At 61.6% G+C, this 228,138-nt stretch carries 214 protein-coding genes, 2 tRNA genes and 11 pseudogenes (2 of these 227 only partly in view); 84 read left to right on the top strand and 143 right to left on the bottom strand.

The genetic code is table 11. The features are described from left to right. From V1289_RS27395 to V1289_RS27365, 7 genes and pseudogenes are all read right to left on the bottom strand, one after another. Window positions 1–19, bottom strand: the beginning of a protein-coding gene (locus V1289_RS27395; RefSeq protein WP_334400435.1) for a hypothetical protein. The gene continues 998 nt to the left of window position 1, outside the view; only the first 19 of its 1,017 coding nucleotides appear in the window; the start codon lies at window positions 17–19; its stop codon lies off the left edge, out of view. A gap of 112 nt (window positions 20–131) precedes the next feature. After that, entirely contained in the window at window positions 132–1,415 is a 1,284-nt protein-coding gene (locus V1289_RS27390; protein WP_334400433.1) for a tyrosine-type recombinase/integrase, read from the bottom strand. Beyond that, a pseudogene (locus V1289_RS27385) lies at window positions 1,387–2,313 on the bottom strand (IS5 family transposase); the annotation flags it as partial. The pseudogene V1289_RS27385 and the gene V1289_RS27390, both read right to left, overlap by 29 nt. Before the next feature lie 424 nt (window positions 2,314–2,737). Then, window positions 2,738–3,271 carry a TetR/AcrR family transcriptional regulator gene (locus tag V1289_RS27380; protein ID WP_334400431.1) on the bottom strand — a complete coding sequence of 178 codons (534 nt, stop codon included), beginning with the start codon at window positions 3,269–3,271 and terminating at the stop codon, window positions 2,738–2,740. A 130-nt stretch (window positions 3,272–3,401) separates the two neighbouring features. Next, the gene (locus V1289_RS27375; protein ID WP_334400429.1) at window positions 3,402–4,409 is read right to left on the bottom strand and encodes an aldo/keto reductase; all 1,008 of its coding nucleotides are present in this window, start codon (window positions 4,407–4,409) and stop codon (window positions 3,402–3,404) included. A gap of 93 nt (window positions 4,410–4,502) precedes the next feature. Further along, window positions 4,503–6,755 carry a xanthine dehydrogenase family protein molybdopterin-binding subunit gene (locus V1289_RS27370; protein ID WP_334400427.1) on the bottom strand — a complete coding sequence of 751 codons (2,253 nt, stop codon included), beginning with the start codon at window positions 6,753–6,755 and terminating at the stop codon, window positions 4,503–4,505. Window positions 6,756–6,771: 16 nt separating this feature from the next. Further along, a complete protein-coding gene (locus tag V1289_RS27365; RefSeq protein WP_334400425.1) occupies window positions 6,772–7,230 on the bottom strand; it encodes a (2Fe-2S)-binding protein in 459 nt (152 codons plus the stop codon). A 310-nt stretch (window positions 7,231–7,540) separates the two neighbouring features. On the opposite strand from V1289_RS27365, the gene V1289_RS27360 reads away from it, so the two are divergent. Continuing rightward, window positions 7,541–7,972, top strand: a complete 432-nt coding sequence (locus V1289_RS27360; protein ID WP_334400423.1) for a DUF4345 domain-containing protein — start codon at window positions 7,541–7,543, stop codon at window positions 7,970–7,972. 925 nt (window positions 7,973–8,897) lie between these two features. Here V1289_RS27360 and V1289_RS27355 read toward each other — a convergent pair. The 16 genes and pseudogenes from V1289_RS27355 to V1289_RS27280 all read right to left on the bottom strand — a co-directional run bounded on the left by V1289_RS27355 (window position 8,898) and on the right by V1289_RS27280 (window position 25,683). After that, complete coding sequence (locus V1289_RS27355; RefSeq protein WP_334407705.1) at window positions 8,898–9,296, bottom strand: HlyD family secretion protein; 399 nt, start codon at window positions 9,294–9,296, stop codon at window positions 8,898–8,900. Next, window positions 9,278–9,640, bottom strand: a pseudogene (locus tag V1289_RS27350) (efflux RND transporter periplasmic adaptor subunit); the annotation flags it as partial. The gene V1289_RS27355 and the pseudogene V1289_RS27350, both read right to left, overlap by 19 nt. Before the next feature lie 240 nt (window positions 9,641–9,880). Then, the gene (locus V1289_RS27345) at window positions 9,881–10,084 is read right to left on the bottom strand and encodes a DUF1656 domain-containing protein (protein WP_334400421.1); all 204 of its coding nucleotides are present in this window, start codon (window positions 10,082–10,084) and stop codon (window positions 9,881–9,883) included. After that, entirely contained in the window at window positions 10,081–12,102 is a 2,022-nt protein-coding gene (locus V1289_RS27340; RefSeq protein WP_334400419.1) for an FUSC family protein, read from the bottom strand. Before V1289_RS27340 ends, V1289_RS27345 begins: the two co-directional genes overlap by 4 nt. Window positions 12,103–12,122: 20 nt before the next feature. Further along, the gene (locus V1289_RS27335) at window positions 12,123–12,875 is read right to left on the bottom strand and encodes a YoaK family protein (RefSeq protein WP_334400417.1); all 753 of its coding nucleotides are present in this window, start codon (window positions 12,873–12,875) and stop codon (window positions 12,123–12,125) included. Window positions 12,876–12,938: 63 nt separating this feature from the next. Next, window positions 12,939–13,472: an FUSC family protein gene (locus V1289_RS27330; protein WP_334400415.1), complete on the bottom strand. Its 534-nt coding sequence runs from the start codon at window positions 13,470–13,472 to the stop codon at window positions 12,939–12,941. 137 nt (window positions 13,473–13,609) lie between these two features. Beyond that, the gene (locus V1289_RS27325) at window positions 13,610–15,250 is read right to left on the bottom strand and encodes an NAD-dependent malic enzyme (protein ID WP_334400412.1); all 1,641 of its coding nucleotides are present in this window, start codon (window positions 15,248–15,250) and stop codon (window positions 13,610–13,612) included. A 32-nt stretch (window positions 15,251–15,282) separates the two neighbouring features. Then, window positions 15,283–15,894 carry a LutC/YkgG family protein gene (locus tag V1289_RS27320; protein WP_334400410.1) on the bottom strand — a complete coding sequence of 204 codons (612 nt, stop codon included), beginning with the start codon at window positions 15,892–15,894 and terminating at the stop codon, window positions 15,283–15,285. Further along, the gene (locus V1289_RS27315; protein ID WP_334407703.1) at window positions 15,891–17,411 is read right to left on the bottom strand and encodes a lactate utilization protein B; all 1,521 of its coding nucleotides are present in this window, start codon (window positions 17,409–17,411) and stop codon (window positions 15,891–15,893) included. Before V1289_RS27315 ends, V1289_RS27320 begins: the two co-directional genes overlap by 4 nt. A 29-nt stretch (window positions 17,412–17,440) precedes the next feature. Then, a complete protein-coding gene (locus V1289_RS27310; RefSeq protein ID WP_334400408.1) occupies window positions 17,441–18,184 on the bottom strand; it encodes a (Fe-S)-binding protein in 744 nt (247 codons plus the stop codon). Between the two features lie 27 nt (window positions 18,185–18,211). Beyond that, complete coding sequence (cydB, locus tag V1289_RS27305) at window positions 18,212–19,195, bottom strand: cytochrome d ubiquinol oxidase subunit II (protein ID WP_334400406.1); 984 nt, start codon at window positions 19,193–19,195, stop codon at window positions 18,212–18,214. Between the two features lie 2 nt (window positions 19,196–19,197). After that, on the bottom strand, window positions 19,198–20,616 hold the full coding sequence (locus tag V1289_RS27300) for a cytochrome ubiquinol oxidase subunit I (protein ID WP_334400404.1): 1,419 nt from the start codon (window positions 20,614–20,616) through the stop codon (window positions 19,198–19,200). A 15-nt stretch (window positions 20,617–20,631) separates the two neighbouring features. Next, window positions 20,632–22,368 (bottom strand): ubiquinone-dependent pyruvate dehydrogenase, encoded by a 1,737-nt coding sequence (gene poxB, locus V1289_RS27295; RefSeq protein WP_334400402.1) that lies wholly within the window; start codon window positions 22,366–22,368, stop codon window positions 20,632–20,634. Window positions 22,369–22,423: 55 nt separating this feature from the next. After that, the gene (fumC, locus tag V1289_RS27290) at window positions 22,424–23,896 is read right to left on the bottom strand and encodes a class II fumarate hydratase (protein WP_334400401.1); all 1,473 of its coding nucleotides are present in this window, start codon (window positions 23,894–23,896) and stop codon (window positions 22,424–22,426) included. Window positions 23,897–24,042: 146 nt separating this feature from the next. After that, entirely contained in the window at window positions 24,043–24,630 is a 588-nt protein-coding gene (locus V1289_RS27285) for a winged helix-turn-helix domain-containing protein (protein ID WP_334400399.1), read from the bottom strand. 21 nt (window positions 24,631–24,651) lie between these two features. Then, window positions 24,652–25,683, bottom strand: a complete 1,032-nt coding sequence (locus V1289_RS27280) for an amidohydrolase family protein (protein WP_334400397.1) — start codon at window positions 25,681–25,683, stop codon at window positions 24,652–24,654. A 516-nt stretch (window positions 25,684–26,199) separates the two neighbouring features. Here V1289_RS27280 and V1289_RS27275 point away from each other — a divergent pair. From V1289_RS27275 to V1289_RS27245, 7 genes are all read left to right on the top strand, one after another. Next, window positions 26,200–26,829, top strand: a complete 630-nt coding sequence (locus V1289_RS27275) for a response regulator transcription factor (RefSeq protein ID WP_334400395.1) — start codon at window positions 26,200–26,202, stop codon at window positions 26,827–26,829. Window positions 26,830–26,929: 100 nt separating this feature from the next. After that, window positions 26,930–27,298: a response regulator transcription factor gene (locus V1289_RS27270; RefSeq protein ID WP_334400393.1), complete on the top strand. Its 369-nt coding sequence runs from the start codon at window positions 26,930–26,932 to the stop codon at window positions 27,296–27,298. Between the two features lie 226 nt (window positions 27,299–27,524). Beyond that, the gene (locus tag V1289_RS27265) at window positions 27,525–33,476 is read left to right on the top strand and encodes an AAA family ATPase (RefSeq protein WP_334400391.1); all 5,952 of its coding nucleotides are present in this window, start codon (window positions 27,525–27,527) and stop codon (window positions 33,474–33,476) included. Between the two features lie 519 nt (window positions 33,477–33,995). After that, window positions 33,996–34,370: a winged helix-turn-helix domain-containing protein gene (locus V1289_RS27260; RefSeq protein WP_334400389.1), complete on the top strand. Its 375-nt coding sequence runs from the start codon at window positions 33,996–33,998 to the stop codon at window positions 34,368–34,370. Window positions 34,371–34,581: 211 nt separating this feature from the next. Then, window positions 34,582–34,995, top strand: a complete 414-nt coding sequence (locus V1289_RS27255; protein ID WP_334400387.1) for a hypothetical protein — start codon at window positions 34,582–34,584, stop codon at window positions 34,993–34,995. Between the two features lie 10 nt (window positions 34,996–35,005). Then, complete coding sequence (locus V1289_RS27250) at window positions 35,006–35,500, top strand: AraC family transcriptional regulator (RefSeq protein ID WP_334400386.1); 495 nt, start codon at window positions 35,006–35,008, stop codon at window positions 35,498–35,500. 484 nt (window positions 35,501–35,984) lie between these two features. Beyond that, a complete protein-coding gene (locus V1289_RS27245; RefSeq protein ID WP_334400385.1) occupies window positions 35,985–38,936 on the top strand; it encodes an ATP-binding protein in 2,952 nt (983 codons plus the stop codon). A gap of 83 nt (window positions 38,937–39,019) precedes the next feature. Here the strand turns inward: V1289_RS27245 and V1289_RS27240 are convergent, their stop codons facing one another. Further along, a complete protein-coding gene (locus V1289_RS27240) occupies window positions 39,020–39,466 on the bottom strand; it encodes a hypothetical protein (protein WP_334400384.1) in 447 nt (148 codons plus the stop codon). A 393-nt stretch (window positions 39,467–39,859) separates the two neighbouring features. Here V1289_RS27240 and V1289_RS27235 point away from each other — a divergent pair, with 393 nt between their 5' ends. Beyond that, complete coding sequence (locus V1289_RS27235) at window positions 39,860–41,092, top strand: efflux RND transporter periplasmic adaptor subunit (RefSeq protein ID WP_334400382.1); 1,233 nt, start codon at window positions 39,860–39,862, stop codon at window positions 41,090–41,092. Continuing rightward, window positions 41,089–44,253, top strand: a complete 3,165-nt coding sequence (locus tag V1289_RS27230; protein WP_334400380.1) for an efflux RND transporter permease subunit — start codon at window positions 41,089–41,091, stop codon at window positions 44,251–44,253. Before V1289_RS27235 ends, V1289_RS27230 begins: the two co-directional genes overlap by 4 nt. A gap of 108 nt (window positions 44,254–44,361) precedes the next feature. On the opposite strand, the gene V1289_RS27225 is transcribed toward V1289_RS27230, so the two are convergent. Beyond that, entirely contained in the window at window positions 44,362–45,279 is a 918-nt protein-coding gene (locus V1289_RS27225) for a LysR family transcriptional regulator (RefSeq protein ID WP_334400378.1), read from the bottom strand. Window positions 45,280–45,395: 116 nt separating this feature from the next. On the opposite strand from V1289_RS27225, the gene V1289_RS27220 reads away from it, so the two are divergent. From V1289_RS27220 to V1289_RS27210, 3 genes and pseudogenes are all read left to right on the top strand, one after another. Next, window positions 45,396–46,025 (top strand): FMN-dependent NADH-azoreductase, encoded by a 630-nt coding sequence (locus tag V1289_RS27220; protein WP_334400376.1) that lies wholly within the window; start codon window positions 45,396–45,398, stop codon window positions 46,023–46,025. Window positions 46,026–46,129: 104 nt separating this feature from the next. Further along, complete coding sequence (locus tag V1289_RS27215) at window positions 46,130–46,861, top strand: pirin family protein (RefSeq protein ID WP_334400374.1); 732 nt, start codon at window positions 46,130–46,132, stop codon at window positions 46,859–46,861. 820 nt (window positions 46,862–47,681) lie between these two features. After that, window positions 47,682–48,206 (top strand): annotated as a pseudogene (locus V1289_RS27210) (recombinase family protein); the annotation flags it as partial. A 443-nt stretch (window positions 48,207–48,649) separates the two neighbouring features. Here the strand turns inward: V1289_RS27210 and V1289_RS27205 are convergent. After that, the gene (locus tag V1289_RS27205) at window positions 48,650–49,510 is read right to left on the bottom strand and encodes a L,D-transpeptidase (RefSeq protein WP_334407701.1); all 861 of its coding nucleotides are present in this window, start codon (window positions 49,508–49,510) and stop codon (window positions 48,650–48,652) included. Between the two features lie 386 nt (window positions 49,511–49,896). Between V1289_RS27205 and V1289_RS27200 the strand changes: the two genes are divergently transcribed. Then, window positions 49,897–50,106 (top strand): hypothetical protein, encoded by a 210-nt coding sequence (locus V1289_RS27200; RefSeq protein ID WP_334400372.1) that lies wholly within the window; start codon window positions 49,897–49,899, stop codon window positions 50,104–50,106. A gap of 62 nt (window positions 50,107–50,168) precedes the next feature. Here the strand turns inward: V1289_RS27200 and V1289_RS27195 are convergent, their stop codons facing one another. Beyond that, window positions 50,169–50,324, bottom strand: coding sequence for a hypothetical protein (locus V1289_RS27195; protein ID WP_334400370.1), 156 nt, complete (start codon window positions 50,322–50,324; stop codon window positions 50,169–50,171). A gap of 666 nt (window positions 50,325–50,990) precedes the next feature. Beyond that, window positions 50,991–51,524 (bottom strand): CoA transferase, encoded by a 534-nt coding sequence (locus tag V1289_RS27190; protein ID WP_334400367.1) that lies wholly within the window; start codon window positions 51,522–51,524, stop codon window positions 50,991–50,993. A gap of 312 nt (window positions 51,525–51,836) precedes the next feature. On the opposite strand from V1289_RS27190, the gene V1289_RS27185 reads away from it, so the two are divergent. Continuing rightward, window positions 51,837–52,478, top strand: a complete 642-nt coding sequence (locus tag V1289_RS27185; protein ID WP_334408019.1) for a hypothetical protein — start codon at window positions 51,837–51,839, stop codon at window positions 52,476–52,478. Here the strand turns inward: V1289_RS27185 and V1289_RS27180 are convergent. The 9 genes and pseudogenes from V1289_RS27180 to V1289_RS27140 all read right to left on the bottom strand — a co-directional run. Then, window positions 52,437–53,250: pseudogene (locus V1289_RS27180) on the bottom strand (IS630 family transposase); the annotation flags it as partial. The gene V1289_RS27185 and the pseudogene V1289_RS27180 overlap by 42 nt on opposite strands. 205 nt (window positions 53,251–53,455) lie before the next feature. After that, the gene (locus tag V1289_RS27175; RefSeq protein ID WP_334400366.1) at window positions 53,456–54,982 is read right to left on the bottom strand and encodes an LVIVD repeat-containing protein; all 1,527 of its coding nucleotides are present in this window, start codon (window positions 54,980–54,982) and stop codon (window positions 53,456–53,458) included. A gap of 116 nt (window positions 54,983–55,098) precedes the next feature. Then, entirely contained in the window at window positions 55,099–56,322 is a 1,224-nt protein-coding gene (locus V1289_RS27170) for an MFS transporter (RefSeq protein ID WP_334400365.1), read from the bottom strand. Between the two features lie 35 nt (window positions 56,323–56,357). Beyond that, the gene (locus V1289_RS27165) at window positions 56,358–57,569 is read right to left on the bottom strand and encodes an alpha/beta hydrolase family protein (RefSeq protein WP_334400363.1); all 1,212 of its coding nucleotides are present in this window, start codon (window positions 57,567–57,569) and stop codon (window positions 56,358–56,360) included. A gap of 58 nt (window positions 57,570–57,627) precedes the next feature. Beyond that, window positions 57,628–58,470: an ABC transporter permease gene (locus V1289_RS27160; protein WP_334400361.1), complete on the bottom strand. Its 843-nt coding sequence runs from the start codon at window positions 58,468–58,470 to the stop codon at window positions 57,628–57,630. A gap of 2 nt (window positions 58,471–58,472) precedes the next feature. Then, window positions 58,473–59,261, bottom strand: a complete 789-nt coding sequence (locus tag V1289_RS27155) for an ABC transporter ATP-binding protein (protein WP_334400359.1) — start codon at window positions 59,259–59,261, stop codon at window positions 58,473–58,475. A 10-nt stretch (window positions 59,262–59,271) separates the two neighbouring features. Next, a complete protein-coding gene (locus V1289_RS27150; protein ID WP_334400357.1) occupies window positions 59,272–60,261 on the bottom strand; it encodes an ABC transporter substrate-binding protein in 990 nt (329 codons plus the stop codon). 66 nt (window positions 60,262–60,327) lie between these two features. After that, on the bottom strand, window positions 60,328–61,572 hold the full coding sequence (locus tag V1289_RS27145) for a hypothetical protein (protein WP_334400355.1): 1,245 nt from the start codon (window positions 61,570–61,572) through the stop codon (window positions 60,328–60,330). Between the two features lie 31 nt (window positions 61,573–61,603). Then, window positions 61,604–62,830 carry an alpha/beta hydrolase family protein gene (locus V1289_RS27140; RefSeq protein ID WP_334400353.1) on the bottom strand — a complete coding sequence of 409 codons (1,227 nt, stop codon included), beginning with the start codon at window positions 62,828–62,830 and terminating at the stop codon, window positions 61,604–61,606. A 251-nt stretch (window positions 62,831–63,081) separates the two neighbouring features. Here V1289_RS27140 and V1289_RS27135 point away from each other — a divergent pair, with 251 nt between their 5' ends. Next, on the top strand, window positions 63,082–63,705 hold the full coding sequence (locus V1289_RS27135; protein ID WP_334400351.1) for a cupin domain-containing protein: 624 nt from the start codon (window positions 63,082–63,084) through the stop codon (window positions 63,703–63,705). A gap of 58 nt (window positions 63,706–63,763) precedes the next feature. On the opposite strand, the gene V1289_RS27130 is transcribed toward V1289_RS27135, so the two are convergent. The 3 genes from V1289_RS27130 to V1289_RS27120 form a co-directional block, all read right to left on the bottom strand. Further along, window positions 63,764–64,654 (bottom strand): polysaccharide deacetylase family protein, encoded by an 891-nt coding sequence (locus V1289_RS27130; RefSeq protein WP_334400350.1) that lies wholly within the window; start codon window positions 64,652–64,654, stop codon window positions 63,764–63,766. Window positions 64,655–64,673: 19 nt separating this feature from the next. Continuing rightward, a complete protein-coding gene (locus tag V1289_RS27125) occupies window positions 64,674–65,663 on the bottom strand; it encodes an amidohydrolase family protein (RefSeq protein WP_334400349.1) in 990 nt (329 codons plus the stop codon). Window positions 65,664–65,752: 89 nt separating this feature from the next. Further along, a complete protein-coding gene (locus tag V1289_RS27120) occupies window positions 65,753–66,406 on the bottom strand; it encodes a cysteine hydrolase family protein (protein ID WP_334400348.1) in 654 nt (217 codons plus the stop codon). 231 nt (window positions 66,407–66,637) lie between these two features. Between V1289_RS27120 and V1289_RS27115 the strand changes: the two genes are divergently transcribed. Together V1289_RS27115 and V1289_RS27110 are read left to right on the top strand one after the other, a co-directional pair. Then, window positions 66,638–67,369, top strand: coding sequence for a GntR family transcriptional regulator (locus tag V1289_RS27115; protein ID WP_334400347.1), 732 nt, complete (start codon window positions 66,638–66,640; stop codon window positions 67,367–67,369). A gap of 130 nt (window positions 67,370–67,499) precedes the next feature. Beyond that, the gene (locus V1289_RS27110; protein ID WP_334407698.1) at window positions 67,500–67,916 is read left to right on the top strand and encodes a LysR family transcriptional regulator; all 417 of its coding nucleotides are present in this window, start codon (window positions 67,500–67,502) and stop codon (window positions 67,914–67,916) included. Window positions 67,917–68,100: 184 nt separating this feature from the next. Here V1289_RS27110 and V1289_RS27105 read toward each other — a convergent pair whose 3' ends face one another. The 5 genes from V1289_RS27105 to V1289_RS27085 all read right to left on the bottom strand — a co-directional run bounded on the left by V1289_RS27105 (window position 68,101) and on the right by V1289_RS27085 (window position 74,788). Further along, window positions 68,101–70,140 carry an acyl CoA:acetate/3-ketoacid CoA transferase gene (locus tag V1289_RS27105; protein WP_334400346.1) on the bottom strand — a complete coding sequence of 680 codons (2,040 nt, stop codon included), beginning with the start codon at window positions 70,138–70,140 and terminating at the stop codon, window positions 68,101–68,103. Window positions 70,141–70,158: 18 nt separating this feature from the next. Continuing rightward, window positions 70,159–71,568, bottom strand: a complete 1,410-nt coding sequence (locus V1289_RS27100; RefSeq protein WP_334400345.1) for a GntP family permease — start codon at window positions 71,566–71,568, stop codon at window positions 70,159–70,161. Further along, window positions 71,569–71,721 carry a hypothetical protein gene (locus V1289_RS27095; RefSeq protein WP_334400342.1) on the bottom strand — a complete coding sequence of 51 codons (153 nt, stop codon included), beginning with the start codon at window positions 71,719–71,721 and terminating at the stop codon, window positions 71,569–71,571. A 40-nt stretch (window positions 71,722–71,761) separates the two neighbouring features. Continuing rightward, a complete protein-coding gene (locus tag V1289_RS27090; protein WP_334400340.1) occupies window positions 71,762–73,210 on the bottom strand; it encodes a sigma-54 interaction domain-containing protein in 1,449 nt (482 codons plus the stop codon). 342 nt (window positions 73,211–73,552) lie between these two features. Beyond that, entirely contained in the window at window positions 73,553–74,788 is a 1,236-nt protein-coding gene (locus tag V1289_RS27085; RefSeq protein ID WP_334396467.1) for an IS701 family transposase, read from the bottom strand. A gap of 613 nt (window positions 74,789–75,401) precedes the next feature. Here V1289_RS27085 and V1289_RS27080 point away from each other — a divergent pair. The 3 genes from V1289_RS27080 to V1289_RS27070 all read left to right on the top strand — a co-directional run bounded on the left by V1289_RS27080 (window position 75,402) and on the right by V1289_RS27070 (window position 78,303). Then, the gene (locus tag V1289_RS27080) at window positions 75,402–75,866 is read left to right on the top strand and encodes a GNAT family N-acetyltransferase (protein WP_334400338.1); all 465 of its coding nucleotides are present in this window, start codon (window positions 75,402–75,404) and stop codon (window positions 75,864–75,866) included. A 369-nt stretch (window positions 75,867–76,235) separates the two neighbouring features. After that, entirely contained in the window at window positions 76,236–77,675 is a 1,440-nt protein-coding gene (locus V1289_RS27075; protein ID WP_442896199.1) for a short-chain fatty acid transporter, read from the top strand. Window positions 77,676–78,144: 469 nt separating this feature from the next. After that, window positions 78,145–78,303, top strand: a complete 159-nt coding sequence (locus V1289_RS27070) for a hypothetical protein (protein WP_334400332.1) — start codon at window positions 78,145–78,147, stop codon at window positions 78,301–78,303. Window positions 78,304–78,506: 203 nt separating this feature from the next. Here V1289_RS27070 and V1289_RS27065 read toward each other — a convergent pair whose 3' ends face one another. Further along, the gene (locus V1289_RS27065) at window positions 78,507–79,271 is read right to left on the bottom strand and encodes an outer membrane protein (RefSeq protein WP_334400331.1); all 765 of its coding nucleotides are present in this window, start codon (window positions 79,269–79,271) and stop codon (window positions 78,507–78,509) included. A 211-nt stretch (window positions 79,272–79,482) separates the two neighbouring features. Here V1289_RS27065 and V1289_RS27060 point away from each other — a divergent pair, with 211 nt between their 5' ends. The 4 genes and pseudogenes from V1289_RS27060 to V1289_RS27045 all read left to right on the top strand — a co-directional run bounded on the left by V1289_RS27060 (window position 79,483) and on the right by V1289_RS27045 (window position 83,091). Then, window positions 79,483–80,460 carry a helix-turn-helix transcriptional regulator gene (locus V1289_RS27060; protein ID WP_334400329.1) on the top strand — a complete coding sequence of 326 codons (978 nt, stop codon included), beginning with the start codon at window positions 79,483–79,485 and terminating at the stop codon, window positions 80,458–80,460. Window positions 80,461–80,681: 221 nt separating this feature from the next. Then, a complete protein-coding gene (locus V1289_RS27055; RefSeq protein ID WP_334400327.1) occupies window positions 80,682–82,154 on the top strand; it encodes an outer membrane protein in 1,473 nt (490 codons plus the stop codon). Window positions 82,155–82,214: 60 nt separating this feature from the next. After that, window positions 82,215–82,328, top strand: a pseudogene (locus tag V1289_RS27050) (helix-turn-helix domain-containing protein); the annotation flags it as partial. A gap of 172 nt (window positions 82,329–82,500) precedes the next feature. Next, the gene (locus V1289_RS27045; protein WP_334400323.1) at window positions 82,501–83,091 is read left to right on the top strand and encodes a hypothetical protein; all 591 of its coding nucleotides are present in this window, start codon (window positions 82,501–82,503) and stop codon (window positions 83,089–83,091) included. A gap of 42 nt (window positions 83,092–83,133) precedes the next feature. Here the strand turns inward: V1289_RS27045 and aspA are convergent, their stop codons facing one another. From aspA to V1289_RS27025, 4 genes are all read right to left on the bottom strand, one after another. Beyond that, complete coding sequence (gene aspA / locus V1289_RS27040) at window positions 83,134–84,591, bottom strand: aspartate ammonia-lyase (protein ID WP_334400321.1); 1,458 nt, start codon at window positions 84,589–84,591, stop codon at window positions 83,134–83,136. Between the two features lie 183 nt (window positions 84,592–84,774). Beyond that, window positions 84,775–85,338 carry a hypothetical protein gene (locus tag V1289_RS27035; protein WP_334400319.1) on the bottom strand — a complete coding sequence of 188 codons (564 nt, stop codon included), beginning with the start codon at window positions 85,336–85,338 and terminating at the stop codon, window positions 84,775–84,777. A gap of 219 nt (window positions 85,339–85,557) precedes the next feature. Further along, window positions 85,558–86,277, bottom strand: a complete 720-nt coding sequence (locus V1289_RS27030) for a hypothetical protein (RefSeq protein ID WP_334400317.1) — start codon at window positions 86,275–86,277, stop codon at window positions 85,558–85,560. Window positions 86,278–86,408: 131 nt separating this feature from the next. Further along, window positions 86,409–86,654, bottom strand: a complete 246-nt coding sequence (locus V1289_RS27025; RefSeq protein ID WP_074271061.1) for a hypothetical protein — start codon at window positions 86,652–86,654, stop codon at window positions 86,409–86,411. Window positions 86,655–86,796: 142 nt separating this feature from the next. On the opposite strand from V1289_RS27025, the gene V1289_RS27020 reads away from it, so the two are divergent. Then, complete coding sequence (locus tag V1289_RS27020) at window positions 86,797–87,453, top strand: hypothetical protein (protein ID WP_334400315.1); 657 nt, start codon at window positions 86,797–86,799, stop codon at window positions 87,451–87,453. A 211-nt stretch (window positions 87,454–87,664) separates the two neighbouring features. Here V1289_RS27020 and V1289_RS27015 read toward each other — a convergent pair whose 3' ends face one another. Continuing rightward, entirely contained in the window at window positions 87,665–88,645 is a 981-nt protein-coding gene (locus tag V1289_RS27015; protein ID WP_334400313.1) for an NAD(P)H-dependent flavin oxidoreductase, read from the bottom strand. 107 nt (window positions 88,646–88,752) lie between these two features. Here V1289_RS27015 and V1289_RS27010 point away from each other — a divergent pair, with 107 nt between their 5' ends. Further along, window positions 88,753–90,315, top strand: a complete 1,563-nt coding sequence (locus V1289_RS27010) for an AMP-binding protein (protein ID WP_334400311.1) — start codon at window positions 88,753–88,755, stop codon at window positions 90,313–90,315. Between the two features lie 189 nt (window positions 90,316–90,504). Here the strand turns inward: V1289_RS27010 and V1289_RS27005 are convergent, their stop codons facing one another. The 9 genes from V1289_RS27005 to V1289_RS26965 all read right to left on the bottom strand — a co-directional run bounded on the left by V1289_RS27005 (window position 90,505) and on the right by V1289_RS26965 (window position 97,093). Next, window positions 90,505–91,065 (bottom strand): dihydrofolate reductase family protein, encoded by a 561-nt coding sequence (locus tag V1289_RS27005; protein ID WP_334400309.1) that lies wholly within the window; start codon window positions 91,063–91,065, stop codon window positions 90,505–90,507. Between the two features lie 50 nt (window positions 91,066–91,115). Further along, window positions 91,116–91,886, bottom strand: coding sequence for an ArsR/SmtB family transcription factor (locus V1289_RS27000; protein ID WP_334400307.1), 771 nt, complete (start codon window positions 91,884–91,886; stop codon window positions 91,116–91,118). A gap of 147 nt (window positions 91,887–92,033) precedes the next feature. Then, window positions 92,034–92,807, bottom strand: a complete 774-nt coding sequence (locus tag V1289_RS26995) for a thioesterase family protein (protein ID WP_334400305.1) — start codon at window positions 92,805–92,807, stop codon at window positions 92,034–92,036. Between the two features lie 10 nt (window positions 92,808–92,817). Next, on the bottom strand, window positions 92,818–93,453 hold the full coding sequence (gene upp / locus V1289_RS26990; RefSeq protein ID WP_334400303.1) for a uracil phosphoribosyltransferase: 636 nt from the start codon (window positions 93,451–93,453) through the stop codon (window positions 92,818–92,820). Window positions 93,454–93,714: 261 nt separating this feature from the next. After that, window positions 93,715–94,683: an NAD(P)H-dependent flavin oxidoreductase gene (locus V1289_RS26985; RefSeq protein ID WP_334400301.1), complete on the bottom strand. Its 969-nt coding sequence runs from the start codon at window positions 94,681–94,683 to the stop codon at window positions 93,715–93,717. A 137-nt stretch (window positions 94,684–94,820) separates the two neighbouring features. Then, a complete protein-coding gene (locus tag V1289_RS26980; protein WP_442896198.1) occupies window positions 94,821–95,360 on the bottom strand; it encodes a hypothetical protein in 540 nt (179 codons plus the stop codon). A 119-nt stretch (window positions 95,361–95,479) separates the two neighbouring features. Further along, window positions 95,480–96,061, bottom strand: coding sequence for a YqaA family protein (locus V1289_RS26975; RefSeq protein WP_334400297.1), 582 nt, complete (start codon window positions 96,059–96,061; stop codon window positions 95,480–95,482). 94 nt (window positions 96,062–96,155) lie between these two features. Next, window positions 96,156–96,554: a phosphoribosyl-ATP diphosphatase gene (gene hisE / locus V1289_RS26970; protein WP_309181872.1), complete on the bottom strand. Its 399-nt coding sequence runs from the start codon at window positions 96,552–96,554 to the stop codon at window positions 96,156–96,158. A gap of 110 nt (window positions 96,555–96,664) precedes the next feature. Next, a complete protein-coding gene (locus tag V1289_RS26965; protein ID WP_334400295.1) occupies window positions 96,665–97,093 on the bottom strand; it encodes a hypothetical protein in 429 nt (142 codons plus the stop codon). A 242-nt stretch (window positions 97,094–97,335) separates the two neighbouring features. Between V1289_RS26965 and V1289_RS26960 the strand changes: the two genes are divergently transcribed. The 5 genes from V1289_RS26960 to V1289_RS26940 all read left to right on the top strand — a co-directional run bounded on the left by V1289_RS26960 (window position 97,336) and on the right by V1289_RS26940 (window position 104,485). Then, the gene (locus V1289_RS26960) at window positions 97,336–98,394 is read left to right on the top strand and encodes an ABC transporter substrate-binding protein (protein WP_334400293.1); all 1,059 of its coding nucleotides are present in this window, start codon (window positions 97,336–97,338) and stop codon (window positions 98,392–98,394) included. A gap of 128 nt (window positions 98,395–98,522) precedes the next feature. Beyond that, the gene (locus V1289_RS26955; protein ID WP_334400291.1) at window positions 98,523–100,301 is read left to right on the top strand and encodes a glucan ABC transporter ATP-binding protein/ permease; all 1,779 of its coding nucleotides are present in this window, start codon (window positions 98,523–98,525) and stop codon (window positions 100,299–100,301) included. A 206-nt stretch (window positions 100,302–100,507) separates the two neighbouring features. Continuing rightward, complete coding sequence (locus V1289_RS26950) at window positions 100,508–101,926, top strand: D-alanyl-D-alanine carboxypeptidase family protein (RefSeq protein WP_334400289.1); 1,419 nt, start codon at window positions 100,508–100,510, stop codon at window positions 101,924–101,926. A 176-nt stretch (window positions 101,927–102,102) separates the two neighbouring features. Beyond that, on the top strand, window positions 102,103–103,785 hold the full coding sequence (locus tag V1289_RS26945) for a long-chain fatty acid--CoA ligase (protein WP_334400287.1): 1,683 nt from the start codon (window positions 102,103–102,105) through the stop codon (window positions 103,783–103,785). Between the two features lie 214 nt (window positions 103,786–103,999). After that, complete coding sequence (locus V1289_RS26940) at window positions 104,000–104,485, top strand: peroxiredoxin (protein WP_309181866.1); 486 nt, start codon at window positions 104,000–104,002, stop codon at window positions 104,483–104,485. A gap of 211 nt (window positions 104,486–104,696) precedes the next feature. Here V1289_RS26940 and rnhA read toward each other — a convergent pair whose 3' ends face one another. The 3 genes from rnhA to ispH are packed head-to-tail and all read right to left on the bottom strand — an operon-like array spanning window position 104,697 to window position 107,100. Next, a complete protein-coding gene (gene rnhA / locus V1289_RS26935; RefSeq protein WP_171985555.1) occupies window positions 104,697–105,158 on the bottom strand; it encodes a ribonuclease HI in 462 nt (153 codons plus the stop codon). After that, window positions 105,146–106,126 carry a homoserine kinase gene (locus V1289_RS26930; RefSeq protein ID WP_334400283.1) on the bottom strand — a complete coding sequence of 327 codons (981 nt, stop codon included), beginning with the start codon at window positions 106,124–106,126 and terminating at the stop codon, window positions 105,146–105,148. Before V1289_RS26930 ends, rnhA begins: the two co-directional genes overlap by 13 nt. A gap of 11 nt (window positions 106,127–106,137) precedes the next feature. Beyond that, window positions 106,138–107,100: a 4-hydroxy-3-methylbut-2-enyl diphosphate reductase gene (gene ispH / locus V1289_RS26925; protein WP_334400281.1), complete on the bottom strand. Its 963-nt coding sequence runs from the start codon at window positions 107,098–107,100 to the stop codon at window positions 106,138–106,140. A 220-nt stretch (window positions 107,101–107,320) separates the two neighbouring features. Between ispH and V1289_RS26920 the strand changes: the two genes are divergently transcribed. Further along, the gene (locus V1289_RS26920; protein WP_334400279.1) at window positions 107,321–108,013 is read left to right on the top strand and encodes a DUF1013 domain-containing protein; all 693 of its coding nucleotides are present in this window, start codon (window positions 107,321–107,323) and stop codon (window positions 108,011–108,013) included. A 259-nt stretch (window positions 108,014–108,272) separates the two neighbouring features. After that, window positions 108,273–108,569 (top strand): hypothetical protein, encoded by a 297-nt coding sequence (locus tag V1289_RS26915; RefSeq protein WP_334400277.1) that lies wholly within the window; start codon window positions 108,273–108,275, stop codon window positions 108,567–108,569. Between the two features lie 237 nt (window positions 108,570–108,806). On the opposite strand, the gene V1289_RS26910 is transcribed toward V1289_RS26915, so the two are convergent. From V1289_RS26910 to V1289_RS26870, 9 genes and pseudogenes are all read right to left on the bottom strand, one after another. After that, window positions 108,807–109,013: a DUF6494 family protein gene (locus tag V1289_RS26910; protein ID WP_334400275.1), complete on the bottom strand. Its 207-nt coding sequence runs from the start codon at window positions 109,011–109,013 to the stop codon at window positions 108,807–108,809. 15 nt (window positions 109,014–109,028) lie between these two features. Next, a complete protein-coding gene (locus V1289_RS26905; RefSeq protein ID WP_334400273.1) occupies window positions 109,029–109,301 on the bottom strand; it encodes a hypothetical protein in 273 nt (90 codons plus the stop codon). Between the two features lie 223 nt (window positions 109,302–109,524). Beyond that, window positions 109,525–111,435 (bottom strand): propionyl-CoA synthetase, encoded by a 1,911-nt coding sequence (locus tag V1289_RS26900; RefSeq protein ID WP_334400271.1) that lies wholly within the window; start codon window positions 111,433–111,435, stop codon window positions 109,525–109,527. A gap of 286 nt (window positions 111,436–111,721) precedes the next feature. Then, complete coding sequence (locus V1289_RS26895; RefSeq protein WP_334400269.1) at window positions 111,722–113,080, bottom strand: tetratricopeptide repeat protein; 1,359 nt, start codon at window positions 113,078–113,080, stop codon at window positions 111,722–111,724. A gap of 164 nt (window positions 113,081–113,244) precedes the next feature. After that, a complete protein-coding gene (locus tag V1289_RS26890; protein WP_334400267.1) occupies window positions 113,245–114,018 on the bottom strand; it encodes a hypothetical protein in 774 nt (257 codons plus the stop codon). Window positions 114,019–114,231: 213 nt separating this feature from the next. Next, window positions 114,232–115,021: pseudogene (locus V1289_RS26885) on the bottom strand (SDR family NAD(P)-dependent oxidoreductase). A gap of 22 nt (window positions 115,022–115,043) precedes the next feature. Then, complete coding sequence (locus V1289_RS26880) at window positions 115,044–115,454, bottom strand: DUF1850 domain-containing protein (RefSeq protein ID WP_334400266.1); 411 nt, start codon at window positions 115,452–115,454, stop codon at window positions 115,044–115,046. Next, a complete protein-coding gene (locus tag V1289_RS26875) occupies window positions 115,415–117,523 on the bottom strand; it encodes a TRAP transporter permease (protein WP_334400264.1) in 2,109 nt (702 codons plus the stop codon). Before V1289_RS26875 ends, V1289_RS26880 begins: the two co-directional genes overlap by 40 nt. Before the next feature lie 91 nt (window positions 117,524–117,614). Continuing rightward, complete coding sequence (locus tag V1289_RS26870; protein WP_334400262.1) at window positions 117,615–118,562, bottom strand: TAXI family TRAP transporter solute-binding subunit; 948 nt, start codon at window positions 118,560–118,562, stop codon at window positions 117,615–117,617. Window positions 118,563–119,129: 567 nt separating this feature from the next. On the opposite strand from V1289_RS26870, the gene V1289_RS26865 reads away from it, so the two are divergent. Then, entirely contained in the window at window positions 119,130–120,347 is a 1,218-nt protein-coding gene (locus V1289_RS26865) for an EAL domain-containing response regulator (RefSeq protein ID WP_334400260.1), read from the top strand. A 30-nt stretch (window positions 120,348–120,377) separates the two neighbouring features. Here the strand turns inward: V1289_RS26865 and V1289_RS26860 are convergent, their stop codons facing one another. Then, window positions 120,378–120,857 carry a hypothetical protein gene (locus tag V1289_RS26860; RefSeq protein ID WP_334400258.1) on the bottom strand — a complete coding sequence of 160 codons (480 nt, stop codon included), beginning with the start codon at window positions 120,855–120,857 and terminating at the stop codon, window positions 120,378–120,380. Between the two features lie 210 nt (window positions 120,858–121,067). Between V1289_RS26860 and V1289_RS26855 the strand changes: the two genes are divergently transcribed. Beyond that, complete coding sequence (locus V1289_RS26855; RefSeq protein WP_334400256.1) at window positions 121,068–121,373, top strand: hypothetical protein; 306 nt, start codon at window positions 121,068–121,070, stop codon at window positions 121,371–121,373. A gap of 163 nt (window positions 121,374–121,536) precedes the next feature. Here V1289_RS26855 and V1289_RS26850 read toward each other — a convergent pair whose 3' ends face one another. After that, the gene (locus tag V1289_RS26850; RefSeq protein ID WP_334400254.1) at window positions 121,537–122,730 is read right to left on the bottom strand and encodes a hypothetical protein; all 1,194 of its coding nucleotides are present in this window, start codon (window positions 122,728–122,730) and stop codon (window positions 121,537–121,539) included. Window positions 122,731–122,822: 92 nt separating this feature from the next. Further along, window positions 122,823–123,452 carry an NUDIX hydrolase gene (locus tag V1289_RS26845; protein ID WP_334400252.1) on the bottom strand — a complete coding sequence of 210 codons (630 nt, stop codon included), beginning with the start codon at window positions 123,450–123,452 and terminating at the stop codon, window positions 122,823–122,825. Window positions 123,453–123,522: 70 nt separating this feature from the next. Between V1289_RS26845 and V1289_RS26840 the strand changes: the two genes are divergently transcribed. From V1289_RS26840 to V1289_RS26825, 4 genes are all read left to right on the top strand, one after another. Next, on the top strand, window positions 123,523–123,945 hold the full coding sequence (locus V1289_RS26840; RefSeq protein ID WP_334400250.1) for a PaaI family thioesterase: 423 nt from the start codon (window positions 123,523–123,525) through the stop codon (window positions 123,943–123,945). 157 nt (window positions 123,946–124,102) lie between these two features. After that, window positions 124,103–125,116 (top strand): aldo/keto reductase, encoded by a 1,014-nt coding sequence (locus tag V1289_RS26835; RefSeq protein ID WP_334400248.1) that lies wholly within the window; start codon window positions 124,103–124,105, stop codon window positions 125,114–125,116. 24 nt (window positions 125,117–125,140) lie between these two features. Further along, window positions 125,141–126,457, top strand: a complete 1,317-nt coding sequence (locus V1289_RS26830) for a tetratricopeptide repeat protein (protein WP_334400246.1) — start codon at window positions 125,141–125,143, stop codon at window positions 126,455–126,457. A 186-nt stretch (window positions 126,458–126,643) separates the two neighbouring features. After that, a complete protein-coding gene (locus tag V1289_RS26825) occupies window positions 126,644–126,904 on the top strand; it encodes a DUF1488 domain-containing protein (RefSeq protein WP_334400244.1) in 261 nt (86 codons plus the stop codon). 11 nt (window positions 126,905–126,915) lie between these two features. Here the strand turns inward: V1289_RS26825 and V1289_RS26820 are convergent, their stop codons facing one another. The 4 genes from V1289_RS26820 to V1289_RS26805 all read right to left on the bottom strand — a co-directional run bounded on the left by V1289_RS26820 (window position 126,916) and on the right by V1289_RS26805 (window position 130,544). Continuing rightward, the gene (locus V1289_RS26820) at window positions 126,916–127,143 is read right to left on the bottom strand and encodes a hypothetical protein (protein ID WP_334400242.1); all 228 of its coding nucleotides are present in this window, start codon (window positions 127,141–127,143) and stop codon (window positions 126,916–126,918) included. Between the two features lie 120 nt (window positions 127,144–127,263). Continuing rightward, on the bottom strand, window positions 127,264–127,884 hold the full coding sequence (locus V1289_RS26815) for a hypothetical protein (protein ID WP_334400240.1): 621 nt from the start codon (window positions 127,882–127,884) through the stop codon (window positions 127,264–127,266). A 63-nt stretch (window positions 127,885–127,947) separates the two neighbouring features. Further along, the gene (locus tag V1289_RS26810; RefSeq protein WP_334400237.1) at window positions 127,948–129,213 is read right to left on the bottom strand and encodes a serine hydrolase domain-containing protein; all 1,266 of its coding nucleotides are present in this window, start codon (window positions 129,211–129,213) and stop codon (window positions 127,948–127,950) included. A gap of 167 nt (window positions 129,214–129,380) precedes the next feature. Continuing rightward, window positions 129,381–130,544, bottom strand: coding sequence for a hypothetical protein (locus tag V1289_RS26805; protein WP_334400235.1), 1,164 nt, complete (start codon window positions 130,542–130,544; stop codon window positions 129,381–129,383). Between the two features lie 489 nt (window positions 130,545–131,033). Here V1289_RS26805 and V1289_RS26800 point away from each other — a divergent pair, with 489 nt between their 5' ends. From V1289_RS26800 to V1289_RS26775, 6 genes and pseudogenes are all read left to right on the top strand, one after another. Next, window positions 131,034–131,996, top strand: coding sequence for an IS110 family transposase (locus V1289_RS26800; RefSeq protein WP_334395129.1), 963 nt, complete (start codon window positions 131,034–131,036; stop codon window positions 131,994–131,996). A 731-nt stretch (window positions 131,997–132,727) separates the two neighbouring features. Continuing rightward, window positions 132,728–133,528 (top strand): lytic murein transglycosylase, encoded by an 801-nt coding sequence (locus V1289_RS26795; protein WP_334400233.1) that lies wholly within the window; start codon window positions 132,728–132,730, stop codon window positions 133,526–133,528. 125 nt (window positions 133,529–133,653) lie between these two features. Then, window positions 133,654–133,995 (top strand): hypothetical protein, encoded by a 342-nt coding sequence (locus tag V1289_RS26790; RefSeq protein WP_334400231.1) that lies wholly within the window; start codon window positions 133,654–133,656, stop codon window positions 133,993–133,995. A 55-nt stretch (window positions 133,996–134,050) separates the two neighbouring features. Beyond that, window positions 134,051–134,329, top strand: a pseudogene (locus V1289_RS26785) (lytic murein transglycosylase); the annotation flags it as partial. Between the two features lie 103 nt (window positions 134,330–134,432). Then, window positions 134,433–134,759, top strand: coding sequence for a hypothetical protein (locus V1289_RS26780; RefSeq protein WP_334400229.1), 327 nt, complete (start codon window positions 134,433–134,435; stop codon window positions 134,757–134,759). Window positions 134,760–135,035: 276 nt separating this feature from the next. After that, window positions 135,036–135,488, top strand: coding sequence for a hypothetical protein (locus V1289_RS26775; protein WP_334400227.1), 453 nt, complete (start codon window positions 135,036–135,038; stop codon window positions 135,486–135,488). A 25-nt stretch (window positions 135,489–135,513) separates the two neighbouring features. On the opposite strand, the gene V1289_RS26770 is transcribed toward V1289_RS26775, so the two are convergent. Beyond that, window positions 135,514–136,341, bottom strand: a complete 828-nt coding sequence (locus V1289_RS26770; protein ID WP_334400225.1) for a hypothetical protein — start codon at window positions 136,339–136,341, stop codon at window positions 135,514–135,516. A gap of 392 nt (window positions 136,342–136,733) precedes the next feature. Further along, entirely contained in the window at window positions 136,734–136,856 is a 123-nt protein-coding gene (locus tag V1289_RS26765; RefSeq protein WP_334400223.1) for a hypothetical protein, read from the bottom strand. 444 nt (window positions 136,857–137,300) lie between these two features. Here V1289_RS26765 and V1289_RS26760 point away from each other — a divergent pair, with 444 nt between their 5' ends. Both V1289_RS26760 and V1289_RS49855 read left to right on the top strand, forming a co-directional pair. After that, window positions 137,301–137,678: a hypothetical protein gene (locus V1289_RS26760; RefSeq protein WP_334400221.1), complete on the top strand. Its 378-nt coding sequence runs from the start codon at window positions 137,301–137,303 to the stop codon at window positions 137,676–137,678. Further along, window positions 137,675–137,968, top strand: a complete 294-nt coding sequence (locus V1289_RS49855) for a type II toxin-antitoxin system RelE/ParE family toxin (protein WP_442896197.1) — start codon at window positions 137,675–137,677, stop codon at window positions 137,966–137,968. The genes V1289_RS26760 and V1289_RS49855 overlap by 4 nt, the downstream gene beginning before the upstream one ends. Window positions 137,969–138,045: 77 nt before the next feature. On the opposite strand, the gene V1289_RS26750 is transcribed toward V1289_RS49855, so the two are convergent. Further along, window positions 138,046–139,356: an ATP-binding protein gene (locus V1289_RS26750; protein ID WP_334400219.1), complete on the bottom strand. Its 1,311-nt coding sequence runs from the start codon at window positions 139,354–139,356 to the stop codon at window positions 138,046–138,048. Continuing rightward, entirely contained in the window at window positions 139,353–140,024 is a 672-nt protein-coding gene (locus tag V1289_RS26745; RefSeq protein WP_334400218.1) for a response regulator transcription factor, read from the bottom strand. The genes V1289_RS26750 and V1289_RS26745 overlap by 4 nt, the downstream gene beginning before the upstream one ends. Before the next feature lie 273 nt (window positions 140,025–140,297). On the opposite strand from V1289_RS26745, the gene V1289_RS26740 reads away from it, so the two are divergent. The 4 genes from V1289_RS26740 (at window position 140,298) to V1289_RS26725 (ending at window position 143,509) form a co-directional block, all read left to right on the top strand. Beyond that, window positions 140,298–140,567 carry a hypothetical protein gene (locus V1289_RS26740; RefSeq protein WP_334400216.1) on the top strand — a complete coding sequence of 90 codons (270 nt, stop codon included), beginning with the start codon at window positions 140,298–140,300 and terminating at the stop codon, window positions 140,565–140,567. Between the two features lie 334 nt (window positions 140,568–140,901). Then, window positions 140,902–142,494, top strand: a complete 1,593-nt coding sequence (locus V1289_RS26735) for a porin (RefSeq protein WP_334400214.1) — start codon at window positions 140,902–140,904, stop codon at window positions 142,492–142,494. A gap of 188 nt (window positions 142,495–142,682) precedes the next feature. Beyond that, window positions 142,683–142,889, top strand: a complete 207-nt coding sequence (locus V1289_RS26730) for a hypothetical protein (RefSeq protein ID WP_334400212.1) — start codon at window positions 142,683–142,685, stop codon at window positions 142,887–142,889. Between the two features lie 89 nt (window positions 142,890–142,978). Then, window positions 142,979–143,509 carry a hypothetical protein gene (locus V1289_RS26725; protein WP_334400209.1) on the top strand — a complete coding sequence of 177 codons (531 nt, stop codon included), beginning with the start codon at window positions 142,979–142,981 and terminating at the stop codon, window positions 143,507–143,509. Window positions 143,510–143,591: 82 nt separating this feature from the next. On the opposite strand, the gene V1289_RS26720 is transcribed toward V1289_RS26725, so the two are convergent. Beyond that, entirely contained in the window at window positions 143,592–144,578 is a 987-nt protein-coding gene (locus tag V1289_RS26720; RefSeq protein ID WP_334400207.1) for an ABC transporter substrate-binding protein, read from the bottom strand. Here V1289_RS26720 and V1289_RS26715 point away from each other — a divergent pair. Beyond that, entirely contained in the window at window positions 144,493–144,741 is a 249-nt protein-coding gene (locus tag V1289_RS26715) for a hypothetical protein (protein WP_334408017.1), read from the top strand. The genes V1289_RS26720 and V1289_RS26715 overlap by 86 nt on opposite strands. Window positions 144,742–144,962: 221 nt before the next feature. Here the strand turns inward: V1289_RS26715 and V1289_RS26710 are convergent. After that, window positions 144,963–145,275: pseudogene (locus tag V1289_RS26710) on the bottom strand (transposase); the annotation flags it as partial. 104 nt (window positions 145,276–145,379) lie between these two features. On the opposite strand from V1289_RS26710, the gene V1289_RS26705 reads away from it, so the two are divergent. The 3 genes from V1289_RS26705 to V1289_RS26695 all read left to right on the top strand — a co-directional run bounded on the left by V1289_RS26705 (window position 145,380) and on the right by V1289_RS26695 (window position 149,028). Beyond that, window positions 145,380–146,519 carry a TRAP transporter substrate-binding protein gene (locus tag V1289_RS26705; RefSeq protein ID WP_334400205.1) on the top strand — a complete coding sequence of 380 codons (1,140 nt, stop codon included), beginning with the start codon at window positions 145,380–145,382 and terminating at the stop codon, window positions 146,517–146,519. 92 nt (window positions 146,520–146,611) lie between these two features. Next, window positions 146,612–147,280: a TRAP transporter small permease subunit gene (locus tag V1289_RS26700; protein ID WP_334400203.1), complete on the top strand. Its 669-nt coding sequence runs from the start codon at window positions 146,612–146,614 to the stop codon at window positions 147,278–147,280. Then, window positions 147,277–149,028: a TRAP transporter large permease gene (locus V1289_RS26695; RefSeq protein ID WP_334400201.1), complete on the top strand. Its 1,752-nt coding sequence runs from the start codon at window positions 147,277–147,279 to the stop codon at window positions 149,026–149,028. Before V1289_RS26700 ends, V1289_RS26695 begins: the two co-directional genes overlap by 4 nt. A 142-nt stretch (window positions 149,029–149,170) precedes the next feature. Here the strand turns inward: V1289_RS26695 and V1289_RS26690 are convergent. The 16 genes from V1289_RS26690 to V1289_RS26615 form a co-directional block, all read right to left on the bottom strand. Continuing rightward, window positions 149,171–149,246, bottom strand: a tRNA-Phe gene (locus V1289_RS26690). Between the two features lie 337 nt (window positions 149,247–149,583). Continuing rightward, a complete protein-coding gene (locus tag V1289_RS26685) occupies window positions 149,584–150,567 on the bottom strand; it encodes a Bug family tripartite tricarboxylate transporter substrate binding protein (RefSeq protein WP_334400199.1) in 984 nt (327 codons plus the stop codon). Between the two features lie 294 nt (window positions 150,568–150,861). Beyond that, window positions 150,862–151,053 carry a DNA gyrase inhibitor YacG gene (gene yacG, locus V1289_RS26680; RefSeq protein WP_334400197.1) on the bottom strand — a complete coding sequence of 64 codons (192 nt, stop codon included), beginning with the start codon at window positions 151,051–151,053 and terminating at the stop codon, window positions 150,862–150,864. Then, the gene (locus tag V1289_RS26675) at window positions 151,043–151,666 is read right to left on the bottom strand and encodes a Maf-like protein (protein ID WP_309181738.1); all 624 of its coding nucleotides are present in this window, start codon (window positions 151,664–151,666) and stop codon (window positions 151,043–151,045) included. Before V1289_RS26675 ends, yacG begins: the two co-directional genes overlap by 11 nt. Window positions 151,667–151,860: 194 nt before the next feature. Further along, the gene (locus V1289_RS26670; protein ID WP_334400194.1) at window positions 151,861–153,273 is read right to left on the bottom strand and encodes an amidase; all 1,413 of its coding nucleotides are present in this window, start codon (window positions 153,271–153,273) and stop codon (window positions 151,861–151,863) included. Between the two features lie 200 nt (window positions 153,274–153,473). Then, window positions 153,474–153,941 carry an arsenate-mycothiol transferase ArsC gene (locus tag V1289_RS26665; RefSeq protein WP_334400192.1) on the bottom strand — a complete coding sequence of 156 codons (468 nt, stop codon included), beginning with the start codon at window positions 153,939–153,941 and terminating at the stop codon, window positions 153,474–153,476. 162 nt (window positions 153,942–154,103) lie between these two features. Further along, window positions 154,104–154,607, bottom strand: a complete 504-nt coding sequence (locus V1289_RS26660; protein ID WP_334400190.1) for a UPF0262 family protein — start codon at window positions 154,605–154,607, stop codon at window positions 154,104–154,106. Continuing rightward, the gene (gene hisD / locus V1289_RS26655; RefSeq protein WP_334400188.1) at window positions 154,604–155,899 is read right to left on the bottom strand and encodes a histidinol dehydrogenase; all 1,296 of its coding nucleotides are present in this window, start codon (window positions 155,897–155,899) and stop codon (window positions 154,604–154,606) included. The genes V1289_RS26660 and hisD overlap by 4 nt, the downstream gene beginning before the upstream one ends. Window positions 155,900–156,094: 195 nt before the next feature. Next, window positions 156,095–156,544 carry a DUF2948 family protein gene (locus V1289_RS26650; protein WP_334407697.1) on the bottom strand — a complete coding sequence of 150 codons (450 nt, stop codon included), beginning with the start codon at window positions 156,542–156,544 and terminating at the stop codon, window positions 156,095–156,097. A gap of 94 nt (window positions 156,545–156,638) precedes the next feature. Beyond that, entirely contained in the window at window positions 156,639–157,928 is a 1,290-nt protein-coding gene (gene murA, locus V1289_RS26645) for a UDP-N-acetylglucosamine 1-carboxyvinyltransferase (protein ID WP_334400186.1), read from the bottom strand. 189 nt (window positions 157,929–158,117) lie between these two features. Further along, window positions 158,118–158,777, bottom strand: coding sequence for an epimerase (locus V1289_RS26640; protein WP_334400184.1), 660 nt, complete (start codon window positions 158,775–158,777; stop codon window positions 158,118–158,120). Window positions 158,778–158,794: 17 nt separating this feature from the next. Beyond that, window positions 158,795–159,619, bottom strand: coding sequence for an alpha/beta fold hydrolase (locus tag V1289_RS26635; protein ID WP_334400182.1), 825 nt, complete (start codon window positions 159,617–159,619; stop codon window positions 158,795–158,797). Window positions 159,620–159,748: 129 nt separating this feature from the next. Beyond that, the gene (locus V1289_RS26630) at window positions 159,749–160,240 is read right to left on the bottom strand and encodes a hypothetical protein (protein WP_334400180.1); all 492 of its coding nucleotides are present in this window, start codon (window positions 160,238–160,240) and stop codon (window positions 159,749–159,751) included. Window positions 160,241–160,410: 170 nt separating this feature from the next. Then, a complete protein-coding gene (locus V1289_RS26625) occupies window positions 160,411–160,719 on the bottom strand; it encodes a UBP-type zinc finger domain-containing protein (RefSeq protein ID WP_334400178.1) in 309 nt (102 codons plus the stop codon). 130 nt (window positions 160,720–160,849) lie between these two features. After that, window positions 160,850–162,553, bottom strand: coding sequence for an FAD-dependent oxidoreductase (locus V1289_RS26620; protein WP_334400176.1), 1,704 nt, complete (start codon window positions 162,551–162,553; stop codon window positions 160,850–160,852). A 96-nt stretch (window positions 162,554–162,649) separates the two neighbouring features. After that, a complete protein-coding gene (locus V1289_RS26615) occupies window positions 162,650–162,853 on the bottom strand; it encodes a hypothetical protein (protein WP_334400174.1) in 204 nt (67 codons plus the stop codon). A gap of 56 nt (window positions 162,854–162,909) precedes the next feature. On the opposite strand from V1289_RS26615, the gene V1289_RS26610 reads away from it, so the two are divergent. The 4 genes from V1289_RS26610 (at window position 162,910) to greA (ending at window position 165,312) form a co-directional block, all read left to right on the top strand. After that, entirely contained in the window at window positions 162,910–163,233 is a 324-nt protein-coding gene (locus V1289_RS26610) for a hypothetical protein (RefSeq protein ID WP_334400172.1), read from the top strand. A gap of 36 nt (window positions 163,234–163,269) precedes the next feature. Further along, a tRNA-Thr gene (locus tag V1289_RS26605) sits at window positions 163,270–163,344 on the top strand. Window positions 163,345–163,767: 423 nt separating this feature from the next. Further along, a complete protein-coding gene (locus V1289_RS26600) occupies window positions 163,768–164,790 on the top strand; it encodes an LLM class flavin-dependent oxidoreductase (RefSeq protein WP_334400170.1) in 1,023 nt (340 codons plus the stop codon). 39 nt (window positions 164,791–164,829) lie between these two features. Continuing rightward, window positions 164,830–165,312: a transcription elongation factor GreA gene (greA, locus tag V1289_RS26595; protein ID WP_334400168.1), complete on the top strand. Its 483-nt coding sequence runs from the start codon at window positions 164,830–164,832 to the stop codon at window positions 165,310–165,312. Between the two features lie 69 nt (window positions 165,313–165,381). On the opposite strand, the gene gcvA is transcribed toward greA, so the two are convergent. Beyond that, window positions 165,382–166,260: a transcriptional regulator GcvA gene (gene gcvA / locus V1289_RS26590; protein WP_334400166.1), complete on the bottom strand. Its 879-nt coding sequence runs from the start codon at window positions 166,258–166,260 to the stop codon at window positions 165,382–165,384. Between the two features lie 307 nt (window positions 166,261–166,567). On the opposite strand from gcvA, the gene V1289_RS26585 reads away from it, so the two are divergent. Beyond that, complete coding sequence (locus tag V1289_RS26585; RefSeq protein ID WP_334400164.1) at window positions 166,568–167,869, top strand: MATE family efflux transporter; 1,302 nt, start codon at window positions 166,568–166,570, stop codon at window positions 167,867–167,869. A 74-nt stretch (window positions 167,870–167,943) separates the two neighbouring features. Here V1289_RS26585 and V1289_RS26580 read toward each other — a convergent pair whose 3' ends face one another. Both V1289_RS26580 and V1289_RS26575 read right to left on the bottom strand, forming a co-directional pair. Continuing rightward, window positions 167,944–168,141, bottom strand: coding sequence for a hypothetical protein (locus V1289_RS26580; RefSeq protein ID WP_442896080.1), 198 nt, complete (start codon window positions 168,139–168,141; stop codon window positions 167,944–167,946). Window positions 168,142–168,332: 191 nt separating this feature from the next. Further along, window positions 168,333–168,914 carry a TetR/AcrR family transcriptional regulator gene (locus V1289_RS26575; RefSeq protein WP_334400162.1) on the bottom strand — a complete coding sequence of 194 codons (582 nt, stop codon included), beginning with the start codon at window positions 168,912–168,914 and terminating at the stop codon, window positions 168,333–168,335. 89 nt (window positions 168,915–169,003) lie between these two features. On the opposite strand from V1289_RS26575, the gene V1289_RS26570 reads away from it, so the two are divergent. Further along, window positions 169,004–169,672, top strand: a complete 669-nt coding sequence (locus tag V1289_RS26570; RefSeq protein WP_334400160.1) for a hypothetical protein — start codon at window positions 169,004–169,006, stop codon at window positions 169,670–169,672. A gap of 44 nt (window positions 169,673–169,716) precedes the next feature. Further along, window positions 169,717–170,628, top strand: coding sequence for an SDR family oxidoreductase (locus tag V1289_RS26565; protein ID WP_334400158.1), 912 nt, complete (start codon window positions 169,717–169,719; stop codon window positions 170,626–170,628). Window positions 170,629–170,937: 309 nt separating this feature from the next. On the opposite strand, the gene V1289_RS26560 is transcribed toward V1289_RS26565, so the two are convergent. From V1289_RS26560 to V1289_RS26545, 4 genes are all read right to left on the bottom strand, one after another. Beyond that, the gene (locus V1289_RS26560; protein ID WP_334400156.1) at window positions 170,938–171,492 is read right to left on the bottom strand and encodes a winged helix-turn-helix transcriptional regulator; all 555 of its coding nucleotides are present in this window, start codon (window positions 171,490–171,492) and stop codon (window positions 170,938–170,940) included. A gap of 116 nt (window positions 171,493–171,608) precedes the next feature. Next, window positions 171,609–172,874 (bottom strand): CaiB/BaiF CoA transferase family protein, encoded by a 1,266-nt coding sequence (locus V1289_RS26555; RefSeq protein WP_334400154.1) that lies wholly within the window; start codon window positions 172,872–172,874, stop codon window positions 171,609–171,611. A 2-nt stretch (window positions 172,875–172,876) separates the two neighbouring features. Then, window positions 172,877–173,674, bottom strand: coding sequence for an enoyl-CoA hydratase/isomerase family protein (locus V1289_RS26550; protein WP_334400152.1), 798 nt, complete (start codon window positions 173,672–173,674; stop codon window positions 172,877–172,879). A gap of 174 nt (window positions 173,675–173,848) precedes the next feature. Further along, a complete protein-coding gene (locus V1289_RS26545; RefSeq protein WP_334400150.1) occupies window positions 173,849–174,292 on the bottom strand; it encodes a winged helix-turn-helix transcriptional regulator in 444 nt (147 codons plus the stop codon). A 166-nt stretch (window positions 174,293–174,458) separates the two neighbouring features. On the opposite strand from V1289_RS26545, the gene V1289_RS26540 reads away from it, so the two are divergent. The 4 genes from V1289_RS26540 to V1289_RS26525 are packed head-to-tail and all read left to right on the top strand — an operon-like array spanning window position 174,459 to window position 178,927. Continuing rightward, window positions 174,459–175,184 (top strand): hypothetical protein, encoded by a 726-nt coding sequence (locus V1289_RS26540; RefSeq protein ID WP_334400148.1) that lies wholly within the window; start codon window positions 174,459–174,461, stop codon window positions 175,182–175,184. A gap of 29 nt (window positions 175,185–175,213) precedes the next feature. Beyond that, entirely contained in the window at window positions 175,214–175,711 is a 498-nt protein-coding gene (locus tag V1289_RS26535) for a (2Fe-2S)-binding protein (protein ID WP_334400147.1), read from the top strand. After that, on the top strand, window positions 175,704–178,076 hold the full coding sequence (locus tag V1289_RS26530; RefSeq protein WP_334400146.1) for a xanthine dehydrogenase family protein molybdopterin-binding subunit: 2,373 nt from the start codon (window positions 175,704–175,706) through the stop codon (window positions 178,074–178,076). Before V1289_RS26535 ends, V1289_RS26530 begins: the two co-directional genes overlap by 8 nt. Next, window positions 178,073–178,927 (top strand): FAD binding domain-containing protein, encoded by an 855-nt coding sequence (locus V1289_RS26525; RefSeq protein ID WP_334400145.1) that lies wholly within the window; start codon window positions 178,073–178,075, stop codon window positions 178,925–178,927. Before V1289_RS26530 ends, V1289_RS26525 begins: the two co-directional genes overlap by 4 nt. Window positions 178,928–178,965: 38 nt before the next feature. Here the strand turns inward: V1289_RS26525 and V1289_RS26520 are convergent, their stop codons facing one another. From V1289_RS26520 to V1289_RS26460, 13 genes and pseudogenes are all read right to left on the bottom strand, one after another. Continuing rightward, the gene (locus V1289_RS26520) at window positions 178,966–179,739 is read right to left on the bottom strand and encodes an enoyl-CoA hydratase-related protein (RefSeq protein ID WP_334400143.1); all 774 of its coding nucleotides are present in this window, start codon (window positions 179,737–179,739) and stop codon (window positions 178,966–178,968) included. Further along, window positions 179,732–180,382 (bottom strand): TetR/AcrR family transcriptional regulator, encoded by a 651-nt coding sequence (locus V1289_RS26515; RefSeq protein ID WP_334400141.1) that lies wholly within the window; start codon window positions 180,380–180,382, stop codon window positions 179,732–179,734. The genes V1289_RS26520 and V1289_RS26515 overlap by 8 nt, the downstream gene beginning before the upstream one ends. Beyond that, window positions 180,370–180,717 carry an SDR family oxidoreductase gene (locus tag V1289_RS26510; RefSeq protein WP_334400139.1) on the bottom strand — a complete coding sequence of 116 codons (348 nt, stop codon included), beginning with the start codon at window positions 180,715–180,717 and terminating at the stop codon, window positions 180,370–180,372. Before V1289_RS26510 ends, V1289_RS26515 begins: the two co-directional genes overlap by 13 nt. 138 nt (window positions 180,718–180,855) lie before the next feature. Continuing rightward, complete coding sequence (locus V1289_RS26505) at window positions 180,856–181,683, bottom strand: enoyl-CoA hydratase-related protein (protein WP_334400137.1); 828 nt, start codon at window positions 181,681–181,683, stop codon at window positions 180,856–180,858. 94 nt (window positions 181,684–181,777) lie between these two features. Then, entirely contained in the window at window positions 181,778–183,604 is a 1,827-nt protein-coding gene (locus tag V1289_RS26500; protein WP_334400135.1) for an AMP-binding protein, read from the bottom strand. An 86-nt stretch (window positions 183,605–183,690) separates the two neighbouring features. Next, the gene (locus V1289_RS26495) at window positions 183,691–184,860 is read right to left on the bottom strand and encodes an iron-containing alcohol dehydrogenase (RefSeq protein ID WP_334400133.1); all 1,170 of its coding nucleotides are present in this window, start codon (window positions 184,858–184,860) and stop codon (window positions 183,691–183,693) included. A 73-nt stretch (window positions 184,861–184,933) separates the two neighbouring features. Next, on the bottom strand, window positions 184,934–186,139 hold the full coding sequence (locus V1289_RS26490; RefSeq protein WP_334400131.1) for an ABC transporter substrate-binding protein: 1,206 nt from the start codon (window positions 186,137–186,139) through the stop codon (window positions 184,934–184,936). 83 nt (window positions 186,140–186,222) lie between these two features. After that, on the bottom strand, window positions 186,223–187,230 hold the full coding sequence (locus tag V1289_RS26485; RefSeq protein WP_334400129.1) for an NAD(P)H-dependent flavin oxidoreductase: 1,008 nt from the start codon (window positions 187,228–187,230) through the stop codon (window positions 186,223–186,225). Between the two features lie 22 nt (window positions 187,231–187,252). Then, window positions 187,253–188,440: an acetyl-CoA C-acyltransferase gene (locus tag V1289_RS26480; protein ID WP_334400128.1), complete on the bottom strand. Its 1,188-nt coding sequence runs from the start codon at window positions 188,438–188,440 to the stop codon at window positions 187,253–187,255. A 15-nt stretch (window positions 188,441–188,455) separates the two neighbouring features. Beyond that, the gene (locus tag V1289_RS26475; RefSeq protein ID WP_334400127.1) at window positions 188,456–189,586 is read right to left on the bottom strand and encodes an acyl-CoA dehydrogenase family protein; all 1,131 of its coding nucleotides are present in this window, start codon (window positions 189,584–189,586) and stop codon (window positions 188,456–188,458) included. A gap of 23 nt (window positions 189,587–189,609) precedes the next feature. Next, window positions 189,610–190,792 (bottom strand): annotated as a pseudogene (locus V1289_RS26470) (acyl-CoA dehydrogenase family protein). Window positions 190,793–190,804: 12 nt separating this feature from the next. Further along, a complete protein-coding gene (locus V1289_RS26465; RefSeq protein ID WP_334400126.1) occupies window positions 190,805–191,542 on the bottom strand; it encodes an SDR family oxidoreductase in 738 nt (245 codons plus the stop codon). 46 nt (window positions 191,543–191,588) lie between these two features. Continuing rightward, window positions 191,589–193,142 carry a class I adenylate-forming enzyme family protein gene (locus V1289_RS26460; protein ID WP_334400125.1) on the bottom strand — a complete coding sequence of 518 codons (1,554 nt, stop codon included), beginning with the start codon at window positions 193,140–193,142 and terminating at the stop codon, window positions 191,589–191,591. 223 nt (window positions 193,143–193,365) lie between these two features. Between V1289_RS26460 and V1289_RS26455 the strand changes: the two genes are divergently transcribed. Continuing rightward, window positions 193,366–193,581 (top strand): SDR family NAD(P)-dependent oxidoreductase, encoded by a 216-nt coding sequence (locus V1289_RS26455; protein ID WP_334400123.1) that lies wholly within the window; start codon window positions 193,366–193,368, stop codon window positions 193,579–193,581. Between the two features lie 89 nt (window positions 193,582–193,670). On the opposite strand, the gene V1289_RS26450 is transcribed toward V1289_RS26455, so the two are convergent. Continuing rightward, window positions 193,671–194,309, bottom strand: a complete 639-nt coding sequence (locus V1289_RS26450) for a 2-hydroxychromene-2-carboxylate isomerase (RefSeq protein ID WP_334400121.1) — start codon at window positions 194,307–194,309, stop codon at window positions 193,671–193,673. Window positions 194,310–194,563: 254 nt separating this feature from the next. Between V1289_RS26450 and V1289_RS26445 the strand changes: the two genes are divergently transcribed. Further along, window positions 194,564–195,079: a winged helix-turn-helix transcriptional regulator gene (locus V1289_RS26445; RefSeq protein ID WP_334400119.1), complete on the top strand. Its 516-nt coding sequence runs from the start codon at window positions 194,564–194,566 to the stop codon at window positions 195,077–195,079. Window positions 195,080–195,441: 362 nt separating this feature from the next. On the opposite strand, the gene V1289_RS26440 is transcribed toward V1289_RS26445, so the two are convergent. From V1289_RS26440 to V1289_RS26405, 8 genes are all read right to left on the bottom strand, one after another. After that, window positions 195,442–196,437 (bottom strand): ABC transporter ATP-binding protein, encoded by a 996-nt coding sequence (locus V1289_RS26440; RefSeq protein WP_334400117.1) that lies wholly within the window; start codon window positions 196,435–196,437, stop codon window positions 195,442–195,444. Continuing rightward, on the bottom strand, window positions 196,434–197,423 hold the full coding sequence (locus V1289_RS26435) for an ABC transporter ATP-binding protein (protein WP_334400115.1): 990 nt from the start codon (window positions 197,421–197,423) through the stop codon (window positions 196,434–196,436). Before V1289_RS26435 ends, V1289_RS26440 begins: the two co-directional genes overlap by 4 nt. Continuing rightward, on the bottom strand, window positions 197,424–198,347 hold the full coding sequence (locus V1289_RS26430; protein ID WP_334400113.1) for an ABC transporter permease: 924 nt from the start codon (window positions 198,345–198,347) through the stop codon (window positions 197,424–197,426). It abuts the gene before it with no gap. Further along, the gene (locus V1289_RS26425; RefSeq protein ID WP_334400111.1) at window positions 198,344–199,285 is read right to left on the bottom strand and encodes an ABC transporter permease; all 942 of its coding nucleotides are present in this window, start codon (window positions 199,283–199,285) and stop codon (window positions 198,344–198,346) included. Before V1289_RS26425 ends, V1289_RS26430 begins: the two co-directional genes overlap by 4 nt. A 17-nt stretch (window positions 199,286–199,302) precedes the next feature. After that, window positions 199,303–200,907 carry an ABC transporter substrate-binding protein gene (locus tag V1289_RS26420; protein WP_334400109.1) on the bottom strand — a complete coding sequence of 535 codons (1,605 nt, stop codon included), beginning with the start codon at window positions 200,905–200,907 and terminating at the stop codon, window positions 199,303–199,305. Window positions 200,908–201,142: 235 nt separating this feature from the next. Further along, complete coding sequence (locus V1289_RS26415) at window positions 201,143–202,312, bottom strand: amidohydrolase/deacetylase family metallohydrolase (RefSeq protein WP_334400107.1); 1,170 nt, start codon at window positions 202,310–202,312, stop codon at window positions 201,143–201,145. Between the two features lie 49 nt (window positions 202,313–202,361). Further along, window positions 202,362–202,484 carry a hypothetical protein gene (locus V1289_RS26410; RefSeq protein WP_334400105.1) on the bottom strand — a complete coding sequence of 41 codons (123 nt, stop codon included), beginning with the start codon at window positions 202,482–202,484 and terminating at the stop codon, window positions 202,362–202,364. A gap of 1 nt (window position 202,485) precedes the next feature. Continuing rightward, window positions 202,486–203,418: an N-carbamoyl-D-amino-acid hydrolase gene (locus V1289_RS26405; RefSeq protein ID WP_334400103.1), complete on the bottom strand. Its 933-nt coding sequence runs from the start codon at window positions 203,416–203,418 to the stop codon at window positions 202,486–202,488. A gap of 555 nt (window positions 203,419–203,973) precedes the next feature. Here V1289_RS26405 and V1289_RS26400 point away from each other — a divergent pair. From V1289_RS26400 to upp (V1289_RS26390), 3 genes are read left to right on the top strand one after another with little or no spacing between them, the layout of a single operon-like run. Continuing rightward, a complete protein-coding gene (locus V1289_RS26400) occupies window positions 203,974–205,224 on the top strand; it encodes a GTP cyclohydrolase II (RefSeq protein ID WP_334400101.1) in 1,251 nt (416 codons plus the stop codon). Between the two features lie 44 nt (window positions 205,225–205,268). Continuing rightward, a complete protein-coding gene (locus V1289_RS26395; protein WP_334400099.1) occupies window positions 205,269–206,480 on the top strand; it encodes a URC4/urg3 family protein in 1,212 nt (403 codons plus the stop codon). Between the two features lie 16 nt (window positions 206,481–206,496). Beyond that, window positions 206,497–207,126, top strand: coding sequence for a uracil phosphoribosyltransferase (upp, locus tag V1289_RS26390; protein WP_334400097.1), 630 nt, complete (start codon window positions 206,497–206,499; stop codon window positions 207,124–207,126). A 14-nt stretch (window positions 207,127–207,140) separates the two neighbouring features. Here the strand turns inward: upp (V1289_RS26390) and V1289_RS26385 are convergent. After that, window positions 207,141–207,296 (bottom strand): annotated as a pseudogene (locus V1289_RS26385) (phenylacetic acid degradation operon negative regulatory protein PaaX); the annotation flags it as partial. A 233-nt stretch (window positions 207,297–207,529) separates the two neighbouring features. Here V1289_RS26385 and V1289_RS26380 point away from each other — a divergent pair. Continuing rightward, complete coding sequence (locus tag V1289_RS26380; RefSeq protein ID WP_334407696.1) at window positions 207,530–207,685, top strand: helix-turn-helix domain-containing protein; 156 nt, start codon at window positions 207,530–207,532, stop codon at window positions 207,683–207,685. Window positions 207,686–207,998: 313 nt separating this feature from the next. Here V1289_RS26380 and V1289_RS26375 read toward each other — a convergent pair whose 3' ends face one another. Next, window positions 207,999–208,424 (bottom strand): VOC family protein, encoded by a 426-nt coding sequence (locus V1289_RS26375; protein WP_309181680.1) that lies wholly within the window; start codon window positions 208,422–208,424, stop codon window positions 207,999–208,001. Between the two features lie 200 nt (window positions 208,425–208,624). Here V1289_RS26375 and V1289_RS49850 point away from each other — a divergent pair. Continuing rightward, window positions 208,625–208,752: pseudogene (locus V1289_RS49850) on the top strand (ABC transporter substrate-binding protein); the annotation flags it as partial. A 283-nt stretch (window positions 208,753–209,035) separates the two neighbouring features. Here V1289_RS49850 and V1289_RS26370 read toward each other — a convergent pair. From V1289_RS26370 to V1289_RS26320, 11 genes are all read right to left on the bottom strand, one after another. Next, complete coding sequence (locus tag V1289_RS26370) at window positions 209,036–210,034, bottom strand: amidohydrolase family protein (RefSeq protein ID WP_334400096.1); 999 nt, start codon at window positions 210,032–210,034, stop codon at window positions 209,036–209,038. 63 nt (window positions 210,035–210,097) lie between these two features. Beyond that, the gene (locus tag V1289_RS26365) at window positions 210,098–210,802 is read right to left on the bottom strand and encodes an ABC transporter ATP-binding protein (protein WP_334400094.1); all 705 of its coding nucleotides are present in this window, start codon (window positions 210,800–210,802) and stop codon (window positions 210,098–210,100) included. Further along, the gene (locus tag V1289_RS26360; RefSeq protein ID WP_334400092.1) at window positions 210,795–211,550 is read right to left on the bottom strand and encodes an ABC transporter ATP-binding protein; all 756 of its coding nucleotides are present in this window, start codon (window positions 211,548–211,550) and stop codon (window positions 210,795–210,797) included. Before V1289_RS26360 ends, V1289_RS26365 begins: the two co-directional genes overlap by 8 nt. A gap of 118 nt (window positions 211,551–211,668) precedes the next feature. Then, the gene (locus V1289_RS26355) at window positions 211,669–212,928 is read right to left on the bottom strand and encodes an ABC transporter substrate-binding protein (protein ID WP_309181675.1); all 1,260 of its coding nucleotides are present in this window, start codon (window positions 212,926–212,928) and stop codon (window positions 211,669–211,671) included. Between the two features lie 28 nt (window positions 212,929–212,956). Further along, on the bottom strand, window positions 212,957–213,922 hold the full coding sequence (locus V1289_RS26350; protein ID WP_334400089.1) for a branched-chain amino acid ABC transporter permease: 966 nt from the start codon (window positions 213,920–213,922) through the stop codon (window positions 212,957–212,959). Further along, window positions 213,919–214,770, bottom strand: coding sequence for a branched-chain amino acid ABC transporter permease (locus tag V1289_RS26345; protein ID WP_334400087.1), 852 nt, complete (start codon window positions 214,768–214,770; stop codon window positions 213,919–213,921). Before V1289_RS26345 ends, V1289_RS26350 begins: the two co-directional genes overlap by 4 nt. A 13-nt stretch (window positions 214,771–214,783) precedes the next feature. Beyond that, the gene (locus V1289_RS26340) at window positions 214,784–215,662 is read right to left on the bottom strand and encodes a polysaccharide deacetylase family protein (RefSeq protein ID WP_334400085.1); all 879 of its coding nucleotides are present in this window, start codon (window positions 215,660–215,662) and stop codon (window positions 214,784–214,786) included. Between the two features lie 2 nt (window positions 215,663–215,664). After that, window positions 215,665–216,372, bottom strand: a complete 708-nt coding sequence (locus V1289_RS26335; protein WP_334400083.1) for a fumarylacetoacetate hydrolase family protein — start codon at window positions 216,370–216,372, stop codon at window positions 215,665–215,667. Next, on the bottom strand, window positions 216,369–217,271 hold the full coding sequence (locus tag V1289_RS26330) for a polysaccharide deacetylase family protein (RefSeq protein ID WP_334400081.1): 903 nt from the start codon (window positions 217,269–217,271) through the stop codon (window positions 216,369–216,371). The genes V1289_RS26335 and V1289_RS26330 overlap by 4 nt, the downstream gene beginning before the upstream one ends. A gap of 37 nt (window positions 217,272–217,308) precedes the next feature. Continuing rightward, entirely contained in the window at window positions 217,309–217,959 is a 651-nt protein-coding gene (locus V1289_RS26325) for a cysteine hydrolase (RefSeq protein ID WP_309181668.1), read from the bottom strand. 8 nt (window positions 217,960–217,967) lie between these two features. Continuing rightward, the gene (locus V1289_RS26320; protein WP_334400079.1) at window positions 217,968–219,212 is read right to left on the bottom strand and encodes an alpha/beta hydrolase family protein; all 1,245 of its coding nucleotides are present in this window, start codon (window positions 219,210–219,212) and stop codon (window positions 217,968–217,970) included. A gap of 290 nt (window positions 219,213–219,502) precedes the next feature. Here V1289_RS26320 and V1289_RS26315 point away from each other — a divergent pair, with 290 nt between their 5' ends. The 10 genes from V1289_RS26315 to V1289_RS26270 form a co-directional block, all read left to right on the top strand. Then, window positions 219,503–220,189, top strand: coding sequence for a GntR family transcriptional regulator (locus V1289_RS26315; protein WP_074277724.1), 687 nt, complete (start codon window positions 219,503–219,505; stop codon window positions 220,187–220,189). Between the two features lie 75 nt (window positions 220,190–220,264). Next, window positions 220,265–221,428 carry an ABC transporter substrate-binding protein gene (locus V1289_RS26310; RefSeq protein ID WP_334400077.1) on the top strand — a complete coding sequence of 388 codons (1,164 nt, stop codon included), beginning with the start codon at window positions 220,265–220,267 and terminating at the stop codon, window positions 221,426–221,428. A gap of 7 nt (window positions 221,429–221,435) precedes the next feature. After that, on the top strand, window positions 221,436–222,302 hold the full coding sequence (locus tag V1289_RS26305; protein ID WP_309181665.1) for a branched-chain amino acid ABC transporter permease: 867 nt from the start codon (window positions 221,436–221,438) through the stop codon (window positions 222,300–222,302). 16 nt (window positions 222,303–222,318) lie between these two features. Further along, window positions 222,319–223,254 carry a branched-chain amino acid ABC transporter permease gene (locus tag V1289_RS26300; protein ID WP_334400074.1) on the top strand — a complete coding sequence of 312 codons (936 nt, stop codon included), beginning with the start codon at window positions 222,319–222,321 and terminating at the stop codon, window positions 223,252–223,254. Further along, window positions 223,251–224,030 (top strand): ABC transporter ATP-binding protein, encoded by a 780-nt coding sequence (locus tag V1289_RS26295; RefSeq protein ID WP_334400072.1) that lies wholly within the window; start codon window positions 223,251–223,253, stop codon window positions 224,028–224,030. Before V1289_RS26300 ends, V1289_RS26295 begins: the two co-directional genes overlap by 4 nt. Next, window positions 224,023–224,733, top strand: coding sequence for an ABC transporter ATP-binding protein (locus V1289_RS26290; protein ID WP_334400070.1), 711 nt, complete (start codon window positions 224,023–224,025; stop codon window positions 224,731–224,733). The genes V1289_RS26295 and V1289_RS26290 overlap by 8 nt, the downstream gene beginning before the upstream one ends. A gap of 68 nt (window positions 224,734–224,801) precedes the next feature. Next, window positions 224,802–224,939, top strand: a complete 138-nt coding sequence (locus V1289_RS26285) for a hypothetical protein (RefSeq protein WP_442896079.1) — start codon at window positions 224,802–224,804, stop codon at window positions 224,937–224,939. Between the two features lie 157 nt (window positions 224,940–225,096). Next, window positions 225,097–225,501 (top strand): GlcG/HbpS family heme-binding protein, encoded by a 405-nt coding sequence (locus V1289_RS26280; RefSeq protein WP_334400068.1) that lies wholly within the window; start codon window positions 225,097–225,099, stop codon window positions 225,499–225,501. A 332-nt stretch (window positions 225,502–225,833) separates the two neighbouring features. After that, the gene (locus tag V1289_RS26275; RefSeq protein WP_334400066.1) at window positions 225,834–227,051 is read left to right on the top strand and encodes a serine hydrolase domain-containing protein; all 1,218 of its coding nucleotides are present in this window, start codon (window positions 225,834–225,836) and stop codon (window positions 227,049–227,051) included. A gap of 136 nt (window positions 227,052–227,187) precedes the next feature. Beyond that, window positions 227,188–228,138 carry the 5' portion of an ABC transporter substrate-binding protein gene (locus tag V1289_RS26270; RefSeq protein ID WP_309181659.1) on the top strand. 576 nt of this gene lie beyond the right edge of the window, so the window shows 951 of its 1,527 coding nt (coding positions 1–951); it begins with the start codon at window positions 227,188–227,190; its stop codon lies beyond the right edge, outside the window.

The raw sequence follows: 228,138 nt of genomic DNA, 5'->3' as shown, positions 1-228,138 counted from the left end.
TCTTCTGCTTTCTCTTCATTGTTTGCACGGCCGCGTTATTGTTTGCATCGCTGCGTTGCGCTCTGCATGTGGACGGTGCGGCGGGCGGGTGCGGACCAGCTTTCGGGAGCTACCCAAACCGCACCGATTGTTCAGGTTTTGCGAAGTTGGATCACTTTGTTTGCTTTCCGTCCTGTCATTGCGTCGTCGATGTGCTGCGCGATTCGGTCAGCCGCAGCCAACAACGCAGAATCGATCTTATGGATATAGCCCTCGGTCACGCTCGTGCGGGAGTGGCCGACTAAAGCTTTGATGGTTGGAAGCGAATAGCCAAGATCCTCCGCGGTCGAACTGAAAGAGTGACGCAAGCCGTTGCTTGTAATCCCGGGCACTTCTTTGCCCGCTATTTTTTGGAGCCACCGGGTTAGGCCGGTATGATGCTTGGCGTTGGTCGTGATTGCGGGGAAGACATATTTGGATTTGGCTGAAGCTGCTTTCACGACCTCCATCACCGCGGATCCAACCGGGCGAATGCTTTTACCGGTCTTTGTATCGCCCAGGCGGAGCGCCATGCCGGCGCTATCCACTTCCGTTTTGAGCAGCCCCTCGATCTCGTTCAGTCTACAGCCCGTTAACGTTGCTGCCCTACTGGCCAACAAACGCTGCCAATGATGTCCGGCGGCCTCTGCAGCGGCGAGACATTTGCCGAGATGACGATAGCCGGCGTCATCCATGCGCCATTCGTGAGTTCCGTCCTTTGGACGCACGATGCCATTGCAGGGATTGTCGAGCCGGTAACCCTCACTAACCGCGTAGCTAAAGATCCCGCCAAGCAACCCCGTCGTCCGGGCTGCCGTCCCCTTGCCCCCGGTAACGATTGCCCGCCCCCGCAACTTCGTCTTCACGTCGGTTGCGGATTTTCCGGCAATCACGTCACGCTGGAATTTCCCAGCATCGATAGCTGTGAAATCCTTGACCGTCCGCTTCCCGATCAGGGGAATGATGTGTCGGTTGATCCGGCCGATGTTCGTATAGATCGTGCTTGAGCTTTTGGCCTCACCGCGGCGGGTGAGGATCAGGCCCGCCTCCGCCTTGACCAAGTATTCCCGGGAAAGTTCCTCGATCGTCATGGCGCCGCGGGCGAGCTTGCGACTCTCCGCCGGGTCGGCTCCCCTGACTACCTGCGCCAGTGCCAGTTTGGCTTCCTTGCGTGCCTCTTCTGCCGTTAAGACGCCATAGCGGCCTAGAGTGTGGCGGCGGCTGCGGCCATTCGCGTTGCGATACTGCACCATGAACGACTTGGCGCCGCTTTTCTTAACCCGGAGCCCAAAACCGGGCAGATCGTCGTCCCAAAGGTACAGATCGGCCCCGTTGGCTTTCGCAGCATCGACACTCCTTTTGGTCCACGTGGGTGACGAACTGGCCGCCCTTGGCATGGCTGATCGTGGTTGCGACGGAGACTTTGACGCCGAACTCGTAAGGCCGATGAGCCTTGCCCTTGCCGATGCATTCGACTTCCGGCGCATGCAGGGAATAGACCTTCCGGCCGCGCTGATGTTGCTTCTGCTCGCGCACGCGCCGCGCCAGCAATAACAGCTGTGCGAACGTCCCTTCACGCCCGCTGTCGCCCTCGATCTTGCGACCGATGTCGCGGATGACGCGGCCGAGATAGGTGCGCAGCTTCTTGAGCAACCGATTGGCGCGCTTGAACTGCTTGGCGTGGGCATAGCGCTGGTGCTGGATCAGGGCGAACTTGCCCACCCGCGCATAGGACTGACGCAAATCTACCCCGTGGTGCTTCGCCAGCCGCACCAGCTTCTCGCGGGCCCGGTTCAGAAGCTTGGCATCGGTGGGGAACGTCACGTTCTTGGGCTGCACCGTGGTATCGACGATCACCCGTGACAGTTCGGACGGCTTGATTGCCTTGGTCCTGGTGGCAACCGACAAGCTTTCCTGGAGCAACGCTTGCAGCCGCGCCTCGCCCATCCGGTTGCGCCAGCGCGTCAGCGACGAGCGATCGAACACCAGCCGATGCTGGAAGAACTCCTCGCCGCAGAAGAACTGATAATAGGGGTTCTCGACCCAGCGCTCGCACAGCACCTCATCGGACAGGTCGTAGGTGTGCTTGAGGATCGCCAGCCCCGCCATCAATCGCGTCGGCAGTGGTGGGCGGCCCGGATCATCCGAGTAGACCGCCCCAAACTCCCGTTCCAGGAATCCCCAATCCACCGTGCGCCCCAGCGCCACCAGCGGATGCTTCAGGTCGATGATCTGATCGAGCCGAGAGCGGAACAGATCCTGCTCACCCGTCTCACGCCGTTCCGGTGGCCGCATCTGGTCCCCCGCCAAAACACTCAAAGGCGAGTGAATCACAAATCAAATTTGCAAGGAATCCCCTTCCGCACACCCCATTCCCGGCAAACTCGATTGCCTCAGCCTGCCGTTTCCAGATTCTAAATCAACGACTTGGGAATTCTTCACGGACGACTTGGTCAAATTGGCCATTTTTCGCCAGGTAAGCACCGGGTAAGCATGGGCCGGAAAACCGGGGAAATGTCGGGAAACGACCGCTGCCCCTAGATCAGCCCAAATAGAGCCTATAACTTGCCTCTGGTAATGCCAAGCCATTTCCGGTAAGCACGGGCAATGCACCAACCGTTGCCCTCCGAAGGCAAAGGTCACACGTTCGAATCGTGTCGGGTGCGCCAATGAAATCAGGGGCTTATCGATTTTTGGATTTTCGTCCCGCAGCGTCGTCTTACGGGCCACGCATCACGATCCTAATGGCGATCAGCATTCTCTCGCGATAGGCGGCGAGCGTGTCTACGGAAGCCTTGATGCCCTTGGCGCTCATCAGGAGTTGCTCTGACAGTTCGGCGACCGTGACGCCGGCCTGCTCCCAGCGGTCCGCGACGCCCGCCTCCGTGAGTAGAGCGGCTGCAATCCCCATCAGGTCCCGCTCCGATTGGACAAGGAGGGTGCCGGCGGCAGACTGCGCTGACTGCAGCAGTTCGAGGGCATCCTCTCGCGACGCGTTGTGAAACGCGCTGCAGTGCACGGCCTCAAAGGCGCCCAGCAGGCGATCCCTGAGACTGAGGTTCCCGTCCTCCGCCGCTGCGCGGGCGGCGGAGATCAGGTGCGACATTAGATGTTGAAGAGCCTCGCTGAACAGGCGATCTTTCGTATCGAAATAGAGATACAGGCCTTGCCGGGAGACTCCCGCTGCCCGAGCGACGTCATCCATGGATGTTTTCTTGAAGCCGTACCGCAGGAAGATCGCTGTCGCGGCCACGAGAATGGCCTCGCGCTGTGCCGAGCCTGGCGCCCTGCTGCTTTTTACGTTCATCGGTCAGCCCCGCTTTGACGAAATCGGATGCCGCGCCAGGCGCTCGGCATCGCCGTCGGATTGTCCGTGCAGCTCGTCAAGTCAGGAGCTGCGCGTCGCCCGCTTCGGCATTGCGGAGAACGTCCCATGGATAATCCCAGTCCGGGCGTGATGCCTCGTCCAGCTCTTTGAGATCCGCGCTGGTGAGCTTGATGGAGAGGGCGCGCAGATTGTCCTCGAGTTGCGCCTCGGTCCGCGCGCCGACGATGATGCTGGACGTTTGTGGGCGAGCAAGAAGCCAGGCGAGCGACACAGCGGAATGAGTGGTTTCATGCTGTTCCGCAATTCGGCCGACCACGTCGAGCAGGTTCCAGTTCTTCTCGTCGTCAAAGGCTCGGAGATCATCCTGATGTACGTCGAGGCGAGATCCCGCCGGCGCCGGTCGGCCGCGCTGGTATTTTCCGGATAGAAAGCCCCGCGCGAGGGGAGACCAAACGAGCACGCCGAGCCCAAACGCCGCCGCGGCAGGAATGAGTTCTCGCTCGGCCGAGCGCCGGACCAGCGACCACTGGAGTTGGATGGATTCGTAGCGGTGGGTCTGGAGCCTATCCGCGGCCCAGAGCGACTCGACAAGGCTGTACCCCGCGTAGTTGGCGCAACCGATGTACCGAACCTTCCCCTCTGTCACGAGGTCGTCCAGCGCCCGCAGTGTCTCGTCTATAGCAACGTTTCTGTCCTGCATGTGCACCTGATAGAGGTCGATCACGTCCGTCTTCAGGCGGCGAAGAGATCCCTCGCAAGCCGTCATGATCGCCTTGCGCGAGAGGCCCCAATCGTGCGGCCCAGGTTTGTGAGTCATCCCGAAGCCGATGGGGAAGCGGCATTTAGTTGCAATGAGCAGTTGGTCCCGCTTGCCGGCTGCCCACTCACCCGTCAGTTCTTCGCTGCGCCCTTCAGTGTAGACGTTAGCGGTATCAACGAGGTTGATCCCGGCTTCCACCGCGCGATCAAAGACCCGCCGCGCCTCTTCTTCGGAGGACGTGACCCCCTTCAGGTTCGTCTGCGACGCTCCGAATGTCATCGCGCCGAGCGAGAGTGCGCTCACGCGCAATCCCGAAGTGCCAAGTCTGCGTAATTCCACTGACCGATCTCCTGAAGTGAACAATGGCCAACCGTATGCCTGTTTGAATCCGAGCGGCTAAGCCCAAGTCAGATCGTGCTTGCGGATGGGTGTCGAGCGGATGCGCTTGCCGATGGCGCGGAAGATAGCATTGCCGACCGCCGGGCCGACCGGGCCGACCGGCGGCTCGCCCAGTTCGGAGAAGCGGTCATGGCCGGACAGGCCGCCGAAATGGATATTCACCTGCGGCGTGTCACCGGTGCGCAGGATCTGATACTGGTCGAAATTGCTCTCGACCATCCGCCCATCCTTGACGTTGACCTCTTCGTTCAGCGCCATGTTGAGCCCGAAGATCGCCCCGCCCTGCGCCAAGTTCAGCACCGCGTCGCGATTGACGATACGACCGCAATCGAACGCCGCGTCCAGCTGTTGGACATTCAATATGCCGCTTTTGGTCACCTCAACCGTGGCGACGACGCCGACCGTCGTCCCGGCCTCGGGCTTGCCGTTCATGCCCCAATTGGCGATCGCGATCCCCTGCCCCATGCCCTTGGGCAGGCTCTTGCCCCAGCCCGACTTGTCGGCGACTTCGCGCAACACCTTGGCCCAGCCAGGATCGGGCCAGTTTGCCAGCAGCTTCAGCCGGTATTCAAGCGGGTCGACGCCCGCCGCCAGCGCGCATTCGTCGATAAACGTCTCGACCATGAAGGCGTAGGAATTGTAGCCCGGCCCGCGATAGGAGCCGGTGACGACATGGAATGGCAGCAATCTGGCATCGACCAGGACATTGGGGATGCAGCCGAGCGCATAGGGGCTGTCGGCCAGCACGGGGAAATGCCCCTTGGCGGCTTGGCTGGCGATGAACACCGCCGGCATACCGGTCTTGTCTAGCCCGGACCTGAGCTTTGCCGCCACCAGCGGACGATACTTGCCCTGACGCGTCTGCTCCTCGCGCGACCAGATCGTATGGACCGGGCGGCCCGGGAATTTCTTCGCTATGGCGACGACCATCCTCAGATCGTCGCCGAAGATGCGGCGGCCGAACGCGCCGCCGACGAAGGTCTGATGGAAGTACACCTTGGCCGGGTCCATGCCCGACTCATCGGCGGCGACCCAGAAGGCCTGCTTCGATTGCTGCGCCGGATGCCAAACATCGAGCCGGTCGGCCGTCACCAGGGCGGTGCCGTTCAATGGTTCCATCGGCGCCTGGTCGGAGAACGGGGTGACATAGGTCGCCTCGACGATCTTGTCCTGTTTGTCGATCAGCCCGACATCGCCAGTCTGCTTCTCGACCTTGTCCGCCGGCCGTTCCAGCGCGGCAAGGCACGCGTCGACCATTTGCTCGGTCGTTTTCCACTGCGTTCCGTCGCCGTCGTCCCACTCGATCTGGATCGCGTCGAGCGCCTTGCCCGCCTGCCAGTAATGCTCGGCGATCACCGCGATGGCGGCGCGCACATGGGTCTCGTCATAGCCGAGGGGCGCACCGCTCTTGCCCGGAAGCCCGCGCGGCTCGTCAGGGTCGACCGTGACCACCGCAAGCACACCCGGCATCGCCTTGGCCTTTTCGGCGTCGAAGCTCTTAACCTTGCCGCAATGGACCGGCGATTGGCGAAGCGCGGCATAGACCATGCCGGGCAGCCGCACATCCATGCCGTAGATCATGCTGCCATTGACGATCTGCGGGATGTTGAGCTTGGCGGGCGAAGCTTTGCCCAGCAGCACCCATTCGCTCTGGGGCTTGGGTGTGGGTTCGACTGGAAGCTTCACCGCGGCAGCCTTGGCGGCGATCTCGCCATAACGCAGCGTGCGGCTGGTCGGCGTATGGGTCAGCACGCTGTCCTTGGCCGAGATTTCCGCGACAGGCACCTTCCATTCGATGGCGGCGGCGGCCTTCAGCCGCTCGCGGGCGCTGGCGCCGACCTGGAGCATCAGCTTCATGCGCTCGCTGTTCGTCGAGCGGCCGCTGAAATAGTCGGTTATCGGGTCGTTCTTGCTGTAAACGCTATCTTCGCGATAATCGCGACTGGTCGGCGCGAATTCGGCGCGGATCTTGTCCCAGTCGCAGGCCAACTCCTCGGCCACCAGCATCGGTGTCTGGGTCATCGCGCCGTTGCCGATCTCGGGCGTCGCCACCCGCACCGTCACGATGTCGTCGGCGCCGATCGAAATCCATGGCGTGAATTCGGCGCCCGGCAGAGCGTCCGTCTCGCCCCAAGGAACGGGGCCGAGGAAGGCCGCATCAGCAGAGTCAGCCGAGACGACGCCCAGGGCCATGCCGCCGCCGAACGCCGCGGTTGAGACGATGAATTGACGCCGGCTGATCGTGGGCATGGTTCCCATCTCGGCCTCAGTCCTTCGATCCGGCGGCGGCTTTGTGGATCGCCGCACGCACGCGCGGATAGGTGCCGCAGCGGCAGATATTATCGACATCGGCGTCGATATCCTGGTCGGTGGGATTGGGAGTAGTCTTGAGCAACGCCGCCGCCGCCATCAGCATGCCGGACTGGCAATAGCCGCATTGCGGCACGTTCATCTCGATCCATAGTCGTTGCAGCGGATGACTTGAATCCTGCGACAGGCCCTCGATCGTCGTGACGCTGGCCCCGGCCGCGCCTTCGAGAGGCACCTGACACGACCGCGTCGGGGTGCCGTCGATATGGACGGTGCAGGCGCCGCACTGGGCGATGCCGCAGCCATATTTCGTGCCCGTCATTCCCAGATGGTCGCGCAGCACCCACAGCAGCGGCGTCGATGGGTCGGCGTCGACGCTCTGGTGTTGCCCGTTGACCGTCAGATCGTATGGCATCTCATCAATCCTGAAGGGACGTCAAATACGATATAGACACAATAGACCTAATTTGTCAAACATGTTGCTGACGGGACCGGTCGAGGGAGGGCGCACCGATGCCCGTAGAACTTCACTCGACCTCGGCCGATCAAGTGGCGTTCCACTAGAGCCCGTAGCGGATTTCCGACGGGCAGCTGCCCTTCCAGACCGGAGATAGAGGTACGGTGTCGAAAAGGACTCGTTCGCCACGCCACCCGCGCGCAGGGCATAGCCGGGCTGCGCGCAACGAGTAGCATTCAGAGGTCATCACAATGGAAAGTCCGGGTTTATGGTCCTCACACTCCGGTTGCTGCTCGCAGCTCTCGGTCTCGTCGCCGTCTGCATTTGCCTATCGATCTTGCTTCATGGTCCAGCTGACACGGCAAACAGTTTCGAGGCACTTTTCAACGCACTTACGGGGCTTAACTATCCGGTCACCGGCGCGTGGCCGCCTACGATGGATAGCGAGTTGCGATTCTACGCGGCGCTCTGGGGAGCATACGGTTTCATCCTGATCGCTGTAGCCCGAAACCTGCGAGCGATGCTTCATTACGTGCCGCTGTTAGCGGCGACATTTTTCGTTGGTGGAGCAGGTCGCGCCCTATCCTATTTCCAAGTCGGACCACCGCATCCATTCTTCGTTTTTTTGATGGTGATCGAACTGGTGCTTCCCATTATTTTCCTGATGCTTTGGTTTCGTGTCCGTTCGCAAGTTGCGTAGGCACTACGACAAAGATTTAGTGGAGCATGCCGAACCGCCCTCTTCTGACGTCCTGCCAGGCTTGATATTATTTGTTAGCCCGAGACAGGCCTCAAACCTTGCTGTCTGGCTTCCTTTTCCCAACCTCCGCGCATTCCACCCGCCACCGAATCGATCAAGCAGCACAAATTTGGTTCCGTCGGGAACAGCAGAATCAAGCCGGCTCAACATTCCGGCATTGGTATCACCCGAAACTCCGGCGTTGGTAATGTGCACGCTCTTGCCTCTTGTTGCGAGCATGGCCTCCGATTGTGCCGGCCAGGCCTCCGAGCTAGTGACACCTCGGCCGGCATTTCCAATAGACTGGTGGCCACGGGCCAGACGATTTTGAAGTTTCGACGCGAGATCGAAGCGTTTCTGCGATAGGATCGATCATTGTTCTCAGAATAGCGAGATTTCCGACCGACACATCAGTTGCCACGCTACCTGCATGAGCTGACGATTTCTGCCAATTGCTCACTCGCGCGAATGAAGCAGAACTGAAGTCTCAGGCTGGGCCAGCATATCGCGTTGTAAACAAAGAAAAACTGGCGCACCCGACACGATTCGAACCTGTGACCTTGCCTTCGGAGCGCAGGAATACAGCTTCTGGCAATAGCAGTCACGCTGCGGCCTCGAATAGCAATTTGAGATGGTTGCGTGTCCCCGCAACCACTTTCGTTATAACTCACTCGCCGCCCCGGTCTAACCGCCGGGACGAATTTTTGGCCGATCACGCTTATGGCGCGCTTCCCCGTGGCTGAATGAATTTGGCCATAGTACTTCACTTCCGATAACTGGTGCACTCGCGGTCGAGAAGGAGAACCGAATACTATTGGGGTTCCACCAGATTGGCCCCTAGTTTCAGGGCGTAGCAAATATCACCGTTTGAGGGTGCGCCGACCAGCTACTGAGGGGGCCCGCGCGGGTGAGGATCGATCTGCACGGTGGCCGTCATCCCAGCCACGAGGCGGACGCCATCCGGCACCTGATCGATGTGGATGCGCACTGGCACGCGCTGCGCAAGCCGCACCCAGGTGAAGATCGGATTTACCGAGGCGAGTCCCGCCTGATTCGGCTGAGCGTTTGGCACGTTAATGCCGCGAGCTACGCCGTCGACGTGGCCATGGACGAGTTGGCTGTAGCCCATTAGTTTGACGGTTGTCGGGTCGCCGTCATGGATCCTGCCGAGACTGGTCTCCTCGAAGTAGCCATCGACCCAAAAGAATCGGCGTCGACGACTGAGATTAGCCGTTGACCGACGGTGGCGTAGTCGCCAAGTCGCGCCAGCAAATTGGTCACATATCCGTTCACCGGAGAACGGATCACAGTCCGCCTGAGATCGAGCTGCGCCTTGGCAATAGCGGCCTTGTCCAAGGCAACGATCGCCTCCGATTGATGCAGTGTGCTGGTCGTTTGCTGGTAGATGTCCGTCGAGGCCCAGCCTTCCTTCGCGAGGCTGGCTTTTCGGTTCTCGTTCGCGCGGGCATAGTCGAGCGCGGCGCCATCGCGCTGCGCCTGGGCCTCCGCTTGCTCGAGGGCGATGCGATAGTCGGCCGGATCGATTTCGAACAGTTCGTCACCCTTGTGCACGAACTGGTTGTCCGCAACCGGCAGCTTGATGATTCGTCCGGCCACCTCCGGCGCCATGGTGACGACATAGGCCCGCACTGTGCCGTCGCGGGTCCAGGGCGCACCCATGTACGTCTGCCACGTTGTCCAAGCGAGTACGGCTGCAACCGCGACCGTGCCCAGCGTGATGAGTAATGGAGCGACGCGGATGCGCGACTTGATATTGTCGCGGTCGCTCGCTACGCGACGCGGAACGCCGTGTCCATCGCCTTGCCTGGCGTGCTTTGATTTCAGTTCAATGCTCGACATCAGCCCCCCTCAACGCGCGGCAATAAGTACGATGGACGAGAGGATGATTATGTAGAACGCGAAATCGAACAGCGCCGGGTGCCAGACGTGATGCAGCAAACCGAAACGGTCCGCCGCCCGGCGCAGCGCGAACAGGACAACCCACGCTGCCGCCATCATCAATGAAATGGGGGCGACGTAGACGCCAAACAGATCGACTTCGGCAAAACTCATCGTGCCGCTCCTGAATCGAAATAAGCGGCATGCTGAGCGAGCGCCTCCGACATCGCGAGAATGCTGCTGCGCGCCCGCAGCCTGACCCGCGCTCCCCGCCCGGGCATAGCCGCCAGCCTCTGATCGAGCCGGGCAAGGCGTTCGGTCGCAACTGAGCTGTCGCCTCTCGCCAAGGCATCAAATGCCGTGTCGAGCTCGGCATCCTGATCGAACCGGTGAGCGATACGGCGCAGCCGAATGATTTCGGTCCCTACTGAAAGGGCGGCCATGAGCTGCGCGCGCTGCAATGGCTCGGCCTGTTCAGGCAGCGCCGAGAGGCGGCTATATGCCCTGCCTTCCCATTCATTTGCCGTCCACGGAATCGGCCCCGTCGTCAGGCGGCGTAGATCCCGCAACGAAAGTGCCAGAAGCCGATGGGTTCGGAGCTCCGGCGATAGCGGCGGCAGCAAACGGAAGGCGAGTGTCGCGGCGCCTGCTCCCGCAACGATTGCCAGAGCAGAATTATAGAATTGTTGAGTGTCGTAGGTGATTTGGTTCTCTGGTGCGACGAGCGGAATAAACCAGGATGCAATGGCTCCGAACATTGCCGCCTGCCAGGGTAGAGTTGAAAGTGCACCTGCAGGTATCAACACCAGACCGATCGCGATCCCTAAGCTGACGAAAGTCTCGCTACCCGGGAGCACCGCGAACTTGACGATCGCCGCGAGAGCGACGGCCAGACTGATGCCCACTAAGCGGCTCTTCGCACTGGCGTAGGCTTGGTCAGCGGCCGGCGAGAACGTGATGACGAAGATCGCGGACCAGGTCACGGCCAAGGCTCCGCTCGGCCATGCGGTAGCAAGCCAAAAGAGCTCGACAACGCTAATCACGATGAACACGCGCGTCGCGTTGACGAGAGCGGGAAGCCAATCGGGTACACGGAGCTGAACCACGCGAGCTTGCGGAACGCCTTGCTCCGAAGCGGTCAACAGCATCATTGCATTGAGCGCACGCGATATGCCGATCAGCGCCTCCGCCGTCCCGTCGGCTAGAAGTCGCAGCGATGGCGTGTCGGCTGGCAGCGCCACCAGAGCCCTTACCGCGGCCGCGCAGGCCCTGCGCAAGCGAGGAGGATCGGCTGTCAAGCGTGTCGCTTCGCGCTGCCCCGGCGCCAAGCGCAGCTCCCAAGGCAGACTTCGCAGAACGACGTCTGCCTCACGCTCACGCTGGTCAATCGGCAGAAGCTCGAGGTGATTGGCTACTGTGCGCCAGCCCGACAGAGCGGCGAACAAGCCTCCAACCCCCGCCTGCAATCCCCACAAGCGATAGCGCAGGTCCGAGGTTTCGCCGATCGCCTCGTCGATGACCGGGTCGAGCGCGATCACGCGCCGGATGAGATCCCGCCGAGCCGATCGCGTCTCCTCCCCACCCAGCCCGGCGAGCGTGCCGGACAGTCCAGCGATGACCTCGGCGGAGAGGGCGGAGAATTGGGCGGAAAGTCGGCCCCGCGCCCGGCCGAAATCGGTTCCGGCCAGCACAATACCCGCACAGACAATTCCGATGCAGATCTCGCTGACCCGGGTTACGGCCAACGTGAAAGCCTCGCCGTTTACGCCCCCGGTCGCACCGAGTAGATCGCTGGCGATGACTACCGCCGTGAAGCCAGCGAGTGCCGCCCCATACGAGGCGAAGTTGCGCAGGATGGTGGCGACGAAGCCGCACGCAGCGCCCCAGACGGCAAGACCCACGAGGAAACCGATGCGGCTTTGTGGGAAACATGCCGTCAGGACCACGATCGCTACCGCTCCAACCACGGTGCCGATCAAGCGGAACGAGGCTTTGCGCAGCGAAGCGCCGAGACTAGGCTGACAGACGATCGCCGCGGAAGTGCCGGCCCAGTATGCATTGTCGAGTTCGAGCCAAAACGCGACATAGAGTGCGAGGCAGACCGCGGCCCAAAGGCGCAATCCGAAGAGTAGCGCCGGACCCGCTGAGCATAACGCGCCCGCAACCGCTCGGTAGGCCTGAGCCGAATTCATGGCCCAAAGTCCAGCCCGGTTCATGTATCGCGGCCTCCCTCGAGATTAGTAGTCATCCCCATCGCAACCGCCAGCAGTGCTAGCCCTGCAGGCAAAGCCAGGGACCTAAGGCCGATTGCCGCCTCGCATGTCGCCCCCAAGCCGCAACCGATGGCGAAGCCGACGATCGTCGGCCAGGTGCGCATCGCCCGGTCGCGCGCCTTGGCGACGTCAGCCGGCTCGCGCCCGAGCATCACGTCACCGACATCCATCATGAAACGCGTGATGTTGGTCGTCATGACCGCCGTTGACGGCGCCCCTTTCAGCGAGATCTGTACAAGCGCGTTTTGCACGGCCATCGCCGAGACGCCGAGCATGCCCGCAAGGATCGCCTTCGTTGCGTCCGGATCGATGCGCGGGCCGGCGGAAGCGCACAGGACGAAAAAGCCGGCCAGCAGCAGGAACTGCAGCAGAAGGAGGGGTCGCAGCGAGGCGAACCCGATCCTCTCCAAGGCACCGGCCAGCAGTCTCGTCAACCCCAGCGCCGCCACAAACACTGGGACCGACAGCATCGACGCGACAGGCGCGCCGCTGCCGCTGACGAGATGCGCGGCAAGGATGACAAGGTTGCCGGTAACGTGTGCGGTGAACAGGCCGCCAAGTCCGAGAAAGCCGATGGCGTCCACGCTTCCCGCGATAACGCTGAGCACGATCGGAAGCAACTTCGCATTGAGCGAGTTCTCCACCAACGACGTCCGGAACCGGGGCGTCCGGCGTCCAACTGTCTCCGACATGTGCCTAACCGTGGTCTGCGGAGCGACGCTCCGGCGCCGACCAATGCCTGGCGTGCGGCACGATCATGGCGCCTGTTCTCCGACACACTTATAAAACAGAAATGAACCGACCCATCTACACGCAACACCTACTGCGATTCCCACCATAGTGTCCGCAAGACGCAGCAACGGCTGCTGCCAGGCGTCCGCGGGACTCATTGCTGCGACGACCATGACAACGACCGTCGTTATTCCCACTGTGACGATGTCGTCACGCCGACCTAACAGCGCCATTACCAATGTACCGAGGGCTATTAATGCTGCCATCCCCGCCGGGGTAAACGGGAAGAGCAAGAGGTAGAGCAAGCACAGTGCGAAGCTGACGCATGTGGCTATTAGGCGTGCGATGCCGGCAGACAGGCTCCGGAGACGGGTTTCCCTGAAGACGAACACGGTGGCGACTACCGCCCACATTCCGCCCAAGAAGTCGGAAGACTCGTCGACAAATCGAGACAGGGTATGTGTCATGATCCAATAAGTGATGAGGCACGCTATCGCCATGTTGAGGGCATAGACGACATCCCACGAAGATAGCTTTGGGTTTTTCGCTTGCGGCATGATTGCGTTCCGCGATCGTACTGGTTCACTCCGGGATGAGCGGTCTTCTGCTTCCTGCGAGCCCGTAGAGTCGAGACTGTGAGCTCGCGCTCCGCGAGAAAGCAGGGCGGCCACCGCCGGCCGCCCTGGGACATGCGTCAGTATTGAGGTTTGTAGAGCTGCCCCTCGATCCACGCGCGGATGTCCCGCGGCCGCTTCACCTGAGCCAAGCCCTCGTCGAACATGAACTCGGCCACGCGGGTGGCGGTTGTGATTTCCGTTTCCAGAATGTTGTCCTGGCCCGGAAATAGCATGCCCTTTGCCCGGAGGTCTGGGCCGATCTGATCGGCGGAGGCCTGAGCGGCGACGATGAAGCACTCGTCGGTGATCCGCTGCGGACGCGTCACGTAGGTTGCGAGTCCGACCGCAGGAAAGATGTAAAAATTGTTTGCCTGACCGGGATGGTAAGTTCTGCCATTCAGCGTCACGTCCGGGAATTGCACGCCGGCCGCAAACAGCGCTTTGCCCTTCGACCAGGTGTATGCCTGCTCGGCCGTGCACTCCGCCTTGTCCGTGGGATTGGAGAGCGCGAAGATGATCGGCCGTTCATTGAGCTTGCTCATAGCCTCGACAACACGCTGGTTGAACGCACCACCCTTGGTGCTGACGCCGATCAGGATCGTTGGCTTCAGCGTCTCAATCGTTTTCACGAGATCCTTCGAAGGCGCCGCCTTGTGCGCGTATACTTTCTGCGCTTCCGACAGGCTGGCGCGAGATGGCTCCAGCAGCCCGTCGACATCGAACATGGAGATGCGGCTGCGCGCTTCATCCTGGGACAGCCCCTCGTCTTGCAAGGCTGCGGCGATCAACTTGGCGATTCCTATCCCGGCCGAGCCGGCGCCCAGGAACAGGATACGCTGGTCAGTCAACGGAGCGTTGATGATCTGCAACGCCGTCGTTAGTCCAGCAAGCGCGACGCTGGCTGTACCCTGGATGTCGTCGTTGTAACATAGTATCTTGTCGGCGTAGCGGTTGAGCAATCGGATCGCATCGGTGCCCTTCCAGTCCTCGAAGTGGATGCAGCAATCAGGGAAGACCTGCTGCACCGCTTGGACAAATTCTTCGACGAGTTCGTCCAGTTCCTCATCGGACGGGGGCTTCTCACGTGAGCCAAGATAGAGCGGATCGGCGCGGAGCGCCTCGTTGGTCGTGCCGATATCGAACAGAACCGGCAGCAGGCACTCTGGAGGGACCGCCGCACACGCTGTATAGAGTTGCAGCTTGCCGATCGGGACTCCCATGCCGTTGGCGCCGATATCGCCGAGGCCGAGGATGCGGCCTCCTGTAGAAACGCAGATGAAACGTATATCCCGCTGCGGCCAGTTGCGCAGAACTTCGGCGATCCGTCCCTTCATTTGGCGTGTGATATACATGCCTCGCGCGCGGCGATAGATGTGGCCGAAGGCGAGGCAGGCATCGGCGACAGTCGGGTCGTAGAGGATTGGTATGAAGCGCGCCGGATCGGACATAACCGTGCGATAGAACAAGGTCTCATTCCGATCGGACAAGCCGACAAGATAAATGTATTGCTCAAGGTCGTTCGGCTTGCCGTCGAGGTGTCCCAGCACGCGCTCGACCTGCCGGTCGAGCGTATCCGTCGAGGTCGGCAGAAGACCTTCGAGCCCGAAGCGCTTGCGCTCGTCTGGAGTGAACGCCGTACCCTTGTTAAGAACGGGGTCGTTCAGCAACGCAACGCCATACGGGGTATCAAGGGACTGAGTGTTGGCGGTCGGTATCATTTGATTTCTCCTCTGTTTCAGTGGGTTGGACTTCAGTGGGTTGGGTTGCCAGCTGCTCGCGCAATTGGCAGGACGGAAAGCGAGCGCACGCCCTGTGCGCCGTGGATAAGGACACCCTCGATATCCGCCGTCGCGGATGGGCCGGTGTGGAAGCTGGCATAGTGCCTCTCGCGGAACTCGGGCCGGCGATAGGCGTGGTGCAGGTTGACGACAATGTCGGCGGGATCGAGGAGCACGATCAGGTGCTGCGCGAGGTAGGCGACCCCGTTGATGCGGAGATCGGCATCGCTCAGGAGGACGGAGCCGGTCTCCGCGACGGCGAACGATGCTCGGACGATGGCAAAATCGACATCCGCCAGATCCCGTGGCGCGTCCACCCCAGCGATATCCCGGTTGCCCGCGATCTCCGGCACGGTAGAGCACACGATTCTAGCGTCCACGATCTTCGCCCGGACCGGCGCCAGGAGGTCGCCGGAGGCCGGCGGATCGAGGAGCATGCCGCCCATGCGGTGCAGACTTTCTTTGAAAGCAGACAGAAGCGACGCCGGCGGGTCGTCGTCGAAGAGGGGTACGTGAGGCAGCGGCCGGTCCACGCGTGGCAGATTGGCTCGGATCGAGGCCAGGATGTCGTCGCGGCTGCTCATCGCTTCGCTCCCCGGTTGGCGTGATACCAGCTGTGGAAAGTTTGTTTGGGCGGATGCGGCACCTCGCGGTGCTTCCCCCAGGCGTTGAGGCCGTTGTAGATGATGAAGCGAGGCAGATGGGCGAGCGCCGTATCGGCAGCGGCGATCGCAGCGCGATAGGCAGCGGGCCGGGACAACAACACACCGGCGGCCTTCATTGCGGCCTTTTTGGCGAACGGCACCTCGTGCTGCTTCACGAGAACGCGCCGCCACGCATAGATCTGCTCGTGGATGTTGATCTTCACCGGGCAGACATTGGTGCAACTGCCGTTCAGCGACGAAGCGAATGGCAGGTTGCTGTATTTCCGCGCGTTAAAGGTCGGATCGATGATGAGCCCGATCGGGCCGGAGTAGGTGGCGCCGTAGCTCAGGCCACCGCTGCGCCGATAGACCGGACAGGTGTTCATGCAGGCGCCGCAGCGGATGCATTTCAGGGACGTCCAGAACTCCTCCAGGCCCAGGCGCTCTGACCGGCCGTTGTCCACGAGCACCACATGCATCTCGCCACCCGCCCGAGGTCCGCGGAAATGGGAGGTGTACTGGGTCATCGGCGAGCCGAGGGCGCTGCGCGACAAGAGGCGGACGAGCACCGCCAGGTGCTCCAGGCGGGGAATGATCTTCTCGATGCCGATCGAGGCGATATGCAGCTTCGGCACGTTGGCCGACAAATCGGCGTTGCCCTCGTTGGTGCAGACGACGAAGGTCCCGGTCTCGGCGACCACGAAATTGGCCCCCGTCATGCCCGCGTCGGCATTGAGAATCAGCGGGCGGGTCGCCTCCCGTTGTGCTTCCGCCAAGTAGTGGACGTCGCTATTGCCAGGGTCGGTGCCGATCGTATGTGAGAATACTTCCGCCACATCGGTGCGCAGCTTGTGCACGGCGGGCACCACGACATGGCTTGGATCCTCGTTGTCAAGCTGCTGAATGCGCTCGCCGAGGTCGGTCTCGATCACCTCAATCCCGACGGAAGCCATATAATGCCGAAAGCCGCACTCCTCAGTCAGCATCGACTTGCTCTTGATCAGCGATGTCGCGCCGTGGTCGCGCAGGATGCCGTGCACAATCTGGTTATGCTCGGCGGCGTCGCGTGCCCAATGCACGTGGATCCCGTTCGATCGCGCATTGGCCTCGAACTGGTCGAGATACTCGTCGAGATGAGTGAGCGTGTGCTCCTTGATCGCCGAAGCGAGGGAGCGAAGCTCCTCCCATTCGGGAATGCCGTGCATCTCGCGGTCGCGCTTCTGTCGCAGATCCCAGAGCCTCTCGTCATGCATCTTCTCGTGCTCGGTAGCGGCGATGAAGCGCGCGGCAGCCTCTTGCTGGTCGATCGGTCGGTTGCCGCGGACCTTGGCGCCCCGCGGCTGTGGCTCGGGAGCCGGCCGCAGAGGCTTCGATGTTCCCTCGGCGTGATCAAGGCGGCGGCCGCCGCGGATGATGGCATCGGGATCGCCCTCGGCCCGCAGTTCGGGATGCAGCATGGCGCTGTGGATTCGCTCGCGTATCGTGCTCATGCGCTGGCTCCGTTCAGGATCTGGGCGATGTGAATGAACTTCATCGGAACGCCGATGCGTTCGGCGCAGCCCTGCTGATGCATCAGACACGAGCTGTCGGCCGAGATGATGTATTCGGCGCCGGCCTGCGCATGGTCGCGGACCTTGTCGTAGCCCATCTTGGTGGAAACGACTTCCTCGAACACCGAGAAGGTGCCGCCGAAGCCGCAACATTCGTCCGGGCGGGCAGGCCGCACGAACTCTATTCCGTCAACTTTGGAAAGCAGGTCGATGGGCTTGGAGAAGAACGGCGCGTGCAACTCCGACGGAAGCGCGTGCTTAAGCCGGCGCAGCGTGCCGCAACTGTTGTGCAGGCCGACCCGATGCGGAAATCGGGCCCAGGGAAAGGCGTCGACCTTCTGGATGTCGTGCAGAAATTCGACCAGCTCGAAGGTCCGCGCGCGGACCTCCTTGACTTCGTCGGTCTGCTCTATCGCGTCAAAATTGTCCCGCACGTGATGGACGCAGCTGCCGGACGGTGAAACGACGTAGTCGAAGCCGGAGAAGTTGCGCACGAACAGCGCCTCGGTATCGGCGCATTCGGCGTTGAATCCACTATTGGCCATCGGCTGGCCGCAGCAGGTCTGGTCCCGCGGGTAGTCGACATCGTGGCCGAATCGCTCCAAGAGCTCGAGTGTCGCGATACCGACCCCTGGGAAAAAGGCGTCGATGTAACAGGGGATGAAGAGCCCGATTCGCATTTGTACCTCCTCGAATTGACGCCGCGATTAGTAGTGTCCGGCTGTTGGTCCGACCTTGCCTCTGAAGACGCTGTAGCTGAGGAGCGTGTAGAGCAGCATCAGGGGGAAGACGACGACGCCACCCCAGAACATGAACGTGAGACTGGACTGCGGCGCGGCTGCTTCCTCGATGGTGATGATGCCCGGGATGATGTAGGGCCAAAAGGACAGCGCGAGGGTGCCGAAGGCCGACACGAAGATCAGCGCGACCATGTAGAACGGCCAGTGGTCATTGTGGTTGAGGATGCTGAGCGCGAGCACTGTTGCGGCGACCGCGCCAATCGCAGGGAATACGAACAGGTACGGCCGATCAATCCAGCGATGCAGAATTGGAAGGTGTTCGGCCAGCGCGTAAACGAAGACAAGCACGAGGAACGCCTGCACCGCGACCGAGAGAACGGGAATCTGCCGACGCGCCACAACACGAACCTCGGCGTCGCATTTCGTCAGCAGCCAGCAGGCGCCGAGAAGCGCGTAGCCAAGGCACAGCCCGATGCCGCATAGCGCCGCAAACGGCGTGAGCCAGCCGAAGTCACCACCGGAATACTGGGCGCTCGTGACTTGCAACCCTTCCACCAGAACGCCGACCGTCAGCCCTTGTATAAAAGCCGCGATCAGAGATCCGCCGGCGAAGCTCAAATCCCATATCCACCGCATCCGCTGCGTCTTGTAGCGAAATTCAAACGCCACACCGCGCAAGATCAGGCCCAGCAGCATGACGATCAGAGGGAGATAGAACGCCGACAGCAACGTGGCATAGACGACCGGGAAAGCTCCCCACAGGATCACCGCGGTCACAACGAGCCAGGTCTCGTTGCCGTCCCAGATCGGCGCGACGGCGCTCAGCATGGCGCCTCGCCTGATTTCGCTGTTCGTCAAGCCGAACAGCATGCCGACGCCGAGGTCGACGCCATCGAGCAGCACGTAGAGCAAAATGCTGATGGCCAAAAGCAGGACCCAAAACATGACCATGGCTATTCTCCAGCGTCAGCGTGGCTGTGCTCGGGAAAAATGTGATCTGCGTTGGCCAGCCTCATCGGCCGGTTGGGGACTGCAAGACGCGGGACCTCGAACAGCTTGCCAACAGGACCGGTACGGATGAGCCGGTAGATGTAAAACGTGCCGAACAGGAAGATGAAGGCGTAGACCGCGCAAAAGATAACGAGCGAGATGGTCGCCGCGCGCGTCGTCAAGAACGGCGTCATGGCGTCCGCGGTTCGCAAAACTCCATAGACCACCCAAGGCTGACGGCCGACTTCAGCGGTGAACCAGCCCGTAATGATCGCGACGAAGGGCAGCGGAAAACTCAGGAAAGTCAGCCAGAGCAGGAGACGATTGCTCTCCAGGCGCTGCTTGAAATTCAGATAGGTACCGAGCCAGGCGAGCCCCAGCATCACCAAGCCGCATCCCACCATGATCCGGAAGCTGAAGAACGGGATGACCACCGGCGGCCAGTTCTCCGGGGGGATGCTGTTGAGTCCGGTTTCCGCCGCGGTGAGACTATCGGAATCGATCAGGCTGCCGAACGGCGAGGGTAGCGTGATCGCGTACAGGTTGCGCCGGTTCTCCACGTCCGGCCAGGCGAACAAGACTTCGGAACCTGGTTTCTCATCGTTCCAGCGTCCCTCGATCGCAGCCATTTTTGCAGGTTGATACGTGTTGACGTAGCCACCGCAGAGATGCCCAAAGAAGAGCTGGACCGGTATCAGGACAGCGGCGAGACCAAGGCCCATGCGCAGCATGATGCGGGACTCGGCGTGATATTCCCTCCGCAACACGTACCACGCGCCGGTCGCGGCAACGCAGAAAGCACCGGTCAGGTAGGAAGCCAGTAACATGTGCGGAAATCGCGACCAGACCACCGAGTTGAAAATGATCTTGGTCCAGTCGTTTGGAACGAAGGCGCCATTTTCGATGACATAACCGGTCGGCACCTGCATCCAGCTGTTATTGACCATGATCCAGAACGCCGAAAACGTGGTTCCCAGCGCCACCATCGCGGTTGAAAACAAATAGAACCACGGCGGCACGCGACTGCGGCCAAAGATGAGGACGCCGAAGAAACTGGCCTCGAGCATGAAGGCGGTGAAGGTCTCGTACATCAGGAGCGGACCCTGGATCGGCCCGGACATTTTGGACAATACGCTCCAGTTCGTGCCGAACTGGAATGCCATCACGATCCCGGATACCACGCCCAACCCGAACGCCACGCCGAATATTTTAAGCCAGAAGTCGAAGATCACGCGATAGACCGGCCGGCCAGTCGCAAGACGCAATGCCTCAAGAACGGTAAGCCACGCTGCCAGCCCGATTGTGAAGGATGGAAAAATGATATGGAACGTGATGGTGAAGGCAAACTGAATTCGAGACAGGAGAAGCGCCGTTATTTCCATTTGCATCCTCCGGGTTTACGCCCACAGGTTCGACTGAGCGAGATCGACGAGATCGTCACCGCGGCCGTTGAATACGGCTTTCACCATGTAGAGCGTGAAGCCTTTGGCCATTTCGGCGGTAATGGCGGGCGGGACCGGCAGCACCGTCCGGCTCACCACCGCATCGACCAGCACCGGTCCGTCATGGGCAAGTGCGGCCGCGATGCCCTGGTCGACGTCGGCGGGATCCTCGATCCGGATTCCGCGCACGCCACAGGCCTCCGCCATGGCGGCGAAGTTCGGATTCTTGAACTCGGTGCCGAAATCGAGAAAGCCCGCGGATTTCTGTTCGATCTCGATAAAGCCGAGCGCGCTGTTGTTGAACACAACGACCTTCACCGGCAGGCCGAGCTGCGCAAGGCTGAGGAAATCGCCCATCAGCATGGTGAAACCACCATCGCCCGATAGCGAGATCACCTGCCGCCCCGGAAACGCCGTCTGCGCGCCAATCGCATGCGGCATCGCATTGGCCATCGAGCCATGCCAGAACGATCCGATCAGCCGCCGCTGGCCGTTCATAGCCAGATAGCGCGCGGCCCACACCGTTGGCAGACCGACGTCGCAGGTGAAGATGGCGTCCGCTGAAGCCTGATCGCTGACCGCTTTGGCGACCTGCTGCGGATGGATCGGTTTGCGGCCGGGCCGGTTGACCGCGAGCCCATCGAGCTCTTTGCGGGCCCTGCGGTAATGTTCCGTCGCCCGGTCGAGATGGGTGCGGTCGCGCGTCTTCGTGACGAGCGGCAACACACTTTCAAGGGTCGCGCGAACGTCGCCCATCACGCCGAGATCGACCGGCGCCCGCCGGCCGATCTGTTCGGGCCGCACATCCACCTGCGCGATGCGCACCCCCGCACCGCGCGGATAGAACTGGCGATAGGGAAAATCGGTGCCGAGCATCAACAGGATGTCGCAATCGAGCATGGCGTAGTAGCCCGAGGAGAAGCCGATCAGCCCGGTCATGCCTACATCAAACGGGTTGTCCCACTCGACATGCTCCTTGCCCCGGAACGCATGCACGATCGGGGCCTTCAGCCGATCGGCCAGTGCAAGGACCTCATCATGCGCGCCCTGGCACCCCGAGCCGCACAGCATGGTGACACGGCCATCGCCGTTGAGGAGCGCTGCGAGCCGATCGACATCTGCACGCGTCGGCATCGCGACAGCTTGGCTGGGCAGCAGGCCCGCCATTTTTGGTGCCGGCGCGTCCGCGGCGGGCTGAAGGGCGACATCGCCCGGAATTACCAAGACCGAGACGCCGCGATTACCCACCGCTTGCCGAATCGCGATCTCCAGAGTGCGGGGCATCTGGTTGGCTCCCGAGATCAGCTCACAATAGTGACTGCACTCCTTGAACAGATTCTCCGGATGGGTTTCCTGAAAATATCCGGCGCCGAGCTCGGCCGTCGGGATCTGTGCCGCAATCGCAAGCACTGGCACGCGCGACCTCTGACAATCGAACAGGCCATTGATGAGGTGCAGATTGCCGGGTCCGCAGCTTCCGGCGCAGACCGCAAGCTCTCCTGTCAGGTGCGCCTCGGCACCGGCCGCGAAGGCCGCGACCTCCTCGTGCCGCACATGGACCCACTCGATCTTGCCCTGGCGGCGGATCGCATCGGTCAGGCCATTCAGGCTGTCGCCGACGATACCATAGATTCGCTTCACGCCGGCTGCGGCGAGGGTTTCTGCAAACTGGTCAGCAACTGTTTTGGCCACAACTATATTTTCTCCATCGATGGAATCGGGACTTCTCTTTGTGTCTCCGGCTTCCTTAACGCGCCGATAGGCTGGTCTTGGCGAGATCAATTTCCTTGGCGACGTAGGGCCTGACCATTTTTGCGGGATCGACGACGCGGTCGAACTCCTGCTCGGTAACGAAGCCGAGCTTCAGCGCCGCTGCCTTGAGCGTGAGATCGTTGTCCATCGCGTAATGCGCGATCTTGGACGCTTTGTCATAGCCGATCACCGGCGCCAGCGCTGTAACCAGCATCAGTGAGCGGTCGACATATTCCTTGATCTTCTTCACGTTCGGCATGGTTCCTTCGACGAGGAACTTGCGGAAATTTGTGCAGCCGTCGGTCATGATCGTGATCGATTGCGTGATGTTGTGGATCATCAGCGGCTTGTAGACGTTCATCTCGAGATAACCGCTGGCGCCGCCGAAGCCGACCGCGACGTCGTTGGCCATCACCTGCACGGCGATCATCGTCAACGCCTCGGCCTGAGTCGGATTGACCTTGCCCGGCATGATTGACGAACCCGGCTCATTCTCGGGAATCATAAGTTCGGCGAAGCCGGCGCGCGGACCGCAGGACATCAGCCGGATGTCGTTGCCGATTTTATAGAGGGAGACTGCCAGCGTGCGGAACGTGCCGGAAAGCTGCACCAGTGCGTCATGCGCGCCCTGCACGGTGAATTTGTTCGGCGCGCTGACGAAGGGCAGACGTGTCAGCTTGGCAATCTCGGCGGCCGCTGCCGGAGCAAAGCCCGGCGCCGCGTTGATCCCGGTGCCGACGGCGGTGCCGCCGAGGGCTAACCGGTAAACTCCCTTGAGCGCGTCCTCAATACGTTCAAGGTCGTCTACCAGCATGCCGGCGTAGCCCGACCATTCCTGTCCGAGCGTAATCGGCGTCGCGTCCTGCATGTGGGTGCGGCCGATCTTGACGATATCGGCCCATTCGTTCGCTTTGGCGGCGATCGCGTCACGCAGGGCCTTTACCGATGGAACGAGGCGTTGCGTCACATTTACTGCGGCAGCGATATACATCGCGGAAGGAAAACTGTCGTTCGACGATTGCGACATGTTGACGTGGTCGTTCGGGTGAACCGGCTTCTTGCTGCCGAGCGGCGTGCCCGCGAGTTGGCAGCATCTGTTGGAGATCACTTCGTTCACATTCATGTTGAACTGAGTGCCGCTGCCGGTCATCCAGACGTGCAGTGGAAACATATCGTGATGCTGGCCATCGATAATTTCATCGCAAACCTGAACGATCAGCTTGTGCGCCTGATCGTCGAGCCGCTTACCGGCATGATTTGCATTTGCCGCCGCCTTCTTCAGGACCGCGTAGGCCGTGATCATTTCGCGCGGCATCAGGTCCTTGCCGATGCTGAAATGCTCAAGCGACCGTTGCGTCTGCGCACCCCAAAGCATATCGGCTGCAACATCGACCTCGCCGAGGCTGTCCATTTCCTTGCGAATGTTGCTTATCAAGTCGCGGCTTATCGTTTGTTTTGACTGCGCCATTCAAATTCTCCAGTTTGACATGAACTGAACTGGCGGAGCAATGCCGGCCTCGATCCGCGACGAACACCTCTTGGGTTCGTCACACGAGCATTGCTGTCGCGTGCGTCCTTGGGTTTACAATTACAAAGAAGCTGGGCTTCTGCACGTTAGAAGTTGTTAGAGTTTGTTGGAGTCAGCTCTCTCTGCTTGAGTCCCCGGAGTCCAGGTAAATTCTTCGCGAGTGCTGGAGCCGCGCTGAGAACGAATCCTTCGCCGCGGATATTGCGAATCATGGGGACTTCATTTGACCCGTCGACCTTGCGACGCAGCCGGCCCATGTGCACATCGACGACGTTTGTCTCCGGAACGAATTTATAATGCCATACATCTTCGATAAGGTCAGCGCGCGTCAGCACTTGGTCGCTCCGTTGCATCATGTACTTGAGCAATTGGAATTCGCGCGGCAGCAGATCAATCGGCCGGCTGCCACGCCTCGCGGTGCGATCGATGAGATCGAGCTCCAGTGATCCCACGCGCAGCACCGTTTCGCGCGGCTCGATCGGCGAGCGAACACAAGATTCCAATCTCGAGATTATTACCACTATCGACAAGGGCCGTTTCGAGAGACCGTGGTCCTTTGGCTTTTGCGCGCGATCGTGCTCGAGCGAACGTTGTGTCCGTGCTCCGCAGAGCTTGTCGGCGAGGACATCGACCCCGCCAAGGCTGTCCATTGCTTTGCGAATCTTGCTGCTCATGCTTTTCAACCTCCTTGAAAATTACGTCGAGCCGCGGCGCATTCGCTGAATGCCTTCGGCTGTCGCAGGTGATCCAGAGCCGTTGTGCTCAGTGCTCCGTTCAATGCGCGCCTTGAGCGCCGGGAACAAACGACCGGCATTGCCGTACGATAGGCTTTGCAAATCGGCTTTGTTGAATGCCGGGTAATGTCCAATGTCGGCGATGGCCGGTGCAAATGTCGATTTCGGCATCAGTGGGTAGTCAAGTCCCATCACCAGCTGCGATGCCGGCACTAGTTTGAGAATGGCTCCGAGCTGGGCCTCGGAGGTGGCAGCCGTCAGGTCGTAGTAGAACGAAGCGATGCCTTCCCGGACCTCCTCAGGGGAAAGCGCGAGCCGTCCGGGCGCCACGCCGAAGGTGTGCTCAAGCACTTGGATCCGGTTGACCAGGTAGGGGATGGTGCCACCGCCGTGGGTTGAGATGATCTTGATGTTTGAGAAGCGTTTCTTAGCGCCGGTGGCGACCATGTTGGCAATCATGCGAGTAGTATCGAACATGAACTCGAGCACCGACGGGTTCAGCCCGATGAGCAACCTCTGCGCTGCTTTCGTGAACGTGGGATGGACGAACAGCGTTACACCGCGCCGGTTCAACTCCTCGAACCACGGATCGAATTGCGGCTCGCCGAGATAGACATCGCTGATGCTCGTTGAGGTGCTGACCCCGTCCATCTTCAATATGTCGAGCGCATAAACGATCTCGGTTGCGACCCCGTCTGCATCCTGACCGGGCAACGTCGCGACCGCCCCAAACCGGCTGGGCCATCTGGAAACGATGTCGGCCAGCGTTTCATTGACGCGCCTGGCGATGTCGCGCGCCTCTTGCCCCGTCGCGTGGTTGGCCGAGTCAGGGTCGGAGAGGACGCAGGCCGAGATGTCATGCTCGTCCATATACGAGATCGCGCTTTCGACAGACCACTCAGGCTGCGGTTGCCCAGGTCCCACCGGCGCACCTGGCCCGTAAGGCAGGATAGGATGTGAATGAACGTCGATGATTTTGGCGAGACCAGCCATCGGAGTACCTCCTGATCAGAACGGAATAACAGTAGGAAGAGCTGAACTGTATGAAGCCACTGCATTTCTCACCTCTGCACCGCCGCTCCAGCGGTCGAAGTCCGCTCCGTTTCGCCGAAAGGGTTGCTTCGCTGTTGCGCAGCCGTTGAGAAGTTGAACGTGCAGCGCTGTCGTCGCTAGGTCGTGACTCCAGAATTGCAGAGAAGCCGCGTCTCGGCACGTTAGACGTTGTTGAATTTCGTTAGCCTCGGCCTTCTCTGCCCGAGCTTTCCGCGTGCAACTTCAAAGTAGAGTTTGGGTTTCGAGCAAATGTGCTGGCCAGCGCTCAGGTCGTCTTCGCACGATGAGCCAGTAAAGACATCCGTGGAACGTGGCGATAGGCGCCTTTTCCATGAGGGCGATAGGTCGCGCCTGCGTCAGACCAATGGCTCCGCTGGCTCATACATTGGTTTGATCCACATCACGATTTCTGCCATGCTATAGGTGGCTTGACGTCACCGTTTACGGCCCACACCAATGCCGTTCGAGACGAGCAATAGGGCGGTTGTGCACGTGGTCGACGACGACGCCGCCCTGCGCGGCGCGTTGGAGAGCCTGTTCGACTCGGTGGGACTTGACACCCGAACCTACGGAGCCGCTCGCGACTTTCTTGACGCGAGCCTTGCGGATAAGCCCGGATGCATCGTTATCGACATCCGCTTGCCCGATATGAGCGGGCTCGAGTTCCAGGCCCAGCTCACCCAGTTAGGCGTTCCCCTGCCGGTGATCATGATGACCGGATACGGCGACATTCCGATGACGGTCCGCGCGATGAAGCGAGGCGCGGTGGATTTTCTTCCGAAGCCATTCCGTGATCAGGACATGCTCGATGCCGTGATGGTGGCCATCGAACGCGACCGCCAGCGGCGGACTGCCGACGACAATGCTTCGCAGGTGCGACAACGGTTCGGGACACTGACCCCTCGCGAACAGCAGGTGATGATGCTGGTGACAACCGGGAAGATGAACAAACAGGTGGCGGGAGAACTTGGAGTAAGCGAGATCACTGCGAAAATTCATCGAGGCGCGGCCATGCGCAAGATGGGCGCACGGACATTGGCTGACCTCGTGCGGATGGCCGACGTAGTCAAGCCCAAGCCCCCTTAAACGCTGGGTAACACCTCTGTATAATGTTGTGGTGGCCCGGCCAGATGCAACAACTGCTCTCTCGCCACCGCCGACCCGCACCCATACCCGAGGATGATGTGTGTCAAGAGAGTTCTTAATCGCCGTCATCGACGACGACGAGCCATTCCGACTAGCGCTGGTCGATTCGCTCTGTTCGTTGGAATACCGCGCGCGCGGGTTTGCATCCGCGGAAGAGTTTTTTGCTGCAAACGGGGAAAGCTCGTGCGACTGCGTCGTCACTGACATTCATATGCCCGGAATGAGCGGGCTTGATCTCCAGCATCTGCTTATGGCACGTGATTTGCGATTGCCTGTCATCATGATTACCGCACGCGGAGAGCCGGGGCTGGAAGCTAGGGTGGCAGCCAGTGGCGCTGTCTGCCTGCTTAGAAAGCCATTTGGAGCAGATGCCCTGATTGGCTGTCTCGAAAAGGTTTTGGAAGTCTGATCCCAGCGCCGCTTGCCGGTCTCCGAGTTGCATGCATGGCGACCGCACTCAATCCCGGTCGCCGCCATGATTTGGGCCGCAATCGCGGCGCAACCGTCGTCGTCTAGCCATAATATAGCACCGATCGTGATACGATCGCATTCTTAGCCTCTGTTTTTGGATTGACGGGCCGGAGCAAACGTCACCTAATCAACGTACTAGAGTAGTCCTCCTGGCGGAGGCCCTCGTGAACGAGCTCTCAAGCTACATATTCACCTCGCTCAGGGAGGGAGACATCGCTCTCTACCGGGGCTCCGGCAACGGCTTGGTGCCGATCCTGCTTGCTGCCGCGGAAGAAACGTCACTCGGTTGCGTCGAGCAGCTTAAACACGAATTTGCGCTCAAGGCCGAACTTGACGCTGACTGGGCGGCGCGACCCGTCGCGCTGACGCACTACAACGACCGCATGACGCTGGTGCTTGAGGATCCCGGCGGTGTGCCGGTCGATCGACTGCTTGGCCGGCCGCTGGACCTATCGCAGTTCCTGCGCATTGCGATCCCTCTCGCGGAGGCGCTCCGCCGAGTGCATGAGCGAGGCCTTATCCATAAAGACATCAAGCCGGCAAATATCCTGGTGAACGAGGCAAGCGGCGGGGTGTGGCTGACGGGGTTCGGCATTGCCTCGCGTCTGCCGCGTGAGCACCAGGCCCCGGCGCCGCCGGAGGTGATCGCCGGGACGCTCGCCTACATGGCGCCGGAACAAACCGGCAGGATGAACCGCTCGGTAGACTCCCGTAGCGATCTCTACGCTCTGGGTGTCACCTTCTACGAAATGTTGACGGGGCAGCTCCCCTTCACCGCCGCCGATCCGATGGAGTGGGTGCACTGCCATATCGCCCGGCAACCGGCGCCGCCCAACGAACAGGTCGCGGGCGTCCCAGGCCCGCTATCGGCAATCGTGATGAAGCTCCTCACCAAGACCGCCGAGGAGCGCTACCAGACTGCCGCGGGTGTCGAGGCCGATCTGCGGCGCGGTTTGGCAGAGTGGGAATCGCATGGTCGTATCGACCCGTTCTCGCTCGGCGCTTACGACACATCGGACCGGCTACTGATTCCGGAGAAGCTCTACGGCCGGGAGCGCGAGATTGAGGCACTGATCGCGCTCTTTGACCGGGTCGCAGCGAACGGCACCTCGGAACTCGTGCTCGTCTCCGGCTATGCCGGGATCGGCAAATCCTCGGTCGTGAACGAGCTGCACAAGGCGCTGGTACCGCCGCGTGGCCTGTTCGCGTCGGGCAAGTTCGACCAGTACAAGCGCGACATCCCGTACGCCACTCTGGGCCAAGCCTTCCAGAGCCTTGTCCGCTCGCTCCTCACCGAGAGCGAGGAGGAGCTTGGCCGCTGGCGGCTCTCCCTAAGCGAGGCGCTGGGTCTGAATGGTCAACTCATCGTCAACCTCGTTCCCGAGCTGGAGCTCGTGATGGGGAAACAGCCGCCGGTCGTGGATCTGCAGCCGCAGGACGCGCAGAACCGTTTCCAGATGGTGTTCCGACGCTTCCTTGGCGTATTCGCGCGCAAGGAGCATCCACTCGCCCTGTTTCTTGACGATTTGCAATGGCTTGATACAGCGACGCTCGACCTCCTCGTGCATCTGGTCACGCATCCAGAGGTGCGGCACCTGCTGCTGGTCGGGGCCTACCGTGACAACGAGGTCGGCCCCGCGCACCCGCTTCTGCGGACGCTGGAGGCGATCCGCGCTGTCGATGCGAGGGTGCAGGAGATCGTGCTGGCGCCGCTCGAGCTCGATGATGTTGGCCGGCTCATCGCTGACGCGCTGCATTGCGAGCCGGAGGATGTGCGGCCCTTAGCGCAACTGGTGCAGGAGAAGACCGGCGGAAATCCGTTCTTCGCAATCCAGTTCTTCACCGCGCTGGCCGAAGAGGGGCTGCTGGCATTCCACCCGGTTACGGGAGCTTGGCGATGGGACATCAACCTCATCCGTGCCAAGAGCTACACCGACAACGTGATGGATCTCATGGTCGGGAAGCTGAAACGGTTTTCCTCCACCACCCGGGAAGTCCTCAAACAGCTCGCCTGCCTGGGCAATGTGGCCCCGACCGCCACTCTGGCCCTGGTTCACGGGACTACCGAGGAGTCGGTGCATGCGGCCCTCTGGGAAGCCGTCTGCGCTGGGCTCGTCTTCCACCAGGAGAGCGCCTACAAATTCCTCCACGACCGCATCCAGCAGGCGGCCTATTCGCTGATTGCCGAAGAGCAGCGGGCCGACGTCCACCTGCGCATCGGCCGTGCGCTGCTGGCGAGCATGACACCGGATGAACTCACTGAGCATCTTTTCGATGTTGCGAACCAGTTCAATCGGGGCGCAGTGCGGCTGATCGATCGGGACGAGAAAGCGCGGGTGGCGACGCTCGACCTGCGTGCCGGGCGAAAGGCCAAGGCGTCGGCGGCCTATGCGTCGGCGTGCGCGCATTTAGCGGCCGGCATGGCCATGCTCGACGAAAGCTACTGGGGCAGCCAGTACGAGTTGACGTTCAGCTTGTGGCTTGAAAACGCGGAGTGCGAGTTTCTGAGGGGTAAATTTGACAAGGCGGAGCAACTGATCGTCGAGTTGGCGCAGCGCGCGGCATCAAAAGTCGATAAGGCGGCCGTCTGCCACCTGAAGGTCCAGTACCACGTCGCGAAGTCGGAGAACCCGCAAGCCGTGGACAGCGCACTCACGTGCCTGCGCCTGTTCGGCATCGACCTCCCGGCCCACCCGACCTTGGAGCAGGTCCAGGCCGAATACGAGGCGGTCTGGCAGACCCTCAATGGGCGCCCGATCGAGAGCCTGATTGATCTGCCCCTGATGAGCGATCCGGAACTGCAGGTCGTCATGCAAGTGCTCGCGGTCCTTGGTCCTCCCGCCTACTTTACCGACTTCCGTTTGTATTGCTTGCAAGTGTGTCGCATGGCGAACATCAGCATGCAGCACGGGGCGAGCGGCGCTGCCGCGCACGCCTATGGCTTTTTGGGAATTGTGCTCGCGGCAGTCTTTCACCGTTATCGCGATGCCTACGGCTTCGCCAAACTCGCCTGCGACCTGGTCGAGAAGCACGGCTTTATTGCCTACCAGTCGAAGGTTTACTCGGCGATGGCAGCGGTTGCATTTTGGACGCAGCCGATAGCGAACGTGATCGATTTCATTCGGACGGGCATTCGCACGGCGATCGAGACGGGTGATCTGTACTTTGCGTGCTACGGCATGCACGGATGTATCGCAAGCCTTCTCGTGCGGAGCGATCCACTCGACGTTGTCTGGCGCGAGTCGGAGATGGCGCTGGACCTCGCCCGGGAAGCCAAGTACGGCGACACGTCCCACGTCATCATAAGCCAGCAACGCTTCATCGCGACCATGCAGGGCCGGACCGCGACCTTCTCCAGCTTCAGCGACACTCGGTTCGACGAGGCGACATTCGAGGCGCAGCTGACCGCGGACTGCATGAGCTTGACGAGCGCCTGGTACTGGATCCTCAAATTGAAGGCACGGTTCCTGTCAGGCGACTACGCCGAGGCCCTCGCGGCGGCCGACAAAGCAAAGCCGCTGCTTTCGGCCACATTCGTGCTGATAGAGCTGCTTGACTACCATTACTACACCGCACTGACGGTCTCAGCGCTGTATGAGAATGCGTCGGCCGACGAGCAGCCCGAGTGGCGTAACCTCCTGGCGGAGCATCGGGAACAATTGCGTGAGTGGGCCGAAAACTACCCGCCGACGTTCGCAGACAAGCACCAACTGGTATTGGCCGAGATCGCCCGCCTTGAAGGACGAGACGCCGATGCCATGCGGCTGTACGAGCAGGCCATTCAATCGGCTCGCGAGCATGGCTTCGTCCAGAATGAAGGGGTTGCCCACGAGCTTGCTGCAGGATTCTACCTCGATCGCGGTTCCACGACCGCTGCACGCGCCCATCTGGAGAATGCGCGCAGTTGCTTTGCGCGGTGGGGAGCGATTGGCAAGGTGCAGCAACTCGATCGGCGCTACCCGCGTCCGCGCGAGAGAACGGCGGCACCTCTGCCGATCGCGATGATCGGCACGCCCGCTGAGCAGCTGGATGTCGGAACGGTGCTCAAGGCCGCGCAGGCGGTGTCGGGCGAGATCGAACTCGGCAAGCTCATCGGGACGCTGCTGCGGATCGCGGTCGAGCATGCCGGCGCCGAGCGTGGCTTGCTCATCCTGTTCCAGAGCGACGAACCCCGGACCGTCGCAGAAGCGATGAGCAGCCGCGACCATGTCGAGGTCACGCTGCGCGAGGCGGCCGTGTCTCCGGCCGAGCTTCCGGTATCCATGCTCCATTACGTGACGCGGACGCGGCAAAGCGTGATCCTTGATGACGCCTTGGTGCAGAATCCGTTCTCGGCGGACGAGTACATCTGCCAGAAGTTCGCCCGATCGGTCCTCTGCCTGTCCTTGGTCAAACAGTCAAAGCTCATCGGGGTGCTCTATCTCGAAAACAGGCTGGCGGCGCACGTGTTCACGCCCGCGCGGATCTCGGTGCTGGAACTGCTGGCATCTCAAGCGGCGATTTCGCTGGAGAACGCCCGTCTGTACAGCGATCTTAGGGAACGGGAGGCCAGGATACGTGGCCTAGTCGATTCGAACATCATCGGAATCGTGATCTGGGATGTCCAGGGCCGGATCATCGAAGCCAACCAAGCCTTTCTTGATATTGTCGGATATGCCCGGGAAGATCTCGTTTCAGGTCGGCTGCGATGGACAGAGCTGACGCCGGCCGAATGGCGCGATGCCGACGACCAGGCCTTGGCAGAGCTGAAAACGTTTGGGACGGTGCAACCGCGTGAGAAAGAGTACTTCCGCAAAGACGGCAGCCGGGTGCCGATTCTAATCGCCCGCGCGCTTTTCGAGTGGAAACAAGATGAGGGGGTTGCCTTTGTCCTCGACATGACCGACCGCAAGCGGGCAGAAGAGATGCTGCGCGCCGGCGAGCAGCGATATCGGCACCTTTTTGAGCAAATGCCGATCGCCATGTGGCAAGTCGACGGGCGTGGCATTGCGGACTTGTTGGCTGGCCTGCGAGCCGCCGGCGTGACCGACTTGGGCACCTACCTGGATCAGGATCCGGATTTCCTGGTTCGCTTAATGGACGCTCTCATCGTGGAAGAGGTGAACGAACACGCAATCAAGATGTTTGGCGCGAAGGATCGGAATCAGCTGTTGGGACCTAGCGGATTTTATTGGCAAAGAAGGCCCGATACGTTCCGACGCGCAATGGAATCCAGGTTCCGCGGACTGCCTACGTTTCAAGAAGAAACGAAGTTTGTCACGCTCGACGGGCGCGAAATCGACGTCCTGTTCACAGCCGCCAGGCTGGAATCGATCGGCGAGCGTGGAATCGGTCTTGGCGGAGCTATCGACATAACAGACCGGATTCGCGCCCAGGAACGGCTTCAGCAAGTGCAGGCGGATTTCGCGCACGCGGCGCGGCTTTCTGTGCTCGGGGAGATCGCTGCGTCGATCGCGCACGAGGTCAACCAGCCGCTGGCCGCCGTGAGGACCAACGGCGAAACCGGGCTGCGTTGGCTCGATCGACCCGAGCCGAACATCCCGAAAGCGCGCGAATTGATGCAACGTGTCCTCAACGATGCCGATCGCGCCGCCGATATCATCGCGCGAATTCGGGCGATGGCAACAGGGCGGGCGCCGCAACAGACCGCACTGGCGCTCCATGACGTGATCGCGGAGTCGATGCTCTTCCTTCACCATGAACTCCAATCTAAAGGGGTCTCCGTTTCCCTCGAGTTGGCGCCGGCGCTTCCTCAGGTGACTGGGGACCGCACCCAGCTTAATCAGGTGATCGTGAATCTGGTGATCAATGCCGTGCAGGCGATGGTGCAGTCGGCAACGGGCCGCCGCAGCATTTTCATTCGGACCGTGCTGTCCGATCCCGAAACGGTGTGCTGCGTTATCGAGGACAGCGGCCCGGGAATAGATCCGACGCATCTCCCCCATCTTTTTGACAGTTTCTTTACGACAAAGGATACCGGCATGGGCATGGGCCTGTCGATCTGCCGATCCATCATTGAAGCGCATGACGGCCACATTGAAGCCGATAACACGTCCGCTCTGGGCGGAGCCCGGTTCAGTTTTGCCTTGCCCGCGAATCGGGCTTCGGCAGACTGAGACTTCATACGATCCGCGGCTCTTTCATGCGTCATCGACCCTCTGGTGTTCCGTGGCCAAGGGCCAAACGCGCCGAGACTTTGTTCCACCTATACGTTGAGATGAGCTGTCTTTCCGGAAGGTGGATGGGCGCATGCGCAAGCGCGCGTAGGATGGGTTTGACGCTGCTTTCGATGAGAACGGCCGCGACTATGACCGGCTCAAATTCGTTCTGTCTTTTGGCCTAGCTCGTCGGGACGTCGTCGCCGGGCGACGCGAAGCCGATATCTTGTTTGAAATACTCTTGAGCGAGAGGTCCACCCGGAAGTTGGTCGGTGGTGGAAGGCATCCTCAGCATCGATGGTGGGCGCCCCATGCGGCGATCCTGGTGCGGATGGTGTTGCGCGGTCGAACCATGGAGGCGGTCAATGGCGCGAGGGACCACTTGCGCTATTTGGGTTCATCCCATGCCGGGATGTCCAAGCCGTCAGTTATATGAAGTCGGACTGGGGGATATCTGGGCGAGAAGGGATGAATATCATGGATACGCAGACTAAGAGGCCTCTTTCTCCGGACCCGATCTGCTTTGGCCCTTTCCGTCTTTCCATCACGGAGCGGGTCTTCGAAAAAGAGGGCGTCCCGGTTCGGCTCGGCAGCCGTGCTCTCGACATTCTTATCGCTCTCGTCGAGCGCCCAGGCGAAGTAGTTACCAAGAAGGACCTATTCGCGAGAGTGTGGCCGGACCTTGTGGTCGATGAGAGCAACCTTCGCTATCACGTTTCGGCATTGCGCAAGGCACTCGGAGAACGGCAATCGGGCACATGCTATGTGACCAATGTGTCGGGCCGCGGCTACTGTTTTGTCGTGCCGATTTTGCGTGCCGCTTCGGGCCTTAGAGAGGGCTCTACAATATAGGACCTGCAGCCATATGCCGCCTCACAACACTAAAATCTTATTTATTTGAGAGCTCAATGTGCGTCGACTACCGTCAAATCGCGAGATCTCACCGGGGCGTCCGGACGGCAAGGGAAAGCACTCGTATGCCTCCATCTTGCGGACGTTGCAAACACCAGGAGGGATCTTGGAGGCAAGCTCTACACCAATGGCGCGCACGAGCGGAGAGCCATTGATTTTCGCTGATGGTGCGGCTCCCGCAAAGCTCATCCTTCCAGAGATCGAGTGGCGGAAGCGTCCGGTCAGTAAAGATACCCGCCCAGATGCAGGGCATCGCGTAACGCTCTCCCGATGGACGGTAACGAAGCCAGCCACGCCATTGGAGCTGGAGGCAAACTATCCCGATGACTCACACCTCATCACATTTCCTCTCGTTCCCAGTTCAGTAGAATTCTTTTTTGCAGGCAAGCAGGTGGCAAACGGAAATATTCAGATGAATACCGTTTTAATGACGGGACCGGGAGAACCAAGTCGCACCATTTTCACAAGAACATTCGATTGCGTTCGTATTTATCTGTCGCAATCATTTCTTGCCGAGTGTGGAAATTTATGGACGTGCGCCCTCTGGTCCAATCGAGCTCTTTGATCCTCATTTCATGGCGGATCCCATTGTCTTTCAGTTGTCGAGCCTGCTGGCACAAGCCGATGATGATGGAGGTCCAGCCGGACCGACCTTTGTCGATGGCGTAAGCATAGCGCTGGCTTCTCGCCTTTTCACGCTTAACTCGATGAGGGGTGGAGCTCTTGCATCGAATAAATCCACGCCGCTTCCTAAATGGCGATTGAAGCGCGTCTTCGACTATATCGAGGCGAACCTGACCAGGCCGATCTATTTGGCTGAACTCGGCAATGTCGTCGGCCTGACTCGGATGCACTTTGCTGCCCAATTTCGTGCGGCAACTGGATGTTCTCCCTATAACTACATCCTGAGAAGGAAGGTGGCATATTCACAACGGCTCGTTCTCGATCCGCAGTTGTCGATTGCCGATGTGGCCGCCATGATAGGCTTTAGTTCGCAAGCGCATTTTACGGTCGCCTTCAAGAAGGTTATCGGAACGACTCCTGTTCGCTGGCGTCAATCCTCTTGCTAACCGCAGCCCGTTTTGAGCGCCTTGGACATCTCTACGCATTACGCTACCGCGTCGCTATCGAGTGCGTCATGACCGCGACTGACAATCGAAACGCAATTGCTTTGAAAGAGTTTCCTCGAAGGATGCCGCACAGTTCCTGCAAAGACATGCGTCATTTCGATTTTTGGACCCAGTTCGATTCAAATAATCCGAGGTCGATTCTGAAAGACGATTGCGTTGCAGGAGGCTATAGCGGTCATCAAACGGCTGTGTAATTGACTGTGGCATCCAGCGGAACGGACCTCGTCAACGCCTTTGCTCGGGCAGTGTTGGTTTGGGCGTGCGGTTCTCCAGGCATTGGCAGCCCCGGTGAAGTTGGGGTCAGCGCGGGGCTGCGCCGTTCTGAAGGAGCGATAGATACGGCGCTTGGCTACCTGGGTTCACTGTCAGAGTCACCGTTGTTGAGAGCGGAATTGAAGAAGGGGGTATACCTAGGCAAGACGAAATGAATATCATGGATGCGCAGTCCAAGCGGACTTTCTCTACGGACCTAATCTGTTTCGGCCATTTCCGTCTTTCCGTCACGGAGCGGATCCTGGAAAAAGGTGGCGTCCGGGTTCGGCTTGGCAGCCGAGCTCTCGACATTCTTATCGCTCTCGTCGAACGCCCGGCCGAAGTGGTCAGCAAGAAGGAGTTATTTGCGAGAGTGTGGCCCGACCTTGTGGTCGATGAGGGCAACATTCGGTATCACGTCTTGGCGTTGCGCAAGGCGCTCGGCGAAGGTCGATCGGATGGACGTTATGTGACCAATGTGTCGGGTCGCGGTTACTGTTTTGTCGCGCCGATTTCGCGCGTTGCAAGTCAGCCGGCGCCCTTGAGGAATTTAGCGGTCGGGCTCCCCCCAAGTCCGACCGGGATGGTGGGACGTGACGAAACGGTTCGGCTTATCTGCGAGGAACTGACCACGCGACGCTTCTTGACTATCGTCGGTCCAGGCGGGATCGGCAAAACTACCCTTGCTATCTCGGTCGGCCATACGATGCTCGCCGCCTTCGACGGCGCGGTTCATTACGTTGACTTCGGGCCACTAGGCAGTCCGTCTCTCGTTGCCAACAGGGTCGCATCGACCGTAGGTCTCCCGGTCAATTTCGATGATCCAGTTGCTGCGCTACCCGCCTTCCTACGCGACAGACGAATGCTGCTGGTGCTCGATAGCTGTGAGCATTTGATCGAGACGATCGCGCCATTGGCGGAGCGCATCTTCCGGGAGGCTCCAGAGGTCCATATCCTGACGACGAGCAGAGAATCGCTGCAGGTCGAAGGCGAGCAGGTCCATCGATTGGATCCGTTGGCCTTCCCTCCTGATGATGAATCGTTGACGGCTACTCAGGCGCTGACCTTTCCGGCGGTACAACTGTTTGTTGAGCGCGCCGCTGCGCAAGGTGGTTTCCAGTTGAATAATGCCGACGCGCCGATCGTTGGCAAAGTCTGCCGCAGACTTGACGGAATTGCCCTTGCGCTCGAACTCGCCGCCGGACGCGTCGACGCCTATGGAATCAGGGGGATTGCGTCGTTTCTCGATGGCCCATGCAGGCTGCTGTGGCAAGGACGACGCACGGCGTCACCCCGGCATCAGACGCTAAGCGCCATGCTCGACTCGAGCTACAATTTGCTCCCTGAATCCGAACGCCTGATTTTCCGCAGGCTCTCAGTGTTCGTCGGAGCCTTTTCTCTTGAGGCCGCGCAATTCGTCGCTGCAGGGGACATCCTAGAGAGTGAACAAGTCGCCGAGGCCATCGCAGGTCTGGTCACGAAATCCCTTGTCGCGGTGGAGACGAACCGCACGGGGACGCTCTATCGGCTGCTAGATACTACCCGCGCTTACGTCCTGGCAAAAATGATAGACAGCGGCGAAAGAAACACAATCGCGCAACGGCACGCAATCCACTATCGCGAATTCCTGGAGCGTATCGAGATCACCTCCCTTACTTGCTCCAAAAATGATGGCGCCGCCGAACGCTGGCGGCATGTAAGCAATGCGCGGGCTGCTTTGGAATGGAGCTTCTCGGAGCAGGGAGACAAGGAGCTCGGCACCGCGCTCGCGGCAGCGTCAGCTCCGCACTTTCTTGAATTGTCGTTATTGACGGAGTGTCGTTTCTGGATGGAACGAGCGATAGCCGAACACGGTGGTCAAGGCGATCGTCGTGAGATGGCATTGCAAGAAGCGCTTGCTGTATCGCTGATGTTCATCAAAGGAAATAGCGATGAGGTCCTCGCAGCTCTTACCACGGCACTCTCCCTCGCAAAGGTTCTGGAATTGCTATACCACCAGATGCGGCTATCGGCTGCGCATCATACTTTCCTGGTGCGGATTGGAGATTTCCGTGGGGCTGCAGCTGTTGCCGAGCAAAATGTAGCCGTTGCGAAGATGACATCTGATCCAACAGCAATGATGATGGCAGATTGGATGTTGGGGGTTTCCCATCATCTTCTAGGTGATCAGGCCAGCGCACGGAAGCATTGTGAAACTGCACTGAAGCAAGCGCCAAATCAGAATTCAAGCCTGATTCGCTCCGGATATGATCAGCGTATTCGCGCCCTGCTCACTTTAGCTCGCGTACTTTGGCTGGGAGGCTTTGCCAACTGCGCTGTAACAGTTGCAACGCAGGCACTGCATCAGGCAACCGCGCTTGACCATCCCGTCTCGCTTTGCCTTTGTGGGATCTACAGAGTGACGTTGTTTCTTTGGACAGGCGAATGGTCTGAAGCGGACAGGATTATCGATGGGTTGATTGCATATGCGGAAAAATACTCCTTACGATGTCATCATGCCATTTGCCTTGGCTTGAAAGGAGAACTCTCTCTCCGGCAGGGCGATACGGAAGCTGGCCTGCGGCTATTGAATGGCTCTCTTGACGCTCTAGAGGCAGTTCAGCACCAAACTATGACGCCAGTATTTGCTAGCGATTTAGCGATAGGCCTGGCAAGGGCAGGGCGCCCTGACGAGGCTGATGCTGCCATTGACAAGGCGATGGGTTCTGGTGACCCAACTCGTCCGCACTTCTATCACCCCGAGATAATGCGCATTAAAGGAGAACTCCTCGCGTCCAGACAGCATTCGTCCGAGGCCGAGAGTTGGTTCTCGCGCTCGCTGGATCTCGCGCGGGAGCAGTCGGCTCTGGCATGGGAGCTTAGAACGGCAACGAGCCTTGCTCATTTGTGGGCTCGCCAAGGTCGAGGTGACGAGGCAACGCGCGTGCTGCGACCGGTATATGACCGATTCACCGAGGGATTCGACACTTTCGATCTAAGGAGCGCAGAATGTCTTTTGGATAAGTTGAAAGAGGATTGTCTGGCGGCGGTTCAGATGGATTGCATGCCTGCTAGAGGCAGTTTGCCGTCGCCGACGATCGTCAACCGGCACTCGCTCAACGCGGCACGATCCCCCGCGAAATAGGGTCGCGTTCTGCTCGCCACGTACATCTCAAACAGCCGCCACCGAGGTCCAACTCGGAACAGTGCTCCAACTCGTACCGAGTGTCAGAATTGAGTGCGAAGAGACTCGAATTCCTCTCGGCAGGTCTCGCTGAAATCACGCAGGAGATCGATTGACCCGCTGTTCGCCATCTCCCGTAGTTCTAGAAAGGTTTTGTTGGATTCCAGGTATGTATCGACGATTTTTCGCGCGACTGACTCGGCACTTTTGATCGTTTTTGGCGAGGAGAGGACGCGAATTCTATTCACCCTGGCATATAGCTCGACCAGGGCCGGTATGTCCGCTTTGTCGTGCTGCAGTGCGTCGATATAGCATCCCGAAGCCCTCTCGATAAATTCTCTATAGAGTTCTTGTCGTTGGAGTGTGTCCTGCGCGCGCCACTGTGCCCTTGCCTGTGCGTGCTGAGTCAGCCAGGACGCGAGTACGGATGTAAGTCCGCCTGTGATGGTTCCCGCGAGTGCCGCAAGGGCGGACATTGTGGATAAGTTCATGAGAGTCTCATGCTGGCAGCGTGCTCTCTGACATCACGGTATGGTCCGGCTTCGCGGCCTCAATCATTAGCCAAAGCGAAGCAGTCGAAGTAGGCGTTCTTGGCACTGGAAACGATAGAGGTCGTCGCGTCCCCATCATCCTCATCGAGGAAAGCCGGACCATTGCTGCCGGCAGGTTGGCTTGGACTCTCTCAGAACTTTCGTTGCAGGCTTGCCACGGAAGCTCAACCAGAGAAGGCCAAGCTCTAACTAATTTCAACAACATCTAACGTGCGGGGGCACAGCTTTCTCTGCAATCTTGAGCTGGGACGCTCATGCGCCGCCTGCTGGCGACGGCACTGATCGTGCGGCTTCAACGGAAACACTTTTGTCGTCGCGGTGAGAAGGGTCGAGATGCACTTTGTGAGACTATCGGTCAGGCTGCTGACGACGGCCGCAATCGTGGTCAGTTTGAATGCAACTGCGCAAGCGCAGCCAGCGCCGAGCGGGCCGCCCGCCGTCGGCGTGATAAAGACCACAACGCGGCCGATCACTGAAACCAGCGAATTTCTCGGCCGGATCGAAGCCACCAATCGCGTCAATGTGGTCGCGCGTGTGACCGCATTCATAGAAAAGCGAGTCTTCATAGAAGGTGCAGAGGTCAAGACCGGCGATCGGCTCTATCAGCTTGAGCGTGGTCCGTTCGAGGCCGATCTCGCGACGAAGCAGGCGCAGGTCGCACAGACGCAGGCGACGCTGGAGAATGCCAAGCTGACCACCGAGCGCGCGCGGACGCTCCTCGGTGGGCCGGCCGGGATGCAATCGACCTATGACGCCGCAATCTCCAACCAGCGCAGTCTTGAGGCACAGGTGCTGGCTGCGCAAGCGCAGGTGAAATTCTCGCAGATCAATCTCGACTACACCGAGATCCATTCGCCTATCGATGGGATGATCGGCCGCACTGCGGTGACGGACGGCAATGTCGTCAGTCCGAGTTCCGGGGTGCTCACGACCATTGTCAGCCAGGATCCGATGTACGTTACTTTCCCGGTCCCGGTGCGCCAGGCGCTTGATTTGCGGGAGCGCTATGCGACCAAGGGCGGCTTCAACGCGGTGGTGATCAAGGTCCGGCTGCCGAACGGTCGCACTTTCGGCCAGGCCGGAAAACTGAACTTCGCCAACAACACCATCGCGCAAAGCACCGACACCCTCACGGTACGCGGCGTCATCCCCAATCCGACGGTGCATGATCCCTCCACCACGGGTCCGGTGCGCGAACTGACCGACGGCGAATTCGTCACCGTTATGCTGGAGGGCGTGCAACCGGTCGAGGTGCTGGCGATCCCGCGCGCCGCCGTGTTGTCCGATCAGCAAGGCGATTACGTCTTCACGGTGGGAGCCGACAACAAAGCCGAGCAGCGCCGCATTCAGCTCGGGCAGTCCACCTCGACAATTGCCGCCGTCATCAATGGGCTCAAGCTGGGTGAGAAGGTGATCGCCGAAGGGTTGCAACGCGTGCGTCCCGGCCAGCCCGTTGCGCCGGGGCCAGCGAGTGCGCTGGTCGAATCCAGTATGAAGGCGGCCGCCGGTGAGGATCGCACCCAAACGGATAGCGGCAACGTCCGGCCGGCGGGCAAAACCCCATGATCTCAGCGGTCTTTGTCGATCGTCCCCGTCTCGCGATTGTCATCGCGTTCGTTATTTCCATCGCGGGTGCGCTGGCGGCCACGAAGATTCCTGTGGCGCAATTTCCCGATATCGTTCCGCCGCAGGTGACGGTCACGGGGGTATTTCCGGGCGCCTCCGCGTCGGTGATAGAAACAAGCGTCGCCCAGCCGCTGGAAGCGCAGGTCGTCGGCGTCGATAATGCACTCTACATGAAGTCGACCAGCGGTGACGACGGCAGCTACACACTTACCGTGTCGTTTGCACTCGGTACCAATCCGGACATCAACACCGTCAACGTCAACAACCGTGTGCAGACCGCGCTGTCGCAATTGCCCCCCGAGGTGCAGCAGCAGGGCTTGGTGGTACAGAAGAAATCGTCGGCGGTGCTGCAGTTCATCGTGCTCTACAGCGAGAACGGTGAACAGGATCCAGTGTTCATCACCAACTACGCCATCATCAACATCCTCGATGCGATCTCGCGCACGCCGGGCGTTGGCCAGGCGCAGCTGTTCGGCAAGATGAACTATTCGATGCGTATCTGGTTCGATTCGCAGCGGCTCACCAGCCTCAGCCTCGCGCCCTCCGATGTCATTTCGGCGATCAAGGCCCAGAGCGTGCAGGCGCCGGTCGGACGTATCGGCGCTCGACCGATCAGTGATCAGCAGCAGTTTCAGTTCAACGTGCAGACGCAAGGCCGGCTGACCGATGCCAAGCAGTTTGGCGACATCGTGCTGCGGGCCAATCCCGACGGCTCGGTATTGCGGATCAGCGACGTCGCCCGCGTCGAGATCGGCGCGCAGAACCTCGACAGTGAATCGCGGATCGACGGTCGTGCGGGCGTGCCGATCGGCATTTATCTGGCGCCCGGCGCCAATGCGGTGACGACGGCAAAGGCCGTGCAGGCCACATTGCAAAGACTGTCGACCCGGTTTCCGGCGGGCCTGACCTATCTGGTGCATTACGACTCGACGACTTTCGTCAGCGACACGATCGCCGAAGTGTTGAAGACACTCAGCGAAGCCTTCATCCTGGTCGTGATCGTGGTGTTCCTGTTCCTCGGCAACATGCGGGCGACCATCATTCCGGCGATCGCGATCCCGGTCAGCCTGATCGGCACGTTCGCCGTGCTATTGGTGCTCGGCTATTCGGCCAACACCGTATCGTTGCTGGCGATGGTGCTTGCTATCGGTATCGTGGTCGATGACGCCATCGTGGTGGTGGAGAACGTCGAGCGGGTGATGGAGGAAGAGCCGGAACTTTCGCCGGCAGAGGCTACCAAGAAGGCGATGGCCCAGATCACCGCGCCAATTATCGCGATTACGCTGGTGCTGCTGTCGGTGTTCGTGCCGATCGCCTTCATTCCCGGAATCTCCGGCACGCTGTTTCGCCAGTTCGCGGTGACGATCAGCGCCGCGATGACGATCTCGGCCCTGAACGCACTCACGCTGTCGCCCGCGCTTTGTGCCGTGTTCCTGCGCCACACGGGACCGCGGCGCGGCATCATGGGACGCGTGCTCGCCGGTATCGACTGGGTTCGGGACGGCTACGCCGGCATCGTGCGTCGGCTGGTGCGGATGGCGGTGCTGTCGCTGCTGCTGGTGCTGGTGTTTGCGGCCGGCGTGTTCGGTGTGTCGCGGCTGACGCCGACCAGCTTTCTGCCCGAAGAGGACCAGGGCGCGTTCTTCATCGCGGTGCAGTTGCCGGATGGCGCGTCGGTAGCGCGCACAAGCGAAGTGACCAAGCAGGTTGAAAGCCTGCTGAAGCAGATGCCGGCCATTGAGCACACGCTCTCGATCATCGGCTTTTCGCTGCTCGACGGGGCATCCGAACCGAACAACGCCTTCATGGTAGCGCGGTTGAAGCCGTTCGCGGACCGCAAGGCGGCGACAGATTCGGCGCAGGCGCTGATCCGGCGCACGTTCGGCGCAGGCTCGCAGATCCGGCAGGCCAACGTGTTGCCATTCAACCTGCCGCCGATCATCGGACTGTCGACCAGCGGCGGCTTCGAATATCAGCTTGAGGCACTGGAGGGACAGGACCCGGTCGCGCTGGGCAGCGTGATGGGCGGGCTGATCGCCGGAGCCAACCGAACCCCTGAGCTCACGCGCGTGTTCTCGACCTTCACGGCGACGAATCCGTCGGTGTATCTCGACATCGACCGCGCCAAGGCTCAGGCGCTTGGCCTCAACATGAGTGACGTGTTTACCGCGCTGCAGGCGACGCTCGGCGGCATCTACGTCAACAACTTCAACCTGTATGGCCGCACCTGGCAGGTCAACGTGCAGGGCGAGGCATCCAACCGCGGCGACATTCCCGACATCTGGCAGATCTACGTGCGCAACAACACCGGCCAGATGGTGCCGATCCGCTCCATCGCGAGCCTCAAGATCGTAACGGGACCTCAGGTGATCACCCGCTACAACAACTACCGCTCAATCACCGTGAACGGCAGCCCGGCGCCGGGTGTCTCGTCAGGATCGGCGCTCGCCGCCATGGCGAGTGTGTCCGAGGCAACGCTGCCGGCCGGCTACGCTTATGAGTGGACCGGCACCGCCTACCAGGAGCAGCAGGCTTCCGGCCAGACGGGAATCATTCTCGCGCTCGCGGTCCTGTTCGCCTATTTGTTCCTGGTGGCGCTGTACGAAAGCTGGATGATCCCGATTCCGGTGTTGCTATCGGTGGTGGTCGGCGTGCTTGGGTCATACATCGGCATCAAGGTCGCCGGACTGAATCTCGATCTCTACGGCCAGATCGGACTCATTGTGTTGATCGCTCTCGCTGCCAAGAACGGCATTCTGATCGTCGAATTCGCCAAGGAGCGGCGCGAGGCCGGCATGGCGATCGACGAGGCGGCGATCCTCGGCGCCCAGACTCGGTTCCGCGCGGTGATGATGACCTCGATCGCCTTCATTCTCGGGCTGCTGCCACTGGTGATCGCCACTGGTGCTGCGCAGATTAGCCGGCGTGGCGTTGGCACTCCCGTGTTCGCCGGCATGCTGGCCGCGAGTTCGATCGGTATCTTTCTTGTGCCGATGCTCTACGTGACGTTCCAGAAGTTGCGCGAGCGCGTGAAGGCACGGCTCGGCAAGTCGGCCAAGCAGTTTCCTTCGGATGTCCCTCCGCCGTCGGGTACGACCTGAGGTCGACCGTACTGACGACTGCGATCGATCAACGGATCATACGCTCGAATGGCTAAGAGAGTGAATGATGGTCACGAGAGTCTCTATAGGCGCAAGCAACACTTGCGACTATTCGCGTAACGTTAGGAACCGCTCCCATTCCGGTTCGCCTCCCAATCGCTCGACAAGAGTGTCGATGAGAACCCGCACCTTACCTGGGACGTAGGAGCCCGGGGGTCGTACAACGTGAATGGCATGTTCGGAGGTCGGATAGTCGAGCAGAAGCGGCTCGAGGGTGCCGCTTTCGATAGCATCCGAGACCATGAACGATGGTGCTTCGGTAATGCCGAGCCCTGCGATAGCCCATTGCAGTATGGCTTCGCCACTATCAGACCGAAGGCGCCCCTCGGGCCGGAAGGAAATAGAACGTTTACCCGAGTGGAATTGCCAATCGGCCGCCACGCGGCCCGTATAAATGAGACATTGGTGCGCAGCGAGGTCGCTCGGCATACGCGGTCGTCCGTTGCGGGCGAGATAGTCAGGACTCGCGACAAACACGGACCTGACGGGAGCGATCCGGCGGGCTATGAGGCTCGAGTCCCTGAGCGTTCCGATGCGGATCGCGGCATCGAACCGTTCTCTGATCAAGTCGACCATCCGGTCGCTGTACGAGACATCCATCTCAAATCTTGGATGCCGCTCCGCCATTTGCGTTAGGATGGGAGTCACGTAGCGGACACCAAAGGACAATGGCGCCGATAAGCGAAGACACCCGACTACCTCGCCGCCCTGGTGGGCTACTGCTTCTCGCGCCTCCTCGAGTTCGGCCAGTATGCGCTCGCTTCGCGCCTTGAATTCCAACCCGGCCTCTGTCGGGCTGATGCCGCGCGTGGTTCGGCTCAGGAGGCGGGCACCAAGATCCGCTTCGAGCCTGGCAATTCGTCTGCTCACGATGGATTTGGAGATTCCCAAACGTTTGGCGGCCCGATTGAAGCCGCCGCTCTCAACGACCTCCACGAATCCTCTCAGATCGTCTAGCTCGATCACGATTAGTGTTCCTATTTGAGCAACAGGTTGGTGCTAATTATAGGCATACTGGTGCGTATATTGCACTACTATCTGCAGCCCATCCCAACGATCAGGCCCTTAGGAGGGGCTCAGGCATGTCGACAGTTCTTGTTCTCACCAGCAGCGCGCTGGGCGCTGCATCCGTCTCAAACCAACTTGTGCAGGATGCCATCACGCAGCTCGTTCTGCAGGACCTCCAGCTTCGCGTTTTCACGCGCGATCTGGGCGGCAAGCCGATCCCCCATCTGACCATCGACTCCGCTAACGCGCTGCGCGGAGCGGAACCCGCGAATGCCGCGCAGGCAGTTGCTCAAGCGCTCTCTGACGAGCTGATCGCCGAACTTAAGGCTGCCGACACCCTCGTCATCGGCGCGCCTATGTACAATTTCGGTATCGCCTCGACTTTGAAGACCTGGTTCGACTACGTGCTGCGCGCAGGGATCACCTTTAAGTACAGCGAAAGCGGCCCCGTGGGGCTGCTCGAGGGCAAGCGTGTCATCGTCATCGAGACCCGCGGTGGTCTCTACAGCGAGGGTCCGGCACAGGTGATGGATTCCCAGGAGCCTCATCTTCGAAATCTATTGAGCTTCATGGGTATCACGAACGTGAAGTTTTTCCGGGCGGAGAAGCTGGCCTTTGGTCCAGAGGCGCGCGAACAGGCAATCGATGCTGCACGGGCGCAGCTCACGGAAGCGATCCAGAAAGAATTTCTTGAGGCCGCATAGGAATTCTACCTCAATGCAGCATGCATCCTGACAGGTACGGTCCATGACGGTGGGCACGTTCAGGGTCGATAGCATCCACCAAACAACCGCACCGCGAGACCCAGATGTTGTTCAAGGCACCTCAGAGCAAGCTTCGTCATGAGATGGGGCCGTTCACGATCATCACCAACTTGCCTGGCCGCGCGATTCCGAGCCACTGGGACCACGGATACGGACCGCTCGCCCGCTTCGACGAGTCGATCCTGGAGCCGGGAGGGTTCATCCCAATGCACGAGCATCGGAACGATGAAATCATCTCCTATGTAAGCGATGGTATGATTCACCATGCGGACATGGCCGGCGGCAGCTTCCCGATATCGCCAAGCCAAATCATGATCATGAATGCTGGCAAGAGTTTCTGGCACGAGGAACAGACGAAGCCAGACGCCGAAACAGCGCGCGTCATGCAGATTTTCGTGCGGCCGCATACCGTCGATCTCGCGCCCTCCATCCAGCTCCGGAACCTCGAGGCTCCGGTGCTCAATACTTGGCGGTTTCTCGTGGGACCTGAGGATTCGGACGCACCCGCGATCATTCGAAACGACGTGCGCCTTTACGATATCCATCTCGAAGCAGGGGTTCGGGCAGCGGTTCCTAGTTGGGACAACTGGGACACTCTGGTCCATGTCTATCGAGGTGGAGCGCAGGTCAATGGCACGACTCTCGCGCAAGCTGAGGGCGCCCTTGTGGTCAACGAAACACCGGTGATCGTCACGGCCGGGTCCGATGCGACCTTGCTCGCGTTCTTGATCAACCGCCGCGCAACTCTAACGCACGCTGGCACCATCGGTGGCTGACCGCCGGACTGGGCGATGGCGATAACCAAGTAATCAAGGGACATGGCGACCAGCCGATGATCTGCCGCTTGTTTCGGTACTCTCGTTGACGGCCGGTTAGTGCTTGATGTCGTTGAAAAGTCGGCTGTGGTGGAGTTGGCCTGCTGCTGATTCACTGTACTTTCAGTGAATCAGGAAGCACCGTCGATGTTGGGCGATCGACTGATCGATGCAGGAGAGTTTAGCGACAATCAACGCCCAGATAACAGCGCTCCACTCGAAGAGCTGTTACGGAGTTTGAATGTCTCTGCCATTGCGGAAGCCGCCTGACGCTAATTGAAGCAGCCATTTGGTCGACATTAGATAGCATTGAATTTGTTTCGATCAACGCACGATGGCGTCCTAAGGCCATTCGTATCGACGTTCTGACTTCCGTCCTGCGCTTCCTCGTTGTTTTTCGTTCGATGGACCTGACGAGGGAGCGGCGGAATGGCGGTGGAAGAGGAGGGGAAAAGGCCTCGTCCGGCCAATGACAACGGATCGCGCTCCGGTGAGTCGCTTGACCCGCGAATTCTGCGGATTGCAGAAGCTATCGGCCGACAGCTTGCTCGCGAGCAGGCTAAGCCGCCGGCCGCCGCCAATGACAACGAACCGTGGCCACGATAGGGACAGGTTCTTCAGCTACAATTTCATCTACTTGGCTTGTTTGCACAGGTGACGGTCAGACTCCCGGAGAAAAATGGGCAGGGACGGAGTGTGGGCGGGCGCCGGTGAAAACATGCATCTTGACGGCGGCGGAAATTGTAGAATCGATGTGAAGGCCTGATCCGGAGAGAACGTCATGCTCAAGGTTGCACTTTACGCCCGCTATTCGACCGACAATCAGAGCGTGGCGTCGATCGAGGACCAGTTCCGCATCTGTCGTGAGCATGTGGGCAAGGAGGGTTGGCAGGTCTTCGATACCTATCATGACGCCGCAATTTCCGGCGCCAGCGTCATTCTCCGGCCGGGTGTCCAATCGCTGTTGCAGGACGCCCAGCGTGGCAAGTTCGACATCGTGCTCGCCGAAGCACTGGACCGCGTCTCGCGCGATCAGGCCGACGTGGCGACACTGTTCAAGCATCTGCGCTTTGCCGGCGTGCAGATCGTCACCCTGGCCGAAGGGGAAATCTCCGAACTTCATGTCGGTCTCAAAGGCACGATGAACGCTCTGTTCCTGAAGGACCTCGCTGCCAAGACCCATCGTGGTCTGCGCGGACGGGTGGAGAAGGGCAAGGCTGGCGGTGGACTCTGCTACGGCTATGAGGTGGTGAAGCGCACCGACAGTGAGGGCGAGCCGGTGCGGGGCGAACGCAAGGTCAATGAGGCCGGAGGTCAAATCGAAGATATCCAATTCGGTGGACCTTGAGCGCGGCGTCTTTCAATGCGTGAAATACCGAGCTGTCCTCCAGGCGCAGTCAGATGTCTCAAACCCCGAAAGCAGAGCAACTGTCCGCGCGCTTTTGGTCTCCGAACACCCTCTCGGCAGCAAGCTGGCCAAGTGGGCAAGAAAGCTCGATGTGGAAGTACGAGTGATAAGTCCACTTAGGTAAGGCACAGCCAAAGGATTGGGGCTCAATCAAAACTCGGTGGCAGCATCGCACGCGCTAGGGCGCGTACCCGTGAATCGCCAGCAATGTCCGCTTCGCTCCGATACCCAGCGCATTTGAGCAACCGCGGCAATGTCGCGATGCGCCAGAAGCTGACTTAAAAGCGACGACTTGAATTGCCTCCTTGTCCTCAGTTGCAGACCGACGACGGAGGACTCAGTTATTGGACCTCGGCGATCTTCGGTCCGGATGACAGCATCTGCACGTTAGTTGTCGAGGGCCGGTTCGACGGCGATGCCGGGTCCGGCGATCGGAAAGCGGCGTCGGGCGGCGCTCCCTGGGATGGTCGACGGGCAGCGGTTGCCGGAAGCACAATCACCTTCGCTCCGACTTTCACCCGCTCATAAAGGTCCACGACGTCCTCATTGGTCAGCCGGATACAGCCGGACGACACCCGCTTCCCGATCGTATCAGGCTTGTTGGTGCCGTGAATTCTATATTCGGTCTCGCCTAGATACATCGCCCGAGCGCCGAGCGGGCTGCCGGGACCGCCTGCCATAAACCGCGGCAGATAAGGCTGACGCACAAGCATCTCTGCAGGCGGACGCCAATCCGGCCATTCTGTTTTACGGGCCACAGTCTGCTCGCCGGACCATGTGAAACCTTCGCGGCCGACGCCGATGCCGTAGCGCATCGCTTGCGTGTCGTTCAGAACAAAATAAAGGAATGTGTTTTTGGTATCGATGATCACGGTGCCCGGGGGCTGGTGGCTGGTGTAGTCAATCACCTGCCGAACAAGCGCTCCGGGACCGTCAGCGGCTTTTGGTGGTTCGACCAGAGGGGCCGGGGTCGGAATCGGAGCCGGAGCTGGCGCTGATGCATGAACCGGAGTTGCCACGTAAAACGGAGTTGACGATGCCTGGGCTTGGGGTGCGGACGGCTTCCGTGTCGGTTGCACGCTCGCCGGGCGAGACAGCAAACTATACCCCAATGCGACGACGGCCACGGCGCCAATTGCAACTCTCGCAACCATTGGGATTGCGAGCGTCTCTGCCTTTCCACGTTTGGCCCGCTTACTCATATCTTTCCCCAGGTCACCATGCCTTGAAGAGGTACCCAGCAAAATTTAAGAAACTTCGAAGCGATGTCGCTCAGACGGGAACCGTTGGCTATGGTTAACGCCGAGCTCTTGTCCGGCAACATAGAAATTGGAAGTACCGCTTGATAATTGGCTAGCGACGTCGACAACGCGCTTCTCATCGCGGAACGAGTCGAGGTCTGAGTCGCTCGGCTGAGCGGACACGCTCCGCTCATTTATGCACAGCGGCTTCCGCCATACGAGTCCGTCCAAAGTGTTCGCCATCGTTTCCGTTTCTACTACGCCTTTTCGAATTTCCTTTCAGCCGCATGTACGGTTCGGCAGGTTTAATCCGATTGTGGTAGAGATCATCGAAGCGCATGCACCCCATGGTTGACAATGATAGCAACAAGCGGCGCCGGCTCGTCGAGTTCAAGGACGGTTGCCGCTATGGCAAATTCGGAAAGACTAAAGCTTATGAGCTGATCGCCCACGAGAGGATCAGGGCCTACAAGATGGGAGGCAAGACCATGATCGACCTCGACAGCGTGGATGAATATCACGCTTCGCTACCGAGGCTCGAAGCGAGAGCAAGCTAGGCCCCCGATCTGCGCAGCGAGACGGCGGGCGCACCGTTGCGCAGGCTGCCGAGGCGATTAGACTAATGCCGCATTAAACGCACGCGGTCGGCCCGATAGGCCGCACGGTTATAGATGCCGCGGATATTGTTTTTGTCGCCCTTGCTGAGGTGGCGCCGCACCACTTCGTCGCGCCGCCGGCGCTTTTTCTCCGTGTCGTGGGCGAGTTGGGCTTCCACCACATCGCCGTCGAACGCGCCCTCCTCGTTGAGCAGGGTCGACGCGGTCGCGCGGAAGCCGTCCGCGCAGTGGTCGCCGCCAGGGCCAGTATCGCAGCCCTCAGCGTCACGCGATCAGATTCTGCGTCGGGTCTCGCGCCAAGCGCAACCGAGTCGACCCCGAAGTCGTCCAGCATGAAGTGTCTCGCTCGGCATCGCAGGACAATGGCTGCGCACGACATGACCCTCTCCTGACCTCACGATATTACGTTAGGTCGATCCCGCCGGGATTCGTGTCAGAGCCGGGTTCGATTCCGGTCGGGGTGATTGTGGAGACCGGAACGGCATGGGGCGTTCCCTGCTGCAAGGAGCCTGCTGTTTTATTTTTTTTGCCAGCTATACGGCGCGTCAAGTTGTTGGTATTTCTGTTGGTATCGGCAACAATCGAAGATAAAAACTTCTAAAAATCAAATGGTTACGGCCCTAGGCGGTTATCGGCCAGGGGCACCAGGCTGAAAACATAAGTAATAACAATAACTTACACCATTGGTTTGGTTCCATATTTTCAGAAAAATTTTCGTTGCGCGTTGAAAACACACGTAAAAGTTCACTGCAGCCGTCCGTTTTGTTGGCATTTTTGTTGGTATCAATCAGTGCTGCATTTTGCTTCCGCATAGAGTCAAAGGATCAACGACGTTTATTCGGGGCCGTGGCGTAAGAAGACTGGCGATGGGACAGGCTCTCGCACCGGGGAGGAGTAGTCGGCGGCATGCTCCGTTCACCACTTTTCGCGTGAGGTTCGGGCGTCAACCTCAAATGACCAACCCTCGGGCTGGCTCCATAGAGAAACGCGAATGCGTTGACGATCGCCTCAATGCTGATCAGGCTTTCTTCCCGGCTGGCCGCGTCGGGGAAACGTTGAAAGATTTTGTCACCCGCGATCGCGCCGTCGACGATGACATGACCGACATGGATTTCGTCCTCGGCGGGGTAGATGACGGGACGCATCGTCGGCGCTAAGGCACAGGACCGATGCCGTTCCGCGACGCCGAGACGAAAACCCTCGAGTAGGATGTCCGCCTGTGCGACCAGACGCATGAATGTGGCCCGTGCGTCCGTTCGCTTCAGATCAATTGACACTGAGCGCTCGTTACGATTCCTCAGATCGATTCCGTCGGAAATTCGATCCCAAGATCGCTGCTGCCGACGCGATCGAGACAACCAACGACTGGCTTGAGTAGGTCAGGAAAGCCGGTCATCCCAAAGGACTGGGGGAACTTTCCCCTCAATCCCGCCGGGTGCTAAAAGAAGCTTTCTCTTTCTTGGAGCTCACCTCTGCCCCGCTCGATCGTCGCCTGGTTCGCCGTCTGCTGGGGGCTGTTCCTCGTTGCCGCCTTAGTCGTAGGCGCGATGCTAATCGCGCTTTATAAAGAGACGACGAGCCAACGAACCGAACGAGCCGCGGTAAGTCTAGGACGAGCCTGCGATGCGGTCCTTCGCGAGATCCGTGTGCCACCATCCAGCGGGAGCAACGTGGCGGCTCAACCGGACTACTTGTCTTCCGCCACGCGGGCACTCGAGCCGTTTGCAGGGGTGGAGGGCGGCATCTGGAAAGTTTCCACTGGTTCGCTCGCCTATGCGTTTCCGAGCTATGAGGGCAGCGGTCAGAAGACCGACCTCCCACAGGCCGAAGAACCAACCATTCGCCAGGTCGTCGAAACCGCAATCATCAGCCGCCGCCAGGTCGAATGGAAACGTGATGCGCGCTCACAGATTCTGCTGATCCAGGCTTGCCCGCTTGCTGACGGGGACGCCGGAATGGCTGCCTGGACCATGACTCGTGTCGTCACGGTCGCCGGCCGGCCCTTTCTTCTGGCAACCACCGGCTTGGCGTTTCTGCTGATCGTCCTTCTGGGGTCAGCCGCATTGTTGGCGCGGGTTCTCTGGCGCTGGTCGCAGCGGCTGCGGACCGTGGAATCGGCGCTGGCGACCGGCGCAGAAGATTTGCCGGTGCTGCAATTGACGGGGCAGCGCGACCTCGACCGCATTGTGAAGGCCATCAACGGCGCGGGGTCCAAGGCGCTGGAATCCCGCCGCCGGACGGAGAGTTTGCAACAGCGTATTGCGGAAAGCGAGCTTGGCGAAGAACTGTTCGATCGGGTTAAGGTCGGGTGAGTATTTCGGAAGGTAAAAGAGACGGGCGTCTGCGGCCCGGATGGCGCTGCGGACGGCCTTGCCCTTGTGCGAACCGAGATTGTCCATGATCACGATGTCGCCGGGTCGCAAGGTCGGAACCAAAACCTTCTCAATGTAGAGTTGGAAGGTCTCGCTGTTGATCGGCTCATCGATGAACCACGGGGCGGTGGTGCGATCCTGACGCAGAGCGGCCAGGAAAGTCATGGTTTTCCAGCGGCCGTGTGGCACCTTGGCTTTGATCCGCTGACCGAGCGGCGCCCAGCCTCGCAGCGGCGCCATGTTAGTCTTTGTCCAGGTCTCGTCGATGAACACCAGGCGAGAGGGATCGATCCATTCCCGATACTTGGTCCACTGCGCCCGCCGACGGGCAACGTCGGGACGGTCCTGCTCGGCGGCAATCAGCGTCTTTTTTTGTAACTGAGCTTCTCAGCGTGGATGAACTCCCACACCGTACGGTAATCCACCTTCAGGCCACGCTCGGCGAGTTCAATCACCAGTCCGCGGATCGTGAAATCCGCCTTCCCGCAGCGCTTCACCAGCCACTCGCGATGGCGTCCCGCGATCTTTTTGGGCCTTAACCACCGATCTTGTCAGGCTCAACACTGCCGGTCTTGCGAAAGCGCTGCACCCAGAGAATTGCTGTGCTGATCCCCACCCCAAATTGCGCCGCCGCCTGATGGCACGACACACCACTCTTAATGACAGCGCCAACAACGCGCTCACGTAGATCTATTGAATACGGTTGCCCCATCCATGCTGGCCTCCTTCCCAGCCAGCATGTTGAATCACCCGTCTGATTTGGGAATCCTCAATCGATTCAATCTAACCCATCCCGCTCTAGTTGCCGCGATCGGGAACGGCGACACCAAATAGGCGATTTCCTCGGGTTCCCAACCAGCTTCCTCAGCTTTCATCAATGTCGCAGGTCGGTGCGCTGGCGCAAACCCGTTCCCACTTCATCCATCCCAACCGACATTCACATGCGGGACCGACCACTGCGAAACGGCCATCGGCTCAAGCACCGGCGTACCAAGGAACGGCGCCGACAAGCAGTAGACGCCGGCATGCGTCGATAGCCAGATCAGGTTCCGGTCCCATTCGATGAAGACTGCTTCGCTCGTACCGCGGCGCCAGCTCATGTAGTTGTCGATCTCGCCGTCACGCGGCGGGACGAAATAGGCCACCTCCTTCGGCTCGGTCGGGTCCGAAATGTCGAAGAGACGAAGGCCGGCGTTGAGATAGGACATCGCGACAATATCCGGCCGCGCTTTCCCGGGCGCAATCCAGTGCTGCATGACCCTCGAGCTGAAACGGCCGCGCGCCATCGCAAAGTCCTTGTATGGCGCATCCGGATGCGGCATCGGGCGTGGGAACAGGCCGATGATGCGCGGATTGGCCGGATCCTTCACATCGACGACATAGCTCGTGTGCCAAGGCTCGCGGCAGTCGGATTCAAGCGACTCCGGGATTGCGATGACGAGATTCTGAAGTCGCGGAAAGCGCGCCGAATCGGCATTCACGGGCACGACATGGTGATAGGGAATGGCGCCGATCGCCTCGAGCGGATGCGTTATCTTGCCGAAGACCTTGGGATTGCGGATGTCGGACAAGTCGTGGACATACAGCCCGAAATGTCCGTAGCCGCCATAGCCGACCTTGCCGCCGTCCTCGACCCTGACCGGCACGATGCAGGGCGTCCGATTACCGGTCCATGAGCACTGATCGCCGGCGAAAGGATAGGTCGAGCGATAGAGTTCCTCTTCGTCTAGCCGCTGGCCGGGAACCCACCATTTCGAGACCTCCTTTACCTTTGTAGGGTCGGACATATCGACGATCATCAATCCGTTGCTGTAGACACGCTCTGTGCTTTCCATACGCAACTGGTCATCCCAACCGCATGCGAGATAGCCGTATTTGCCGCCATCATAGAAAGGACAATGGACGCCAAAGCCGGTCTTGCCCGTCTCGAACTCGTTCAGCAGCTCGGCCTTTTCGGGGTTTGTCACATCGTAGGTCTTGATGCCGCGAAAGCCGCGATCGTTGATCGACTTGTTCCGGTATTCCTCGTGATATTTGCCGCGCGGATATTGTTGCGTTCCTGGCGTCAGCGGCATCTGATGCGAGACGACGCGAATCCATTTTTTCAATTGCTTGTTGTACACGCAGCTTTGAAACGTGGCGAGGTTGCTCTCCTTGATCACCGTCGCATTCGTGGGGTCGGTGATATCCAGCCAGCCGCCTTGAAAAGCGACCATGCGGCGTTTGCCTTTCGCCCACATACATGAATGCTCATCCCCGAAGATGTTCAGACCGACCCCTGGGAAATAAGAAACGATTTCCATGTTGGAGATATACTGATTGCGGTCGAGATAGCTCAACGCGCCGGCGGGCAGCCGTAATGGCACCACGCCACCGCCGGGCATGACGCTGGCTTTCTCGGCGTCGGCGAAGTTCGAGGACGAAGCATTATGATTCTTGACCATTTTCGGATCTCCTATGAGAGTTTGTTATTGGTTTTACGATCCAAGGCGACGTTGGACCGACGCCGGAACTTCGGAGGCGCGGAGCTGCGTGGAGTTCAGCTCCGCGAGTTTGCCGCTTATGTTCTAACTGGAGACAGTTCGGGCTTGCGTGTCGTGCCCGCGACGATGACCAAGATCGTGGCGATGAGTGCAAAGCCCGACGTCTGCAGGACACCCGCCGTCGTCCAGTTCGTTGCTTCCTTCAGCAGCGCCAGCGTATAGCCGGCAAAGGCAGCCGGGATGTAATAGCTGGCAATGAACAGCCCTGCGGTCTGCGCCGTCCTGGCAGGCCCCAGCGAATCGATGATGATGGCAGACATGTTGGCGTAAAGCAGGCTGAGGACTGCGATGCCGAAGACGACGGCGACAACGGCATGCAGCATCACGGATCGCTCCAGTTCGGTGAAAGAGAGCCCTCCCGACAGCGCTGCGAGCGGAAGTGCTGCCATAAGCACCTTCTGATGACCGACGCGGTCGCCGAGCCATCCACCGACAGGCCCCAAGAAGCCGCCGATACCGATGGCGCTCATCACCCACGCCGCCTGCTGCGGCGAGAAGCCGAGAGCGCTGCGCAGATATGTCGGATAGAGGCCGGAGAAACCGAAGACGGCAACGCCGGCACAAATCGATGCGAGCCCCAATGTGATGGTCGTGGCGTTCCAGATCGTATCGTTCGCTCTCGTGTCGACGCCGTCTTTGCGGCCGCCACTCGCATTCTCCTCGTTCGCGCGGCTCTCGCTGAACCACGGCCTGACACATAGCGCGACGATCGCCATCGCGATGATGCCGCCGATACCGAACACGACGAACGGCATTTTCCAGCCATATGCGGACAGGAGAGAAGCCGTCATCATGGGACCGGCAAAGGACCCGATGCCGTAGAAGGACGAAACCACACCCGTCATCAAGGCGCGGTTTCGATAAAAATAGCTGGCGCCAATCGCTATCAACGCCGTCACCTGCATGGCCTCGCCAAGCCCCGATACAAAACGGTAGGCGAGAAGATCGGCCAGCCCTGTCGCGTAAGCCGTCAGCAACGTGGCGACCGAGAAGACGAAGAGCCCCAGCAACACGACCGACTTGCGCGACGTGCTGCTGAGCAGATAACCGGTCGGTATCCCGGCCAGCCCCATGCCAAGCGTGAACATGGTTGAGGCGAGACCGACCTGCGGCAGCGACAGGCTCATGGCGTCGCGCACTTCGATGGCCAGAACTGAAAACAGGCCTCGATCAATCGAGTTCAATACGTAAGACAGGAGCAGGATGAAGAACATCGCGATCGCGGCATGATTTTTCTGCACGATCTTTTCCTTTCGCTAGGCGGACAGTTCGTCGTTCAGAGCTTGCGCTGGTCAATGCCGAACTTGTCCGCAAGCCAGTCGATCATCAGCTCCTGCCCGAGCGTCGGATTGTCGTGCTGGCAATGCTCGGCACCCGTCATGTCGGATTCAACGAGCAGGAAGGTGACGTCGACACCCGCCTTCTTGGCGTAATCGTAGCCTTCGCGGGCCGCCTGGACGCCGAGCACGTCGTGGCCGCCATGCAGGATCAGGTAGGGACATTTCATGTTCTCGAATACGCCGCGCATGTCGAAAGGCCTGGTCTTCTCGGCAACGCCTTTCATCGAGTCCGCGCCGAACACCCACTTCATGTGGCTGGCGAGACCATGATTCTCCGGCCGGTCCTTGTAGCGTTCATAGAGACTGAGCACGCCGCCATGCGAGATCGCCGCCGCAAGGCGCGGCTCCATGGCACCGGCGCGCGCGGCGTGGTAGCCGCCGAACGAGGAGCCCGACATTGCGATGCGGCTCATATCGACATCGCTGCGGGTGGCCAGCCAATCGATGCACTTGCCGACGGGCACTTCATAGTCGAACCGCGTGGTCAGGCCGTGTCGGCGCAAGGTTGCGCCCTGCCCAGGTCCATCCATCAGCAGGACGGAAATGCCGCGCTGCAGGGCGCCACGTCCGGTCATGAACCACAGCTCGTCCTTGAATGAATCGAGCCCGCCGAAGGAGATCAGAACCGGCTGCTTGCCGTGCCCGAAAGGCGAGCGGATGAAATAGCCGGCCATCGGCTTGCCCGGTTCATAGGGGACCTCAACGACCTCACCTTGCGGACAGGTCCAGCGCAGAAAGCTGTGCGTCGCCTTCTCGCATTTGTCGAAGGTCGGCAGCCGCCGCGGGTCATTCGGCTCGAGCCAGAATTCGGCCGAACGATACATGTCGGCCGCGCGCAGATAGCAATTCATGGCGGTCTGGATATGGCCTTTGGCCTCCTCGGTCTCGCCGCGCCGCATATTGTTGTCGGCAACGACCATCCACTCCTTGTGCCAACTGTCGTAATCGCCGGGGATCATCCGGCTCGCGGCCAGAAAACTCTCGGACACCGATCCTCCACCCTCCTGCGTCTCGCCCAGGGCGCGACGATACTGGTAGGACGGCCATGGGAACTCCGGCCAGTGATGCCAGCCATACGGCTCATAATGCGGATCAGTATCCAGAACCTCGGCGTCGATCAGTTTCTTCTCGCCCACAGTCATGGTCATGCCTCCCTTTGAGACCCGCTGCGCGAGCCGTTTATTGCTGTTGATGGCTGGAATGATGTCAGGCGGTGCGCATGCCCCAGCGCACGAGGGTTTTCTCTTCGATCCAGTCGAAGAACAGGTTTTCGGAGACCCAGCCGATCATGGCGATCGTGATCATGCCGCAAATCATGATGTCGGGACGCAACTGCCAACGGGCGTCGTCGATGAGAAAGCCAAGACCCGTGATCGACGAAATCATCTCCGCGCCGACGATGACGCGCCAGCCGACGCCGTAGGTCAGCCGCATGCCGGTGATGATGTATGGCAACGAGCCCGGGATCAGGATGCGGCGGGTGTAAAGGCTGCGCGGCGCAAGATAAACCCTGGCCACGTCGGTGTACTGGCCGGACAGGGTCTGCACGCCGGTCATGGTGTTGAACATAATCGACCAGATGCCGGAGAAGAAGATCACGAACACGGTCGAGGTGAAGCCCACGCCGAACCACAGGATGGCCAGCGGAATCCAGGCAATGCCGGGGATCGGATAAAGCAGCCGGCAGAGCGGCAAGAACGCGGCGCGCGCGGTCGGCGATGTGCCGAGCGCAAGGCCTGCCGGGATGCCGACCAGCGCAGCGAGAGACACGCCGGTGATCTGGCGGCCGACGCTGGCCGCCATATTCGTGAAGAGCTTGCCGTTCGCAATCAGCTCCTGAAAGGCGAGAACCACTTTCCAGGGCGACGGGAACGCCCATTTCGGCATCAGACCGAGCCGGTAGACGATTTCCCAAATCGCAATGAAGGCAACGATGGTCGCGATGCCGAGCAAACGCTCGCGGCTGGGCAACCATCGCCGTGACGATGCGGCTACCGCTTCCGGGGCGGCTTCCGCGACGACGTTCTTCGAATAGGAGACATCCGCCATGGTCAGGCTCCCGCCATCAGGTCGGCCTCTTCGAGCGCCGCCGCACGCGCGATCTCCTCGCCCAGCACCGCTCGCACCTCGCGCTGGCGCTGGTTCATCTCGATGCTGGCCATGTCGCGCGGACGTGCCTCGGAGACCATGACGATCTGCTTGACGCGGCCCGGCCGCGCCGTCATCACGACAATGCGGTCCGACAGATAGATCGCCTCCTCGATCGAGTGCGTCACGAAGACCACAGTCTTGCGGTACTCACGCCAGATTCGCAGCAACTCATCCTGCAGCAATTGGCGGGTCTGCGCATCGAGCGCGCCGAACGGCTCGTCCATCAGCAGCAGCGACGGGTCGACGGCGAGCGCACGCGCGATCGACACCCGCTGCTTCATGCCGCCCGAGAGCTGATGCGGGAAGCGCTCGGCGAAGTCCGAAAGCCCAACTACCTTCAGGAGCCGTTTCGACACCTCACGCCGCTCCGCCACCGGAAGCTTGCGCGCTTCAAGGCCGAATTCGACATTGTCGCGCACGGTCATCCAGGGGAATAGCGCATAGTCCTGGAACACGACCGCACGTTCCGGGCCAGGTCCGTTCACCGGTTTGCCGTTGATCGTGATGCGGCCCGAGGTCGCCGGGATCAAGCCGGCGATGATCTTGAGCAGCGTCGACTTTCCGCAGCCGGACGGACCGAGCAGGCAGACGAACTCGCCTTCCTCGATCTGCAGATTGATGTCGACGAGTGCCGATGTCTGCGAGCCATGCGAGATGTAGGTCTTGTTGAGATTCTCGACCGTCAGCATCGGCGCCCGCTCACTTCAGCTTTTCGTAGCCGGGATAACCGGGATAGCTGTCCGCGAAGCTGGTATCGACCACCTCTTCGTAGGTCACCGGATTCTGGAGCAAACCATCCTCCTTCATCCAGCCCATCAGCGCATCGATCCAGGGGCGCGGCGGCTTGTCATATTGCCATCCGCAATTGTCGTAGGACTTCTCCAGCAGCGACGTATCGATATTCGGGGTGTAGTGCTTCAGCACATCGAGGCCGACCTTCTTGTCGGTCTTCATCAGGTGGACAGCGTCGAGATGTGCCCAGACGAGCCGCTTGGCGAGCTCCGGATGTTCCTTGATGAACTTGCGCGTCATGATCATGCCGTTGCGCAGCATGTCCGAACCGAGCTTGCTCTTGTCGATCAGGTCATTCGGCGCCAGCAGGAGCTTGGCGCCCTTGTCGACGGCGTTGGTGCCGTAAGGCTCGAAAGGAAACGCCGCCGCGATGTCACCGGTCACCAAGGCGGCCGCCACCTCCGGCACCGGAACCTGCGCGAGCTGAACATCCTTCTCGGAGAGCCCGAAGCGCGGCAGGATCTGCTTGGTCAATGTCAGATACTGGACGTCGAACTTGGTCACGATGCCGATGCGTTTGCCCTTGATGTCGGCCCACGATTTGACATTCGGAGCAGCCACGATCATCGCGCAATTCGCCGATGACGCCGCCACGATCACATTGTCGATGCCGGCGGAGAGATACCGGATCGCCGATGCATATTGATTGTAGCCGACGTCGAAATCCCCGATCGACATCATCTGGTTGGATCGCTGGTAATTGCCTCCCATGAAGTCGACGTTGACGCCGTACTTCTCCCACAGCTTGGTGTATTCGGCGAGGAACGGCTGGATGTGGTCATATCCAGGGGCGCCTGCGACCAGGCGCACCTTGTAATTGTCGGGCTGCTGCGCCAACGACGCGTTGGAGACGGCGATGCTTGCGCATAGTCCGGCGATGAGAGCCTTCATCTTCATGTCGATAGACCTCGATCTACATTTGCCCGGACTGAATGCGTCAAACTGGATGCATGAAGCGTGCCGCTATTCCGCGGCCATGGGATTCACCATTGGGGTGCGCTCCGTCATGAGCTTGACCTCGGTCCAGGCCTTGGTCATGTCGCCGAGCGCAGCGACCTCGTGCGCGGCGATCTGTTCAAGGACGGCGCCGGCCTTGGCCAGATCCGCCTCGTAACGCAGCACCTTGAAGAGGTCCGACGAGGCCTGCATGTGCTCAGCCGCCGAGGCTGCAGCCGTGGTCTCCAGCCCCCGCGCCCCGAGCTCCTGTGTAACTCGGCGCAGGTAGCCAGCCGCACCGGCTCGGCCAAGCACGCCGTGGTTTGGAATGTTGCCGCGGACGAACAGCGGAATCGGATCGCCCTTCGGGCTGACCGTATCCTTGACCTTGCCGGCCTTGATCAGCGCTGCAAACGCCGCCATGCCGGGCGCGCCGGTTTCGAAGCGCGGAATCTGCCACTGATTGCCAAACAGGGCATACGGCTTCGGATATTCGCCGGAGAGGATTTTCAGGTTGCGGCGGAAGGAATGGCGGATCGACTTGGCGATGTCCCATGCGGGATCGCGCTCGGGCTCCACCCACACCATGAGGTACGGGCCATAGCCGTCATGGAGGCTCCATTCGCCGCCGAACGGGTGATGATGCTCCCACGGCTCATAACCGTTCGGACCGCGTTGCGAGGATTGCGCCCACGCCTCGCGGAAGACATCGATCGGCGCGTCGTAGCGCGAATGCGGCATCACGTCGTTCGGCTCGAAGATCGTCACGGTGCCACGGTCGAGATCGTAGCCCGCGACCACCACGTGATGGCCGAACCCGGTCTTGCCCATGGTCTCGTGCTGGAATTTCAACCGCGGCGAGCTTTTGGCGCCGTAGGGCAGCATCAGCGAGTAATGCAGACCGACCTGCACGGGAACGCCGCGGTCGACAAGGCCGCGAAGCTTCGCAAAGGCTTCCTCGAAGCCGCCTTCATGATCCTGTTCCCAGTGGCCGCGATAGCCGAGCGCCTGCGGCGTATATTCCCAGATCTCGTGAAAGGCGCCCGCGCCACCATTGAAAGCGGGCGCGCCCCAGACCGGCGACCAGCGGAACGAGAAGCCGTCGCCCGAGGTGCCGTCCGCAAACAGCACATCGCTTTCGCCGTGCAGGCGGAACATGCCGAGTAATCCGGTGAAATAGCAGCGGCCCGAATTGCCTTGCTCAGGGTAACCTTTTGGCCCCATCCACGTCATCGAGTAGTAGGCTTCATCATACGGCTTGATCACAGACATCGGCGTTGTCCCGTGTTGTTGGTTATTGGGTTCAGATCAGCGGGTTCATGGCTTTCTTGCGCAGCTCGCGCTCATTGATTCCGAAGACGTCGGCCAGCCAGTCGGCCATCAATTCCTGGCCGATGGTTGGATTGTCATGCTGGCAGTGATCCGCGCCGGTCTCCTCCTCGGTCACGAAGCGAAGCGTGACGTTGACGCCCTTTGACTTCGCATAGTCGGCGACCTTCTGCGCCGAGGCGACCCCGAGCACGTCGTGACCGCCGTGAACGATGAGGTAAGGACATTTCATGTGATCGAGATGGCCCTCGAGCACGAAAGGCTTGGCTTTCTCCATCGCCTCTTTCATGGAGCCGACGCCGAACACGGTCTTGATGTGGTCGGCGAGGCCGTGGTCTTCCTTCGCGCCGGCCCACAGCTCCGGTATCGACCAGATCGCGCCATGGGAGATGGCCGCCGCGAGCCGATGCTCGTAACAGCCGGCGCGCGCCGCGTAATAGCCGCCAAGGGACGAGCCGCAGACCGCGATCTTCGCCGGATCGATGTCCTTGCGCGTCAGGAGATAGTCGATGCACTTGCCGATCGGCACTTCATAGTCCGGCCGGGTCGGAATCCTGTGACGACGCAGCGTGCCGCCCTGCCCTGGGCCGTCGATCATCAGAACCGAGATGCCGCGCTGGAGCGCGCCATGCGCCTGCATGAACCACATCTCGTCCTTGATCGAGTCCAGACCTCCCATGCAGATGAGGACCGGCTGCTTGCCGGTGTCGAACGGCGCGCGGACGAAATAGGCGAACAGCGTCTTGCCGTTCTCATAGGGAATCTGCAGCACCTCGCCCGCCGGCTTGAGGTTCTGGATAAACTTTCGCGAGCATTCCTCCATGTCGGTGAACGCTTCGAGGCGGCGCGGATCGGAATATTCGAGCCAGAACTCGGTGTGGCGATAGTAATTGGCCGCGCGCAGCCAGCAGTTCATCGCGGTGCGGACGTAACCCTTGCCGAACTCCTCGTCACCGCGGGCCTGGTTGAAATCCGCAATCCGCTTCCATTCGCGGTGCCAGCTCTCCTTGTCGCCGGGGATCATGCGGCTCGCGGCGAGGAAACATTCGGAGACGGCGCCGCCGCCCTCCTGCGTTTCGCCCAGCGCGCGGCGGAACTGGTAGCTCATCCACGGATATTTCGGCCAATGGTGCCAGCCGTAAGGCTGATAGACGCCGTGCGTCACGTCCGTGACCTGATCGATCAGAAGCTCTTCCGCCATGTCAGCCGCAACTCCCTTTTCTCATTTTTCACGCGCGTCGATGGCTTTGTCGGCACGCGCGCACGGGACGCTAGCAGGTTTTTTTATCCATTCAAGTCGCTTGAATTTTGTTCACTATTGCTTTCATTTTGGGCAACCGAGCCTTTCGCCCCGCGCTATCGTTGGCTAATACCCCGAGGCCGCGACTCCTGAGCTTTGCAAGGCGCGGTTGAATTCAGTGGCGTGAGAGCCGCTGCAGAGATGGACGAGTAATGCTGAAGAAGATGAACCGTGCCGAGAAGAAGGCGGTGAAGGCAGCCGATCTGCCAAGCGGCCCAAATCAATATCTCGGCGTGAAGCTGCGGCATACGCGCATGACCAAGGGATTGCGGCTGCGCGACCTTGCCGAAAAGGCGGAGTGCTCCGAGAGCATGCTGTCGAAGATCGAGAACGGTCGCGCCGTTCCGTCGTTGAAGACGCTGTACCGCATAGCGGAAGCAATGGGCCTGACCGTCGGGCAGTTGTTTGCGCAGCCTGCCGAGCCGAATGGTCTGGTATCCCGCGGCGGCGAGCGCCCTATCGTGCAGGCGGACCCGCTGCGCAACGGCCCCGGACTGACGCTCGAACGACTGATCCCCTATCATCAATCCCACCTTCTCCAAGGCAGCATCCACAATATCGCGCCGGGCGGCAGCGGCGGTGGCCTCGTCGCGCATGAAGGCGAGGAAGTCGCCTACATTCTCGAGGGCCAGGTCGAGTTCATCGTCGGTGACGAGCGCTTCCTGCTCAAAACCGGCGATTCGATTTGCTATCGATCCGAGCAGCCGCACGGATATCGCAACGGCGGCGACGGCCACGCCAAGATGATCATCGTCAACACGCCGCCGAGTTTCTAAATCCTGCAACAGCGCCGATTGCCCTCCATTCAAGCCACTTGAATACCCCGACGATCGCCTATGCCGGCACCTGCGAGCGATACCAGTCGAGAATCTCGGCGCCCGTCCACATCACCACGCCTTCGTGTCCGAGAATGTAGTCGTACAGCATCTCCAGATATTTGATCCGGTGCGGCACGCCCGTTAGATACGGATGGATGGAAATCGCCATGACGCGCGGCGCCTTGGCGCCGTCGAGGTAAAGCCGGTCGAAATGATCGCGGCCGCGGCGCAAGATCTCGTCCGAGGGCTGTTGCTGCACCGCGCTGATCACGACATCGTTGATCTCGACGGTGTAGGGAACGGAGACGATGTCGCGATGACGCGTCTTCAAGGTGATTGGCTGCTCATCGAGAACCCAATCGGCGACATATTCGATACCGGCCTCAGCGAGGAAATCGAGCGTCTCGTCGGTCTCGGTCAGCCCCGGACTTTCCCAGCCGCGCGGCGGCTTGCCGGTGAACTTCTTGATCGCCGCAATCGTATCTGTTATCGCCGCTTTCTGGTCTTCGACTCTGTGCATCGGCTTCTGCACGAAACCGTGCCCCATGAAATCCCAGCCGGCGTCTCGGGCAGCCTGGCATGCTTCCGGATAGAGCTCACAGACCGAGCCGTTGAGAGCGAAGGTCGCCTTCAGATTCCGACTGCCAAGCGTTTCGATGAAACGCCAATAGCCGACACGCATTCCATATTCGTGCCAGGCCCAATTCGGAACGTCCGGAAGCAGCGGCTGCCCCATCGGTGGCGGCAGCACCGCGCGCGGCATCGCCGCGGTCGGACTCCAATTCTCGACATTGACGATGGTCCACACCGCTACCCGCGCATTGTTGGGAAGCTTGAGCGCGGGCCTGCGGTGGATCGGGGTGTAGGGCAACCGGCCGCGAACACTCTTGCCGATTAATTCGGTCATCTTGTTTTCTTTCCCTGGTTCAAGCTTCGCAGAGCAGCTTCAGCGCCGTGCCGCAGCAGACGCACTGACGCTCCAGCGGCGTAATCCCGGGCACCGCATCGATCGTGGCCTTGGGATCAGTGTCGGCCATATCGAATGGCGCATCGGTGCCGATGCAGACATGATCCGCTCCGACGAGATCGATGAGATAGCGCAGCGCCTGCGGCTCGAACACGAGGCTGTCGAAATAGATCCGCTTCAGCAGTTCCTTCGGCGAGGATTTGCTGATGGCATTGGTCTCGCTGCGCACCTTATGCCCGTGGACCAGCCGCCCGATCTGGTAGGGAATGAAGCCGCCGCCATGCGCGAGCACGATTCTGAGGTCCGGCAATTCGTCGAGCCGGCCGGAGAACATGAGATTGGCGAGCATCACCGTGGTGTCGAGCGGATTGCCGATCAGGTTGGTGAGATAATAGTTTTCGAGACCGCTCTTGGCGCCGACATAATATGGATGCGCAAACACGAAGACGTTGAGCTCGGAAGCACGCCGCAGCAGCGGACGAAACCGCTCCTCGGCAAGCTGTGCGCCTTCGATGGAGGTGCCGAGCTCGACCGCCTTGAAGCCGTAAGCCTGAACGACGCGTTCCAGCTCCGCGACTGCGGCGTCGGGGTGCTGCATCGGCACCGTCGCCATGCCGCGCAACCGCGTAGGGTTCGCGCCGACCATGTCGGCGACACCGTCGTTAACGAGACCGGCGACTTCGAGCGCTAAATCGGCATCGGCCCAGTAATAGAACATCGGCGGCGCCGGCGAGATCACGGAGATATCGATACCCTTGCGATCCATGGCCTCGACCTTGGCCTCGACGCGGCGAAACTCCTCAAACAGCGGATAGACGTATCCCTGGTCGTGAATGATTTTGCGTGCGGCCACCTCGCCCTCGACACGTGCCCGGAAGCGCTTGGGATTGGCTGCGATCGCCGCGACAATGCGATCAGGAATGACGTGGCTATGAATGTCGATTTGCATGGAGGTTACGCCTCAATCGGCAGCGTTACGGGAGTCGCGGTCGGAACAGGAAAGGTCGGGCAGATGCAGGCACGAAATCATGCGACGTCCTAAGCAGCGCTCTTGTCTGCCGTCGCGAAAATATTCAGCGCCATGATCTCGGTGGTATCCAGAACGAGTCCGAATGCGGTCTTGATGCAGAGCAGGCCCGCCTCGTGCAGCGCCGGCCCGTCCATCGTCTCGACGCAATCCTTCACGACGATCACGGCGTAGTCGCGCACATTGGCAGCGGTCGTCGTCGCGAGCACGCAGGAGTTGGTGTTTACGCCGGTGATGAGCAGCGTGTTGATGCCGTGCGCCCGCAATGTGAACTCGAGGTCGGTGCCAAGGAAGCAATCGTAGCGCTTCTTGGTATCGACCACGAAGTCGCGCTCCCGATCATGGAGCTCGGGGATGATCTCAACGCCGGGCATGCCGGCGATGTTGTGGCGCAGCACGTTCTTGCGCGTATTCGTGGGGTCTTCGGCGCGCGTGCGCCAGAACGGATTGGAAGCGATCTCCGTGACGTCGCGATACTGCGTCAACAGGTGAATGACCGGCATGTTCGCGCCGCGCGCCCAGTCGAACAGACGCTTGTTGGCGGCGATCACCTGTCTTGCGACCTCCGGCGAGGTCGGCATGGTCGCGACTTCCATGTCGAGATGACCACGATGCAGATCGATCGCGACGATGGCGGCCCTGGGATGATCGACGCCGAGATTCATGCAGACAGTTCCTTTTGGACTCGTGGAGGTGCGACGACCTGTGAGAGCGTCCGTCGGCAGTCTGCAATACATTTGGCGCCGGAGTCAAAAATAATGTATACATTTTACAATGGTCGAAATTCAATGCGTGAAAACTGTGCGCTTTAATGTCATTTGGCTGGCTAAATTCGGGTGAATGCTTTCTTTCTCAGCCGAGAATGTATACAATATAGCCATGCAATTGAGACCCGAATGACCAATTCGCACCCTTCCGAAACATCGTCCTTCACGCGATTCGAATCCGTCGTCGAAGCGCTGCGCGCGGCCATTCTTGCGGGTGAATTTCAGGCAGGCGAACGCCTGCACGAGGTGAAATTGACCGCGCGGCTCGGAGTCTCGCGCACCCCTGTTCGCGCCGCCCTTCAGAAGCTGGCATCGGAAGGCCTGCTCGATTACACGCCGAACCGCGGCTACACGCTGCGGGAATACTCGATTAGCGAAGTGATCAGCGCCTACGAGGTTCGCGCCGTGCTGGAGGGGCTGGCCGCGCGGCTCAGTGCCGAGCGCGGGCTGGACGTCCGCGAGGTCGCGACGCTTCAACAAGCGTTGCGCGACGGCGATGACCTGCTTCGCAACGGCCAGATCACGGACGACCACCGCTCGCAATACAGCCGTATCAATGCCTGCTTCCACGAAACGATCCACGGATCGGCTGGCTCACGGCTCCTCGGCGAGACGCTCTATCTCTGCCAGCAGGTGCCGGTGTCGTCACCGCGATACATCGTGGCATTCGAGGAACGGGACGTTCGCCGCCGCCATGACGATCACCACCGCATCTTCGAGGCGATCATCGGCCGCGAGGCCTGGCGCGCGGAAATGCTGATGCGCGATCACGTGGCCAGCGTCAAATCATCCTTGGTGCGCTCCCTCTCGTCGCCCGCTGCGTTCGACGAAGAGCTGCGACTCCAGCAAGGCCGCCGCTGACCGAGTTTGCCCGAATGGGGCTGTGGACGCATCTTGCAGGCGCTTGGTTTGGCTTGGCGGGCGCACCAAGGCTCGAACCTGAGACCCACCACGGCGGCGGGCTGGCACTACGTGAGATTCATAGTTTTAAATCTCTGCATGCCGAATTGATAGTCACCTTGACCTCAATCTACTGCGCGTCTTCTTCGCGATTTGGGATCTTCGTAGCCTTACTGCCGCGGGTGACCGCCTCGGCCTGACCCAGCCGGCCATTAGCCATGCTCTGCGGCGATTGAGGGAGCGTTTCGGCGATCCGCTGTTCGTACGGGTGGCAAATCGAATGCTTCCGACGGATGCAGCTGTTCGCTTGCACGAGCCTCTTGACCAGGCGTTCGAACTTCTCAATCGTACCTTGCAAAGCGGTGTCGTATTCGATCCGCGTTCAACCGAGCGAACCTTCAGAGTGGCGATGTCAGACATTGCCGAGGTCTACATTTTACCTCGGCTGGTAAGCGAACTGTCACGCATCTCGCGACCTTGCTTGGCATGCGTTATTTTTGCCAGCTAATGGCGTGCGTCATCTTGTTGGTATTTCTGCTGGTATCGGCAGCCATCGGCGGCTGAAATTATTTCAAAATTAATTGGTTATAGTATTAGGCGATTGTCGGCCAGGGGCACCAACCTACGCTGCTGCGCAGCTTCGGTTGGCAGGCCAACATCGACCTGCCACCGCCTCTCTCCCACCGTCCCCCTCAAACCGCCCGCTTGTTCGGCTCTGGGCGCTGGCCGGCGCCCCCTTCGACGTTCCGCCAATCCGACTGCGCTTCGTCGGCGCTTTCGAAAATATGCGCGGCGACGCCGCGTTTTTCCAGGGCTTCGCCCAGCTTGATGCGCAGGAAGCCCGAGGTGGTGTAGCGGGAGACGCCGGAATAGAAGCGCTCGGTCAGGCTGCGCACCATCGCCGAATATTCGTCGAGCAGTTCGGGCAGTATCGAGAAATTGTCGTAGTTGACGATCGCGTAGACGCGCCGGTTGAGCCCGCCGAGCCGGGCTTCCACGGCGCGCGCGATCGCGTCGATGTCGGCGCGGCTGCGCAGCGCAAAGCGCTCCAGATTGACGAAGAACAGGTTTTGCTGCTCGTCCAGCGTGAAGCGCTGGCCGAGCGGGATCGTCAGCATATCGTTGTGCAGGCCCATCGCACCCTCGCGGAAAATCCGTGGGTCCATAACAACCGGATCGCGCGGGATCGCCGGCTTGAAATCCATCAGCGCCAGAATGTCGCGCTCGACATCGATGCCGGGCGCGACTTCGGTCAGTTCAAGCCCGTCTGGCGTCAGCGCAAACACGCAGCGCTCGGTGACGTAGAGCACGCGCTGCCCGCGCCCGGCCGCAACCGCGCCGCTGAACGTCACATGCTCCACCGCCTCGACGAATTTGCGCGCTTTGGCTTCCTCTGAAATGACCAGCTTGCCGTCGGACACAGCAATGCGCTGGCGTCCTGCGCCAAACGTGCCGACAAAGACCACCTCCTTGGCGCTCTGGCTGATGTTGATGAAGCCGCCGGCGCCGGCGAGCTTTGGACCGAACTTGCTGACGTTGAGATTGCCGGAACGATCGACCTGCGCCAGCCCGAGAAAGGCGGCGTCGAGGCCGCCGCCGTCATAGAAATCGAACTGGTAGGGCTGGTCGATCACTGCCTGCGTATTGATCGCGGCACCGAAATCGATGCCGCTGGCGGGGATGCCGCCGATCACCCCGGGCTCGGCGGTCAGCGTGATGAGATCGATGATGCGCTCCTCGTTGGCGACGGAAGCGATGCCTTCGGGCATGCCGATGCCGAGATTGACGACGCTGTTGGCCTTCAGCTCGAACGCGGCGCGGCGCGCGATGATCTTGCGCTCGCTCAGCGGCATCGCCGGCAACGAGCCGGCGCGCACCCTGATCTCGCTGGAGTAGGCCGGGTTATATTGCGTGCCAAAGGTCTGCCAGTGGTTTTCCGGTTTTGCCACCACGACGCAATCGACCAAAATGCCGGGGATCTTGACCTGGCGGGGATTGAGGCTGCCGCTGTCGGCGACGCGCTCGACCTGCGCAATGACGATGCCGCCGGAGTTATGCGCCGCCATGGCAATCGCGAGCGCCTCCAGCGTCAGCGCTTCCTTCTCCATGGTGAGATTGCCTTCCGCGTCGCCGGTGGTGGCGCGGATGATCCCGACGTCGATCGGAAAGATCTTGTAGAACAGGCATTCCTGGCCGCCGAGGGTGACCAGCTCGACCATATCCTCGGTGGTGCGGGCGTTGAGCTTGCCACCGCCGTGGCGCGGATCGACGAAGGTGCCGATGCCGACGCGCGAGATGTGGCCGGGCCGCCGCGCGGCGATGTCGCGAAACATGTGGGTGATGACGCCCTGCGGCAGATTGTAGGCCTCGATCTGGTTGGAGATCGCGAGCTGCTGCAATTTGGGCGCCAGCCCCCAGTGGCCGCCGATGACGCGCTTGACCAGTCCCTCATGGGCAAAATGATTGAGGCCGCGGTGCTTGCCGTCGCCCTGCCCCGCCGCATACACCAGCGTCAGGTTGCGCGGCTTGCCCTGCGTGTAGGGCGCGTCGACCTCGGTTGAGAGATAAAGCTCTTCCAGCGCCAGCGCGATCTCCTCCGCAAAGCCGATGCCGACAAAGCCGCCGGTGGCGACCGTGTCGCCATCGCGGATGAGACGCACCGCTTCGGCGGCCGTGACAATCTTGCCCTTCTCTGAGCTGCGCAAATAGGGCAGCGCCGGATGCTGGCTCATCGCGTTCCTCCCTAAACTCTAAACCAGCCCCGTGAGGTAGTAGACGCCGATCACGAAAAACACCGCTGCCGTCTTCAGGCAGGTCACGGCAAAGATGTCCTTGTACGACTGCCGGTGGGTCAGCCCGGTCACCGCGAGCAGGGTGATGACCGCGCCGTTGTGCGGCAACGTATCCATGCCGCCGCTCGCCATCGAGGCGACGCGATGCAGGACTTCGGGCGGAATGTGCGCCGCTTCCGCCAGGGCGATGAAATCCTTCGCCATGGCGGCCAGCGCAATCGACATGCCGCCCGACGCCGAGCCGGTGATACCGGCGAGCGAGGTGACGGTGATGGCTTCGTTGACCAGCGGGTTGGGCATACTCTTCAGGGCATCCTTGATGACGATAAAGCCGGGCAGTGCGGCGATCACGCCGCCAAAACCATATTCGGACGCGGTATTCATCGCCGCCAGCAACGCACCGCCGATCGCGGCCTTGCTGCCTTCGGCGAAGGTCTTTTTCAGTTTGGGAAACGCGAACACGAACACGGTGAGAATGCCCGCGATCAGCGCGCCCTCCACCGCCCAGATCGCCTTGATGCTGGCAATCGGGGTTGCGATCGAATGGTCCAGCGCCAGCGTCAGATCGTAATTCGTGCCGTAGGCGCGATCGATCAGGCCGCCGAACACGCCGGGAAAACCGCCGAGCAGCAAATTGACCAGGAACACCACGATCAGCGGCAGAAAGGCGACGAATGCCGGCGCCAGCTCTTTGGTATCGACCGGCGGCGGCTCGTTGCTGTGGCCCTCGCCATAGCCCTCGCCCGACGCTGCCGCCTGGCGGCGGCGCCATTCGAGATAGAGCATGCCGAACACGAAGATGAAAATCGCGCCTGCCGTGCCGAGGATCGGCGCCGCGCCATTGGTGGTCTTGAAGTAGGTGGTGGGAATGATGTTCTGGATTTGCGGACTGAAGGGCAGCGAATCCATGGTGAAGGAAAAGGCGCCAAGCGCGATCGTGCCGGGGATCAGGCGCTTTGGGATATTGCCGGCGCGGAACATTTCGGCGGCAAAGGGATAGGCGGCGAACACCACGACAAACAATGAGACGCCGCCGTAAGTGAGAACCGCACAGACCAGCACGATCGCGAGCATCGCGCGCTGGCTGCCGACCAGGCCGATGACGGCGGCCACGATCGATTTGGAAAAGCCGGAGAGCTCGATCACCTTGCCGAAGACAGCGCCGAGCAGGAACACCGGAAAGTACAGTTTTGCAAAACCAACCATCTTGTCCATGAAGAGGCTGGTGAAGGCGGCCGGCACGGCGCCGGGATCGGTCGGCAGCACCGCGCCGAGGGCGGCGACCGGCGCAAACAGAATGACGCTGAAGCCGCGATAGGCGACGAACATCAGGAAAACGAGGGCGGCGAGCGCGACCAGAAAACTCATTCATTCCTCCCGGCAGGATTTTTCTTGCGCATTTTTCATGCGTTGTTTCGGGACCAGAGCAAGGTTCGCGCCAGATGCATTGTGATCGAGCAAAATGCTTGAAAACCCGGCAGTTTGCGCAACTGCCGGCGGCATTGCGGCTGATACCATCACGTCAACTTTCCGAGACTCGATACACATCGAGTCTCGAAAGTCAGACAGAAGACGAATCCGGCACCGCCAGCCCGAATTTGGCGAGCTTCTTGTAAAACGTGGCGCGCGAGATCCGCAGCATTTTGGCGGCTTCCGAAATCTGCCCATTGGCGGCGGCAAGCGCACATTCAAGCGTGCGCCTTTCAAACTCCGCTTCGGCTTCCGCATAGGGCACGACGGCACCCGCAGGCGCCGTGGCCGGTGCTGCGATCCTCGCCTCGGCGCCGACGGGCAGGATGCGGGCGAAATCGTCGCCGGTGAGGCGGCCGGAATCGCTCAGGATCAGTGCGCGCTCCAGAATGTTGCGCAGCTCCCTGACATTTCCCGGCCAGTCGTAGCGGGCCAGCGCCGCGAGGCCCGAGGGGGTCAACCGCGCGTTGAGGTAATCGCCGGAATGGATGATGTCGTCGAGCAGCCGCGCGCAGATCTCGGGCAGATCGCCGGCGCAGTCGCGTAGCGGCGGCAACTCGATCGAGAGCACGTTGAGCCGGTAGTAGAGATCGGCCCGGAATGTGCCTTCATTGACCCGCTTCTGCAGGTCGACATTGGTCGCCGCGATGACGCGAACGTCGACCTTCGTCACCTTGTCCGATCCGACCGGCTCGATTTCCCGCTCCTGCAACACGCGCAGCAGCTTGACCTGCAACTGCAGCGGCATCTCGCCGATTTCGTCGAGGAACAAGGTGCCGCCGTCGGCGGTCCGGAACTTGCCGTCGCGGCCCTTGCGGTCGGCGCCGGTATAGGCGCCCGAGGCGACGCCGAAGAACTCCGACTCGATCAGCGTATCGGGAATGGCGGCGACATTGACGCTGACGAAGGGTTTGTCCGCACGCGCGGAGGCGTTGTGGATCGCTTGCGCCAGCAGTTCCTTGCCGGTGCCGGTTTCACCTGACAGCAACACCGTCACGCTTTGCCGCGCCGCCCGGCCGGCCAATTCCTTGGCCCGCGCAATGCCGGAGGTGGTGCCGACATAATCGTCGAAAGTGAACCGCGCAGTGCGCGCCTGCGACAATTGCCGTTTCGCCAGCCGCAGATCGCTTTCGAGCTGCGCCATCCGCGCAATCAGCGGCTTGAGATTGTCGATATGATCCGACAGCACGAAACCGATGGCGCCGATGACATTCCGGTTCTCGTCCTCGATCGGCATCCGCGTCACGACCAGCGGCTCGCCGCCGAGCTCCATGATATCGAGCAGGATCGGCTCGCCGGTCTCGGCGACGCGGCGCATCAGGCTGTTGGGGATGATCTCCTCGATCGGACGCCCGATTGCTTCCGAGACGTGATTGAGCCGGAGCGAGTGCAAATATTTTTCATTGACATAGACCACGCGCCCGGCGCGATCGATCGCAATGGCGCCCTCACACAGGCTCTCCAGCCGCTCGAACAGCGTTTCCATCGCGCGTGCGCGGACGGTCTCGGGATCGCTGACGATGGACTTGCGATCGGACATACTTCGAAGCTGCCTCGTTGACTTCCATTGTAGCAAGAGACCCGATGATTTCACACCGCGAAATCCGTCACCAGTCGCGCGGCACGGTACCCGGACACGGCTTCGCGATATCGCGGCGCGAGGCGCCCGAATTGTGTTGGAATCTTTGCCCCGAGAAAATCAGAGGGCGCAGGAAACGCCGGGTGCCCTAACATTACAGTTGTCGTTTTTTGAAGTGGGCCCGTTGGGCGGCGGCCTGGTGAGTTCTGCGCCAGAGTGACCATGCGATGATGTGTGCGGGTTGGATCCGCTTTCGGGCGAGCCTGATGGCGATGCGGCGGACTTCCTGGATTGACCAACGGATCAATGACGGATTGGTGATATTTTGAGTTTTGCCGTGGTTCGGCGTTTCGTTTTTTTGGGCGGCGGCGAATTGGCGCGATGGCGGATCACCGCCATCATGGCGAAGGCGAGCATCACCAGGGAAACGTGGCGATGCCACCCATGCCAGGATCTGCTCTCGTTGTGATCGAGCCCGAACTCGTTTTTCGCGGTCTCAAAGCTGTCCTCGATCGCCCACCGATGGCCTTCGACCGCCACCAGCGTTTCGATGGATGTTCCCGCTGGACACCAGGTGGTGAAGAAGGCGAGATCGCCATCGGCGATACGACGACGGATCAGCAGACCTCGTGTCCAAAGACCATGATTTGCGCTGTAAAATTCTTCGACCTCGAGATCGGCCAATTCGAGATAGCACCAATCGTGCAGCCGCGGTCCTTTGGTTCCGGCCCCTGCCGACAGGCGTTTCCAATCGGACGCGCGCCGCGTCCGAGCGATGTCCGCGGCCTTGCCGGCGACCGATCGCCGCTTGCCCCAGGATTGAAATACATGAGCGCTGCTGACCCCGAGCACGTAGCCTTTGCCTGCCCGGCGTAATTGCTGTTCGATATCGCCAACACCGTAGACAGTATCACCGGCAACCCACTTGAATGGTACAGACGCGGCTATGGCGCGTGCGATCATGCTCGTTGCAAGCTTTGGCTTGGTCGCAAAGCCGGCACCGGGAGGCACATATGCGGCTTCCAGACGATCTGGATCGTCGGTCCATTCCTTCGGAAGATACAGCGCGCGATCGATGAACGCATGACCGTGGCGCGACACGTAGGCGGCGAAGACGCCGATCTGGCAGTTCGTGATCTTGCCGGCGGAACCAGTGTATTGCCGCGCCACCCCGCACGACGCCTTGCCTTGCTTGAGAAAGCCGGTCTCGTCGATCACGAGCACCGCATCGTCATCCGCCAAATGCTCGATGACATAATCGCGGACGATATCGCGCAGACCATCAGCATCCCAATCCCTGCGACCCAGGATCGCCTGTTGCCGCCAAGGACCGGGATCGCCAGCTGCCTCCGCGCGCATCCAACCGGTCTTGCGTTGCTCATCTCCGAGCAGGCTTTCCAGAAACAAGCCTGCATTCCTCGCAACACGATCTTGATTGAACAACGGACGTATCCGTTGCTTGATCTCACGAAGCGACGCCGCCCACAGCGCAAGCGTCTCTTCAATCGACGCTGGCCGCGTCCACGATCTTCGAATCATGGTTGCCCATGGATTCAGAAAACTGCATAAAAGGCAACTGTAGTGCTAAGCACCCGCAGCCCCTGTGCATTGGTAGTAAGCACAGGGTAGTCACCACAGGTACCCGGAACACCCGGCGCTTCCTGCGCAATGGTTTTACGGCTTATATCGTGCTCCCCGGCGACGAATTCGTCTTGCCACCGTCATCGGCGAATTGACGGCTTTGCGAAACCCGGTTGGGTCCGCAAAACCTCCGCCGACTTGACACCAGCAACGGGTGCCAGGACCACACGGTTTTGCCGTACGCGAACGTCTTCGCCCAGAGGCCTCGGTGGCTGTGCAGCCCGCCGAAGCGTTGATGAAGACGGATGCAGCGCCGTTCGTCTGCGCGCCGGTCGATCGCTCACGGGCAAAGCCCGCCCTGCGATCCCGTTTCGCGCCCGACGCTGTCGCGTCCACCGCATCCCGCACCCAACGTCCGTGACGATCGCGATACGCCCCTCTGGCGGGCCGGGATGGGGCGAGCTTCTATCGCTGATTTGCCCGACGGGACAAGAGGATTATTTTCTTAAGATGGGCTTGACAGAAAATCACTGATTTGCCCGTCGGGCGTGTTTTCCACTAAGGTCGCCCGATGGACATGCTCGTCAAGCTCTATGCTCTGCCCGATTCGCGGCCTGCCTACGATCGATTGCTTAAGGCCGGAATTGTCATGCGGCGCGCGCTCGCCCCCGAAAAGCACAAGGTCACAGCCTGGGTGCGGCAGGCATTCAGCGAGGCATGGGCCAGCGAAGCCGAGGTCGCCTTCGGCCGCCAGCCGGTCTCCTGCTTCATCGCGGTCCAGCAAAAGAAGATCGTGGGATTCGCCTGCCATGATGCGACCTGTCCCAACTTCTTCGGTCCCACCGGCGTCGACCCGAAGGCGCAAAAAAGCGGAATCGGGAAAGCCCTGCTGTTCGCCTGTCTCGAGGACATGAAGCATCAGGGTTTCGGCTACGCCATCATCGGCGGCGTCGGGCCGGCTGACTTTTATTCGAAAGCGGTCGGCGCGGTGGCGATCGAGGGATCGGAGCCCGGGATTTATCGGGGGCTGCTGTAGCGGGCCGTGCGCGGGAGTGGCCGAGGCCGCCGAGGGGTGCGGTGCGCCAAGGGCTAGACTGCGGCCCCGCGCGGCCAGCCTGGCATCCGAAGGCAGAAGACAACGTTGATCTATGTCAACATCATCCATCCGAGGGAGCCGACGCTCTCCGCGACTTTTTGCGACTACGCTGTTGCGCCTGCGACTTTTCAGGAGGGCCGAGCATGACGCGGCACCCTTTCGGGCAGGAACGGTGAACTCACCCCGTCAATCGCATTGGAGTTCGCCAAATTATCGGATCAAACTGGATCGCCAAACCTGCATTTCGAGAGCACCCTGATCATAAGCAGTTCGCGCGTGAGGTCTTGGGAGGATTTCGCAATGACAACAATGACAGCCGCATCTTCCGGTGGTCCAGCCAAGCAAGAAGGTGCACTGGTTCGGATCGCAATCGGCTTCACCGCGTGGGCGGAGCGCTGGTTTCCCGACGCCTTTATTTTTGTCGCCATTGCCGTCGTGGTGGTCGCGCTCGCAGCACTGATAAACGGGGCTTCGCCGCTTGCTGTTAGTGTAGCCTTCGGCAACGGCTTTTGGAGTCTGATCACCTTCACCATGCAAATGGCCTTCGTTGCTATCGGTGGATACGTGGTCGCTACCTCCGCCCCAGCGCGGCGCCTTATCGGCTGGCTTGCTGATTTGCCCAGCACCGGCACTGGTGCCGTGGGGCTCGTCGCCATCGTGAGCATATTGGCCTCGTTGCTTAACTGGGGGCTCAGCCTGATCCTTGGTGGACTGTTGGTGCTTGCGCTTGCGGCGCGCCGCGAATTGCGGATGGATTACCGCGCTGCAGCGGCTGCGGCGTATCTGGGGCTCGGTGCGACTTGGGCGATGGGGCTGTCTTCGTCGGCAGCGCAGTTGCAGGCAAATCCTGCAAGCTTGCCGAAGAGCCTATTATCGATCACCGGCGTTATTCCGTTTTCCGAGACGATCTTTCTATGGCAATCGATGGTGATTACTGCTTCGCTTCTCGTGATTTCCGTCGTCATTGCGGTTTGGTCGGCCCCAGGACCCAACACCGCGGTCACCGCCGAAGCAATGGGGATCGATGCCTCACGCGAAGACGCGATTGTCGTGGCGCCGCCCAAGCAGCCTGGGGAATGGCTCGAACATTCACCCATCCTTACTATTCTGCTCGCGCTCCTCGCGCTTGGCTGGGTGATCAACGAATTCTCTCGCCAAGATTGGATGATCGCAATTTCTAGCCTCAATACCTACAACTTCATGTTTATCATGCTCGGACTTCTCCTCCATTGGCGGCCGAAGCGATTTTTGGCGGCGGTTGTCAAGTCGGTACCGGCGACGTCCGGCGTGCTGATCCAGTTCCCGTTCTACGGCGCAATCGCCGCCATCCTGACCCAGGCGAAGAATGGTGCAGGCGTAACCGTTTCCGATCAGATCACCCATGCCTTCGTAAGCATGTCTACCCAGCATCTCTATCCGTTGGTGATCGGAATTTATTCGGCGGTCTTGGGTTTCTTCATCCCGTCTGGGGGCGGGAAGTGGCTGCTCGAAGCGCCCTATGTCATGCAGGCGGCCACCGACCTCAAAGTGCACCTCGGCTGGGCCGTGCAGGTTTACAATGCCGCGGAAGCATTGCCCAATCTCATCAACCCGTTCTGGATGCTGCCGCTGCTCGGCGTTCTAGGTCTGCGCGCTCGTGACGTCGTGGGTTTCACGTTCCTGCAATTACTCCTGCATCTGCCAGTCGTGCTGTTCTTGCTGTGGGCGCTGGCCTACACGCTCGAATATCATCCGCCGGTGATGCCATGAGAAACGTCCGATTGCGGGCCACCCGTACAGGGCGGATTGGGCCGAAACCGTAATCCGCCAACTCGGGGGCATTAACGGCGGATCACGCTGACGCTAATCCTACGGGCTGCGTTGCAACGGATACGGCATTGGGACAGGCGTGGGCTGAGGCGGGTTTTTACAGCGATCTCCCGGCCTGATGGCCTCCGTGGCCATTACGCCTCCCGACACTTCCGAAAGCTCGGAAGAGTTTAGTTCGCTTAATTCACGCCCGTCGTGAGCCTAGCTAGCTCCGATGGCAGCACGCGAAACCATACCATTGCGGCATTTCCGGCCTCCTTCGTGCTGCTTGGAAAACGGCTTCATCACCGACCGAGAATTATTTCGTGGGGATCATCCGCCAAGGCGAGCTCGTCGAATGTGATCGGGCGCACATTCGGTCCGACGACGGTGGGATAAGGAAGGTCCATCAGTGATGGAGGAGATCCCCATGACCAAGCAGAACCAGAACCGCCAGACCAGCAGAGCTGAACTTAGCCTGGACGAACTCGAATCCGTCTCAGGCGGCGCCATCACCTGCCGCAAGTCAGGTCGAGATCAACAGGAATACCTGACGTTCAAGCTCGATACGGTTTTGGCAAGCGGCTAATCCCGCATTGGAGTTCGTGTAACGGGCCTGTGTTCAGAGCTCGAGGGCGGATTCAGCCCGACGGGTCCGCGCAAGGCGCGGCCCGATGACAGGCTCCGGCGTCATCCGCCAATTCGGCGGCCTCCAGCGGCGGATTACGCCGACGCTAATCCGCCCTTGCGAGCTTCTGCACGGTGTTGAAGCAGGGAAGCGACCCCGGCCCGTCAACGCCCCGGCGAACCGATCCGGTAGTTGAGGCCGAGCATCACCGTATCGACCCGATGACTGATCCGGATCGGCTCCGGCGACGGATCAAGGATGAATGTCGTGTTGAGCGTGCCGGATCCAAAATCCATGTGGCTGTATTCGGCGAATACCGACCAGTTCGCCGCGATCAGATATTCGAGGCCGGCACCGACCGTCCAACCGGTGCGCGTCTCCGCCGCGCTATAGGTATCGGTGACGCCCATTCCCGTGATCGCATATTTGAGATCCGATCGCATCCAGGCGGCGCCGCCCCTGGCGTAGACCAACAACTGCGGCTGGATCGCATAGCCGATACGCGCCGTCGCCGTCGCCAGCCACGAAACCCGGGAACTGAGGTCGAACACGTTTGGAAATTGCGGGTCGCCGAAGGCGGGCACGACGTGGTTGCTGTCCTTGAAATCGATCGCGTCGAACATGCCCTGCGCGCCGATCACCCAATTGCCGGCCTGATAATCGCAGCCGATCTGGCCACCCCCCATGGCGCCGGTCGCACGCTCTGACCCCAGGTCGAAATTCGGCAGGCGGTGCGGATTGACGTTGGTAAAGTTCTCGTGGTCCGAGCCGCCGCCGGCATTCGCGCCGATATAGCAGCCCGTCCAACTGTAAAGCGGCGCCATGGCGGGCGCCTTCGTCGACATCCGGGTCGGCAGATCGGCAGCGCCCGACGGCCCGCTTGCAACGCCGGCAACGAGCGCAATACCCAATAGAAGCAGCTTTTGCATGAGACCCCGACCAATCCTGTAAACGGCATTCCCCGGTTGGGATGCCCGACGCGACTCTCTCGCGCTCGCAGAATTACGCTAGGCGGCGTTGCCGGATCGGTCTTGGACTATGCGGAAACAACGGCAGGACTGGGCGGAAGTCGCGGAAGTTTAATTGTTGTGTTGCCGCGATGCCGCATGGCCTAGAGTGGCGCAGCAACGGAAGCGATTCATGAATTCCCCGCCGGACAATTTCTTCAGATTATCGACGGATCAGTTTGCGGAGCGGGATCGTATCGAGGCGGCGCGCGAATTGATCGGGCGCTCGCTGATGAAGATGGAATTCGATCTGCTGCCCGATGTTCCCTTCAATATAGAGATGGTGTTCCGGGTGCTGCCCGATTTCGGCCTCGCGTCCGGCACCTGTTCCGCGATGGATTGCCTGCGCACGGCGCAGATGATCGAGAGCGACGACCTCATTCTGACGGTCGCACTATCCGGCGGCAGCGTTCTTCATGTACGCGATAGCGAGATCGAGATCGGCGGCGGCATGGCCGCGCTCACGCGCACGACCGACGTCAGCCGCTGCGCCATTCATTCGACCTCCGAATTCGTCAACTTCCGTTTTCCCTTCGACAAGATCGCGCCGATGATCGCCGATCTTGACGCTGCCGCGATGCGGCCGATTCCGGCAGACACCGAGGCGTTGCGGTTACTGGTGCATTACGCCAGCGCGTTGAAGAACGAGGCCATGCTGGCGACGCCGGAGCTCCAAAGCCTGATCTCCAGCCATCTGCAGGATTTGGCGGTGCTGGCGATCGGTGCGACGCGCGATGCCGAAATGATCGCAAGCCACCGCGGCATTCCCGCCGCGCGGCTGCGGGCGATCAAGGCCGACATTGTCAGGAATTTTGCCGACCGCGATCTCTCGATCGATGCCGTCGCGCAGCGCAACGGCATCACACCGCGCTACGTCAGCATGCTGCTCGAGAGCGATGCGACGACGTTTTCCGAATTCGTGCTGGCGCAGCGGCTGCATCGGGCGCATCAGATGCTGACCGGCCAGCGATGGTCGAACCGAACCGTGAGTTCGGTTGCGTTCGATGCGGGTTTTGGCGACCTGTCCTACTTCAATCGGGCCTTCCGCCGGCGCTATGGCGCGACACCCTCCGACGTCCGCAACAAGGCGCGAGGCGAGCAGTGGCGCTGAGGCTTGGGTACCTCGAACGGCGGAAGAGCTTCATCGGCTTGTTCGCAAGCGCGCCACGTCCGGCGGAAGGCCTGCTCGTGCAGAAAACAACCCAATGTTGCAGTAGAGCCACAGCCAGTTCGTTCCGTCTGTGACTATTATGATGCGGCAACTACCTTGGATTCGGAGGGCGTCTTCCTGGCGGCAGATCGGACATCGCCAGCACTGGGAATGTAGTGGGAATGAAACAGGTTGTTCTGGCCGGCACGGTGCTGCTGGCGACGGCGATCGGGGCTAACGCCGCCGATCTTCCGGTCAAGGCGTTTTTCAAGGCGCCGCCTGTGCCTTCCTGGAGCTGGAGCGGCTTCTACGCCGGCGTCAACGCCGGGTACAGCTTTGGCAACGATACCTTCGACGAGAATTTTGTCGGCGCCGCCCAGCTCCCTGGCGTCGGCCATGTGCTGCCGCGCGGGGCCGTGGCCGGCGGTCAGCTCGGCTACAACTGGCAGTTCGGTCATGTGGTGTTTGGCGTCGAAGCCGACGGACAGTGGACCGGTCAGCGGGATACCGGCTGCGGCGGCCTCGAATGTGTTCTCAACTTCAACGGCGAGGTCGGCGCCTTTTCGATGCGCCACGAGCTCAATTGGTTCGCCACCGCGCGCGGCCGGGTGGGCTTGGCCAACGAGGGCTACCTGATCTATGCCACGGGCGGCGCGGCGTGGGCCGGGATGCGCGAGACGGCGATGGGCCAGATCGATGAGGCGCGAGGCGAAGTCGCCGTGAACAATGTGCTCAGCGGCTGGGCGTTGGGCGGCGGCATCGAGGCGCGGCTCTGGGGCAATTGGAGCGCCAAGGTCGAGTATTTGCATCTCGACTTCAACGGCACGACCACGACGAGCCACATCGTCGGAGGACCCGTCGCCGGCGTCGGCTTCGATGTCATGAGTTTGGCCAAGACCCGCGTCACCGACGACATCGCCCGCGTCGGTCTGAACTACGGATTCTGGAACACCCCGGCGGTGGCTCCGGCGCCGATCGATCCATCGGCCGCGGCGTGGCGCTGGACCGGCTTCTATCTCGGCATCAACGGCGGCTATGGCACCGGCAACACCACGTTCCAGCAATACAATTTCATCGATCCTGCGGTGCTGCCGCCGGGACCCGGCATCACCAATAATGTCTCCTCGTTTGCGCCCCAGAAGCTCGGACCGCGGGGCGCCCTGGCTGGCGGCCAGGGCGGTTTCAACTGGCAGATCGAGCATGTCGTGGTCGGCGTCGAGGCCGACGCGCAATGGACCCGTCAGGATGACGTCGGCTGCGGCCAGGGTTGCGTCTCCGGCGAAAGCGAGGCCCAGCGGCTGAACTGGTTTGCGACGGCGCGCGCCCGCCTCGGCTGGGCCAACGACGGTTATCTGCTGTACGTGACCGGCGGCGGCGCCTGGGGCGAGATCGAACAAACCAGCACGATGGTGTCCAGCGACATTTTCACCTTGCATTCGAAGCAGACCCGCAGCGGCTGGGTCGGTGGCGGCGGCATCGAAGCCCGGCTTGTCGGCAACTGGACCGCCAAGGCCGAATATCTCCATATCGATCTCGGCAGCACGACCAACTCGCTCGCGGTCACCGACATTTTCTATAACTCGTTCTCGGTCAAGTCCTCGTTCCGGGACGACATCTTCCGCGCCGGCTTGAACTGCAAGCTGGGTATGAACTAAGCGCGGTTTCCTCACGCGCGCCCGCATCAAGTGCGTAGGGCGGATTGGAGCCGACCGCGTGCGTTCGATGCGGGTTTTGGCGACCTGTCCTATTTCAATCGGGCCTTCCGCCGGCACTATGGCGCGCCACCCTCCAACGTCCGCAACAAGGCGCGGGGCGAGCAGCAACGCTGAGGCTTGGTCTCGGCTATCGCACCTCTAATGGCGGATTACGCCTTCGGCTCCGATCCGCGCTACGCGCTCATTGGTATACATCGGTATTATTGGTAATATCGTTGGTTGACTATTGGTTTTTTATCGGTAATCTATCGGTGTCGCGCGACCGCTAACCGATGGACATCCTCTTATGCCGATTAGTCAGAAGCTGATGGTCGAAGCCGGGCTCCGCCTGCTGGAACAGGGTGGCTACTCAATCATCGGTGCTGTTGAAGGGGCCCACCACAGGGCAACCGTTAAGAGGGTCGCGGGCGGCAGCACCGTCCAAGTGCGGACCTGCAACCTGCCACAACTACCAATGGTCTTCACGGAAAAGGAGGTCCTCAGCCACAGCATTCCAGATCGGGTTTCGACTGCGCTGACCTACGATTATGTGCTGGCGGTTATCCCTGCGACGCTGACCACGGTCTCTGCGTTTCTGATCCCGTCTCGGACCGTGCGCGACTATGTACTCACGCAGCTCGATCTCGGCCTCAAAGATCTCTCCCCGCACCTCAATCAAAAGCTTTGGCAAACGTATCGGCTACCGGGATCGATCGACGTCAGCGGGCTGATCGAGGAAACTGAAGATGGAAAGGCCGAAAGTGGTCCTCCGCTGACCAAGAACGACGTCGAGGGTTCGATGACGCTCCGCGATCGCATCGAGCAGCACCGCACGAACATTGCACGCGATGCCGGCGTTACGTCGGAGAAAGTGCGGATCGAGATCGACTTTAGCTGAATGGCACAAGAAAGGACCTTCCTTCCAAGCGATCCATCCCCCTCATCCGATCTCCTTCGGCACCACCATCTCTACCTGCGGCTGCCCCGCCACCGACGTCACCGCAAACGCCCGCGGCTGCGTCAGCACCTCCGGCTGCAGGATCTGGTCGAGTTGCTCGCGCGTCAGAAGCTTCTTTTCCAGCACCAGGTCGTAGACGCTGGCGCCCGTGACCAGTGCCTGCTGGGCGATCTCGGTGGCGTTGGCGTAGCCGATATAGGGGTTGAGCGCGGTCACGATGCCGATCGAGTTTTCGACGCCGCGGCGCAGATGCTCGCGATTGGCGGTGATGCCGCTGACGCATTTCGTCGCCAGGGTCAGGCAGCCGGCGCGCAGATGATTGACGCTCTTGAACAGGCTGTGGGCGATGATCGGCTCGAACGCATTGAGCTGCAACTGGCCGGCCTCGGCCGCAAAGCTCACGGTGACGTCGTTGCCGATCACCTCGAAGGCGATCTGGTTGACGACCTCGGGTATCACGGGGTTGACCTTGCCCGGCATGATGCTGGAGCCGGCCTGCATCGGCGGCAGGTTGATCTCGCCGAGGCCGACGCGCGGGCCGGACGACAGCAGCCGCAGATCGTTGCAGGTCTTCGACAGTTTCACCGCCACGCGCTTGAGCACGCCGGAAAGCTGCACGAACGCGCCGCAGTCCTGGGTCGCCTCGATCAGGTTCGTCGCTGTCACCACCGGAATGCCGGTGACTGACCGCAAATGCCGGCACACCAGCCCGGCATAGTCCGGATGCGAATTGATGCCGGTGCCGATCGCGGTCGCTCCCATGTTGATTTCGCAAATCAGCAGCACCGCCTCCTTCAGCCGCTGCTCGTCCTCGCCCAGCATCACCGCGTAGGTCGAGAACTCCTGTCCCAGCGTCATCGGCACCGCGTCCTGCAACTGGGTGCGGCCCATCTTGACGATGTCCCTGAACTCATCGGACTTGTGCTCGAAGGCTTCGCGCAGCACCGCCATGGCTTCGACCAGCCGCATGATTCCCGAATAGCCCGCGATCTTGAGCGCCGTCGGATAGACGTCGTTGGTGCTCTGGCTCATATTGACGTGCTCGTTGGGATGCAGAAACTTGTAATCGCCCTTCGGCCGGCCCAATAGCTCCAGCGCGCGGTTCGCAATCACCTCGTTGGCGTTCATGTTGGTCGAGGTGCCGGCGCCGCCCTGGATGACGTCGACCACGAATTGCTCATGCCATTTTCCGGCCCGCACTTCCTCGGCGGCGGCGACGATGGCATCGGCCAGCTTGGCATCCAGTAGCCCAAGCTCCCGGTTGCTCTTCGCCGCCGCCAGCTTGATCGAGGCCAGCGCCGCGACGAGATCCGGATAGATCGAGATCGGGGTACCGCTGATCGGAAAATTCTCCACCGCGCGGAGCGTGTGAACGCCGTAGTAAGCGTCTGCCGGTACATCCCGGTCGCCCAGAAGATCGTGTTCGCGTCGCGTGCTCATCGGAGCCCTCTCGTCGGGGGTGTTGGTGAGCTCCCGATAAGATCAGGAAGGGGCGATCTTTCCAAGCCTCATCAAATGTGACCGTCCGGAGACGCGCAGGCTTTGGCGCGGCGGCGGCGAGGCGGTCACGATGCGCCGCCGGTATTTGCGACGAATTCTGCGATCAACCCGGCCAGCCGTCATTCACTCCGCATCGAACAATCTGATCCTGGGCATATCGAGCTTCACCGGCTCGGCCGCGAAAGCTTGCGCCGGCTCGGTTTGCTCCCTGACCTTCTGCTCGACGTCACGCAGCTCCTGCTCCTGCCGCTGCTGGTACCGGCGCTTCCCGGCCCATTGCTGGCGGCGGTCGGCTCGCCGCTTCTCTGCGCCGGCCCGCTTCATGTCGACGTCGCGGACCTTTGCAGATGAGTCTTCGCCTGAAGCGGCCTCTGCACGTGCTGGAGCTTGTGCGACCGGCGCCACGGCCGGCTGCGCCGCGGCCTGCGTGGCGTTCGCCGGTTCTGTCTGAGTTTGCTGCGGTTGGTTCTCCACGGGCGCCGCGACGACGACGGGATTCGTTGCCGCTGCCTGCGTCGCCGCGAGATACGGCACCGGTTCCGAAGGGTCTGCGATCACACGTATCGGCCGCGCCGACATCCGTTGCTCCAGCCTGGTCATCTCGGTGCCATTCCTGGACGGATGGGGGTTGACGATGTTGGCCACCAGCAGCCCGCCGCCAAGGCCCGCAACGATGGCCGCGATCACGGTTCCCGCTCCCGCGAAATAAGCTGTCGATGTGCGCATGGCTCGGCTCCTATTCCTGCAGGCAAACGCGCAGGGGTGGGCCGATGTTCCGACGCGAAGGCGCACGCGCGGGCAGGAACCCGGCGATCAGCGATGATCACGACGCATATCTCGCGCGGCCGCGCGTCGATACGATTGGATTCAGCTTTCAGGAAACAGCGGCGTGGCGGCTTCAACCGCTCAAATCATCGCGGCGACTTTTTCCAGCCCGATGATGCGGGCGAGCGAACGCACTTCGCTCTTCTGGTCTTCGCGGAGCTGGAACAGCAGCGGCATTGCCGCAGATTTCAATTGCTGGACTTCTTCGGAGTCGGGATCGATCGGCACGCCGGTGGCGCCCGGGTCGACCTGCCGCTTGGCGTGGATCTTGCGGGCGACGGCGCGCAACGCGCTCTCCACCGGCGGCCAATAGGATTCCTGCGCTGAGGACAATTTCAGGCGTTCCTTGATGCCGGCGATCTGCATGTCGCTCAATAGCGCGTAGGTCTTTTGCGGCTGCGGCTTGCTGGCGGCCTTCGGCTTCGGCGCCGCGGCCGGGTCGGCCAGCTTCGGCATGACGATGTCAGAGGGGGCGCCGGAGGCATAGGCCTGGCGCTGCGGTTCGGTCAGTAGCACAGATTGAGGTTGGGCTTGGGTTTGAGGTTGGGTCTGGGCTTGCGGCTCGGCTTGAACCTGTGCCGGAATTTGGGTTTGCGGCGGTTCGAACGACGCCAGCGCCAAAGCGGCGACGGCAAGCCGGTCCTTCTTGGCTTCCTTGTTCGAAACAAGGGGCTTGTCGATCACCGCAGAAGCCACCTCGTATCGCGCCGCCGATACACTGTCGCGGCCGAGAATACTGGTGGCGGCGGCACCGACCACGAGGAAACAGGTCAGCGCGACGAGGGTAATGGCTCTGGTCAAAAAGGTCTCCATTCGCGTCGACCGCCTCGGCCTACCCTCGAAAACTGGATGCTAATTAAGGCTTTACCATGCCGCTGAAGGGGTCACGGCACGGGGAAAGAGCTGAAAATCGTGCTGAAACAACCGGAAATTCAGGCCGCCGCCGCCAGATCATAGGCATCCTGGATATCCGCGACGATTTCGTGCGCTTCCCATACCGCGCCCGGCGCGACCGAGCGCAGGCTGACCGTCCAGTTGGTCCTGCGCGTGCGGGGCGTGCTGACGATGTCGAATTCGACGCTGCGGCACATCGGATGCCGCTGCAGGGCATAAAACACCCGGGTCTTGAGTTCATCGATTGTCGCCGGGGTTTTTGCAAAAAGCGCCTCGAAATCCATCTCGCATCCCCTTCTCTGTCGGGCGGTCCGGTGGTGGCGGCGGACCATCCTCTGGGACTATTGTTGGGGCTGCCGTGGTTAACGGCGCGTTAAGGCCGCGCAGCCTCGACAGGGCGCCGATGGCGCCGCGGAACGGTTTTGAATGGCGGGATCGACACATCAGAGCACGACGGAAGCGGCGGCAACGCCGTCGGTCCGCACCGCCTTGCTGGCGGCCACCACCGTCTCGATCGTCACGCTGTTGATTGCGACCTTCGAATTGGCGATGGCGGACTGGCCTTTGAGCTTTGTCCTGCTCGGCATCCTGCCGCTGGTCGCCTTGATGTTTTTCGGCTGCGGCCTGTGGTCGGCGACATTGCTGATAAGGGTCCGCCACGGCGGGGCCCAGTTCGCGGCACCGTTTTTCATTTGCGCGTTGACGCTTACGATCCTCGCCTACGCGCCGCTGCAGCAGATCGCGTTACAGCGAAATTTCGACTGGCACCGCACTGAGCGCGAACGGATCGTGGCGCGGGTCGAAGCCGGCGATCTCAAGCCCAATGTCGACACCAACGAAAACCTGATCGCGCTCGGCGACGACGCGCCGAATGTCTCCGCAGGCGGTAACGACATCGTCGTCGACCAGACCGACCAGGGCACCTATGTGCTGTTCCTGACATCGCGCGGCCTGAAGCACACTTTCACCGGCTTCCTGCACGTGCCGTCTGGCGGCGATCCCAAAAAATTCTCCGAGTTCGACGACAAGCCGCCGACCCGGCTCGTGCGCTACGGCAAGGATTGGTATTTCGTGGCGAACTAGGGCTGCCTCGAACCACTTCTCCTCTCGTCGTCGCCCGGCTTGACCGGGCGATCCAGTACTCCGTGTCCTGCATCGTAATCACGACGTGTGCCGCGGTGTACTGGATGCCCCGCTTGAATGTTTGGTCCGGACAGATCGCTGACGGGTGTCCGGGCTAAACATTGAAGCGGGGCATGACAGTGAATGCCCGTTTACAAATTGAGCGTTTCTCTCAGCCGAGCTTCACATGCGCACTCGCGGCTTCGTATTCCGCAACCGTCCGCGCCACGAGTTCATCGACCGGGAGCACCTCGGTCACACCCGAGGTCGCATGGCCTGCGCTCCAGATATCGCGCCAGCGTTTCGGGCGGTTTTCGCGCGCGCCGACGTCGATGTCCTTGCCGATTTCGATCGCGCCGCGCTGCGGCAGATCGTCGGGGTCGAGGCCTGCCGCCTCGATCGACGGCCGCAGCATGTTGGTCTGCAATCCCGTGAACGCGGTGGTCAGCAGAATATCGTCGGCGGAGCTGGCGACCAGCATCGCCTTGTATCGCGCGTCCGCCATGCTTTCGCGTGTGGCGATGAATTTGGTGCCCATATAGGCGAGATCGCAGCCGAGCGCCTGCGCCGCACGGAGCGCGTGGCCGTCGCCGATGCCGCCCGCGAGCACCACCGGCCCGTCGAAGAACGCCCGCACCGCGCGCACGAACACGAACGGGTTGAGCCAGCCGGTCTGGCCGCCCGCGCCCGCCGTCAGCAGCACCAGCCCGTCGGCGCCGGCGGCCACCGCGCGCTCGGCGTGGCGGATGCTGGCGACATCGGCGAAAACCAGCGCGCCGGCATCGTGCAGCGGCACCAGCACCGGCGCCGGCGATCCGACCGATGTGATGACCATCTCGGGCCGGTGCCGCAGCAACACCGCTAGATCCTGCGCGAGCCGCGCGTTGGAGCGATGCACGATCAGGTTCGCGCAAACCGGCGCCGCGGGCTTGCCGCTTGCGTCCGAATGCTGGCGCAGCCGCTGGTCTATCTCGCCGAGCCAGCCATCGAGCTCCTCGGGGCTGCGGCAATTCACCGTCGGGAATGAACCGATCACGCCGTTACGGCAGGCGGCCGCCACCAGTTCGACCCCGGAGACGAGGAACATCGGTGCGGCGATCAACGGCAGGCTGAGCCGGTCGCAGAAGCGCGAAAGAGGATCGGCGGTTGGCAAAGGGCTTGTTCCCGGCTTGAGCAGCGGCTTTTGTGTGCTAGCGTTGCGGCCAACTTTGGCACGATCAAACGCCGAAGACAAAGCGACACAATTGGGAGGACGAGAGAATGAGCGATCCGCTCTATGCGTTTCCATCGACGTGCGAACAGACGCTGCGCGCGCTGGCGCGCTACCCGTCGCGCACGGCGTTCAGCTGGCCGGGCGGATCAATCAGCTATCAGGGCGCGACCGACCTGATCGGGCGGATCCAGAAAGTGTTCATGCAGCTCGGCTTTGCGCCCGGCACCCGCGTCGCGTTTTTGACCGCCAACCGCGCCGACACCTGGTGCGCGGGAGTAGCCGCGCAACTGGCGCGGCTTGCGATCACCTGGCTGCATCCCCTGGGATCGCTCGACGATCAACTGTTCCAGCTCGAGGATTCCGAGGCGCAGATGCTGGTGATCGACGGCGTCACGTTCCGCGATCGCGGCGGCGATCTCGCCGCCAAGGCGCTCGGCGTGAAAACCGTCTTTACGCTCGGGCCGGCCAATTACGGCGTCGACCTGTTGCAGGCGATCGAGACCGCCGGCCACGCGAGCCCGCGCTGCCTCGCCGGCCCCGACGATATCGCGACGCTGAATTACACCGGCGGCACGACCGGCAAATCCAAGGGCGCGCTGCGTTACCACCGCGAATATGGCGGCTTTGCCAGCGCGATCCTGGCCGATTTCGAAATTCCGGAAACGCCGCGCTATCTCACGGTGGCGCCGATCAGCCACGTCGCCGGCACCAAGGTGCTGCCGACGCTGATGCGCGGTGGCACCGTGCATATGCTCAAGGGCTTCGATCCGGAGGCGGTGTTCAAGACGATCGCGCGCGAGCGCATCAACTTCACGCTGTTCGTGCCGACCATGATCTATGTGATGCTGGATCATCCTTCGCTCGACAAGACCGATCTGTCCTCGCTCGAATTGCTGCTTTATGGGGCGTCGGCGATGTCGCCGAGCCGGCTGGTCGAGGGCATCGAGCGGATCGGGCCGGTGTTCTCGCAGCTCTATGGCCAGACCGAATGCTATCCGGTCTCGGTGCTGCGCAAGGCGGACCACGATCCCAAGACGCCCGAGCTGTTCCTGTCCTGCGGATTCCCGATTGCCGCATGCCAGGTCAGGATTTTGGACAATGACGACCAGGAGGTCGCAACCGGCGAGGCCGGCGAGATCTGCGTGCGCGCCACGCATGTGATGGCGGAATACTGGAGACGGCCCGAGCAGACCGCGGAAACGCTGAAGAGTGGCTGGCTGCATACCGGCGACATCGCCCGCGCCGACGAGCGCGGTTACATGTTCATCCTCGACCGCAAGAAGGACATGATCGTCTCCGGCGGCTTCAACATTTTTCCGCGCGAGATCGAGGATGTGTTGTCGGAGCACGCCGACGTCGCCATGGTCGCCGTCGTGGGCGTGCCCGACGACAAATGGGGCGAGGCCGTTACCGCCGTGATCGTCGCGCGCGACGGTACGAGGCCGAACGCGGACGAACTGATCAACCTCGTCAAAGCCAGGAAGGGTTCGGCGCACGCGCCAAAGCACATCAAGTTCGTCAAGGAGCTGCCGATGACCGGCGTCGGCAAGGTCGACAAGAAGGTGCTGAAGGCGGGCTTTTGGGTCGGCCACGAGCGGATGGTGGGGTAGATGCTCTCGTGTCCCGGACGCGGTGCAGCGCCTCTTAGCGCTGCTCCGCAGAGCCGGGACCCTCAGTGCCGCTTGCTGGGTCCCGGATCAGCAGCGCACCACGCCGCAAGACATAGCGCGTCGAAGACGCGCGTGAACGCGCTGATGGCGCTGCGCAGCATCCGGGACCCGAGTGCTGCTGAATCTGCCTCACGCCGCCGGCTCGTAGAACAGCACGACATTGCCATTGCCGAACGCCCGCGACTTCGCGAGCTTCATCGGCAGCTTGCGCTTGACGCCCTCGAACAGCGTGCGGCCGCTGCCGACGACGAGCGGGTTGAGCACGATCTGGTATTCGTCGATCAATCCGGCTTCCGCCAATTGGGCGACGAGGCTGCCGCTTCCCATGATCACGATGTCTGGACCGGGCTTTTGCTTCAGCTTGCGGACTTCGGTCGCAAGATCGCCCTTGAACAGCGTGGTGTTGCTCCATGAGGCCTGGTCCATCGTCGTGGAAAACACGTATTTCCTTAAGTTGTTCATCCGCTCGGCAATGATGGGATTGCTTTGCATCGCAAGCGGCGTCGGCCAGAAGCTCGCCATCAAATCATAGGTGATCCGGCCGAACAGCAGCTGGCCGCCGCCGCGCGCGTTCTCCGCAACGAAGGCCTGCCACTCCGGGTCCTGCTTATGGGCCCAGCTCATGTCGCCATTGGCATCGGTGAAATAGCCATCCAGCGACATCGAATTGTAGACAACCAGCTTTGGCATTGATTGCTCCTTCCGGGATTTGGTGGTCGATCGCCCGCGAAAATTCGCGATCAGTGCACTTCGGGCAGCTGCTCGGTCCGGCCTTCCACCCAGCGCAGCGATCCCGGCGTCGTCAGCATTTCGCCGGACTCCAGCAGCGTCTTGATTCCGGAGAGAATCATCGGCCAGCCGCCATAGAGCTGGTTGTTGGCGCCGTCGCGCAGCTGATCGTGGGTGACGGTGAGCCGGCAGGAATCGCCGACCTGTTCGATCTCCCAGGTCACCCGCGACGTCCCCTCGCCCTTGACGTCCTCGCCCCAGACCGCCCGAAAACTCTGCACCAGCCGGCGCGGCGGATGGATCTCCAGATTCTCGCCCTCGAAGATCAAATTGCCGTGGCCGCGGCCCTCGTAGCGCGAGCCCTGGGCCCAATCCGACGTGACGACGGCGCCGAACGTGTATTTGCGCCGCATCTCGGTGTCGGTGATGGCGTGCCAGAGGCGCTCGGGCGTGGTCTTGATGTAGATTTCGAAAACCTTCTCCATCGTCTTCTCCAATGTGCGCTTGAGTTCGCTCAGGTCGGCGGCCCAGGGTTCGGCGTATTTGCTGACCCAGCGGTCGTGGACCAGCCGGATCGGAACCGGGTTCAGGAAGTGCAATTTCTCGCGGCCGCGCCGCTTGCTCACGACGAGACCGGCCTCCTCGAGCGCCTTCAGGTGCTTCATCACACCGAAGCGCGTCATCGGCAGCCGCTGCTCGAGTTCGCTCAGCGTCTGCCCATCCCGCTTGAACAATTCGTCGAGCAGGCTTCGGCGCGTCGGGTCCGCAAGGGCTCTGAACACAGCATCCATGGGACGGATAATAGGTGACCATTTGGTCACATGTCAAGGCTGATGCGACCGGCCCAGCCCTTGCCGCCGATGGCAGGACGCCCGCAAGTTGTGTTACGGAAAACCCGGCCTGGCAGCGCATCGCGTGACTTCGACGCGTTACCGCTTCTCGATCACGAGGCTCTGGACGGCGCGGCCGAAATAGCCGCTTCGATCCGCGAGCCGCGACATCGCCAGCCCCGCGCCGTCAGGGCCGATCCAGCATTCCCCATCGAGCAGGATCCACTCGCCGACCGGCTGCCGCGCAAAATTGACGCTGAGGTCGGCGTTGATGAAGGTCCATTGCCGGAAATCCAGCGCGGACGATGTGCCGTTGGAAAAGTCGGCCGCGACCACGGCGCGCATCGCCTGCGAGATCGGCGATCCCGCGATCAGCGGCTGGTCGATCCGAAACCAGATCGCGGCGGGGCCGACCATGCCGAAGCGGCCATGCGCGGCGCGCATCGAAATGCACTTTGTGAATGGACTGCCGGCATTGTCGGCGGGTTCGACCATCGATTGATCCGGCCCCGGCAGTTCAAGCGGCAAATCCGCGATCTCAGGCGGCAATGCCAGCGACTGCGTCTTGATCTTCAGCACGGTCGCGCCGACCACGACAACGCCGTCGGCGAGCAGTTTGATCGCGCAAAGCTGGATCTTGCGGCCCTCGCGCAAGATTTCGCGCTCGATCGTCAACGGCGCCACCGGCACGGGGCGCATCAGATCGATGGTGACGCGGGCAATCTGCATCGGCACCGGCGACGGTATCGCCTCGGCCGCCCACACCACCAGCGCCGCCGGCGCCGATCCGTGCTGCATGCGCGGATCCCAGGGGCCGGCTGCGTCGGGGCTGGTGACGACGCGATCGCCGTCGACGCGAAAGATCGGATCCATCAAGCGGGCATCACTTGGTGCCGAACATCCGGTCGCCGGCGTCGCCAAGGCCCGGCAGGATGTAGCCGTGGTCGTTCAGCCTTTCGTCGACGGCCGCGGTCCAGACCGGGATGTCGGGATGCTCCTTCTGGAAGTGCGCAATCCCCTCGGGCGCGGCCAGCAGGCAGACAAACCTGATGTCACGGGCGCCCCGCGACTTGAGCAGGGCTGCGGCCGCGCAGGCGGAATTGCCGGTCGCAAGCATCGGATCCATCAGGATCACCGTGCGATCCGACAGATCCTGCGGCGCCTTGAAGTAATATTCGACAGCTTGCAACGTCTTGGGATCGCGATAGAGCCCGATATGCGCCACGCGCGCCGACGGCACCATCGCCAGCATTCCGTCCAGAAATCCGACGCCGGCGCGCAGGATCGGCGCCAGCGTCAGTTTCTTGCCCGCGATCATCAGCGCCTGCATCGGGGTCAGCGGCGTCTCGATGTCCACCAGTTCGAGCGGCAAGTCGCGCGTGACTTCATAGCAAAGCAGCATCCCGATCTCGTTCGTGAGCTCGCGAAAGCCCTTGATCGAACGCTCGCGCTCCCGCATCAGCGTAAGCTTGTGCTGGACCAGGGGATGGTTGACGACGTTGAGCTTGCTGGCTGTCATGCCGGTCTTTGTGGCACAGGGGTTGCCCCGTCATCAAGCGGCGCCACGCGATTTCCTTCCCTCTCCCCTTGTGGGAGAGGGTGGCGCCTCACGAAGTGAGGCGACGGGTGAGGGGTCTGTCTCCGCGGATAGAGACCCCTCATCCGATCCTCGCTTCGCCGTAGCCGATGCAAAGCATCGGCGTCCTGCCTTAAGAACGGCGGCCGAAGGCCGCCTATGGATCACCTTCTCCCACAAGGGGAGAAGGGAAGTAAGTGAGCGTCACAGCGCGGGGTCGATGGCCTCGGCGTATTCTTGTCTGAACCGCGCGATCAGGTCGGCGGCGGGCAGCACCTTGGCGACGCTGCCGACGCCCTGGCCGCTGCCCCAGATTTCCTTCCAGGCCTTTGGCTTTGCCCGTTCGCCCGACGCGTCGGTGCCAAAACTCATTTTCGACGGATCCGAGGTCGGCAGGTTTTCCGGATCCATGCCGGCGGCGACGATCGACGGCTTCAGATAATTGCCGTGCACGCCGGTGAACAGGTTCGAATAGACGATGTCTTCCGCACCCGCCGCCGTGATCATCTGCTTGTAGCCTTCCACCGCATTGGCTTCCGCGGTGGCGATGAAGGCGGAGCCGATATAGGCGAAGTCGGCGCCGAGAATCCGCGCGGCGCGAATGGCGCGGCCGGTGGCGATCGCGCCCGACAGCGCGATCGGACCGTCGAACCATTGCCGCGTCTCCGCGACGAAGGCGAACGGCGAAATCTCGCCGGCATGGCCGCCGGCGCCGGCGGAGACCAGGATCAGGCCATCGGCGCCCTTCTCGACTGCCTTGTGCGCGAACCTCTGATTGATGACGTCGTGGAAGACGATGCCGCCCCAGCCATGGGCTGCCTGATTGAGCTCCTCGCGCGCGCCGAGCGAGGTGATCATCATCGGCACTTTGTGTTTCTCGCAAACCGCAAGGTCGTGATCGAGCCGGTTGTTCGACTTGTGCACGATCTGGTTCACCGCGAACGGCGCCGACAGCCGGTCGGGATGCGCCTTGTCGTGGGCGGCGAGCTCCTCCTTGATCCGCGCGATCCATTCGTCGAGCAGCGCCGCCGGCCGCGCGTTCAGTGCCGGGAACGATCCGACCACGCCGGCCTTGCATTGCGCGATCACCAGGTCGGGTACGGAAATGATGAACAGCGGCGCACCGATGACGGGAACCGACAGACGCCCCTTGAACAAGGCCGGCATGGACATTCGAAAAGCTCCTTCGGGTTAGTCAGCGGAGTGAGGCGTTGGGCCCTGGGGATGCCAGACATCATACCAACTAGCCAATCTTTCCACTGTCAAGTATTGCGTTTTGACGCTGGATCATGAACCGATCGGATCATACTCTATTGGCATAGCGCCCGGATCACGTAATTCTCGGTCTTGCAGTCGCCCGGCTCGCGTTTGCGGCCCGGCAGGAACACTTTCGGCGAGCATTTTTCGGCCGCGTCGGTGTCGAGGCTCTTGCCTTCCTTGTAACCCTTGCTCTGACAGAGCCTGTCGGCGCCGGCCTTGCAGTCCGGTGCACCGTTGGTGGCGACCACACACGCCGCGCGCCCGGTCACCATCAGCGACGGCTTCGCCATGTTCGACAAGCTCTCGCCGGCATCTTTTGCGCGGGCGTTGAGATCGTCGATGGTCTCGCCTGGGCTCTTCATTTTCGGCAGGATCGCGAGCGATTTCTCGAACAGCTTTCCCATTTCATTGATCAGGCCCGGATTTTCCTCGCGCGCCGCTGGCGGCGGCGGCGCGGGCTCGATCTGCTGCGGCACCGGCTGCTGCGGCACCGGTTGCTGCGGCACCGGTTGCTGCGCCGGCGACTGCACGCCGAGCGAAGACGGCGGCGCGGCCTGCGGCCAGGAGGCCACCGGCGCCATCGTCAGCATCGACAACGCCAGGCCCGCGGTCGCGACATGCGCGCCGAACGGCCTGAAGAGAATGTCGATTCGATCGAGCATATTGGCCAGCGTAACCTGAAGGCCCGGACCGGCAAAGCTGCTTCCGGCTAGATCAACCTGAACGCGATGTAGAATCCAAGCACGAGGACCGCAGCCCCGAGCGCCACCCACAGACCCAACCGCTTTTCCAGTTCGGCCCGAATGACATCGCCGTAGCGGTTGAGCAGGACGGCGACCACGAAGAACCGCCCGCCGCGTGCGACAATCGAGCACAGTATAAACAGCCCGATGTTGTAGCCGGCGAAACCCGAGGTGATGGTGACGAGCTTGTAGGGGATCGGCGTCAAACCCTTCACCAGGATGATCACCGCGCCCCATTGGGCATACGACGCGCGGAAGGCGTCGACCTTATCGCTGAGGCCGTAGAGCGTGATCAGCCAGTGCCCGAGCGAGTCATAGAGCAGCGCGCCGATCGCATATCCGAGCAAGCCGCCGGTCACCGACGCGACCGTGCAGATGGCGGCGAACCACCATGCCCGCTTCGGCCGCGCCAGCGACATCGGCAGCAGCATGATATCGGGGGGGACCGGGAAGAAGGAACTTTCGGCAAAGGCTACGGCTGCCAGAATCCAGAGCGCGTAGGGCTTGTCGGCGGCGTCGATGCACCAGTCGTAAATTCGTCTCAGCATGGGCGCGATGAACCACCATCGGGCGCATTTGTCCATGGCGGTCAATGAGGGATTTTGAGGCTTCTTGCAGCGTTTTCGAGCGAAAGCCGCGCGCTTAGCGTCGCTTGCGCAGGCGGTTTTCGAGCGCGACAATTCGCCGCCGCACTTCCGGGGTAGCGGGGACCGCCGACAGTTTCACCGTGGACTTCGGCAGCTTCTCGGCAATGCCCATTAGATGTTCCCGCCGCTCCATCTCGCGCCAGACGTCCTCGGGCCTTACCCCGGCCGACGCCCATAGAACGGTCAGGTTATAGAGCAGGTCCGCGCTCTCGCGGACCACCGCGTCGGTCTTGCCGTTGACGGCGTCGATCACGACTTCGATGGCTTCCTCGGCGAGTTTCTTGGCCATCTTGGCCGGACCGCGCTGAAACAGCCGGGCCGTGCGCGACGTTGCCGGATCGAGATCCTTGGCCGCGATCACCGCTTGATAAAGCCGCCCGAGCGAATCACTCATTGCTCGAACCTAATCGAAACTCATGGCCAGCGTGTTAACGGTCGGTTTGACACCAAAAAAATCCACCGGCCGGAACAGCCGGTGGATTCGTTTTTCCTAAAATTTTGTCGTTACCAGCCGGCATTGGGATGGCCGCGGAAATACGGCACGGATGCCTTGGAGCCGTAGTAGCCGCCACCGTAATACGGGCCACCCCCGTAAGACACCGGGCCGCCGTAGTAGGTCGGGCCGCCGCCGTAATAACCATAGCTGTCATAATAGTCGCGGCGGTCCTGGGCCGCGGCAATCGCCAGACCCGTTCCGACGATCCCCGCAAAAGCGGCCGCGGCCGCAGCACCGCCGCCACCGCGATAATATCTGCGGCGGGCGCTGATGTCCGTCGCGCCGCTAGTCCCGGTCGCGGCCGTGATGCCCTTGCCTGAGGGTGCCGAGCCCGCGAACGCCATCGACGGTTCAACCGCCGTCAGCGCAACCGCCACAACCGTCGCCACCGCGCAGGCGCGGCCAATCGATGAAAACACAGCTTTTCGCGCAAACATCACATTATCCTCCGTGGTCGCATGGCCCGACAGGCCTTGGATAGCTAACCACTGCGCCGATGTTAGGTTCCCGATTCCGAATGGGAGCTGAACGATCTCTGGCGGAATCGTGGCAGTCATCGACCATTCAGACTGGATGCGGCAAAATGCGTGCGTTCGGTGCTTGTAATGACGCGCGCGATGTCGTGAAACAGACATAGCCGGCGCGGCAACTTGCCCCACCCCATGCTGACGTAAGCCCGATGCGCGTAATCCGGACCACAGCCATCCGCTCGATCCTGGCCGCGCTGATCGGCCTTTGCGCAAACGTGTGCGGCGATCCGAACCGGAGCCTGGCCGCCGACGAACCGCGGCCCCCGATCGCAATCCAGTTTTCGCTCGATCGGCCGATCGAGGCGGGCGCGGCCCCGTTCATACTGGCGTCGGCCCGCGGTCTGTTCAGCTCGGAAGGTCTGGCGGTCACGATCAATCTCGCCAGCGGATCGCCGGACGCCATTGCACGGGTTGCGGCCGGCAGCAGCGATTTCGCGCTGGTCGATATCAACGAACTCATTCGTTTTCACGACAAGGCAAGCGCGCCGCCGATCAAGGCGGTGTTCGTGCTGTTCAACAAATCGCCCTATGCCATCGTCGCCCGCAAGAGCCGGGGCATCCACGCACTCTCCGATATCGAAGGCAAAACCCTCGGCGTCGCCGAGGGCGATCTTTCGATCCGGCTGTGGCCCGCTTTGGCGCGGCAAAACGGGATCAAGGCCGCAAGCGTCAAGCAGAACAGAATCAGCGCCGCGGTGCGCGAGCCGATCTTGTCGGCGGGGCAGGTCGATGCGGTAGCCGGCTTTTCCTATCTGTCGGCGGTCAATTTGAGGGATCGCGGCGTTCCGGCCGATGACCTTGCCGTGTTTCAATATGCCGATTACGGCTGCGAGGCCTACGGGTTCGCCATCATCGTCAACCCGGCATTCGCGGCCAGGAAGCCCGAGGCGGTGAAGGGTTTTTTGCGCGCGGTCATTGCCGGCACGCAACTCGCCATCCGCGAGCCGGAGCGTGCGGCGGATGAGGTTGTCAGCCGGATGGACGGCGGATCGCGCGATCTCGAACTCGAGCGCCTGCGTACGGTGATCTCCGACAACATCCTCACCGGCGAAGTCAAACACAACGGCATCGGCGGCATCGATACCGCGCGGTTCGAGCGCTCGATCGACCAGATCGCGGAAGATTTCAAATTCCAGAAGCGGCCGACGGCTGCCGATATTTTCGACGATACCTTCCTGCCCCCGCTCAACGTCCGTCTGATCAATTGACTAAAAGGCGTGGACGCTGGTTCTTGCGCTGGTTCTTGCGCTGGTTCTTGCGCTGGTTCTTGGCGGCGATCCCTGATTAGAATACAGCTCGACCGCTCGCGCCCGTTGCCCCCTCCAGCCATTCCGGCATGTCCATGCTTCGCCTTTATACCCGCGTCCTGGAGTTGCTCGGCAAGGAGGCCCGGCTCGGCTGGATTCTCGCCGGCGCCAATTTGCTGCTGGCCGGCGCACAGTTCGCAGAACCCGTGCTGTTCGGCCGTATCGTCGACGTGCTGTCCGGCAAGCCGTCGACGGGTCCGCTTTCCTCGTCCTCGGCATGGCCGTTGCTGGGAGCCTGGGCGGCGTTCGGCCTGTTCACCATCGGCTGCAGCGCCGCGGTCGCGCTCAACGCCGATCGCCTCGCGCATCGCCAGCGTCAGGCAGTTTTGACCGATTATTTCGAACACATCATGCAACTGCCGTTGACCTTCCATACCGGCACCCATTCCGGCCGGCTGATGAAGGTGATGCTGAACGGCACCGATGCGCTGTGGCGGCTCTGGCTCGGTTTCTTCCGCGAGCATTTTGCCGCGATCCTGTCGCTGGTCGTGCTGTTGCCGCTGTCGCTCTACATCAACTGGCGGCTGGCGATCCTGCTGTTCGTGCTGTGCGTGGTGTTCACGGTGCTGACCACATTGGTGGTGCGCAAGACCTACGGAATGCAGAGCGAGGTCGAGGCGCAATACAGCGACCTTTCGGCGCGCGCCTCCGACGCGCTCGGCAATGTCGCACTGGTGCAGAGCTTCGTGCGCATCGACGCCGAAGTGCAGGGCCTGCGCTTCGTCGCCGACAAGCTGTTGGCCGCGCAGATGCCGGTGCTGTCATGGTGGGCGCTGGTCACCGTCATCACGCGCGCCTCCACCACCATCACCGTGCTCGCGATCTTCACCGTCGGCATCGTGCTGCACGAACAGGGGTTGACCTCTGTCGGCGAGATCGTGATGTTCGTCAGCTTCGCGACCATGCTGATCCAGAAGCTCGAACAGGTGGTCAGCTTCATCAACAACGTGTTCATGGAAGCGCCGCGGCTGCAGGAGTTCTTCGACGTACTCGACGCCGTCCCCGCGGTCCGGGACCGCCCCGGTGCGATCGATACCGGACGGCTCTCCGGCCTGGTCGAATTCCACGACGTGTCGTTCTCCTACGACGGCAAGCGTCCCGCGGTCGAAGACCTTTCTTTCACGGCGCTGCCCGGCCAGACCATCGCGCTGGTCGGCCCGACCGGCGCCGGCAAGTCGACCGCGATCGCGCTGTTGCACCGCGCCTTCGACCCGCAATCCGGCATCATCAAGATCGACGGCATGGATATCCGCGGCCTGAAGCTGACCGCGCTCAGGCGGAATATCGGCGTCGTGTTCCAGGAAGCACTGCTGTTCAACCGCTCGATCGCCGACAATCTGCGCGTCGGCAAGCCGGACGCCACCGAACCGGAAATGCGTACCGCGGCCGCGCGCGCCCAGGCGCTGGAATTCATCGAACGCGGCGAGCGGAAATTCGAAACCCATGCCGGCGAACGCGGCCGCATGCTCTCCGGCGGCGAAAGGCAGCGCCTGTCGATCGCACGCGCGATTTTGAAGGACCCACCGATCCTGATCCTCGACGAGGCGACCAGCGCGCTCGACGCCGTCACCGAGGCCAAGGTTAACGCCGCTCTCGATGAAGTGATGAGGGGACGCACCACCTTCGTGATCGCGCACCGGCTTTCGACCATTCGCAACGCCACCCGCATCCTGGTGTTCGACAACGGCCGCGTGATCGAAAGCGGAACTTTCGATGAACTCGTGGCCAAAGGCGGCCGTTTTGCGGAACTCGCAAGGGCCCAGTTCATGGTGCAGGAAAATGCCCGCGCCAGCATCGAGGCGAAGTAGGCCGGCGGGACCATCATCACGCTTCGGATTTCGCCGAAATTGCGTCCAATTCGTCCACGATTTAATCGCCGGGCCTCTGTTCTGGATCGGCAAGCCGGTATAGGTTTGCGCTGCGGTAAGCGACCGCGCCGGACACGCTTGAAACCCGAAAGTCAGATGTCAGACCTCCTTTGCCAAGGCGGGTCTCAAAGGACCGGAATCGGATAGTGCATTTTCTTCAACCACTGCTTCGCAACTCATCGTTGATCCGGATATTTTTCGTCGCAGCGCTTGCTGTCGTTACGTCGCGTATGGTGCACGCGGAAGCGTGGCTGGTCATCGAAGCCGATACCGGAAAGGTCCTGCAGGCGGATAACGCCACGATGCCGTGGTACCCCGCCTCCGTCACCAAGATGATGACGGCCTATGCCACGCTCAAGGCCGTCAAGGACGGCAAGCTGTCGCTCGATACGCTGTTCACGGTGTCGCCCGTCGCCGCCTCGCAGTCGCCCTCCAAGATGGGCTTGCGGCCCGGCACGCAGGTCACCGTCGAAAATGCGCTGGCGATGATGCTGGTGAAATCGGCCAACGACATGGCCGTGGTGCTCGCCGAGGGCGTTGGCGGCTCGATCGACGGATTCTCGGCGATCATGAACGAGCACGCGCGGCGGCTCGGCATGACGCAGACCAGTTACGTCAATCCGAATGGCCTGCCCGCCGACGGTCAGATCACCTCGGCGCGCGATCTGGCGATCCTCGCCCGCGCCATCATTCGCGATCTGCCGGAATACGAATATTTCTACCACATCCCCTCGATCCGCTACGGCCGCCGGGTCACCAACAATTTCAACCATCTGATCGGACGCTATCCCGGCGCCGACGGCTTCAAGACCGGCTTCATCTGCGCCTCCGGATATAATCTGGTGGGCTCGGCGACCCGCAACGGCAAGCGGCTGATCGCCGTGGTGCTCGGCTCTTCATCCGGCCATATGCGCGCGGTGCGGGCCGCGCAGTTGCTCGAGCGCGGTTTCGCCGCCAACGGACTGTCGTGGTTGCGTCCCTCGCTCGGTACCGTCGACAATCTGGCGCCGATCGATGCCTCGCCACCGAACCTGCGCGACGAGATGTGCGGCGGCAAGCGCCACAAGCCGGCCAGCGACGAGGATGAAGAGACCAGCGCCGCCAACGCCGGCGGTTCTGCGAGCGGCGGCGAGAGCGCTGTCACTTTCTTCACCGCCGGACTGCAGCCGCCGATGCTGAAGCCGTCGGCACTGCTGGCGGAGGGCCCCGTGGCCTCCGAACCCATGGTGGTGTATACCGGCCCGAAGCGAACCGGAGCGGCCCTGATCGCCGCGGTCGCGGCGGACACCGAAAAGCAGGCGACGCCGCGGCGCGGAAAGAAATCGCGGGTCGCGGCCAGGAAGCCGGACGCGGCGGCTTCGCCCAAGAACGAAGCCAAGACCGAAGCGAAGACCGAAGCCAAATCCGATGCCAAACCGGCCCCGGTCAGGCACGCCAACGCCAAGCCCGATGCCGCCCCGAAGGCGGCCGAAAAGCCCGCCGCCACCGCCGACAAGCCGGCAGCAAAACCGGCCAAGCCCAAGGCTGCCGCCAAGCCCAAAACCGAGACCAAGCCCGCCGGCTAATAGCGCCGTCGGACCCCTCGCTTAGGCAAGTTTTTGGACTCCCTGACCGGTTGTTTTTGGCCGACAATGCGTCGATAGCGCGCAGCCGCTTGCCATCGGCCGCGGCATTCTAAATACTGCCAAAAACAAGGCGACCCGGCCAAGAAACGGGGGCTCTAAACCAGAGGGGAAATACCATGGAGCGAATCTGGCTCAAGCAATACCCGGCCGGCGTGCCCGCCGACATCGACGTCACCCAGTATTCATCGCTGGTTGAGCTGCTGGAAGAAAGCTTTGCGAAGTTTTCCGATCGCAAGGCCTTCATCTGCATGGACAAGTCGATCAGCTACCACGACCTCGACGAGATGTCACAGGCGCTCGCCGCCTATCTGCAGAGCAAGGGCCTGCAGAAGGGGGCCCGCGTCGCGCTGATGATGCCGAACGTGCTGCAATATCCGGTCTCAACCGCCGCCGTGCTGCGCGCCGGCTATGCGGTGGTGAACGTCAATCCGCTCTACACCCCGCGCGAACTCGAACATCAGCTGAAGGATTCCGGCGCCGAAGCGATCGTGGTGCTGGAGAATTTCGCCACCACCGTGCAGCAGGTGATCGCCAGGACCGCGGTCAAGCATGTGATCGTCGGCAGCATGGGCGACCTGCTCGGCTTCAAGGGCGTGATCGTCAATCTGGTGCTCCGCCGCGTCAGGAAGATGGTGCCGCCCTATTCGATTCCGGGCGCCGTCACCTTCAACGACGCGCTTGCGGCCGGCCGCGGCCTGAAATTCACCAAGCCTGCGATCACGCGCGAAGACGTCGCTTTCCTGCAATATACCGGCGGCACGACGGGCGTTTCCAAGGGCGCCACCCTGCTCCACCGCAACGTGCTCGCCAATGTGCTGCAGAACGACGCCTGGCTGCAACCGGCGCTGAAGAAGCCGCCGATTGTCGACCAAATGGTCATTGTCTGCGCGCTGCCGCTTTATCACATCTTCGCACTGACCGCGTGCTACCTGCTGGGAGTGCGCAGCGGCGGCACCAATCTGTTGATTCCCAACCCGCGCGACATGGCCGGCTTCGTCAAGGAACTGGCGAAGTACCAGGTCAGCTTTTTTCCGGCGGTGAACACGCTCTACAATGGCCTGTTGAACACGCCAGGCTTTGACAAGCTCGATTTCTCCAAGCTGAAAATCGCCAATGGCGGCGGCATGGCGACGCAAAAGCCGGTCGCCGAGAAGTGGCTGGCGGTGACCGGTGTCCCGCTGTCGGAGGGCTATGGCCTGTCGGAGACTTCGCCAACGCTGACCTGCAATCCCGCCGACACCGACAAGTTCTCCGGCTCGATCGGCATTCCCGTTCCCTCGACCCATCTCTCGATCCGCGACGATGACGGCAACGAAGTGCCGCTCGGCCAGCCCGGCGAAATCTGCGCCAAGGGTCCGCAGGTGATGGCCGGCTACTGGAACCGGCCGGAAGAGACCGCGAACGTGATGACTGCCGATGGCTATTTCCGCACCGGCGATATCGGCGTGATGGATGAGAACGGCTACACCAAGATCGTGGACCGCAAGAAGGACATGATCCTGGTCTCCGGCTTCAACGTCTATCCGAACGAAATCGAGGAAGTGATCGCGAGCCATCCGGGCGTGCTGGAATGCGCCGTGATCGGCGTCCAGGACGCGAAATCGGGCGAGGCCGTGAAAGCCTTCATCGTCAAGAAGGACCCCAATTTGACCGCCGAGGAGGTGATCAAATTCTGCGCCACGCAGCTGACCGCCTACAAGGTCCCCAAGCAGATCGAGTTCAGGACCGACCTGCCCAAGACCAATGTCGGCAAGATCCTGCGCCGCGAACTGCGCGACGAGAAGAAGGCCGCGGCCTGAGGCCCACCGCCGTCATTGCGCGGAGCGGGAATAATTCAAGCCTCGTCATTCCGGGATGGTGCGTCAGCACCAGACCCGGAATCTTGAGATTCCGGGTTCGATGCTTCGCATCGCCCCGGAATGACGGCTTCGCCCATCAAACCACGGTGAGGTAGTTTCCTCGCCACGCCAAAATGCTCTAAGACACACCCGCACATCCTAGGGAGAATTGACGATGACGATCAGCGTTGGCGACAAGTTGCCGGAAGCCAAGTTTCGCGTGATGACGGCGGAAGGTCCGCAGGTCAAAACCACCGACGATATTTTCAAGGGCAAGAAGGTGGCGCTGTTCGCGGTGCCCGGCGCCTATACCGGCACCTGCCACAAGATGCACCTGCCCAGCATCTTCCTCAACGCCTATGCCATCAAGGACAAGGGCGTGAACACGATCGCGATCGTCTCGGTCAACGACGCCTTCGTCATGAACGCCTGGAAGCGCGACACCGACCAGCGCGACGAGGCGGTGTTCCTCGCCGACGGCAATGCCGATTTCACCAAGGCGATCGGCATGGAGCTCGACGCTTCCGGCAATGGCCTCGGCATCCGCTCGCATCGTTACTCGATGCTGGTGGAAGACGGCGTGGTCAAGAAGCTCAACCGCGAGCCCGCTCCCGGCAAGGTCGAGGTTTCCGGCGGCGATACGCTGCTGGGGCAGCTGTAAGTCGATCGCGCGCGGCGCTCGCGCCACTCACAACAGTCGTCGCTCGGCTTTGCTTCACTTCTCCCCTTGTGGGAGAAGGTGGCGCGCGCAGCGCGCCGGATGAGGGGTCTCTATCCGCGGAGAGAACCCCTCACCCGTCCACGATACTTCGTATCGTGGCCACCCTCTCCCACAAGGGGAGAGGGGAAGAGAGCCGCTTCGCTCTCCCCGCCTACGCCTTCAACCGCGCCATGGCGACGCCCTCGCGCGCGAGCTGGTCGGCGCGCTCGTTTTCCTCGTGGCCGGCGTGGCCCTTGATCCAGTGCCAGTGCACCTGATGCGGTTTCAGCGCGGCGTCGAGCCGCTGCCACAAATCGACATTCTTGACCGGCTTCTTGTCCGCGGTGCGCCAGCCGTTCTTCTTCCAGCCATGGATCCAGCCGGTGATGCCCTGGCGGACATACTGGCTGTCGGTGGTGAGGTCGACCACGCAGGGTTTCTTCAGCGCTTCCAGCGCCGAGATCGCCGCCATCAATTCCATGCGGTTATTGGTGGTGTGCGCCTCGCCGCCCTTCAATTCCTTCTCGGTATCGCCGAATTTCAGGATCGCCCCCCAGCCGCCGGGCCCCGGATTGCCCGAGCAGGCGCCGTCGGTGAAAACCGTCACCCGTGGCAATTCGCTCACGCCGCGCATCCCGGCTGCGTCACGCCGTAATCGCGCAGGCTGGAGACGCTTTGCTGGAAGCGCAGCTTGCGGACATATTCGAGCGGGTCTTTCGGCTTCACCAGCGCGCCCGGCGGCACGTTGAGGAAATCGACCAGACGCGTGAGCAAAAAGCGCAGCGCGGCGCCGCGCGCCAGGAGCGGCAGCGCGTCCTGCTCGGCATCCGACAGTTTGCGCTCGCGGCCATAGGCGTTGAGCAGCGCGCGGGCCTTGGTGACGTTGAAGGAATGATCCGGCTCGAAGCACCAGGCGTTGAGGCAGATCGCGATGTCGTAGGCCAAAATATCGTTGCAGGAAAACGGAAAATCGATCAGGCCCGACAATTTGTCGCCGAGGAAGAAGACGTTGTCGGGAAACAGATCGGCATGGATGACGCCGACCGGAAGGCTCGCAGGCCAGCGCGCTTCCAGATGATCGAGTTCGCGGGCGATGAAATCGCGCAGGCCCGCCTGCACGCTGTCGGCGCGCGGTGCGTCCAGATCGAACAGCGGCCGCCAGCCTTCGATCGACAGCGGATTTTTCCGGAACAGCGGAAAGTCGCGGCCGGCGAGATGCATTTTTGCGAGCGCCTCACCGACCCCGCTGCAATGCGCCGCATTGGGCCGCCGCGGCCACATGCCTTCGAGGAAATTGATGATGGCCGCCGGCCGGTCCGCCAGCGTCGAATAGACTTCGCCCTTGCGGTTCCTGGCCGGCTGCGGGCAGCGCACGCCGCGCTCGGCCAGATGCGCCATCAACGAAAGAAAGTACGGCAAGTCGTCGGCCGCCACACGCTTTTCATAAAGCGTGAGGATGTAGGCGCCCTTGCTGGTGTGCATCAGAAAATTGGAATTCTCGACGCCTTCGGCGATGCCCTTGTAGGACAGCAATTCGCCGATGTCGTAACCCCTCAGGAATTCCGCGAGCTCTTCGGCGGCAACGTCCGTGTACACCGCCATGGGGACGCGCCTTAAGCCGCGTCGGGTCGCAATGAACGCGGCAGCGGGAAGAATTCATTCTCTTCGGCGGCCGATACCGTCTCCACATGCAGCTCATAACGCTCGGCGAACGCGCCCATGATCTCCTCGACGATCACTTCGGGCGCCGAGGCGCCCGCGGTGATGCCGAGGCTCCTGATGCCCTCGAAGCGCGGCCAGTCGAGATCGCTGGCGCGCTGCGCCAGCACGGCGATGGGACAGCCCTCGCGTTCGGCGACTTCGCGCAGGCGCTGCGAATTCGACGAGTTCGGCGCGCCGACCACGATCAAAGCATCGACCACCGGCGCCACCTTTTTCACCGCCAGCTGGCGGTTGGTGGTGGCGTAGCAGATGTCTTCCTTGTGAGGTCCGGAGATGTTCGGAAACCGCTCCTTCAGCATCGCGACGATCTCGGCAGTGTCGTCGATCGACAGCGTCGTCTGGGTCACGAAAGCGAGGTTGTTGGGATCCTTCGGCATAAAGGTCTTGGCGTCTTCGTTGGTCTCGATCAGCGTCACCGCGCCCTGCGGCAGTTGCCCGAGCGTGCCGACCACTTCCGGATGGTGGGAATGCCCGATCAGCAGGATTTCGCGGCCGCGCTTGAAATGGATCGCGGCCTCGCGATGCACCTTGGTGACCAGCGGGCAAGTCGCGTCGAGCGAGAAGAAATTGCGGGCGCGGGCGTCGGCCGGGACCGATTTCGGCACCCCGTGGGCCGAAAACACCACCGGTGCGTTGGTATTGTCGGGGATTTCGGCCAGTTCCTCGACGAAAATCGCGCCCTTGGTCTTCAGGCTGTCGACCACGTAGCGGTTATGCACGATCTCATGGCGGACATAGACCGGCGCGCCGTAGATGGTCAGTGCCCGTTCCACGGTGTCGATGGCCCGAACTACGCCGGCGCAGAAGCCCCGGGGTGAACAAAGCACGATTTTCAGGTCTGGTTTGGCTGGCATAGGGGCTATCTCGGGGACCGAATCACCCCTCGCCGGCGGGCGGGGAACGGCCAATTCGCATAAGGACTTGGGGCTGCTTTGGGGCACTGTCAAGGCACTTTTGCTGGGCCATTGCGCCAATAGCCCCTCCGGGCTTATATAGGGCCTCAATTCCCGTCATCGCTGATGACCACTGACTTCGCCTCCAAAAGAGGTGGGCGGAGCACAAAGGAGATTTGCCATGAGCAATGCACCGCTGATGCCCAAGGCGACGGCCGTGTGGCTGGTTGATAATACCGCGCTGACCTTCGACCAGGTGGCGGATTTCACCAAAATGCATCCGTTGGAGGTCCGCGCCATCGCCGACGGCGACGCCGCCCAAGGGATCAAAGGCATGGACCCGATTTCGACCGGGCAATTGACCCGCGACGAGATCGAAAAGGGCGAAAAGGACCCGAACTACCGCCTCAAGCTCGGCGAGAGCAAGGTGGCGCTGCCGCCGGCCGCCAAGAAGAAGGGTCCGCGCTACACCCCGGTGTCGCGCCGCCACGAGCGGCCGAGCGCGATCCTGTGGCTGGTGCGCAACCACCCCGAATTGAAGGACGCGCAGATCATGCGCCTGGTCGGCACCACCAAGACCACGATCGCCAGCGTCCGCGACCGCACCCACTGGAACGCTTCGACGCTGACCCCGATGGACCCGGTGACGCTCGGCCTGTGCTCGCAGATCGAACTCGATTTCGAGGTGCAGCGCGCCGCCAAGGAAAAGCCGGTCCCTGCAGCCTATGGCGGCGCCACTCTGTTGCCGGCCTCCGAGACCACCAAGAAGGAGCCGGAATACGAGCCGACCGAAAAGCAGCGCGACGACCTCAACGTCGACGCCGTGTTCGCCAAGCTGAAGACGATCGGCGGCAAGAAGCAGGACGACGAATAAGGTATTTCGCATTCCCGTTGAGAGATTTTCGAACGCGGCGGGGGCAACCTGCCGCGTTTTTGTTTTGGGATGGCGACAAGGCGCTTGCGGCGCGCCTGCCAAGGATTTTAATCCGCAAAACGACTGGTCGGAACGACGAATGCTTCCCGGGGACCGTCCCTCCCGGAAGCTCTACTACGGATGGCGCATTTGTGCCGCGACCGTAACCGGAGTAGCTTTTCCGCGTATTTTGAGAAGCCCTTTGCGGCAAGAGGCCTTTGTGCGCACGGTTCTGATTATTCTGGGAATTTGGCTGCTGTTAAACGTGCTGTTCGTGGTGGTGATGACACCTCCGCGCCGGCCGCGAAAGTACGGCGCGCCTCGCTCTTCCGATGCCAACCTCGCGCCCGCAGCGATCGACCAGGAAACGCATCGCTACGATGCCGAGGAAAAAACCTCGCTCGGCTTCATTATCATTTCGGTGGCGATGGGCGCCTTCTTCGTGCTGGTCGCACCGATCGCCGAGGCCGTTGACGCGCTCAAGGTTGCTTTCAGGAAGAAGCCGCCCGCCGAGTGAGCGGCTGCCTCACGCCTTCTTCAAAAACTCCGTGCGCAGCACCAGGCCCTTGACCTTGTCGGTGCGGTGAAGGGCTTTTTTCTTCCTTCTCCCCTTGCGGGCGAAGGTGGCGCGGACGCAGTCCGCGACGGATGAGGGGTTCTTTCCGCGGAGACGGACCCCTCACCCGTCGCCTCACTTCGTGAGGCGCCACGCTCTCCCACAAGGGAGAGGGGAAGAAAGAGACCCTCACCTGACCTAGCCCAGTTCGATCTCGCCGGATATCTCGTGGCTGAGACTGACGCCACCGATGGTGAGCACCATTTTGGCCGGCAGTTTTTCATGGCCCTTCAGGCTACCGCTGGCGACGGCGTCGCGGACCGCTTTTTCGATTTCACGCTGCGAGGTGATGCCGACCTTCTTGAGGAAGCCGCGCAGGCTGGTGTTGAAAACGTCCTCGTTCATGGTGCTCTCCCGATGTCACGGCCGGTCCGGATGATTCAACATGTATTCGCCGAGATCGCGCTGGCGGCGGTCGGCGCGGGCGTTGGCGTTGTTGCGCTGGACGTCGCGGTCCTTGCGGCAGGCGATGTATTCCGACGAGCCGACCGCGACATTGTTGGCGCGGCAGAAGGCGTCGTCGTCATCGCCGCCCGCAATGGTCATGGTCGGCTGCCCCCGATCGAGGCAGCCCGCGAGCAGCGGGGCGATGAGCAAGAGCGCGATGTGAGGTCGTGCGAAATTACGTCGCATGCTTTGTCCGTTCGTCCGGTTTCGTCATTGCCGGGGGCCTGTCCCCGACTTGATCGGGGATGACCCGGCAATCCATCGAAATAAAGGCAATTGCCCGATAGTGGAGGTGGAATATAGACCTTGTTCCGTCATTGCGAGGAGCGTTAGCGACGAAGCAATCCATTCTTTCCTTGCGTGTCGAGATGGATTGCTTCGCTTGCGCTCGCAATGACGGCCTTCGCCGTCACACCCTCCCCTTCAACGCTTCCCCGATCTCGTCGAGCACCTTGGGATCCTCGATGGTCGCGGGCATGGTCCAGGCCTCGCCGTCGGCGATCTTCTTGATGGTGCCGCGCAGGATTTTGCCCGACCGCGTTTTCGGCAGCCGGCCGACGGTGATCGCGAGCTTGAAGGCGGCGACGGGGCCGAGTTTTTCCCGCACCAGCGCCACGATCTCCTTTTCAATCTCGAGCGGGCTGCGCGTCACGCCGGCCTTGAGCACCAGGAAGCCGCAGGGCACCTCGCCCTTGATCGCATCCTTGATGCCGAGCACCGCGCATTCGGCGACATCGGAATGCGAGGCGAGAATTTCTTCCATGCCGCCGGTCGAAAGCCGATGACCGGCGACATTGATGATGTCGTCGGTGCGGCCCATTACGAACACATAGCCGTCCGCATCCTTGTAGCCGGCGTCGGAGGTTTTGTAATAGCCGGGGAATTCGGTGAGATAGGCCTCCTTGAAGCGGTCGTCCTGCTGCCACAGCGTCGGCAGGCAGGCCGGCGGCATCGGCAGTTTTATGACGATCGAGCCCATGGTACCGGCCGGCAGCGGCTTGGCCGCTTCATCGACCACGTCGACCTGATAGCCCGGCATCGGCACCGTCGGCGAACCGTGCTTGACCGGCAGCATCCCCAAGCCCATCGGATTGCCGGCGATGCACCAGCCGGTTTCGGTCTGCCACCAGTGATCTATGACAGGCACCTTCAACTGCGCTTCCGCCCATTCCACCGTCGGCGGATCGGCGCGCTCGCCGGCCAGAAACAGCGTGCGGAATTTCGACAGGTCGTATTTGCGGATGAACGCGCCCTCCGGATCCTCCTTGCGGATGGCGCGGAACGCGGTCGGCGCGGTGAACAGCGCCACCGCCTCGTGTTCCGCGATCACGCGCCAGAACGCGCCGGCATCCGGCGTGCCGATCGGCTTTCCCTCATACATGATCGAGGTCGCGCCGTGGATCAGCGGCCCGTAGACGATATAGCTGTGGCCGACCACCCAGCCGATGTCGGAGCCGCACCACCAGACTTCGCCGGGCTTGACGCCGTAGAGATTGAACATCGACCATTTCAGCGCGACCAGATGCCCGCCATTGTCGCGCACCACGCCCTTGGGGATTCCCGTGGTGCCGGAGGTGTAGAGGATGTAGAGCGGATCGGTCGCGAGCACGGGGACGCAGTCGGCGGATTTCTTCGCCGCCATTGCCTTGCTGCGCAGCCCGGCCCAGTCATGATCGCGGCCGGCGGTGAGATCGCAGCCCTGTTGCGGCCGCCGCAGCACGATGCAGGTCTCGGGCTTGACGCTCGAAAGCCTGATCGCCTCGTCGAGCAGCGGCTTGTATTGCACGATGCGGCCGGGCTCGAGCCCGCAGCTCGCCGAGAAGATCAGTTTTGGCTTGGCGTCCTCAATTCGTGTCGCAAGCTCCTTGGCCGCAAAGCCGCCGAACACCACGCTGTGCACCGCACCGATCCGCGCGCAGGCCAGCATCGCGATGACAGCCTCCGGCACCATCGGCATATAGAGGATGACGCGGTCGCCTTTGGTCACGCCGAAATCGTGCATGATCGCCGCGAGCGTTTTCACCTCGTGCAGCATCTCGGCATAGGTCAATTTGGTGATGCTGCCGGCCAGCGGCGAATCGTGGATCAGCGCCACCTGGTCGGCGCGACCACCCGCGACATGGCGATCGAGCGCGTTGTAGCAGGTGTTGACCATGGCGCCCGTAAACCAGCAGCCGTAGGGGCCCATCGAGGGATCGAAGATCTTCATGGCCGGCTCGATCCAGTCGATCTCGGCCGCCGCCTCCGCCCAAAAACCCTCGGGATCCCGGAGCGAGCGGGCGTAGACCTCGTGATACCGGCTTTTCTCGTGGATGTTCATGGCGTGTCTCCCCTAATCTGCCCTCCGTCATGCCCGGGCATAGTAGTCTGCTTTGCGCAGACTACGTACACTTGTCTGCGCTCCCGGGCATCCACGTCCTTGCTTCCTTTGAAGAGGTAGGACGTGGATGGCCGGGACAAGCCCGGCCATGACGATGCGAGCAAATAGCGTTGTTCTTTGAGCCATTGTCACGGGAAGCGGCGCCAGATCAAGCCGGAACAGTGCGTCAGAATGCGCGGCGAACGCGACTCTTGCCTCTCCCATTGGGAGAGGTGGAGGCACCCGCCTACTGCTGGGCGGCGGTATTGAGCTGGTCCAGCCGATCCACCATCGCCTGGCGCAGATCGTAGCCGCGGCGGCCGAAGGACGCGTTGCGCTTGTCGATGAAGTCGCGCTGCTGCCGGGTCAGCGCCAGCGCCGCGCGATGGCTGTCGGATTCTGCGCTGGCGATCACCCTGAGGAACACATCGTTGATGTCGCGGTCGAGCTGGGCGAGGCCGGGGTCGGCGCAAATCGCTTTCTCCACCTGACGCTTCGCGGTGGCGCAATTGAAGCTCGGCAAATTCTTCTGGTAGGCCAGCGTGCCCAGCCGTTCGACTTCGAGCGCAATCTCCTGATGGTTGGTGGCCGCGGTCTTGTCGGAGGGATCGAGGCGGATCGCCTCGGCGTAATCCTGCAGCGCGCGGGCCCGATCGCCCTTGCCGCGCCATGCCGCGCCGCGGTTGTTGTAGGCACGTTGAAACTTCGGATCCAGTTTCAATGCCGCATCGTAATCCGCAATGGCGCGGTCGTAGTTCTTCAGCGCCTGATACGCATCGCCGCGGTTGGTCAGGAATTTTGCCTCGGGACGAATTCCAATCGCCTCGTCGTAATCGGCGATCGCGCGGGCGTAATCGCCATTGCCGGCGAGGTGCAGCCCGCGATTGTCGAAGAATTCCGGCTGCGACGGATCGATCCGGATCGCCGCACTGTCGTCCTCGAGCGCGCGCTCGGAGCGGCCGAGCATGCGATAGGCCGAGGCCCGGTTGGTATAGGTCCTTGCCCGGCTCGGTTCGAGGCGGATCGCCTGGTCGTAATCGGCGATCGCCTTCCGATACTCGCCCTTGAAGTACCAGGCGGCGCCGCGGTCGGAAAACGCCTGCGCGAAATCCGGCTTGAGCCGCAGCGCCTCGTCATAATCCTCGATGGCGCGATCGTATTTGCCGGCATTGTTGAAGGCGTTGCCGCGGCTCTCGTAGCCGTTGGCATTGTCCGGCTCGAGCCTGATGGCCTGGTTCAGCGCCTCAAGCGCAGCCTCCCTCTTGCCGGTCTGGCGAAGGATTTCGCCGCGGGCGCGAAACGCGCGCGCACGGTTGGGGTCTTTGGCAATGACCGCATCGATCTCGGCCAGCGCCTTGTCGCTCGCGCCGTTGCCATAGTGCGCAACGGCGCGGGTAATCATGGCATCGAGGCGGTCGGCGTCCGGCGTCGCCGGATTGTCGATCAGCGCGGTGCAGCTTTCGATCAGTTGTGCAGGAGCCGCAACCGTCAGCGCAGCGCAGGTGACCGGCGGTTCCGCGGGCGTTTCGGCGCGTGCGCCGGCCGACGCCAGGATGGCGATGGCAAGCACCGCGCTTGCGGCAAAGGGTGAAATCGATGATCGCATGGCCGGCTCTCAAAATACGGGCACCTCGCGCGGACATGCCGCGTTTGACGCTATGTCGCCGCAGCCTGCGCCGAGGTTCGAAGAGCCTTCGGAATCTCTAAGCGAGCGAACCAGAGTGCGCCGCGAGCACCACTTCACCTCTCCCTTTGGGAGAGGTGAAGTGGCTAATAACCGTCGACGCCCAGCAATTTCTGCAGCCGCTCCTTCATCGCCTTGCGCAGATCGTAACCCGGCCGACCGAACGCGGCATTGCGGCTTGCGATAAACGCATCTTGCTCGCGCTGCAGCGCGCGCGCTTCACCGGGACTCCTGGCCTCGCCGATCACCCTGATATTGGCCGCGTTGATTTCGCGGTCAAGATCGGCGATCTCCGGATTGGCGCAGATCGCCTTCTCCACCGCGCGGCGAGCGGTAGCGCAATTGAAGCTCGGCTTGCCGGCAACCGCCTTCAGCGCGCCGAGCCGCTCCAGCTCCTGCGCCAGCGACTTGTAATTGCCACGCGCGGCCGGATGATCGGGCTTCAGCTTGATCGCCGCACCAAAATCGGCCAGCGCCTTCGGCCGGTCGCCCTTCTTGCGCCAGAGTTCGCCGCGCGCGTTGAAGATATCGGGCTGGGTCGGATCGAGCCGCAGCACCGCGTCATAGTCCGATATGGCGCGGTCGATCATATCCTTGCGCCCAAAGGCGCCGCCGCGTCCGATCAGCGCCTTGATGCGGTCGGCTCTTTCAGTCTTTTCGTTATCGATCAGCGCGCCGCAGGTACTGACGATCTTGTCATTATCGTCGCCGGCGGCGGCCGCAGCCACGCATGGCGCGGGGTCAATCAGCAAATCCCTGGCCGGCTCGGCGCCGGCCGCGAACGCGCCGTGCGGAAGTGCTCCCCACAGAAAACAGCCGGCCGCCGCGTTCCGGATCAGGATTGCAAAAACATCTTGCATGGGATGGCCGGCAAACGTCCTCTATCGCCGAAAATGATCCTAGCAAGCGCGGTGCGGTTCGCCCAGCGGCAGATTTGCCGCGATTATCCGTGGCGACTTTGATAATAGATCGCCGGGAATATCGCGGAGATTCAGGAAGAGTTCGACCGCGCCGAACTGAGCCGCAGGGTTGATCGCTGGCGCAGGCTGTCTTGCGAACGCCGTCTCGCCCTTCTACGCCCGACAGGTGAGCCCGCCATCGACGACGAGCTCGATGCCGGTGACATACCTGGACTCGTCCGACGCCAGATACAGCGCCGCGTTCGCGACATCCCAGGCCTCGCCCATGTGTCCCATCGGCACCTGCGCATCGCGGGCGCGCCACATCGCCCTTGGCATAGCTCGCCGCCAGGCCCGCCGAGTGTTCGACCATCGGCGTCTTCATCAGGCCCGGAAGGATGGCGTTGACCCTGACGTGCCGGGCTGCAAATTCGACCGCAGTGGTGCGCGTCATCTGATTCATCGCGGCCTTGCTGGCGCCGTAGCTGACGTAGGAAATGCCGACATGGCGGATCGAGGCGATCGACGAAATGTTGATGATCGCCCCCCCGCCCTGCCGCACCATCACGGGAATCACGTGCTTCATCGCGAGATAGGCGCTCTTGAGATTGACCGCGAAGACATGATCCCAGCTGGCCTCGTTGACCTCGACCACGCTGCCCATCTCGGCAATCCCGACATTGTTGTCGAGCACGTCGATGCGGCCATAGGCATTCAGGCACGCCGCCACCATCGCCTCGACCTGATCGGCTTGCGAGACATCGGCGGTGAACGCCGTCGCCTTGCCGCCCTCGCCGGTGATGATCTTCACGGTCTCTGCGGCGGCGGCCGCATTGCGGTCGACGCAAAACACCTGCGCGCCCTCGCGCGCAAAGGTCACGGCGGTTGCCTTGCCATTGCCCCAGCCCGGACCGATCGAGCCCGCGCCGACTACCATCGCGATCTTGCCCTTGAGCCGTTCCATCGACTTCTCCTTATGTTTTCCGTTATCGTTCGCAGGCGCGCATGGTCGTGACATTAGCACCGATCGGATGCCCGAAGATCTCCGACAGCGTCCGGCAATTTCCGTCCACGCATAACCGCCATTCGCCGGCGGCGCCGGAATTACCGAGGATGACTTCCGGCATCGGCGCCCGCTTCGGCTGCCATTGAAACCAGCCGTCGACGAGGCGCGCGTCCGGCGGCGGCTCCATGCCGGCGCCAAAGCCCTTGATGCGCGCCTGCACCAGTTCAAGGCCTTGTGGCGTGATGTGCCAGTCTTCCTGCCAGGCGGTCTTTTCGATCGAATGGGTCCATACAAGCGTGAACGCGGCGATCGACAGCGTTTTCACCACGCCCAGGGAGGCGAGGCACAGGCTCAAGCCGCCGCCACCGCGTTGCGCGGGCGCTGCCGCCATTGCCAGAGCACGAGAGCCGCCGCGAGCGCAAAACCCAGCGTGTCGCTGAAGCGGAAATCGCCGAGCAGGCACAGCGCCGCGACGAAGGCGAGCGCGATTTCAGGCCACGACAGCCGCGTGAACAGAAAGCCGATCGCGACGATGCCGAACAGGCCGATCGCGACCAGCGCCTTGAAGGTCGCCAGCGCCACCGCGCCGTAGAACCCGAGCTGGGCCGCCATGGGATCGCCGGCTTGCAGCATCAGCGCCGGCGAGTAGACGAAGATGAAGGGAATGACATAGCCCGCAAGCGCGATGCGCATCGCCTCCCAGCCGATCTTGTCGGGATTTTCCCGCGCGATCGGCGCCGCCGCCAGCGCCGCCAGCGCCACCGGCGGCGAGAGGTCGGCCATGATGCCGTAGTAGAACGCGAACATGTGGCTGGAAATCAAGGGCACGCCGAGCTTGGCGAGCGCAGGTGCGGCCAGAGCAGCGGTGATGATGTAGGTCGGGATCGTCGGGATGCCGGTGCCGAGCAGGATCGACAGCAGCATGGTCATGATCAGCGCGAGGAACAGGCTTTTCGCGCCGAGCCCGATAATCCAGCCGCCGAAGATGGTGCCGACGCCGGTCTGCGTCATCATGCCGATGATGGTGCCGACGATGGCGCAGGCCATGCCCACCGTGAGCGCCGATTTGGCGCTGTCGGCGAGCGAATCGCGGCAGGCGGCGAGCGTGGCGCGGCCGCCGCGCGTGATTGCCGCGATCAGGATCAGCCCGCCGACCACGCTTGCGACCGGCAGGATCTCCAGCCCGTTGCGCGACACCGCGCCAACCACCAGCGCCAGCCCGATCCAGAAAATGTAACGCACCACGAGGTTGGAGAAACCGAGCGTGATGCTGGTACCCAGGATCAGCGCCACCGTGAGCGCGAGGCCCATGCTGCCGGCGTAAAGGGGGGTAAAGCCTTCGAACAGCATGTAGACCAGTGCCGCCAGCGGCAGCACCAGGTACCAGCGCGCCACCAGCGCCTTCCAGGCGCTCGGGATTTCCGAGCGCTTCATGCCGACGAGGCCGTGCTTGCCGGCTTCCAGATGCACCATCCAGAACGCGGAGGCGAAATACAGCATCGCCGGAATCACCGCGGCCTTGACGATGGCGGAATATTCGACGCCCAGCGTCTCCGCCATGATGAAGGCGACCGCGCCCATCACCGGCGGCATGATCTGTCCGCCCATCGAGGCGGTGGCTTCGACGCCGGCGGCAAAGGCGCGGCGATAGCCGAACCTGATCATCAGGGGGATCGTAAACTGGCCGACGGTGACGACGTTGGCGACGCCGGAGCCCGAGATCGTGCCCATCATGCCCGACGCGAACACCGCGACCTTGGCCGGTCCGCCGCGGGTGCGGCCGAACAGGCCGAGCGACACATCGGTGAACAGCTGGATCATGCCGGCGCGTTCGAGGAACGAGCCGAACAGGATGAACAGGAAGATGTAGGTCGCCGACACGTAGATCGGCACGCCGTAAAACCCTTCCGTGCCGTAGGAGAGATGGGTGATGATCTGATCGAAATCATAGCCGCGATGATTGAACGGCGCCGGCAGATACTGGCCGAAGAACCAGTACAGCAGGCAGGCACCGCACATCAGCGGCAGTGCCAGGCCCATCAGGCGCCGCGTGCCTTCGAAAATCAGAACGGCCAGCAGCGCGCCTACGGCAAGGTCGGTATTGGTCGGATCGCCGTCGCGAGCGATCAGGTCGGCATAAAAGATCCACTGATAGAGCCCGCATAGGAATCCGACGCCACCAATCAGCCAGCCGACCGCGCGGCCGAAAGCGTTCTTGGCGGTGAAATTGCCGATCAGGCCGAAGGTCATCAGGATCAGGAAGCCGACGTGGACGCCGCGCACCACCTGGCTCGGCAGCACGTTCCAGGCCGCGACCACGAGCTGGAACACCGCAAACGCGATACCGATGAGGTAGGCCAGATGGCCCCAGCCGCCGGGGCCAAAGCCTTCCGGAAACCCGTGCTCGAAATTGTCGAATTCGACCTTGACCGGCGCTTCTGCGCCCTCGGCCTGCAGCATGTGAATCATTCCCCCGCCCGTGCCCGCGACGCTTATATCACCGGTTCGACCCGGGGAAAGGTCACGGCAGGCACGGCGGACGCGGAGGGCGCTACTTGATCAGCCCCTTCTCCTGGTAATAGCGGATCGCGCCGGGGTGCAGCGGCACCGGGCTGCCGGTGGCTGCCGTCTCGAGCTTGATCTCCTTGCCGGCGGAGTGCGAATTCGCCAGTTCCGGCAAGGATTCGAAGATCAGCTTGGTCATCTGGTAGGCGAGGTCGTCGCTGACGGCGGAACTCGTCACCAGATAATTGATCACGGCCGCGGTCGGGACGTCCTTGTCCTGGCCGGTATAGGTGTTGGCGGGGATGGTCACCGAGACGAAGGGCGGGCCGATCTTGTCGACGATCTCCTTCGGCACCGACACCACGGTGATGTCGGCCGAGGTCGAGAGATCCTTCAGTGAGGCGACGCCGAGGCCGGCCGATTGCAGCGTCGCATTGAGCTGGCGATTCTTCATCAGGTCGACGGATTCGGCGAACGGCAGATATTCGACCTTGCCGATGTCCTTGTAGGTCATCCCGGCGGCGGCCAGGATCGCGCGCGAGTTGAGCTCGGTACCGGATTTGGGCGCGCCGACCGAGAGGCTCTTGCCCTTCAGATCGGCGAGCGTCTTGATGCCGCTGTCGGCGGTGGCGACGATCTGGATGTAGTTCGGATAGATCGCGCCGATGGTGCGCAGCTTGTCGAGCTTGGACTTGAAGCCGGCCTCCTCGTCGCCTTCCCATGCGGCCTTGAGTGAGTCGCCGAGCGTGAACGCGATCTCGCCGCGGCCCTGCTGCAGCAGGATCAGGTTTTCGACCGACGCCTTGGTGGCCTGCACCTGGGTCTTTACGTTCGGGATCTTGTCGCCAAAGATTTTCCCGATCGCGACGCCGAGCGGGTAATACACGCCGGAGGTGCCGCCGGTCAGCACGTTAATGAATGATTGGGCTTGGGCGGCAGGCGCCGCCAAAGCCGCTGCCGCCACAATTGCGGCCGCCATCAACTTCGAATTCATGAGCATTATTCCCCCTAAAAATTCCGCCGGAAGTTGGACGGGGCGAGGCCCCCGGTCAACCCATCCAAACGACGCACGCGAAGGTCAAATACGCATGCGCGGTCGCGCTGGACGCATGCGGGAACCGGCGAGACCGGCAGTATCGAGCCGGAGTGACGATCGGGCAGCGAGATGCGACACGGCGTTCCGCGCTATCCGCCTCGCGCATCGAAACGTCGCGCAGCTGAAATAATCCGAGGCGCGATTCTCGCCTCGAAGAGCTCGCCGCAGTGGCACGAACTGTGGACAAGCCGACAAGCGAACACAGACGTTAACGCGCATCCAACGATGAGACATCGGCGCGGGCGCGCGCGTCGGTTCATGGGGCAAGCCCGGGGCGGCAACCGACAACGGTTGGGCGCTGTCCTGGTATCTCGCGGCCCGATTCGTTGCCGATTTCGTTACAATTTTATTCTCAATGCCGACTTTAACCCTACCAAAGCAATCATCGTTGCGTCCCTAAAACTCCAAGATTACCGCCGCCGCGCGGATGTACGACTATCGTCGGCATCTTTGGAGACGGCGAGAATGATTCACATCAATCCCAGCGAACACGCGCGATCCGTCGGGTTCGGACAACGAAAGGTAATGCCGCGCGCATGCGTCACCGACGGCAAAAAGCACCTTCGGACCTTCCTTTCCGACGCTCTCGAGGAACTGGGTTTCATTACCAGCGAATGCGGCCAGGCCGGCGAGCTGGCTGCCGTCCTGGACGCGCAACAGCCCGATTTGTTCGTCCTCGGCGTGTCTTTCGACGGGGTCGAGGTCGGTAAAATTCTCGAGACCCTGGTCAGGAAGAATTTCACCGGCAAAGTTCTGGTCATCGGCCAACCGGGATCGATCATGGTAAAGGCCATCAGGCAAATTGGCGAGGAATACGGTATCGCGATGCTGCCCTGCCTGCAGACGCCTTTCAGCGCCGGGACGCTGCGCGACAGCGTTGCGACGCTGCTGCCTTCAGAACCGGCGCCGAGCCCGGCGGTGGACGTGGCCGAGGCGTTGAAGGCCGGCTGGCTCGAATTGTGGTATCAGCAGAAAATCAATGTCCGCACCCTGGTGCCCAGTGGCGCCGAAGCGCTGGTGCGGATGCGGCATCCCGCCTGGGGTGTGGTTCCGCCGGCCTACTTCATCCCCGACGACAAGGATCCGCATTTTCGCGGCCTGTCGGAATTCGTGATCGGGCGCGCCATCGAGGATTGGCGCTACCTTCTCGAGCAGCAGGGGCCGGTCGATCTCTCGATCAATATGCCGGTGTCGTTTCTCGGCGATCGGCAGGCGGTACGCGATCTGTGCCGCGCGATACCCGATCATCCAGCGTTCAGCGGCTTGCTGATCGAGATCGACAGCGCCGAGGTAATCGGCAATCTGGATCTCGTGATCGATGTCGCACGCGACGTGCGCCTACATAATATTGCGATCGTGCTCGACAATGTCGGCGCGGAATGGCCGGCGCTGATGGGGCTTCGGAGCTTTCCGTTCGTCGAGTTGAAGGTCGATCATCAATTCGTCACCGGCTGCGCGGATGACCGGCTGAAGGCGACGGTGTGCCGCCGAATCGTCGAACTGGCCCAGGACCATGGCGCGCGCGCGGTGGCCCAGGGCGTCGAGACCCGCGCCGATTTTCTCGCCGCGCACGGCATGGGCTTCGATCTGATGCAGGGCTACCTGTTCAACAAGCCGATGGGGATCAGAAAATTTGCCCGGTCGCGCCCCTTGCTGGCGTCCAGCCCGGACAGGAGGCCATGAGCGGCCCCGGCAGGTCCGGACCTGCCGCCTTCACTGAAACGACATGTCGAGGCATTTCGAGATGTCGGAGCCGAGTCCGGACGAAATGATGATGCAGCCGCGTACCTTCAGCGCATTGTTGTCGCTGGCCCACACCGAATAGCCGCCGGGACCGAAGAACGAATTTGTGTTCGGCGGCTCGGTTTCGGTGGCGTCGAACGAATAGTTCGAGTCGGCCTCGAAGATGCGGGGCTTCTTGGTGCAGCCGCCGTCGGTCTGCACGTTGATGACTTCCTTGTTGTCCCGCGTCAGCGCCAGCGTAACCTGGCAGCGGAAATATTCGGAGGTCTTGACGTTGAAGACATACGCATAGGATTTGCAGGTCGCGGTGTTGAGCTTGCCCGCGCTCAGGCCCCGGCTGCACGAAATTCGCTGGTTGTTGCTGAGCTTGAATTCATCGGCCGCAGCCGCTTGAGCCAGCGTCATGAACGACAGCGCAACACCGAAACCGATTTTCATGACGAGGTTCATCCGAATCATCCCTATGAGGTTTTTTGCAATACACGGTTGTAGACGGAAAGGGGAACATAGTCGCGAAGCGGGACGTGGGAAATCACAAAGTCGCCGGAGCGACGTGATGGCCCGAGGTGCGGCGAAGGTGGCATTGACGAAATAACAGCGTTCGTGATTTGTTCAAGAAGCTGGGCAAGGGAGCCAATTTTGGCCGCCGGGAGGATGACGATGACGGGATTTTCGACCAAAACCTTTTTGCTGGCGGCAGCACTGGCCGCACTGACGACATCCGCTTTTGCGCAAGGGGCCGCGCCGACGCCCTGGGAGCTGAAGCCGGACACCGGCTATGGCTACGACAAGGACGGCAAGACGTTCGCCTACAAGATGGGGACCAACAATGCCGGCATGCTGCTGAAGGGCGCCAAAAAAGTGCCGAAGGGCACGTTGTTCTTCATCGGCCACAACGGGCAGCTCTACATGCGGACCGGACCCTATCTCGAGGGCGACGGCAAGTTCATGTTCGGCTCGAATTGAGGGGGCTCGGTCGTTCCGGCCAAGTGAGCGCAGCGAACGCTGAGCCAGGACCCATATTCCGCGGCGGTAATGATTTAGGGAAATCTCTAATTCACTGCCGAAACGAGAGGCCGCGGCGTTTGGGTCCCGGCTCGCGCTTCGCTTGGCCGGGACGACGTTCAACCTAAAACGCCGCCGCCAATTCCTTTGCGCCGGGCTTGTTACTGTTGCTGTCCATCCGATCGTCGGTGACTGCCAACAGCTTCGCCACCGTGTTGTGGCGGATCGCGACCGGATTGCGTTCGTAGCCGCCGCGCTGGAAGAAATTCGAGGTCGGCACCTGTTCGCGCATCGCCTGCGGCATCGTCACCATGTCGAGCCCGGTGCCATCGCCGGTCAGGTTCATCATTTCAAGTTCGGCCGCGGTCAGCGGGCGATTGTACCCCTTGGCGCGGGCGAAGATCACCGAGGTCAAGAGTTTGTGGGTCTGCAGCAGCGGCCCGACGTCGATGTCCAGCACCATGGCGTGCACCGCCCAGCCCTGCGGCGTATCGGCGAGTTTTTCGTGCGCCGACCAGTCGTCGGGCACGGTGCGCGTGAACGCCACCATCCGCTTCAGGACCGCGATCTTGTGCTCCAACGCCTTGCGCGGCGGACCGGAAAGCGTGGCGGCCTTCTCGGTCAGTTCCCTGACGAACTCGTGGCCCTGTTCGGCGACCAGTTCGATGCTGTTGGTGGTGAGCAACTGGTTATAGCCGATCGCGCTCGAAATCGCGCGCTTGCCGCCATGCTCGATTCCCGACTGCACGTCGTAATTGCCGGTGCCGCCGGTCTCGAACGAATAGACCCGCACCGCCTGCTCGCGGGTCAGGCCGGAGGCCAGCGCGTAGCGAGCATACGCACGTTTGAATTCGGCTTCCGTCGCCGGCCGTTGCGGCGTGAACTGGAAATGCTCGGCGGCCGCCATCAAGAGGTCCGCGACCACCGGAATAGCCTTGGGCTCGCGCGGCGGCTTTCCCTCTTCGGGCTCGGGATTTGCCGGCCGTTTCGGGCCGGTATAGACCGGCGGCTGCGTCAGCACGTAATCGTCAAGCGTGATGATCAGGTGCTCGCGCCGCTTGGCATTGCGGCCGCGCCGTTTTTCGGAGATCGACGCCCAATAGGCGCCGGCCTCCTCGTCGAACGCCGCGCGTGCTTCCTGATATTCCCTGAGCTTGCGGCGATATTCGGCGATCGCCTGCGGCGAAGCCGCCTGCGCCATCGCATTGGCGGTCGAAGCCGAAAGCGTGCCGAGCTTGACCGCCACGGCCGGCGGCGCACCCGCGAACCACGCGAGCGCGACCAACCCAAATCCAACGCGAATCAATTGCGGGCGCATCGCCCTGTTGTAGCAAGCGCTCGGCTTAAGTCAGCCACGAAACCACCTCTTCCTGAGGGAGAGGTAAAGGAGAGAGTCTGCGTCAGTCGAATCTACTTCCACGCGAACACCGGCTGTTCCAGCTCGGCAACGCGGGTAGCACGACCCGCCAGCACTTCGCGGAACTGATAGATCAGCGCCGCGGTCGGCGCGTGGATATGTTGACCGGCGAGGCGAAAGCGGATCACGCGCCGGGTGCTTTCGGGGATCGTGGTGAAGCTGAACGCGTCCTCCCGCTCGATCTCCTCCAGCGCAATCCGATGCACGGACGCGACCTCCGCGGGATTGGGTAAAATCGCCGCCCTCCCCGTCACCCACACCACGACCGGCGTGATGAGGTAGCCGGACCGGGTCGGATAGTCGTCGAGCCGGCCGAGCACGTCACTCGTCCCAAGCTCGAGGCCGAGCTCCTCGTGCACCTCGCGCAATGCCGCCTCGGCTTGCGTCTCGCCGGGATCACAGCGCCCGCCCGGCAGCGCCCATTGGGCGCTGTGCGAACGCAGGCTCGCCGCACGCCGGGTCAACAGAAACGCCGTATCGCCGCCGGCGTCACTTTCCGTGAGCGCGATGGCGACCGCGGCGCGCTTTAGCGCCGGCGCGGCTTGATCCGGCTGCGTGCGGGGGAATGCCGCGCAGAGCTCTGCGATATTCCGCCGGGTGGCATCATCAAATGAACGGGCCATTGCGCTTGACTACAACAGTCCTGCGACCGATGAAATGACCCGGACCACCTGCCGGGAACGGAACGCAGACATGACGAGCAAGGCCGCGGACAAACTCAAATCCGACGGCTGGAAGATCGTCGAAACATCGGGGTTCCTGCACCTGATCGGACCGCTGTGGCAGCGGGTCGCGGACGGCGAGCATGAATATGCGCTCGTTACCGAGGACAAGCACCACAACCGCCGCGGCCTGGTGCAGGGCGGTGTCCTCATGACCTTCGCCGACCGCACCTGCGGCATGACCGCGCGCTACGTCTCGGGCAAGCCGACGCTGGCGACCGTGCAGATGGATACGCATTTCGTCGAGGCCGGCAAGATCGGCGAGGTGCTGGTGTCGCGTCCGCACGTGGTGCGCTCAACCCGCAGCCTGATTTTCATCACGACCGAGGTAACCGTCGACAAGCGCTGTATCGCGATGGCGTCCGGCGTGTTTAAGATATTGAGGAACGAGTGAGGGAGCGCCGTCTCCCCGCGTCATTGCGAGGAGCGATAGCGACGAAGCAATCCAGACTTGCTTTGCCGCCCGATGGATTGCTTCGCGGAGCCTGTCATCGGGCGCGCATTCGCGCGACCCGTTGGCTCGCAATGACAACCCAAAGAGTGAGGACCACATGCAATACCGCCAACTCGGCCGCAGCGGCCTGAAGATCTCGCCGATCTGTCTCGGCACCATGATGTTCGGCGGGCCGACCGACGAGGCGACCTCGTCGCGGATCGTGGCGAAAGCGCGCGAGGCCGGCATCAACTTCATCGACTCGGCCGACGCCTATAATGGCGGCAAGTCCGAGCAGGTGGTCGGCCGCGCGATTGCGAACGTCCGGCAGAACTGGGTGCTCGCGACCAAGCTCGCCAACCCGATCGGCGACGATCCCAATCACGGCGGGCTGTCGCGGCGCTGGGTGCTGCAGGCGGCGGACGAAAGCCTGAACCGGCTCGGCACCGACTACATCGACATCTATTACCTGCACAAGGAGGACCATGCGACGCCGCTGGACGAGACCGTGCGCGCGATGGGCGACCTGATCCGGCAGGGCAAGGTGCGCTATTTCGGCGTCTCGAACTACCGCGCCTGGCGCGTCGCCGAGATCTGCAACATCTGCGACCGGCTCGGCATCGACCGCCCGATCGTCAGCCAACCCTATTACAACGCGATGAACCGCATGCCGGAAGTCGAGCATTTTCCGGCCTGCGGCTATTACGGCCTCGGCATCGTGCCCTATAGCCCGCTGGCGCGCGGCGTGCTGACCGGCAAATACCGCCTGGATGCCGCACCCGACAAGGACACCCGCGCAGGGCGCAACGACAAGCGCATGATGCAGACCGAGTGGCGACCGGAATCGCTGCAGCTTGCGCAGGAGATCAGGAGCCACGCGGAAGCCCGAGGCATCACCGCCGGACAGTTCGCGGTGTCGTGGGTGCTCAACTCCTCGTTCGTCAATGCGGTGGTCGCCGGCCCCCGCACCGAGCAGCAATGGGACGATTACCTGAAGGCGCTCGACTATCGCTTCACCGCAGAGGACGAGGCGCTGATCGACCGGCTGGTGACGAGCGGACATCCGTCGACGCCGGGATTCAACGATCCGGCGTATCCGATCGAGGGGCGGCGGGCGAAGACGGCGAACTGAAGCAAAACCGCGCGTGAGGCATCGATGTCCCATCAGGATCGCTACGGCCTGACCCTGTCGACCACCTCCTCTGAAGCCGCCACCGCCTATCGCGACGGCATCGACCTCTTGCTGTCGGCATGGACGGGTGCTGCGGAGGCGTTCGATCGCGCGGTCGCGGCCGATCCGGAATTCGCGCTGGCGCAGATCGCCCGTGCCCGCATCCATACTTTCTATCAGCAGGGCGACGTGGCGCGGAAAAAGGCGGCGCTGGCGCGTGAGCTGGTCGCCCGCAACGGCACGGAGCGGGAGCGGGGCCATGTCGAGACGCTGGCGCTGGCCGTGGAAGGCCAGATCCCGGCGGCGCTGGTCGCAGCCCTGGCGCATCTGGAAACTGCGCCGCGCGATGCGCTGGTGATGTCGCTGCCGCTCGGCGCGTTCGGGCTGTTCGCGTTTTCCGGCATGGCCGGCCACGACCAGGCGCGGGTGGACCTGTGCGAACGCCACGCGCATCATTACGGCGACGACTGGTGGTTCCTCACCTATCACGGCTGGTCGCTGACCGAGAACGGCGAGCTCGCCCGCGGCCGCGCCATGACGGAGCGCGCCTTCGGCCTGCGCCGCGCCAACGCCAATGCGGTGCACTCCCTGCTCCACGCGATGTTCGAGGACGGCTCGCTCGCCGACGCCGATGCGCTGGTGACCGAGTGGGTCCCGGGCTACGACCGTTCCGGCATCCTGCACGGCCATATAAGCTGGCATCAGGCGCTGGGCGCGCTCGAGCAAAGCGATGCGGCCAAGGCGCTGGCGATTTATGCGGATGTCCTGAAACCCGCGGTCACCTCAGCGCCGCCGATCAACGTCATCTCCGACGGCGCATCGCTGCTGTGGCGGCTTTCGGCCTACGGCCATGACGTGCCGCACGAGCTCTGGACCGAGGCGGACGCCTTTGCGCAACGCGCCTTTCCGAAATCGAGCATTCCGTTCGCCGACGTCCATATGGCGCTGTTCGCGGCCGCAACCCACAACTCCGCCGCGCTGGAACAGCGCCTCGGCGTGATCGAGCAGCGTTTGTCCGAGGGCAAGCTGGCGGCCGGACCTGTGGTGCCGAAAATCTGCCGGGCGATGAACGCCTTTGCCGATGCGGACTATCAGGGCTGCATCCGCCATCTGGCGCCGGTGCTCGACGATGTCGTGCGGATCGGCGGCAGTCACGCGCAGCGCGAAATCATCGAGGACACCTTCATCGTCGCGCTGATGCGCGGCGGCGAACTGGCCCGCGCCCGCACGCTGCTCGACCAGCGCTTGCATCGCCGGCCCTCGCCGCGCGATGCGCGCTGGATGGCGGCGGCGGTGGGTTGAGCCATTTTGGCGTCTCCCGGGAACAATAGCCCGAGCGCGCCGTTGAATACGTTGGCGCGCGGCGAACAATTGTCGGCGTCAGCGGAAAATTCCGATGGCTTTGATCCCGATAACCGTTGTCGCCGTGCTGTTGCTCGGGGGCGGCGGGTATTGGGGTCGCCATCGTGGTTACTGATGAGAATCACAATGATCGACTTTCCAAACCATAGTCGCTCCTACGACGGGACGCGACACGCTGTGCGGTTTTGGGGATATGACAGCGCGATCGAGGCGTCGTTTTTCGTCGACGAAGCGGCGCTGACGCGGATGCAGCCGGGGGTCCCGCCCGACGAATCGGGCTTCCTGCATGCCTTCGACGCCAACCGCGATAAAATCTGCGCCGCGGCAGCCAGGGTTTACGTTCGCGGCAGCCGGGGATCTTACGATCTGGGCCCGTCCAACTTTTGAAACGGCCGGTCTCAATCCGCCGGGCATAGCCCTTCTTCAATCGCAACCGAGTGCAATGTGCCGGCATCGGTGATGCCTTCGGCGGCGGTTGCAAGGATTCGCGAGGCCATCTTCGCCTTGGTCGCCGGCGTGGCGGGCTTGCCCGACGCGGTGTCGATATGGGCCGAGGCCTGTTCCAGCACGGATTTCATCATGGCGACGAGTTCCGGCTTGAAGTCGATGGGCGAAATCTTTGTCATGCGTACTCCGTTGGCGCGGACATAGCGCGGCAACGTGACTCTAATGCGACCATCGTGTGGACGTTCGCCTTGGAGGTTAATGACGAAGCCGTGACGGTTGGATCGCTTCTGATTCAATTGTCAAACAGCGGCATCGTCATTGCGAGGAGCGTCAGCGACGAAGCAATCCATACTTCCGCGAGCCGAGGGATGGATTGCTTCGCTTCGCTCGCAATGACGGCGAAACAGGAACCCGCGTTCTCGCGGCGCGATGTTAGCTTTGCCCACCCGACGAACTACTGCTAATCCGAGGGGCCGATCCACACCCCCCCTGGACGGCCACGCCCCTTCCCTGACGTTCGAGACCCGGCACGTCGTCTCGTCGAGCATCTCGATGCAGGCGGTGCCGCGCAGGACGGCGCCGTCAGGCTTGACGACCAGCACCGGCGCTTCCGGGGCGTGCATCCGCGACGTGACGATGAGATCGCCGTTCGGCATGACGACCACGGGGCCGGCGCCCCAGCCCGGGGTGCTCTGCGCGTTGCAGGCGACCCGCGCGGCAGTGGCCTTGTCGGCCGGCGACATCGCAGTCTGTGCATTCAGGTCATCGATCAGCGGGCGCAACACGCCTGCCCCGCTCACCCCTTGCGCGCCTGACGCCGCCACGAAGGCGGTGCCGTAGGCGACGCCGGGCCCGGTGTCGGGCGTCAGCGTCGAGGTCGGCGCGCTCATCGCGAGAGGTGGCTCGGTCGTGGTCGGCATGACCTGCATTATCGCAAGGGCTCGACCTCAGGTCGAACCCGATTTTCCTACGAACCGCGAACCTCACTTCACCATGGCGCCGTAGACGATGTCCTGGACGTTCTCGCGGTAATATTTTCGCAGTTCGCCGGGCGCCGCGGTGCCGACCACCACGACGAGGCGCTCCTTCGGGTCGACGAAGAACTGCGTGCCGTAGGCGCCGTTCCAGGTGAACTCGCCGGGGTTGCCGGGGACCGACGACAGGCCTTCGCTGGTGCGAACCGCGACGCCGAGGCCGAAACCAAAGCCGCCGCGATGCGGCTCCACATTCGCGACGTTGTTCTTGATCTCGGGTCCAAGGTGGTTGGAGGTCATGAGATGCACGGTCTTCGGACCAAGGATGCGCTGACCGTCGAGCTCGCCGCCGTTGAGCAGCATTTGCCCGAAGCGGACATAGTCGCCGACGGTGGCGAACGAGCAGGCGCCGCCGCAATCGAATTTGATCGGCGTGTCCAAAAGCTTGATGCTCTGCGGCTTGCCGGTGACGGGATCACTGGGGAACGGATAAGCGAGACGGTCGCGCTGCGCCTCCGAAGGGTGGAACGTGGCATCCTTCATGCCGAGCGGCTGCCAGACATTTTTCGCCAGATAGTCGCCGAGCCGCTGCGAGCTGACTTTTTCGATCACCGCGCCGAGCACGTCGATCGAAAACCCATATTCGAATTCCGTCGACGGCTGGTGCACCAGCGGCAGTTTGGTGATGCGATCGATGAAGGCCTGGGTGTCGCCCGCGATCGCGGGGTCGGTGCCACCCGGGTACATCCGCGCCAGCGGGCTCGAAGAGTCCGGCCGCCCGCCATACATCAGGCCGGAGGTGTGGCGATACAAGTCGTGAATCGCGATCGGCGACGCCTGCGCTTCCATCTTCAACGAGCCGTCCGCCTGCGGGACGCCCACCATCATGTCGGCAAAACCCGGATAGTAGTCCGCGACCTTGGCCTGAAGCGGCAGGCGGCCCTGCTCCATCAGCGTGAGACCTGCGACCGCCACCATCGGCTTGGTCATCGACGCCAGCGCGAACACGGCATCGATCGGCATCGGCGTGCCCTTGGTCGCATCGAGCTGGCCATACGCCTTGTAATGGACGAGCTTGCCGTCGCGGGCGATGGCGACCACGGCGCCGGGCACGCGTTTGGCGGCGATCTCGCGCGCGAAGAAATCGTCGAGCCGGGCCAGCCCTGCTGGCGAGAAGCCGACGTCGTCCGGCTTTGCCTCCGGCAATGGCCCGGCCTGCGCCGCATGAGCAGCGAACCCGGCGACAACAGCCGCGGCCAAGATGAGTTTCTTCATGATTTCCTCCCAGGGCGGATTTTTTTACCCGCGATTGTCGCGGTTGTTATGCCAATTCGGCTCCGCCACGGGCATGCTAAAACACGCCCGCCAGGGCAACAAGCCGTACGCGGTCGCAACGGCTATGCGTCCGTGCGCAGCGATTCCACCGTCGCGCCGGCATCGGCTCACTGAAAATAAGCCGCGCTGCCGAATCTGGCTTCAGTCGCTTTGACATAGTCCAGCACGAAGCCGAGATTCCGTGTCAGCCGCTGCACATAGATATCGGGCCCCATCAGCGAATAGAAACCGAGATCGACCACGAAAGCCTTGGGATCGGTGTATCCGAGATAGCCCGTTGCCGGCGCGTCCAGGAATCGCTTGATATCGGCGAGCTTCTGGACGGCGGACCGGTCGAATCGGCTGAACCAGTTCAGGTTGCGCGCGCTCCAGTTGCTGGAGATATCCGCGCCGCCGTTGTCGGTCGCGTAAAAATGCGCCTGTCCCTGATCGTCTTTTCGAATGACGACGTTTCCTCCGCTGTAGCGATCCCATTGCTGGGTCACCGCGTCGATCAGCATGATCACGGAATATTCGCGCGCCAGCTCAAGCTCGTCTCCGACATAGCCGCTCTTCAGCGTGACGTTCCTGCCTCGCACCGGCTGTGGCGCGGACGCCTGCAGCAAACGAATGATCGGATGATTCGCGTTTGGCGCGCCATTCGGCGCGGCGTGGGTATTTGCAATTTCGTCCAGGGTGGCGTTGGTATCGTCCTTCTTGGCCTTGACGCACCCTTTCAGCGGCATGCCTGTCTGGATCGCCCTGAGTATATTTGCCTTGTTTTCGAGCCGCTGCCGGTTGCTGATGTGAGCGCTTTCGATCAGCGACTTGAGCGCCTTGCTGCCCACGGGACCAAGCACATAGGGTGCGGCCGTACGATAGACGGAATCGAAACCCATCAGCGCGCTGAGTTGGAAGGCCCCGATCTCGACATCGGGATTGGCCGCGCTGTTGTGCGGAATAAAGGATCCGCGGGATTTGTAGCCTTTCGGGTCCGAGGTATCGATCTTCTCGATCTTCATGTTGATCGACGTCGACCCGGACAATTCCTTGAATTGATAGCTCGCGCTATCGTCGAGATTCATGCCCTTCCATTTTTTCATCCAGTCCGTGGTATCGGGCGCAAGCGTCTGGCCCTTGGCCTGAAGCGCCTCCAGGATCGGATAGCCCTGAATTTCGCTACCCGGCGCCGCAGATGCGGCGAATGCGGACACGAGAGCGATTGAGAGAGCTGTTACAAGTGCCGCAGCATGCGCTTTGGCGCATCGGCCGATCCCCTTCGATGTGATCATCGCCGCTTCTCCTCGCAATTGTATAATAATATGCATCAATGTGGGGTAGTATAGCCGATCTGGCCGAAGTTCGAAGCGGCTTTTTGCGTGCAAGGAACCGCGTTCTCGCGGCGCGATGCGCCCGAGTTTTGCGTCATTGTTCACCCTCTTCGAAAACAGAGGGCGCAGGGAAAGCCGGGTGCGCGCTGCACCCGCGGTCACGCGTGCAATTTGCACAAAGAAGTGCGCACACGAGCATACAGGTTCAGCGGAGAACATCCGGCCTTCCCTGCGCAGTGGTTTACGGCTTACTTCGTGCTCTTGTGTCCGCAAAATCTGTCAGAATGTGCAAACGGGCGGTTTTGACCAACCGCCCGTTCGCTGGATCTGAGCCCGTTCGTGCTCGAAGGCCATAGAGCCTGCCGGGGAGCGTGGGACAGGTCCGGTGTCTTCCTCAACCCGAACAGTTGCATGGGCTTGGAGCCCGAACCGAGCAAGGAAGGGAGCTGGATGATGGCACAAAATGATCTCGTTGTCGCGGGAATCGATGTCGCCAAGGACAAGGTGGATGTTTGCATTCGTTCGCTGGCTTTGAGGCGCACGTTTGCAGCCACAGCCGAAGGTCGCCGCGAACTGGCATCGTGGCTCCGCCGGCGGAAGGTCAGCAAGGCGGTGATGGAGGCGAGCGGCGGCTACGAGCGCGAGTGGGCCAAGGCGCTGCGTGATGCCAGGATCGAGGTTCGGATCGTCGATCCGAAGCGCGTTCGCAGCTTCGCTCAATCGGCCGGACGGCTCGCCAAGAATGACACGATCGATGCCGAGATGATTGCCTGGTTCGCCGAGACCTTCGACGAAGCTCCGGGCCAAGCCTATGACGCGAAGCGCGAAGAGCTTCATCAGATGGTGAATGCGCGCCAGGCACTGAAGGAGATGCAGACCAAGCTGGAAAGCCAGGGCGAGCATGCGCTGCCGGCCGCGGTGCAGCGGATTCACGCCCGGATCCTGAAGACGATCGGTGTCGAGCTGGTCAAGATCGAGGCCGCGATCTCGGCCAAGATCCAGGCGACGCCGCATTTTACCGAACTCGCCGAGATCATCGAAAGCGTTCCGGGCCTCGCCCGCACCACCTCTGCTGCGCTCATCGCCGCCATGCCGGAACTGGGGCAAGCCAACAACAGGATCGTTGCGGCCTTGTTGGGTGTCGCCCCTTACGATGACGACAGTGGCCGACGTCGAGGCGAGCGGCACATCAAGGGCGGGCGCCGTCGGATCCGCAACGTGTTCTATATGGCCTGCCTTGGGGCGGCGACACAGCACAATCCGGTCCTCAAGGCCTTTTACGATCGCCTGGTTGCCAAGGGAAAAGAAAAGAAGGTGGCGCTGACCGCCTGCATGCGCAAGCTGATCAGCATTCTCAACATCATGATCGAGCGGCGCCAAAAGTGGGATGCCAATCGGTACGCATTGAGCTGATCGAGCGCCTCCTCTGCGCTCGGTCTGCGACCGAGCGCCTGCCAAGCCAAAGGACCGGTGAGCGGACGGGCTCAAGGCCGAAGCCGCCGGAGGCGGTGGCGCTTGCCAGCCTTGAACCCGGCCGATCACTGGTCCAATTCATCACAGTTGCTCCCCGGTGAGGCGTGCTCTTTTGCCACCATCGCCCGCGAGAAGCCTGGGCTCTCGCGAACTTGGCGCCAGCGTCGGGCGCCAGAACCACACGACTTCGCCGTCCGCTTCCGCCACGTTCGTCTTCGTGACATCCGCGTCCACCGCATCCCACCGCAACGTACCTGACGATCGCGACCCGCCCCTCTTTCGGGTGAGACGCGCGGAGAGAAACCACTGATTTGCCCGACGGCGGAAGCGAAATATTTTTGCGCGAGGGACTGGACAGGCTTTTACTGATTTGCCCGTCGGGCAATTTTGTCGCACCTGATGCTTCCACATCGTCATTGCGAGCCAACGGGTCGGCGCAAAGCGCCGCCCGATGACAGGCTCCGCGAAGCAATCCATAGCGCCGCATGCAGAGACATGGATTGCTTCGTCGCTATCGCTCCTCGCAATGACGACGAAGCGAGGCCGCAGGGCGACTTCGCGTCCCCCCTCTCCCCGGTCTGAACATCCACAAGGGGAGAGGGAAGTCGGCGCCGAAAATGCTATAGTGATCGGTGACGGAAGACAGCGTGTGCGAACAGGAGAAGTGTTCAATGACCCAGCGCAGCAGGCTTGCGACGGCTACTTTGATCGCGTTGGCGGCGCTGGCGGCTGCCGCCCCGCACGCGAAGGCGGCGCAATGCGGCAATGGTCCGGGTGGCTTCGAGACCTGGAAGCAGGAGTTCGCCCGCGAGGCCGGGGCTAAGGGCATCGGCGCCACCGCGGTCGCCGCCCTGATGCAGACGCATTATGCGAGCGCAACCATTGGCGCCGACCGCAGCCAGCACAGTTTTGGTCTTTCGCTCGATCAGTTCCTCGCCAAGCGCGGCGCCTCGACCATCGTCGCGCGCGGCCGTTCCCTTAAAGCTTCGCAAGCGGCATTGTTCGCATCGATCCAGCAGCGCTACGGCGTGCCGCCGGGGCCGCTGATCGCGATCTGGGGCATGGAGACCGGCTTTGGCAGCCAGCGCGGCAACCAGAACATGCTGTCGTCGATCGCGACCCTGGCCTACGACTGCCGCCGCCCGGAATTCTTCACCGAGCAGCTTTACGCTGCGCTAAAGCTCGTCGACCGCGGCGCGCTGTCGGGCGCCACGCGCGGCTCCATGCATGGCGAGGTCGGCCAGACCCAATTCATGCCCAAGAACATTCTGGCCTACGGCACCGGCAATCTCGACGTCGCCGCCAACGCGTTGAACTCGACCGCCAACTTCCTCCACGCCCACGGCTGGCGCGCCGGCGCCGGCTACCAGCCCGGCGAACCCAATTTTGCGGCGATCGAGGCCTGGAATGCCGCGGGGGTTTATCAGAAGGCGATTGCGATTATGGGAAGGCAGATTGATGGAGGCGAGTAAGGCGGGGCGGTGAGGCGGTGGCCTGAGGCTCGTCGGGCAAAAGCTTGTCGGGCATTAGTGTCGCACGTCGGAACATCGAGCCAAACTGACGATTAGCACTCTACACCGTTTCCAGGAGTGCTCACATGAAGAAGTTGGCTATCGTACTTGCTGTTGGTGCAACCGCGCTGATTGGAAGTTCTGCTGCAGATGCTGCAGATCATTCTGGCCCAGCGAAGGCCACGGCTGGTGCTTCTCAATCCACGGATCTGAGTTCGCGCCATCGTTATTATCGCCATTACGGCTATCGCCACTATCGCCACTATGGCTATCGTCACTACCGTCCGTATTACGGGAGCTACGGCTATGCCCCGCGGCCGTACTATGGTTATGGCGGCGGGTACGGCGGGCCGTACTACGGCGGTTATGGCTATGGCGGGCCGAGCGTAAGCTTTAGCTTCGGCGGCGGCGGATACCGCGGTTGGTAGCGGCAAAAAGCCCGCTGCGATGCGGGCTTTTTCTTTTGCAGCAGCGAAGGGATGGGGCGTGCTGTCGGGCGCCACGCGCGGCTCCATGCATGGCGAGGTCGGCCAGACCCAGTTCATGCCAAAAAACATTCTGGCCTACGGCACCGGCAATCTCGACGTCGCCGCCAACGCGCTGAACTCGACCGCCAACTTCCTCCGCGCCCACGGCTGGCGCGCCGGCGCCGGCTACCAGCCCGGTGAACCCAATTTTGCGGCGATCGAAGCCTGGAATGCAGCGGGGGTCTATCAGAAGGCGATTGCGATTATGGGGAGGCAGATTGATGGGGGCGGCTAAGCGGCGGGTGGTGACTACGTCCGGTAGGGCGGGGATTCCTTGATGTGCGGAGGCGGTGAAGCTTCCCCGATGAACGCCGCGCCGGGTGGAGGTAGAATACGGAATGATCGATTCGTTCCCCTCAGACAAACTAATTGCGCTTTTAGAGAAGCAGGCCGCAGCCGCTGACAAGCAGATGGTGGCCGCCCTTCACTCTCAATGGGAACAGTTTGGCGAGATCAGGGATAAGACCGTCCTGACTCGGTTAGTTATGCAAAGTGAGCCAGATTATCAGCGCTACTTAGCTGCGCATCCCGCTCGCGGGATCCATGAAGACGTGGCGAACGTCAACAGAGCATTTGATATTTTGAGCGAGTCCCGCAGGACTCTCGTTGAATTGGCAGGGACGTACCATTCTCAGGTTGAACACGACTTGGTCACTGACGATTAAACAAACCACCTTCTCAAAAGGGCCACCAAAGAGATTTATACATATTCTTGCGCGGCAATTTCTTTAGTTCAAGCCTATAGACACTTAGTCTCGGGCGATCCTGACGTTTTGACAAGATACGCGGCCCTAAAGGCCGCGCTGATCCCGCAATCTGGAATTGTCATATTCTTTGCCGAACTCAGGAAAGCAAATAACCACCTTCACATTCTCACGGCAGCGCCTCACCATTCCGTAACGCACGATTTCACTTCGGGCACTCGGGAGGTGCGGAGTGGCTTGGCATTTGACCGCGATAAGATTTCGCGAAGCGGGGGATGGAGCGGCACAGCGAAGTCCTACGTATCAAGCCGAGACAATCTCGAGGTGATATCGCTCCTTGAGGAACATTACGCGATTGTATCCGAATTTAACCGCGTCGTTCTCTTTCGGACCGGCATCCATAGCAGCGTGGGCTACCGGGACCTGCTGCGCATATATCTCGCACGAAAGACCATGAGCTATCGAAATTCCCTTGCCCTCATTCTTCAGATCGCGATTCCAAAGAAGCTTGATCCTTACGAATATTTGCTGAGATATTTCACAGAGAGTGAGCTTCAAAATATCTACGGCCTGCCCGATCATTCGAAAGAACAAGTCGACTACTTGATTTCGTTGCGTGACCCTCTCGGCATCTGTCCCGAGGACACTCGCAGCCAACTCTATCATCTGTTTGGAGCGACGGGTAGATAGGCCCATCAGTGCCAGTCAGATTATCCTACTGGCCTCCATCGCGGGTGCCGAAGACTTTCTCAAGCCAGATAGTCGCTTCGATGTAGATGGAAGTCAGCTTATCATCGGCGGTCAGGAGTCCGTCAAAGTAGGTCGCGAACGTAGCGAAATTTATATCCACGAGGTCATTTCGCAAGCGCGGCGCGCTAACCTTCAATGCACCCCCGACCGATATCCACCTCAGCGCAAGCAAGATCATGCACAGCGCAATACGAAAGATAAAGCGATCGGGCGCTTCCTTACCATCAGGGAAAGTACTTACAGTAGGATGATCGCCGAGCAGCATCGCGGCCAACATCATCACGTGGCGAAGCGTCTTTTCGATGAACGCGTCGGTGTAAGGCGCACCCGAACGCAGTCGCCGCAGGTCACCCGACGTGTATGTTGCAGCGATTCCATCCAGTGCCTCCGTAATGGTTACCGTATCCGCCAGCATTCGGTCCATGTGCGCCGTCGCTTCGCGGCCACGTTCGAGCAACTGTCTCGTTATCTTCGGGTCCCCGTTCTGCGCCCTGGGAAGCAGTGAACAGTACTCGGCAAACCCTTTCGTTTGCTCGTCATCAATCATTCGTCGCCAGTAGTCAGACCCGCGGCCGTCAAGACTGCACGCGTGCTGCGTGCCATGCAAAACGATCACCTGAGCGGGATATGCGGCTAAGATCGCCATCGAGCGCTGGATCGATAAGAGCGTGTTGCCCTTATAGGCCTCCATCGCGGCGTAGTCGGTGAGGACAGCAAAATTATCGGACGACGCCTCCAGGTAATCCCGTAGCCGCTCGTCCTGTAGAAAGTTACTGTCAACGATCTTCCGCATGGAATTACGGCGCCAGTGCATTCAACTGATATGTCGCGTTTGCTATTAAGCATTGCGAATTAACTGCACCGTCGCCGTAACCCTGCATTTCAGTCTCTCCTTCCATTCCGGCCCTTTATATCACGCCGCCGCGAATTACGGTGACAATGCACTTAATTGGACGGAATGTTTAGTGCACTGTCGCCTTAATCCGAAAGTGCCCGCTTGCAGGCCGGATAGATCCGTTTGCCATGATCGACCTCATCGAGGAATGCGACTGCGCAATTCTTCAAGGATGACGTGCGGTCCGAAGAACCCGCCAACGCGTCGTTTGTCGGCGGATTTCTCCGTCAACAGCTTTCTTGATTGCCACCAGTCAAACAAGTGCCTTGCCCTACGGCCAGGCGAGGAAATCAGGAACAAACCCAGATAATCGCTACCGCCATCGGCAAGCCCAAGGCCAAGGCGACGGCAATCGTCGCGGTGAATGCGGAAAGCAAATTTGCCTCAGGGTGCACCTTGTCCAGTTCAGACATCGCTCTACTCCACGGCTCGGCAGGGCAAAAAGCCGTCACCGGGACAAAGCGGCGACGGCTTCTCGCTCGCACACACGTTTCCAGAAGGGACGGACCAATGGTGCTCGGACATGGTTAATGGAGTATTAACAACGCAGGATCGGCATCAAATATGCAGCCAAAGCTGGACATTCCCATATGGCGGCCGCGACCTTTGATCGCCCGTCCGTCGCCCCCTTGCGATCCTGACGCGCTCTCGAACTGTCCGAACTATGACAGCGTGGAATAACAGAAAATAACAATGACGAAGCATTTCAATGCGCGTCCTCTTCGCAAGGGGACACGCTTGCGCATCGGTCAACTGCTCCATGCGCCACCCGCTCGTCCAATTCGGGGGGTATGATACGCCCCTCACCCGAGGAACCTGGTCAGTGCAGGTTTTGCATAAGGACGAGGAAGTCTACTATGCGTTTGTCAAAAGTAGCCGCTTTGGCGTTTATCGTTGGAGCTACAAGCTTCATGTCCGTGTCTTTAGCGCTGGCCGCTTCTGACTGTCCAACATTAGCAGAACTAGCGGATTGGGGAGAGAATTCGACCGGCGACATTAGCGTCATGTCTGGGGGAAGTTGCCAATTTCCGATCAAGATGCGCGGCACGGTCAGTGGTTCGGACATTTTACAAAAGCCGCTACACGGCAAGTTGAAAAAACTCAACATAGCTACTTACGAATACAAGGCGAAGGCCAGATATAAGGGAAGCGATACTTTTGCCATCAAGGCAACGGGTCAGGGGCCGACGACTTCTGGCACGTCGATAATAACTGTGCACGCGACGATCAAATAGCGGTCCTCCATGGCGGACGCGCGTATCCGCCAACGCCTGCGGTATCGCTTCCCGGAAACCGCCTTGAAGCTCTCAAGGGCGATTTGGCGGGTAAGCACTCGATCCGCATCAATGATCCGTGGCGGGTCGTGTTCAGGTGGACCGATGCGGGTCCCGAAGACGTGGACATCAAATTCTTCAAGACCGGCGCTGCGTTCGGGATGAACATTCAGGCGCGCTTCGATCTCGAAACCGCCGAAGGCGCGCTGGCGGCGCGGATCAGGAAAATCGCGCCTTACGAGGCGGCGTGAAGGCGATGCTCGCAGCCGGCGCCGCCCAGGAGTGAGGTCGAACCACCCGGCTTCGCCCAACCGGCCGCGCCATCATGTCAGGCCGCTGAAAGCGGTATCAGGACTTGCGCAAGCACTCCCCTGCGATCCAGCCGGTTGGCGATGGTCAGCTGGAAATTGTTTCTTTCCGCGATCTTGCGCGCGATCGCCAGTCCCAGACCGGTTCCTTCGATATCGGCAGGCGCGGCCCGATAGAATCGATCGAAGATGCGCGGCAGTGCGGTCTCCGGAATGCCGATTCCGGAATCCAGTATCCTGACGGATATATCCGAATTGGCCCGCTTGATGAGAACGTCGACGTTGCCGCCGGGCGCGGTGTAACGGATCGCGTTATCGATCAGGTTGGCAAACAGCAGGCGGATATCCGCATCGGGCACCCTGGCGCGAAAATCGTCATCGAAGGTCATACCGATCTCGACGCCACTCCTTGCAGAGGCCGGGACAAACTCCGACACGACCGACAGCATCAATTCCCTGAGATCGACGACCGCTTCGGTTCTGTCGAGTGACGAATTGTCCAGACGCGCCATTTTGAGTAATTGCCCCACCATCGCGCTTGCACGCCGGATGCCGCCGCTCAGTTCGTTGAGGATCTCGTTCCGGGCCGCAACGTCAGGCTGGCCCCTGAGATTGTCGATCTGGATTTGCAATGCGGCCAGCGGCGTGCGCAGCTCGTGGGCGGCTTCCGACACGAATTGCTTCTGTTGCTCGACCGCAAGCTGATGCCGGTCGATCAGATGGTTGATCGCGCCGATGATCGGAACGAACTCGTCGGGCATTTTGCCCGGGATGATCGGATCCTTTGCGTCGACGCTTCGCAGCGCGAGCGCATTTGCAAAACCGGCGAAACGCTGCAGCAGCCGGTCTATTCCCAGAATGACCGCGATCCACGCGATCGGGAGTGCGGCCAGCAGCGGCACCGCCGCGGCCTCGGCGGCATGGTTTGCGATTTCGATGCGGGCGCTCCAGCGTTGCGCGACCTGGGCAAACAGATCGCCATCGCCGGCGGTGAACACACGCCAGGAATTGCCGCCGAATTCGACGTCGGAAAATCCCAGCTCCGTCGATCTTGGCAGCCGGTCGGTTGCCGGCCCCTGGTGAATCAGTTCGCCGGTTACGGTCCATATCTGCACGGCGATGCGATTTTCGATTTCGGTTTTCTGCAGCGGCGCCTGGGCGACCTCCGACAGGCCGCGGCCGGCATTGATGGCGATCTGCTGCAGTTCGTTGTCGAGCAGCTTGTTGACCTCGACGGTCGCGACATGCCGCGTCGCGAGCACCGCCGCGGTCGCGACCAGCGCGATCAGGATGGTGGTCCATATCAGGGCGACCTTGCGCAAGGAGGTCATGTGCTGTCCCTTGTGATCATCCAGCCGGCGCCGCGCACATTGCGAATGATGTCCTTGTCAAACCGCTTCCGGATCGAATGAATCAGCACGTCGACGGCGTTACTTTCGACCTCTTCACCCCAGCCGTAAATCTGCTGTTCGATCTGTGCGCGGGAAACGATCGTGCCGGGCCGCTGCATCAACACCCGCAACAACGCGAATTCCCGGGCCGAGAGAATCCGTTTCATATCCTTGTACTCGGCCTCATGGGTCGCAAGGTCGAGCGAGATATCGCCGCTGACGACCAGGGATTGAGCCTGTCCGTGAAAGCGGCGCATCACGGCTCGCATGCGGGCCAGCAGTTCGCCGAGCTGAAACGGCTTGATGATGTAGTCGTCGGCGCCGAGGTCGAGGCCGGCAATGCGGTCGTCAAGGCCGTCCCTTGCGGTAATCACCAGGATGGGAAGCACCTTGCGCGTCGCGCGGGCGTGCCGCAGCACTTCCAGTCCGGACATGTCCGGCAAACCGAGGTCGAGCAACACAAGTGCATGTTCCTCGGCCTCCGATTTCAATGCCATTCGGCCATCCGCTCCGGATCTGACCCAGTCGACGGACATCCCGTGATTTTCCAAGCCCCGGGTGAGGCTGCGGCCGATCATCGCGTCGTCTTCGATTAGCAAGATCCGCATTCTGCCGAAGTCCCCGCATCGGTAGGCGATGCCGGGATTCTTAAGGCGTTCCGCTGCCGGGGACAAACCTAATTACCAGCTAATTCTAGTCTTCTATGGTGCGCCGCGGCCTGGTCATGGTCTTCGTGTGCGCGGGCGCGCCCACGCGGATTTTTGCGATCTGGAATTCGACCGAAAAGACGCCAATCCAAAGCGTGTCCGTTCCGTATCGCTGCCGCCTCTAACGACCTTCCAGCACGAATTGGAAGGCTTGGTCATTGCGGGGGACGCTGCGTGAGGAAACGAAAACCCTATTCCAAAACCCACTGGGACCTGAAGGCCGATCGCGCGATCGAGTGCGCACGCGGCATGCCGCAGGGGCCGGACCGGCATGACGCCATGAAGCGAGCCGGCCTGCTGCGAAACCTGGCCGCCTTGATGCGGGAAATCGCGACGCGGGAGAAGCCGGTTCGCGGCAAGAAACCGACCCGGCCAAAGCGGAACGATCCAGGAAAGCTGCTGCACGACTCCGATTTCGACCGCACCGGCGACCTTCCGGCTTGAGAGACCGGATCGTCGCGCCAGCATCGTCATCGCTCGATGCGACGCTCGACAATTTCATTGACCACGACATGCGATCGATCGATCGACCGAAGCAGTCGCCTAATGATTGCTCGGTGCGAACGCGTGATGCAGGCGTGTCGCGACGCGGGAATATTTTCGTTTCAAATCCGCCACACAAATGCATTCGCGCTGCGGAAGCATTTTCGTGCTCGAAAGATAACATCGCCGTCTAATTTCTTTCGCGAAGCGCCAAGCTCTTACGCTGGTGTTTTGTATCCCATACCGTTTGCGCGCTCGGGATTTGATCGAGCTCGAATCGGTTTTGGGGGAAGTCATGAACAAATTGCTCGGCTCGGCGGCCATCATGAGAAGCGCAACGATGACGCTCGCGTGCATCGCCGGAATCGGAATCACGCAAACCGCGTTTGCGGAAGACAAGTCGGACGCGGCACAAGAGGTCGAAATGCTTCGACGCGAAATGCAGCAGATGAAGGCATCGCAGAAGACCTTGCAGGCGAAGCTGGACGCACTGGCCGCCGCATCCAGCTCGCAAGCAGCGCATCGTCGAAATGGCGATGCACCGGTGATGAAAGCGCCGCAACCGGCATGGCCGGCAGGCGTCCAGATTCCTGCGCCGGCAGGGTCAGTCGCGCCTGACATCGCCGCGGTGCCGCAGCTCGCGCACACTTCCCAGACCGGAATCGTGCGGGGACCCGCGCCCGTACTGGGCGACACGCTGAGCACCCGGGTGTGGGGCGTGGATGTCGGCGTCTATGGTTTCCTCGATCTTTCCTTCGATCGCGCCAACAACGGCGTGAAGACCATCAACCAGGTTTCGAGCAACGAGTCGTTCCTGGGCGTCGCCGGTGGCATCGACATGGGATCGCCCTATTGGCGGGCGATTTTCCAGATCGAAACCATGGCGGAGGTGTCGGCAACGCCGGGCGTCGCAAGCTCGATCGGATCGCGCAATTCGTTTGCCGGCGTCGCCACACCCTATGGCAAGCTCATGTTCGGCAAGGACGACACGCCCTACAAGCGTTCGACCGCGCTGATGAACCCGTTCAAGGGGAGCGTCGGAGACTACAACTCGATCATGGGCAATTCAGCCGGCGAAGGTCGAACCGAATTCGACTATCGAATGCCGCATTCGGTGTTCTACGATTCTCCCGAGATTTACGGCTTCACCTTCAACGCGCTGTATTCGCCGGGCCAGAAGCTGGATGACCTCGCCGCCGCCGGCAACAACGCGTTTCCGGTCGGCGAACTGGTATGTTCAGGCTCGCAGCAGCCCAGCCTGAACGGCGCCACGCCTAACGCCCAGGGTACCCAGACGCTGTGCAACGACGGCGCGTTCAAGGACGCCTATAGCGCAGCCCTCAGCTATTCGTATGGTTCGCTGTACTTGACGGCGGCCTATGAGCTGCACAAGGACGTCAACCGGCAGTCCGACAAGGGCGGCGTGATTGCCGACGAGGCCGCGGCCAAGGTCGGGGCGTCGTATCACTTCCAGTTCAACAATCAATTGTCGTTCGTCTATGAGGAGCTGTATCGATACGGTGTGGCGGCAGCCACGAACGAACGGCAGCGGCCAGGCTTCTATGTCAGTGACGTTCAGGATCTGGGATACGGCGTCGACCTTATGGCGGGCTATGCGCATGCCGGCCAAACCCCCGGCAGCCCCAAATTTCCCGGACTTGATGACCGGGTCAACATGTACTCGCTCGGGCTGAAGTATCACTGGAACGAGCACACCAGTCTCTATCTCGTCGCCGCCTACCTCACGCAGGGGCCCGGCGCCCATTATGGACTTGGTGCCGGCGAGGGACACGGCGCTCCGGTGCTGTCGCCACGGGTTGCAACCGGCGGTCCGATGCCCGGTCAAACCGTCAGTGCGGTCTCGAGCGGAATGCAAATCGCATTCTGATGCAAATTCGGATACCCAACCGGGCTCGGCACGTCGCCGAGCCCGGTTTTTTGATTGCCGGAGCAAAATCGAGATCGCCGGCGGCTTGATGGCGCCGTCTATCGACAGCTCGCCCTGCCGCATCCGTCGCTGCGGACTTCCGCGCGGCCGTGGATTGTAATAGGCTCGACCGAAAATCGGGGACGGGAATGAGCAAGAGGGACAAGATCGCGGTGCTTGGCTCCGCCCTGTTGTTGCTCGCCATATTGACGGCCGGAGCGGTCGGGCTGTTCAAGGCGTATCGCTACAACGAGGCGCCGCCGGAATCGAACAGCGGATCCCAGTCGAAATCAGAAAAACTGGAAACCAACATCAGGTTTTCTTTTCACGAGCTGCGGCCCCGAAGTTTCGTGTGAACGAGACGCCGCGGCGGGTCCGAACCGCCTTTGAATGAACATTCAGCCGCCCCGGCGCGACCAAGAACCGATCCGCTGGAACCTGCCCGATGCGTTATTCGACTTTTGCCGCCGTCGCGAACGGGAACTCGCCGCCCGGTCGCAAAATCCTGTGCGTCCTGACCGCCCTTGCCTTGATGGCAGCCGCCTCACCGGCTGCCGCCAGCGAGTGGCGTTACGGTTGCAGAGGCGTGCTCCCGAGCGGGGACGCGCCGATCGTCATCTTCAACCGCGCCTCGCTCGTCATGCTGCCGAAGGCCTGGGTCAAGGGATCGCTGTTTGCCTCGGTGTACGACGAGCTTCTGAGCTCGAGCTTTCGAGCGACCAACAACAATTCGGGGCTGGTTCCGAACATGGTATTTACACGCGATGACCATCCCGACGAGAAGCTGACGCTGACCGAGCAGTCGTCCAAGACGATTTCGGACGTTCAACGTCCGGCCGGGCGCCAACCGCGCTCGGAGCAAACAACCACGTACACGAAGGTCTATCGATGGGTCAGCGACGGTATCTATGCGGGTCCATACGATATCAAAATGGACTGCATCAATTATGAACTCTCGGCGCCGTTACACCGATAGACCTCGTTGCGGGTCGTCGCATCGGCCTGCACTGTCAACCGTAATTCCCCCGGCAAACGGAAATAGTCGGTCCAGCCTCTCCCTACTCGATCACCTCGTCGGCGCGCAGAACGAGAGCGGACGGGATGATGACACCGAGCGTCCTGGCGGACTTGAGGTTGAGGACAAGCTCGAACTTTGTCGGTTGTTGGACCGGCAAATCGGCCGGCTTCGCACCCTTCAGAAGTTTGGCGACCTGGTCGGCGGAGAGCGAGTAAAGTTCCTCGGTTGTGATGCCATAACTCGCGAGGCACCCGGCTTCGACCATATTGCGCCATTGGCAGACCGCAGGGATCCTGGCAGCGAGGCTCAACTCTCCAAGCCGTTGCCGCAAGCTGGTGAACAGCGACGAAGAGACAATATTAACGCCTTCGGCGTGGCCCGCCCGCAACGCCTTGAAGGTCGGCTCTAAATCGTCAGGCCCGTGGACGTCGATCGTTTGAATTTCGACACCGAGATGGCGCGCAGTCTGGTCAATCCTCCGCAAGCGCTCTCCGCCGCTTGTCGCCGGATCGTTGATTACGCCAAAGCGTTTGGCATCCGGCAGCAGCTCTTTCAGCAATTCGATTTTCTTGGCGTCGAGTTCGGTCGCAAGAATGCTTACACCCGTCATGTTGCTGCCGGGCTTTGCCAGGCTGGCGGCGAGCCCGGAGCCTACGAGGTCATCAGCAACACACACGATAGGAATCGTCGCGGTCGCGGCTTGTGCGGCCTGCCCGGCCGGCTCTCCAAACGCCAGAATGACGGTGGCGCCGTCGCGCACCAGCCCCTCGGCGAGTCCTGGAAACCGTTCCAGTCTGCCCTCGGCGAGGCGCATTTCGAGGCGAACGTTCTTTCCATCAACGAGCCCAAACCTCGCGAGCGACTCGCGCAATAGCTGGGGACCCGGTTTTCCAACACCAGTTTGCTGATAAGCCTGTGTTGTAGAGGGAGAGAGCCAGCCGATGACCGGGAGCCTGACCTGCGCCTCCTGCGCATGCGGAAAGGCCGTGCTGCACAGCCAAATGATCAGTGTGAAAACGAGCCGCATCAATACCCTCGTTCAGGCTGATGACTGCGCTAAATGCAGATCAAGCTATACCAAGTCGCGCTTCGAGGGCATCGGGACGCCGGCAAGGAAGCTGGCAACGCGCTCGGCTCCGAGGCTGCTCGAAATGCCAGGTGCGGGAATCGAGCGAAAAATTGCGGCGTAGCGGAAAACTTAGGCGAATGGTGCGCCATTCAGAATAAAACTACGAACTCGTATGTTATTGAAGTAACTATATAATTTAAGGTGCCAGTGCCTGAACCGCGTGCGCGGATCTCATCATGGCCTGGCTGTAACAGCAGTCCACTCGCGAGAGGCCGGATACATTTATGCAACTGAAATCGTCACCCACGACGTCACGACACCTTGCACGGACGGGGCGGACCATACATTCCTTCCAGAAGGGTCCTTCAAGGCCGAATTGTCCATGGCGTCGGCCAGCAACCGCTTCAGCCGCGTGTTCTCGTCCTCCAGCGTCTTCAGCCGCGTGGCCTCCGACACCTCCATCCCGCCGAACTTCGCTTTTCATTTGTAGATGCTAGCGTTGCTGACGCCATGCTTGCGGCAGATCGGCGACCGAAACGTCGGCCTCATGCTCTTTCAAAATTCCGATGATCTGCTCTTCTGAAAAGCGGCCACGCTTCGTGGTCTGGTCCTCGTGCGGCGCGTCATTACCGCAATCCGCGTCGTAGCGTCGCATCATCCCGAACATTCTTGCCAAACCCCTGCGCAAGTCTTTGACTTCTCCCAATAAAAAGGGGGCTAATCCGCAAGGGATCGTTATTCCAAGGGGAGGAGGAAACCATGACCAAATCAAACAAGGGGAGTACTTCCAGCCGCCGCCGCTTTCTCAAGGTCGCTGCTGCGGGGGCCGCCGCGACGGTAGCCGCGCCGACGATCGTTAGCGCGCAGGGCCCAATTAGTATGCGCTTTCAGAGCACTTGGCCGTCGAAGGATATCTTTCACGAATACGCCCTCGACTACGCCAAGACGGTCAACGACATGACCGGCGGCGACCTCAAGATCGACGTGCTTCCCGCCGGCGCCGTGGTGCCCGCGTTCGGGCTGATCGATGCCGTGTCGAAAGGCACGCTCGACGGCGGCCACGGCGTGCTGGTCTACCACTACGGCAAGCAGAACGCGCTGGCGCTGTGGGGCTCGGGTCCGGGCTACGCCATGGACGCCAACATGCTGCTCGCCTGGCACAGGTGGGGCGGCGGCAAGGAGCTTCTCGCCAAACTGTATGCATCGCTCGGCCTGAACGTCGTTTCATTCCCGTACGCTCCGATGGCGACGCAGCCGCTCGGGTGGTTCAAGAAACCGGTCACCAGCGTCGACGACTTCAACGGCGTCAAATTCCGCACCGTCGGCATCTCCATCGACATGTTCACGGCCATGGGCGCCGCGGTGAACGCGCTGCCCGGCGGCGAAATCGTGTCGGCGATGGATCGCGGCCTGCTCGACGCGGCTGAGTTCAACAACGCCACGTCGGACCGCCTGCTTGGCTTCGCCGACGTCTCCAAGGTCTGCATGCTGCAGAGCTACCACCAGAACGCCGAGCAGCTGGAGATCACGTTCAACAAGACGAAATACGACGCGCTGCCAGACAAGATGAAGGCGATCATTGCCAATGCGGTGAGCGCCGCTTCGCAAGAGATGCAATGGAAGGCGATCGACCGATACTCGCAGGACTACATCGAGTTGCAGACCAAGGACAAGGTGAAGTTCTACAAGACGCCGGATGCAATTCTCAAACGGCAGCTTGAGATCTTCGATGACATCGTGAAGAAGTACTCGGCGACAAATCCGCTGTTCAAGGAAATCGTCGAATCGCAGATCGCGTTTGCCCGCCGGGTGACGCAATGGGAACAGGACACCGTCGTCAACCGCAAGATGGCGTTCGATTACTACTTCGGGCCAAAAGGGACCGCGAAGAAGAGCTGACGACATATTGAATCGGCAAGGCACCGTTCGGGACGGCGACCGGATGGTGCTTTGTCATTTCATTCTTTCCTCGGATTAATCGGCGGCGACCAATGACCGTCCAGAAACTTCTGCTTGTCATTGACGAAATCAGCACGTGGTGCGGCAAGGCCGCGGCCTGGTTGATCATATTGCTGATGGCCGTCGTCTGCGTCGAAGTGTTCAAGCGCTACATCATGAACATGCCGACGGCGTGGATCTTCGATCTTAATAACATGCTGTACGGAAGCGCGTTTATGCTGTGCGGCGCCTACACGCTGGCGCAGAACGCCCATGTCCGCGGCGACTTCCTTTACAGCTCGATGCGACCGCGCATGCAGGCGTGGCTGGACATCGTGCTATATGCGGGTTTTTTTATCCCCGGTATCGCCGCCCTCATATATGCGGGCTTTGACTACGCCGCCGACTCGTGGCGGATCGCGGAGCATTCGAATGTCACGGCAGATGGGCCGCCGGTTTATCACTTCAAATCCGTGATCCCCATCGCCGGCGCGCTGGTGATGCTGCAAGGCGTCGCCGAGATCGTGCGTTGCGTCGTCTGCCTGCGGACCGGCGAATGGCCCAGCCGACTGAGGGACGTCGCGGAGATCGACGTCATCGAGCAGCAGCTCGCCCACAGCGAATATGTCGATGAGGAGTCGCGCAAGTTTGCCATCGAGCGGGCGCATGAAATCGACGAGAGTGCGCGCCAGCGCGGTATGGGCGGGGACCTGAACACATGAGCGATCCGGCACTCGGGCTCCTGATGCTCACGCTCATCGTGGTTGTGATCATGATGGGCTTCCCGACAGCGTTCACGCTGATGGGCCTGGGCATAGTTTTTGGCTACATCGCGTTCTATGACCCGACGCATTCCTGGGCCGACAACCGCGTGTTCGATTTGATGGTTGAGCGCACCTACGGCGCCATGACCAACGACGTCCTGATCTCCATCCCGCTGTTCGTGCTGATGGGCTACGTGATGGAGCGCGGCGCGCTGGTCGACAAGATGTTCTACTCGATCCAGCTCGCGTTCCGCCGCGTGCCGGCTTCGCTTGCGGTCGCGACCCTGATCGTCTGCACGTTTTGGGGGATCGCGAGCGGCCTTGTCGGCGCGGTGGTGGTGCTGATGGGCGTCATCGCATTTAATCCCATGCTCAAGGCGGGGTACGACGTGAAGCTCGCCTCCGGCGTCATCACGGCCGGCGGCACGCTCGGCATTCTGATTCCGCCGTCGGTCATGATCATCGTCTATGCCGCGGTCGCCGGTCAGTCGATCGTCAAGCTGTACGCGGCGGCGATGTTCCCCGGCTTCTTTCTGTCGTTCCTGTATCTCATTTACATAGTCGCCTGGGCGATGATCAATCCGAAGATCGCCCCGCCATTGCCGGAGGACCAAACGAAGGTTCCGGTGCCGGCATGGCTGTCGAAGTTCGAGGATACCTATCGTTCGCAAACGATCCTGATCTCGTTGATCAAGGGGCTGCTCTCGCCGTCGAGGGCAAGGCAAATCGACGCGGAAGGCCGTCTGGTCAGCTACTGGATGCTGCTCTCAAGTTTCGGTTACGCGCTGGTGCCGTTTATGATCGTCGCCGGCACGATGGCCACCGTCTGGTGGTACGTCGTTATTCACCAGCAGGCTGCCATCGAACTCGCGGTAACCGGCGTGCAGCAATTGGGCACACCAGAGCTGGTTACGAACGAGGCCACGCCCGCTGAACTGGGGCCAGGACTCGAATTCTACCTCTGGTTCTGGGGCATCACGGCTGTTTGCGCGCTGTTGCAGGTCCGTTACTACTGGAGGTTCAACGCCGAGCGGCTCTCGGTTGTGAGACTGCTGGCCTCGTCGACCATGCCGCTCGGCATTCTCACCGTCGTCGTGCTCGCCGTAATCCTGTTCGGAATCTGCACCGCAACCGAGTCCGCCGCCGTTGGCGCCTTTGGCGCATTCTTGCTGGCGGTGCAAGCCCGCACGCTCGACTGGAAGCGTACCAAGGAAGCGGTGTTCCTGACCGCGAAGACCACCGCGATGGTGTGCTGGCTGTTCGTCGGCTCGGCGCTGTTCTCGGCGGTGTTCGCGATTCTCGGCGGCCAGGCGCTGCTCGAGCACTGGGTGCTGTCGCTCAACATGACACCTGTGCAGTTCATGCTCCTGTCGCAGGCGATCATCTTCGTGCTCGGCTGGCCGCTCGAATGGACCGAGATCATCATCATCTTCGTGCCGATCTTCCTGCCGATGCTGAAGCACTTCAACATCGACCCGATCCTGTGGGGCACGCTGGTGTTCGTGAACTTGCAGGCGGCGTTCCTGTCGCCGCCGGTGGCGATGTCGGCCTTCTATCTGAAGGGCGTGTCGCCAAAGCATGTCACGCTGAACCAGATCTTTGCCGGCATGATGCCCTACATGCTGATCGTTATCCTGTGCATGGTCATCATGTACCTCTGGCCCGGCATGACGCTGTGGCTGCCGAACTATCTGTACGGAGGTTGAGGCGCGGCGGGCGGCAGAGAGCGGCTTGGCAGACCAAATGGTGCCCAGGGGCGTGATCGAACCATCGGGCTTCGCCCAACGGGCTACGCCGGGACGAGCTTTCACTCGGAAAGTCCTTTGGCTACAGCAGGACCGAACTTGGTGGTGCCCAGGGGCGGGATCGAACCACCGACACTGCGATTTTCAGTCGCATGCTCTACCAACTGAGCTACCTGGGCATTTCCCTGCGGCCATGGCCCGGGAGCGCCGGTTTATAGTCAGGCTGGGCGGCTGTGTCCACCCGCCTTCGCCTTCGGCTACGGCGCGGCGGGCCCCGCTTCGATTCTGCCCCCAAGGTATTGAGAATTAACCGCTATTTCGCATCGGGGCAGCTGTTGCGGGAGTCTGGCTCAAGCGTGATGGGATTAGGTCGAACGGCGACCGCGGAGGGACCGCGCTCCCTCTCCCGCTTGCGGGGGCGGGTTGGGGTGGGGGTGCCGCCGCGAGTCAGACTGCCCGTGTGGAGAGAGTTTCCCCACCCGCAAGCGGGAGAGGTGCAGCGAAGCCGTTCCCCCCTTAATTCTCCACCCTGATCCTGGCCTCCTGGATCACCGGGCCCCATTTGTCGATTTCCGACTTCAGGAAGCGGGCCAGCTCGGCCCGGGTCGAGCCTTTCGGGTTGGCGCCGAGTTCCTCGAACCGGGTCTTGACCGCGGGATGGACCAGCGCCGCGTTGGTGTCGGCGTTGATCTTGGCGACGACGTCCGGCGGCGTCTTGATCGGCACGAAGAAGCCGAACCACGAAAACACGTCGAAGCCGGGCACGCCGGATTCGGCGATGGTCGGAATCTCCGGCACGACCGACACGCGCTCCTTCGTCGTCACCGCGAGCGCGCGCACCTGGCCGCCCCTGGCGTGCTGCAGGATCGAGGGCATGTTGTCGAAGATGACGTCGACGCGGCCGGGAATGAGGTCGTTGATCGCCGGCGCGCCGCCGCGATAGGGGATGTGCGTCATCTCAACCTTGGCGAGCCGCTTGAACAGCTCGCCGCTCAGATGCAGCGTGGTGCCGTTGCCGGACGAGGCGTAGGTGACCTTGCCGCGGTTGGCGTTGCAATAGGCGATGAACTCCTGGACCGATTTCGCGGGCGAGGAATTCGGCACGCACATCAGATTGGGCTGGGTGATCAGCATCGTCACCGGCGCAAAGTCGGCGACGGAATCGTAGGTCAATGACGGATAGAGAAACTGGTTGGTCGCCATCCCCGGCCCGGCGATGAAGATGGTGTAGCCGTCGGCGTCGGAATGGGCGACCATGTCGGCGGCGATGTTGCCGCCGGCGCCCGGCTTGTTCTCGATCACCACCGACTGGCCCCAGACCTCCTGCAGGCGGTTGCCGACCAGGCGCGCGGTGATGTCGGTCGAGCCGCCCGGCGTGAACGGCACCACGATGCGCACCGGCTTGACCGGCCAGTCGGCGGCAAGGGCGCGCGAGGTTAGAATCGAAGGCGCGGCCACGGCAGCAGCCGTGAGGCCGACAAAATTGCGGCGATTCAGCATGGGACGACCCCTCCGGCAGGAACCGCCTGATTGCCTCAGGTCGTGCTGTTGCAGGGGAGTGTGGAGACAGGCCCCGATTAAATCAATGCGCCTAAAGCGGGATGGGGCATTGTCCGGTGCGGTGGCTTCATCCTTCGAGACGCCCCGCTTCGCGGGGCTCCTCAGGATGAGGTCTCAAACCCTCATGGTGAGGAGCGCGGCACCGCCGCGCGTCTCCGGACGATGCTTCGCATCGCCGGGAGAACCATGAGGCCACGGAATGCGCCGTCATGATTCTACCCGAACGGAATAAGCCTATTCCGCGTCTTCCTCGTCGTCCTTGCCGGGAATGACGTAGGAGCCGGACAGCCAGCGGTTGAGATCGACATCGCGGCAGCGCGGCGAACAGAACGGCAGCGTCGGGCCGGAGGCCGGCTTGCCGCAGGTCGGGCACTTCTTTGCGGCCGCCTTGCCGGAGCCGGTATCGTTGGTTGGCTTAGCTGGCATTCAACCAGCCGAAGCGGATCGGAAAGCCCTCGCCGCCGAGCAGCGTGACCGTCTCGTACAGCGGCAGGCCGACGATGTTGCTGTAGGAGCCGACCATCTTGACCACGAAGGATCCGGCGATGCCCTGCACCGCGTAGCCGCCGGCTTTGCCGCGCCATTCGCCGGAGCCGATATAGGCCTGGATGTCGTCCTCGCTGAGCCGCTTGAAGCGCACCCGGGTCTCGATCAGGCGCTGGCGAAAGGCCTCCTTCGGCGTCACCAGGCAGATCGCGGTGTAGACGCGGTGGTTGCGGCCCGACAACAGCCGCAGGCATTGCGCGGCCTCGTCGACCAGATTGGCCTTCGGCAGGATGCGGCGGCCGACCGCGACCACGGTGTCGGCGGCGAGGATGAAGGAGCCACGCAGCTCGTCGTCGAGCTGGACGGATTTCAGCGCCGCATCGGCCTTGGCGCGGGCGAGGCGATTGGCGCAGGCGCGCGGCAGTTCGCCCCGCTTCGGGGTCTCGTCGACGTCGGCGGGACGCAGCGCGTCGGGCTCGATACCGGACTGGTTGAGCAGGCTGAGCCGTCGCGGCGAACCGGAGGCAAGAACGAATTTGGGACGGCCAAGCATGCGAATTTTTTTCGGGAAGGATTCGGGGGCTGAATGCGCGCGGAACCTATCGGAAGGCACCGCTTTTCACAACCGGGGAACCCGACCATCGCGGCCCCCGAGCAAGCGGGAGCTCCGGCGCCGTGACGCAGGATCGGCACGGCCAACATTGCGATTCCGTGACACCGGCCTTGTCGGATCGAGCCGCGGCGGATTCAGCGCACCGGATCGATCGGCGTCGCCACACCGAGGCGGGCCTCGATGGCCTCGGCTGCTTCGAGGCAGAGGTCTTCGCGTAACCGCCGCCCGGTGATCAGCACGCCGATCGGCAATCCGGTGTCGGCGTCGCGACCGGCCGGCACGCAGGCCGACGGCAGCCCGAGCAGATTGGCCGGAACCACCGGGCGCATCAGCTCCTTGGTCGCAGCCGCTCCCGCCGGGGTCGCCGAGTCAAAACCATGCTCGAACGGCAATTGCGTCCAGGTCGGCGACAGCAGCAGCGGCCGGTCCGCCATGAAGCTCGACCAGGCGCGGGCGATGCCGTCGCGCTCGACCATCAGCTGCGACCATGCCGCGAGGTCGGCCAAGGGCGTTACCGCCGCATTGAAGCCATCCAGAAAAGCCATCGCCTCGGCGCCCATCATCGGCGACAGCATCGCCAACACCGAGCCGAAATCGCCCATGATGAAGCGGGCCCAGCAGTTGACCGCGTCGGCGTAGCGCGGCGGGCTGGCTTCTTCGACGACATAACCGGCGTCGGCCAGCGCCGCTGCGGCGCGCCGCACCGTCGCCGCCACCTTTGGATCGGTGCTGCCGCCGGGCGGCTCGGGCAATACGGCGACGCGAATCGGCCGGGCCACTGCCGGGCCATCGAACGGCGCATCGATCGACCAGGGGTCGCGCGGATGCGCCCCCATCAGGACGCGCAGGCCGAGCCGCACATCCGCGACGCGGCGGGCCATCGGACCCTGCACGTTCATCAGTTGCACCGCCAGCATGCGGTCTTCGGCCGGCACATAACCCGCATCCGGCACGCGGCCGGCGGACGGACGGATCGAGGCGATGCCGCAAGCGTTGGCCGGATTGCGCAGCGAGCCGCCGATGTCGTTGCCAAGGCCGATCGGACTCATGCCGCTGGCCAGCGCCGCGGCCTCGCCGCCGCTGGAGCCGCCGGCGGTGCGCCCGGGGTGCCAGGGATTACGGGTCAGACCGTGCAGCGAACTGTCGGTGTGCACGCGCAGCGCCATGTCGAGTAGATTGGTGCGGCCGATCGGGATCGCGCCGGCGGCGCGCATGCGTTCGACCACCGGCGCATCCGCCGGCACCACCGCCTTGGCCAGCGCCGGCACGCCCCAGGTGGTCGGCAGCCCGGCCATGTCGATATTTTCCTTCACCGTAAACGGCACGCCATGCAGCGGGCCGACGGCCTCGCCGGCCGCCAGCCGCCGGTCGGCCACGGCCGCCGCCGCGCGGGCCTCGTCGGCCAGGATTTTCACCACGGCATTGAGCGCCGGGTTCACGGCATCGATACGCGCCAAATGGGCATCGACCACCTCCGCCGAACTGAGCTGCCGGCGCGCAATGCGCTGCGCCAGTTCGGTGGCCGGGAGCTGCCAGATCTCGCTCATTATTTACTCCCCCATGTGCAATGAAGCTGCGCCACCCGCCCGCCGGTCAGACTAACACTGCGCCTGCCTTGCGTCGCCCCTGCGAAAGCAGGGGCCCATAACCACCGGCCGTCGTAGTGGAAAAGAAATGTGCGACAGCCACTACCTCAAATTGCTCCGCCGCGGCGTATGGGTCCCTGCTTTTCGACAGCGCGGATGTGTCACCCGCTTGCCGCGCCCACCTTGGAAAACCGCTTGCGGATGCGCAGCAGAAGCGTGTCGCAGACCTCGCGATAAGCCCCGAGCTTCTGCTCGCGGCTGCCCTCGGTGCCGGTCGGGTCATGCGTCGGCCAGTATTCGACGTCGGCTGCCATGGTGCGCGTCAGTTCCAGCGCCCTGTGGTGCGCTTCCGGCGACAGCGTGATGATCAGGTCGAAATTCAGCCCTTCCCAATCGTCGAGTTCCTCGAACGTCATCGGCTTGTGACGCGAGATGTCCTGGCCGAGTTCCGCCATCACGGCGACCGCGAACGGATCCAGTTCGCCCTTCTTGACGCCGGCCGACCTGACATAAAGCGCCTGCGGGAACATCTGCTGCAGCAGGCTCTCGGCCATCGGCGAACGCACGCTGTTGAAGCCGCATGCGAACAGCACGGCTTGCGGATTACGGGCGCGAAGCGGCGCCATCATGCGCTCAGGCTTTTCTCGTTTGAGGCGAGACCTTCTCCGGCATCGGGATCATGCGCTTCATGTGAAGCATGACCTGCTCCGAAAACCGCTTCGCACTTTTCGGGGTCATGCGTTCTGTTTTACGCATGATCTGATCCGAAAACCGGTCCCCACTTTTCGGGATCATGCGTCCTGCCCCTTCCAGTGCAGAACGCAGATCAGCGTGAACAGCCGCCGGGCGGTTTCGAAATCGATCCTTACCTTGCCTTTCAGCCGTTCCTGCAGGGTGCGCGAACCTTCGTCATGGATGCCGCGGCGGCCCATGTCGATGGCCTCGATCTTGTCCGGCGTCGCGGTCCGGATCGCCTGATAATAGCTGTCGCAGATCATGAAATAGTCCTTCACGATGCGCCGGAACGGCGTCAGCGACAGCAAATGCGCCACCACGGGCGTGCCGTCCTCGCGGCGGATGTCGAACGCCAGCCGGTTGCCGGTGATGGCCAGATGCAGCGTGAACGGCCCGGTCTCTGCCCCTTCCGGCGCGAACAGGTTCTGCTCGATCAGATCGTAGATCGCGATCGCACGTTCATGCTCGATGTCGGGGCCGGAACGCCCGATCGATTCCTCATCGAGCGTCACCGCGACGATGCGCTTGTGCTGGTCCTCGTCTGGTGGCGGCTTGGTCATGTGAGGTTGAGACGAAGTCCTACGGAACGTGAATGGGCATCGAGACCTTCAGCTTTACCAAGCGTCATCGCAGCCGGTCCCAGCGCGCGCAACTGGTCCGGCCCGCATTTGAGGATCGAGGTCCGCTTCATGAAGTCAAGTACGCCGAGGCCCGACGAGAACCGCGCCGAGCGCGCGGTCGGCAGCACGTGGTTGGAGCCGCCGACATAATCGCCGATCGCCTCCGGCGTATGGGGGCCGAGGAAGATCGCGCCGGCGTTGCGGATTTTTGCCGACAGCGCCTCGGCATCCGCGGTCATGATTTCGAGATGCTCGGCGGCGATGGCGTTGGCGAGCACCACCGCCTCGTCGAGCTGTTTTACCATGATGATGGCGCCAAACTCGTTCCACGAGGCCCGCGCGATTTGCGCGCGTGGCAGCGTCACAAGCTGGGCTTCCAGCGCGCGTTCGACCTCGGCGGCCAGCGCCGCGCTGTCGGTGATCAGGATCGACTGCGCGCTGGCGTCGTGCTCGGCCTGCGCCAGCAGATCGGCGGCGATCCAGCCGGCGTTGCCGGTATCGTCGGCGATGACCAGCACTTCAGAGGGACCCGCGATCATGTCGATGCCGACCTTGCCGAAAACCTGGCGCTTGGCGGCGGCGACATAGGCGTTGCCGGGGCCGACGATTTTGGCGACCGGCGCGATGGTGGCGGTGCCGTAGGCCAACGCCGCCACCGCCTGCGCGCCGCCGACGCGATAGATTTCGGAGACGCCGCCGAGATGGGCCGCCGCCAGCACCAGCGGATTGAGCTTGCCGTCCGGCGACGGCACCACCATCACCACGCGCGGCACGCCCGCGACTTTCGCCGGCACCGCGTTCATCAGCACCGAGGACGGATAGGCGGCGGTGCCGCCGGGAACGTAGAGCCCGACCGCATCGACCGCGCTCCAGCGCCAGCCGAGCTCGACGCCGAGCGCATCGGTGAAGCGCTCGTCCTTCGGCAATTGACGGCGGTGAAAAACCTCGATCCGGTCGCGCGCGAATTTCAGCGCATCCAGGGTTGGGGCATCGCAGGCCCCGACCGCGGCGTCGACCTCGGCCGCGGTCACGCGCAGGCCGGAGGCTGCAATGTCGAGCCGGTCGAACTTGCGCGTCGCCTCGATCAGCGCGGCGTCGCCGCGCGCGGCCACGTCGTCGACGATGGCGCGGGTCGCCCGTTCGACGTCGGCCGAGACTTCGCGCTTGGCGACGAGAAATTTCGCGAATTGCGCGTCGAAATCGGCGTTGCTTCGGTCAAGGCGAACGGGCATGACGGCTTTCTGGGACTCATCTAAGGGCCCATGCTCAATGGCGCGGCGGCCAAGGGCCGTCAACCCTTTGGGGCCGGTCATTCCGGGATGGTCCCAACGGGTCGGCTTTTGCGCCGCCCGATGACAGGCTCCGGACCAGACCCGGAATCTCGAGATTCCGGGTTCGATGCTTCGCATCGCCCCGGAATGACCCTGTCACACCTCGAACCCTGACGGCGCGGTGCCGACATCGCTGGTCCCGAGATCGTCTGTCCCAAGGTCGGTCAGCTCGCATTCCAGGCATTCGACGTCCAGCCGCAGCGCCCCGCCATGGCCAAACAGCAGCAGCGCGCTGCCGCCTGGGACCTCGCCGGGGTGGAATTCGATCCCGACCAGTTCCAGCGTCGCCTGGGGCTGCCCGAGGTCGATGTTGCGCGACTTGCAGGCCAGCACCCGGTCGAAGCGCAGCGCCGCGATCAGGCGGCGGGGGCGCGTTCCGCCGGTTAACGTCTGTTCCCAGTCCAGCCGGTTCATGCCGACCACCAGCCGCATTTGGTCCTGCCGCCAGACGATATCGGATGTCTGCACGCGGGCGTCCTGCACATGCGCGGATATCACCGCGAGATCGTCCGCATCGAGCGCAATCAGTTTGAGCTGGTCGGGCACCGCCATCGGCAAAACCTTACCTTCAATTTGCGCGTATCCTAATCGCAAAACCGGTACGGATCATGACCGCGGAGATGGTTTTGCGGGATACGCGTTAGTCGCTGATGCGCTGGATCGACGCGCCGCAGGCCGACAGTTTTTCCTCCAGCCGCTCAAAGCCGCGGTCGAGGTGATAGACCCGGTTGACCATGGTCTCGCCTTCGGCGGCAAGCCCCGCGATCACCAGCGACACCGACGCGCGCAAATCGGTCGCCATGACCGGCGCGCCGCGCAGTATTGCGGACCCCTCGATGGTCGCGGTCTCGCCATCGAGCGAAATCTTCGCGCCGAACCGCGCCAGCTCCTGAACGTGCATGAAGCGGTTTTCGAAGATCGTCTCGGTAATCTCCGAGGAGCCGCCGGCGCAGGCCATCAGCGCCATCAATTGCGCCTGCAGATCGGTGGGAAAGCCCGGAAACGGCGCGGTCGCGACCTTGACCGGCCTGATCCCGGCGCCATTGCGCGCGACGCGAATGCCCTCATTATTGATGGAGATGACGGCGCCGGCCTCGGTCAGCACGTCGAGCGCCGACTGCAGCAGCTCCGGCCGCGCGCCCGAGAGCTGCACGTCGCCGCCGGTCATGGCCACCGCCATCGCATAGGTGCCGGCCTCGATGCGATCGGGCAGCACGGTATGCCGCGCGCCATGAAGTTTTGTCACGCCCTCGATGACGATACGCGGCGTGCCGGCGCCGCTGATGCGCGCGCCCATCTTGTTCAGGCAGTCGGCGACGTCCTTAATTTCCGGCTCGCAGGCCGCATTGGTGATTTCAGTCGTGCCGCTGGCGAGGCTTGCCGCCATCAGCGCGACATGGGTGCCGCTCACGGTCACCTTGGGGAAATCGATCGGGGCGCCGCGCAGGCCGCCCGGCGCTTTCGCGATCACATAGCCGCCATCAATGGCGATGTCGGCGCCGAGTTTCTCCATCGCCATGATCAAGAGATCGACCGGCCGCGTGCCGATCGCGCAGCCGCCCGGCAGCGAGACCTTTGCCACGTGCATCCGGGCCAAGAGCGGCGCGATCACCCAGAAGCTGGCGCGCATCCGCGACACCAGCTCATAGGGCGCGGTGGTGTCGATGATATCGGCCGCCGAAATATGCAGGGTCTGGCCCTGATATTCGCGGTCGCCGGGCCGCTTGCCCGCGGACATGATGTCGACGCCATGATTGCCGAGGATGCGCTGCAATTGCGCGACGTCGGCGAGCCGCGGCACGTTGTCGAGGATCAGCGTTTCCTCGGTCAGCAAGCCTGCGATCATCAGAGGCAGCGCCGCATTCTTCGCACCCGAGATCGCAATGGTGCCGTTGAGCTTGCTGCCGCCGACAATACGAATGCGGTCCATATTATTTCCTGCCCCGATTATTTCTTGACTATAGGGGGTATGCGCCCAGCGCAAAAGGCCTTGAAATTTGCGGCTATTTGATGGGTTGGATATCCAACCGCAGTGTCATTCCGGGGCGGTGCGTAGCACCGAACCCGGAATCTCGAGATTCCGGGTTCGCGCTGCGCGCGCCCCGGAATGACGACGCGATTAAATGCGATTGATATCCTCGCTCTCCAGCACCGGCTTCGGATAGCCGTCCCTGGCGACCTTGATCATGGCGCGGCCGAGTTGCTCGGAGGTCGTCATGTATTTCGGCGCGACGCGATTGAGGTATGACAACAGCGGCGCGGTGACGACATAGATCGCCTGGACCCAAGCGGTCTTCGATCGCACCCCGTGCAGCGGCTGGATGCCGGCGGGCCGGAACATGTAGGCCGCCTTGAACGGCAGCTTGAGCAGGTCGTTTTCGGTCTTGCCTTTGACCCGCGCCCACATCTGCGGGCCCTGCTCGGTTGAATCGGTGCTGCGGCCGGTGACGTAGGTGAACACCATGCCGGGATTGAGCCGTGACAGCGTCTTCGCCGCCGCAAGCGTGATATCGTAGGTCAGATGCCGGTAGCGCGCCTCGTCCATGCCGATCGAGGAAACGCCGAGGCAGAAGAAGCAGGCGTCGTATCCTGCGAGTTGCGATTCGATCGCCGAGAAATCCGTAAAATCATCGTGCAGGACTTCGCTGAGCTTGGCGTGCGTCCGCCCGGTCGGGCTGCGCCCGACCACCACCACGCGCTCGATGCCCGGATCGATCAGGCATTCGCGCAGGACGCCCTGCCCGACCATGCCGGTGGCGCCGAACAGGATGACTTTCATATCAGGGTGAACTCCGTTCATCGCTTGATGAACGCCAGCAGATCGGCGTTGATCGTGGCGGCTTCCGTGGTCGGCATGCCGTGCGGAAAGCCCTTGTAGGTCTTCAAGCTGCCGTTCTTCAACAGCTTGGCCGACAGCGGCCCGGAATCGGCATAGGGGACGATCTGGTCGTCATCGCCATGCATCACCAGCACGGGCACGGAGATCTTCTTGAGGTCGTCGGTGAAATCGGTCTGCGAGAAGGCGACGATGCCGTCGTAATGCGCCTTGGCGCCGCCCATCATGCCCTGGCGCCACCAGTTCTGGATTACGGCCTCGGAAGGTTTGGCGCCCGGCCGATTGTAGCCGTAGAACGGCCCCGCCGGGAGTGCGCGATAGAATTCCGAGCGATTGGCCGCGAGTTGCGCCTGCAATCCGTCAAACACTTCCTTGGGCAGGCCGCCAGGATTGGCGGGTGTCTGCACCATCAGCGGCGGCACCGCGCTGATGATGGCCGCCTTTGCCACCCGGCTCTCGCCATGGCGGGCAATGTAATGCACCACCTCGCCGCCGCCGGTGGAATGGCCGACGTGAACCGCATTCTTAAGGTCGAGATGCGCCGTCACCGCCGCCAGATCATCGGCATAATGATCCATGTCATGGCCGTCGCCGGTCTGGCTGGACCGGCCGTGGCCGCGGCGGTCATGGGCGATGACGCGATAGCCGTGGTTGAGAAAAAACAGCATCTGCGCGTCCCAGTCATCTGATGACAACGGCCAGCCGTGGCTGAACACGATGGGCTGCCCCGAGCCCCAGTCCTTGTAGAAAATCTCGATGCCGTCCTTGGTCGTGATCGTGGGCATGATGCGCTCCTCTTTGTCGTCATTCCGGGACACGCGTAAGCGTGGACCCGGAATCCAGAGATATGTTGATCGAGATTCCGGGTTCGCGCTTCGCGCGCCCCGGAATGACGAGACTGGTTCAGCCGAATTTCACGCCGGCTTGAATCGCCGCCACGCGCCGATGATCATCAGGACGAAGAACACCAGCACGATGCCCTGGACCACCGCGAACACCGGTCCGGACGGCGGATTGCCCGGCGCCACCGCGGTCAGCGCCGGTATCTTGAGGAAGCTCTGGATCACCAGCACGAACACATTGAAGTAGAGCGAGAGCAGGGCCGTCACCACATAGATCCAGCGCCACGAACCGGAAAGCTTCATGGCGTAGAGCGCGATGCAGGCGATCGCCAGCAGCACCAGCGAGAGGATACCGATCATGTGCGACGGCAGCACCTGCGTGAACGGAAACAGGAAGCCGGTGGCGCTGGTCAGGATCGTGAACAGCAGGAAGATCGCGGTCAGGCCGGGCTTCCGGTCGGAGGCGAGCATCCCGAACATCACGACCAGGCCTGCGACAATTCCGATCAGGCTGATGATCACGTGAACCAACGTGAACGTCGCCAAGCTCATCCCCAAGACCATGTGGTGCACTCCCCGTTGAGAACCGGTCAGGAGGTTACGACGCAGCGGAGAAAATTACCACATGCATCCGTGGCAGGATGGTCAGCATATCATGTGCATCAACTAAAGTATGGATTTGCTTGAACAGTTTGCATGTCTGTCACAAATAAAGGCAGCTCAAAAAACTGGAGCTAGTAATAACGCGGGATTTTCCCGTTATGCGGTGTCTTGCGGTTCGAGAGGTCGAACAGCACTTCATCGACATAGCACCAGCCCCAGCCTTCCGGCGGATCATAGCCTTCGATGATCGGATGGCCGGTGGCGTGGAAATGCGCTGACGCGTGCTTGTTCGGGGAATCGTCGCAGCAGCCGACATGGCCGCAGCTGCGGCAGATCCGCAGATGCAGCCACCGGCTGCCGCTCTTGAGGCATTCCTCGCAGCCGAGCGCGCTCGGCGTGACGGTATGGATGCCGGCGATGTGGGTGCAGCCTTTTGACATGCGCTTTCTTTGTTTTGACGCGTTTTCTACGCAGATAAGTCTACGCAATCTGCGCAAGCTTGATTGCTATGCGAACCGGCATCCATCGCGCATCAAGTGCTGGACAGGCCCCGCTTGAAAACGCTTTGTTCTACAGCGCCGGCTTGGCGCTGTCGCCGAGAAAGCCGTGCAGCGCCGCCACCACCTGCGCGCCCTCGCCGATGGCGCCGCCGACACGCTTGACCGAGCCCGAGCGCACGTCGCCGACCGCGAACACGCCAGGCACGGTGGTCTCCAGCGGCGGCACCGGGCGTTCGCCGTTCTGGCCGTCCTGCACGCCGGTCAGCACGAATCCGGCGCGGTCGACCTTGACGCCGCAGCCCTCGAGCCAGCCGGTCGCCGGATCAGCGCCGACGAACAGGAACAGGTTGCGGACGTCGAGCATGTAAACATCCGGACCCAGGCGGCTGCGCCAGCGCACGCGCGCGAGCGTTTCGCTGCCTTCCAGCCCGACCACTTCGGCGTTGAAAATCAATTCGATGTTCGGCGTCGCCTCGATGCGCTCGATCAGATAGCGCGACATGCTGGAGCCCAGGCCGCCGCCACGGATCATCATGTGAACTTTTCGCGCGTGTCCCGAGAGGAACACCGCAGCCTGTCCCGCCGAATTGCCGCCACCGACCAGCACGACGTCCTGGTTGGCGCACAGCCTGGCTTCGATCGGCGAAGCCCAGTACCAGACGCCGCGGCCTTCAAACCGGTCGAGATTTTCGATCTCGGGCCGCCGATAGCGCGCCCCGCTGGCCACCACGATTGATCTTGCACGCAGGAAGCGTCCGCATTGGGTCGCGAGTTCGAAGGCGCCGCTGTTCTTCGAGCAGTCGAGCGACTTGATCGACACCGGGATCAGCATTTCGGCGCCGAACTTCTGCGCCTGGCTGAATGCGCGCCCCGCCAGCGCCTGCCCGGATATCCCGGTTGGAAATCCCAGATAGTTTTCGATTCGCGCGCTGGCGCCGGCCTGACCGCCATAGGCCCTCGAGTCGAACACCGCGACCGACAATCCTTCCGAGGCCGCATAGACGGCGGTGGCGAGCCCGGCCGGACCGCTGCCGACCACCGCGACATCGTAAACCTTGTCGGGCCCGTGGTGACCGATCATACCCATCGCCATCGCAAGCGCCGTCTCGGTGGGATTGCGCAGCACCGTGCCGTCCGGGCACACCACCAGCGGCAGATCGGCGCGCGAGGCCGAATAGCGCGCGACGAGGTCGGCGGCATCCTTGTCGGTGGCGGGATCGAGCAGATGATGCGGCTGGCCGTTGCGCGCCAGGAAATTCTGCAGCCGCGCCATGTCGCCGAGCGAAACAGGGCCGATCAGCACCGGGCCGCCGACGCCGCCCTGGATCAGGCTGACCCGGCGCAGGATCAGCGCGCGCATGATGCGCTCGCCGAGATCGGCTTCCGCGACCAGCAGCGCGCGCAGTTTGTCGGGGGGAATCAGCAGCGTTTCGACATCGCCCTCGGCGTGGCCGTCGACCAGCGCGACGCGGCCGGAGAGCTGGCCGATCTCGGCCAGGAATTGACCCGGGCCCTGATCGATCACCGGGGAGACATGGCCAAGGCCGTCGCGCTGGGTGATCGCGACTTCGCCCGACAGTATCACGAACATGCCTGGCCCCGGCTTGCCGGTCTCGAACAGGGCTTCGCCGTGCTTGAAGAAGACCACCTCGCCGAACCGGCGCATGCGGTCGATTTCGTGCGGCGTCAGCGTCGGGAAGGTCTGCTCATGACGCGGGAACGCAAAGGAATTAGTCGCTGTCGCCGGATCGGCCGTGGTGTTGTCTGCGCTCATCTCGCCGCTCGCTTGCCTGGAAAGAAAATCGAATCATCACTTGTGCGGAAAGCATTTTTGGGGCCTTCCGGCGAACGGCCGGGATTTTCCCGACGGCTAACGGCCCGGCTCTTTTCCGCTGCCGTCATCTAGTGGCGCTTCAGCGTCTTCGGAAGATGCGCCCACCGCATCGCTACGCCCGCGCGCCTGCGATTTCCGGCGCTTGAGATTTTCGCGCAGCGCCAGTTTCAGCCGGTCCTTTCGCGAATCCTTCACAGGCGACCCCGGTTGTCGCTCGCGCTTGGCTTGATCGTCTTTCATCGCAGGCCCGCTCGAATACAAAGTCATTCCGGAGAATACACCGGCGACCGGACCACATGCACGGGCGCAACCAACGCTGCACGGCCAGCCCCGCTCATGATGCCACGCTGGGATTTTCCGCCAATATCGGCAACTGGCCATTTGGGGAGTATCGGTCGCTTCAAATGCGACGAAGCCGGCAAAATGAGGTCATGTTCCGCCCGCTGAAGGCGCTGGCGGAGCAGACTGAGCAAACCGGGAACCGGATCGGCCCGGAATTGCCAAGGTTGAAGCAGAAAGCGGGTGTCCCGGCCGATTTTTTTGGGCCTTCTTCTACGCTTCTGACCCTGCCGCGTGCTTGCGCCAGAGGGGTCGTTGTGGCAAGAACCGGCCGCCTGTAGGGCCCGTGTTTGGGCCGATTCTCCTGATCCGGGCATGCTGCCGTAGCTCAGTGGTAGAGCACTCCATTGGTAATGGAGAGGTCGACAGTTCAATCCTGTCTGGCAGCACCATTCATTCCACCGCAAAAGCCTTGTAAAATCAGCATAATTCGACGTTTTGGCTTTGTCGTCGGTTTCAGCCATTTCAGCTATTTCGGCCGGAACAGACCAAGAAAGCATGTGCCAACTGACACAAAACTGGCACAGCGGTTCTACTTTTGTCTCCGACCTTTTGAGCGTCGAGTCTGCCTTCGCCCCGCTGGATCGGAGCGGCGGCGGGTCCTGGGACAGCCGCTGACTGCCAGGCGGATGCGGAAGCCATTTCGAAACTGACCACCGCCACGCGCCTTGCGGCTCCGTTATGCAGTCTCTTGGCGAAGGGGCGCCCCCGAGCAGCGTTATGCTGCCGCTCGCTGGCGGGACCCCCGTTCATGAAGCAGCCAAAGCCGTCCGCGCACGGTCGCAAACCAACCTGGATATCAATAGATTGCCCGCATGAAGAAGATCGGCTTTCTCTCGTTCGGGCACTGGACGCCCTCGTCGCAATCACAGACCCGCTCGGCCGCAGACACGCTCCTGCAATCCATCGAACTCGCCGTTGCGGCCGAGGAATTGGGCGCGGACGGGGCCTATTTCCGGGTCCATCACTTCGCCCGCCAGCTTGCCTCGCCTTTCCCGCTCCTAGCGGCCGTCGGCGCGAAGACAAGCCGCATCGAGATCGGGACGGCGGTGATCGACATGCGCTACGAGAACCCGCTCTACATGGCCGAGGACGCGGGCGCAGCCGATCTCATCGCCGGCGGGCGGCTGCAGCTCGGCATCAGCCGAGGCTCGCCCGAGCAGGTGATCGATGGCTGGCGGTATTTCGGTTATCAGCCGGCCGAGGGCCAGAATGACGCCGACATGGGGCGGCGTCATGCGGAGGTGTTCTTCGATCTGCTGCGCGGCGAGGGCTTCGCCCAGCCGAATCCACGACCCATGTTTCCAAATCCGCCCGGGCTGTTGCGCCTGGAACCCCATTCTGAAGGCCTGCGCGACCGTATATGGTGGGGCGCCGGCTCGAACGCCACGGCGATCTGGGCAGCAAAGATTGGGATGAACCTGCAGAGCTCGACGCTCAAAAACGACGAAACAGGCGAGGCCTTCCACGTGCAGCAGGCCGCCCAGATCCGGGCCTACCGTGCTGCCTGGAAGGAGGCAGGCCATGCACGAGAGCCACGAGTCTCCGTCAGCCGCAGCATTTTCGCCTTGGTCGACGATCGCGACCGCACCTATTTTGGGCGCGGGCGCGAAGATGATGACCAGATCGGATTCATCGACGAGAGGACCCGGGCGATCTTCGGCCGTAGCTATGCCGCCGAGCCGCATGTCCTAATCGAGCAGCTCAGGAAAGACGAAGCTATCACCGAGGCCGATACGCTGCTGCTGACCGTTCCCAACCAATTGGGCGTTGCCTACAACGCGCATGTGATCGAAGCGATCCTGACCCACGTCGCTCCCGCCCTGGGGTGGCGTTAATGAAGCGCCCTACCATATCTCACGAAAAAGGAGGCTGACTTGAGTGTTGCCTTCACCAAGGAAGACAGTGCCGAAACTGCGTCGGAGACTCTGCTGCCCGACCGCCCGATTTCACCTCATCCGAACCTTGTTACGGAAGCGGGATTGAAGGCTCTTGAATTTCAACTCCACCAGGCCCGCGAGGCGTATGAGACGGCGCAAAAGATCGAGGAGGTTAATGAACGACGGCGGCAAGCGGCAATCCCGTTGCGTGATGTGCGCTACTTTGCGGCGAGAGTTCGGACGGCTCAGGTCGTCACCAATCCTACGTCGACTGACACTGTCGCCTTTGGGAGCACCGTGACCTTCAGCCGCGACGATGGGCGCGTGCAGAAATATCATATCGTGGGAGAGGACGAAGCGGACCCTAAGGCCGGTTCGATTTCCTTCGTATCCCCAGTGGCAAGGTTTCTGATGGGCAAAGCTGTCGGGGATGAAGTCGGCGCATCAGGCCAAAAGCTTGAGATCATTTCGATCTCATAGCACGTCCCGCACCGGGCGCAGCCGAACTTTGGAATGGCCGCTTCGCGCCAGGAGCAGCCCTTCAACCGCCTAAGTGCGACGCGCTTCTTCAATCAGCCAATCCCGGAAGGCCACCAAGGCCGGGTTGGACTCCGACGACATCGGGTAAACCGCATAATGGCAGTAGGAAACGCGCAGGCTGTGTTCGGACAGGCGAACCAGCTTTCCGGCCAGGATATCCGATCCTGTGAACGACAGGCGCCCGAGCGCAATCCCCTGTCCTGTCACCGCGGCCTCCATGAGCGCGTTTGTGTCGGTAAAGGAAGTGCCTGCGATATCGCGATCAAGCTTCAAACCGGCAGACCTGAACCAGGCGCGCCACGACAAGTTGCGGTCGATCAGCAGCGGCTCCGATAAAATCGATGCGGGATCTTTCGGCAGACGCCCGCCGTTGAGGCTCGGACTGCATACCGGGAAAAACTCTTCCTCGAGAAGCTTGATGGCCCGGAGTCCTTTCCAATCGCCCATCCCGAACCGAATTGCGATGTCGACACCGTCTGATTTGAAGTTGGCCAGAGACTGAGCCGTCTTGACGTGCAGATTGATGTGCGGAAACCGCGCCTTGAAACGAGGAAGGCGCGGAACCAGCCACCGGGCCGCCATGACCGGCAGCAGGCTTACGGTAATTTCTGCGTCGGTCCGATACGTCTTGATGCTGCCGAGCGACGCGCTCAATTCCGAGAAAGCGTTTTTGACGCCGGCCTGCAGTCTAACTCCGCTGGACGTGGGCACCATTCGGTTGCCCTGCCGCTCGAAAAGGGTGAGCCCCAGTTCTTCTTCCAGCTGTCTTATACGCTGGCTGACGGCGCTGTGCGTCACGTGCAATTCGCGCGCCGCCTCGGAGTAGCTGCCGTGGCGGCAGGCCACCTCGAACACCCGCAAGGTCTCCAGCGACGGTAATCGTGCCATTCGCGAGTTGTTAGAAGCGCTAACAAGTGTTGTCAAATCTTATCGTTCGATCCGCGGCCTTGTCGGAAGTAATCGACAGATCCGAGATGGAGCACCCGCCATGCAAGCCTCCCACGTCATGTCATGCCAAGCCGGCAAACCTTCACGATCCGAAAAGTGCAGCCGACAATCGCGCGAAGCTCGCGCCGGATTTTCCGGAATCGCTGCGCCGGCCATGAGCCGCCGGCACACGGAAGCGAGCCGGCAGCCTCGCGGTCAAGCCGCAGATTTTGACTCCCGTACCCACATGCTGCTGGAGCAGCCAATCGTGCCCACAATCATGCGGCTGGCAATACCCAATGCCGCCGTCATGACCGTCCAGGTCCTGATCGGATTGCTCGAAGTCTATTTCGTTTCGCGACTGGGTGTGGATGCTCTGGCCGGCGTCGCGCCGGTATTTCCGCTGGTTTCGCTGGTGCTCGCCGTCGCCCAGGGCGCGATCGGCGGCGGGTTTGTCACGACCGTCGCACGCGCCCTTGGGACCGGCCGGATGGACGCCGCAAGTGAATATGCGTGGTACGCCGTCACCTTAAGTGTTCCGCTTGGCCTCGCGACAACAGGCGTCATGGTTGTGTTGGGTCCAGGCCTCTACGGCCACATGGGCATCTCCGGAAATGCTCTCGCAATTGCTCTCTCGTATTCGTCCACCATTTTTGCGGGCGCCACGCTGATCTGGTTGTTCAACCTGCTGATGGCCGTGGTTCGTGGCACCGGCAACTTGCAAGTCCCGGTGATCGTGGTCGGTGGCGGAGCCTTGATCCTTGTCCCGCTTTCGCCGGCATTGATCTTTGGCGCCTTTGGTTATCCAGGGCTTGGTCCGTCGGGCGGCGCCGTGGCGATGCTCGTGTATTACGCTTTCGGAACCCTTGCCTACGCAGCCTATCTCTGGGGCAAGTTCGGCGTCCTCAAGCCGTCATTTCGCGTGCCAAAACTCTCCCTCGCCCCGGCGCTTGCGATTCTCCGTGTCGGCGGAATGTCGGCCATCGTCTCGGCCACCACGAACCTGACACTCGCGATCGTCACGGCCTATGTGGGAATGGGCGGGATCGAGGCTTTGGCAGGTTATAGTGCCGGCTCGCGGCTGGAGTTTCTTTTGGTGCCCCTTGCCTACGGCGTCGGCGGTCCGGTCGGAATCGTGGTGAGCGCGAACCTCGGCGCCGGCAAGATCGAACGGGCCGTAAGGGCGTCATGGGCTGGTGTTCTGATGGCCTGCGCCCTGACCGAATCGATCGGACTGGCCGCGGCTGCCTTTCCGAAGCTGTGGATCGGAATTTTCAGCCAGGATCCGTCCGTGCTGCAGGTTGGCGCAGAATATCTGCACCGCGTCGGGCCGTTTTTTGGATTCTTTGGGCTCGGCTATGTTCTTTATTGCGTCGGACAAGCAACCAGACAGATGGGAGCCTCTGTCCTCGCCGCTCTGCTCAGGGCCGCCATCGCGGTGCTCGGGGGCTTTGTGGTTGTCTGGTTAAAGGCCGACGTCACATGGAATTTCGTTGCCGTGGCGTTGGGAATGGTCGCTTTCGGCCTGTTCGCATTGCCACCTCTGGTTAGCCGCTCCGGCTATGAGTAACGTGCCTTCGATGGAGGTGATTTGCGTCACGATCGGAAAGTGCCTGAGAGCGTGTACCCCAAGCCACTCAGTTGTCATCGTGTCACTAGACGACACCTGGACTCGGACAGCGGCTGGAACGCCTCGTCGGTGTAATAGTCCCACTTTTCCTTGATTTGGTCCGGCGCCTTCACTTGCACGAGATAGAGGTCGTGGACCATGCGTCCGTCGGCACGGATGTGGCCGTTGCGCGCGAACACATCGTTGATCGGCGTTGCCTTGAGCTGCTTCATAGCGAGGCAGATTCTTTCAATGCTCCGTGCTGGCATCGAAGACGCCAAATAGGTCATGGGTCGCGAGGACTTCGGAACTCGCAAAGGTCGACGCAACTCGATGCCACTGAAAGCGCGTAAACTCACTCCATTGAACTTTCGAAAGACGCCCGCCCCGAATGCCCTCCTGAGGCCGCGTCCTGCGATCGCAACTAAGTCCTGGCAAATGCCTGGACCAGCGCTCGGATCGGCTCCTCGGCGCGCTGCAAGGGCTCCAGGCGGCGATAGGTGCGCGCGAGCAGCAGCGCTCCCTCGAACTGACTCAGCGCTGCAGTCGCCAGCAGCCTGGCGCGCTCGGCGTTGAAGTGGAACGACTGCAGACCGGTCGCGATCTCTTGCTCCCAGCTCTGAAACGCGGCACCCGCTGCTGCGGTCAACGCTTCCGATGCCCCTGACATCTCGAGCGCCGTTGGCGCAATCGGGCATCCCTCCTTGAAATCGGAACGCTCGAGATCGGCCGCCATGCCACGGACGATCCGGATCAAGAACTCATCGGCGGATTTCGATGTCTTTGCGGCCCCTGCGATGGCTTGGCGGACAGAATCTCCGGCGTATGTCAGGGCAGCAACCGCGATCTCTTCTTTGCCGTTCGGGAAATGGAAATAGAGCGAACCGCGGGGCGAGCCGGCTGCGGCCAGAATGTCGCTCAGCGCGGTGCCGTTATAGCCCTGACGACGCAGGAGTTTGGCCGCCGCGATGATGGTTTTCTCTTTGGAATCAGGCTTGTCGCTCATGTCCCCCAAATAGCACTTGACGATCGGTATGTCGACCTACATACTATGTCGGTCGACATACTTACATGGATTCACGCCGGAGTACGCGGATGCGCAAAGCCATCAGGTCATCGCTACTATTCTTTCTGGTGATCGGCGGAATCGGCGAGGCCGCGGCGCAGTCCCCCTCTAATCAACCAAGGGCAAGCGGCATGGAAACAGACACAGCGAAAATCAAGCAAGCAATGCTCGGAAACTGGGAAAGCATCGCGCCGGAGGTGCGGCCGAGCAAGAACCCGGACGGCTCGCTCAAACCGTTCTACCTCAAGCGCGCATTCAAATATCTGCCGTCGGATCGATTCGAACTCGAGATCGTCAACTCGGCCGACCCGTACGGGGCGGTGCCGCTCGCACGCATCAGGATTGGCGGCCACATGCTGTGGCAAGGCTCACACCCGATCGCTCCGGGAGCGCAGAAGCTCGACTTCGTTGCCGACGAGAGCTACGAGGTAACTCCGCTCGCGCAGGGGTTTGCCGATGTGCTCAATAAGGTCGCGTCGGCTGGATACGCTCCTTGGACGCTCAACGCGCCTCAGAGCATATTCGGAGAGAGCTTCGCTCCCTTCGCCCTGAAAGAAGGGACGAACTTCATGGAGTACGATCTCGTCTACCTCAAAGGCGACCTGCTGTTCTGGGGGGCGCGCAATATCGACGGCCGCGGCTTTGATACGGAGCAGAACCGCCCCACCAACCTCCAGATCCCGTTGATCCGGAAGTGAGCCTGTTGCGAAGTGACTTAATCTCCTGAGCAAGGATCTCCTTCATGGCCGTTTCGGCGCAGGCTGAAATCCCCTCGCAACTCGGCAGATCGGCGATCGTGACGGGGGCGACGGGCGGTCTCGGTTACGAGACCGCCCTGGCGTTGGCCAAGGCCGGGGCAGAGGTCATTGTGACCGGCCGCGACAATCGGAAGGGGCAGTCTGCGATCGAGAAGATCAATCGTGAAGTGTCCGGCGCTCGGTTAAGCTACGAGCCGCTCGATCTGGCCAACCTCGCGTCCATCGCAGATTTTTCGCAGCGGATGCATTCCCGGCAGTCGCTGGATCTCCTGATAAACAATGCAGGAGTGATGGCACTGCCGCGCCGGCAAACCACGACAGACGGCTTTGAAATGCAGTTTGGAACAAACTATCTGGGTCACTTTGCTCTCACGGCTCGGCTGATGCCATTGTTGCGCCGGGCGAGCGGGCCACGCGTCGTAAATGTCAGCAGCCTGGCACACCGAACCGCGTTCATCGATTTCGATGATTTGCAGGGAGCGCGGGTATACTCGCCATGGAAGGCGTATGGGCAATCCAAGCTCGCGCTGCTGATGTTTGCGCTTGAGCTGCAACGGCGGAGTGACGCGACCGGCTGGAACTTGACCAGCAATGCGGCCCATCCGGGATTTGCCCGCACGGGCCTCTTCGCGAGCGGTCCGGGCGGTTTGCTTTCTCTTGCGAGCGATTTCGCCGCTCCGTTTTTTGGTCAATCGGCAACCGACGGAGCCCGACCGATCCTGTTCGCGGCGACGAGCCCAAAAGCGACGCCGGGCGCCTGTTATGGACCCGGCGGACTCGGCGAATTGCGAGGCGCACCGGCGCCGGCCCTGATCATGCCCCAGGCCCGCGACGCGGCAAGGGCAGCGAGACTTTGGGACGTTTCCGAGAAACTCGCAGAGACGTCTTTCAATTGACGGCAGGCAGATGCAATCGCAAAGCACGTCATTTACCTCGGACTTTCGACGAACAATCTGGAGCTGATGTTGCGGTTCTGATTTCTGTCAAAGTACGGCCAGAGCCGCTGCTCGTTCCCGTGATCAGCTAGTTGTTTGCCACTTCAGAACTCCTTTTTCGATTTGCCGGGCGCCGGGCAACCCTAAGCGTTCTTCAATTACGTTGCGCCGTCCAATAGCCCGACCATCGCGCGCTTCCTGAGCGGTCGCTCCAGGTCCAGCGGCCGGTGGCGGCGGAGGGTTTGCGCCCGCATCAGGCAAACCACAGCATTATTTGTCCTTATCGGCTACGGATTTGCGCAGAACTCGACTGGCACGTTCCGGATTGACCTTTGCGCGCGGGAGTTGACCGCCGAATCGCTTCCGGTTGAAAGGCACGGCGCCAGAGCCCGCGACAATTTCGACGTCTTCGAGCTGCAACGGCTTGCCGCGCGCTGACAGCAAGGTGGGATATTCGATTTGCCGTCCGCTGGTGCGATCCTTGAAAACCACCTGCGGCCCTGCCGGCTCGGCAAGCCAGTCATCGCCCCACTTTTTTAGTGCCAGGTAGGTCGGAAAAAACTCGCGCCCCTTTTTGGTCAAGACATATTCGTAACGCCCGCCATGCTCCGGCAACGGCACGCGCGTCATCATGCCGAGATCAACGAACTTCTTCAGCCGAGCGCTGAGAATGTTCGGCGCAACGCCAAGATAGTATTGAAACTCGTCGAACCGCCTGGTCCCATAATAGGCTTCCCGCAGCAGCAGGATCGACCAGCGGTCGCCGACCACCTCCATGGCACGGGCGATGGAGCATTCCTTGTTGGAGGAACCGGAGCGCTTCACGGTGTGTCTCGCAGTCTGTTACCTCGGTGATTCCCGATCGCTTATAGCAGGGGATCCGTACTTTCCGCCTGCCCCTTTTCGATCTTGAAGTCGCTTCGCCGAGGACGGCAGCGCGGTCAAGCCGCCTGCCCGGCAGGCTCCCGTGGTTTGACCGCAGCTTCAGGTTCAAGCGCGCGACGGTGCGTAACGAGCACCCCGGTCTCGGAGAGCCGCTGCAGTTCCGCCTCGCTCACGCCCAGTTCGCGAAACACCTCCCTGTTGTGTTCGCCCTGGAAAGCCGGTGTGCCGATCGGTGTCAGTTCATCGCTGGAAAAGCGCCAGGGGCGGCCCGGCAACTTGTATTCGCCGCCGCTGCGATCCGGAACGAGCTGGACCGCACCCCAATAGTCGCTCCAGTCCGATTTCGTCAGCTCCTTGATCGAGCGGATTTCGCCCATCGCGATCTTGGCCTCATCGAACTGGGCGTCGAGTGTCGCCATGTCGGGAAAAGTCAACATCCAGGACTGGATGATCTGGTGCAACGCGCCGAAATTCAGCCGCCGCGCCGCAGCGCTCGAAAACCGCGGGTCGTCCATCAGATCGACGCGACGCATCGCGCGGAGCCAGGACGGAAACGTCCGGCTGCCGATAATGCTGGTGGCGACGGTGAAATGCTCACCCTGCGGACCCGTGAAGAAGGAGCAATCGGTGGCGCCAAGCACCGCAGGCTCTGCACCGATGTCGTCGTCCGACAGATCGACATGCGCGCGTTCATTGACCGCGAGCAAGGTCGCCGCCATCGCAACGTCGATATACTGGCCCTGCCCGGTTGTCTGGCGACTGTGGAGCGCCGCCAGGATGGCGATCACCGCCTGCAATCCCGCATAGACGTCAGCATGCGACAGGCTGTCGGTGCGCGGCTCTTTCAAGGCCTCGCCATAGTGCCGAACGCTGTTCTCGGTGAAGCCGGCCTCGGCCTGCACCGTCGGCGCATATGCCATCCGGCTGCGCCAGGGACCGCCCTGACCGTAACCGGTGATCGACGCGTAGATCAGCCGTGGATTGCGCTTCGACAGAGTCTCGTAATCGAGACCGAAGAAGCCGAGCGTCCCCGCGCGAAAGTTCTCGACCACAACGTCCGCAGTATCGCAGAGCTTCAGCGCGAGATCATACGCGCCGGGAATGTTTAGATTGATGCTGACGTTGCGCTTGCCGGCGTTCTGCTGCGCATAATAGCCCGACATGCCGTCGGTCGACGGAAACGCAAAGCGCGACACGTCCGGGCTCGGCGGTTCGACCTTGATGACCCCGGCGCCAAGATCCTGTAAGGTCCGCGCGCACAGTGGACCTGCGAGTACGCGGGAAAAGTCGACGACGCGAATTCCGCTGAGAGGACCACCCATGGTCAGCGCCCCCCGAATTTGGCGAGGCCGGGGCCGTTTTTGCGGAACGAGGCAAGGCCGGCTTTCAGATCTTCCGACGCCCAGATCGGCGCCTGTACCCTTGCCATCGCCTCGTCGGCCGCGGCCACCCCCTCGTTGACGGCGATGTGGGCGAGTTCCTTGGTGGCCGCGTGGGCCAATGTCGGACCTTGCGCGAATTCCTCGGCGATCGCCATGGTCGCCTTCTCCAGCGATTCTTCCGGAACGGTCAGATTGATCAGGCCCCACTTCTCCAGCGTCGGCGCATCGTAACGACGCGCCAGCATCGACATCTCCTTGGCCCGCAACGCGCCAATGCGCTGCACCTGGCGCTGGATGCCGCCCAGCAATGGATGCAGCCCTAGCGTTGCTTCCACCGAACCGATCTTCGCCGACGACGCCGCGATGACGTAGTCGCAACACAACGCCAGTTCGAGCCCCCCGCCAAGGCAGACGCCATGGACACTCGCGATCAACGGGATCGGTAGCAGTTCCATGAAGCGGAGGAACTCGACGCCGTTCAAGCGGCGGTTTTCGCCGCCCGTATCGCCACTGCCCTGCTCCACGCGTCTGTCGAAAATATCGAGATCGGCGCCGGCAGAGAAATGCCGAAGCCCGCTGCGAAGGACGATTGCCCGGCTACCGGCTTTCTGCGCCGCTTCGACCTGCTCGACGATGGCATTGATGAGCTTTGGCCCAAGCAAATTGTAGGGCCGATAGACCATGGTCAACACGGAAATATTGCCGCGCTGCTCGCGCGTAATCAGCACATCCTCGGACACCACGCACCTCCATCGTTCGGCGCGACGATACGCGCCCTGCCTGTTCATTCCGGTCAGATTACAACATGACTTGCATTTTGCAAGTCATGTTTGCGTGGCCGGATCAAGTTAAATGACAACCGTCATTTCAAATCAGCGGGGCTTCGGTTTGCAGACTCAGGGCGGTTCGAGGCTCTATTTCCGAAAGTGCGTCAAACGCCAGCGGACCAGTTCGTCCGCTCCCGGACCTGCCTGCGGCAGCAAATCCTGCTTTCCGACGCGTTGCCCGGTCTCGTTGTCGACCATTGCAAGCTTCACCGTGTGTCCGGTTTTTCGATCCACAAATTTGAGTGGAGGCCCCACGTTTCCGGAAACCGCCCACTTGTCTCCCACCTGCAACAGCGCCTGCATCACGAGGATGGTGTCCCGACCCTTCGCGGTCAGAACGTATTCATATCGCTCGGGATTGGTCTGGTACCGGCGCCGCTCGATCAATTCGCTGTCCTCAAGGTGCTTCAACCGGTCGGACAAGGTTGCGTTGGTTACTCCCGTTGACCGGCGCAGGTCCTCGTACCTGCTCAGCCCGAGCGACAGGTCGCGCAGAATCAGTACGGCCCAACGGTCGCCGATCGCGTCCATGACGCCGGCGATCGAGCACGCCATCCCATCAAAACTCTTTGACTTCATAAAATGCTTGCCTCTTTACCACTCTTATCATTAGAGTGACTCGCTGTCGACCGCTATCTCCGCTTCCGCGGGCCGGCTCCGGCGATAGCGGAGCCACCGATATCGACGGAAAGGGACAATGAACATGTGCGAGCTTCGCGACCTCGTCATCGAGGCCCACGGAGGCATCGAGCGTTGGAATAAAGTGAAAACCATCGAGGGCGACATGTCCATCACCGGCGGCCTGTGGGCGCGAAAAGGGTGGCCCGACGTTCTCAAGAACGTCCACGTCACGGCCGCCGCCGGTCATCAATGGATTAGCTACCGGCCCTTCATCAGCGAAGGCATGCGGAGTTCATGCACCCCCGACCATACCGTGATCGAAGCGCTCGACGGAAAGCCCGTCAAGGATCGCAGGAATCCCCGCGCCGCCTTTGACGGCCATACCGTTGAAACGCCTTGGGACGACTTGAATCTCGCCTATTTCAGCGGTTATGCGATGTGGAATTACCTGAATACGCCCTTCATCTTCGCGCTACCAGGATTTCAAGCCGAAGAAATGGAACCTTGGGACGAAAACGGCCAAGAACGCCGGCTGCTCCGGGTTGTTTTTCCGGATCACGTTGCAACGCACTGCCCCGAGCAGATTTTCCACGTCAATGGCGAGGGCTTGATTTGCCGGGTGGACTACAGCGCACCCGTCGCCGGGGGCGCACCGACGGCGCACTACCTGTACGACTACAGGGATTTTTCCGGAATCAAGGTGGCCACGCGGCGGCGGGCGCTTCGCAGGAAAGCTGACGGCACCGCGATTCCAGATCCGGTTTTCGTCGCGATCGATATCGCCGAGCTCAGCTTCTCATGACTGGACCGTTGCCCGCCTCGGAGGAAAGAATGATCGATACCGACAAAAAGCATCACGTCGTGACGATCGACGTCAACGGCGTGCGTCACACCGCTTCGGTGGAAGCACGCAAGCTTCTGGTTCATCTGCTACGAGACGATTTCGGCCTCACAGGGACCCATGTCGGCTGCGACACCTCGCAGTGCGGCGCCTGCACCGTCGATATCGATGGACAAGCGGTCAAATCCTGCACGGTTCTCGCCGTGATGGCGGACGGTTCTTCGATCACGACGATCGAAGGACTCGCGCCCGGCAATGGCGAATTGCATCCGGTTCAGGCGGCATTCCATGAGCATCACGCCCTGCAATGCGGCTTCTGTACGCCGGGGATGATCATGACGGTCCGTCAGTTGCTCAAGCAAAGCCCGAATCCGACGGAACGCGAAATCCGTCACGGCCTCGCCGGCAACATCTGCCGCTGTACCGGCTACAACAACATCGTGCGCGCCGTGGAATCCCTTGCCTCGGAGACACATCGCCATGACTGAAGCAGCCGCGATCAAATATGTCGGCCAGCCGCTGCGGCGGCGCGAGGATTTCAAGTTCGTCACGGGCAAGGGACGCTATACCGACGATATCAAGGCGGCGGGCATGTTGCATATGGCGGTCCTACGATCGCCTCACGCGCATGCCGTCATCAGGCAAGTCGATCTCTCGGTGGCACAGACGGCGCCAGGCGTCCGTTTGGCTTTGTCGGGGGCCGACCTCGCGGGCAAGATCGGCGCGATCGTTCCCAACTGGATCATACCGGGGACAAAGGTGCCGAACAGACCTGTCGTCGCCATCGACCGGGTTCGTTTCGTCGGCGAATGCGTCGCGCTGGTGATCGCCGAAACCCAGGCGATGGCCCACGATGCCATCGGGCTTATCGATGTCGACTATGAGACACTTCCTGCCGTGATCGACGAGGAAGCCGCGATCGGCGACGGCGCGCCGCAACTGCACGAGAACGTGCCCAACAACATCACCACGATCTACCGGATCGGCGGCGGCGACTATGGCAAGGCCGTGCGAGAAGCCGATCAGGTCATTGCACTTCGCGTTGCCAACAACCGCCTGATCCCGACCTGCATGGAGACGCGCTCCATTCTGGCCGAACCGAACGTCGACGGAAGCCTGACCATCTACCTGCAGAGCCAGGTGCCCCACATGCATCGCCGCTGGATCGCGGACACGGTTGGCATTCCCGAACACCAGTTGCGGATTGTGGCGCCCGATATCGGCGGCGGATTCGGCGCCAAGATGCATCTGTACCCGGAGGAACTGCTCTGCCCGTATCTGGCGCGCCGGCTGGGCGTTCCGGTCAAGTGGTGGGAATCCCGCTCCGAAAGCCACCAGTCCACCAACCATGGCCGGGCGCACACCGAGACCATCGAAATCGCGTTTCGCAACGATGGCAAGATTCTCGGCCTGAAAGTCGAGACGCTCGGCAATGTCGGCGCCTACCTGTCGAACATGGCAAGCGGCGGTCCGACCGTGAATACGATCAATTTCGGCACCGGCGGTTACAAGATCGAGCACTATGAGGCGCGCTCCAGGGTGATCGTGACCAACACCGTGCCGGTCGATGCCTATCGCGGTTATGGCCGGCCCGAGGGGGGATACATCGCCGAACGGGCGATCGACGCGGTCGCGCGTCACCTCGACATCGATCAGGTCGAGGTGCGTCAAAGGAATTTCATTCAGCGCGGTGATTTTCCGTACAAACCCTACAACGGCCCCGCCGTGATCTACGATAGCGGCGACTATGAAGGCTGCCTGGCAAAGGCAATGGAGGCCTTCAATTTTGCCGCACGCAGCAGCGAACGCGATCAATTGCGGGCCAAGGGCCGCTATCGCGGCATCGGTGTCGCAGCCTATACCCACATGTGCGGCATGGCGCCGTCACGCCGTCTGGCGTTAATAGGATTCAACCGCGGAGGCTGGGAAAGCGCGCGGGTCAGCGTGGACTCGAGCGGCCGGGTAACGATTTTTTCCGGATCCATGAGTCAGGGCCACGGCCACGTCACCTCGCTGGCGCAGATTGCCGCCGACGTCCTGCAGCTACCGATCGAGCACATCGACGTGGTGCAGGGCGACACGCGGCAAGTCCAGGCCGGTCACGGCACCTTCAACTCACGCTCGATGGCGGTGGGCGGATCGGGCGTTCATGTCTCCTCCACCCGCGTGGTCGCAAAGGCAAAGAAGATTGCCGCAAGCATGCTGGAAGTGGACGAAGGGGACGTTTCCTATCGGGCGGGCCAGTTCAGCGTCGCCGGGACCGACATCGCACCGTTGACGTTCGGCGCAGTGGCCCGGATGGCCTATGTCGGCCACCAGCTGCCGGACGGAATGGAGCCTGGCCTCGACGAGACGGTGTTTTACGATCCCAAGGGCATGGGCGCGCCTTCGGGAATCCACATGGCCTATGTCGAGGTCGATCCGGAGACGGGGATCGTCGATATTCTCGATTATGTCGCCGTTGACGACGCCGGCACGATTATCAATCCCCTGCTTGCCGCTGGACAGATTCATGGCGGCGTCGTGCAGGGTATCGCGCAGGCGCTCTATGAAGAAGTCAGCTACGACCCCGATACCGGGCAATTGATGACCGGCTCGCTGCTCGACTATGCGGTGCCGCGCGCCGAACATGTCCCCAGCATACGAACGCTGTTTCAGCAGACGCCCTCCCCCACCAACCCGATCGGCGTAAAGGGTATTGGCGAAAGCGGCTCGATCGCGGCGCCGCCATGTATGGTGCACGCCGTGCTCGACGCGCTTTCGCCATTCGGGATAAAACATCTCGACATGCCGATGACGCCACCGCGCGTCTGGTCGGCGATTCAGAACGCACGCGCCGGAGCAGGCCGATGATCCCCTCATCATTCGATTATGTTCGCGCAACCTCGCTCGCCCACGCGATCGGGCTGCTGCAGAAGGATCCCGACGGCAGCAAGCTCGTTGCCGGCGGACATACGCTGATCCCGACGTTGAAATTGCGGCTGGCATCGCCTGCGCTTTTGATCGACATCGGAGGCATCGGCGAATTGAAGGGAATCCAGATCGCCGACCGCATCAGGATCGGCGCCCTGACAACGCATGCCGAACTGCTGGCGTCCGAACCCCTGCGAACGGTGCTGCCGATCTTCCATCAAGCCGCCGACCTGATTGCCGACCCGCAGGTGCGCAATCGCGGTACGATCGGCGGCTCACTGGCAAACGCCGACCCCGCGGCCGACTGGCCGGCGGTGGTCGTCGCACTGAAGGGAGAACTGGAGCTCGCAGGCCCGATCGGCAACAGGCAGGTCGCGGCAAGGGACTTCTTCGTCGACATCATGACCACTGCGCTCGAGCCGGAAGAAGTGCTTGTGGCCATCCACATCCCCTACCCTAACGCCGGTGCGCAGTTCCGATATCGCAAGATCCGCCACCCGGCGAGTGGCTATGCCGTGGTCGGAGTTGCCGTGGCACTGCGCCAGCAAGACGGCATCGTTTCGGAAGCCACGATTGCCATCACCGGCGCGACCGGCCGGGCTTTTGCGGCGGATTCCGCGAGCGCGCATCTGGTCGGCAAGCCACTATCGACCGAAACCATCGCAAACGCCGCCTTGCTCGCCAGTGAACAGGCCGAGTGCCTGTCGGATGGCTACGCGTCGGCTGATTATCGCAAGCATCTCGTCGAGACCGAGGTCAGCAGGGCGTTGACGTCGCTGACCAATGCCTGATCGGCAAGCGCATTTTCCAGCTCGGCGAACGATCGCAATTATCCCGCGACCTTCGAAAAATCAGGCTTGCGGCGCTCGGCAAATGCCGCGAACGCTTCGCGGGCTTCGCCGGTCTGCAGGCGCTCGCGAAACAACGCGCCTTCCCGGCTGATTTGAGCGGCGATCTTGTCCATGTCGCGCATCAACGCCTTGGTGTGGTTCAGTGAACCGGCCGGTCGTTTGGTCAGGGCCTCGGCCGCCGCCCGAGCCCTGGCGCGCAAATCTGCGGCCGGCACGACGGCGTTGGCCAGGCCGCAGGCCAAGGCGGTGGCGGCATCGAGCGGTTCGCCCAACGCAAACATCGCGTAGGCACGAACGTGCCCGATCCGCGCCGGCAGCAACCAGCTCGAGGCGGCCTCCGGAACCAGCGCCAGATTCACGAACGGCGTCATCAGCTTTGCGGTGTCGGCAAGGAAAACCAGGTCGCAATGCAGCAGCATCGTGGTGCCGACGCCGACCGCGTTGCCTTGTACGGCGGCAACGAGCGGACGGGTGGCCTTACCGAGATTGCTAATGAACCGATGCGCCTGGGGCTCACCGGTGTCCTTGCCATTGGCTTGGGCACTGAAATCGGCAAGGTCATTTCCGGCCGTAAAACTGTCACCGTCTCCCTGGAATAGAACCACGCGGACAGCCGGATCCTTCTCCGCGCGCTCCAACCCATCCGACATGGCGCTATACATAGCGTTGCTCAGAGCGTTCTTTTTGTCGGCGCGGGCCAGCGTCAATGTCATGATGCCAGCGGACAGTTCGGTTCTTACATGTTCAGTCATGATCGCTCTTCTCCTTGCAGCTTTTGTCTGGTCGCCGAGCACTCGATGCTATCCTCGCTCTTCGCCCCGCCGATTGACCGCTTAGGGCGTGCCGTCCGGCTTCAAGAATCTCGTCGGACAGCTCCTTGTCGCCGACCGCACGCGCGAGCGCGATCGATCCCATCATGGTTGCAAGCGCGCCGGCAGCGATCTGGCGTGCCTCCTTCGGCGATTTATCCGGAAACAACATGGTGACCACGTCGATCATTTCGTCGAGCTTCCTTGCAAATATGTGGCGCGCCTTCTTGCCTGAACGGGCGACGTCAGCACCGAGGGCCGGCAGCACGCAGCCGTGTGCCCGATCATCACGATGACCAGGGCTCAGATATTCTTCAACGATAACGTCGAACCGTTCCTCGACCGGCATTCCCTTCATAAGCTTCAGCCATTGGGAGACCTTTCGATCCATGGCCAAGGCGAACGCCTCGACCACCAGAGCTTCGCGCGATTCGAAATGAGCGTAGAAGCCACCGTGCGTGAGACCCGCGAGCTTCATCAAGTCGGCCACGCTCATGCCGTCGGCGCCGCCTTGACGCAGACCATACGAGGCCTCCTCGACAATCCGGCTCCGGGTCTGCAGCCCGTGGCCCTTCACGTAACGCATTGCCGGCTCCATCGAAAATTCGGAGACAGTCTGAGCATTTGCGGCTCGATTTCGAGAAACGGTCCCCACCCTCCTCCCACAGCATTGTGTATGAGCAGTTTCGGAGAGTTGTATCGATTGCGGACGTCTGCAACAGCGTCAGCGACCTGTCTTTCGCTGGAAACGTCGCTGATCATCGCGTGGGTATCCGGAAGCTCCTGTTCCAGCGCGCGGATGGGATCTGGCGAGCGCGCCAGGGCAATGACACGAAATCCTTCCGCCGCGAAACGCCGGACGATCGCGGACCCGGTGCCAGGGCCGACACCCGTAACAATGACAATCGGCTTGTCAGGCATCGACGCCTCGCCAGAACTTCGATCGCCGGAACGGGGTTCTAGACAGCATAGGCGCACCAGACGATCGGTTGCGATCGCACTATATTAGATGACAATCATCATACCACGCAACTGCAATTTGGGCGGCAGGCGGCGGCCCTAACGCCCCGCGAATGCGGGTTTTCGCTTGTCGACGAAGGCGCGCACCGCCTCCTTGTGATCGGTCGTCCGCGACGACCGGACCATGTTTTCCGCTTCCTGATCCATTGAATCCAGAAAATCCGATTTCAAGGCATGGTCAAGGTTGTCCTTGATGTAGGCCAGCGCGATCGACGGTCCCTCGGCCAGCGACCTTGCGAGCGCAAATGAGGCCTCGCGCATCTCGGCGTCGGGCACCACACGGTTGACGAGGCCTAGCGTCTCGCAACGGCGGGCGTCGATCCGTTCGGACAGGAACATCAGTTCCCGCGCCCGCGACGTTCCGACAAGCCGGGTCAGCAACCATGCGATACCGTAGTCCCCCGTCAGCCCGATGCGGGCGTATCCCGTGGACATGATCGCGGATTCGCTGGCGATGCGGATATCGCAAGCAAGCGCGAGGGCCAGTCCGGCGCCTGCCGCGGGACCCGGAAGCGCTGCAATCGTCGGCTTTCTCACCGCCACCAGCGCACCGGTCAAGGTGCGTTGCTTGGTCCGCAGATCGGCAACGCGTTCTTCGAACGGTATTTCGGCCTTGTTGGAACTGGCACCCATGCCCTTGACATCGCCGCCGGCACAAAAGGCGCTGCCCGTACCCGTGATCAGCAACGCCCCGACGCCAGGATCATCGCCGCATTGCTTGACCATCCGTCGCAAGGCCGGAGTCAGACGATCGGAGAGCGCGTTGCGCGCCTCCGGGCGATTGAGCGTGATAACCGCGACGCGGTCGCGGATTTCGCACAACAGCTCGCTGGTTCCGGTGTCGATCTCGGTCCGACCTTCTGCCATCTCAGCCACTCCTTTTTTTGATTCCATCGAAATCGCGATCTCCGGCGTGGACGTCACCGATCGTTCATAGACCGCAAAAGCCTCACGCAATCTCCTAAACGACGATCACTTGGCCGCAAGGTTCGGACGAATAGATCAGTTCCATCTGCGTCGCCCGATTGATCAGGACGGCGCGTTGATTGATGTACGCCTTGTCCGTGATCTCGCCAGCCGCCAGCGAGGGCGGCTCCTCAAGGAGCGTGAAGGCGGAGATGCGCTCGCTGCTTCCGACACCGGTATTGTAGAGCCGGAGGCATTGTTGGAGAAATGCGATCACGCCCGGATCACAATTGAGATTGCCGTCGGCGTTCGTGGCGTGCTTTCTGGCCATGACCGGGTTCAACCAGCCCAGCACTGCGCACGATTGGCGATTTTCGCCGGCAATGACGACGTCCTGCAAAACACCGTGAGTGGCCGCCAGTGCCGCGGCTCGCAGATTGCCGACAGCCACCCATGTCCCGTTGGCGAGCTTGAAGTTTTCGGAAACCCGGCCGGTGAAGCGCAGACCACGGCTCGGGTCGGCAGGATCGATGAACGACACGGTGTCGCCGACCCGGTAGAAACCTTCATCGTCAAAAGCCGCCGACGTCAAATCCGGGCGGCCAAGATAGCCTGGCGTCACATTGGGGCCGCGCACGCGGGCCTCATAAGTATCGCCGGCAGGGATGAGCTTTAACTCTATCCCAGGAGCCGGAAGTCCCAACTCACCCGGCGCGTCGGTCGCCCAGTGCGTGGTGGCGATCGTGGGCGACGTTTCGGTGGTACCGTAGCCTGACATCACCGGAATAGGCCTGGCCGTCGACGCCTTCGCCAGGTGATAGAGCTTGTCCAGCGTGGTCCGTGATATCGCAGCGCCCGCGTAACTCATGCGGTCGAGCTGCCGGAAAAAATTGGTTCGCAGATCCTGGTCGGTCTCCAACGCCTCGCACAATAGCGTGTATCCCGCCGGCACATTGAACATTGCTGTCGGCGATATTTCTTTCAAATTGGCAATCGTCTTGTGAAACAATTGCGGGACCGGGCGCCCCTCATCGATGTAGAGCGTGCCGCCATGCTTCAGAATGCCGTGCAGGATGACATTGCTTCCCATGGTGTGATGCCATGGAAGCCATTCGACCTGCACTGGCGCTTCACGAGGCGATACCAGCAACGCTCCCATCTGCAGCGAACTTGCCATCATCTTGTGGGTGTTGATCACACCTTTGGGAAGCCCGGTCGAACCCGAGGTGAACAGGATTTTGGCGGCGGCTTCCTTGTCGATCGAACGAAAGGCCTGCTCGAACTCCGCGCCGGGACGCGTCAGGTAGAGCGATTGAACCGACACGGATCCAGCCTTCTGATCCGCCGCAATCCATGTCGCCGACGCAAACTCCGGAATCTTGCGTGCGCCCGAATAGGTCTCGCTATCCTGCACGAAAACGAACGAGGGCCGAAGCAGCGTTGCGATATCCTGCAAGCGAGCCAGGCCGCCCGGCATGAGCGAATAGTTCGGAGATATCGGGGCTGCGACGACCCCGACCGTCATCGCCGCGAACATGACGATTGCCTGCTCGATCGAATTGCCGGAGAGAATGGCAAGTCTGTCACCGCGCCTGGCGCCCAGATCGATCATGGCCTGCCCAACCGACTGCACTCTTTGCCAGAGTTCGGCATAGGAAATCCTTTGCCACTCGCCGTCGCGGCCGCGCTGGGCTAGAAATACGCGCTGCGGCGCCTTCTCCGCCCACTCCGGGATAAAATCCAGGATCGACCATTGCGGGCTTTCGAACCTGATCGGGGACCGCAGCACGAGCGTTCCGTCAGGGCGCTTCTCGATCCCGACCTCTCGCGGCGCGAATCGGAGGCCTTCTGCAGGCACAAATGGAGATTCGTGACGGGTCATGCGGCGCGTGCTCCTGTCTGACGATCTATGCTGTTCGTTGATTGCCCAGGGGTTTGCGTGTCTGGCCCCTTGGATCGCAACGGCCGCTATGCGGCAAGTTGAAGAATCTCGACGATATCCTCCGGACCCTTGATGACCCGTGGGTTCGCCCTGGTGAAGATCGAAAGCATCGCATTGCGACCGATCAGTTCAAACTTCTCCTTGGTCACACCAACCTCCGAAAGATGGCCGGGTAACCCCAATCGACCGATGAACTGGGAGAAAACGTCGCTGGCCTTGGCGTCCGGCGCGCGCCACGCTTCGGCAATTTTCCTTTGGGCCTCATCCGTCACGGGCTGATTGTATTTCAGCACGCTCGGCATCATCACCGCCGTACACAGATAATGCGGAACATCGCAGGTGCCGCCCAGCACGTGTCCGATCGCGTGACTGGCCCCCATCGGAACGCGGCATTGTAGTCCGAAGGCGGACATCCAGGAGCCGAGCTGGCAAAACTGTCGCGCTTCCAAATCGTCCGGCTTTTCTTTGGTGGCCAATAGGCCGTCGTACAGGTACCGCAAACCTCGCAGGCACACACTTTCCACCAACGGATTGCCCCTCGGAGAGCAAACCGCTTCGATCCCGTGGTCCATCGCGCGCGTGCCTGATCCGAGCCACAAAGTCGCCGGGGTGTGCCTCGTAATTTCCGGATCCAGGATGATCGACAGCGGCATCATCAATGGATGGCTGAATATTTGCTTCAACTTCCTGCGCGAGTCCGTAACGAGAGTTCCAGAGTTATACTCTCCACCCGAGAGTGTGCTGGGGATCGCGATCATCCTCACCTTCGGAGCGCGAAATGGACCTGGCCGCGGACCATCGGGCGTCGAGACCAGTTCGAATCCATCGAGGCCGGATTCATCGGTGATATTGTGTTCAAGGCACATCAAGACGATCTTGGCCGCATCGACGACGGATCCGCCCCCCACGGCGACGATCAAATCCGCTTTCGTTTCTGCGGCGTGCGCGGTTGCCTCCACCGCCGACGCTCGCGTCGTATGTTGCGGGACGCCGTCGAAGGTGCCGGCATATCTGCTACCCAGCGCCTTGCGGATCTTTTCGATCTCATCGGTCTGCGTGTTCAGCGTTCTGCTGACAATGAGGAAGACGCGCTTGGCATCGCGCCGTTCGGCCTCCTCGCGCAAAGCCTGGCCCGCTGGCTTGCCGAAAATCACCTGATCCATCGGCGGATATTGATGAAAGCCGACTTTTGTCATGCTAGTTCTCCATTCATGGCATTCGCGAGAAGCGGTTTCGTCCTTTATTCCATGGCGCCATCCCCTTGATGCGTCATTCGGAACTTGCGTCCAAAATCCCGCCGAACGGCTCCCAGCCGCTGCCACTCCACCGCTGTAGCTGCATCTGGCTCCAGATCATGTTGCTGGATTCGCCGGTATTCACCTCGATTCCTGGAAACGCTGTCGGAAGCACCACATGACTCAGCGACTTTGCCTGTTTCAGGATATTTTTTCGCGAAAGATCATCCCCGCACTGCTTGAGTATCCGCTCGAGAATCATGCCCTGCATATAGCCGGTGAGATAGCTGGTGTTCTCAAAGTCCGCCCCCGGCAGGTACTTGCCAAAGAACGCCTTGTAACCCTGCACGCCTTCATCGTCGTTCCACCTTGAATCGGTCGGGTCCTTGTTGATGGTACCGACGATGACGCCGACGGAATTCTCCAGTCCGGCAGGTTTCAACGTGCCGCCGATCGACCCCGATGGAAAGTTGATGATTATCTTGGCCTTCCAGCCGATCTCGGCCGCCTTGCGGATTGCCTGCGCGGCAAATTTCGGCGTGCCGGCAATGAACAGCGCCTCGGCGCCCGAGCTCTTGAGATTGACGACCTGGGAATCTATGGTCGGTTCGGTCACCTCATATGCTGCGGTGACAACCCGCTTTTCGAACTCTCCCTTCAAGAACGATTTGAAGGCGCTGACGTAGTCCTTACCGAGGTCGTCGTTCTGGAAGAGAATCGCGTATTTTGCTCCGGGCAATGCCTTGTCGAGGAACTTGGCGTAAATTCTTCCCTCAGTCTGGTAGCTGACCAGACCGGTCGTCGTCAGCGGATATTCGCCTATGTCGGTGAATTTGCTGGAGCCACTGACGATCGCGATCGAGGGAACGCCCTTGCCCTTGAGATACTTCGCCGTCGCCGAATTGCCGGGAGTGCCGAGTTGGCCGAAGATGAATGATACCTCGTCACTTTCGACCAGCTTGCGGGCGTGCTCTACCGCTTTCGGCGGACTGTAGGCATCGTCCATCGCGACGTAATTTATCTTGCGGCCGTTTATGCCGCCACGATCGTTGATCGACTGCACATAGGCCAACACGCCCTTGCCAACCAGGCCGATCGAGGACGCAGGACCACTGAAAGGGAATATCCCGCCGATCTTGATTTCCGTCTTGGTCACGCCAGGTTCATCGGCAGCCAGAGCGGGCGATGCAAGCAGCGATGCAGCCACGCACGCGGCTGCGATGCCGAATTTGATACTCATGCCTCTCTCCCGTTACGTCGGTTCGAGCCGTGCGCTTTGCTTCTCAGGCTGTCAGTTTCGAAAACTCGAGCACACTGCTCACTTCATGCGACTTTCATTGCCTTCGACTGTTCAACGCCGTCGAGAAAGCCGACCAGGCGTTCGCGGATCAGCCGCTCAGCGTCCGCCATGATGCGATCGATCAGTTCCCTGACCGTCGGGATGTCGTGGATCAGCCCGACCACCATGCCGCAGCTCCAGGCGCCGGCATCCATCTCGCCGTCGATCATCACCTTGGGATAGACGCCCGCGACCTGCTCGTGGATGTCATGGATCTTGAGACTCGCGCCCTTTTCGCGCTCGATCTCGAGGAGGTGATCGACGCCCGTGTTCTTGAGCACGCGCTCGGTATTGCGCAGCGCGCGCATCACCAGCACCGTGTCGAGCTCGGAGGCCTCGACCAGCGCCTTTTTCACGTTGGGGTGGACCGGCGCTTCCTTGGTTGCAATAAAGCGTGTGCCCATGTTCATGCCGGCGGCGCCCATCGACAGCGCCGCGACCAGGCTGCGCGCATCCGCCATGCCGCCCGAGGCGACGAACGGAATCTTCAGTTCATCTGCTGCGCGCGGCAGCAGGATCATGTTCGGGATATCGTCCTCGCCGGGATGGCCGCCGCACTCGAAGCCGTCGACACTGACGGCGTCGCAGCCGATCTTCTCGGCTTTCAGCGAATGCCGAACCGAGGTGCATTTGTGGATCACTTTGATGCCGGCGGCCTTCAACGCCGGCATGTACTGCTCTGGGCTGCGGCCCGCGGTTTCCACCGCCTTGACGCCACCTTCCTTGATCGCGGCGATATATTCCGGATAGGGCGGCGCAGTGAAGCTCGGCAGGAAGGTCAGGTTCACGCCGAACGGCTTGTCGGTCATGTCGCGGCAGCGCGCGATTTCCTTGGCCAGCAGCTCCGGCGTCTTCTGGGTCAGGCCGGTGATGATGCCAAGGCCGCCGGCATTCGACACTGCGGCCGCGAGTTCGGCAAAGCCGACATAATGCATGCCGCCCTGGATGATCGGATGCTGGATCCCGAACAGTTCAGTGATTGCTGTCTTCACGTGTGAGCTCTCCGTTTTCCGATCAGTGGACGATTTCAAACAAACCCGCCGCGCCCATGCCGCCACCAATGCACATGGTCACCACGCCGTATTTCGCCTTGCGTCGCCGGCCCTCGATCAGGAGGTGGCCGGTCAACCGCGCGCCGGTCATGCCATAGGGATGGCCGATCGCGATCGAGCCGCCATTGACGTTGAGCTTGTCAGGATCGATGCCAAGCTTGTCGCGGCAATAGATCACCTGCACCGCATAGGCCTCGTTGAGCTCCCAGAGGTCGATGTCGTCGATCTTCAGGCCGTGCCGCTTCAGGAGCCGCGGGATCGCGGCGACCGGGCCGACGCCCATCTCGTCCGGCTCGACGCCGGCGGCGACGAAGCCGCGGAAGATGCCAAGCGGCTTCAGGCCCTTCTGCGAGGCGATCTTGTCGCTCATGATCACGCAAGCCGAGGCGCCGTCGGAAAGCTGGCTGGCATTGCCGGCGCTGATGGTCTTGCCCTCGAACACCGGCTTGATCTTCGAAAGACCATCGGCTGTCGTGTCGGGGCGCGGTCCCTCGTCCTTTGCCAGCGTCACCTGCTGATAGGTAACTTCCCTGGTGTCCTTGTTGACGACGGCCATTTTGGTCGTGATCGGAACGATCTCATCGTTGAAGCGGCCGCCCTGCAGCGCGGCGCCGACCCGGCGCTGGCATTCGAGGCTGTACTCATCCTGCCGGTTGCGGCCGATTCCGTAGCGCTCGGCGACGACTTCGGCGGTCTCCAGCATCGACATGTAGATCTCGGGCTTCATCGCCATCAGCTCGTCGTCGACGGCGTGAAACCGGTTCATGTGCTCGTTCTGCACCAGGCTGATCGACTCGATGCCGCCGCCGATCGCGATCTCGACGCCGTCGAGCATCACCGAGCGCGCCGCGACCGCGATCGCCTGCAGTCCGGACGCGCACTGGCGGTCGATGGTGGTGCCGGCGACCGTGACCGGAAGGCCGGCGCGGATCGCGCCTTTGCGGGCGACGTTCATCACCATGGTGCCCTGCTGCATGGCGCAGCCCATCACCACGTCCTCGACTTCGCCGGGCGCAATCCCGGCGCGCTTCACCGCTTCGGCCATCACATGGCCGGCCAGGGTCGGGCCGTCGGTGTTGTTGAGCGCGCCGCGATATGCCTTGCCGACGCCGGTGCGGGCGGTGGAAACGATCACTGCTTCGGTTGTCATGTTTGCCTCTCTGCCTTAAGCGGCCGCGTCGAGCTGCGCAAACCGCAGCAAATGAAACGCGGGATCGCCGAACTGGATGTTGATGGAGGAAATCCGTTTGAAGTAATGGCCGACGTTCAATTCGTCGGTCATGCCCATGCCGCCGTGGAGCTGCACCGCCTGGTCGGCGATGAACCTGCCGGCATAGCCGATCTTCGACTTGGCACCGGACGCGAGCCGGGAGAGGCCGGCCTCATTCGCACCGAGGCTGAGGCTGAGGTGCTGCATCAGCGAGAGCGCTTCCTGATGCGCGATGAACATGTCGACCAACCGGTGCTGCAGCACCTGGAACGAGCCGATTGTCGAGCCGAATTGTTTTCTGGTCTTTGAGTATTCCAGCGTCGCGGAGTTCAGCTCGGCCATCGCACCGACCGCTTCCGCACAGAGCGCGCCGACGGCGCGGTCACGGCAGGCTTCCAGCGCGCCCACGCCCTCGCCCTTCTTGCCGAGCAACTGCCCCCTGACGTCGCGCAGGCTGATTTCGGCAGCACGGCGGCCGTCGATGGTCTTGAAGCTCTGCAGGTCGAGATTCGCGGCACGGCGATCGACCACGAACAGGCTGACGCCGCTGCGATCGTCGCGATGGCCGGAGGTCCGGGCGGAGACGATCAAATAGTCCGCCCAGGGCGCGGCGATCACCGCAGTCTTTTCGCCGGTTAGGACGTAGTCCTTGCCCTCGCGCCGCGCCGCGGTCGCGACGTTGGCGAGATCGAAGCGCGAGCCCTTCTCGGTCCAGGCCAGCGCCCAAGTCTTCATGCCGGCGATGATGTCGGGGATAAACCCCTGCTTCTGCTCCCCGGATCCCGTGTGCTCGAGCAGGCCGCCAGCGAGCACCACCGTCTCGACAAACGGCTCGACCACGAGGTGACGCCCGAACTCCTGCATGATGATCATGGTCGACAGCGGCCCGCCGCCGAGACCGCCGACGTCCTCGGAGAACAGCGCGGCGAACAGGCCGAGTGCGGCAAACGCCTCCCATTGTTTGCGGCCGAAACCCTCTTCGCTCGCGACGATCTTGCGGCGCGCCTCGAAATCATACTGGTCGCGCAACAGGCGCTGGACGCTGGATCGCAGTAATTCCTGCTCTTCCGTGAACTGGATATCCATCCGATTCCCCTGTTTGCCGATCCCTAGAGGCCGAGCACCGCTTTTGCGATGATGTTGCGCTGAATCTCGTTCGACCCGCCGTAGATGCTGAGCTTGCGCGAGTTCAGGTATTTTTTTCGACGCGGTATGGCCGTAGTCCGGCCCCGGAAGGAAATGATTGGCGCTGACCGGATGCTCACGGATCGCCAGGCCATAATTGCCGATCGCGCGGTGGGTCAGCTCGGTGATGTTCTGGAAGATCTCGGTGCCGCGGATCTTGAACAGCGACGCCGCCGGTCCCGGATCGATGCCGCGCGCCATCTGCGCCACGACGCGCAGCTCGGTCGCCTCCAGAGCCAGCACGTCGAGCTCGACGCGGGCGATATCCCTGATAAATTCGAGATGCGCGGGATCGCCGTCTCGAATCTCGGCCTTCACGATCTGTTTCAGCTTGTTGAGGTAACGCGTCGAACGGCCGATGCCGGCCATGCTGGTACGCTCATTTCCGAGCAGGAATTTTGCGTAGGTCCAACCCCTGTTTTCCTCACCGATCAGATTCTCGACCGGAACGCGCACGTCCTCGAGAAACACGTCGTTGACCTCGTGCGATCCGTCGATGGTGATGATCGGACGCACGGTGACGCCCGGCGACTTCATGTCGATCAGGAGGAACGAAATGCCGGATTGCGGCTTGGCCGCCGGATCAGTGCGGACCAGACAGAAAATCCAGTCGGCGTGCTGTGCCAGTGTCGTCCAGGTCTTGTGGCCGTTGACGATGTAGTGATCGCCATCCCGCACCGCCTTGGTGCGGACAGTGGCGAGGTCGGAGCCGGAGCCCGGCTCCGAATAGCCCTGGCACCACCAGTCTTCACCAGAGAGAATCCGCGGCAGAAATTTCTGCTTCTGCGCGTCGCTCCCGAACGTGTAAATCACCGGGCCGACCATGGTGACGCTGAACGCCAATGGCGGCAGGGTTCCGGCGCGCGAAGTCTCCTGTTCGAAGACAAAACGTTGCGTGATCGACCAGCCCGGCCCGCCATATTCCTTCGGCCAAAGCGGCGCGATCCATCCTTTTTTGTGGAGGATCCGGTGCCAAAGCAGCATCTGCTCCTTGGTCAGGTCGGTCTCCGGATTGGCAACGCGCATTTCCGGCGGATAGTTCGCCGCGATGAAGGCCCGCACCTCGTCGCGAAACGCGGCGTCCTCGCTGGAAAGGTTCAGCTCCACGAGCAGCTCCCGTTACCACTTCTCGCCGAACGGGCGTATTTCCAACTCGAACGTCCAGGCGCTGCGCGGCTGCTGGTAGAGCAGCCAATAGGACTCCGCAACCGACGACGGCGGCATCAGGAGATCCGGGTTATCGAGGGCGCCCGGCCCCAGCGCCTCGATCCGCCGCTGGCGCACCCATTCTGTGTCGACGCCCGAGTCGATGATGAGATGGGCGACGTGGATGTTTTTCGGACCCAACTCGCGCGCCGTCGCCTGGGCAACGGCCCGCAAACCAAACTTCGCGCTGGCGAAGGCCGCATAGCCGCTGCCGCCGCGCAGGCTTGCGGTCGCACCGGTGAAGAAGATATTGCCCTTGCCTCGGGGCAGCATCAGGCGCGCCGCTTCGCGGCCAGCGAGAAAGCCGGAATAGCAGGCCATTTCCCAGACTTTTCGAAACACCCGCTCCGTGGTCTCGACGATCGGGAAGTTGACGTTGGCGCCGATGTTGAAAATGCACACCTCAAGTGGGGCGTGCTTGTCGGCATCGCCGAGGAACGAGATGATCTCGTCTTCCTTGCGTGCATCCAGCGAGCGGGCGTGGATTTCGCCACCCGCTTCGCGGATATCCTTCACGAGTGGTTCCAGCTTGGCCCCATCGCGACGGCCGGCAAAGATCGTGAAGCCCTGCGATGCGAATTTCTTTGCAATCTCGCCGCCGATGTAGTCCCCGGCACCGATCACGGCCACGGTTGCGTTTCTCTTCTGCAAGGGTATTCTCCCGGTTAGGTCAACTCTCTGATTTCCGATATCTGGACTACGCGCCACGCAATGATGCCGCGAGCTTGTGCTTGAGGATCTTGCCGGTCGAGGTCGCCGGCAAGGCATCGAGCACGACGATCTCCGACGGCCGCTTGTACGAAGTGAGTTGCGGATTGATGTAAGCCATCAGATCAGCCGGCTTCACAAGTGAGCCCGGCATCAGCTGCACGAAGGCAACGACCTCTTCGTTGCCTTCGACGGCGCGACCGACCACGGCGCACTGAACCACCGCTTCATGCGAACTGAGGACGGCTTCGACCTCCGCCGGATAGACGTTGAAGCCCGAGCGGATGATCATTTCCTTGGTGCGCCCGACGATATAGAGGCAATCGCCCTCGAAGCGCGCGAGATCGCCGGTATTGAACCAGCCCTCGCTATCGATCGCCTTCGCGGTCAGATCAGGCGCGCGGTAGTAGCCGCGCATCACGTTCGGCCCGCGGACGTGCAGTTCGCCGATTTCGCCTCTTGCCACCGGTATGCCATCGACCGTCCTGATCCGGGCCTCGACGCCCGGCAGCAGCGTCCCAACCGCCTGATCGTCGCGTGGCGCATCGAAACGCACGCCCGATATTCCGGGCGAGCATTCGGTGATGCCGTAACCGTTTGACAGCGGCAAACCGAACTCGTGTTCGACGCGCGACTTCAAATCGAGATCGAGCGGAGCACCGGCCACCGCGATCAGCCGCAACGATCCGCGATCCAGCTGCTTTAGACCTGCCACCGCCTTGTATTCCAGCAGGCGCTGATAGGTCGCAGGCACACCGTTGAGAATGGTGATTCCCTCCCCGGCGATCGCCTTGGCGAGCGCAGCCGGATCGTACTTGCTGACCAGACGGACGGTGCCGCCGACCATCAGGGTCATGATGAGCAATGAAATGCCGACAATGTGCGAGATCGGCAGCACGACATATACCTTGTCGCCAGCACTCATTCGGCGAAAACGCGCTGTGGTCTTGGCGCTGATGAGCAGGTTTTCGTGGGTGAGCATCACGCCCTTCGGCGTACCCGTTGTTCCTGACGTGTAGATCAGTGCCGCGACCTGTTTTGCCGGGTCTTTCTCGACCGGTTCAGCGACAGTATCTTCGTTCAATGGGCCGACACCGATCGCCTTTAAAGGCCCCAGTTCCCGGACCTCCGCGCGACCGCGCTGCGCATGAGCCGCCGCTTCCTTCGAAATTTCCGGGGTGAAAAACATCCGCCGCGCGCCGCTGTGATCGCGGATCTGGTCAAGTTCGCGCGGGGACAATCTCGGATTGGCGACGATCGCCCACGCGTCGATCCGGCTCGCCGCCAGCAGCAAGGCGGCAAGCGCGATGCAGTTTTCGCTGACGACGACCATACGATCGCCCGCCCTGACACCGAGTGATTTGAGACCAGCAGCAATGTCCGCGACCGTGCGATCCAGTTCCCGATAGCTCCAGGAGGCGCCATCTTCGATCAGCGCTGTGTGGCGGGGAGATGCGGCAACGTGCCGGTCAATGACCCGATGTATGCGCCCTGGAAGCCCGGCGCTGATTTCGCTGAGATCGAGTGCTTCCGATAGTGCCACGGCTGACCTCCCGACAACGCCCCACTTTTTTGCGCGACGCTGGATTCGAAGTACGTTCTTTTTTAGAACTCGTCAATTACATTTTGCATTTGGGTCAGAAATCATGACCTAACCGCGCTGCTTCGTTTTCTGCATTAAGGCGGTTCGCGGCGGGCCATAACCGGCAATATCTAATAGGTATCAAATAGGTACTTAAGGATCGTGCGTCAGTTGCGGCGGAGCGGTGCTTGTCAGCGCAGGCAATGCTATCGCTGCGGCCGTTGCGCGACGTTGCGCCAAGAGCGGCTGCACGGTTTGTGTCTGTCGACGTGAGGCCGCCAGGTCCGAAGAGCTAGTCGACGAATTGAAAGCCGCTAGTCAGGACATGCCCGCCTTCAGCGTTGCGGAGCTGAAGAGCGCGGAGAAGAACTCTCCGGTTTTGTTGATGCTGCGCCGGTGAGTGATATCGCCGCCGCTCGATCCCGAAAACGTCGGCCCAAATCCGCGAGAAAACATCATTACGCGGATATCGGCCCGCGGGTCGCGATGTCAGGCCGTCCTGAAAATGACCTGGCTGGTCTGCTCGACAATCGATTCCTCGACGTCGCGGAGCTGGTCCTTGCCGAAGAACATTTCGTTGCCGACGAAGAAGGTGGGCGAACCAAATGCGCCGCGATTGACCGCATCGGTCGTCAGATCAATCAGCCGTTTTTTGACGTCGTCCTGCTGCGCGCGCGCCATCAGCTTTTCAATATCGATGCCGGAGGAGATGAACGCGCTACGGAAGACCTCGAGGTCGTCCATCTTCTTCGGTTCCTCCCACATATGATGGTAGGCGGCGCGGAAATATGGCTCGAACATACCTTCGAACTGGGCCGCGACCGCGCCCCGCATCAGCATCAACGTGTTAACCGGGAAAAACGGATTTGAACGAAATTTTGTGATGTTGTGGCGACGAATAAAGCGTTGGGTTTCCAGCGCCTGATACTCGGGCTTGTTCTTTATTCCACGAAGCGACTCGGCCGGCGACATATTGTTGGTCGCCTTGTAGATTCCGCCGAGCAGAACCGGAACATATTCGAACTTCACGCCAGTGCGCCATTCGATCGCCGGAAGCGCCATCTCCGCCAGGTAGGCGTTGGGGCTGCCGAAATCGAACTGAAATTCCACTTTCAGGGGACTGACCACCGGCTTCTCCTCTGGAGCGCATGTTGTTGTTTCAAGGGGCTGATGGAATGACCAGCAGCCGTACGTCGGACCTATAGGCTCGTAACTATAGTTCTAAAAAAGAACTGTCAAGTGAAACCCATTCGCGGTATTCTATAGGACCGACAAGGGCTATTCGGGTGATTGTTTCACCTTGAGTACCTATTTAGAATGGCGTGACGGTTCGAGGTTCCCTCATCCGATTCGACGGGCCGTGCCGACTGGAGAGAGCAGGAATGAAGTGGGATGCCCTGGAGGAAGAGCCATGTTCGCTGGCCCGCACCATCGGTGTGATCGGCGATCGCTGGACCCTCTTGATCTTGCGCGAGTGCTTTCTGCGCACGCGACGGTTCGAGGGATTTCAAACGGCGCTCGGGATCACGCGCCATCTGCTCGCCGAACGGCTTAAGAAGCTGGTCCGGCAGGGCGTACTGCGTCGCATTCCATATCAGGAATCGCCCAAACGGCATGAGTACATCCTGACCCAAAAAGGCCTGGACCTGTATCCGGTCATGATGGCGTTGGTGCATTGGGGCGATACCCACATGGTCGACGAACGCGGACGGCCCCTGCTGCATGAACATCGCAATTGCGGCAAGATGTTTGATCCCGTGATGATTTGCTCCGAATGCCGTGAGCCGCTTCTGCCCAAGGAGGTTCATACTCATCCAGGTCCCGGCGCGCGCTCTGCCGCCGAGAGACTAGCCGCCCAGAAGTCTACCAAGGCAAAGCCGCGCCGCCGCGCGGCATAGGAGCCGACCTTTTGCCATCAAGTCCGATCGAGGCCTCAGTCCACGAGGCGAGCCGTACCGCTCGGCATGCGAAGCGCTAGGGAGCGCCTGACCAGTCTTGGGCATTGATTTGCTCGCTGCGCAGCGCCGATCCTAGCACCTCGACAGTAGCGGTGGCTCCACATGGCGTCACTTTGCCGACATCTCCAATTTATCCAATGACCGCTTTGCGCCAGCAGCAGCCGTTCGATGGGCGCTTCCTTAATTTTAACGGGCAGGACTCTTTTTTCGCAGTGACCGGCGGTTGGCCGTGATCCGCATCAGTCTAGGCGATCAAGGCCCTGCATCTTGTCGCTCCCCGATACGGCGGCGACTGACGTGAATCACCGAGCGGGCCCCGGCTTTTCGGGCAGCGCTTCGAGATGACACGCCGCCCACTGACCGCTTCCGGTCGACCGAAGCTCCGGCTCTTCCGTCCGACAGCGATCGAACACGAATGGACACCTTGTGTGGAAACGGCATCCGCTGGGTGGATTGATCGGGCTCGGCACGTCGCCCTTCAGGATCATCGGGTTGCGGGCGGCCCCGGGCTCCGGCACCGGCACCGCTGAGAGCAGTGCCCTGGTGTAGGGATGCTTCGGCGCAGTGAAGATTTGCTGCCTCGGCGCCATCTCGACAATCTTGCCGAGATACATGACGGCGACACGATGCGTCATGTGCTCGACGATCGCCAGATCGTGGCTGATGAACAGCAGCGCGAGGCCGAACTGCTGCTGCAGATCCTGCAGCAAGTTGACGATCTGCGCCTTGACCGAGACGTCGAGCGCCGAGACCGCCTCGTCGCAGACGATCAGTTCGGGTTCCGCCGCGAGTGCGCGGGCGATGCCGATGCGCTGGCGCTGACCGCCGGAGAATTCGTGAGGCCGGCGGTTCAGCGCGTCGCGCGGCAGCCGCACGGTGTCCATCAGCGCCGCAACCTTCGCCTCGAGTTCGGCGGAAGATTTTGCGAGACCGAAATTGCGGATCGGCTCGGCCAGGATATCGCGCACGCGCATCCGCGGATTGAGACTGGAGAACGGATCCTGGAACACCACCTGCACGCGGCGGCGCATGCTGCGCAGCCCTGCGGGTGAAAGACCGTCGATACGTTGGCCGTCCAGCACCACCTGGCCGGCGGTGATGTCGAACAGTCGCAGGATGGCGCGGCCGACCGTTGACTTGCCGCAGCCGGACTCGCCGACGAGAGACAAGGTCTCGCCACGCTCGACCTCGAAGGACACGCCGTCCACGGCATAGATCCAGGCCTTGCGGCGGAACAAGCCGCCGCGGACCGGAAAATGCTTCTTGAGGTCGTTGACCTGGAGCAGCGGCGCACTCATGCCGCGGCCGCCGCCTTGGGCGCGTAATGGCAGGCGGCGATGTGGCGGGGAGCCTTCTGTTCGAGACCCGGCGCGACCTCGCGACAGAGATCGGTCGCCAGCGAACACCGCCCGGCAAAGACGCAACCCTCGATCCGCGTCTTGAGGCTCGGCACTTGCCCGGGGATCTCGGCGAGGCGCCGCGCCGCACCCGTGAGCGAGGAGCCAAGCTTGGGCACCGCGCCGAGCAGGCCCTGCGTATAGGGATGACGGGGCGAGCGGAACAGCTCGGCCACCGGCGCCTCCTCAACCTTGCGGCCGGCATACATGACCATGACGCGCTCGGCGATTTCGGCGACCACGCCGAGATCATGGGTGATCAGAACGATCGCCGCGCCGACGCGGCGCTTGAGGTCCAGCATCAACTGCAGGATCTGCGCCTGGATCGTGACGTCCAGCGCCGTGGTCGGCTCGTCGGCGATCAGGAGTTTTGGGTTGCAGGCGAGTGCCATGGCGATCATCACGCGCTGGCGCATTCCGCCCGAGAGCTGATGCGGATATTCGCGCACGCGCCGCACCGGCTCCGGGATGCCGACCAATGTCAGCATCTCGATGGCGCGTGCCTCGGCGCCCTGCTTGTCGAGGCCCTGATGCATCCGCAGCGTCTCGCCGATCTGCCGGCCGACGGTCAGCACCGGATTGAGGCTCGACATCGGCTCCTGGAAGATCATCGAAATATCGTTGCCGCGGATGGCGCGCATCTCGCGCTCGGAGAACGGCAGCAGATCCCTTCCCTGGAAAAGGACAGAGCCCGCGATCTTGCCCGGGGGCTCGGGGATGAGCCGCATCAGCGACATCGCGGTGACCGACTTGCCGCAGCCGGATTCACCGACGATGGCCAGCGTCTCGCCTTCGTCGACATGGAAGGAGACGCCGTCGACGGCGCGGTTGATACCCTCGGGGGTACGGAAATGGGTCTGCAGATTCTGGACTTCGAGCAATGCCATCTATAGGCCCTTGGCCATTCGCGGATCGAGCGCATCACGCAGGCCGTCGCCCAGCAAGTTGACGGCAAGCACAGTGACCGACAGGAACGCGGCGGGAAAGAACACGATGAAGGGCTTTACCTGCCACAGCGCCCTGCCCTCGGCCATGATGTTGCCCCAGGACGGAATGGTGGGCGGCGTGCCGGCGCCGATAAAGGAGAGGATGGACTCCACGATCATGGCACTGGCGCAGATATAGGTTGCCTGGACCAGCATCGGCGCCAGCGTGTTGGGCAGGATGTGGCGCAGGATGATCATCGGTGTTCGCGTGCCGGAGGCTGTGGCCGCGTCCACATAAGGCTGCTCGCGCAGCGACAGCACGACACTGCGCACCAGACGCGTCACGCGCGGGATTTCGGCAACCGTGATGGCCATGATGACGTTGCCGACGCTGCCGCGTGTCAACGCCATCAGCGCGACCGCGAGCAGGATCGGCGGGATCGACATCAGCCCGTCGATGAACCGCATCAGGATGCCATCGACCCATCGCACGAAACCCGAGACGAGGCCGATGGCAAGACCGGCGATCGAGGCAAGTAGCGCCACCGAAAGGCCTACGGTGAGCGACACCCGCGCACCGTAGAGCACGCGTGAATAGATGTCGCGGCCCAGCATGTCGCTGCCGAACCAGAAGTCCGCCGATGGCGCGCGCGTACGCTTGGCGGGCGCGAGCGCGGTGGGGTCGACGGTCCCGAGATACGGCGCGAAGACCGCGATCAACACGAGGCAGAGCAGCAACGCGCCGCCGATCGCCACCGTCGGATGATTGCGCAGGAAGCCGAGGACGCCGCGCCGGATTTTAACCGGCAGCAGAAGATCCGGCAGGTGCGGCGCGATGACGAGGCCTGGCGGCACCGGCGCCGTGCTTGATGTCGAGACGGTCAATAGCGGATCCTCGGATCGACCAAGGTGTAGGTGAGGTCGACTATCAGGTTGACCAGCACATAGAGGAAGCTGAACAGCAGCACGATGCCCTGGATCACGGGATAGTCGCGGCGCAGGATCGCATCGATCGTCAGCCGGCCGAGGCCTGGAATCGCGAACACGCTTTCGGTCACCACGGCACCGCCGATCAGGAGGGCGATGCCGATACCGATCACCGTCACGATCGGAACGGCTGCGTTTTTCAGCGCATGAACGAACAGGATGCTGCGCTGGTCCAGGCCCTTGGCGCGGGCGGTGCGGATATAATCCTGCTGCAGCACCTCGAGCATGGAGGCTCGGGTAATGCGCGCAATCAGCGCGATGTAGACACTGCCGAGCGCGACGGCCGGGAGGATCAGGTTCCGCAGCCATGGCCAGAAGCCTTCGGCCAGCGGCGTGTAGCCCTGCACGGGAAGCCATTCGAACTGCAGCGCGAACACGTAGGCAAGGACGTATCCGACAACAAAGACGGGAAGCGAGAACGCGAACACGGCGAATGCCATGATGGTACGGTCCACCCAGCTCCCCGCCTTCCATGCCGCCATCACGCCGAGCGGCACGGCGATGAGAATGGTCAGGACGAGGGTAACCGCCATCAGCGAGAGCGTCGGCTCGATGCGCTGCGCAATCAGCGAGGCGACCGGCAGGTTGGTAAAGATCGAGGTGCCGAGATCGAAGTGCAGGATGTGCCAGACCCAGCTCCCGAACTGGACCAGAAACGGCCGATCGAGGCCGAGGCTCTGGCGAATACGCTCAACGTCGGCGGGGCTCGCCTGGTCGCCCGCGATCACCGCCGCCGGGTCGCCCGGCGCGATGTAGAGCAGACTAAAGACGAACAGCGCGACGATCGCCATCACGGGCAGGGTCGCGAGAATGCGCCGGACGATATACGAGACCATGTCGGTTCACCGCACCGTCATGAGGTCTTTGACACGCCCCAGAAGAATGGCAGCGGTCCCTTCACCACACCGGAGACGTTCTTGCGCCACGCCGTGTAGCTCAGGAAGAAGCCGGTCGGCGCATAGACGACGTCCTCGAGCGCCGCCCTGTTGAGGCGATTGACCGCAGCCTTCTCCTCATCGAGATTTTTGGCGTCGAACCATGCCAGCACTTCCTTTTCCACGGGCTCGCTCGTCGGCCAGCCAAACCACGCCTTGTCGCCATTGGCACGAATGGCGTTGTAGGCGGCGGGATTGATGCAATCCGCGCCGGCGTGCCAGGTGTGAAACACCTGCCAGCCCCCCTGGCCCGGAGGCGTCTTCTGGGCGCGGCGGGAACCGACGGTGCCCCAGTCGGTCGCGACGAAGTCGACATTCATGCCCATCTGCTTCAACAGATCCGCGGTGACATCGCCCTGCGCTTTGGTGATCGGCTGATCCTGCGCCACCACGCAGGTGACCGGCTGGCCCGAATAACCGCTCTCGGCCAAAAGCTTCTTGGCGGCTGCGAAATCGCGCTTGCCCTTCAGGATCTCGCCGCCCTCCTCGGTGTAGAGCGGCGTATCCGGCGTGAAGAAGCCCGGCAGCGGCTTCCAGAGCGAGGTATCGTCCCCAACCAGCGCACGCATGTAGTCTTCCTGGCTCAGCGCCGCGAGCACGGCGCGTCGCGCCCTCACGTCGTTGAAGGGCGGGTGCAAATGGTTCATCCGGAACGAACCGATGTTGCCGAGCGGGTCGGCGATGTCGACGTTGATGTTGCGGCTCTTCTTGAGCGACGGCACGAGATCGGTGATCGGACTCTCCCACCAATCGACCTCGCCGTTCTGAAGGGCTGCCGCCGCCGTGGCAGGATCCGGGATCACCACCCATTCCACGCGGTCGACCAGCATCTGCTTGCCGCCGGCGAGCCAGGACGCCTTCTCCTGCCGCGGCATGTAATCGGCAAACTTCTCAAACACCGCCTTGGCGCCCGGCACCCACTCGCTCTTCGCGAACTTCATGGGGCCCGAGCCGATATAGTCGGGGATCTGCTTGAACGGGTCGGTCTGGGCGATCCGCTCCGGCATGACGAAGGCACAGGGAGTACTGTTCTTGCCCAGCGCCAACAGCATCTTCGGATAGGGCTGCTTCAGCCCCCATCTGAAGGTCCTGTCGTCGACGGCGATCAACTCGTTCTGGATCGCCTTGAGCATCAGCCCCATGGGATCGCGCGCCGACCAACGCGTCAGGCTCGCCACCACATCCTTGCTCAGCACAGGCTCGCCGTCGTGGAACTTCAACCCCGGCCGGAGCCGGAAGGTCCAGACCAGACCGTCATCGGACACTTCCTCGGACTCGACCATCTGGCGCTGCGGCTGCAGCGTGGCGTCGAGGCCGTAGAGGGTGTCCCAGACCAGCGCGGCGGCGTTGCGCACGACATACTGGGTCCCCCAGATGGGATCGAAATTCGCGAGGTTGGCCTGGGGCACAAAGCGCAGGGTGCGCGCCGCGGCGCCTTGGGAAAGGGCCGGCATCGAAAGGCCGCCCGTCGCTGCCAGGCTGCCCGCCCCGGCCAATCCTTTCAACAGAGTCCTGCGATCCATAGCGCTCTCCCAGTCTCGCGTTGTTACGGCGGTTCTACCCATTTCATTGGCCGAGGGTTCGGCACCAAATGAGGTGAAACGGGCCAGTCAGACCGATGCCGATCTGCCTCTTTTGCTTGCAATTGGTATGCCAGCACGGCCCGCTCGTTCCGCCGCCAGAGTCCAGCCGGCCACAAATCAGAAAGCATTTGCGAGCGATCAAATTTTCGAGCGATCACATCAATTTACGTTCAGCTTAGCCTGCGAGGGGCTTGAATTTCGACGATTGGTTGGGGTGCCACCAACGGCCGCCAATGACGACGCCTTCCGACACGATCTTGCGGTCGCCGATCAGATGCTCGCCGACGACGTCGACGTAGTCGAACTGGCCTTGCTTGATCGAGATGAGGGTGGCGTCACCGACGCTCCCCGGCTTGAGGCTGCCGAGTTCGGGACGCCGCAGCGCCATCGCCGCATTGACCGTCGAGGCCGCGACCACGTCAGGGAGCGGCATGCCCATGCACAGGAACTTGGACATGGTCGTCACCTGATCGAAGGCTGGACCATCGATGCAGAGGAGATGGACGTCCGAGGAGATGGTGTCGGGATAGAAGCCGTTGGCGAGCATCGCGCGTGCGGTTTTGAAGGCGAAAGAACCTTTGCCGTGGCCGATGTCGAACAACACGCCGCGTTCTCGCGCCTCCAGCACCACCTTTTTCACCGTGCCCTGGACGGTGGCGGGCGTGTTGGGAAACGGCCGGAATGCGTGGGTGAGAACGTCGTCCGGACGCAGCCGGGCGAGCACCTCCTCGTAGCTCGGCGGCGGATGGTCGATGTGCGCCATCAGTGGCATGCCGACCTGCTCGGCCACCTCAAGCGCGATTTCGAGCGGCACGATCCCCGAAGTGCCGGAGGCGTGAAGACCTACTCGAACCTTGATGCCGACGATGAGGTCGCGATTGGCCTCGGCCACGCTGACGGCGTCGACCGGATTCATCAGGCGCATCTCCTCGCTCTCGCCGACCATGACCCGATGCGAGAAGCCGAAGATTCCGGCATGCGAGACATGCAGATAAGCGAGAATTCGGACCTGGCTCGGCTCGATCACGTGCTTGCGGAAGCCCGCGAAATTGCCGGGGCCGGCGCTGCCGGTGTCGACCGCCGTGGTGACGCCGGAGGTGCGGCAGAACTCCTCGGCGTCGATGCCGAGCGAGGTGCCTCCCCAATAGACGTGGGTGTGCAGATCGATCAGGCCCGGGGTAACGATGGTACCCGAGATGTCGCGCACGTCGGTTCCCGGATCGGCCTTGAGCTCGTTTCCGACCATGGCCACCTTGCCGGCGGCGAAGGCGACATCCGTCACGGCATCGAGCTTCTGGGAGGGGTCAATGACCCGGCCGCCGCGCAGGATCAAATCGAAAGGCATCGTAATCTCCTGATATGACAGTGAAGGAAGCGGCGGGAGCGCGTCTGGCCTATCCGACGGACGCCGACAGGCGCGACGAGAGCCGGGTCGGCTTGACGTGGGTATTCATGTGCAGCTTCCACTGGTAGCATTGGTCGTGCGGATCAAGTTCGCGAAAGAAGATTCCGGACATTCTAGTTTTCCGGAGGCGGCACCGCGCCGGTGCGGCTGGTGATCAGGCCGTAATGCTCGATACGGCGATGGTTGGCAAAGTTGAAGATCGTTTTCTTGCCGAAGACGGTGGCGTCGAGATCGCAGGCGTGAACCAGCAGTTCGTCCTCTTCGGTCCTGGCCTCGACGACGATCTCGCCATTGGGATCGACGATCAGGCTGCCACCAATCAGGGGATGTCCATCCTCGACACCGGCCTTTGCGACGCACACGACCCATGTCGAGTTCTGGTAGGCGCCGGCCTGCACGGACAGCTGGTTGTGAAACAACCGCTTCTCCGGCCCCTCCTCGCTCTTCTCGGCATTGACTGAGGGCGTGTTGTAACCGATCAGCACCATCTCGACGCCCTGCAGGCCCATCACGCGATAGGTCTCCGGCCAGCGCCGGTCGTTGCAGATCGCCATGCCGAGGATGCCGCCAAGCGCGCGCCAGACGTTGAAACCGAGATCACCCGGTTCGAAGTAGCGCTTCTCCAGATGCTGGAAGGCGCGTTCTGTATCGAACTCCGAATGGCCCGGCAGATGAACCTTGCGATACTTCCCGACAATTTGGGCGGATTTATCGGTGAGGATGCAGGTGTTGAAATGGTGCCTGTCCGGTGTCAGTTCGGCGTAGCCGAAGCTCATCGCCATCTGGTGTCGGGCCGCTCGCTCGAACAGCGGTTTCGTCGTCGCATTGGGCATCTCGCGTTCGAACCAGCCATCGGCCTCGGCCTGATCCTCCATGTACCAGCGCGGAAAGAAAGTAGTGAGTGCGAGCTCCGGATACACGATCAGATCGGCGCCCCTGGCTTTGGCTTCATCCATCAGCGCGATCATGCGCTTCACGACGGCTTCACGGCCGTCGGCTTTCTGGATCGGGCCCATTTGGGCAGCGGCAACATTGATGACGCGCATGGCTAGGTTTCTGGATGCTTTTATTGAGGCTGCGTTGTGTAAAAATGAAGCAGTTGGCTGAGTTCGGAGTTCTTTCCGGCCCAACCGGAGTCAGCAATTAAAGTTTTGATTCACTCGAAGTCAATTCCGGAGAAGGTCCGAGGTGACGCACGTCTGTTCTGCGTTTCCGGCTGGCCCGTCATCGGCCACCGGCAGTTCTGACGAGGGGACGATCATCAACTCAATGCAGGCGACCGATCGTCGTGCGTGCCGCGTGACCGTGCTTGGTCGAGCGCGACAAACGCACGACGAATGGTGCTAAGCACCCTCTCGTTTTTCGGCGATGATCGGCCGGGACGGACGCGACGGACAGTCCATCTCATTTTCGAGGCTGCTGCGTCCAGGCTGAAAAGGTTAACAGCCGAGGCGGCTTAACGGTGGCGGGATTGGAATCGCCGTTGTGTTCGGTCGGTATTTGATTATACTGCTCGCTCAGCTGCAACCGCTGCTGATTTGATCGTTGGTGACCAGGCCCGTCTGTTCAGGCGGGCCGTCGCCGTTTCAGGGTCTGTAGCGATGACTCGTTCGAATCGGGTTGACCATATTCGCATTACCTCGCACCCGGCACCGGGCGCCAAGCTTAACTTCCCGATCGCCTGGGGCGCACCCAGCGCGCGCGAGCGCGGACCGGTGATTGGCACGGTGTCGCGGCCGCAGGATCGCAACGTGATCGGTACCCACGGCGGCTCCTATTCGGTCTATCGCGCGCTCGCCGTGTCATCAGGCGCACTCGATCCGATCCGGCGTCCGGATCTCACCAACACCCATCCCGCCGAAACGATCGGGCCGTTTCCGCAATGGACTGATCCGCAGCGGATCGTCTCGCTCGATCCGTGGGGACATCTCGCCGCTGAAAACTTCGCAAAGGAGATTGCCGAAGGCATCGACATCCGTCCGAGTATCGCCATTACGCGCGCCCGTCTCGATCTGCCCGAACTGCAGGCGGCGATCGAAGCCGGGCGGCTCAAGCACGACGGCGAGTTCGTACACAAGAATGGAAGCGTCTCCGTGGTCAAGATTGCGATCGACCCGGTGTGGTATCTGCCTGGCCTCGCGCAGCGCTTCGCAACCACCGAGAACAATCTGCGCCGGCAACTGTTCGAACAGACCGGAGGCATGTTTCCGGAACTGGTGACACGGCCTGACCTGCAGGTATTTCTGCCGCCGATCGGCGGCACCACGGCCTATCTGTTCGGCGACGTTGCCAAGCTGCCGGACCACCGCACCAAGATAACTTGCCGCGTGCATGACGAGTGCAACGGCTCCGACGTGTTTGGTTCGGACATCTGCACCTGCCGTCCATACCTGATCCACGGCATCGAGGAATGCGCGCGCGCCGGGCAAACCGGCGGATTAGGCATCATCATCTACAATCGCAAGGAAGGCCGCGCGCTCGGCGAAGTCACGAAATTTCTTGTCTACAACGCACGCAAGCGCCAGGAAGGCGGCGATGCCGCGGCTCAGTATTTCGAGCGCACCGAATGTGTCGCCGGCGTGCAGGATGCCCGATTCCAGCAGTTGATGCCGGATGTGGTGCACTGGCTCGGACTGAAGCGAATCGACCGCTTCGTTTCCATGAGCGACATGAAGCACGATGCGCTGACCAGCCAAGGCGTCGAAATCGTCGAACGCGTGCCAATTCCCGACGATCTTGTGCCCGCCGACGCGCATGTGGAAATCGCGGCAAAGAAGGCCGCCGGTTACTATACGGCCGAGCCGCAGCAAGACCCGATCAATCCGGTCGGCCGATCGCTCGAAAAATATTGAGAGGGGCGGCAGTGTCCCTTGCAAATCCGGAGACGTCAGCCGCCTTGTCATTGCTGAATGCCAGGGCGGTTCGCGAGCGCGCGCATCGTATGCTCGCGATCGGCCTTGACGATGCGCTTCCGAACTTCCGTATCCACCTCGATTGCATCGACCGCACGGTCGACCTGGTGCTGAAGGTGACGCGCGAAGCACATCCCTCCTTCGAAATACCCTTTCATTCGCGCTGGCGGCACTTCGTCGCCAACGGAGACAATCGTTGGGCTGATATCGCCGACCAGAGCAGATGGGCCGATCGCGCGGCCCGCGCCCGGGCCGAATTCGATCTGGCAATCGTCAGCGTCTTTCTCGATGCCGGCGCCGGTCCATCGTGGCGCTATCGCGATCCAAAAACCGGATCGGCGATCGGCCGTTCGGAGGGATTGGGACTGGCGAGCCTTGCCATGTTCGCGGGCGGCGCATTCTCGGCTGATCCGCGTGAGCCATTGCGGGTCGATGCCGGCGTGCTTGCAAATTTCGCCGCTGCCGACCTCGAGCGCGGCATGCGGGTGTCGGATGCCAATCCGCTGGTCGGGATGGACGGTCGCGCTGAGCTGTTGCGCCGCCTCGGCACGCTGGTGGCCTCGAAACCGGACGTATTCGGCAGCCGCGACACAGCGCGGCCCGGCGGCCTGTTCGATCAACTTGCGCTGCTCGCAGACGGCCAAGAGCTTCCCGCCCCAACGATTCTGACGGAGCTGCTGCAACAGCTCGGGCCGATCTGGCCATCGCGGCTGACGCTGGGCGGGATCGCGCTCGGAGACTGCTGGAAGCATCCGGCGTTAACGACAGCGGACGCGACCAGCGGTTTGGTACCGCTGCACAAGCTCTCGCAATGGCTGGCCTATTCGCTGATCGAACCGCTGCAAACCGCCGGCATCCGCGTAACCGATATCGATGGCCTCACCGGCCTTGCCGAATATCGCAACGGCGGACTTTTCGTCGATACCGGCGTGCTCGCGTTTCGCGATGCGGAAGCAGCGCAGCAGGAGCACGAGGTAGCATCGTCGCTGGTTGTGGAATGGCGCGCGCTGACAGTGGCACTGCTTGACCGCATCGCCGATGGCGTGCGGCACCGCCTCAAGCTCGATGCCACCTCGCTGCCACTAGCGAAAATTCTCGAGGGCGGGACCTGGGCTGCCGGCCGGCGGCTGGCGCGCGAACGTCGCGCTGACGCTTCGCCTCCGGTGAAAATTATCAGCGACGGCACTGTATTCTAGATCCGGGGTCAGCAACATGGACGGCGTCACGATCGTTGAGCATCCGCTGGTGCAGCACAAGCTGACGCTATTGCGGAAAAAGGACATTTCGACCAAGTCGTTTCGCGAACTCCTCAAGGAGATCGGGATGCTGCTGTGTTACGAAGTCACCCGTGATCTGCCGCTGGCCGATGTCGACATCGAGACGCCGCTTGCGCACATGAAGTCACCGCGGATCACGGGAAAGAAGCTGGTGTTCGCGCCGGTGCTGCGGGCCGGCATGACCTTTGCGGAAGGCATGGTTGATCTGGTGCCAACCGCTCGGATCGCTCACATCGGCCTTTACCGCGAACCGCAAACCTTCGTTGCCGTGGAATATTTCTTTAAAGCGCCGAGCGATCTGCACGAGCGGCTGGTGATTGTAATCTCCCCGGTGCTGGCAACGGCGAACTCCGCCGTCGCGGCGGTCGACCGATTAAAAGAGCGCGGCGCGAACGACATTCGATTGGTATGTCTCATTGGCGTGCCGGAAGGTGTCGAGCGCATACGCGGCATTCACCCCGACGTTCCGATTTGGCTCGCGGCGATTGACGAAGGGCTGGACTCCAATGCCTACATTTTGCCAGGTCTCGGCGACGCCGGTGACCGTGCCTACGGCACTAAGTAGGCTGGCGATCGATTCAGCCACCTAACGAACGTTCCCAGCCAAACGGAGCCACCGCGCGGCAGGATTGCGTCGCCATAAAAGGTGATGATCAGCGATCCCGTGCGCGAAGATTCGCGCCTGAATCTTCTAACAATGCCCGAAAGTGGACGATGTCCCGTAAAACGGGAAATAGCGTATTCCTTCGCGGCAACCAATGTCCATGGATAGCCACCTACTCGTCCCGTCGCATACGGGCTCCGGTGCCATGAGCGGCCGCTTAGCGCCAGAAGCGGCCTCTCAGTGGATATCGCAGCGTTCCAGCCTTGCCTTCCGGTACCTACAACAGCGTAACCGTGAACCACCGGTCTCGCGCGTGACCCGCAATCTTGCGATTACTGGTTTGCTCGCCTAAGGCGGGCGGCGCATCGAGCGCGCTCGGGATTTGCGATTAAATTCCGACAAAACCCTTGTGGAGATTGCCAAGGCTTGTGGGTTCTCCGGTCAGAGCCATCTCACGCGAGCATTCGGTCAAATCGTCGGCACCAGTCCCGGATTGTGGCGCCGCGCAAGGCGGACCTAGCGCGTTAGGATGATCCGGCATGTTCAAAACTCTCGAACGTCACAAGTCCGGCTGCCGCGACGCAACGACCACGACGCCACTGGGCGCGGTCGAGTTCAAAACGATGGAGTTCCCATCTGCATGTGGAGCAGATAAGGCGCACAATGGAGGTTTAGAGGGCACACCTTTCCCCCTCGCAACATGCTGACTATGCGGCAATATCAGGTCCACACCGACCGGACTTGCTGTGCACACCATTGATCTAGGACCGCGCAGCAATGAGTTGCTCGCGCCGCTTCCACACGAAGACTTCCAACTCATAATTCCGCAGGGGCTACGCTGCCGATCCGAGGATCTCTGCCGTGATCCCGCGATCGCGCTGGAGGAATTCCACGGTGTTGCCGTCGGGATCCTCGACGAAAATGGTGCCAATTCCGAAATCAAGCGGTTCATCGGCCGAGGTGATGTCGCGCCGACGCGCTTGATCGACGGTGAGTTGATACGGGCGCAGGCCGTGCGTCAGAAGCAAGCTGGCGATCTCTTCGAGACGGGCGACCTCCAGGGTGAAGTGCCTCGCCGGGTTGACTTGTTCTAGGTCGGGGCGGGACGGCATCAGGTGAACCGAAAAATGGTCCCCTGCGAAAAGCCAGTTTGGCTTTTGTTCGCAGGGCGTGAGGCCTAGAATTCCGACATAGAACGCCTCTGCGCGGTCCATATTTTGGACAGGAACGCCGATGTGGTGCAGTCCTTTGACAAGCAATTTGTTGCTCCCTCGACGACATCAACTAAGACGAAATTCCCTAATAGGGGATGGTTTGGAAAAATGGAAGCCAGTTCTACTGACAATCTCTTGAAACAAGAGACAGGTCGCAACCATGATTTGCGATCCTATCGTAATTCAGCTCTAGCCGCGCGGGCATGATACATGATCCGAAAAGCCTTCCCGTTGGCCGTACCGCTGACGATTTCGGAAAGGACTATGTCAGAGGGTTGCGTGCTGAACTTGGGACGAAAGCCTCGCAGATTGTCGCTGAGGCTCCTATGAACTTTCCGATCCGACAACCGACTCGCAAAGTATAACGAACAAATAAGCGCTGAGAAGCCGGATAGGCGGCCGCCAACGTCCGTTCCCGGCCAAGACAGCCGTAGGGTCTTTCTGAACGACGTCCATCATCCCCCGAGAAACAACGCCATGAATGGGCATGGCCAATCAGACCGGCTGCTTGTGCTATTACGCAGATGGCCACCGAGGACCGATGCCATTTGCCTCGACGGGCAGATCTAATGCCTCGCCGGTTTAGCTGCATGGCCATGGCAGCGTATCAGCCGCGGAAAAGATCGAGCTAACCTGCCGCCCTGCACATCAAGGCTCTATGCGCCGACTTTCGATATCTTGAACAAGCGACTGGCGTTGCCGAAGGTAATTTTCTCTCGATCGGCTTCCGATAACTGCGCCCTATTCACCAAGCCCACCGGATCGTCATCACCCATGTCGAAAGGAAAGTCGGAGCCCAACATCAGCCGCTCAGTGCCAACCATCGCTACCAGCGCCTCGATCAGGTCAGTGCGAAACACGCAAGTATCGAACCATAGCCGCTTCAGATAACTGGATGGAGCCTCTGCGGTCAGGCGTTTCACCTCGGGACGGACCTTCCACGCGTGATCCATGCGACCGGCATAGAATGGATAGAAGCCGCCGCCATGGGCTATCACCAGGTCGAGTTCGGGATGCCGGTCGAGCACGCCGCCGAGAATGAAATGCGAAATGGCGATCGTCTCCTCGATAGGTTGGCCAACGCTATTGACCATGAAGAATTCGCCAAGCCTCTGGCCATGCGAGAAGCCCAGCGGATGCACGAAGAGTGGCACGCGCAGCTTCGCCAGGCGCGCATAGAGCGGGTCGAAGACCGCATTCGACAGTTCGAGATTTTCGACGCGGGTGTCGATCTGGAAGCCGCGCAGGCCGAGCGTCTCGACCGCATGCACGGCTTCCTCGATAGCTCGGGCGGGAAACCGCATCGGCAGCGTACCCATGCCGGCGAAATGCGCGGGGTCTTCGGCAACCAATGCGGCGACATCCTCGTTCTGTACCCGCGACAAGGCCACCTGCAATTCTTCACCGGCCCAGTAGTGCTGCTGCGCCGGTGCCGGCGCGATGACCTGAAAATCGACGCCCATCCGCTGCATCACCTCGCGGCGCGCTACGACGTCGAGCATCGGCCTCTGCAACAGCTTGCCTTGCTCGGCGTCGGTGGCCCGGCTTTCCGGAGACATGTCGCGGCGATAGGGATTGTCCATTGGATGATGGCCGGCGACCAGCGGATCGACGCGCTTGCTGATGGAATGGGTGTGCATATCGACGACGGTCATGCGATCACTTTACTCAATTCAGTTCCGAGGCCGGCGCCAGCCGGTCTTCGTTCATGGCTTTTCTCACTGCACGCCGAGGCGTTGGAATAGCAGATCGGTATGCTGACTCAGTTCCTTCGCATCACCTTGATGCACGATCTGCCCGGTCTCAAGGATGTATACCCGGTCGGCAACGGCCAATGCGCTGTAGAGATTCTGTTCGACCAGCAGGATTGACAGCCCCTCGCGCTTCAGATCAAGAATGATTCCTTCGAGATGCTGCACCATCACTGGCGCCAGGCCTTCGGATGGCTCATCCATCAGGATAAGTTGCGGATCGATCATCAGCGCGCGGCCGACCGCGAGCATGCCGCGCTCGCCACCGGACAATTGTCCGCCGCGGTGATGTCGCCGCTCCGCAAGACGCGGAAAAATCCCAAACACTCGGTCGACCGTCCAGCCGTCCTTGGCGCGCGCGCTCTTCAGCATGGTAAGATGTTCGGTCACCGTCAGCGACGAAAACAGCCGCCTGCCCTGCGGCACGATCGCGATCTTGCGGTCGGCGATGTCGTGCGGGCGCTGGCCGACCAGACTTTCGCCGCGCCAGGTGATCGAGCCTGAGCGAATCTGCGGCGGCGTCAGCCCCATGATCGAGCGGATAAAGGTGGTCTTGCCCATGCCGTTGCGGCCAAGCAGCGCGACGATCTCGCCGGCGCCGACGTCGAGCGAGACGCCGCGGACCACGACCGCTTCGCCATAGCCGCTGTGCAGGTCGCGAACCTCAAGCATGACGCGGCTTCCCGAGATACACTTCCTGAACCTTCTTGTTGCGACGGATGCCCTCCGGCGCTTCCTCCACCAGAATGCGTCCTTCAAACATGCAGGTCACGAAGTCGACGAGACCAAGCGCGAGATCCATGTCATGCTCGATCAGCACCACCGTGATGTCTCGAGCCAGCGACCGGATGATCTCCGCAACCATTGAGCGCTCCGATGGCGATAGGCCAGCAGCCGGCTCGTCGAGCAGCAGCATTGTTGGGGTCGTGACAAGTGAGAGTGCAATCTCGAGCTGGCGTTGTTCGCCATAGGACAATTCCTTTACCGTGACATCGGCACGTTCCGCAATGCGGGCCGCGCCGAGCGCAGCAGCGATGCGCGGCGCTTCGACGGAATCCCTATCGGGCCTGCCGAACAGCGAAAATTTGCGCGGCGACAACCCGCGCAAGGCCAGGATCATGTTGTCCTGCACGCTCAGCGTCGGAAACAGATTGGTGATCTGGAAGGTGCGGGAAATGCCGAGCTGCGCGCGGCGATGCGGCGGCAGCTTCGTGATGTCGTGACCATCGAACATGATCCGGCCACCGGTCGGCGGTACCATCCCGGCGATGGCGTTGAACAGCGTGGTCTTGCCGGCGCCGTTGGGGCCGATGATGGCGCGGCGCTGGCCGCGCGGCACGGACAGGCTCACGCCGTCGACCGCACGCAGCGCGTCGAAGGCAACCACAGCATCTGTCAGCGTCAGGATCGGCTCGGGCACGAATACAATTCCCAGCGGAGCATTATCGGGCGAAGTGGATACCGGTTCGCCGTCCGGCAAAGCGATCAATTATAGTCGGGACCCGGCTATTGAGCCGCGTCCCGAAATCGGTGATGGATCAGGCCTTCTTGATGCCCTGGAAGTTGCGCGAATAGGGCGGCTGCTTCAGGTAGGTCTCCGGATCGTATTTCCAGAACTGCGAGACGTTCGGATAGGTGGTGACCGGCACGTTCCAGAATTTGCCGTCGGCGCGTTTCACGACCTTGCGGATATAGACGTCGTAGATTGGGTTGCCGTAGGCATCGAGCTTGACGGCCTTCCCGAGCGGCGAGCCATCGAGTTCGGTCTTCAATACGGTGTCGATGAAGGCTTCGCGGTCTTCCACCTTGCCACCCATCTTCTTCAGCGCTGCGTCGATCCACATCACGCCGGAATACATCGAGAAACCGTAGAGCGACGGGATCTTGCCGTACTTCGCCTCATACTCCCTGGCGAACTTCTGCGTCACCGGATTGTCGGACCCCTCCGCAAAATGCGCCGGCGACATGATGCCTTCGCATTCCTCGCCAAGCGTCCGGATCACCGACTGGTCGGTGCCGTTCATCGCGGCGAGCAGCGGCGTCTTCGCCTTCAGGCCGAAACTGGAATACTGCTGGATGAAACGGGTAGCATCCGCACCGGTCTCCATCGCGAAGATCGCATCGACTTTGAGGTCGGCGATCTGGCCTAGATAGGGGCTGAAGTCCGCCGTGTTGAGCGGATGCCAGAACTGCTGCACGATCTCGCCACCGCCTTCGGTGAACACCTGGGCGAGCCCGCCGCACTGCTCGTGGCCGAAGGTGTAGTCCTGGCTGATGGTAGCGATCTTCTTGTAACCCTGCTTCAGCGCCCAATCGCCGAGCGGATGGGTGAATTCACTGGCGCTGTACCCGGCGACGCGGATGACGTTCTTGATACGCTGACGCTGCGTCAGGTCGTCGGCAGCAATAATCGGAATAAAGTAGGGCGTGCCAGTACCCTTGACGTAGTTGGCGACCGCCAATCCGGTGTTGGCGAGCAGATTACCGATCAGCATGTGGCAATTGCCCTGCTCGACCAGGCGGCGTGCTTTCTGCAAGGCGGTATCGGGGTTGGAGGCGTCGTCCTCGATCACCAATTCGACCTTTCGGCCACCCATCTCGCCCTTGACCTGATCAAGATAGAACTGCACACCCTCGACCATCTCCTTGCCGCCCGACGCGACAACGCCGGTGAGCGGCGCGAGCAGACCGATCTTGATCGGGCCTGCCTGCGCCTGGGCACTGCGCCATGGTCCGACGCCTGCGCCTGCGACGGTTAATGCGGCCGTTGTGTTTTTCAGAAATTGCCTGCGGTCCATTTCGATATCCTTTCGTAAAAGCATTCGATTAACGCACCTTGCGCGTCAGAGTGGCGCGCAGCTTGCCGATGATGCCCTCGGGGGCGAAGATCATGATGAGGATGAAGGTGATGCCGAGCACCATTTGCCAGCGCTCGGTATAGGCGCTGACCACGTTCTCCAGCGCGATGATCGCGGCGGCGCCAACGAACGCGCCAAACAGCGTGCCTACACCGCCGGCGATCATCATCAACACGCCCTCGACTGACTGCGCCAGCGCCACGGTTGACGGGCTGACGAAGTTGTTGAACATCGCATACAGTGCGCCTGCAACTCCGGCAAAGAATCCGGACACGGTGAAGCCGATGAATAAATGTAGCGGCACGTTGTAGCCGAGGCTGCGCATGCGGCTTTCGCTGTCGCGGATGCCGCGCAGCGTCAGACCGAACGGCGAGCGCACGAACCGCCACATCGCAAATGACACCACTGCGGCGCTGGCAAGCACGGCCCAATAAAACGCGCTGTTGGTCAACAGCACCGCCGGACGAACGTCGCCGCGCATACCGTTTTCGCCACCGGTCACCTGGGTCCAACGCAAGCAGATACCCCAGACGATCATGCCGAGCGCCAATGTCAGCAGCAGGAAGTAGACACCGGAGGTGCGCACCGCGAGCAATCCGAAGATCGCCGCAACCACTGTGGCGGCCAACACGCCGGCGGCGAAGGCGACCGCCGGCGGCAGTCCGGCATGGGTCGTGGCGTAGACGACGATATAGGTGGAGACGCCGAAGATCGCGCCATGGCCAAGCGACGTGCGCCCGGCAAAGCCGGCAAGGATATCGATCGACATCGCGAGAATGCCGAAGATCAGCACTTCGGTGGCGAGTCCGACCTGATAATTCGACAGCGCCAGTGGCAAGGCCGCGGCAGCGACAACAATGATGGCGGCGATCAGCGCTGCGCGACCAGTCATCCCGGCGACACGCGAAGGCGTCGGTGTGAGCGGCATCGTCATGCGGCCCGTCCGAACAGACCGAGCGGACGGAATGCCAGCAGCACCGCCATGGGACCGAAAATCACGAAATAGGCCAGTTCCGGAAACATCACCTGGCCGAGCGTGTTGAGCAGGCCGACCAGCAGGCTGCCGACACCAACACCGACCAGGCTGCCGCGCCCGCCGATGATCACCACCGCGAGGCTGAATACCAGGATCTCGGCATCGGCCGACGGATACAGCGACAGAAAGGCGCCGCCCATCAAGCCGCCGAGGCCGGCCAAAGCCGAACCGAGCAAAAAGGTGACAAGAAACACGCGGCGGATATTGACCCCTGACGCTTCCACCATCTCGGCATCATCGACGCCGGCGCGAATCAAGGCGCCGAGACGCGTATGATTCAGCAGCAGCCAAAGCGCTGCGAACACCACGATGCCGGTGACCAACACAAACAAACGATAGGTCGGATAAAATACGCCCAACACACGTAGGCCGCCGCGCAGCGTCTGCGGGATCGGCACCGTAAAACTGTCGCCGCCCCAGATCACCAGGGCCAGATCATTAAGTACGAACGCAAAGCCGAGCGTCAGCAGCACCTGACGCAGCTCGTTGCCTCGTACAAAACGCAGCAAACCCTGGTCGAGCACGAAGCCGATCGCTGCAATGGCAGCCATGGCGCCAATGCCGCCGAGCGCAAAGCTGCCGGTCTTTACTGCGACGGTGAAGCCGATGTAACCGCCGAACAGATACAGCGCGCCATGGGCCAGATTGACGATGCGCAGCAACCCGAATATCAGCGTAAAGCCGCTCGCCACCACAAACAGCAGTGCGGCGAAGGTCAATCCGTTGAGGAGTTGAAAGATACTCATCCCTGATCCGTGACTACGGCGGTTTCGGTCCCACGGAGAGATACCAGTCGAGGATCTGTTCTCCGGTCATGAACGCGACGTCCGGCTTCTTCCGGATGGTTTCGAAGATACGGCGGAAATATTTCAGGCGATGCGGCGCACCCATGATGTAGGGATGCAAAACCAGCGCCATGATCCGGGCGGAATCCGCTGCATCGTCGTAGATTTGTTCGAACTGGTCGATGGCGCGGTCGTAATACTCCGAGGCCTTGTGATGCTGGATCAGCATCATCGCGACGTCATTGCATTCCTGGGTATAGGGCACATTGACGATAGGCTTGGTGGTGGTCTTGAGCCAGACGGGCTGGTCGTCCAGCACCCAGTCGGCGACATAATCGTAACCCTCCTCCTTGAGCAGGTCCGGAGTCTCCCAGGTCTCGGTGAGGCCAGGGCCAAGCCAGCCACGCGGCCGCTTGCCGGTCGCCTTCGCTATCACGTCGGCGGTCTTGCGTATGTCCTCGCTCTCGTTCTCCACCTTCTGCATGTTGCGCTGGGTGAAGCCGTGGCCCATGAACTCCCAATTGCGCGCCATCGCCGCCTCGACGATCGGCGGATAGGCCGCGAGCGCCGAACCGTTGATGGCGAGTACGCCAGGGATCTTGAATTCGTCGAACACCTTGAGGATGCGCCAGAACCCGACGCGGTTGCCGTATTCGTGCCAGGCCCAGTTCGGAATGTCGGGGGTTGGCGAGCCGCCGGCCGGCGGCGTCAGCACGGTGCGCGGCATCGTCTGCCTGGCGTCCCACTCCTCGATGTTGACGATCACCCACATTGCCATCCGCGCGCCATTCGGCAGCTTCAGCGGCGGACGGGTCGCAATCGGCGAATAGGCAATGCGTTCGGTGGGCAACATGGTCATGCCTCAAGTGGAGCGATGGCGATGGTAAGCGAAGGCAACCCGTCGATATGGGCGGCAATCAGATCGCCGGGCACAACGGGACCGACTCCCGCCGGGGTGCCAGTATAAATCAGATCGCCTGCGCCGAGCGTGACTTGCTTCGACAGTTGCGCGATCACCTCGGGCACGCTCCAGATCATCTGCCCGATATCGCCGCGCTGGCGCTCGGTGCCGTTCACCGAAAGCGTGATGATGCTGCCCTTGAAATGCCGCGCATCGCGCGCCGGCGCGATGGTGCCGCACGGCGCAGAGGCGTCGAAGCTCTTGCCGACTTCCCACGGCAGACGCTGATCGCGCGCGTCACGCTGACGATCGCGCCGCGTCAGATCGATGCCGACGGCATAGCCCCAGATATGATCGCGCGCGTCGGCAACGGCAATGTCACGCCCGCCGCGGCCGATCGCGATCACCAGTTCCACTTCGAACTGAAAATCGGAGGTGAACGGCGGATAGGGCACCTGCGCGCCATCGGGCACCACGGCATCGCGCGGCTTCTGGAAGAAGAACGGCGGATCGCGTTCGTCGGCTTCCTTCATCTCGCGAATGTGGTCGACATAGTTGCGGCCGACGCAATAGACCCGGCGAACAGGAAAGAAGCCGCCGCCGACGACCGGCACCTCGGTGGCCGGGATCGCTGGCAGCACGCGCTGGACCGCGGCGCTCACGCCTTCGATCCCGGCTGCACGGCGGTCTGCCCGTTGTACCAATCGAGAATCTGCTCGCCATTCCAGTGCACGACGCCCTCGAACTTGTTCACGTAGTCGTAGATCGCCTCAAGATACTTGATCCGGAACGGCTGTCCGCTGATGTAAGGGTGGATCGCGAGCGACAGGATCTTCGGCCGATCCCTGCTCTCCTCATACAGCCGGTCGAAGCTGTCGATTGCGCGCTTGAGCATATGATCGCTCTCGTGATGCTGCACCATCATCATCGGAATGTCGTTCAACTCCGCCGTATAGGGCAGCGTCACCAGCGGCCCTTTGGCGGTACGGATCACGGTCGGTTCGTCGTCATAGACCCAGTCGCCGATATATTTGACGCCGGCTTCAGCGAGGTATTCGGGGGTCTCCAGCGTCTGGGTCAGGCCGGGTCCGAGCCAGCCAACCGGCCGCTTGCCGGTGAATTTTTCGATCACGCCCATCGAGCGATCGATCATCGCCTTCTGGTCCGGCTCCTTGTGGATCGGCCCCTGCTCATAGGCGTGGCCCATGAATTCCCAGTTGGCATCCTTGGCCTGTTGCGCCACGCGCGGATAATCCTCGCAGACCCGCGCGTTGATCGAGAGGGTCGGCGCGATCCCGAGTTTCCTGTAGAGATCGAAGAAACGCCACACCCCAACGCGCATGCCGTATTCGTGCCAGCTCCAGTTCGGCACATCCGGCAGCAGCGGAATTCCTGTAGGCGCCGGCAGTACCTGCCTCGCCATCGGCTTACCGATGTCCCAGACTTCGAGATTGACGATGGTCCATATCACGATGCGGGCGCCGCCCGGCAGCTTCAGCGCCGGACGGTCGACGATGGCGGAATAATCGCAGCGGTCGCGCGGGATCATAGGGGTGGTCATAGGAAGTTACTCTTCGGTCGGTTGGTAATCTGAGCGGTCATGCAGCACTGTTCCGGCGCGGGGCAAGCCCGTCGGGCGCCATCACCGCGTCAGTGTCCATCACAAGTCCGAAGGCGGTCTTGATGCAGGCGAGGCCGGCTGCGTGCAACTCGGGGCCGTCCATACTGTCGACGCAGTCCTCGACCACGATCACCGCATAATCGCGGACATTGGCCGCGGTCGTTGTCGCCAGCACGCAGGAATTGGTATTCACGCCGGTGATCAGAAGTGTGTTGATGCCGTGCGAGCGCAGCAGGAAATCGAGATCGGTGCCGAGGAAACAGTCGTACCGTTTCTTGGTGTTGACGACGAAATCACGGGGATCTAGCAGCTGCGGCATCACCGTGCAGCCGGGTCCACCGATGATGTTGTGACGCATCACGTTCTTGCGGGTGGCGGTCGGGTCTTCGGCGCGGGTCCGCCAGAACGGATTGGCGCGAATTTCGTCGGCGTCGCGATAGGATGTCACCTGATGGACGATCGGAATATCGACGCTGCGGCACCAGTCGAACAGCCGCTTGTTGGCGGCGATGATGCGGGTCGCGACCTCGGGCGTGGTCGGCATGGTCGCCACCGCCATATCGAGATGACCGCGATGCAGGTCGATCGCGACCACAGCGGCCCTGGGATGAACGACACCGAGATTCATTTCGCGCCTCATATCAAGGAATTGATGGATGTTCTCAACAAAGCACGCTGATCGATTCCAAAGCGATCGGCGAGCCAATCGGCCAGCACTTCCTGGCCGATGGTTGGATTGTCATGCTGGCAGTGCTCGGCGCCGGTTTCCTCGGGGTCGAGCACCCGCATCGTCGCGTCAACGCCGTGCGCCCTGGCATAATCGTAGGTGCTGCGCGCCGCGGTCACCGTCAGCACATCGTGGCCGCCGTGCAGCACCAGATAGGGACAAGCCATGTGTTCGAGATGCCCCTTCAGCGTGAACGGCTTCATCAGCGCGTGTGCCTCGGCCATCGTTTTCGCGCCGAACACCCAGCGGATGTGCATGGCAAGACCGAAGTCGTCGCCCTTGGTGCCCCACATGTCGTGCACCGACCAAATCGCGCCATGCGAAATAGCTGCCGCCAATCGTGGCTCGTAACACGCCGCGCGCGCCGCGTAGTAGCCTCCGAGACTCGATCCGCACACGGCGATGCGTAACTCATCAACGTCGGGACGTTGTTCGAGCCAGTCGATGCATTTGCCGATTGGTACTTCGCTATCCGCGCGGGTGACGATCTTGTGGCGACGCAGCGTGCCGCCCTGTCCAGGCCCATCGATCATCAGCACCGAGATGCCGCGCTGCAGGCAGCCATGAGCCTGCATGAACCACATCTCGTCCTTGATGGAATCGAGCCCGCCCATGCAGATCAGCACCGGCAATTTGTCGCCGGGAAACGGCGCGCGAATGAAGTAGCCGCAGATCGGCTTGCCCGGCTCATAGGGAATCTCGACCACCTCGCCGGGCGGATTGAGGTGACCGATGAACTTGTGAGAGCAGCCTTCCATCTTTTCGAAAGTGGGAAGCCTGCGCGGATCGTCAGGTTCAAGATGGAATTCAGCCTGCCGGTAATAATCTGCCGCGCGCAGGAAGCAGTTCATCGCAGTGCGGATGTGACCGGACTTCTCTTCCGTGAGCCCGCGATCCCAGTTGCGGTCGGCAATCCGCATCCACTCGGCGTGCCAGCTTTCCAGATCGCCCGGAGTCATCCGCGATCCCGCCTGCATTACCTCGCTGACGCTGCCACCCCCTTCCTGGGTTTCGCCCAAGCCGCGACGGAATTGATAAGCCAGCCAGGGATGTTCCGGCCAATGATGCCAGCCAAATGGCTCGTAGTGCGGACCGCGATCAGCAGTGATCTGCTCGATGGCGCTCTCACTTATGTTGGGATTCGCCGTCGCCATCGGACCTACGCCATTTTCACCATCGTTGGACGATCCATGGTTCTTTGAAGTCAGTGCCGAGTCAATGAAAATTACATACACTTTGGCCGTTGCATATCATTTCCGCGCCATGCCCAGCATCTAGGCACGATAATTCTGCAGCCAAATATGGATTTTTCAGCAAGCATGTGGTCGAATGCTGCGGCGGGATTTCAAAGTGTATTCACCCTGAGGTAGCCCACTCAATGGCCGACCAAGCTGTTCTTGAGCCAACCGGCGGATCGCGCGCTGGCAATCGAGCCCTCTCGGTGATGGACCAGATCCGGGAAGCCGTTCTGAACGGCTCGGTCGCTGCCGGCGAGCGGCTCAACGAAGTCAGGCTCAGCCGGGCGCTGGCGGTCTCGCGCACGCCGGTGCGCGCCGCATTGCAAGCGCTCGCGGGCGAAGGATTGCTGGATTACGCGCCCAATCGCGGCTTCACCGTCCGCGAATTTCCGCTCGATGCCATTGTCGATGCCTACGAGATCCGCGCCTCGCTCGAAGGGGTTGCTGCGCGGTTTGCCGCAGAACGCGGGCTCAGTCCGGACGAAAAGGCGACGATCGAGCGCAGCCTCCGCGCCGGCGACAGATTGCTGGAGCGCGGCTCGTTCGAAACCGGCGACCTCACAATCTATCGTGACATAAATGGTGACTTCCACGACACATTGCTCGCCGCCGCGCGCAACCGGATGCTGGCCGAGATGATCCGGATCTGCCATCACGTGCCGGTGTCGTCGAGCCGCAACATCGTTGCCTTCGAGCATCGCGACGTTCGCCGCCGCCACGACGATCATCATCGGATCTATGAGGCAATCATTGCCCGCGAGCCGTGGCGGGCGGAGATGTTGATGCGCGAGCACGTCTCGAGCGTGAAGGCATCGCTGGTCAAATCCATGACCGAGCGCAGCAGGGACAATGACGCCGACGCTACATCTGCCGGCCGGCTCCTGGTCAAATAGGCAACAGACAGGCGAAAGGTCAAAGGTGGCACTTTGTTTGCATGCAAACGACAACCGATCAGGGAAAGGATGCAGATGCTTCAAAATTCATTCAAGAGCGCGATCGTCGGCGCGGCGGTCATCTGCCTGTCCGCGGGCGTGGCACGTGAATCGAAGGCCGACGCTGCGAGTTGCGCATCGCCGATCCCGCTTGGTCTGACCACCGCCCTCACCGGCAATCTGGCGTTGCTCGGCACGCAGGCCCGCAACGGCGTCGAATTTGCTGTCGATGAAATCAATGCCAATGGGGGGATTGCCGGCAAGAAACTCGCCCTGACGACGGAAGACACCGGTGCATCCAGCACCGACGCACTCAACGCGATGAATCGTATACTCGAAGGCAAGCCGCTGATTATCTTTGGATCGATGATCAGCCCGCATATTTTCGCGCAGACCGAGGATGTCACCAAATCGGAGACGCCGTTTCTTGTCGGCGCCACAAATGCCAAGGTCACTGCGCAAGGCAGCAAGTGGCTGTTCCGGACCCATGTCCATGACGGCCAGCTGGCCGATCTCATTCCCGAATATCTGGTGAAATCGCTCGGGAAGACCAAGCCCGGCATCATGGCCGTGGCAGACGATTACGGCCTTGGTGCTTCCAAGGGCATTCAGGGCGCGCTCGCCAAACTCAACGCGACGCCGGCGGCGGTGACATCATATGCCCCGTCCGACAAGGACATGAGCGCGCAGCTTCTGGAAATCAAGGACAAGGGAGCGGACAGCCTGATCCTGTTCGGCCGGCCCGCCGACGTGACGCTCGTGATCAAGCAGATGAACGATCTCGGCATCAAGCTGACGACGATCGGAAACGCCAGCATGGTTGCGCAGACAACGCTCAATAATCTGTCGGCGGCAGAGGCCGACGGCGGCTATGCCATCGGCGGCATGATTCCGCAAACATCGACCGACACCAAAATCCTGGATTGGGCGAAACGAGTGCAGGAAAAATACAAGGTACCGGCAGACAATTTTACCGTCTCGTACTACGACACCGTCTATATGCTGAAATCGATCATCGAAAAAGTCGGCTGCGACAAGCCGGCGATACGTGACGCATTGGCGGCCACCAAAGACTGGAAAGGCATGCTGATTGACTACCAGGCGGACGCGCGGGGCGACCTCGCACACACGCTTGGCATCTACCGCAACAAAGGCAAGACACCGGAGCTTGCCGGGCCGATTAAGGAAAGCGGATTCTAAATCCTTCATGGGCCAGCTCGTCATCAACGGTCTTGCACTCGGGAGCATCTACGCTCTCGTCGCCCTAGGCCTGCTGCTGATCTTCAACACCGTTCAGATCGTCAATTTCGCCCAGGGACAGCTCCTGATGCTGGGGGCGTTCATTGGGATCAGCAGCGCTGTGACGCATGAATTGCCGGTCGCGATGGCATGGATCATCACCATGGTGGCAATGGCCTTCGTCGGCATCGTCTTCATGGTTCTGGTTTATTTTCCGCTCCGCGGGCGACCGCCGTTTCTGGTGATCCTGACGACGATCGCCATGGGGATCGTTCTGGAGAACCTCGCGCTGATCATCTGGGGACCATTGCCGGTGTCGATGCCCTCCCCGGTCCACGGCGCCCCACTACGATTTTCGGGCGTCGTCATTTCCATGCATCAGATTTTCATCTTCGTGACACTAGCGGTAATCCTGCTGCTGCAATTCCTGCTGCTTACAAAGACGCGGTTCGGCATCTTGATGCAGGCTACCGCGCAGGACCTGCACACGGCCCGCCTGGTCGGAATTCCCGTCAACCGCACCATTGCAGTGGCCTTCGCGCTCGGTGCGATGCTTTCCGGCGTGGCCGGCCTGCTGGTGGCGCCGATATTCCTCGCCGAACCCACCATGGGGGGCAGCTTGGGCCTGAAGGGATTTGTCGTCAGCGTCATCGGCGGCTTCGGCAACCTGCCGGGGGCCGTCATCGGCGGGCTCTTTCTCGGGTTGATCGAGACTTTCGGCGCTCGCTACATCTCGTCAAATTTTCGCGACGCCTATGCCTTCATCGTCATGATCGCCGTACTGGTCGCATGGCCGCGTGGCCTGTTCGGCGAAAAGAGCAGCGAGAAGGTGTAAGTTGAAGACCTCGAGCTTGAAGACTCGGATCGCCCTCGCGCTGTTCGCCATTGCCGTGCTGACGATTCCATTGGCGGCCCGTGATGGCTACATCATTCAACTGCTCAACATCGCCATGCTTAACGCGATCGTGGTGCTCGGTCTGAATTTCGCGACCGGCTGGACTGGCCAGATCAACTTCGGCCAGGCGGCCTTTTATGGGCTCGGCGCCTATACCACTGCCATTGCCACCAAGGCCGGTCTGCCCTGGATCTCAACACCGTTCCTTTCGGTGGCGGTCGTGGTCGCCGCAAGCCTCGTACTCGGCCTGCCGACGCTGCGTCTGCGAACCTACTATCTCGCCATGACCACGATCGGCTTCGGCGAAATCGTACGGCTGATCATCGTGCATTGGGAGCCGGTCACGGGTGGCACCTCGGGCTTGCGAGCGATACCTGGCATCAGCCTGTTCGGCTTCGGTCCGCAAGGACAGATTCAGCACTATTACGTGTTGATCGCCGTACTGGCGGTCGCTGTGCTGGTTGCGGTGCGGATCAGGCATTCGGCGCTCGGCCGCGCCATGATTGCGACAAAGGATTCCGAGATTGCCGCCGAACAGAGCGGCGTCGACACCACACGAACCAAGCTGCTCGCCTTCATCATAGGCGCGATCTACGCCGGCCTGGCCGGCTGCCTGTATGCGTCCTCCATCCGTTTCATCAGCCCCGACAGCTTCTCCGGAATCCAGGCCGTCCTACTCATGACGATGCTGATCGTTGGCGGCATGGGCTCGATTGCCGGCTGTATCATCGGCGCGGTGGCGCTGACGCTTTTGCCGGAGGCTCTGCGGTTTCTCGGACAATGGTACCTGGTGCTCTATGGTCTCGGCGTCATCGTCGTTATCGTCCTGGCTCCCGGCGGTCTCGCATCCATTGCCTCCACGATCCGGCTTCGCCTTGCGGGGGCGCGATGAGCGACCGCCCGATCCTCGCCGCGCGTGGCGTGACCAAACGGTTCGGTGGCCTTGTCGCGCTGGATGGCGTCGATCTCGATATTCCGCGCGGCGTTGTCCAGGCGATCATCGGACCGAACGGCTCCGGCAAGACCACACTGCTCAATGCACTCAGCGGCGCCTCGCATGCCGATGCCGGTTCGATTCAAATCGACGGCCAGGAGCTGTTCAGACTTAAGCCACATCGAATCGCACGGCTTGGGCTTGCCCGTACATTTCAGACCATCCGGATTTTCAATAACCTGAGCGTGATCGAAAACGTCAAGGTTGCCGGCGCGTGCAACACGCCAATATCCCTGTTTGGCATCGTCACAGAGGATGCCCGTCAAAAGCAACATGAAGCGGAGATCGAGCACCGCGCGCGCGAGGCGCTGGAGGTCGTCGGCCTCGGCGGCCGTGCCAATGATCGGGCTGCACAACTGCCTTACGCCCAGCAACGATTGCTGGAGATTGCGCGAGCGCTCGCGTCGAAACCTGACGTGTTGCTGCTCGATGAACCGGCGGCCGGCATGAACATGACCGAAAGCATGAAACTGCTTGGTACGATCGCGGACTTGAAAACCAGCGGCATGACGATCCTGCTGGTCGAGCACAATGTGCGCCTGGTGATGGGCATCAGCGACCGCGTGGTGGTGCTGGATTTCGGCAAGAAGATTGCAGAAGGCACGCCAGAGGAGGTGCAGCGTAATCCGAAGGTTATCGAGGCCTATTTGGGCAGGCGGCACCGGCATGCTTAAGGTCGAAAACCTCAGGGTTTCCTACGGCCATATCGAAGTGCTGAAGGGCATTTCCTTTGATGTCGATCCGGGCGAAATCGTGGCCCTGATCGGCGGCAACGGTGCCGGCAAGACCACGACGCTGAGTACGATTTCCGGTCTGCTCCGGCCGACCTCGGGCAAAATTACCTGGAAAGGCGAGACGATAAATGGCGCGGCCGTGGAGAACATTGTCAGCGCCGGCGTCGCCCATTGCCCTGAAGGTCGTCGTATCTTTCCCGGCCTCACGGTGCGCGAGAATCTGATCACAGGCACGGCATCGCGCTCTTACAGGAAATCTGAAATCGAGGCCGATCTGGCGCTGGTGCTCGACCTGTTTCCGCGCCTGAAGGAGCGTTTCACGCAGGGCGGTTGGTCGCTTTCCGGCGGCGAACAGCAGATGCTGGCCATCGGCCGCGCGCTGATGAGCCGCCCCAGCCTGCTGATGCTGGACGAACCATCGCTCGGATTGGCACCCATTGTGATTGAACAGGTATTTGACAAGATCCTGGAACTCAACAAGCGTACCGGCCTCAGCGTCCTTCTGGTAGAGCAAAATTCGGCGATGGCGCTCGATATTTCCGCGCGCGCCTTCGTGATGGAGACCGGCACAATCACACTGTCCGGGCCATCAGCGGCCCTTGCCGACGATCCGCGGATTCGCGAGGCATATCTTGGAGGCTAACTCTTGCAGCGGTTGGATCGGATGCGATCAACAACAACTGCCTCGCCTGCCACTCGGCCGACCATGTATTGAACCAGCCTTCGCTGTCCCGGGCGGCCTGGCAAGAAGCCGTCAACAAGATGATCACCGCCTACAAGGCTCCTGTCAGCCCTGACGATGCTAAAGCGATCGTGGACTATTTGGTCCGCACCAAAGGCGCTTCATAGATCCGGTAACACAAAGCTCGCAGCGATCGCATTCTCGCGCCGCAAACTTCAACGAAATGAAATCAGCCCGCCATGACGAAACTTGGAATGAGTGTTGGAATCTTGGCCACGGTGTTCTGTTTTTTAGTCAGGGCAGAGACCGTGAACGTAATGCCCCTTGATCAAGCCGGAGCCCAGACGGTCCTGCACGCCGCGAATGAGCGCGCAGCAGCGGAATGCGCCCTCGGCAATCGCGGTGGTCGATCCTGCCGGCGATCTGCTTGCTTTCCAGCGGATGGATGGTGTCCGTCTGGCAAGCGCGGATCTTGCCATCGAGAAGGCACGAACGGCCGCGCGGCTACAACGGCCGACGGCGGAGATCGAGGACAACATTAATCGAGGCCGAACGGCATTCGTCACCGCCGGCATCGCGGCACTGCGCGGCGGCGTGCCGATACGCGTAAACGGCGAAGTCGTGGGCGCGGTAGGTGTTGCCGGCTTGAGCAAGGAGATCGACGCCGATATCGCGAACACCGCGGCGGCGGCGCTGCGCCCCTTACCGAAGACAGATCAGCGTAGGTGACGGAGTTACAGTTCGCTCCATGCACGAACGTCGCGTCTTCATCATCAGTCTTGCGCGTGCGTCCCATCCAGATTCGAAACTCGGGCCATAGCAAGCGCCCACCATCTCGCTATGGGCGGTGCTGATGGCCTACCTGTCTCTGCCACCCCCCTGGGCGTCGCGGCCACCGGTCTTGCGCGCGCAGACCTGTGCCGCTCCATCGGACGGTAGGCAATTGCAGTGGGATGGTGTAGGCGGTCAGGACACACTTCGGCGAACATCTTGCTCAATCCGTCGAAGCCGGAGGTCGGCCGGCGGCCGGGCTCCTGAAGAATCCTGATTGAAGGAAAGTCATGACCTCTCGTCGTTCCAGCCTCCGTGGACCAACCAAACAACCTGACCAGGACGCGAATCCGGCTGCGGCCTATTACCCCGATGCCACGTGGCAGCACAGGACGCCTTCAGAGTCGGGCGTTCGTCCCGACCTCCTGAAGCAGGCGATCGATTTTGCAGTCGCCGGGGAGACGAAGGCACCCCGCGACCTGGTGATGAACCATTATCAAACCTTCGGCCGCGAGCCGTTCGGCTACGCGATCGGGCCGATCCAGGAACGCGGAGATCCGACTGGGATCATCATTCATAAGGGCTACATCGTGGCCGAATGGGGAGAACCGCTGAGGGTCGACATGACTCACAGCGTGACGAAGAGCTTCCTTTCCAGCGTCGTCGGAATTGCCGTCGAGCGGGGCATGATCAAAAACGTCCATGATGTCGTACGGGATTATGTCGCGCCGATACAGCTCTACGCCCCGCCTTCGACCACCAACAAATCGGATCGGCTCAACAGGTCCGATCTGCTGTTCCCGTTTGAATCGCCGCACAACCGCACGATCACCTGGGACGATCTGTTGCGACAGACCAGCGACTGGGAAGGCACGCTATGGGGCAAGCCGGACTGGGCGGATCGGCCTGGCGACAATCCGGCGGAATGGGGGACGTTGCCGCGCAACAAGCCGGGCACTTCTTATAAATACAACGATACCCGCACGAATGTGATGGCGCTCGCAGCCCTCAACGTCTGGCGGCGCCCGCTGCCGCAGGTCCTGAAGGAAAACATCATGGACCCGATCGGCGCCTCCAGCACCTGGCGCTGGTTCGGCTACGAGAATTCCTGGGTCGTTCTGGATGGCACCGTAATGCAGTCGGTGACCGGCGGCGGGCACTGGGGCGGTGGCATGTTTATCAATGCCTCCGACATGGCTCGCTTCGGCTACCTCACGCTGCGTCGCGGCAAGTGGAAAGATCGTCAATTGCTCTCGGAGCAATGGATCGATCAGGCACGCACGCCTACCAAGCCGGAGCCGATCTACGGGTATATGAACTGGTTTCTTAACACTGACCGGAAGCGCTGGCCGAGTGCTCCGGCCACCGCTTTTGCCCACGTCGGCAACGGCACCAACATGGTCTATGTCGATCAGGAGCACGATCTCGTGGCCGTGGTTCGCTGGATCGATCCTGAGGCCGTCGACGGTTTCCTGAAGCGGTTGCTGGCGGCCGTCGACCAAGGATAGATGGGCGCCATCGCTTGGCAAAGACCGCCGTAGCGGCAGGGGCCGCAGCCAGGATGATGGCATGCGGGTTGCTTCTGTTCCGCGACGCCGTATGTTTCTGCGTCGTCTGCTTTTTTCGGAGTTGAGAGGACAATAAATGCGATCGGATACCTGGCTCCGCGGCCTGCTGCTGGCCGCCTGCACGACACTGGCAATGGCGGCCCCGGCGCTGGCGCAAAAATCGGCTGACACGTTGCGCATCACCTGGCGCGATGCCATTCCCGATGTCGACCCCTACTACAATTCGCAGCGCACCGGCATGGTGGTGGCGTTCCACGCCTTCGACTGCCTGGTCTATCGCGATCCCGTCACCATGGAGATCAAGCCGGCATTGGCGACGTCGTGGAAGCAGGTCGATACCACCACGATCGACTTCACCCTGCGCGAGGGCGTGACGTTCCAGAACGGCGACCCGTTTACCGCCGACGATGTGGTCTACACGATCAACGACATCATCCACGACAAGCAGGTGGCAATCCCGGCCTATTACACATCCTATGCCGGCGCCGAGAAGATCGACGACTTTCACGTGCGCCTCAAGCTGACCGGTGTGTCGCCGGCCGTGATGGAATATCTGGCGATGGTCACGCCGATCTGGCCGAAGGCCTATCGCGAGAAAATCGGTGCCGATGCCTACGCCCGGGCTCCGATCGGCACCGGCCCCTACAAGATCACCAAGGTCGACGGCACCACCGAGATCGATATGGAGCGGTATGACGGCTACTACGCCGGCAGCCCCAAGGGCCGGCCCGCCATCCGCTATATCAAGATCCACGAAGTGCCCGACGCAACCACCGAGCTGACCGAGCTGCTCGGCGGAAAAGCCGACTGGATTTGGGGCTATAATGCCGATCAGTTCGCTAATATCGCGCGGATGCCAAATTTGAATTCGGTGCGGTTCGGCACCATGCGGGTCCATTTCGTGACCATCGACGCCGCCGGCCGTTCAGGCGCCGACAATCCGCTGACCAAGCTGAAGGTGCGGCAGGCGGTCATCTCGGCCATCGACCGCGCCACGATGGCCAAGCAGCTGATCCAGGGCGATTCG

Source organism: Bradyrhizobium sp. AZCC 2289, from assembly GCF_036924615.1.
GTDB lineage: Bacteria > Pseudomonadota > Alphaproteobacteria > Rhizobiales > Xanthobacteraceae > Bradyrhizobium.
The sequence above is the reverse complement of the archived record's forward strand: the minus strand, read 5'-3'. Positions and strand labels throughout refer to the sequence as shown.

Excerpts from the sequence above, each read along its gene's own strand:
- V1289_RS27390 (WP_334400433.1), bottom strand. The coding sequence starts at position 1,415 with ATGCCAAGGGCGGCCAGTTCGTCACCCACGTGGACCAAAAGGAGTGTC.
- V1289_RS27370 (WP_334400427.1), bottom strand. The coding sequence starts at position 6,755 with ATGCCCACGATCAGCCGGCGTCAATTCATCGTCTCAACCGCGGCGTTC.
- V1289_RS27365 (WP_334400425.1), bottom strand. The coding sequence starts at position 7,230 with ATGCCATACGATCTGACGGTCAACGGGCAACACCAGAGCGTCGACGCC.
- V1289_RS27360 (WP_334400423.1), top strand. The coding sequence starts at position 7,541 with ATGGTCCTCACACTCCGGTTGCTGCTCGCAGCTCTCGGTCTCGTCGCC.
- V1289_RS27345 (WP_334400421.1), bottom strand. The coding sequence starts at position 10,084 with ATGAGTTTTGCCGAAGTCGATCTGTTTGGCGTCTACGTCGCCCCCATT.
- V1289_RS27340 (WP_334400419.1), bottom strand. The coding sequence starts at position 12,102 with ATGAATTCGGCTCAGGCCTACCGAGCGGTTGCGGGCGCGTTATGCTCA.
- V1289_RS27335 (WP_334400417.1), bottom strand. The coding sequence starts at position 12,875 with ATGTCGGAGACAGTTGGACGCCGGACGCCCCGGTTCCGGACGTCGTTG.
- V1289_RS27330 (WP_334400415.1), bottom strand. The coding sequence starts at position 13,472 with ATGCCGCAAGCGAAAAACCCAAAGCTATCTTCGTGGGATGTCGTCTAT.
- V1289_RS27325 (WP_334400412.1), bottom strand. The coding sequence starts at position 15,250 with ATGATACCGACCGCCAACACTCAGTCCCTTGATACCCCGTATGGCGTT.
- V1289_RS27320 (WP_334400410.1), bottom strand. The coding sequence starts at position 15,894 with ATGAGCAGCCGCGACGACATCCTGGCCTCGATCCGAGCCAATCTGCCA.
- V1289_RS27315 (WP_334407703.1), bottom strand. The coding sequence starts at position 17,411 with ATGCTGCATCCCGAACTGCGGGCCGAGGGCGATCCCGATGCCATCATC.
- V1289_RS27310 (WP_334400408.1), bottom strand. The coding sequence starts at position 18,184 with ATGCGAATCGGGCTCTTCATCCCCTGTTACATCGACGCCTTTTTCCCA.
- cydB (WP_334400406.1), bottom strand. The coding sequence starts at position 19,195 with ATGGTCATGTTTTGGGTCCTGCTTTTGGCCATCAGCATTTTGCTCTAC.
- V1289_RS27300 (WP_334400404.1), bottom strand. The coding sequence starts at position 20,616 with ATGGAAATAACGGCGCTTCTCCTGTCTCGAATTCAGTTTGCCTTCACC.
- fumC (WP_334400401.1), bottom strand. The coding sequence starts at position 23,896 with ATGGCGCAGTCAAAACAAACGATAAGCCGCGACTTGATAAGCAACATT.
- V1289_RS27285 (WP_334400399.1), bottom strand. The coding sequence starts at position 24,630 with ATGAGCAGCAAGATTCGCAAAGCAATGGACAGCCTTGGCGGGGTCGAT.
- V1289_RS27280 (WP_334400397.1), bottom strand. The coding sequence starts at position 25,683 with ATGGCTGGTCTCGCCAAAATCATCGACGTTCATTCACATCCTATCCTG.
- V1289_RS27275 (WP_334400395.1), top strand. The coding sequence starts at position 26,200 with ATGCCGTTCGAGACGAGCAATAGGGCGGTTGTGCACGTGGTCGACGAC.
- V1289_RS27260 (WP_334400389.1), top strand. The coding sequence starts at position 33,996 with ATGGATACGCAGACTAAGAGGCCTCTTTCTCCGGACCCGATCTGCTTT.
- V1289_RS27250 (WP_334400386.1), top strand. The coding sequence starts at position 35,006 with ATGGCGGATCCCATTGTCTTTCAGTTGTCGAGCCTGCTGGCACAAGCC.
- V1289_RS27245 (WP_334400385.1), top strand. The coding sequence starts at position 35,985 with ATGAATATCATGGATGCGCAGTCCAAGCGGACTTTCTCTACGGACCTA.
- V1289_RS27240 (WP_334400384.1), bottom strand. The coding sequence starts at position 39,466 with ATGAACTTATCCACAATGTCCGCCCTTGCGGCACTCGCGGGAACCATC.
- V1289_RS27235 (WP_334400382.1), top strand. The coding sequence starts at position 39,860 with ATGCACTTTGTGAGACTATCGGTCAGGCTGCTGACGACGGCCGCAATC.
- V1289_RS27230 (WP_334400380.1), top strand. The coding sequence starts at position 41,089 with ATGATCTCAGCGGTCTTTGTCGATCGTCCCCGTCTCGCGATTGTCATC.
- V1289_RS27220 (WP_334400376.1), top strand. The coding sequence starts at position 45,396 with ATGTCGACAGTTCTTGTTCTCACCAGCAGCGCGCTGGGCGCTGCATCC.
- V1289_RS27215 (WP_334400374.1), top strand. The coding sequence starts at position 46,130 with ATGTTGTTCAAGGCACCTCAGAGCAAGCTTCGTCATGAGATGGGGCCG.
- V1289_RS27205 (WP_334407701.1), bottom strand. The coding sequence starts at position 49,510 with ATGAGTAAGCGGGCCAAACGTGGAAAGGCAGAGACGCTCGCAATCCCA.
- V1289_RS27200 (WP_334400372.1), top strand. The coding sequence starts at position 49,897 with ATGGTTGACAATGATAGCAACAAGCGGCGCCGGCTCGTCGAGTTCAAG.
- V1289_RS27175 (WP_334400366.1), bottom strand. The coding sequence starts at position 54,982 with ATGGTCAAGAATCATAATGCTTCGTCCTCGAACTTCGCCGACGCCGAG.
- V1289_RS27165 (WP_334400363.1), bottom strand. The coding sequence starts at position 57,569 with ATGACCATGACTGTGGGCGAGAAGAAACTGATCGACGCCGAGGTTCTG.
- V1289_RS27160 (WP_334400361.1), bottom strand. The coding sequence starts at position 58,470 with ATGGCGGATGTCTCCTATTCGAAGAACGTCGTCGCGGAAGCCGCCCCG.
- V1289_RS27155 (WP_334400359.1), bottom strand. The coding sequence starts at position 59,261 with ATGCTGACGGTCGAGAATCTCAACAAGACCTACATCTCGCATGGCTCG.
- V1289_RS27150 (WP_334400357.1), bottom strand. The coding sequence starts at position 60,261 with ATGAAGATGAAGGCTCTCATCGCCGGACTATGCGCAAGCATCGCCGTC.
- V1289_RS27145 (WP_334400355.1), bottom strand. The coding sequence starts at position 61,572 with ATGTCTGTGATCAAGCCGTATGATGAAGCCTACTACTCGATGACGTGG.
- V1289_RS27140 (WP_334400353.1), bottom strand. The coding sequence starts at position 62,830 with ATGGCGGAAGAGCTTCTGATCGATCAGGTCACGGACGTGACGCACGGC.
- V1289_RS27135 (WP_334400351.1), top strand. The coding sequence starts at position 63,082 with ATGCTGAAGAAGATGAACCGTGCCGAGAAGAAGGCGGTGAAGGCAGCC.
- V1289_RS27130 (WP_334400350.1), bottom strand. The coding sequence starts at position 64,654 with ATGACCGAATTAATCGGCAAGAGTGTTCGCGGCCGGTTGCCCTACACC.
- V1289_RS27125 (WP_334400349.1), bottom strand. The coding sequence starts at position 65,663 with ATGCAAATCGACATTCATAGCCACGTCATTCCTGATCGCATTGTCGCG.
- V1289_RS27120 (WP_334400348.1), bottom strand. The coding sequence starts at position 66,406 with ATGAATCTCGGCGTCGATCATCCCAGGGCCGCCATCGTCGCGATCGAT.
- V1289_RS27115 (WP_334400347.1), top strand. The coding sequence starts at position 66,638 with ATGACCAATTCGCACCCTTCCGAAACATCGTCCTTCACGCGATTCGAA.
- V1289_RS27105 (WP_334400346.1), bottom strand. The coding sequence starts at position 70,140 with ATGAGCCAGCATCCGGCGCTGCCCTATTTGCGCAGCTCAGAGAAGGGC.
- V1289_RS27100 (WP_334400345.1), bottom strand. The coding sequence starts at position 71,568 with ATGAGTTTTCTGGTCGCGCTCGCCGCCCTCGTTTTCCTGATGTTCGTC.
- V1289_RS27090 (WP_334400340.1), bottom strand. The coding sequence starts at position 73,210 with ATGTCCGATCGCAAGTCCATCGTCAGCGATCCCGAGACCGTCCGCGCA.
- V1289_RS27085 (WP_334396467.1), bottom strand. The coding sequence starts at position 74,788 with ATGATTCGAAGATCGTGGACGCGGCCAGCGTCGATTGAAGAGACGCTT.
- V1289_RS27080 (WP_334400338.1), top strand. The coding sequence starts at position 75,402 with ATGGACATGCTCGTCAAGCTCTATGCTCTGCCCGATTCGCGGCCTGCC.
- V1289_RS27075 (WP_442896199.1), top strand. The coding sequence starts at position 76,236 with ATGACAGCCGCATCTTCCGGTGGTCCAGCCAAGCAAGAAGGTGCACTG.
- V1289_RS27070 (WP_334400332.1), top strand. The coding sequence starts at position 78,145 with ATGACCAAGCAGAACCAGAACCGCCAGACCAGCAGAGCTGAACTTAGC.
- V1289_RS27065 (WP_334400331.1), bottom strand. The coding sequence starts at position 79,271 with ATGCAAAAGCTGCTTCTATTGGGTATTGCGCTCGTTGCCGGCGTTGCA.
- V1289_RS27060 (WP_334400329.1), top strand. The coding sequence starts at position 79,483 with ATGAATTCCCCGCCGGACAATTTCTTCAGATTATCGACGGATCAGTTT.
- V1289_RS27055 (WP_334400327.1), top strand. The coding sequence starts at position 80,682 with ATGAAACAGGTTGTTCTGGCCGGCACGGTGCTGCTGGCGACGGCGATC.
- V1289_RS27045 (WP_334400323.1), top strand. The coding sequence starts at position 82,501 with ATGCCGATTAGTCAGAAGCTGATGGTCGAAGCCGGGCTCCGCCTGCTG.
- aspA (WP_334400321.1), bottom strand. The coding sequence starts at position 84,591 with ATGAGCACGCGACGCGAACACGATCTTCTGGGCGACCGGGATGTACCG.
- V1289_RS27025 (WP_074271061.1), bottom strand. The coding sequence starts at position 86,654 with ATGGATTTCGAGGCGCTTTTTGCAAAAACCCCGGCGACAATCGATGAA.
- V1289_RS27020 (WP_334400315.1), top strand. The coding sequence starts at position 86,797 with ATGGCGGGATCGACACATCAGAGCACGACGGAAGCGGCGGCAACGCCG.
- V1289_RS27010 (WP_334400311.1), top strand. The coding sequence starts at position 88,753 with ATGAGCGATCCGCTCTATGCGTTTCCATCGACGTGCGAACAGACGCTG.
- V1289_RS27005 (WP_334400309.1), bottom strand. The coding sequence starts at position 91,065 with ATGCCAAAGCTGGTTGTCTACAATTCGATGTCGCTGGATGGCTATTTC.
- V1289_RS26995 (WP_334400305.1), bottom strand. The coding sequence starts at position 92,807 with ATGGATCCGATCTTTCGCGTCGACGGCGATCGCGTCGTCACCAGCCCC.
- upp (WP_334400303.1), bottom strand. The coding sequence starts at position 93,453 with ATGACAGCCAGCAAGCTCAACGTCGTCAACCATCCCCTGGTCCAGCAC.
- V1289_RS26985 (WP_334400301.1), bottom strand. The coding sequence starts at position 94,683 with ATGTCCATGCCGGCCTTGTTCAAGGGGCGTCTGTCGGTTCCCGTCATC.
- V1289_RS26980 (WP_442896198.1), bottom strand. The coding sequence starts at position 95,360 with ATGCTGACGATGGCGCCGGTGGCCTCCTGGCCGCAGGCCGCGCCGCCG.
- V1289_RS26975 (WP_334400297.1), bottom strand. The coding sequence starts at position 96,061 with ATGCTGAGACGAATTTACGACTGGTGCATCGACGCCGCCGACAAGCCC.
- hisE (WP_309181872.1), bottom strand. The coding sequence starts at position 96,554 with ATGAGTGATTCGCTCGGGCGGCTTTATCAAGCGGTGATCGCGGCCAAG.
- V1289_RS26965 (WP_334400295.1), bottom strand. The coding sequence starts at position 97,093 with ATGTTTGCGCGAAAAGCTGTGTTTTCATCGATTGGCCGCGCCTGCGCG.
- V1289_RS26960 (WP_334400293.1), top strand. The coding sequence starts at position 97,336 with ATGCGCGTAATCCGGACCACAGCCATCCGCTCGATCCTGGCCGCGCTG.
- V1289_RS26955 (WP_334400291.1), top strand. The coding sequence starts at position 98,523 with ATGTCCATGCTTCGCCTTTATACCCGCGTCCTGGAGTTGCTCGGCAAG.
- V1289_RS26945 (WP_334400287.1), top strand. The coding sequence starts at position 102,103 with ATGGAGCGAATCTGGCTCAAGCAATACCCGGCCGGCGTGCCCGCCGAC.
- V1289_RS26940 (WP_309181866.1), top strand. The coding sequence starts at position 104,000 with ATGACGATCAGCGTTGGCGACAAGTTGCCGGAAGCCAAGTTTCGCGTG.
- rnhA (WP_171985555.1), bottom strand. The coding sequence starts at position 105,158 with ATGCGCGGCGTGAGCGAATTGCCACGGGTGACGGTTTTCACCGACGGC.
- V1289_RS26930 (WP_334400283.1), bottom strand. The coding sequence starts at position 106,126 with ATGGCGGTGTACACGGACGTTGCCGCCGAAGAGCTCGCGGAATTCCTG.
- ispH (WP_334400281.1), bottom strand. The coding sequence starts at position 107,100 with ATGCCAGCCAAACCAGACCTGAAAATCGTGCTTTGTTCACCCCGGGGC.
- V1289_RS26920 (WP_334400279.1), top strand. The coding sequence starts at position 107,321 with ATGAGCAATGCACCGCTGATGCCCAAGGCGACGGCCGTGTGGCTGGTT.
- V1289_RS26910 (WP_334400275.1), bottom strand. The coding sequence starts at position 109,013 with ATGAACGAGGACGTTTTCAACACCAGCCTGCGCGGCTTCCTCAAGAAG.
- V1289_RS26905 (WP_334400273.1), bottom strand. The coding sequence starts at position 109,301 with ATGCGACGTAATTTCGCACGACCTCACATCGCGCTCTTGCTCATCGCC.
- V1289_RS26900 (WP_334400271.1), bottom strand. The coding sequence starts at position 111,435 with ATGAACATCCACGAGAAAAGCCGGTATCACGAGGTCTACGCCCGCTCG.
- V1289_RS26895 (WP_334400269.1), bottom strand. The coding sequence starts at position 113,080 with ATGCGATCATCGATTTCACCCTTTGCCGCAAGCGCGGTGCTTGCCATC.
- V1289_RS26890 (WP_334400267.1), bottom strand. The coding sequence starts at position 114,018 with ATGCAAGATGTTTTTGCAATCCTGATCCGGAACGCGGCGGCCGGCTGT.
- V1289_RS26880 (WP_334400266.1), bottom strand. The coding sequence starts at position 115,454 with ATGGCGGCAGCGCCCGCGCAACGCGGTGGCGGCGGCTTGAGCCTGTGC.
- V1289_RS26875 (WP_334400264.1), bottom strand. The coding sequence starts at position 117,523 with ATGCTGCAGGCCGAGGGCGCAGAAGCGCCGGTCAAGGTCGAATTCGAC.
- V1289_RS26870 (WP_334400262.1), bottom strand. The coding sequence starts at position 118,562 with ATGAATTCGAAGTTGATGGCGGCCGCAATTGTGGCGGCAGCGGCTTTG.
- V1289_RS26865 (WP_334400260.1), top strand. The coding sequence starts at position 119,130 with ATGATTCACATCAATCCCAGCGAACACGCGCGATCCGTCGGGTTCGGA.
- V1289_RS26860 (WP_334400258.1), bottom strand. The coding sequence starts at position 120,857 with ATGAACCTCGTCATGAAAATCGGTTTCGGTGTTGCGCTGTCGTTCATG.
- V1289_RS26855 (WP_334400256.1), top strand. The coding sequence starts at position 121,068 with ATGACGGGATTTTCGACCAAAACCTTTTTGCTGGCGGCAGCACTGGCC.
- V1289_RS26850 (WP_334400254.1), bottom strand. The coding sequence starts at position 122,730 with ATGCGCCCGCAATTGATTCGCGTTGGATTTGGGTTGGTCGCGCTCGCG.
- V1289_RS26845 (WP_334400252.1), bottom strand. The coding sequence starts at position 123,452 with ATGGCCCGTTCATTTGATGATGCCACCCGGCGGAATATCGCAGAGCTC.
- V1289_RS26840 (WP_334400250.1), top strand. The coding sequence starts at position 123,523 with ATGACGAGCAAGGCCGCGGACAAACTCAAATCCGACGGCTGGAAGATC.
- V1289_RS26835 (WP_334400248.1), top strand. The coding sequence starts at position 124,103 with ATGCAATACCGCCAACTCGGCCGCAGCGGCCTGAAGATCTCGCCGATC.
- V1289_RS26830 (WP_334400246.1), top strand. The coding sequence starts at position 125,141 with ATGTCCCATCAGGATCGCTACGGCCTGACCCTGTCGACCACCTCCTCT.
- V1289_RS26825 (WP_334400244.1), top strand. The coding sequence starts at position 126,644 with ATGATCGACTTTCCAAACCATAGTCGCTCCTACGACGGGACGCGACAC.
- V1289_RS26820 (WP_334400242.1), bottom strand. The coding sequence starts at position 127,143 with ATGACAAAGATTTCGCCCATCGACTTCAAGCCGGAACTCGTCGCCATG.
- V1289_RS26815 (WP_334400240.1), bottom strand. The coding sequence starts at position 127,884 with ATGCCGACCACGACCGAGCCACCTCTCGCGATGAGCGCGCCGACCTCG.
- V1289_RS26810 (WP_334400237.1), bottom strand. The coding sequence starts at position 129,213 with ATGAAGAAACTCATCTTGGCCGCGGCTGTTGTCGCCGGGTTCGCTGCT.
- V1289_RS26805 (WP_334400235.1), bottom strand. The coding sequence starts at position 130,544 with ATGATCACATCGAAGGGGATCGGCCGATGCGCCAAAGCGCATGCTGCG.
- V1289_RS26800 (WP_334395129.1), top strand. The coding sequence starts at position 131,034 with ATGATGGCACAAAATGATCTCGTTGTCGCGGGAATCGATGTCGCCAAG.
- V1289_RS26795 (WP_334400233.1), top strand. The coding sequence starts at position 132,728 with ATGACCCAGCGCAGCAGGCTTGCGACGGCTACTTTGATCGCGTTGGCG.
- V1289_RS26790 (WP_334400231.1), top strand. The coding sequence starts at position 133,654 with ATGAAGAAGTTGGCTATCGTACTTGCTGTTGGTGCAACCGCGCTGATT.
- V1289_RS26780 (WP_334400229.1), top strand. The coding sequence starts at position 134,433 with ATGATCGATTCGTTCCCCTCAGACAAACTAATTGCGCTTTTAGAGAAG.
- V1289_RS26770 (WP_334400225.1), bottom strand. The coding sequence starts at position 136,341 with ATGCGGAAGATCGTTGACAGTAACTTTCTACAGGACGAGCGGCTACGG.
- V1289_RS26765 (WP_334400223.1), bottom strand. The coding sequence starts at position 136,856 with ATGTCTGAACTGGACAAGGTGCACCCTGAGGCAAATTTGCTTTCCGCA.
- V1289_RS26760 (WP_334400221.1), top strand. The coding sequence starts at position 137,301 with ATGCGTTTGTCAAAAGTAGCCGCTTTGGCGTTTATCGTTGGAGCTACA.
- V1289_RS26750 (WP_334400219.1), bottom strand. The coding sequence starts at position 139,356 with ATGACCTCCTTGCGCAAGGTCGCCCTGATATGGACCACCATCCTGATC.
- V1289_RS26745 (WP_334400218.1), bottom strand. The coding sequence starts at position 140,024 with ATGCGGATCTTGCTAATCGAAGACGACGCGATGATCGGCCGCAGCCTC.
- V1289_RS26735 (WP_334400214.1), top strand. The coding sequence starts at position 140,902 with ATGAACAAATTGCTCGGCTCGGCGGCCATCATGAGAAGCGCAACGATG.
- V1289_RS26730 (WP_334400212.1), top strand. The coding sequence starts at position 142,683 with ATGAGCAAGAGGGACAAGATCGCGGTGCTTGGCTCCGCCCTGTTGTTG.
- V1289_RS26725 (WP_334400209.1), top strand. The coding sequence starts at position 142,979 with ATGCGTTATTCGACTTTTGCCGCCGTCGCGAACGGGAACTCGCCGCCC.
- V1289_RS26715 (WP_334408017.1), top strand. The coding sequence starts at position 144,493 with ATGACCGGGAGCCTGACCTGCGCCTCCTGCGCATGCGGAAAGGCCGTG.
- V1289_RS26720 (WP_334400207.1), bottom strand. The coding sequence starts at position 144,578 with ATGCGGCTCGTTTTCACACTGATCATTTGGCTGTGCAGCACGGCCTTT.
- V1289_RS26705 (WP_334400205.1), top strand. The coding sequence starts at position 145,380 with ATGACCAAATCAAACAAGGGGAGTACTTCCAGCCGCCGCCGCTTTCTC.
- V1289_RS26700 (WP_334400203.1), top strand. The coding sequence starts at position 146,612 with ATGACCGTCCAGAAACTTCTGCTTGTCATTGACGAAATCAGCACGTGG.
- V1289_RS26695 (WP_334400201.1), top strand. The coding sequence starts at position 147,277 with ATGAGCGATCCGGCACTCGGGCTCCTGATGCTCACGCTCATCGTGGTT.
- V1289_RS26685 (WP_334400199.1), bottom strand. The coding sequence starts at position 150,567 with ATGCTGAATCGCCGCAATTTTGTCGGCCTCACGGCTGCTGCCGTGGCC.
- yacG (WP_334400197.1), bottom strand. The coding sequence starts at position 151,053 with ATGCCAGCTAAGCCAACCAACGATACCGGCTCCGGCAAGGCGGCCGCA.
- V1289_RS26675 (WP_309181738.1), bottom strand. The coding sequence starts at position 151,666 with ATGCTTGGCCGTCCCAAATTCGTTCTTGCCTCCGGTTCGCCGCGACGG.
- V1289_RS26670 (WP_334400194.1), bottom strand. The coding sequence starts at position 153,273 with ATGAGCGAGATCTGGCAGCTCCCGGCCACCGAACTGGCGCAGCGCATT.
- V1289_RS26665 (WP_334400192.1), bottom strand. The coding sequence starts at position 153,941 with ATGATGGCGCCGCTTCGCGCCCGTAATCCGCAAGCCGTGCTGTTCGCA.
- V1289_RS26660 (WP_334400190.1), bottom strand. The coding sequence starts at position 154,607 with ATGACCAAGCCGCCACCAGACGAGGACCAGCACAAGCGCATCGTCGCG.
- hisD (WP_334400188.1), bottom strand. The coding sequence starts at position 155,899 with ATGCCCGTTCGCCTTGACCGAAGCAACGCCGATTTCGACGCGCAATTC.
- murA (WP_334400186.1), bottom strand. The coding sequence starts at position 157,928 with ATGGACCGCATTCGTATTGTCGGCGGCAGCAAGCTCAACGGCACCATT.
- V1289_RS26640 (WP_334400184.1), bottom strand. The coding sequence starts at position 158,777 with ATGAAAGTCATCCTGTTCGGCGCCACCGGCATGGTCGGGCAGGGCGTC.
- V1289_RS26635 (WP_334400182.1), bottom strand. The coding sequence starts at position 159,619 with ATGCCCACGATCACGACCAAGGACGGCATCGAGATTTTCTACAAGGAC.
- V1289_RS26630 (WP_334400180.1), bottom strand. The coding sequence starts at position 160,240 with ATGGTCTTGGGGATGAGCTTGGCGACGTTCACGTTGGTTCACGTGATC.
- V1289_RS26625 (WP_334400178.1), bottom strand. The coding sequence starts at position 160,719 with ATGTCAAAAGGCTGCACCCACATCGCCGGCATCCATACCGTCACGCCG.
- V1289_RS26620 (WP_334400176.1), bottom strand. The coding sequence starts at position 162,553 with ATGAGCGCAGACAACACCACGGCCGATCCGGCGACAGCGACTAATTCC.
- V1289_RS26615 (WP_334400174.1), bottom strand. The coding sequence starts at position 162,853 with ATGAAAGACGATCAAGCCAAGCGCGAGCGACAACCGGGGTCGCCTGTG.
- V1289_RS26610 (WP_334400172.1), top strand. The coding sequence starts at position 162,910 with ATGCACGGGCGCAACCAACGCTGCACGGCCAGCCCCGCTCATGATGCC.
- V1289_RS26600 (WP_334400170.1), top strand. The coding sequence starts at position 163,768 with ATGAAGAAGATCGGCTTTCTCTCGTTCGGGCACTGGACGCCCTCGTCG.
- gcvA (WP_334400166.1), bottom strand. The coding sequence starts at position 166,260 with ATGGCACGATTACCGTCGCTGGAGACCTTGCGGGTGTTCGAGGTGGCC.
- V1289_RS26580 (WP_442896080.1), bottom strand. The coding sequence starts at position 168,141 with ATGAAGCAGCTCAAGGCAACGCCGATCAACGATGTGTTCGCGCGCAAC.
- V1289_RS26575 (WP_334400162.1), bottom strand. The coding sequence starts at position 168,914 with ATGAGCGACAAGCCTGATTCCAAAGAGAAAACCATCATCGCGGCGGCC.
- V1289_RS26570 (WP_334400160.1), top strand. The coding sequence starts at position 169,004 with ATGCGCAAAGCCATCAGGTCATCGCTACTATTCTTTCTGGTGATCGGC.
- V1289_RS26565 (WP_334400158.1), top strand. The coding sequence starts at position 169,717 with ATGGCCGTTTCGGCGCAGGCTGAAATCCCCTCGCAACTCGGCAGATCG.
- V1289_RS26555 (WP_334400154.1), bottom strand. The coding sequence starts at position 172,874 with ATGGGTGGTCCTCTCAGCGGAATTCGCGTCGTCGACTTTTCCCGCGTA.
- V1289_RS26545 (WP_334400150.1), bottom strand. The coding sequence starts at position 174,292 with ATGGACGCGATCGGCGACCGTTGGGCCGTACTGATTCTGCGCGACCTG.
- V1289_RS26540 (WP_334400148.1), top strand. The coding sequence starts at position 174,459 with ATGAACATGTGCGAGCTTCGCGACCTCGTCATCGAGGCCCACGGAGGC.
- V1289_RS26535 (WP_334400147.1), top strand. The coding sequence starts at position 175,214 with ATGATCGATACCGACAAAAAGCATCACGTCGTGACGATCGACGTCAAC.
- V1289_RS26530 (WP_334400146.1), top strand. The coding sequence starts at position 175,704 with ATGACTGAAGCAGCCGCGATCAAATATGTCGGCCAGCCGCTGCGGCGG.
- V1289_RS26525 (WP_334400145.1), top strand. The coding sequence starts at position 178,073 with ATGATCCCCTCATCATTCGATTATGTTCGCGCAACCTCGCTCGCCCAC.
- V1289_RS26520 (WP_334400143.1), bottom strand. The coding sequence starts at position 179,739 with ATGACTGAACATGTAAGAACCGAACTGTCCGCTGGCATCATGACATTG.
- V1289_RS26515 (WP_334400141.1), bottom strand. The coding sequence starts at position 180,382 with ATGCGTTACGTGAAGGGCCACGGGCTGCAGACCCGGAGCCGGATTGTC.
- V1289_RS26510 (WP_334400139.1), bottom strand. The coding sequence starts at position 180,717 with ATGCCTGACAAGCCGATTGTCATTGTTACGGGTGTCGGCCCTGGCACC.
- V1289_RS26505 (WP_334400137.1), bottom strand. The coding sequence starts at position 181,683 with ATGGCAGAAGGTCGGACCGAGATCGACACCGGAACCAGCGAGCTGTTG.
- V1289_RS26500 (WP_334400135.1), bottom strand. The coding sequence starts at position 183,604 with ATGACCCGTCACGAATCTCCATTTGTGCCTGCAGAAGGCCTCCGATTC.
- V1289_RS26495 (WP_334400133.1), bottom strand. The coding sequence starts at position 184,860 with ATGACAAAAGTCGGCTTTCATCAATATCCGCCGATGGATCAGGTGATT.
- V1289_RS26490 (WP_334400131.1), bottom strand. The coding sequence starts at position 186,139 with ATGAGTATCAAATTCGGCATCGCAGCCGCGTGCGTGGCTGCATCGCTG.
- V1289_RS26480 (WP_334400128.1), bottom strand. The coding sequence starts at position 188,440 with ATGACAACCGAAGCAGTGATCGTTTCCACCGCCCGCACCGGCGTCGGC.
- V1289_RS26475 (WP_334400127.1), bottom strand. The coding sequence starts at position 189,586 with ATGGATATCCAGTTCACGGAAGAGCAGGAATTACTGCGATCCAGCGTC.
- V1289_RS26445 (WP_334400119.1), top strand. The coding sequence starts at position 194,564 with ATGAAGTGGGATGCCCTGGAGGAAGAGCCATGTTCGCTGGCCCGCACC.
- V1289_RS26440 (WP_334400117.1), bottom strand. The coding sequence starts at position 196,437 with ATGAGTGCGCCGCTGCTCCAGGTCAACGACCTCAAGAAGCATTTTCCG.
- V1289_RS26435 (WP_334400115.1), bottom strand. The coding sequence starts at position 197,423 with ATGGCATTGCTCGAAGTCCAGAATCTGCAGACCCATTTCCGTACCCCC.
- V1289_RS26425 (WP_334400111.1), bottom strand. The coding sequence starts at position 199,285 with ATGGTCTCGTATATCGTCCGGCGCATTCTCGCGACCCTGCCCGTGATG.
- V1289_RS26420 (WP_334400109.1), bottom strand. The coding sequence starts at position 200,907 with ATGGATCGCAGGACTCTGTTGAAAGGATTGGCCGGGGCGGGCAGCCTG.
- V1289_RS26415 (WP_334400107.1), bottom strand. The coding sequence starts at position 202,312 with ATGCCTTTCGATTTGATCCTGCGCGGCGGCCGGGTCATTGACCCCTCC.
- V1289_RS26410 (WP_334400105.1), bottom strand. The coding sequence starts at position 202,484 with ATGTCCGGAATCTTCTTTCGCGAACTTGATCCGCACGACCAATGCTAC.
- V1289_RS26405 (WP_334400103.1), bottom strand. The coding sequence starts at position 203,418 with ATGCGCGTCATCAATGTTGCCGCTGCCCAAATGGGCCCGATCCAGAAA.
- V1289_RS26400 (WP_334400101.1), top strand. The coding sequence starts at position 203,974 with ATGACTCGTTCGAATCGGGTTGACCATATTCGCATTACCTCGCACCCG.
- upp (WP_334400097.1), top strand. The coding sequence starts at position 206,497 with ATGGACGGCGTCACGATCGTTGAGCATCCGCTGGTGCAGCACAAGCTG.
- V1289_RS26370 (WP_334400096.1), bottom strand. The coding sequence starts at position 210,034 with ATGACCGTCGTCGATATGCACACCCATTCCATCAGCAAGCGCGTCGAT.
- V1289_RS26365 (WP_334400094.1), bottom strand. The coding sequence starts at position 210,802 with ATGCTTGAGGTTCGCGACCTGCACAGCGGCTATGGCGAAGCGGTCGTG.
- V1289_RS26355 (WP_309181675.1), bottom strand. The coding sequence starts at position 212,928 with ATGGACCGCAGGCAATTTCTGAAAAACACAACGGCCGCATTAACCGTC.
- V1289_RS26350 (WP_334400089.1), bottom strand. The coding sequence starts at position 213,922 with ATGACGATGCCGCTCACACCGACGCCTTCGCGTGTCGCCGGGATGACT.
- V1289_RS26345 (WP_334400087.1), bottom strand. The coding sequence starts at position 214,770 with ATGAGTATCTTTCAACTCCTCAACGGATTGACCTTCGCCGCACTGCTG.
- V1289_RS26340 (WP_334400085.1), bottom strand. The coding sequence starts at position 215,662 with ATGTTGCCCACCGAACGCATTGCCTATTCGCCGATTGCGACCCGTCCG.
- V1289_RS26330 (WP_334400081.1), bottom strand. The coding sequence starts at position 217,271 with ATGACCACCCCTATGATCCCGCGCGACCGCTGCGATTATTCCGCCATC.
- V1289_RS26325 (WP_309181668.1), bottom strand. The coding sequence starts at position 217,959 with ATGAATCTCGGTGTCGTTCATCCCAGGGCCGCTGTGGTCGCGATCGAC.
- V1289_RS26320 (WP_334400079.1), bottom strand. The coding sequence starts at position 219,212 with ATGGCGACGGCGAATCCCAACATAAGTGAGAGCGCCATCGAGCAGATC.
- V1289_RS26315 (WP_074277724.1), top strand. The coding sequence starts at position 219,503 with ATGGACCAGATCCGGGAAGCCGTTCTGAACGGCTCGGTCGCTGCCGGC.
- V1289_RS26310 (WP_334400077.1), top strand. The coding sequence starts at position 220,265 with ATGCTTCAAAATTCATTCAAGAGCGCGATCGTCGGCGCGGCGGTCATC.
- V1289_RS26305 (WP_309181665.1), top strand. The coding sequence starts at position 221,436 with ATGGGCCAGCTCGTCATCAACGGTCTTGCACTCGGGAGCATCTACGCT.
- V1289_RS26295 (WP_334400072.1), top strand. The coding sequence starts at position 223,251 with ATGAGCGACCGCCCGATCCTCGCCGCGCGTGGCGTGACCAAACGGTTC.
- V1289_RS26290 (WP_334400070.1), top strand. The coding sequence starts at position 224,023 with ATGCTTAAGGTCGAAAACCTCAGGGTTTCCTACGGCCATATCGAAGTG.
- V1289_RS26275 (WP_334400066.1), top strand. The coding sequence starts at position 225,834 with ATGACCTCTCGTCGTTCCAGCCTCCGTGGACCAACCAAACAACCTGAC.